Source organism: Mediterranea massiliensis, from assembly GCF_900128475.1.
Lineage (GTDB): Bacteria > Bacteroidota > Bacteroidia > Bacteroidales > Bacteroidaceae > Bacteroides > Bacteroides massiliensis_E.
Genome location: NZ_LT635837.1, coordinates 99,641 through 330,326, shown reverse-complemented (window position 1 = coordinate 330,326; position 230,686 = coordinate 99,641). Strand labels below are relative to the sequence as shown.

Genomic DNA, 230,686 nt, shown 5'->3' with positions numbered 1-230,686 from the left:
CACTGCCCGGCGTGGACGAGCTTACCTTTCATGGCGGACTCAGCAACGCCTTGTGTTCCTTGCCCGCCTCCTCTGACCGGCATTCCGTGATGCTGCGCCCCGTTTCCGCCAACTGGTTCGACTTTTTCAGCTACCACTTTGTGGCGGGCCGACCGTTCACCCGGTCCGAGTACGATGCCGGCCAGGCTGCTTTCGAACCGGCCGATGACGAGTGGCGGGAGACACGCAGCCGTAACGACGGCGTGATACGCCGCTTCATCGTCATCAGCGAGCACTTGGCCCGCCAACTGTTTGGCGGGGCCGATGAGGCGGTAGGCAAGCAGTTGTTGCTCGACTTTCAGCAGGCACGCGTGGTAGGGGTCGTGAGCGATGTCAGCTCCATCTTCCAGACAGCCTATGCCGATGTGTGGGAGCCGTTCACCCTGACCAACGAAGAAAATCTCAGTCCGGCCACCGATACCGGCGGCCTGATTGGATACCGCTACTCCGTACTCCACCTGTCGCCTGGTACCTCGGCCGCCCAGGTGCGTGCTGAGGTAAACCGCCGGATGGAACAGCTGAATAGCCAGGGATTGGAGTACGTGCTGAAAGATCCGCGTCTGTACACGCATACGGAGTACACCTTTTTCCGCGGCAGCAGCATCGACGCGCGGCTGGTCTATGCCTTGCTGCTGATTGTGCTGCTGGTTGTGCCGGCCGTGGGTATCTCGGGGCTGGTCCATGCGCAGATGCAGAGCCGGTTGGGCGAGATAGCCATCCGCAAGGCTTACGGAGCTTCCAACGCCAATATCATCGGCCACCTCTTTGCCGAGAGTCTGGGCACGACCCTGATAGGTGGCGTGCTGGGCTATGTCTTGTCGTGTCTGCTGGTGGTGGCCGGCAGCACCTGGCTCTTCGGCATGGGTGGAGTCCGAATCGAAGGCATTGCCTTGGGCGGTGACCTGTTGCTGCGTCCGGGCCTGTTTCTGGTAGTGCTGGCGGTTTGCCTGGTATTCAACGCGCTTTCGACCCTGCTGCCTGCCTGGATGGCCGTTCACCGCAGCATTTCTTATACATTAACGGGAGGAGAATAAAACCATGTGGAAACAGATTTTCAGTCAGATATGGAACCAGCGTCGCGCCAATGCGTGGCTTTGGATCGAATTGTCAATCGTAACCGTACTGCTGTGGTATGGTGTCGACCTGGTATACAACTACGAGGGAGCAGCCCGTCAGCCCAAGGGGTATGACACTTCGTGCGTGTTCGACCTGACCGTGGGAACGAAGCCGCTGGAAGTCATCAATGACGCCGACAACCGGCAGGCAGGCGAGGACTTCACTTACCTGTACAACCTGATCAAGGACTATCCCGGCGTAGAGGAGGTGTGCAGCTACTACGGCAGTGTTCCCTACACCGACGAGTCCATGTTCGAAGGCTATGCTTCGCATACCGATTCCACGCATACGGTAGACTGCTTCGTGCGCTATGTTTCGGCCTCCTATTTCAAGGTGTTCCGTGTGAAACCGCTGGCCGGACAACTGGACGAGGCTCACTGGTCGCCTGCCGAATATCCCGTGCCGGTACTGATGAGTGCCGACCTGGCCGACTCCGTCTACCACCTGCCTCGGGTGGCCGATGCTGTGGGTAAGACTTGCTTCAATCCTTATTACCTGAAGTCGGCCCGTCCGGTGACCAATTATCGGGTAACCGCCGTCTTGCCCCGGCAGAAGCTGGACGACTATGCCCGCTACCAGCCCCTCATCTACCAACCCATCGAACGTCCCCTTTTCTGGCAACATGTGGCCCTGCGGGTGTCGCCTGATCATGTGGCAGGCTTTGCCGAACGCTTCCGCAAAGACATGCAGCCGGTGTTCGACCGCGGCATCTTCTATCTGGACCACATCCGTTCGTACGACGACATGAAGGTGGCCTACGACTTGCAGCAGGGTACGGTGAACTACCTGAACACGGTCTATGCCGTGGCAGCCTTCTTCTTGTTCAATGTATTCCTGTGTGTATTTGCTACCTTCTGGTACCGCACCCGCAAACGCCGTTGCGAGGTGGCGATCCGCATGGCCATGGGCAGCAGCCGCCGGAAGGTGATGGTTTATTTCCTGTCGGAAGGCATTATGCTTCTGCTGATGGCCGCCGTGCCGGCCTTGGTGGTGGCTTTCAACATCCAGGTGGCCGACCTTACCGTCCATACACTGATGGACGTGACAGGGGGACGTTTTGCAGGATGTTTCGTGGCAGCCGTGTTGTTGCTGGGACTGGTTATTGTGGCCGGTATCTGGTATCCCGCCCGCAGGGCCATGAAGATACAGCCTGCCGCGGCGCTGCACGATGAGTGATGTTGAGTGGTTAGCGGTGAACGGTTAGCGGTTAGTAACCATCTGAATGGCATACTAACCGCTCACCGCTCATCCTCTCATTCCGTCCGCTTGCAGGCATTGACCTGGAAGAATTCGTTGAAGACGGTTTCGTAATTGCCGTGGAGCAGGATGTGGTGGTTGCCCAGGGGATTCCTCAGGAAGTAGTCGGCCGGCGAGTTGAGGCGGACGCGTACCTGGGTGCGGCACATGTTGAGGTAGTTGGTGTTTTCAGTCAGTGTGCCGGTGGTCAGGTAATATTCGTCCAGACATTCGCCGCCACACTTCACGAGAGTCACGTCGCCCGTGGGGAGCAGTCCCTGGATGCCGATGCTCAGGTTGGTTTCGAAGTGGCTGCGCAGGATAAATTTCTCTGTCTGCTTCAGGCCGATGGTGCAATGGGACAGTACGATTTCGTTGGTGCGGGCGTTGATCATCGACGGGTTGGCCATGAAGGACGACTGGGCCGTCAGCGTCTTGACTACCAGCATGGTGAAGACCGACTGGAGGTCGCCCTCGCATCCGGCAATGATGCCTTCATCGTTCAGCAGCGACAGGGCCAGACAGCCCGTGGTGCCGGTCAGCTCGATCAGGCGGAAGCAGCTCAGCGTCAGGGCCGACAGCTTTTCTTCTTCGGCTATCCGCTTGAGTGCCCGGTAGACTTTCATTGCCTTGAGCATGTCGTCGGGAGTCGCTTCGCGGCAGGCAAGGGCCTGTCCGGCCAGCTGGGCGGAGGCGTCGCCCACCTCTTCGTCCGAGATGGCGTTGTAATACTCTACAACGCGTTCGAGCGGTACGTCGATGTATTCCACACCCCAGCGCCGCTTGGCCAGCAGATAGTCCACATTGCTGGCGATGAGCCAGCTGGAGGGCGTACCGATGACGCCGATGCGCGAACCCGATATCTGACGTTGCGCCTTGAAGTTGTTGTACATCACGAACAGCCGCTTGATGATTTCCGTCAGTTCGCCGTGCAGAATTTCACTCTTCATGCCCCGGGCACGCAGCCACGACGAGATTTCGAGCGCCGAAGCCAGTGAGTTCTGCATGCCGTCGGCCAGGAGGATGGCAGGGCGGGGCAGCTGTTCGAAGTGCTGGATGACCAGCCTCTCCACTCCGCCGGTAGCGATGAACAGGATGCTGAAATCGTCGGGGGTGAGCCGGCCCATTTGCTGGTAATCCACCAGGTGGACGGTGAAATATTTTTCCAGCTCTGCAAGGATGGTTTCGTGCGAACTGCGGACGGATGCTTGCTTGTGGAGCAGTGAGGCGAATGTTATGAGATTGATGACCATGATAGTATAATTGACGTTTTCATATATTCAAAGGTACGAGTTTCTTTCCATATGACATAACGTTTTTAATATAGATAAGGTTTTTAAAGTTTTTATGCCATGCGTTCCTGTGGTATCAAATAAATCGCTACATTTGCAGTTCCTAAAAGATTGGGATTGAAAGTATCAGCAAATGCAAATCTCTAAACTGTAAAAAGGAAAGACTCATGCCGAAAATATCTATCCGGGGAACGGAGATGCCCGCATCCCCTATCCGCAAGCTGGCTCCGCTGGCCGATGCCGCCAAACAGAGGGGCATCCATGTATTCCACCTGAACATCGGACAGCCCGACCTGCCCACGCCACAGGTGGCTCTTGATGCAATCCGTAACGTCGACCGCAAGGTGCTGGAGTACAGTCCCAGTGCGGGCTACCGCAGTTACCGCGAGAAGCTGGTGGGCTACTATGCGAAGTATAACATCCACTTGACGGCAGACGACATCATCGTGACTTCGGGCGGTTCGGAGGCGGTACTCTTTTCCTTTATGGCCTGCCTGAACCCTGGCGACGAAATCATCGTGCCCGAACCGGCCTATGCCAACTACATGGCTTTCGCCATCTCGGCCGGTGCCAAGATACGCACCATCGCCACCACCATTGAGGAAGGCTTCTCGCTGCCCAAGGTGGAGAAGTTCGAAGAGCTGATCAACGAGCGCACCCGTGCCATCCTCATCTGCAATCCCAATAACCCGACGGGTTACCTCTATACCCGCCGCGAGATGAATCAGATACGTGATCTGGTGAAGAAGTACGACCTCTTTCTCTTCTCGGACGAGGTGTACCGCGAGTTCATCTATACCGGCTCACCCTACATATCGGCCTGCCACCTGGAGGGCATCGAGCAGAACGTGGTGCTCATCGATTCTGTGTCGAAGCGTTATTCGGAGTGCGGCATCCGCATCGGGGCACTGATTACGAAGAACAAGGAAATCCGCGATGCCGTGATGAAGTTTTGCCAGGCGCGCCTCAGTCCTCCTTTGATTGGACAGATTGCAGCCGAGGCCTCGCTCGAAGCCGGTGAGGACTATCTGCGCGACACGTACGACGAATATGTGGAGCGCCGCAAGTGCCTCATTGATGGGCTGAACCGCATTCCAGGCGTCTATTCGCCCATTCCGATGGGAGCTTTCTATACCGTGGCCAAGCTGCCGGTAGACGATTCCGACAAATTCTGTGCTTGGTGCCTTTCCGACTTCGAGTACGAGGGACAGACGGTGTTCATGGCGCCTGCCTCGGGCTTCTATACCACGCCCGGTGCCGGGCGCAACGAGGTGCGCATCGCTTACGTGTTGAAGAAGGAAGACCTGACACGCGCCCTCTTTGTCCTGCAGAAGGCTTTGGAGGCATATCCTGGAAGAACGGAGTAATCGTATGAACCTGCCTCTTTTCATTGCCCATCGCATCTATCGTGACAACGATTCCGGCCGGCAAGTGTCGCGGCCGGCGGTGCTGATAGCCATGACCGGCATTGCCATCGGACTGGCGGTGATGATTGTGGCCGTTTCCGTCATTGTGGGCTTCAAGAAGGAGGTGCGCGACAAGATTGCCGGTTTCGGCGCCCATATCCAGATAACCAATCTCGATGCCGGTTCCCTCTACGAGTCACTACCCGTCTCCATGACCACGGCTGAGCTCGACTCTCTCCGTGCCCTTTCCTACATCCGCCACGTGCAGCGCTATTCGCTCAAGGCGGGCATGATCAAGACCGACGAAGCTTTTCAGGGCATGCTGCTCAAGGGTGTCGGACCGGACTATGACACGGAGTTCTTCCGCCGCCACCTGTTGGAGGGCGAGATGCCCCAGTTCAGCGATACAGCTTCGTCCAACCGGGTGGTCATCTCCCGTTCGCTGGCCGACAAGCTGAAACTGAAGCTGGGCGACAAGATGGACACGTACTTCATTCAGGACGACATCCGCGCCCGCCGCTTCGTCATTGCCGGCATCTATCAGACCAATCTGACGGAGTTCGACAACCTGTACCTGCTGACCGACCTCTATACGGTGAACCGCCTGAACCGCTGGACAGCCGACCGCTTCAGCGGACTGGAGCTGACGGTGACCGACTACAGCCGGCTGGAAGACATCACGTGGGAGATTGCTTCCGCCTTGGAGGGCAAGACAGACCGTTATGGGCAGGAGTTCTGTGCCCGCAACATCGAGCAGCTCAATCCCGGTATCTTTGCCTGGCTCGGCATTCTGGACGTCAACATCTGGGTGATTCTGGTGCTGATGATAGGTGTGGCGGGCTTTACCATGATATCGGGACTGCTCATCATCATCATCGAGCGCACGTCGATGATCGGTGTGCTGAAGTCGCTCGGAGCCGACAACCGCACCATCCGCCACCTGTTCCTGTGGTTTTCGGTATTCCTAATCGGCAAGGGAATGTTGTGGGGCAATGTCATCGGACTGGCCTTCTACGCCGTGCAGCGATGTTTCGGCCTTTTCAAGCTCGACCCTGACACGTATTATATGGATACCGTTCCCGTCTCGTTCAATCTGTGGGCTTTCCTGCTGCTCAACGCAGGCACGCTGCTGGCATCGGTACTGATGCTGGTCGGTCCGTCCTATTTCATCACGCGCATCCGCCCTGCCGACTCCATGCGTTACGAATAAACGGATTATACCGTCTGCAGTGTACTAAAGAATTTGTGTCAAATCCTTTAGTACACTGCAATGAACCGCTCTTGTTCGATTTACGTCGTACGAACGGGCTCTGTTCGGCCCTTATTCTCACTGTCGGGTATAGATGTTTCCTTCCTCCGAAATGAGCAGGAGGGTCAGTTCGCCGTGGGGCAGCAGGGGAGCGCAATGCCGGTAGCAGTGTGTCAGGACGACGTGCGCAAAGGAGGGCAGGAGCGCTTGGGGCAGGAGCGTCCACAGTTCGCGTGCCAGGGTGAGGCTGCCGATGCGGGCACAGAGGTTGTCGTCGCATCCGGCTTCGCGGGCCAGCGAGGCGATGAAGTCGCGATTCATCGTCACCTGGCGGCTGTGTGTGTCCAGATGGCCTTCGGCCAGCTTGACGGCCTTGCCTATCATGACACCCAGTGTGACGCGGGGCACGCGGAGGGTGTCGGCCAGCTTCAGCGTCTCGCCGATAAAGTTGCCGTAGTGTACGAAGGCTTGCGGAGGCAGGTCGGGGTAGTAGGCACGGACGAAGCGTTCGCTCTTGGCACCGGAGTTGATGACGACGCGGGGGCTGCCCGTGGCGCGGGCCACGTCCATGGACTTGGCGATGGAGTGGATGAAGGCCTCCGTGGAGAACGGTTTCACGATGCCCGAAGTGCCGATGATGGAGATGCCGCCCACGATGCCNCACGTGGCGGCCACGGAAGCGGCGGTGGCACAGGTGCCGGTCGTCAACCCCGTGTGCTGTGCATAGAAGTCGGGCAGCAGCTGTTCCACCTTCCGGCGGAGTCCGTGTTCGCCTGTCACGGTGATGAAGGAGGCTGGCAGCGGCGGTCGGCGCAGGGCCAGTACCCGGATGCCGAGCGAGGCGGCTGCGTCGATCTTTTCTTTAAATCCCCCTGACAATCCGCTTTCTTTCAACAGGATAATGTCCGGGCGAAGCTGTTCCAGCAGTTGCCGCTCGTCTTCACCTTCGTGGTAGTACAGGAGGCGTTCGCGGGGAAATCGCTGGCGGTCGGCCAGGCGGCGCGAGCTGTCGCGGTCCAGGATGCGGAAGTAGCAGGGGAAGTCGGCGTCCTGCCACAGCGGAGCCAGTTTTTCGATGCTCTGTACGCCGGTCAGGGCCAGGAAGGAGGACGGATGACTTTGCCGTATCTGCTCCATGGCTTCGGGGTAGCTGTCCACCCATTCCACGGGGCAGGCTTCGCGGGGCGGGTAGAGGCGTTCGAAGCGGACGACCGGCAGGGACAGGCGTGCAGCGGCTTCGGCCACATTCTGATGCAGCTGTGCGGCAAAGGGATGTGCGGCGTCCACCAGCAGCCGGATGTCGTGCTGGCGGCAGAAGTCGGCCAAGGCTGCGGCATCCATGCCGCCCTGCAGCCGGATGCCGTGGTGCAGGGTCACCTCCTGCTCGTCGCCGCGGGTGGAGTAGTAGAAGGGCTGTCCGGCCTCTTCCAGTGTTTTGGCCGCTGTCCGGCCTTCGGTAGTTCCTCCTAAGATAAGAATCATACGGGTGTCTGGTTAGGGATGAAACGGTCAATGGTCGGTGGCGTTGCGGTACAGGTGGGCAAACTCGTGGGCATACAGGCGCGAGAGGCCCTGACGGTTGTCGATGGCTTCGCCCACCACAATCATGGTGGTCAGCGTCAGGTGGTTGTCCTTCACGATGCTGGCAAGGTCCTTCAGTACGCCGCGGTAGATGCGTTCGTCCTTCCACGTCAGGTGGTAGCAGGCGGCCACGGGCGTGTCTTCGGGATACTCCTGCAGCAGTTCGGCCTGTACCTGGTCTACGATGCCTGCACTGAGGAAGATACACATGGTGCTCTGCGAACGGGCCAGGAGGTGCAGCTTCTCGCGCGGAGGCATGGAGGTGCGTCCCTCGCCGCGGGTCAGGATGATGCTCTGAACCTTCTCGGGGATGGTGAACTGCGACTTCAGGGCAGCGGCGGCGGCCTGGAAGGACGAGATGCCCGGCGTGATGTGGTAGCTCATGCCGTAGCGGTCGAAGTAGTTCATCTGCTCCTGGATGGCCCCGTAGATGCAGGGGTCACCCGTGTGCAGGCGGACGATGAACTGCCCGCGGTCGTAGAATTCCTTCATCAGGGCAAACTGTTCCTCCAGGTTCATTGAGGCGGAGCTGCGTACCGTGGCGCCGGGCTTGGCACAGTGGGTCAGCTCGCGGGGCACCAGGCTGCCGGCGTAGAGTATCAGGTCGGCCTTCTCCAGCATCTGCCGTCCGCGTACCGATATCAGGTCGGGGTCGCCCGGTCCGGCTCCCACAATCTCGATGTGGCCGTGGTCGGTCAGTACGCCCGGGTCGATGGCTACGGCCAGCGTATAGTTGCTGCCTTTCTGCTTGTCCAGTACCAGCCGTCCGCCGTCTGAGGCCAGCAGGGCGGCTGCCTCGCTGACGCTGGGAGTGCCCATGTGCTTCTGCACCACTTCGCTCGGGGTAGGTACGTCGACGGTCTTCAGCTCGTCGGCTGTATAGAAGTGTACGGTCTGACGGGTCTGGAGTTGCTTGACCACGGGCTCTTCGCGCTTTTCGCAGATGGTGGCGTAGTCGGCAATGGCCGCCGGCTGGAGGCGATGTTCCAGGAGGGTATCGTTCAGGCGGGCGATGATTTCGTCGGTGGGGCCGGCTTCGTGGGCCAGGCCGATGCCTGCATGGAGTACCCGGGGAATGTAGTAGAGGGCGGGTACTCCGGCCGTGTCGTGGAGGAAGGGCGTCAGGAGCAGCAGCAGTTCGTAGGGTTTCAGGTCGATGTCCTCGAAGCGGCCGTAGCGGAGGGTGACGTGTGGCGGGCAGGTCCGTTCCAGTTGTTCCACGCCCGGCACGCGCGCACCGATGTAGAGCAGGGTAGGCACCTGCTTGACGAACAGGCCGATGAGGCGGTTCAGGGCGCGGTGACTCTCTTCAGTCGGCGGCAGGGGACGCCCCGCAGCGTCGGCGGGCAGGCAGGTCCAGCCGTTCGGCTGGCCCAGCGTGTCGAGCGCCCACAGACCGGTGCGGTCGCTTTGCGTGGTGACTACGGCTTCGGCTCCCAGGGCCCCGGCCACGTCTTGTGCCAGTTCGTTGGCTCCACCGATGTGTCCCGAGAGCACGGGGATGACGTAGCGGCCGGTGCTGTCGATGCAGACCACGGCGGGGTCGGTATGCTTGTCCTGGATATAGGGGGCGATGCTGCGTACGCAGATGCCCATGGCTCCGATGAAGAGGAAGGCATCGAAGCGGTGGAAATGTTCTTTCAAGAACAGGTCGTAGCTGCTTACCGACTGGCAGTCGTCCGCCTGCACCGTGGTGCTGACGAGGGTTGTCTGCGGAAATTCGCGTACAAGCTGCCGGGCTATGCCCAGACCTTTTTCGGATATGAGGAGAATCGCTGTTTTCATGCTAATGCTAAAGTTTTGACGTTAAAAGGTAGCTTTCAGGATGTCGATGGGGTTGTAGTCGTTCAGCGTCACGTGCAGGGGCGGGCAGAGTTTTATGCCCAGGTCGCGGATACCCGTACAGAAGGCTTCGCGGCTTTCGGCAGACACGGAGTTGAGTACGATGCAGCCTTCCGGCAGGAGTACTTCGCGGATGCGGGCCAGCATGTCGGCCAGCCGTCCTCCGTGGCCTCCGATGAACACGGCATCCGGGCGGGGAAGGTCCGTTAAATCGGCTTGCAGAAAGTCACCGATAAGGGCCGTGATGCCCGGCACACCGAAGCGGCGGCTGTTCACTTCCATCAGATGCCGGCCTTCGGGACGCACTTCGAATGCCACGACCTGGAGGTGGGGGAATTGCAGGCGGGCTTCGATGGACACGGAGCCTGTACAGAAACCGATGTCCCACATCACACGGCGGCCCGACAGTCCGAGTGCCTGCAACGTGAGCAGACGGATGGGAGCCTTGGTAATCATGCGTGCCCGTCCGTCCAGGTGTTCGAAAGCCTCGTCGGGGATGCCGAAGGGACGGGGAGGAAGCGGTTGGCGGGCCACGAGCATCAGGTTGTTGGGATGCTCGAAGCGGCTGTGCGAGGCTTCTTCCAGGCTCATCTGCCGGATGCGTTCTTTGGCCGGGTTGCCCAAGTGTTCGCCCACATACACCGTGTAGCCGTCGTAACCATAGTCCAGCAGACGGCGGGCAATGGCGTCGGGCGTATGTTCGCGGTCGGTCAGCAGGCCGATGTGCGGGGCACGCTCCATCAAGGCGCGGTCCAGTTCCTGCCAGGGGCGGCCGGTAAGCGACACGGTGCGCATGTCATTGTAGGGCATCACCAGCCGGTGGGCCAGTGTCTGCAGGGAGTTGAACGACGGGAAGAGACGGATGTCTGCTGCAGGCATCTTCCGCCGGATGGTATTGGCGAAGCCGAAAAAGAGCGGATCGCCCGAGGCGAAGACCAGCAGTGGGCTGCCTTCGGAGGCGAAGTGGGCTTCGTAGCGGGCGAAGACGTCGTCCAGCGGCACGGTGATGTCTATCCATCGGGCACCGTCGGGCAGCAGGGACGACACGATTTCGCGGTGGCGTATGCCACCCGAAAAAACTTTCCCGCAACGGATGAGTTCCTGTACTTCGGGAGGGAAGTAGGGCTGCGGGCGGTCGTCCATGCCGATGACTATGAATTTCTGTTCCATATGGCAGTCTGTTTTACTCTTTGCGTTACACGTCTCTGCCGGGGCGCAGTTGTTCGGCATCGTTATAGCACAGGATGGCGTTGACGAGGGTGGCGGCCAGGTTGCTTCCACCTTTGCGTCCTTCTACAATGATTTTGGGAATATCGGTAAAGGGCTTGACCATGTGCTTGGATTCCTGTACGTGTACGAAACCGACAGGGGCGGCCACGATGCCGGCCGGGCGGGCCTTGCCCTTGCGTATCAGGTCGCACAGCTCCATCAGGGCGGTGGGTGCGTTGCCGAATACGTACAGGGCGTCGGGGTGCTCCTCTACGGCCAGGCGGGTACCGGCTTGCGTGCGGGTGATGCCTTTGGCCGAAGCCATTTCGGCTGTGCGGGGATCGCTTAGGTAGCATTTCACTTCTACGCCCAAGCGTTGCAGGGCTCCTTTTCGGATGCCGCTGGCGGCCATGGTCACGTCCGTAATGATGGTCTTCAGGTGACCGGAGACAATTTGTTCGTACAGGGTCGACACGGCATGAGGGTCGGTATGCAGCAGTTGCTCCATCTCGAAGTCGGCCGTGGTGTGGATAGCGTGCAGCAGGGCCCACTTGTGGTCGAGGGGGATGTCGGGATGCTGCAGTTCGCGTTCGATGGTACGGAAGCTGCGTATCATGATGTCCTGCCCGACGGAAGCTCCCGTAGTGTTGTCTTCCCGATAATATCCGCGTGGCGTGACGAACGCTCCCTGCCACTCATAGGACTGGGAGTTACCGATGATGACGACGGTAAACATGTCCACATCTTCGGGGTTGAAGTCCTGCAACGTGGTGATGTGTACTTCCTGTTCGGGTCGGCCTGCCTGGCGGACGTAGCCCACGGGTGTCTGGGGCGAGCGGTCTTCTTGCAGGAAGATTTCCTTCAGGCGGTAGAGCTGCCAGTAGCGGCCTTCACTTTTGGGGTTGTAGACAGCCGTCACGAAATCTGCCTGGGCAGCAGCCCGGATGCGCTTCTCGATGCGTTCCCAGGGAGTCATCAGGTCGCTCAGGGAGATGACACAGAAATCATGTCCTACCGGAGCTCCCAGCAGGGAGGCCGCCTTCTGGAAAGCGCTGATGCCGGGCAGAGATACGACCTCGACCGCACTGTCCCGCTCGCGCTTCATCTCGTAGATGAGCGGCGTCATGCCGTAGATACCTGCATCGCCCGAACTGATGACGCAGACGGTCTTGCCCTGTTCGGCCAGTTCAAAGGCCTGTTCGGCCCGTGCGCGTTCTCGCTTCATGCCCGTATCCACGCATTGGGTGCCGCTGTTCAGGTAGGGGTTGACAAACTGGAAATAATATTTGTAGCCTACCACTACATCAGCTTCTTGCAGGGCGGCCTTGACGGCAGGAGTAATGGCCTGTTCGTTGCCCGGACCTATGCCGGCAACGATTATTTTCGGTTGTTTCATTGCTATGGGTTCCATAATGTTCGGCAAATATACGTCTTTTTCGTCGAACAAGCGGCCCACCTGTACACATTATATTATTGGATGCGCTTGATGAAACGGGCCGGAACGCCGCCTACAATGGCATCGGCGGGAACATCTTTGGTTACGACAGCTCCGGCAGCCACGACGGCATTGTCGCCGATGGTGACTCCCTGCAGGATGGTGGCATTGGAGCCTACCCATACATTCTTGCCCAGAATGATGGGGGCGGGGTAGGTAGTGCCGCGGTCTTCCGGCAGGAGGCCGTGGTTGAGTGTGGCAAAGACGACGTTATGGCCTATCTGGCAACCGTCACCCAACGTCACACCGCCGTGGTCCTGGAAGTGGCAGCAGGCATTGATGAACACGTTTTCGCCCACTGTGATGTTTTTTCCGAAGTCCGAGTAAAAGGGAGGAAAGACCCGGAGCGTATCGGGTACCAGCTTGCCGAACAGTTCGGAAAGCAGGACCCTTACTTCTTCGGGAGTATGATAGGCAGAGTTCAGCCGGAAGGTGATGCGTCTGGCTTCGTTGCTCATATCGTCCATCAGGCGATGAATGGGTTCGGTGTTGAGTGCCTTGCCGGTCTGCACATACGATAGAAATTCAGAAAGTGTCATGAAAGGTAAATGTTTATGGTTGTTCAATGTTGATTTCCCAAAAGTATGTGCAAAGGTAGGCAAGGACATGGGGCCGTCTTGTAGACAAACGAAGGATTTTTGTAACCTTTTTACGGTTATTCCACTTCCTTTCCAGCAGCATAGGCCGCTTTCTTCTCCATGATGCCTACGGCACGGTGGGTCATGCTGAAGCGGATATGTTCGATGAAAAGATCCTGGATTTCGGGGATCTGTCCCAACCCTTCCTGACGGACAGTCACGGTATAGCCTGCCGCTTCCAGTCGTTCTTTCCACTCGCCGGCAATGTCGTTCCGGGCATGGTCGCCTGCTACGAGCATGAAGGGTTGCAGGGTGACCGTTCGGGCTTTCGAAGCCTTCAGTTGGGCCAGCATGGTGTCAAAGGTCGGATAGCCTTCGATAGTACCGACATGGAAGTTGCTCCACCCTCCGGCTTTCAGCATGTAGTCCATCTGGCTGTAGGTGGCGGTACTGGGAGTATAGGTGCCGTGGCCCACGAGGACAAAATGTTCCTGGTTCCGCCGTCCCTTTTCCGAGGGGTCGGTACTCAATCGCTTGGCCAGAATAGAGGCTACCTTTTCGCAGTCGTCCACCGAATAGAGCAGAGGCGTTCCAACACGTATTTCGTTGAAGAAGGGGCGTACAGTCTCCACGTCGCGACGCAGAGATTCCATTTCGACACCGTCTATGATGTTGCTGCTCTGTACCAGAACACGTGTGTAACCTTCGGCCCGCAGGCGGAGCAGGGCTTCCAGTGGGGTGTCTTTCCGGATGCCCCGTTGCTTGAGGCGGCGGATGACGATGCGCGAGGTGTAGGCTTCACTGAAGGTCAGTTGGGGAAAGGCTTCCTGAGCCTTTCGGTTGAGGGCATCGATGGTCAGGGCACGGGTGTCGTCGTAGGTGGTACCGAAATGTACCATCAGCAGAGCGGCTTTCTCGCCGGCCTTCAGATCGGCAAGAAAGTCGCTGGAGGCGAAACCGCCTTCTCCGCGTACCTGGCAGAGGAAGACGGTTTGCCATAACAAAAGTAAAGTAAGGGCTTTTCTCATAAAAGGATTATTCTGTTATTGGTTGCTCACTACACGGAGAATGTCGAAATAGAAGCCACTGTCCACTTCGGCTCCTTTTTCTACCTTTCCGGTAGCAATGTCGTAAATGTAGATGCAGGATTCTTCGCGGGTGTTGACTCCGATATAGGCTTTCCCGTCGACAATGGCCGTGCGTTGCGAGAAGCGGCCGGCATTGTAGGGTATTTCGGTGCCGTTGTACTTCAGGCGTTCGCGGCTGCCGTCGGCCAGGTTGATGATGGTATAGTAGTGGCAGTAAGAACTGATGTTTAGGGTACCGTCCGCCGGATCGCCGGCATCATCGCGGGCATAAGCCAAGGCCTTTCCGTTGCCCAGATATTGGAGGGTGAGCAGTTTGCCGTCGCCGTTCGGATAGCCTTCGTAGCTGGCATCAAACTGGGTTTCTCCTTTCTTGATGCGGAGCAGGTGCCCTATTTCCTTCCCGTTTGCATCGGGACTGAAGGTAGCGAGGTAGAGGTTGTCACTCTCGTCGTACATGACGTAGTTTTGCATCAGTTCGCCATAGGCGCTGCCGGACATTTGCTCGGCGATGTTGTTGGGTTGGTTGCTTTCGACTTTCATGGTAGTCGGGTTGATGACGGCTGTATAGAAATAGGGAGTCGCCTTCCCGTTGCGCTTTGAAGTTTTGGCAAAATAGAAATAATAGAGCTTCTTGTCACTTTGACGATAAGTCAGAATGCCTGAAGTGGTGAATACCTTATATCCTTCCGGCAGAGTGATTTCGTCGAGTGTACCGCTTCCGAGGATTGTCATGTCATCTGTCTTGAGCTTCGTCCAGATGATTTTGTCGGTATCGCCGTTGGCTGCCATAATGATCAGGGTATTGTCATCGAGCCAGGCGTGTGTGTACGAACGGGCCTTGAAGGTATAACCTTCGTCAAACGGACGTTGTGCCACAACGTTGAGAGCATTCTTGCCGGTGGTCGGATTATAGTTCACTTCCAGTTTTACAAAGCGGTCGGACGGCTGGTAGGGTACTTCATAATAATATTTTCCTTTGACGATGGCTTCCATAGTATAGGTGTTCCCGTCCGATTCAAATTCTGAACCGATGCCTTCGATGGAGATTTTGTCAGCCGCGGCACTCAGGTCGGATACGCTGCGGACAATGGTACCGTCGCCTTGGCTCATGCCTCCATGCTTTCCTACGCTCATGAAGAGGTCGAAGTGATAGTTCAGATCGGTGTTGCCGTTGTTGTTACCGTTGTTTCCTTCGTTGGGATCGTTCGAGCAGGCGGTGAAAGACGAGGCCATCCATACGGCCATGCAGGCAATCAATAGAAACTTGATTTTTTTCATGTCAATGCAAATTAATTATAGTTAGGGTTAATTGATGAAAAGTCTGAATTTGGCAAAGAAGGCCCGGCCGGGCTTCTGCAGTTTATAATTGTCGTAGGCAGTCTGATCCAGCAGGTTGGAACATTCCAGCGACAGGCTGTAGCAGTCGTTTTTCCAGGAATAGGACACACCGGCATTGCAGATGTGCTGTGTAGGGATGCGCGACTTGTTTTCGTACGAGCCATAGGCCTCCCACGTGAGGAAGTACCAGTGTACCCATTGGTAGTTGAAGTTCAGACGCAAGCGACTGTCAGGCAGTCCCACGTGGTGGAAGATATAGTTCACTTCGGCTCCACCGAACAGCCAGGGGCGGTTGGGAAGGCGGTTGTTGTAGGTGGCCGACGGTTTGCCGTCGGTCTTGTATTGCTGCTGGTCGCGGGCGTCCTGATAGCTGAGGTTGCCCGAGATTTGCAGCTTGTTCTGCCAGTTGTAGCGCACTTCGCCTTCGGCGCCCTTGATGTGTACGGCGGGTACGTTCTTGTATTGCAGCATGCCTTCCTTCTCGATGACCTGTACCTGGATGAAGTTGTCGACATTACGCAGGAAACCGTTGGCTTCGTAGTACAGTGTGTGTCCGGCAGCCGGATGCCAGGTCCCGAAGAATCCCAGATTGGCATTGTTGCTCTGTTCGGGCTCCAAAGCTACGTTGGCATAGACGGTGGTCCCGTTGCCCAGCAGCTCGCGGGCAATGGGCAGACGGACGCTGTGTTCGAAGGAGGCTTTCAGTGAGAATGGTTCTATGAAGGTGAAACGGGTACCCACTCCGTAGCCGCCGTAGTTTTTGGTAAGGGAGCCTTGTACGGTGTTGGAGCCGGTTGTGGCGCCCGAGTCGGTCTGACGGATGTTGGCGTGGTTCACGTAGTCCTTGACGAAGAAGGTATTGTTCCATCGGTCGCTGAAGAACGACTGGTGGTAGGAGAGTCCCACGATATGTTTGGTCAATACATCGTTCGACGGTACGAAGTCCGTGTCCACATCGTCGTAGCGGTCATTGCCCGTGCGGTTCATCGAGTAGTCCACATTGAAGTTGTGATGGCTGTTCAAGGCATAGTCTATGTTGATGTGTACCAGGGTCATCGGCCGCTTGTAGTGGCGCATCGAGCGCTTGTTTCCCGTAATTTCGTTGCGAGAACTTACGATGTAGTCGCCGTTCCAGTTGTACTTGCGGTAGGCGGTATCTACGGTTAGCGAATGGTCCCAAGTGTGCGACAGCGAAGCATTCATCTGTAAACTTTTTACCAGAAAATCGCGCTTCTGGTAACGTGCCGAGATGTTCCAGGCATCCGTCTGACGTTCGGCCATGCCATAGACTACGGTTTGTACCGACCCAGTCTGCAGCTCCTTGTCTACTTTGGAATACGAGCCCGACACGAAGAAAGCATCGGCCCAAGGCCGGTTAGCAAATCCTATTTCCACTTGTCCCAGCAGGGAAAAATAGTCGTCGTGGAAACGCTTGCGGTCGGCATAGACATATTGGTCCTGTTCTTCGTCCCATACTTCGACGTTTTTCATCCGATAGTCGTTCTTCGAGTAATTGATGCCCAATGTCGGACGGATGATGAGACCTGTCCGGCGTTCCACCAGTTGGGCGTTCAAGTCGGCCTTGTGGGTATGGAATGAACCGATGCCATACGATACGTCCAGATAGTTCTTCTTTTCCTGTTTGGTAATGATGTTGATGGCGCCGCCCAAAGCGTCGGTACCCAGATGGGCGGGAACCACACCCTTGTAGATTTCAATGCGGTCGATGATGTTTACCGGCAGGTTGGCCAACGTCATGTCACTGCCCTTGCTGCTGAGGGGCATGCCATCCAAAAAGTAGCGGACGGAGTTGCCAGACAGACCGTTGATGGACAAATCGAAATTCGAACCTACACCGCCCTCTTCGCGTACCTTGATGCCGGTCGTGCGGTTTACCAGGTCGCTCAGGTTGTTCAGTGAGGAAGCCATGGCCTTGACATCGAGCGCATTGACGGCGAAGGCACTTTCCTTGAGCTTTTGCGTCTGGCTTTTGCCGTATACCTCCACGGCACCCAGCCCTACGTTGCTTTCCTTCAGGCAGAAGTCTTTGGTCATGGAGCCGGTAATGCGAAGTGTGACTTTCTGCGTTTCGTACCCGACGAATGATACGACGACGACCTGTCGCCCTGGTGTCACCTCAAGCTCATAGCTGCCGTCTGCCTGGCTGTAACAGCCCATTGCAGTGTTTTCAACGGCGATGGTGGCCTGTTCCACTGGCTGTCCGTCGGTATCAGTCACACGTCCTGAAAGACGTACTTTCTGTTGTCCCGACAGGGTGGTGCTGCCAGCGGTGAGGCAGAGCAGTACCAGCATCAGCCAAATACAGGAGCCTTTTTCTGTTTTCTCTATTTTCATATACTATCCGTTTCAAGATAATAACAGCCTGGGAAACGATAGACAATGATGACAAAGAGAAACGGCTTTCTGATACGTACTGAAAGCAGAAAGAGCCCGACTCGATGTTTCGCCGCTTTATTCCCCGAAAGCGTAAAACGTTGGTAGATTCTGGCAGGTCTTCTGACTCGTCCCATCCTTGGATGCCTTCCCGTTCCTCGTGTAGGGCAGGAACAGTGGCTTGGGTCTTTCCGAGGACTTCCCTTATGTGGGGAGGACTTACAGCAGCGGGTCTGTTCAGGAGTTTCACCTGATTCCCTTTTCATCGTGCACTCCGAAGCGGGTGGAGGCAGCGAAACCAGATTCGCGTCGGCAAAGGTAGGAATTATTTTGGGTTCTGCCTCTATGTGTGAAGGAATATTTTGTAGTTATGTGATTATTTGTTGGAATCAGAGGGGATTGCGGTGTAGATTGTTTCCTGTTGATATGGCTCGGCTCTATACTGCTTGGGCGACATGCCTACATGCTGTTTGACGTATTTCCCGAAGAAGGAAATACTGGGGAAGTCGAGTTCATTGACGATTTCCTTGATGCTTTTGGTCGTCTTCTTCAGCAGGTATTGGATATCCTTCATGACATATTGTTCGATGAGGGAGGAAGCCGTGTTGCCACTCACTTTCTTGCAAATGGCCGACAGATATTTGGACGTGACATGCAGTTTGTCGGCATAGAAAGCCACACTGCGTGGTTTGGGATAAGAAGCCGAAAGAATGTTGATAAACTGATTGAACAGATTTTCTGCTGAATTGTAGGCAGGTGGAGAAAGGCGGACAATATGGTCGAGCGAATCGGAGAAATCATAGATAAACGCCTGAAGCAGGGCGTCGATCAATTCCTTTTGATGGCGGTGGGGCGTACTCTGTAATTTGGAACGGAGCAGGCTGTAGTATTGATAAAAAACAGTCCCTTCTTCTTCGGACAGGGATATGATGGGATGTTCCTCAATGTACATCTTGAAGTTCCAGTTGCCCGAGGAAATCAAGGTAATCTGGTTGGCATAGTTGGGGGAAAGGCAGAAACCGCAGCACTCGAAGTCAACGCTGACCATGCTATGCTCCAAAATTGTTCGTGGATGGCAAATCACAAGATCGTTTTTCCTGACTTCAAATAAATTGTTATTCAGAGAGACTTGGCCTTTACCTTTCAGACAAAGAACGACCATGTAAGACTCCAAACGGACAGGAGGGGCTGAAAGAAGGTCTATTTCGTGTAAATGCTCTATGATCATTATACGGTCATCTTGATAGATGGAAGCTTTTTCGACCAAACACTGATCCAATGGTTCCTCATTGCCTACAATCATTTTTTGTTCCATATGTTCTCGTATTATCTGTTTCGGGTACAAAAAAACGAAAAAATGTCCGAAATATATTGGTTGATATTTCCCGATAAGTGTCCTTGATGGGATATTCTGTGCTTGACGGGAAAAATGGCACACTTTTGCGGTGGAAAGGATTCCGGGCATTTGGAGAGAAGGCTCTTATTTTGCGGCCGATATGATAAAAATGAAAACGAATATGAAACGTATGAAGTTGTTTGGCTGTATGCCCCTGTTGGCAGGGCTGGCCGTTTGTGCAGGTTGTGGAGACACCTCGAAGGATGTGGTCGGGATTATGGAGCCTGTTAAGGTAAAGACGATGAAGGTTGAACTGTCTGAGATGAATGAAAGCAGACAGTTTTCGGGAACCGTGGAAGAAGAAAATGGAAGTGCACTCAGTTTTTCGGTGATGGGTACATTGAAGAATATTTATGTGGGTTTGGGCAGTCGGGTGAAGAAAGGGCAATTGATAGCCGAAGTAGACCAGACCTCCATGGAAAGCAGTTACCGCGCCGCCAAAGCTTCGATGGAACAGGCAGAAGATGCTTTCCAACGAATGAAGGAACTGCACGACAAGGGTAGCTTGGCCGAAATCAAGTGGATGGAGGTGCAGAGTCAGTACCGTCAAGCCTGTTCGATGGAAGAAATTGCTCGTAAGAATTTGGAAGACTGTAAACTCTATGCTCCTTTTGACGGGGTAATTGCAGAAAAAAACGCAGAAATCGGGCAGAATGTGGTTCCCGGTGTACCGGTGGTGAAACTTGTGACTGCCGGACAGTTGAGAATCAGCATTCCGGTACCTGAGTCCGAGATTGTCCATGTAGAAATGGGGCAGCAGGCATCGGTCTGTGTCTCTGCGCTGGAGGATGGCCATTTTACGGGACGAGTGACGGAAAAGGGCATCAAGGCACATCCTTTGTCACGTTCGTATTTGGTAAAGATCAGACCGGACCGGACGGTACAGGGATTGATGCCGGGCATGGTGGCCGAAGTGAGTCTGGAAGCCGGTCATGGAGGGCAGGTATTTGTGATACCGGCTTCCATTTTGCAAACCGATGAGAGTAACCATACTTTCGTATGGCTTCGTTCGGAAGGAAAAGCGATCAGGAGAGTGTTGGAATGCGGAGATTTCACGTCGCAGGGAGTCGTTGTGCTTTCCGGGCTGGCCGTTGGAGATGAAATCATTGTAGAGGGACAACAGAAGGTGTGCGAAGGCACGCCGGTTACTTTGTAAAGGAGGCTTTGTAAAAATGGAAAAGAAACGTGGCATAGTAGAATGGGCCATGCACTATCGTCAGATTGTGATTTTGGTGACATGTTGCCTGGTAGCATTCGGCATATATAGTCTGCCCGAGATGCAGAAGAATGAATTTCCCGACTTTACCATCCGCCAGGGAATGGTTGTGGCCGTAGCGCCGGGCAATACGGTGGAAGAAATGGTGGAGCAGGTGACCAAGCCGCTGGAAGACTATATCTTCACATATAAGGAGGTGAAGAAGGAAAAGACCTTTTCAACGACCCGCGACGGTATGGCCTTTATCCAGGTGGAACTGAATGACGACTTGAACAACAAGGATGAGTTCTGGAGCAAGTTCAAACACGGAGTGGCAACGTTCAAGTCGCAGTTGCCGTCCAATGTCGTGGCCATACAGGTTATGGACGATTTTGGCGATACATCGGCCCTGCTCATCACCATGGAGAGTAAGGACAAGACTTACAGGGAACTGCATGACTATATGGACGAACTGAAAGACCGTTTGCGCCGCATCAAGAGTGTGGGCCGACTGACGGTGAGCGGTGAACGGAAGGAGCAGATCTCCGTTTACCTTGATCTGGCCCGCCTGTCGCAATATGGCTTGAACGAACAGACTCTTGCAGCTACTCTGTTTACAAAAGGGTTTGTCACTTCGGGAGGGCGGATACAGACTCCGGATTATGTATTGCCCATCCATGTGGAGCAGTCTTTCAATACACTCTACGATGTAGAGCAGCAGATTGTCTACAACGACCCTTCTGGGAATAATGTGCGGCTGAAGGATGTGGCCCGTGTGGTAAAGGAGTACCCCCATGCCGACAGCTACATCACCAGTAACGGCACCAAGTGCATTCTGCTCAGTGTAGAGATGAAGAAGGGGCAGAATATCGTGCAAATGGGCGAAGAAGTGGACCGTGTGCTGACCGCATTCAAAAGTGAGTTGCCGTCCGAAGTGAACATGTACCGCATTACTGACCAGGCCCGGGTAGTGGGCGACAGCGTCAATACGTTCCTGCGCGAGTTGCTGATTGCTATCGGGGCCGTGGTCATTGTGGTCATGCTGTTGCTACCGTTGAAGGTGGCCTTGGTAGCCGCTTCCACCATTCCCATCACTATATTCATTTCGTTGGGACTGTTTTACGCTTTCGGTATCGAACTGAATACCGTGACGCTGGCAGCGCTGATTGTCACCTTGGGTATGATTGTGGACAATTCGATTGTCATCATCGACAGCTATCTGGAGAAGTTGGGTGAAGGCATGTCACGCTGGCATGCGTCCATTCAGAGTGCCACCCACTTTTTCAAGTCCATCTTTTCGGCCACGCTGGCCATCAGCATTACGTTCTTTCCTTTTCTGCTTGTCGTCAAGGGAATGATACACGACTTCCTGCTCAGTTTTCCCTGGTCCATCACGCTCATTTTGGGTGTGTCGTTGTTGGTAGCCATGTTGCTGGTTCCGTTCATGCAGTTCTGGTTCATCCGCAAGCCGATGCCCAGCGTGCAGAAAGGTTTCTCGTTTCTGGCTGTCCTTCAGAAATACTACAACCGCTTGCTGGATGTCTGCTTTGCCCATCCGTATGTCACGCTGCTGGTGGGAATTGTTTCCGTCGGGGTAGGTGTTGTATTGATGGGAAGGCTTCCCCAACGACTGATGCCTATGGCCGACCGCGACCAGTTTGCCGTAGAGATTTATCTGCCGACTGGTTCGGCGGTCGAGAAGACTGCCGCCGTGGCCGATAGTGTGGAACATTTGTTGCGTCGGGATCCGCGTGTCCTTTCGGTGACAGCATTTGTGGGCTGTTCTTCGCCGCGCTTCCATACGGCTTATGCTCCCCAGTTGGGAGGAACCAATTATGCCCAGCTGATTGTCAATACGACCGGCAATCGGGAGACGGTAGAGTTGCTGGACGAATATAGTCCCCGGTATGCCAACGCCTTCCCCGAAGCTCGGGTCCGGTTCAAACAGATTGGTTTCAGTCAGGCTGTTTATCCTGTCGAATTGCGTTTGAGCGGAAGTGATCTGGATACGTTGAAGGCCATTGCCGGAAAGTATTTGGCTTTGTTGCGCAGCATGCCTGAGACGCAGTTGGCGCAGACCAACTTCAGCGAACCTCAGACGACTGTCAGTTTGCGGCTGAAGGAGGATGAGGCGGCTCGTCTGGGCATTAATAATGTACAGCTGGAAACGACGTTGGCCTTGCGTTATGGGAACGGTCTGTCGATGGCCCGTGTATGGGAAGGTAATTACGATATACCGGTCACACTGAAAAGTGAACAGGCAGACAGTGCTTCTTTTTTCGATTTGAAGGATGAACTGGTTCCTGTAGCCGGAGGATTGTCCTACGTCCCCTTGCGTCAGTTGGTGGAGATGCGTCCTTGCTCTGAAGACGGGCAGATAGTACGCAGAAATGGAGTCTACACTATTACCGTGATGTCTGATGTCCGTCGGGAAGTGAATCCGACAGCCTTTACAGAAAAGCTGATGAAGCGTTTGGAAAAAATTCCGCTCCCCCAGGGAGTGGAGCTTGCTTATGGCGGCGACCGCGAGCAGGACAACGAGAACCTGCCACCCATCATGGGGGCTCTGGCCATTGCTGCTTTCATCATCTTTTTCATTCTGTTGGGCCATTTCCGCCGCATCAGTATTGCTCTGCTGATATTTGCGAGTATGACGCTCTGCCTGTTCGGTACGGCAGTGGGTGTGCTCATTCAGGGTGTGGATTTCAGTATGACCAGTACGCTGGGCATCATCAGCCTGATGGGTATCATTGTCCGTAACGGCATCATCATGATCGATTATGCCGAGGAACTGCGGACGACTGAAAAAATGTGTGTGCGCGACGCCATTTATCATTCGGCCCGCCGACGCATGCGTCCTATTTTCCTTACGTCGGCTGCCGCATCAATGGGTGTCATCCCGATGATTTTGGGCAAGAGCGGTTTGTGGATGCCGATGGGAACAGTGATCTGTTATGGTACGCTGATTACGATGCTGTTTCTGCTGACGATACTTCCCGTATGCTATCTGCTGATATTCAGGGGAAGTACAGGGCGCAGAGTGAAGAATGAGGCTCTGGAAAGACAGTGAACCGAGTGAATAGTGATGAGACAAAACAACATTGGATTATGAAAATGAACAAGAACATACGATTGATATATCTGAGTGTGGCAGCGGGTTTGTGCTTCTCCCTGCCACTCTCTGCCCAGCATGCCTATACGCTGGACGAATGCATCCGTGAGGCTTTGAGCAACAACGTGCGCATCAAGAATGCCGAGAATGATCTTCGTGCGGCCCGGCAGGACCGTCAGTCGGCCTTTACCAATTATTTTCCCAGTGTGTCTGCTACGGGAGGCGGTTTCCTGGCCGATCAGGGACTGCTGCAGATGGAGATGGCCCCCGGACAGGGCATTTCGATGATGAAGAACGGGGTGGTTGGCGGTGTTACGGCCAGTCTGCCGCTTTTCACTGGAGGACAGATAGCCAATGGGAACAAGTTGGCGGAAGTCAATGTGGAAGTAAAGCGGCTGCAACGTGGCTTGTCGGACAAGGAGGTAAGGCTGACGGCCGAGCAATATTTCTGGCAGATTGTCACACTGAAGGAAAAGTTGAAAACCATCACTACGGTAGAGAAGCAGCTGGGACAACTGAATGCGGATGTTGAAGCGGCCGTCCATGCAGGGCTCACCACCCGTAACGACTTGCTGCAGGTCCGGCTGCGGCAGAACGAAACCCGTAGCGGACGCATCGAAGTGGAAAATGCCCTCTCCCTGTCGCGTAGCATGCTGGCCCAATACATCGGCCATCCGTCCGACAGCATCGATGTGCAGATGGATATCAGCTGGAGCCTTCCGCAACGGCCCGACAGCCTGTACCGCAATCCTGACGCCTCTTTGTTGCTCACCGAGGAATATCATCTGTTGCTACAGAACCTGAAAGCCAGCCGTTTGCAGCACAAGCTGACTGTGGGAAAACACCTGCCTACGGTGGCCATCGGCGGCGGATATGTTTACGAGAATCTGATGGACAAGGACCAGTCGTTCTGGATAGGGTTTGCCACGGTCAGCGTGCCGCTGACGGGCTGGTGGAGCGGAACGCACGAGATAAAGCGGGACAAACTGCGTGTGCAGAATGCCGAGAGCCAGTTGGAGGACCAGAGCCAGCTGCTTGTCATCCGCATGCAGAATGCCTGGAACGAGCTGAACGATGCCTATAAGCAGATGGAGATAGCTCTTCAGTCCATCGAACAGGCCGACGAAAACCTGAGGCTGAATACGGATTATTATTCGGCAGGAACCTGTACGATGAGCGAACTGCTGGATGCACAGACTCTGTATCAGCAGAGCCGCGACAAGTATGTGGAATCGTGCATGCAATATGAAGTGAAGAAACGCACTTATCTGCAGGCTACGGGCCGATAATTTGTCTTTTCGGTTTTCTGCGTATCCCACAAGGGCACGGAAGCTATCGGATGTTTGCCGGCGGAAACTTCTCTTCCTCTCCGCGGCGGTCCGTACAGCTCCGTGCCTTTTCTCTGTTCTGGCGGTAGCGTAGCGGAGACAGGCCGGTCTTTCTGGCGAAGAACTTGCCGAATACCGACTGGTCGGAAAAGCCGAGGGAGTCGGCTATTTCCTTGACGTCCATGTCGGTGCATTCCAGCAGACGTCTGGCGTCGGCACAGATGAGTTCGGACAGGTGGAAACGGACGGTCCGCCCGGTCGTCTGCTTCACGACACGCGACAGGTAGGTGGTAGACACGTGGAGCCGTTCGGCATAGAAGTGGAGGCTGTGGCACTGGCGGTAATGGGCGGCCGACAGCTTCTTGAACTCGCGGAAGAGTTCGTTCGAACGGCTGACGCTGAGGGCGGCCGACGAACTGTTGCGGCACAGCAGGTCGCTGACCTGCAGCAACAGAAAGCTGCATTGCTGGCGCACCATGCCGTTTCGGAAAAAACGGAACGACCGCATTTCACCTTCGAACAGGGCGAACGTCTTCTGCAGATAGGCATGGTCGGTTGGAGAAAGCTGGAGGACAGGAAGCCGGTAATTTCCCAGAAACGAAGCCAGCTGGCTGTAGAGGGCATGCCCGTCGGGCAGGCTGTCGAAGTAGGCCGGCACCAGGTAGAGAATAAGGGCGTGGAAGTCGGGAGAGCTTGCGTAGAGTGTGGACGAGGTGCCTGGAGTCTGTACGGCCAGACTTCCGCATGTGACATCGTAGCGTCGGAAAGTGTCTTGTATATATCCCATTCCATCGGTTACGAGGATAATGAAAAAGCCGTCCTCCATCCGCAGGCGGGCCGATGCGTCTGCCTGGTGGAGATGGATGTCATCGGTATCTTCCTGAGCGGCCTTCAGATGTTCTGTCAAGTCGAGATCCATGTTGTTCTTGCAGTTTGAGACGGCAAAAATAAGCAGAGTTTCGTTTTCGACCAAAAAAGGTTGTTCTTTTATGAACGGAAATCAGAAAAATGAAACGAACTTCGCGCCTTGAATTAATAAGGTAAAAAGAAGATTATGAATACTTACATCGTCAGACGCTATCTGTTGTTTGCCGTTTCGCTGTTTGTCAATGCGCTGGGCATTGCTTTCATAACCAGGGCGCTGCTGGGAACATCGCCCATTACAAGTGTCACTTATGTCTTGAGTATGTTCACTCCGCTGACCATTGGGCAGTGGACCATACTGTTCAATCTGTCATTTATGGTGTTCGAATTGTTTTTCATGACCCGCAAGGATTTGCGGTCCGACTGGCAGGCCTATCTGATGCAGGTACCCATTTCCCTTTGCTTCGGCCTGTTCATTGACCTGTCCATGAATATCCTGTTTTGGCTCCATCCGGCCGATTACTTTCTGGAAGTGGTCAGCCTGCTGGTAGGTTGCTGCATTCTGGCGGCCGGCATCGCGCTGGAAGTGAAGGCCAGTGTGGCGATGGTGGCAGGCGAATATTTCGTGAAGTCCATAGCCCGCCGTCTCCGCAAGGATTTCGGATTTGTGAAATTGAGTTTTGACGTCACACTGGTCATTCTCTCCTGTGTGTTGTCGCTGGTGTTTATGGGAGGCATTTATGGCGTGCGCGAAGGTACGGTTGTGGCTGCGCTGATTGTAGGTCCTATCGTACACTTTATCAGTCCGTATTACCGTTTTCTGGACGGATGGATCCAGCCGCGTACAGCGGTTGTTTCCGATGCACGGACGCAGGGCAGACACAAGATCATTACCATTGCCCGCGAGTATGGCAGCGGCGGACACCTGCTGGGCGAGATACTGGCCCGCGAGCTGGGTGTGAAGCTCTACGACCGTGAGTTTATCCGTATGGCCGCCACCAAGCTGGGCATGGACGAAGCCTATGTGCTGAAGAATGAGCAATCCATTCCCTCCTTCTGGCTGAAGTGCATCTTTGCGCAGAGCGGAAAGAATTCGTTGGACCGGAGCCTGTCGCCCGACGACGTGCTGTTCGTGGCCGAGAGCCGCATGGTGCAGGAGCTGGCCGCGAAGGGGCCGTGTGTCATCGTGGGTCGCTGTGCCGACTTTATCCTGAAGGACAATCCCAACGTCATCAAGGTGTTCTGTTATTCAGATTCTCAGAGTGCCATCCGCCGCTGTACGGAAGAATATAATCTGACGGTTGAAAATGCTGCTTCGGAAATCAAGCGCATCAACAGGAACCGCATCACCCATTACGAATATTACACGGGTCGCAAGTGGGGCGATCCCCATCATTATGACCTGCTGGTCAACACGGGTAGCATGGACTTGCAGATGGCTTGTGACCTGATTAAGGCCATGTACGAGCATTGGGAGTCGCGCCCCACGAGGGAGGGAGCGGAAGTCCGCCCGCAGTAAATGTCCGCAATGCCCGCAGCAAAGTGTCAGTACTTCCATGGGATTACTCCAGTACTTGTACGGAAGTACTCAAGTACTTGGCTGTAAGTACTGCAGTACTTGTATGGAAGTACTGGATATATCCTGCATTCTTACAGCTTCTCGGGAGTATTGTGGGACGGGAAAGAGTATGACTTTTCAAACATGTTTTCCAGCAGTTCGATTCCCGTCTGGGTTCGGAAGATGTTCCGTTTGACGGCATCGACGGCATCGACAGAGAGGCTGTCTTCGTAGATGTTTACCAGAAAGTCGGCTTCCACCAGAATCTGATAATCCATGCCGGTAATGTCCTTGTACGTGTGATGGTGGGCGATGAGCCAGCAGACACGCTCTGTCTGCTGGATAGTGTAGTCTCCGGTGGCTTCGAGGAGCTTTCGGGCTTCCGCCGGTCCTTCCTGTTCCTGATGCTTTCCGTCGCATACGCCGTATTTCTGTTCGCTGATGTGTATGCCGATGTCGTGTACGATGGCGGCCGTTTCCAGTATGAACAGAGTTTCTTCGTCCAGCTGTTCCAACGTGCCGATAACCGAAGCCAGTTGGTATACTTTGATGAAATGCTGGATGCGTTTGGGGTCGCCTGCGTTGTAGGCGGTCATGAGGGTTGTCAGTCGGGCGTGTTTGGGATTCATATCTTGGGATTGTTAATGTGTTGTCATTTCCGCAGAAACTCCCGCTTGTCGCGGAAGAGGCAGTAGAGCTTCCAGCGCAGCGACTGGAGCGGCTGGAGAACGTCGAAGACGGGGAGCAGGAAGCGGTAGCGGTATTTCTCGTCCAAGTCTTTGGCCGTAGTGTTGATGACGAGTGCCTGCATCACGAAACGGAATACGAACAACAGGAAGCCAAGTCCTGCCACCAGCCAGTGGGCATGAAGAGCGGATATGACGACCGTCGCTATCCATGCGGCATGGAACAGCAGGCGGCTGAAGGTCTCGAAGCCGAGCGCCCAGCGCTGCATGCCGTGGTACAGGGGAGCGGTGGAGGCGTAGCCGATTTTTTCCTCGCGCCAGTCCTTGGCACGGAAAAGGGGCTGCATGCGGACCACGGAGGCCGGGTCGGTCTCCACGCGGGTGTTGTCCCGACGGGCCACCTGGTTGACGAAGAGGTCGTCGTCGCCGCGGCGTAGGTTCAGGTGGGCGGAGAAGCCCTTTTGGTCGAAGAAGAGGTCTTTACGGTAGGCCAGGTTGCGGCCGATGCCCATGTAGGGATTGCCGGCCAGGGCGAACCCCAGGTAGCGCATGGCGGTGAAGAGGCTGTCGAAGGCGGCGCGGCGGTGCAGCCAGTTGTGCCCGCGTTCGTAGCCGCTGTAGCCCAGCACTACTTCGGTGCGCGAGGTGAAGTTGCGGGCCATCAGGCGCAGCCACTGGTTGCTCTGCGGGCGGCAGTTGGCCTCGGTCAGCACCAGCCAGTCGTAGCGGGCGGCGCGGATACCCAACGTGACGGCCAGCTTCTTGCGGCTGATGTAGCGCGAGGAGTCGGGCACAAAGCTGTGGTACAGGTTGGAGTATTGCTCTTCGAGTTGGGTCAGATATTCCTCGCTTTCGCCCTTCTCGCCGTCGTTGATGACGATGACTTCGAACTGCGGATAGTCCTGCTCAAAGATGGCGGGCAGGTTGCGGCGCAGGTTCTCTACTTCGTCGTGGGCGCAGAGGATGACAGACAGGGGCGGCAGTTCCTGCGTGAAATGCAGTTCGTCGCGTCCGGCCTTGCGGCTGCGCAGGTGGATGCGGTTGTAGAGGGTGAGGTAGTAGAGGGCCTGGACGATGAACAGGATACCGGTAGCGGCCAGCAGATATTGTTCGGTAGTGTCGAGTGCGAATGCTTCCATTTATGCTTTGTTCTAACTGATGCGCAAAAGTACGAATTTTCGGGCACACCTTGTACGGCCCGCCCTTTCTTTTTTCTTACTTCTTGAGCACAGGCACCGTCAGGAAGCGGCATTGCGGGAAGTGCCGTCCGAGGTAGCGGCGCAGGTACTGCTGTGTGTCTTCCTGAATGGTGGTGTCGGCCAGGGTGGGATAGAGGTTGTAGAGCACGGTGTCGAGCCGGATGCCGCGGCGGGCGACGGCTTCCAGACTGAGCAGGGTGTGGTTCACGCTGCCCAGTTTGCCCGAGGTGACGAAGATGAGCGGATAACCCTTTTCGGCGATGTAGTCGATGGTGAGGTACTCGTCCTTCAGGGGGACCATCAGGCCGCCGGCACCTTCGACCAGCACCGTGTCGTAGCGGCGGGCCAGTTCCTGCGTGGCCTGCCCGATGCGTTCGAAGTCTATTTCGCGGCGGTCGATGCGTGCGGCCAGGTCGGGTGAGGCGGGGTAGGAGAAGATTTCGGGCATGGTGAGGCCTTCACGGTCTTCGGGCAGGTAGCCGGTGTCCATGAGGCGGCGGTGCAGGTCGATGTCTTCGCTGTGACCTACGTTGCCTGTCTGGATGAATTTCTGGGTGATGACCCGTTTGCCTTCTTGGATGAGCTGCGCCGCATACCAGGCGGTGCAGTAAGACTTTCCGGCATCGGTGTCGATACCGCTGATGAAGTAGATGTTGTTGGCGTTCATGGTTGAAAGCGTTTTAAAAGTTAAAGGAGTTAAGGAGACAGGAGTTAAGGAGTTAAGCCGATACCTTGGTTTCAGTATTCAAAACTATTGGCTTAACTCCTGATTTCTTAACTCCTTAATTCTGAATTCTCAATGGTACAAATCACATATATCGGTTGATACGTCAGGCTCACGCCTTCGGACGAGCCGAAGCGGCGGATGTATTCGTCGCAGAATGCTTGCAGGCGGCCGCGGCTCCAGGTGTGCTTCTCCGTGCCGGTGACGCCCGTCATACGCAGGTGGCGCAGGACATCGACGGGGATGGGGAAGTGGAGCACGGCTTCTTCCTGCTCCAGATGGAGGATGCGGAAGCCGGCGTCTTCCAGCTCGCGGCGGAGTTGTTGGGGCGGTGTGTAGTCCAGCCCGTTGCCCGTCAGCGTGCGTATCTCCAGCAGGTTGCTTAGGCCGAAGGTGGTGAAGGCCAGCACACCGCCGGGGCGGAGCAGCGAGGTGCTGCGGCGGAAGAACTCACGGGACGAGGCGAACCACTGGAGGGTGGAGCAGGAAGTCAGCAGGTCCAGTCCGTCGGGCAGAGGGCAGGTCTCGGCATCGCCCGCCTCGAAGATTACACCGGTACGGATCGTCAGACAATCCAGGCAGAAGCGCATTTCGGGGCAGAGGTCGTTGAGGTGGAGCAGCGAGGGGTGCCACGTGTCATAAATCAGTTGCGAATACAGCCCCGTGCCGCAGCCGAACTCGGCGATGCGGTCGAAGCGGGCGTCGGGCAGGGTGCTACGGAGCAGGGTGGTCATCTTCTCGGCCACCTGCTGTTGTACGCGTGCCTCGCGGCTGTAGGTGGCGCGGGCACGGGCAAATCGTTCGGCTATCAGTTGTTTGTCCATCGGTCTTGCAGGTAGTGTTTGAAGAGAGGTTCCTGGTAGTGTGCGTCGTCGGTTTCGAGGATGGTCGTACCCAGCTCGTGCCAGGCATTCAGCTGGTTGGCGGGCGGGATGATGCGGTCTGCGTGTCCTACGACGGCCTCGGTCCATGTCAGCGCAGGGGCGGACAGCGTGGCATCGAGGCGGGCGATGCAGGCCAGCTCGTCGCGTATCTCGTCCAATGGACGGCGGGGCGTGCGGTCGAGAAAATCGCGGAAAGCGGCACTGTCGGCACACATGCGGCGCAGGAACTTGTGGAGCGAGGCGCCCGTCAGTCCATCGAGTGTACCCTGATAGATGGCGGGCGGGATGCCGCGGCGTTCGTCGATGGGATAGGGCGTACCGTTCAGAGCGGTACAGCTCGCTACGTTCAGGCCCGCTGAGGGCAGCACATGCGAGGCGGCCCATACGCCCATCGACCAGCCTACGACATGAACTTCGGCATAGTCGCGGAGGAGCGTGGTGTCGAAGTCCAGCGTGCGGTAGTCGTAACAAATCTGGTAGTCCATCCCCTGCGGACGGTAGTGGCGGAACGGCGTTTCGTCCGCCGCCCATCCGGCGAAGAACAGGAGCAGGCGGGGATGATGTTCGTGTATGAGGTATACTTGTTTCATACGATGATTGTTGTCTGTTATACATTCGTTTCCCTAAGGGGAATGTCGTTTATTTCCTCTTCCGTCAGGGCCGCCGTCAGCGAGAAGCGGATGCGCGACGTGCCTTCGGGCACCGTGGGAGGGCGGACGGGCAGGGCGTAGAAACCGTGTCGTTGCAGGGCTTCGGCGCGCAGTACGGTGTCGGCGCTCGGCCCCACAATCATCGGGACAATTTGGCTGACGCTGGGTGTGGAGTATCCTTCTTCGGCCAGACGGGTGCGCAATAGGTCGCCCAAGTGCAGTACGTGGCGGCGACGGTCGTTCATCGAGGCCAGGCGGCGCACCACGAACAGCGTCCACGCCACGCTGACGGGTGGCAGGGCGGTGGTGAAGATGAATGGGCGCATGCGGTTGACGAGGAACTCTCGCACCGTCCGGCTGCATGCTACGTAGGCTCCGGCTGAGGCACAGGCCTTGCCGAAGGTGCCCACGAGGAAGTCAATGTCGGCCGTGCAGCCCTCTTCTTCAGCGCACCCCAGTCCCGTAGGACCGAAGACGCCGAAGGCATGAGCTTCGTCGACGTAGAGCAGCACATTGTCGTAGCGGTGTTTCAGGGCCGTGAGGCGGCGCAGGTCAGTGCGGTCGCCGTCCATGCTGAACACGCTTTCGGTGACGATGATGAGGCGGTGGTACTGGTCGCTGTGTTCACCGACGAGCCGTTCCAGCTGTGCCAGGTCGTTGTGGCGGTAGCGGATGCAGCGGGCGGGCGCGGCGAGGCGGATGCCGTCGATGAGGCTGGCATGTACCAGTTTGTCGGCCAGGATGAGTGTCTGCGCGTCGGCCATGGCGGGCAGGATGCCCGTGTTGGCATGGTAGCCGCAGTTGAACACCAGCGCGGCTTCGGTGCCGAACAGGCGGGCCAGTTCGTCCTCCAGTTCGTCGTAGACGCGGAAGTTGCCCGTGAGCAGGCGCGACGACGACGAGGTGGGCAGGAAGGTTTCGGGCGTCAGGGTTTCCAGAAATTCGCGGCGCAGGTCGGTATCGGCCGCCAGGCCCAGGTAGTCGTTGGACGAGAGGTTCAGCATCCGCCGTCCGTCGGGGGGGGTGACGTAGCGTCCGTCGTGCTCCAGACGGGGCAGGTGGCGCAGGTTGCCCCGGGCGCGGAGGGCGTCGAGCTCTTGTTGCAGTTCTTGGGTAAAGTTCATGGTCTTCTGTTATTTCATCTCTCTTACTATCTTCTGCAATCCTCCCGTCAACCGGCTCAGCTGCTCCGGCTCGATGACGAAGGGCGGCATCAGGTAAACCAGCCGTCCGAAGGGACGTACCCAGATGCCCTCTTCCACGAAGCGGCGCTGCATCCAGGCCATGTCCACCGGTGTCTTGGTTTCGATGACGCCGATGGCGCCCAGTATGCGCACGTCGGCCACCTGCGGAAGCTGTCGGGCAGGCTCCAGCTCGCGGCGCAGCTGTGCTTCGATGCGGCGTACCCGTCCCTGCCAGTCGTATTCCGCCGACGTGAGCAGGCGGATGGAGGCGCAGGCACAGGCACAGGCCAGCGGGTTGCCCATGAATGTGGGGCCGTGCATGAAGCAGCCGGGGGCGTGGTTCGAGATAGTGTCCGCCACCTCGTTCGTGGCCAGCACGGCAGATAGGGTCATGTATCCGCCTGTCAGCGCCTTGCCGATGCACATGATGTCAGGCTCCACACCCACGTGCTCCCAGGCAAAGAGGCGTCCTGTCCGTCCGAAGCCCGTGGCTATCTCGTCGAAGATGAGCAGCAGACCGTGTTCGCGGCACAGGCGGGCTGCTTCGCGCAGGTATTGCGGATGGTAGAACCACATGCCGCCTGCTCCTTGCACGATGGGTTCGAGGATGAGGGCGGCCAGTTCGTCGGCATGCTGCTCGATGGTGGCCTTTAGCGGCAGAATGTCATCGGGGTTCCATTCACCGTCGAAGCGCGAGCGGGGTTGCGGCACGAAGTAGCGCACGGGCAGGGCACTGCCGAAGAGTGAGTGCATGCCTGTGACGGGGTCGCAGACCGACATGGCATTCCAAGTGTCGCCGTGGTAGCCCGAGCGGATGGTGACGAAGTTGTTTTTCTTCTCCTGTCCCTTGCCTACCCAATATTGTACGGCCATCTTCAGCGCTACCTCTACGGCTACGGAGCCCGAGTCGGCGTAGAAGATTTTCTGTATGGAGGGCGGCACCAAGGGTAGCAGCAGACGGCCCAGTTCAATGGCTGGGTCGTGTGTCAGACCGCCGAACATGACGTGCGACATCCGTTTCAGCTGTTCTTCCACGGCCTGGTTCAGTACGGGGTGGTTGTAGCCGTGCACCTGGCACCACCACGACGACATGCCTTCTATCAGCGTTTCACCGCTTTCCAGCGTGATGGTGGCTCCCTGTGCGCCCTTCACTTTGTAGACGGGCAACGGGTTGGTGGTCGAGGTATAGGGATGCCACAGGTGTTCGCGGTCGAACTGTGAATCGCACAGGCGGTAGCCTGCCTCGCGTACCAGTTGCTTGTCTTCGGCCACCTTCGAACCGAGGGTGGTGAGCAGGTCGCCCACGATGGCCGAGTTGATACCTATATATAAGGCTTTTTTCACGGCTTCGCGGCTCAGCTGCGAACGTCCGCCCGCAAAGCGCAGGTAGGCTGTGGGGTTGATGAAGCGGAAAAGAGCGATAGTAGTCAGTATCTCATCCTCGCTCAGCGGTGCCTGGTGTTCCAGCGGTGTGCCCTTGATGGGACTGAGCAGGTTCATGGGGATGGATTGCACGTTCAGCTTACGGAGCGTGAAGGCCAGCTCGATGCGCTGTTCCATTGTTTCGCCCATTCCGATGATGCCGCCGCTGCACACGTCCATGCCCACGCGGCGGGCTGCCTCCAGCGTGCGTATTTTTTCCTCCTGTGTATGCGTGGAGCAGAGGGTGGGGAAGTAGCTGGGAGCCGTTTCGAGGTTGCAGTGGTAGCGCGTCACGCCGGCTTCGTGCAGTTGTCGCAGTTCGTCTTCATCAGCCAGGCCGAGCGAGGCACAGAGCTGGATGGACGAATGGCGGCGCAGGTAGCGCACCGTGTCGCAAAGTTGTTCAATCTGTTTCTTGGAAGGTTTTCGTCCGCTGGTCACCAGGGAGAATCGGTTGACATCCTGCTCTTCGTTGGCACGGGCGTGCCGCAGGCATCCTTCAGCGGGCAGCAGGTCGTAGATGTCGGCCTGTGTGTGGTAGTGGGAGGATTGTGCGCACCATTTGCAGTTTTCAGGGCATCGGCCCGACTTGGCATTGACGATGGAGCACATATCGAATTCACGCGGGGCGCATGCCTCGGTAATCTCGTGGGCGGCGCGGTAGAGCGCCTCGCGGTCGGCTGTACCTGCCAGCCAGGCTGCTTCTTCGGGCGACAGGGCTGTGCCTGCCAGTACCCGCAGTTTCAGTTGTTCGATGGTCATAATGGATGATAAGGATGGAAGGAGTGTGTCCACCGTGTCTGTCTGTTTGCGCAGCGAGCTGTCTGCTACGCCTTTGGACAAGCGTCCGATGGTGACATTTCGCCCGATGCTGGCAAAGGCTGCATAGCTCTTGTGGCTCCAGCGGCGGAAGCGCAGTGACGTTTTTTTTATGAACTTCTTTTTCACGAGGGTCAGTCTCCTGTTAATTTTCGAATGGCAAAGATAGTGCAAACCGAGTGAAGAACAAAACGAAAACGTAGTTTTCAGTTTTTTCTTCCGAGGTGCAGCCTATGTTCTGAAAAGATAAGCAAACAGAGTGACCTATAAAAGCAAAATTAGTGTTTTCAGCTAAACATCGCCCGAATACCTTCTTCCAGCGAATGCGGACGGTATCCCAGCTGTTGGCGGGCCTTGTCAATGCTCAGGCCGCTGAAACGGGGTCGGGGTGTGGCTTCCTGCATCTCGGCGGTACTGACGGGCTGTATCAGCGAGGCATCCAGCTGCAGCACATCGGCCACGCGGTAGGCGATGTCGGCAATGGTCAGGCATTCGGGGCCGCAGATGTGGAAGAGTCCGTTGGAGGGGTGGTCGATGAGCAGTCCGATGCCTTGTGCAACGTCATCCACGAAGGTCGGCGTACGCCATTGGTCGTTCATTACGCGGATAGGTTGTCCGTTGCGCAGGCGGTCGGCTACGAGGCGCACGATGTTGCCGTGCTGGCCAGGCAAGGGTTGGCCGTAGACCACCACGATGCGTGCCACGGCATAGTTGCTGCACAGACGTGCCACTTGGCGTTCGCTTTCCCATTTGCTCCGGCCATAATAGTTTACGGGGGCAGGTGTGTCTTCTTCGGTGTAGAGACGGTTACTGTCTCCGTCGAATACGAAGTCTGTAGACAGGTGGATGAGTCGGCTGCCGAGGCGTTCGCAATTCCTGGCCAGACGGGCGGCAGCATGGATGTTGGTTGTGTCTGTTTCTTCGCGGTGGTTTTCGCAATAGTCGGGCGAGGAGAGGGCGGAGGTGTTGATGACAACGTTGGGCCACAGTTCGTCGAACAGATGGTGTACAGCTGCATCGTCGCGGATATCGGCTTCCACAAAGCGGTAGTTGCAGTCTGCGTGCGGGTGAATGTCTGCGTGCAGCGAGCAGCCGGTCACCTCGTATTCCGTCTTGCCCGCCAATGTGTCGAGGATGCGTCGGCCTGTAAATCCGTTGGCTCCTACAATCAGTATCTTCTGTTGCATGATGTTCGGGATTTTAATAGAAGAATGGATTTTCACGTCCCTTCTGCACCTCGATGCGGATGCCGAACGAACCGTCCTGCGACTTCAGTTCGAAGGCACCCTTGAAGTTGTTTTTCTGCCAGGGTAGGGCTGAAGGATTGGGTACCCGCCAGCCGTCCTTGTCGTATTCGCCGTAAGTGTTCAGCCGCCAGCCGTTCTTCAGGCGGAAGCTGCCCATCTGCAGGTTGTCCGTCGTGTTGCCGAAGCCGAAGCCCATAATGCCGAAAGGATTGCTGCTGAAGTAGGGCGAACCCGACAGGGAGAACATGTTGCTCAGTCCCGAGGAATAGGTGACGTCGGGGTTCAGGCGGAATATCCAGTTGTAATCCTTGCTGGCGTCGGGGACAATGATCCTGTAGGACTTTCCCATGTCCGGCGTTGGCATTTTTACCAGACTGTTCATGTCTATCAGGAAGCCGTCGTAGCTTTTCACGCCGTCGGGAAGCAACTGTTCTCCTGTCGGAGGAATGTCGCCCGCCGTCTGGCGCAGGGTATCGGCAGCCGTTTCGGTCTGTGCAAAGGCGATGCCGCAGTATATGGCAAGGAGTGAAAAAAGAATCAAGAATCGTTTCATGTCTCTATGCATTGTTGTCAGCATCAAAGATACGGTTTTTCCTGACACCCTTCACTCCGTCTTAAGACAATTTATCGGTTTTTCAAGATTGCATGAGGTAGTTGGCAGTCATTCGGTAATCAGTTTGTATCCGATGCCCCGCACATTGATGATGCGGATGTGGTCGTCCTTGGCCAGCTTGTGGCGGAGCTTGGTGATGAAGACGTGCAGGCTGCGTTGGTTGAAGAAGGAATCGTCGCCCCACAGGTCGAGCAGGATGTCGCGCATGTTCACCACGCAGTTGCGGTTCTGGCAGAGGAGGCGCAGGATTCCGGCTTCGCGGTGCGAAAGCTCTTGCTCCGTGCCTTCGTGCAGCAGCAGTTGGCGGCGCGTGTCGAGTTGGTAACGGCCTATTTCGTAAAGGATTTGTTCGCTTTCGGCAGGCGGGGTGTAGGTGCAGGCGCGGCCCATGAGTGCCTTGATGCGCACGATGAGTTCCTGCATGCCGAAAGGCTTCTTCAGGTAGTCGTTGGCACCCAGTTCGAAACCTTCGACCACGTCGTTCACCGCCGAGCGGGCCGTGAGGAAGAGGACGGGTGTGCGGCGGTCGGTCTGGCGGATGCGGCGCACCATCTCGAAACCGTCCATGTGGGGCATCATGACGTCGGCCACCAGCACGTCGGGGCGCAGGTCGAAGAACAGGCGCAGCCCTTCTTCACCGTCGGCGGCAGTGTGGATGAGGAAGCCCTGGCCTTCGAGGGTATCCTTGATAATCATGGCGAGGGTCTGTTCATCCTCGACTAGCAGTACTTTTATCTTTTCCATTCGATTAAATTCTTATCATAAACTCACTTCCCTTTCCCGGTTCACTCTTCACCTCCACCGAGCCGCCATGCTTCTCTACCATCGTCTTGACGTAGAAGAGGCCGAGGCCGTAGCCTTTCACTTCGTGCAGGTTGCCGGTGGGCACGCGGTAGAACTTGTCGAACACATGAGGCAGGCGGTCGCGGGCGATGCCGATGCCGTGGTCGGTGACGGTGATTTCCGTCCGTGTCCGGCCGTCGGCTTCGGTACGGCGGCAGCGGACGGTGATGTCGGCCCTGTCGCGCGAATACTTCACGGCGTTGTCCAGCAGGTTGCTCACGATGTTGGCCAGGTGTGTGCGGTCGGCAGTGACGGTCAGGTCTTCGGGGACAATGTCGAGGGCGACGTGAACAGGTTTGTCGGCTTTCAGTTTGTGCAGCTCGACGAGCGATGGCAGGAGGTCGGTCAGCCACACCTCTTCAAGGTGGAGGCGGAAGGTCTTGCGTCGCTCCATCGACATGGAGAGTATCTGCTCCACCAGTCCGCCGAGGCGGCCGAGCTGCTCCTGGCAGATACGCAGGTAGCGTTCGCGCTTGCTGGGGTCGTCGGCCTGATGGAAGTTGAGCAGGGCATCGGTGGCGGCATAGGCCACGGCGATAGGTGTCTTCAGTTCGTGGGTAATGTTGTTGGTGAAGTCGCTCTTCATCTCCTCCAGCGTCTTCTGCCGCAGGATGGTGCGGATGAGGTACCAGAAGGAGAAGCCGAGGATGAGGAGGATGACCAGCGAGGTGGTGAGGATGCCTGCCATCTGCCGCAGGACGAGGCCGCCCAACGGTTCGGTGGTGAGCCGGTAGACATCGTGTTCCGAGGAGGAGAAGGCGTATTGGTAGCTGACAGCATCGGGGCCGGGGACGTAGCCGGGTGTACCGCCCGTGGCAAGGGTGTCGGTGTAGAGCCAGCAGTCTTGGATGTCGTAGCCCGAGTAGAGGTATTGCAGGCGGTAGCGAATGGGGATGTTCATTTCCCTGAGGCGGTCGTTGAGCAGGCTGTCGTAAACATTGAAATCAGGACTTGTCAATATGTCTAGCCCTGAGTGTAGTCCGCGTTGCAGATAGATGGCCATCCCGGTCATGGTACGCTGGTTACGCAGCAGCATATCAAATCCCTCCTTTGCATGAAGCATGGCACTGGGGCATACGGTATCCGTCTCTATCCGCTGTAGCGTATCGTTCCGGGCGGTGAATCCCTCTATCACAGTGTCAGATACTTGATGCAGCACGGTGCTGCTCCGCACGAACTGTTTGCCCTGCTCATCAAATCCAGTGGAGATGGAAACTTCGCCATGCTCTCTGTTCCTTTCCTGCAAGCGTTCGATGCGTACTAGCATCTCGTTGTAGTCGCTGATGCGCATGGCCTCCGTGATGTTGCGCTCCAAGTCGGTGCGCATAGTTCGATAGAGGCCCGTCAGCCAGTAGGCCTGATAGGCGAAGATGCCCGCCAGCGAGAGCACGACGAGCAGGGCGATGTATTTCGAGGGCAGTTTCATGGCGATAAAGATACAGCGTTAATTTTTATCCCTGCGTATATGGTAAGACTAAATAACGTGAGTTCGATATAAAATTAGAAAATAGCCAGTTGTCCGTCATTGACAAAGTTTACATCAATGGCGGGCTTTTTTTCAAAAAAACAATATGCTGCTATAGCCGACAAAGAGTTGGCTATAAAGTTATTGAACGAACGATGTCTGGAATGTTCTATCTGTGCAATGTTCTTCAGCTCGTCATTGACCGTTTCAATCAAGGCCCTTTTTCTGAGCAGGATCTTGTCGGCAATGCTCATCAGCGAGTTCTTCATATTGTTTTTAACTTTAGTGACAAGCTGAATGCCATTAAGGAAAAGGTTCTCGAAGAGAGCCTGGCCAATATATCCCTTGTCAGCACATAGTTTTCCTTTGATGTTTTCCAGAAACTTACCCTGCTTCAAAGGATCCCGGTCATCCACGTTTCCAGGAGTAAACATAAAATTGAGGATTTCCCCTTTGTCATTGATTATCAGATGTAGTTTGAATCCGAAGAACCATCCCATAGAACATTTTCCACGCTCGGCAAGTCCTTCAAATGTCTTATGAATAAGGATTCTTTGGTTACGGCAGACACGTAAAGGAGTGGAGTCGACAAAACTGATGCCGGTACAGGTTCCCAGCAGGACTTTCTTGATGAAGATGGTCATAGGAAGCAGCACTTCCTTCTCCAGTTCCACAAAACGGTTATAAGAAACCTGACGCGGAAAAAGGTGTTTCAGATGTTTACAGACATATTCCTTGTAGTAATGCTTGAAACAGCGAAAACCACCGGAGTGAAACAGGATTAGAATAACCATAATCTCAGCATCATTCATACGGTTAGGCTTGTTACGATGCCTGGTTTTCTTATCCTCAATCATATATTTTTCCTGTTGCAATGTAAATTCCTTGCAAAAATCATCGGCCATACAATAAATCTCTGTAACTTTAGACTCTGGAAACATAGTGGTAATCGTTTAAATCTTATAATTCAGCACTATAAATTTAATACTTTTATCGCTATGTTTCTAATTATCACTGAAATATATTTATTTTTATTTCGAACTCACGTTAAATAACACTTCTTTTTATACTGTCTGCAGCCGCTTTGTTTCGTTTATTCGGCTGCATGTATTACTTTTGCCACAAAAACATAATCGCTGAACGTATGAAACATATTATTGATGTGGACACTTGGGTTCGCCGCGACAACTACCGTTTCTTCCAGAGCTTTGTCAGTTCGTGGTATGCCGTGACTACCGAAATCGACTGTACCGAGGCCCGCGAGGCTGCCCGTCGTCGGGGCCGTTCCTTCTTTCTCCATTACCTCTACGCCGTGGTGCGTGCCGCTAACGAGGTGGACGAGCTGCGCTACCGCGTCGACAAGCAGGGACAGGTAGTCTTTCACGACCGGGTGGACATCATCACGCCTATCGCTGTGCCCGGCCGCACGTTCTTTACCCTGCGCATTCCTTATCACGAAGACTTCGACACCTTCTACGCCGAAGCCCACCGCCTTATTGAGAACATTCCGCCCGACGGCGACCCCTATGGCGCCGAGAAGACCCTGATGGCGCAAGGCGACTACGACGTGGTGCACCTGAGCGCCGTGCCCGGCATGTACTTCACCTCCATCACCTACACGTTGGCCGAGGCGGGCAATGCCTGCAACTATCCGCTGATGACCGCCGGCAAGGCCGTCACCCTCGAAGGCCGTCTGGTGATGCCCCTGTCCATTTATGTGAACCACGCCTTTGTCGACGGCTCCCATCTGTCGCAGTTCTTCCAGAAGATAGAGCAACATTTGAAGGAGATTGCGGAGGATGGAAAGACAGAATAATCCCGTCCGATAACACTCGATAAGACTTCGTAAGCCTGCGGTAACGCGGGCATATTTTGTATCTGCTTACCTTTGTGGCAGCAATCAGAAAGAGTTTATGAACATGAATTGGAATGTATGGATATGGGCAGGCTGCCTCTTTGGGACTCTGCCGCTTGCCGCACAGGAGAATTTGGAGAAAGAAAATCAACGGACGTTGTCGGCTGACAGTCTTGTTACGGGCGATGCCCGTATGGACAGCCTCTACCGCCATCTGCCCGAAGTGATGGTGGTGGGCGAACGCCCCGTCGTCAAGGCATCGGCGGGCAAGCTGGAATACGACCTGCCGCGGATGATCAAGGACCGTCCCGTGGACAATGTCTACGAAGCCCTGAAGGAATTGCCCGGCGTGGTGGAGCAGGACGGCGCGCTGACGCTGGGCATGCAGGGGGTGACGGTGGTATTGGACGGCAAGGTGACCAACATGAGCAGCGCTCAGCTCTATGCCCTGCTGAAGTCGCTGCCTGCCGACCGCATCGAGCGCGTCGAAGTGATGTACAACGCACCCGCCCGCTACCAGGTGCGCGGGGCGATGATCAACGTCCGCCTGCGCCACCGCATCGGCGACCCGGGCGTGGTGCAGGGCGAACTCTATGGAAAATACAACCAGGAGCACGAGGCTTCGTTCGAGGAGCGTGCTTCCTTATTATATAACGGTCGGAAATTCTCGGCCGACTTTCTTTACTCTCACACTCATGGCGAAAGCTTCAGCACCACCGACAAGGAAGCCCGCCACTGGCAGCAGGCCGATGGCTCGACGCATCTCATCGACAACCACGAGGAGATGCGCGGCCGCAGCCATACTCACAGCTTCCGCCTGGGCACGGACTACACGCTGGCCGAGAACCATTCGCTGAGCTTCGTCTACAACGGTGCCTATGCCACCAGTCACACCCGACAGAACTCTACGGGTACGCAGACGGCCGAAAGCGTGAGTGGCCAGACCTCGTGGCTGCACAACGGCCGTCTGGATTATCAGGCACCTTTTGGACTGAATGCGGGCGCGGAGTTCACGTGGTACAACGCTCCGGGCGACCAGCTGCTGCACAGCCGCATGGGCGATGATGTCCTCGACTTCTATACCGAAGACGGGCAGCGCATCAACGCCTGGAAGTTCTTCCTCGCGCAGGAACATCAGCTGAAGAACGGCTGGGGGCTGAATTACGGGGCTATCTATACCACGAGTGTGGACCATTCGTACCAGACGTATGAGCATGAAGAATTGAAAACGAAGAATGAAGAATCCGGGTTGCCGGACGACGTCCGGTCGCGCCGCCGCGAGCAGACGCTCAACCTGTATGCAGGCTTCAGCAAGTCGTTCGGGCAGAAGCTGATGACGGACTTCTCGCTGGCCGTGGAGCGCTACAAGACGCCCGTGTGGGACGAGTGGGACGTCTATCCTGTGCTCAACCTGACCTACCTGCCGGCCGACGGGCACATCCTCCAGCTCAATTTCAGCAGTGACAAGAGCTATCCCGGCTATTGGGCCGTGCAGGATGTCATCTCCTATCTGGGCGGCGGCTACAGCGAGATACACGGCAATCCTTTGCTGAAGCCGGCCATCGACTATTCCACTTCGTTGACCTATATCCTGAAATCGAAGTACGTCTTCCGTGCCTGGTTCAACCATACCAAGGACCGCGCCGTGCAGACGCTCTACCAGTCGCCCGACGAGCTGCTGGAGCTGTACAAGTACCTGAACTTCGACTTCGAACAACAGGCGGGCCTGCAGGCCTCCATACCCTTCAAGGCAGGGCGGTGGCTCGACTCGCGCCTCACCCTCATCGGCCTGTGGATGCGTCAGAAGGACAGCGACTTCTATGACCTTCCCTTCGACCGCCATCGTCTGCTGGGCATCGCCGTGCTGAACAACACCTTCACCCTGAGCCGCAAGCCCGACATCCGGCTGACCATTGACGGACGATTGCAGGGGAGGGCCATCCAGGGTATTTATGACATCCCCACCTGCGGCGACCTTTCGGCCACGCTGCGCTATACCTTCCTCGGCGGTAATGCCGTGCTCACCGCTTGGTGTCGCGACATCCTCCAGACTTCGATGCCCTGTCCGCAGATACGCTACGAGCGCCAATGGGTGACGAACGAGTATTCCAGCTTCCGCAGCGTCGGCCTTTCCTTCACCTGGAAGTTCGGAGGATACAAGGAGAAAAAACGGGAAGAGGTGGATACGTCGCGGTTCAAATAAATCTTTGCCGGACCGAACTTTTGAAAGAAAAAGAATGAGAATATGAAAAAAAAGAATGAGAATATGAAAAAAATGTCTTTTCTGAGTGTATGCCTTCTCTGCCTGTTGGTCCTCCCGGCCCGGGCAGAAGTAACTCCGGTCGACACGATACCTTTCGAACTGGGTGCCGACAACCGCCTGTATGTGACAGTCTATATCAACGGGCAGGACGACCGCCCCCTGCGCTTCCTGTTGGATACGGGAGCGACGGACGTGGTGCTCAATTCCAATTCGCCGCGAACCGAAGGGTTGGCTTCCTTTACGGGAAGTGTGGAGAACAATAGCGCCAATTCGGTGGAAACCATTCCTTCCACAGAGCCCTCGCAGGTAGTGAGGATGGGTAGTCGGGCCATTTCGGGCCTGAAGCTGATAGCCATTCCTTATCCGCCCGATGCCTGGGACGGCGTGCTGGGCCTGTCTTACCTGAGGAATTTCGATGTCCGCATCGATTATCGGCGGAAATCCATCTTCCTGTATGAACTGGGCGACGGGCAGAAGGCAGCATCGGACAAGGCTGTCAGGCTGAAGATGGACTATCGTCTGGGAGTGCCGGTCGTTCCGGTCGGCGTGCGTGTCGGCGGAGTGGATTATCTGGTGTCGGTAGGGGTGGATACCGGTTCCGACCGTGTGTTTGATCTCAATACACCTTTCGTCCGCCGTAACGGCCTGCTGGGCACACAGAAACCATTTGCCATCTCGCGCATAGCCGGTACGGTGAAGGACGGCGATGAACTTCAGAATGTGTACTTCGATTCGGTAATACTGGGAGATGCACTGACTTTGCTTCGCATACCCGGTGCCTTTTCTACAGTGACGGTGGGGGTGCAGGCCAGTGACGCGATGGACGGAGTGTTGGGCAACAACTTCCTGCAACGCTTCAACCAGCTTTATGATTTCAAGAACAATTTCCTTTATTTGGAGGTGAACGACCGGCTCTACACTCCTTTCTATGACTTTCTGGTTCGTTGAACAGGAAGTTCACATCCTTGTAATGCTTTGTACATATCCTTGACGCAGGTTGTGCACATCTTTGTGACAGGAAAACTACAAACTGAAGGTATCAGTTCTCTTTGAGTATCTTCATCGCCACGTCCATATACCGTGTGATGTCGGTCGTAAGCTCGCGGTTGTACACGTCGCAACGCTTGCGGCCCAGTCGTACGACGATGGCATCCAGCTGGGGAATGGCGATGATGTACTGCCCCAGCATGCCGCGCAGGTAGGGACAGCGCATGCCGTGATAGTCCATGACCCATGTCTGGAAGCCGTAGTAGCTGAGCGTGTCCTGGCCCCACTGGTCTTTCAGGTACGAGGCGGGACGCATCAGTTCGTCCATGTAGGCTTCGGATACCAGTTGTCGGCCCTGCCAGTTGCCGCGGTGCAGCAAGAGGCGGGCAAAACGAGCCACGTCGCGCGCCGTGGTGTGGAAGCAGCAGAAAGCCTTCTCGTCGCCGTCTTTCTTGTCCAGCAGCCAGTAGGCGTCGCGTTCGGCCTGCATCGGTTTCCAGAGTTTCTCTTCGGCATAGTCGCTCAATGTCTGCCCCGTGGCGGCTTCGATGACGAAGGCCAGCAGCTGCGTCTCGCCGCTACGGTAGGAGTATTGCACACCGGGTTTATCTACCACTTCCAAGCCTGTTACCAAGTCGTATAAGTCGTTGCCGTAGTAACCGTGCGTGGTGACGGAGAAGAGCGAAGCATACGCCTCGTCCCATGCCATGCCGCCGCTCATGGTGAGCAGGTGGCGCAGGGTGACATCGGCTTGCTTTCCTTTATTATATATAGGTATATAGCGCGACACGGGATCGTCCAGGCTGTGTATTTTCCCTTCGTCGAGGGCAATGCCGGCCAGCAGTCCCACGATGGTCTTCGTGGCAGAATAGATGTTCGAGGTCAGGGTGTCGTTCCACCCCTCGCGGTAGCTTTCGAAGACGATGCTGTCATGACGGATGACGAGGAACGATACGGTGTGCAGGTTGTCCAGATAGCGGGCATCCTCCTCCGTCAGTTGGTAGCGGTTGTAGTCGGCAGCGAGGGGCCAGTGCCAAACGTCGTCGGGATTGTGGTGTACCGTGTGGCGGTGGAAGGTTTCGAGGTCGTCGATGACGGGCATCCAGTGAATGAGTGCTTGACGGGCGTAGTAGGGCAGGGAGACATAGACAATGGCAAGCACTGCTGCCAGGGCGATGAGCAGGCGGAGGATATTTTTCTTCTTTGTTTTCATAGACTTTAAATCATTTCATCACATAAGACAGGTTTGATATTCAGATAAGGAATTCCGTGTCCTCTGTGGTGATTGCAAAGATACTTTTTTCTTTCATCCGTTGTACGGAAAGAGCAGTGTAAATATACTTCCTTCGCCGGGGCAGGAACGGACATCGATGCTGCCGCCATGCTGGTGCATAATCTGACGGGCCAGCGTGAGGCCGATGCCCGAGCCGCCGGGCTTGGTGGTGAAGAAGGGAACAAAGATGCGTTCCTGCACCTCGGGCTCGATGCCCGTACCGTCGTCTGTCACACGGAGGAAGAGGCGGCCCGTGGAGGTGACACCTGCCGAGAGGGTGATACAACGGGCTTCGTTTTCGCGGGCATTCTTGATCAGGTTGATGAGCACCTGCTCCACCTGTCCTTTGTCGGCCAGGAGGCGGAGCGGGGCAGGGGGAGGTGTGAGGCGCAGGTCATTGTCCTCGGTCTGCATGAAGCGGACGACGTCTTCCAATAGGGCAGTAGCGTCAAGAGGTTGCATCAGGGGTGGGGGCAGATGCGACACCTCCCGATAGCTGCCTACGAAGCGGGTCAGTGCGTTTCCTCGTCGGGCAATGGTGGCAAGCATCTGGCGCATGTCTTCCTTGTCCTGTTCGTTGCCTTCCAGTCCTTCCACCTGCTTGCCCAAGAGCTCGGCCAGGGAGATGATGGGGGTGACGGAGTTCATGATTTCGTGGGTCAGTACCCGTATCAGTTTCTGCCAGGCCAGCGTCTCCTGGGTATCGAGTGCCGAATGGATGTTCTTCAGGCTGGCGATGACCAGCTTCCGTCCCTGCAGGATGAATTCCATGCCCGAGAGGGCCAGTTGCGTGCCTTCCTCCTGCCTGTGTACCTGTATCACATGGAGCGAGCCGGGACGCAGGTCGCGCAGCAGCTGCGGCAGGTCGGGATGGAAGAGACGGAGGTCGTCCACGGTCTTCGGTGCTTTCAGTGCCCAGGTGTCTTCCTGCTGTTCGTCTACGGCGGAGGCCAGCAGGCGGGTGGCGGCCTCGTTCTTCCACTCGATGTTGCCTTGTGGCGTATAGACCAGTACGGCCGTGTCGATGTGGTTGGCCAGTGCCTGGAAGTAAAGCAGACGTCCTTCCTTGCGTTGCAGGTTGGCACGGTAGTGCTCCAGTGCTTCCTGCATGCTGTCCAGCAGTTCGGGTGGCAGACCGCGATGACCGCCTGCATGATTGTTGCTGAAGGTTTCGGGAAATTCGGAGTAACGTACAGACTGCACGAACTGCTCCATGAGGCGGGATGTGTGCCGCATGTACCGGCAGACAGCCCAGGCAATGCCCAGCGTCAGCAGGGCGGCCAGGCACATGTTGATATAGAAACCGTGTACCGCCATCCAGGCCGTGAGGAAGCACGAGGCCAGCAGGGCGGCGGTGAGCAGCAGGGGGGTACGGGTCCAGTGGCTTTTCATATGCTTAACTCCTGACTCATTACAATTTATACTTCTCAATCCTTCGGTACAGCGACGTCCGCGTGATGCCCAGCATCTCGGCGGCCAGGGTGATGTTGCCATTGCACAGGCGGAGCACTTCGTCGATGCTTTCGCGCTCGATGCGCTCCAGGTTGTAGCGTTCCTTCTCGTCCAGCGGCTCGTGCATCAGGCGGCTTTGCAGGTGGAAGTCGCGTGCGGCAAGCATCGGGCCGGAGGAGAGGATGACCGCCCGCTCCACGGCATGTTCCAGCTCGCGCACATTGCCCGGCCAGCGGTACTGCTGCAGCTGGCGGCGTGCCTCGCGGCCGATGCCCTTTATCTCCTTGTGATACTTGCGGGCAAAGCGTTGCACGAAGAAGTCGGCCAGCAGGAAGAGGTCGTCGCCCCGTTCGCGCAGGGGAGGCAGGCGGAGTTCGATGGTGTTGATGCGGTAGAGCAGGTCCTGGCGGAACTCGCGTCGGTCGATGGCGGCATAGAGATCGGTGTTGGTGGCACAGATCAGGCGTACGTCCACGGGATAGGCAGCTGTGGAGCCCAGGCGCGAGGCACGCCGCTGTTCAATGACGGAGAGCAGCTTGGCCTGCATGGGCAGGCTGAGGTTGCCTATCTCGTTCAGGAAGAGCGTGCCGCCTGTGGCTGCCTCCATGCGTCCCGGCTTGGAGCGGCGGGCATCGGTGAAGGCACCCTTCTCGTAGCCGAACAGCTCGCTCTCGAACAGCGGTTCGGGGATGCTGCCCAAGTCGATGGGCACGTAGGGTTTCGTGCGGCGGGGCGACTGCTCATAAATGTAGCGGGCCAGCAGGTCCTTGCCCGTACCGTTTTCGCCCAAGAGCAGAAGATTAGCATCGGTGTCCGAGCACTTGCGCACGGTTTGCAGCAGTGCCTGCATGGCGGCCGACTCGCCGATGATGTGCGTCGGTTCGGCAGGCGTGGCCAAGGCTTCGGTCTGTTGTTCGAGGGTTTTCTTCTGTTCCTTGAGCACCTTTACCTCGTGTCGGCTGAAGCTCAGTTGCAGGGCCGAGGATACGGTGGCCAGCAGTTTGTCGTTCTGCCAGGGCTTGGGGATGAAGTCCGTGGCTCCCTGCTTGATGGCCTGCACCGCCTTTTCCGTGTCGCTGTAGGCGGTGATGAAGATGACCACCGCCTGTGGGTCGAGTTTCAATATCTCTTCCAGCCAGGCAAAGCCTTCGCGCCCGCTGACGGCATCGCGGCGGAAGTTCATGTCCAGCAGGATGACGTCGTGCCGGACGCGCGACAGCAGGGGCAGCATCTCGCGCGGGTCGTCGAGGGTGGTTACCTGTTCGGCCAGCGGACGCAGCAGCATCTTCAGGGTGAAGAGGATGTCTTCGTTGTCGTCTACGATGAGTATTTTTCCTTTTTTCATGGGGGCTTTGTTTTGCACCACAGATTACACAGATTGGCACAGATTGTTTTTTCTCGATAATCATTAAATCTGTGTTCATCTGTGTAATCTGTGGTGCCTACAAAGATACGCATTCTTTTCCGATAATCCAGTGTACGCCAGCGTGCGATTAGTGTACGGAATCGGACGTTTTTCTTCGATGAGTGTATAGGTAATGTTTTGATTAATAATTTATTATATGTTTGGCATACATGTTGCACTTCTTTTTGTGATAGAACATACTCCTTTTTTGAGGATGTTTCAAAAACTGAAAGATGCTATTCAACTCCCCTCCTTCTGGAAGGAGGGGTGCCCAACGGGCGGGGTGGTAGGCTGTCACGATTGACTATCAATCAATGCTTTATGTTTTCACCTACCACCTCTCCCTATCGGGGACTCCTCCTTCCAGAAGGAGGAGAGCTTGAGAAACCTTTGTTTTGACACACCTTCTGGGAGTAAAACTACTGATGATTATGAATAAGCTCTTTCTAACTTTCATTATGTTTCTCCTGCTCTTCCTCGCTTCGTGTCGGCAACGTCGTCCGGGCATGAGCCGGGAGGAAGCGGCAGCCGAACTGTTGGCGCAGGCTGCCGAACAGGGAGCCCGTCGCCAACAGGCTGCTGCTACGCTCGACACCTTTGCCGCCGACTACCGCCCGCCCGCAGGCATCAAGCATCAACCGACCATTATTCGTACGGGTGCCAAGGTGCTCAACGTACCCGCTGCCCTGAAGAATGTACAGGCGTTGAAGCCCAACGCATTGGGTATCCTTTCTTTCCATCCCACGGGTTACGAAGGATATGGCCTCGGTGCGGAGTTGAGCCTCGTGGACGACGGCTGGCTGTTGGCGGACTACGAAGGTATCTGCCTGCTGGACAAGGACATGAAGCTGCGCAAGGTGCTCTTCAGGAATGATGTGGAAATCAGTGAAATGAAGATGGGCAACGGCATCGGATATGGCATACGCAGCAAACGGCGTCTTAGCCAGGTGGGCTACGACTCTTCCACCCGCCAGCTTCGCGGACTCTATGCCGGTCAGGAGACTGAAGCGGACGACCGTCTCCGCTATGAATATGCTGTGGCTACTCTGCCCTGGGACGTGCTTGCAGAAGCCGCCGAACCGTGGACACCCGACCACCTGCCCAGCAAGCTGCCCATCGGCAGGACGCAGGGCAATGCCTTTGCCGTCACGGCTGGCGGCTGGCTGATGACCGAGCCTTTCAGCTCGCGACTCTGCACCTTCGGGCAGAAGGGCGACACGCTGTGCCGCTTCACGGTGAGCGATGCCGAGGACTACGTGCCTACTTACACCTACCGAAGCGGTGAGAATACTGACGTCTATTATTATGTCGGGAAGCTCCGCCTGCGTATGGCCTACGACGACACCGTTTACGAGCTGATGGATGCCTCCACGCTCAAGGCCGTCTGGCGGCTGGACTTCGGCCCCCTGAAACGCCCCACGGGTAAGTACGTGGTGGGTAGCCTGAATAACAGCCTCGACGGATATTACCTGGTCAACAGCTGGATAGAAACAAACAGATACCTGTTGGTTCAACTGTCGCGCAGCTACGATTCGCCCAATGCCCGCACCCAGGGAACGGTGACGCTCCATACGCTGGTGTACGACAAACAGACAGGCGACTTCTTCAGCCTGCCCGGAAAGACCGACAAGGAAGGCCGGTATACATACGCCAACCTGCCTTTCCGGGTAGAAGGGAAGGATATTTCTCTTCTGCCTTCGTTGACGGCAGGAGGCAGGGCCGCCACCCTCTTCAAAGGAAAGCGGCTGAAAGAGATGTTGCCCGACCTGCCTTTGTCGAAGCAGGTAAAGGATGAGGAATTGGTTGTAGTACGGATGGAATGACGCTAAAGTAGGGAGTTAAGGTGGAATCATGGTACTGGATTCATGGAATCTTGTTACATGATAGTAGGAATCCTGTTACTTGATTGTATGTTTTCTGTAGGATGATGATGGCTTGAGTATAGGGAAAAGACAAGGTAAGCCGGGCAGAAAGACAGGAACAAGGTAGGGATGTGGCAGAATAAGAGTGAAAACAGTATATTTGTAAAACCCGAATAAAAACAGAATTATGCTAAGACATTACATCAAAGTGGCGCTTCGGCTCATCCGCCGGAGCCTGCTGTTCTCCTCCATCAACCTGATGGGGTTTGTGCTGGGCCTGACGGCGGCCTTCCTCATTTACCTGTGGGTGGTGGACGAACTGACGCACGACGACTGCTTCCGCGACGGCAGCCTCATCTATCGTGTGACGGAGCTTCACCGCGAAGCGGGCGGAGAGATTAAGGAGTCGCCCCGCCTGCCGCGCACACTGGCCATGGACTTCCGGCAGAAGTTCCCGCAGGTGGAGGACGCGACGGCCATCAAGTACGGCGATCAGTACTCCTACGAGGCAGAGGGCGGAAAGAAGATGACGGTGACCGAAGTTTACGTGGACAGCACCTTCTTCCGTTTCTTCACCTTCCCCGTAGTAGAGGGTACTCCCCAGCGTATTAACGAAAATCCGAACAACGTGGTTATCTCTGCCGAACTGGCCCGCAAGTTCTTTGGTTCGGGCTCAGCCGTCGGGCAGAAGCTGACCTATTCGTTCGGCAATTCCATCAGCGATGTCTATACGGTGGTGGCCGTGGTGGACATTCCCCGCAAGAGCCACATCCGCTTCGAGCTGGCCATGCCGATGGAGGCTTATGGCAGAGGGGGCGTAAACATCAATTGGAATACCTTCACGGAAAGTATGCACGTCTATATCAAGATGAAGGAAGGGGCTGCCATGCTCCGCAGCGAGGCGCAGGCCATGAGCCGTCTGCTGGCCGACCGTGGCGAGAAGAACGTACGCCTCGGCTTCCAGCCCTTGCACGACATCTATCTGCATACCCGCTTTGCCGACCCCGACGTGAAGCAGCACGGCAACCTCTCCACCGTCTATCTGTTCATCGCCCTGGCGGTACTCGTCATCTTCATGGGAGCATTCAACTTCACCACCCTGTCCACCGCCCGTGCTTCGCTGCGCTACAAGGAGGTGGGCGTGCGCAAGGTGACGGGAGCCAAGCGCCGCGTGCTCATCGGGCAGTTCCTGTCCGAAGGAATGGTGCAGGCATGCATCGCCTTGGTGTTGGCCATGGCATTGACGGAGCTGACGCTGCCCCTGTTCAACCGGGTGATGGAGACCGACCTTCGGCTGGAGGCCAGTTGGAGCGTGGTGCTCTACATGCTCTTCGGCATCGTGGGCGTGGGTTGCTTGGCGGGCAGCTATCCGGCTTTCTATCTGTCGTCCGTCAACCCGCTGCTGGCCTTCAAGGGCGGGCGCAAGACGGGGCGCAAGGGCGGGCTGATACGCGGGCTGGTGTGCGTGCAGTTTGTCATTGCCCTGGTGCTGATGCTGCTCACGGGTATCGTCTTCAAGCAGCTGCACTACATGCAGAACAAGGACATGGGGCTGGACAAGGAGAACATCGTGACCGTCTATACCAGCCTGTGGTACAACGTGGGTGAGTTCAAGCAGGAACTGCTGCGCAATCCCGACATCAAAAGTGTCTCCATGTCGACCGATCTCGGGAATTTCGGCGAAGGCACCAGTTACAAGGACGGCAGCAAGGTGGAGTGGACCGATGTGGACGGCCGTACCGACTCCTTGCGCATGGTGCAGCTGTGGGCCGACGGCGACTTTGTGAAGACCTTCGGCATGGAGCTGGTGAAGGGCAAGCTGATGGACTCCGACTTCGGCGGATACTGGGATTCAAGCAAGGAAAAGACGACCGTCATCAACGAGACGGCCTGGCGCGCCATGAAGGTGGCCGACCCCATTGGGATGGAAATCCGTTCGGAGTGGGGAATACCGCTGCGCATCGTGGGGGTGGTGAAGGATTTCAACTTCCAGTCCATGCGCGAGCAGATCAAACCTGCCTACATCTGGTACAGCCCCGAAGCCGTGCAATACCTCTACATCAAGATAGTTCCCGAACGGCGGCAGCAGACCCTGGCCTTCATCAAGGAGAAGTTCGAGGAGTTTGCCACACGCGACGATGCCTTTATCAAGGAATTCAGCTACCAGTTCTTCTCCGACAAGCTGAACCAGAACTATGCCCGCGAGCACCAGCAGGGCCGCATGTTGCTGTTCTTCACCGTGCTGGCCATCGTTATTGCCGTGATGGGCGTGTTCGGCCTCGTGGCGCTCTCTACCGAGCAGCGCACCAAGGAGATAGGCATCCGCAAGGTGAACGGTGCGCACTCCGACCGCATCGTGCGTATGTTCTGTCGCGAGTATCTCGTCTGGGTGGGTATTGCCTTCGTCGTGGCCTGCCCCGTGGGTTACTGGCTGATGAGCAGTTGGCTCAGTGAGTTTGCCTACCAGACGCCCATCAGCTGGTGGCTCTTCCTGCTGGCCGGTCTGCTGACGGTACTTATTACCCTGCTCACAGTCGTAGGGCAGACGTGGCGCAAGGCGTCGCAGAATCCGGTAGAGTCGCTGAGATACGAGTAAATGAAGAATGAAAAATGAAGAATTTGAAGTATCGGTTTAATTTCTACACTCCTTAATTCCTAAAATAACAATATGAAAACAGATAACGTAATCAAGGCCTTGGGCCTGACCAAAATATTCCGCACCGAAAGCGTGCAGACAACCGCATTGAACGAAGTGAACCTGGAAATCCATCCGGGTGAGTTTGTAGCCATCATGGGCCCGTCGGGCTGTGGCAAGTCCACGTTACTCAACATCATAGGCCTGCTGGACAATCCCACCTCGGGCGAACTGTGGTTCATGGGGCAGGAAGTGTCCCGGTGGAAGGAAAACGACCGCACCGACCTGCGCAACGGCAACCTGGGCTTCGTTTTCCAGAGCTTCAACCTGATAGACGAACTGACGGTATTTGAGAACGTCGAACTGCCCCTGCTTTATGCCGGTATGCCCGTCCGCGAACGGGTGGAGCGTGTGAACCGGGCCCTCGACCGCATGCAGATTACCCATCGTTCGGAGCACTATCCGCAACAACTCAGTGGCGGCCAACAGCAGCGTGTGGCCATTGCCCGCGCCATCGTCACCAATCCCAAAATCATCCTGGCCGACGAACCGACCGGTAACCTTGACTCGGCCAACGGCAACGAAGTGATGGCTCTGCTGAAGGAACTCAATGCCGACGGCGCCACGGTAGTCATGGTGACCCACTCCGAGGAGAACGCCCGCGAGGCACGCCGCATCATCCGCATGATGGACGGCGTCATCCTGACGGAAAGCTCGACGAGGTGACGGGGTGTCACTTCTTGTCTGCAAATATTTGTTTATAAAAGTGTGGTTATGGCAGAATAATGATTACCTTCGTTGTCGTTTAATTCGTAAACCTGTATAAACATGAAAAAACTGACTGTTCTTTTTGTCGTGTCGGCCGGCCTGTGGCTGGCCGCCTGCCGTCCTGCCGCACAGAAGCAGGAGGGCGCTGTACCGCAGGAAACGTCTGCCGTTTCCGATTCTGTAGTTACATGTAGCGGCCGCCTGGTGATGGGGCACGAAGCCTATTCGTTCACTCCCTATGGCGATACCTTGTCCTATTGGGTAGTCGACCGTTCGGGCGAGCTGAAGAAGCGTTACGAGGAGGCTCTTCCGGCCGGTGCCGAACCCTACACCCCTGTTTCCGCCGAGTTGAAGGTGAAGATGCTGGGGCCTTCGTCCGAAGGCTTTGCCGCCGAATATGATGGCGTGGTAGAGGTGCAGGCGATTATTCGCGTGGGCGAGTAGGTTCACCGCCTGCCTTTCGGGCCAGTTCGGCACGGATGCGGCTCAGCGACTGGGGGGTGATGTAGAGATAGGAGGCGATGTGCTTCAGCGGTACATGTTGCAGCAGCTCGGGCATGCGTTCGAGCAGTGACAGGTAGCGTTCCTTGGCCTGCGTGGCCCCTTCGTTGATGAGCCGCTCCTCGAATACCAGAAATTCCCGTTCGAACATCCGTCGTCCCAGGTTGGCCGCAGCTGCCGACGAGTGGAAGAAGGCTTCCAGCTCCTGCCTGCCGATGCGGTAGAGCAGGCTGTCGCTCATGGCTTCGATCGTGGTGCCCGACGGACGTCCGCCCATGTAGCCACGGGTGGAGAAAAGAGATTCCCCCGTGGTGGCAAACCAGATGCTGACATCCACACCGTTGCGCAGGTAGTAGCCGCGCCAGATGCCCTGTCCTATCAGATAGAACGAGGTGTTGAGTTCGCCTTCGTGTACCAGTACTTCACCACGACGGTAGCTGACGGGTTCCATCAGCGCCAGCAGGGAAGCGGCGTCCTTGCTGTTCAGGTTGTATTTCTTGCTGAATATATCGACGAATTTTTCCATATCTCTTTATTTTCGGTTTCCGTAGGAGGTAATTCTTAGAAGGGGGCGAAACAAAGGTCTCTGAACTCTCCTCCTTCTGGAAGGAGGAGTACCCGAAGGGGGAGGTGGTAGGTGAAAACATAAAGTGTTAATATAGAGTGCCGTAAAATCTACCACCCCGCCCGTTGGGCACCCCTCCTTCCAGAAGGAGGGGAGTTAAAATTGCCTCACTTCATTTTGATACACCCTCGAGTCAGATATTATAACTAAGTTTCAACATGTCCTCTTCAGATACCTTTGTTTTGACACCCTCCTGAAAATCACTAACTGTTATTTATTTTTCATTATGTTTCATTCTCCGAGTTTCTCTTTCCTCTTTCTGCCCCGGCAATAGATGGTCAGCACGAAGAGCAGCGTCAGCGTCTCGGCGGCAGGTACGGCCAGCCAGATGCCGGGTACACCCATCACGGCGGGCATCAGCCAGAAGCACAGCAGTACCAGGATGAAGCCGCGCAGCAGGGTGACGGCCATGGCGGGACGGTCGCGCTCCACACTCTGAAAGTAACCGATGGACACGATGTTCACGCCGAAGCACACGAAGCCGGCGGCAAAGAGCGGAAGTCCCTCCACGGCGATGCGGTAGGCCGGATAATGGGTGTCGACAAACATGCCTACAATCTGCTCGGTGAAGAACTCCGTGACGAGGAACACCACCACGCCGCACACCACCGCCGTCCACAGGGCCAGGCGGAAGGCCGACCGCACCCGCTCGGGTTGTGCCGCTCCGTAGTTATAGCTCAGGATGGGCTGTGCCGACTGGGCGATGGCATTGTATACCATAAAGATGATGGGGAAGAAGTAGCAGGCGATGCTGAAGGCCGCCACGCCGTCCTCGCCCAAGTAGCGGATGAAGACGTAATTGCCCACGAACATCATGGTAGCGATAGCCGCTTCGCACAGGAAGGTGGAGAGGCCCAGGCGCATCATGTAGCCCACGTTGCGTACCGTCAGCCGCAGGCTCTTCAGGCTCAGCTTGATGCGCTCCAGGCGGATGACGTGCCGGCGTTGCAGGAGGTAGAAGAGAATCATCAGTGCCCCGAAGATGTAGCCCAGGCTCGTGGCCAGTGCGGCGCCGAACATGCCCCACCGGAGGACGTAGATGAACAGCCAGTCGAGGAAGATGTTGATGAGCGCGGCCACGATGTTGCACGTCATGGCATAGTTGGGCGATCCGTCGAGCCGCACGAAGAACATGCCCGAGCTGAGCAGCGCGCTGAACACCAGGAAGGGCACGAACCAGTACATGTACTCCACGGCCAGCGAGAGCAGCCGATCGCTGCTGCCCAGCAGGCGGGCCACCTGCTCCACGTTGCCCAGGATGGCCGCGGCATAGGCAATGAGCAGCAGGGACGAGACGATGACGGCCTGCGTCACGTTGATGCGAGCCACCTTCGGCTTGCCGTGCGACAGGTGGATGGACGCCACGACCGACGCCCCGATGCCGAACATCAGCGCCACGCCCGTGTTGATGAGGAACAGCGGAGCGGTGATGTTGACCGCCGCCAGCGCGTCGCTGCCGATGCCCTTGCCCACAAAGATGCCGTCCGTAATGATAAAGATGGCCGAAAACACCATGCCCAGCACGGTGGGTATCAGCAGCTTCCTGAACAGGGTGGGGATGTGCATGCTGCCGAAGTCGATGCTGTCTTTCAGCGGAGTGTGATTGTCGTTTTTAGTTGTCATAGCTTTTGGGGTTTTGCGGATGCAAAGGTAAGGTAAAGTTGGGACAGAGTGATGAACAAATGGTAATTTGTATGATTTTGTTTCGCACGTGTAAGGAAAGATGCTGACTTTTTTGTACTTTTGCGACTTCATTTTTTAAATCAAGAAAAAGACCGTTTATATATGAAGTCGGATATCGAAATAGCTCGCAGCATCGAGCTCAGGAAAATCAAGCAGGTGGCTGAGGGTGTCGGCATACCTCGCGAAGAAGTGGAAAACTACGGCCGTTACATTGCCAAAATTCCCATCCATCTCATCGATGAGGAGAAGGTGAAGCAGAGCAACCTGATTCTGGTGACGGCCATCACGGCCACCAAGGCCGGTATCGGCAAGACCACTGTCTCCATCGGCCTGGCATTGGGATTGAACAAGATTGGCAAGAAGGCCATCGTGGCCCTGCGCGAACCCTCCTTGGGTCCTTGCTTCGGCATGAAGGGCGGGGCGGCAGGCGGCGGATATGCACAGGTGCTGCCCATGGAGAAGATCAACCTGCACTTTACGGGCGACTTCCACGCCATCACCTCGGCCCACAACATGATATCGGCCCTGCTCGACAATTACCTTTACCAGCATCGGGCCAGTGGCTTCGGACTGAAGGAAATCCTTTGGAGGCGTGTGCTCGACGTGAACGACCGCTCCTTGCGCAGCATTGTCACCGGCCTGGGGCCGAGCACCAACGGCGTGACACAGGAGTCGGGCTTCGACATCACGCCCGCTTCGGAAATCATGGCCATCCTCTGCCTGGCGCAAGACCAGGATGACCTGCGCCGCCGCATCGAGAACATCATCCTCGGTTTCCGCTTCGACGGCACACCCTTCACGGTGAAGGACTTGGGGGTGGCCGGTGCCATCACCGTCCTGCTGAAGGATGCCATCAACCCCAACCTGGTGCAGACCACAGAAGGTACGGCGGCCTTCGTACACGGCGGTCCCTTTGCCAACATCGCCCACGGATGCAACTCCATCCTGGCCACGAAGATGGCTATGACCTTCGGCGACTACGTGGTGACGGAAGCCGGCTTCGGTGCCGACCTGGGTGCGGAGAAGTTCTACAACATCAAGTGCCGCAAGAGCGGCCTGCAACCCAAGCTGACCGTTATCGTGGCTACGGCCCAGGGACTGAAGATGCACGGCGGCGTGAACCTCGACCGCATCAAGGAACCGAACCTGGAGGGATTGAAACAGGGCTTCGGCAATCTGGACAAGCATGTGCGCAACCTGCGTTCCTTCGGGCAGACTGTCCTGCTGGCCTTCAACCGCTTTTCCAGCGATACGGACGAGGAGGTGGATGCTATCCGCCGCCATTGCGAGGAGGAGCTGGGCATCGGTTTTGCCATCAACAGCGCCTTTGCCGAAGGAGGCGAGGGAGCAGTCGACTTGGCCCGCCTGGTGGTGGAAACCATCGAACGACAGCCTTCACAACCCTTGAAATATACGTATGAGGAGACTGACAGCGTGGAACGCAAGATCGAGAAGGTGGCTTGCAACCTCTATGGAGCCAGTGAGGTGACCTATAGCATGCACTCACGCAAGATGCTGAAGCTCATCGAACAGATGGGTATCACCCACTATCCTGTCTGCATAGCCAAGACACAATATTCTTTCTCGGCCGACCCGAAGGCTTATGGAGTGGCCGATCACTTTGAATTCCACATCAAGGATATCGTCATCAACCATGGAGCCGAGATGATTGTGGCCATTGCAGGCGACATTCTTCGTATGCCGGGCCTGCCCAAGGTGCCCCAGGCAGAGCACATCGACATTGTGGACGGGTTGATAGAAGGGTTGAGTTGAAGCATCCGGTATAAAGAAGCTGCACCCAAATGGGAAGTAAGTGTCTGAAGAAACACTCTCCCCATTTGGGTGCAGCTTCTTTTTATTTGTTTTTATCGGATCAGGTCCGATGACGGAGTATGGCCGGAGCGGCTGGTGGTGCTTTCCTCTGCACTCTTGAAGTCTATCTGGTAGAACTTTTCTCCGTCATAGATGGTATTGACGCGGATGTTCACCCCTTTCTTCCCTTCCAGCAGGGGAGCGATGGCGTCGAGCTTGTAGGACACGATGGCCGAACTGGGTACCAGCGGAGAATCTTCGTTGGCGTTGTGGCGGAACTCCAGTGTGAGGTAGTCCGGATTGTCATTCCCGTCTGTCGAGGCTTCGTTGATGACCAGGCTGAGCATGTGTTTCTTCTCCGTATTCTCGCTGCTCATGAACTGGCATTCGATGTTCAGATAGTCTTTCCGTGTGAGCCACATCTGTGTGATGTTGATGCGGTCGTCTCCGATACTGTCTTCCTTCTCGGCCGGCATGTTATAGATGTCTTTGGTCAGAATGTCCTGTATCCAGCGGATTTTGGCATTATAGTCATAGCCGGGCATCTCTTCGGGCAGTTCGTCAAAGAACACGAAAGCCCGCTGGCCGTCCGTAGCCTTGTAGCCGCGCAGGCTGCTCATGTCGCCAGGGAAGAGCTTGCTGTTGTCGTCGAGCAGCACGTAGAAGTCGCCTTCATCCTGGCTCAGGGTCTGTATGGTCCCTACAGTGAAGAGGGGAGTATCGTTATCGTCGTCCAGACACGACTGGAGTGCGGGGACGATGGTGAACAGGAATATCCACATCCAAAGTGTGGCAGCATGAATTTTTTTCATAAGCAAAGTCTGTAAAAAGTTGAAATGTTACGTATATATAACGTAGCAGAGTCGGAAATACTGCATCCTTTTCTGTTAAAAAGATAAAAGCCCGTTTTTCTTCCTGTGCGATGCAGTATTTTTGCGCGCGTTGCATTTAATAGATAAACACGTGTTGGAAAGAATGGAAGAACTACAGTTGGCCGAACAATGCAGGCTGGGCAACAATGTTGCCCGGCGGGAATTGTATGAGCGTTATGCGGGGCGGATGCTGGCTCTGTGCATGCGCTATACGGGCAACCGTGAAGAGGCTGAGGATCTGCTTCACGACGGCTTCCTGAAGCTGTTTTCTTCGTTCGGCAAGTTTGCCTGGAGGGGCGAGGGCTCGCTGAGGGCCTGGATGGAGCGGGTGATGGTGAACGTGGCGCTGGAACATTTGCGCCGTAACGATGTACTCAGCCAGTCGGCTGCTTTGGACGATATGCCGCTGGAGGCCTATGACGAGCCTGAGCCTGATGCGTGCGATACGATTCCCGTACAAGTTTTGATGCGTTTTATCGGTGAACTGCCGGCCGGTTATCGTACAGTCTTCAACCTGTATGTGATGGAAGGCAAGTCGCACAAGGAAATTGCCGCCCTGCTGGGCATTAACGAGAAGTCATCTGCCTCTCAGTTGGCAAGGGCCAAGGCTGCCTTGGCCGAGAAGGTAAAGGGATGGATGAAAACGAATGGATAACTCTTTTATGAAATAAAGATATGAAGGACGAATTGTGGTTGAAAAAGATAAAGGACAGACTGGACGATTGCCAGGAGCCTCTTCCCGCCGGGGGATGGGAACGTCTGGAGCGTGAGCTGGGACAGACCGGGCAGTCGGCCTTTTCCCCTTCCCGATCGAAACGGATTGTCGTCATGAGACGATGGTCCGTAGCGGCTGCGGCAGCTTTGCTGGTAGCCGTTTCGGGTATCAGCTTCTGGCTGTTGCATAGTCCTGCGGGCGAAGAAATGCGGCGGGCCGAAGTTCCCGTTGTCCGTCCGTACGACAGAATGCCGGAGCCTGCTGTCGAGGATGAGGCGTTGGCTCGTGTGGACGAACCCGTTTTGCAGGAAATGAAGCCGGCTGTCGTTACTTCCAGAAAAAAGGTACGTGAGGAACAGAAAATATCAGAAGATAATGTTTCTGTTGTTCAGGACGACGAATCACAGGACATGTCTGTCACCGACAAGTCTGAAGAAAAGGAACATGCGGCGGAAGCTGTTGTCCGTTCGGAAACTCCGCATGAAGAACAGGTTCCTGCCGTGCAGAAAAAGAAGAAGACAAGTCTGGATGAACCGGTGGTGTTGCCCGAACCGGCCCGGAAGAAAAATAAGGGATGGGCTTTCGGCCTGTCAGTCGGGAACAACGGTCCGTCATTGGGAAATGACGGTGAACGGGATATGGTAATGGGTGATGTCGGAGGAGGCATGCAAGGAAGCAACATCAATCTGAGTGCTACGACCAATGGCGTGATTGTCATTCCTATCGAGCAGGAACTGACGTTCAAGGACGGAATGCCGTACGTGCACCAGCGTGGAGACATTCCCGTATCGGCCGACCATCGTCAGCCTGTCAGTGTGGGTTTCTCGGTGAGAAAGGAGTTGGGCAAGGGATTTTCTCTGGAAACGGGCCTGATGTACACGTACCTGTCTTCGGATGTCTATATGAGTGGCAGCCAGAACAAACGAGCACAGAAGTTGCATTATATCGGCATTCCGTTGCGGGCTAACTGGAATTTTGTGGATACGCGCCGTTTCATCGTCTATCTGTCGGCCGGCGGTGCCGTGGAGAAATGTGTCTATGGCAAGTTGGGGCACGAGAAGCAGACGGTGAAGCCCGTACAGTGGTCGGTATTGGGAGCCGTGGGTGCACAATATAATTTGTCCCGCCGTTGGGGATTGTATGTGGAGCCGGGCGTTTCCTATTACTTTGACGATGGTTCGCCCGTGCAGACCATCCGTAAGGAACGGCCCTGCAGCTTTACAATCCAGGCGGGACTGAGACTCAGTTATTGAATGAAGTGCGTCAGTTGACCACTACCACCGGAAAATATTCGTGGAAGAGCGCTTCGGCGCGTTTCAGTTGTTCGGGGCTGTTCTCCCTGACATCTTTCAGCCGGTAGTCCCATCCCATGGCTTCGTATTTGTGTACGCCCAGCCGATGGTAGGGCAGTATCTCCACGCGTTGTATATTTTGATAGTCCCCGAGCGTTTCGCCCAGTTGGCGGATGTCCTCTTCCGCATCGCTGTAGCCGGGCACCAGCACGTAGCGCAGCCAGAAGGGGCGGTTGTGCTCCTCCAGCCAGGCGGCGGTGCGCAAGGTCTGTTCGTTGCTTCGTCCTGTGAGCCGACGGTGGCGTTCGGGATTGATTTGCTTGACGTCGAGCAGGACAAGGTCCGTCAGTCCCAGCAGTTCCTCCACATGGCGGTTCCAGATGCCTCCGTTACTGTCCAGACAGATGTGTATGCCTTGTGCCTTCAGCTCGCGGAAGAGAGGTGCCAGGGCTTCGGCCTGCATCGTGGGTTCTCCACCGCTGAAGGTGATTCCTCCCCGTTTCCCGTAGAACGGCTTTTGGCTGACAGCCATTTCCAATATTTCTTCCGGCCTCGTCTCTTTGCTCTCCCCTTTCAGGTCAATGGTGTCGGGGTTGGCGCAATACAGGCATCGGAAGGGGCAACCTTGCAGAAAAACGACGAGCCGGAGTCCCGGCCCGTCAAAGGTTCCCATACTTTCGTAGGAATGAACTTTTATCATAAACTGATTACATTCTTTCGTGGAACGAACGGCTGATGACCTCCAGCTGGTGTTCGCGGCTCAGCTTGATGAAGTTTACGGCGTAACCGGATACGCGGATGGTGAGCTGCGGATACTTCTCGGGGTGCTCCATGGCGTCTTCCAGCATTTCGCGGTTCAGCACGTTCACGTTCAGGTGGTGGGCACCCTTGGTGAAGTAGCCGTCCATCATCGTTACAAGGTTCTCGACACGCTCCTCGGCCGTGGGGCCCAGTGACTTGGGAACGATGGAGAACGTATTGCTGATGCCGTCCTGCGAGTCGCGGTAGCGCAGCTTGGCCACCGAACTCAGCGAGGCGATGGCACCGTTCTTGTCGCGTCCGTGCATGGGGTTGGCACCCGGAGCGAAGGCCACGCCCTTGGCACGTCCGTCGGGGGTAGCGCCGGTCTTCTTGCCGTACATCACGTTGGAGGTGATGGTAAGCAGCGACAGGGTGGGGCGTGCGTTCTTGTAGACGGGCAGCTTCTTCAGCTCCTCGCTGAAGTAGTACACGAGGTCCACGCCGAGGTGGTCCACACGGTCGTCGTTGTTGCCGAAGCAGGGGAATTCACCTTCGATGTCGAAGCCCTCGGTCAGGCCGATGTCGTTGCGGCGGGCAGTCACCTTGGCATACTTGATGGCCGACAGCGAGTCGATGGCGATGGACAGTCCGGCTACGCCATAGGCCAGGTTGATGCGCGGGTCGGTATCTACGAAGGCCATCTGGGCCTTTTCGTAATAATACTTGTCGTGCATGTAGTGGATGATGTTCATGGCCTCGTTGTAGACACGGGCAATTTCGGTGAGCACCTTCTTGTAGTTGGCCATCACCTCTTCAAACTTCAGTTCGTCACCGGTCAGTACGGGGATATCCTTCACCATTACCGTACCTGTGTTTTCGCAGCGTCCGCCGTTGATGGCCAGCAGCAGGGCCTTGGCCAGGTTGGCACGGGCGCCGAAGAACTGGATTTGCTTGCCGATGGCCTGATAGGACACGCAGCAGGCGATACCGTAGTCGTCGCAGCCGCGCACCTCGCGCATCAGGTCGTCGTTCTCGTACTGGATGGAACTGGTGTCTACTGAAACTTGTGCGCAGAAGTCCTTGAAGCCTTCGGGCAGGTCGGGACTCCAGAGTACAGTCATGTTGGGCTCGGGCGAGGGACCGAGGTTGTAGAGTGTCTGCAGGAAGCGGAACGAAGTCTTTGTCACCTTCGTGCGTCCGTCGTTGAAGCGTCCGCCGATGGCTTCGGTCACCCATGTGGGATCGCCGGCGAAGATGTCGTTGTACGACTGCATGCGCAGGTGGCGCACCATGCGCAGCTTGATGACAAACTGGTCGATGAGTTCCTGTGCGAAGGTCTCGTCGATGAGGCCGTGTGCCAGGTCGTATTCAATGTAGATGTCGAGGAAGGAGGAAACGTTGCCCAGCGACATGGCGGCACCGTCCTGTTCCTTTACGGCAGCCAGGTAGGCCATGTACACCCACTGTACGGCTTCCTGTGCCGAAGTGGCGGGACGGCTCAGGTCGAGGCCGTAGTATTCGCCCATCACCTTGATTTCCTTCAGGGCCTTGATCTGCTCGGACACCTCTTCGCGCAGGCGGATGCGTGCGTCGGTCATGGGTCCGGTCAGGTTGCGCTTGTCGGCTTCCTTGGCTTCAATCAGGCGGTCCAGACCGTAGAGGGCCAGACGGCGGTAGTCGCCGATGATGCGTCCGCGGGCGTAGTTGTCAGGCAGGCCGGTGAGGAAGCCCAGCGAGCGGAACGAGCGGATTTCATCGGTATATACGTCAAACACTCCGTCGTTGTGTGTCTTGCGGTAGTGCGTGAAGATGTCTTTAACTTTGTCGTCCACTTCTACGCCGTTTTCGCGGCATGCCTTGGCCACTACGTTGATACCGCCGAAGGGCTTGATGGCACGTTTCAGCAGTTCGTCGGTCTGCAGTCCGACGATGAGTTCGTTCTCACGGTCGATGTAGCCGGCCTTGTGTGAAGTGATGGTGGATACTGTGGCATTGTCCAGGGAGCGGACACCGTTGTTTTTTCTCTCTTCTTCGAGTGCTTTCAGGCAGATGTCCCACACACGCTTGGTGCGTTCCGTAGGTCCCTGCAGGAAAGATGCGTCTCCGGTATAGGGAGTGATGTTCTTACTAACGAAATCGCTTACGTTGATTTCTTTGCTCCAAAGCCCGTCAATAAAGGTCTTGTTCAATTCCATAATATTCAATTTGTTTTTTGATGGGTTAAAGAAATGAATTCTTTTGAGCGCGCAAATTTACGCCTTTTTCTTCATATAACTGTCATATTTATGCTTGTTTTTATGCTGAACAACATAAAATAGCAAGATGTAGGTATCTTATTAAACAGCTTTTCTTATATGTATGATACCTCATCGTTTTTTGTTTTTGTCATTAAAACTACTCTACAGGGTAGTGGAAGAGTTGCGGGAAGTATGGAACTTTGCAGCAGAAATTAAAAAGCTACCATACAATGAGATTGATGAAAGTATTTTTATGGATGTTTGCTGGTATCATGCTTCCCGTGGGCTTATCTGCACAGACAGTAAGCGGAAAGCTGATTGACGAGAACAGCCAGCCATTGCCTTACGCCAACGTGGTGCTGCTGTCACTGCCAGATTCGACATTTGTTAACGGAACTATCAGCGGTGAAGACGGATCTTTTACACTGGAGGCAACATCGGAAAATCAGATAGTGAAAATATCCTCTATAGGATATAAGACTGTATGTAAGCCGGTATCTCCGGCCAATATCGGTATTGTACAGCTCGTTTCGGATGCACAGATGCTTGGTGAGGTGGTTGTAAAAGCCAATCTTCCTGTGACACGCATGAAGAATGATGCCTTGGAAACCAACGTTCAGGGTACAGTTCTCTCGAAAGCCGGTACTGCTGAAGATGTATTGGCGCATATACCCGGTTTACAAAAAAAGACTGATGGGTTTGAAGTGTTGGGCAAGGGTTCACCGCTTATCTATATTAACGGTAGAAAATTACGTGATATCGCTGAACTGGACCAACTGACATCGGAGGACATTAAAAGTGTAGAAGTGGTTCGCAATCCCGGTGCCCGTTATGATGCAACTGTAGGGGCAGTTGTCCGTATCCGTACTGTCAAACGACAAGGAGATGGATTTGGAGTGAGTTTGCGCAGTTCCTATGATCAGTCCCAGAATTCAGATTTTGTAGAGCAAGCCGATGTAAACTATCGGCATAACGGCCTTGATGTTTTCGCTATGGTCCGTTTTGATAAGACAACCGCCTTGCAAAACGATATTCTGGAGCAAACAGCCTTTACCGATACCCTATGGACACAAAAGAATTATCAGCACTCTAATACCGATTCTCGCAATATAGACGGGCGCATCGGATTCAATTATGATTTTAATGAATATCATTCCATCGGTCTGCGCTATGATTTGAGCAACGTCCTGCACACAGATATGCATTCAGCCTTCGATAGCGAAATCTGGGCAGATGGATTGCCCTACGATATCTTGCATAGTTCCATCGTTGCCAATGCAAAATCACAACCGGAACATCAGCTTAATATTTACTATGCAGGACAAATAGGTAAAGGAGAACTTACCTGGGATGCCGACTATTACGGCAATACTTACACGCAGTATACTCTTAATACGGAGAATAGCCAGGACCATGAAGACCGTACCGTCACTTCCGACAACAGAGTGGATAATCAGCTAGCTGCTACCAAAGCTTCATACACGCATCCTTTGTGGGGAGGAAGTTTCTCGGTGGGAGGAGAATATACCTATACCAACCGGCATGATGATTATGTAAATCAGGAAGGATATGTACCTACAACTTATACCCGCATTCGCGAACAGAATCTTGCCGGATATGCACAGTACAGCCATCCTTTACCATTCGGTCAGGCAAACATCGGCTTGCGATATGAGCATGTAGATTTTGATTATTTTGAAAATGGTACATTTGTACCCGGACAAAGTCGTGTCTATGATAATGTCTTTCCTAATGCATCTGTGAACGGGCAGTTGGGCAAAGTACAATTCCAAGTCAGCTATGCAGCAAAAACACAGCGGCCTAACTACAGCCAGTTAAGAAATAATATCACTTATGCCAATCGGTTTACATGGCAAACGGGAAATCCACTTCTGAAACCAAGTATCACCCACGATGTAACCGCTGTTGGTGTCTGGCGGTTCTTGCAGGCAATGGTCAGCTACAAAATGGTTCAAGACTATATTCTTTATTGGGGAACACAGGTAGAAAATCAGTCGGCTACTACTTTGATTAACTATGTCAATCACGACCGTTTACCGAGTCTGACAGTAATGCTGGCAGCTTCGCCTACTATTGGTATATGGAATCTTAATGCCAGCGCAATTATGATGAAGCAGTGGTTTTCGTTGGATGCTGCCGGTCAAAAAAGGACTTATAACAATCCGCTCTTTATAGGTTCATTAAACAATACTTTTACTCTCCCTGCCGGATTCTTGTTGACAGCCGACTTCAGTTATCAAAGTTGTGGGCAGGTCCAGAATATCACTCTTAAACGTCCACAATATACACTCAATATAGGCTTGCGTAAATCCTTCTTGAACGATGCGCTCAGTATTGAAGCACGTGCCAATGATTTGTTGTTAGGTTGTAAGCAGGAAGCACTTCTTTATATGGAGAGTTCACAGATGAAAGATTTGTCTTGGAGTGATACACGATCATTCAGCCTTACTGTCCGCTACAAGTTTAATGCAGCCAAAAGCAAGTATAAAGGTACAGGAGCAGGACAGGATGCGATAAACCGTATGTAATTTATGACAACATCAATTTCTTATATAAATCTCTCATGGGCAGTTGTAGGCATCATCGATAAGGATGGCCACAACTGCCTTCAATCCATGAAGCGTTCGGACGAACCGATAGAAGTTACCATTGAAAGGTATGTTGTAGGTTATCTGATCTTCTGGCATATTGCCTATATTGATAAAGAAAAGATGAACAGATGTGACGATGAGAAGGTAATCGAACTTGGACGGAAGAAAATGGAGGAATACGTCACCTCACATCCACCTGCAGTTACTTTGCCGAAGTTCTACATCGTCTTCCTAAATCAGCCTCAGATTGGCTGCGATACCCACGGCCTCAGTGATATTTTCTGCGTGTAGCTTCTCAAATAGTTTCTTCTTGTGAAACTTGACGGTATTGGCATCAATAAAGAGAGTTGCTCCAATTTCCGTGTTCGACAGTCCTTTGACGGAGAGCTGGAGAATCTCTTTTTCACGGTCGGAAAGAATCAGTTCGGGCTGTTTTCTCCATCGTCTGCCCTCGAATGAATAGACATGCCGGTCGGTACAGGTATGGTCTGTAATGAGGACTTCCCCAAGTTTCTTTTCTGGGGACAAAGAAACAGTGCAGAGAGCCAGCCAAATATCACCTTTCTCACTCAGCATGACGGGTGTCAGTTTGTGGTGGATAAGATGCGAATGCTTTTCTGATGTGCGGATATGAAAGTTATACTCGATAGACAAGTCAAGTCTTTTTTCTACCGGCTGGTCATAGTAGAAGCGGAAGCCGGCTTCGTTGATTTCCATCAGCCGGTTTATTTCATCGGGAGGAACGACTTCGAAATAAAAGGCATATCCTTTCTGCTGTACTTCTTCCGGTGAATGACCGCAGAGAAACAGCGGATTGGGCGATACGTAAAGGAAATTCTTTCGGTTATAGTCTATGATATACAGGCTGTGATTCGTATTGCGGGCCAACGCATTGGCCATGGCAATGCAAATCGCAGTCTTGCCATAATCACCATCTGGAATCTCCATTTGTGAATGGATAGGACGAAAAAAGTCGTTGACATCCTCTTGTTGCATAATTGATCTTCTGATTGGACTTGCAAAAGTATAAAAAGTTCGTCAATCTTTTCATGTGAATACCTTCCTTTTAGTTGATCCATTCCCTTCCCAGACTGAGGGTGCAGAGCGACTCGATGCGGATGGTAAAGTCGCCGAGGCTGTTGGGAACATACGGATACAGTTCGGGATTCGAGCTGGAGTACGGGCGGTATTGTACACCCATCACCCGGATAGTGCCGCGGGTGTCGCTGCGGCCGTCGTTGTTGTCTACCATATAGAGGGTATCTATCAGGCCTTCGTCGTCGAAGCGGACTCCCCACAGCGTGACGGCATGTGTCGACCAGTTTTTCCCCTGATTGATAATGAACAATATACCCTGCCGGGACGTCAGAGCCTGCTTGATGATGGCATTGAAGCGGTCGCATGCCAGTTCGTTGCCTATGTATTCTTTTCCCAAAGTCCGGGTGCCCAATTGGGTACGGAAGAAACCTGCGGCAGGGTCAACGGGATCGGTATCATATATCCGATTGTGGAAGACACCGTTGAAGAACCAGTTGATGGCTTTCAGCGGATAGTTGCCTGCATTGGGGAAATGGTCCTTGTACAGCTGGAAGATTTCGCTGTGCAGCATGTCGGTCGGTATGGCTGCAGGGCCGGTATAGGCTTTGACGGCTTCGGTCTCTTCGTTCTGTTTCAGCCACCAGTGTAGGAGGTTGGAGGTGGCGGCCGCCCAGCACATCAGCCCGTCGCTTCCGGCCGTGATGCCCGAGGGGTTGGTCTTGTTGCAGTCGAACCATCCGCATCCTTCTGTCCACTTCAGCTGCGTGTGGTCGGCGTTCCATTGTTCGGGCAGAGGTTCCTTGACGCCGTACACCCATCGGGTCGTGGCGGCAAAATCATCGGGAGTGACGCCTTTCTGTACGTGGATGCGGTAGGTGATTTCCTTGCCGGCCTCCAGTCGCTCGAAGGGCTTGCCGTCCATCGTTTGGGGGACGGGCAGGACGGTTTCCTTGCCGTCGATGCGGAGGCGTATCCATCCTTCGGCTTTCAGCGGTTGGGTCGCCTGTGGGCAGAGTAGGGCTGCCCATGTGCCGTCCTGCAATTTCAGCGGGCTGACCCATTGGTAGGCCGACGGTTCGTGGAGCGTGCCGTCCGTCAGGTCGAAAGGCAGGCGGCAGGGGGTATAGACCTGCACTTCTGCCTGTTGCAGCTGTTCGGGAGTATAAGACGCGTCTTTGCTTTCGAGCTGTAGGCGGAGGCGGTTCAGGGCGTGCTCGAAGCGGAGCTGCACCCGCTGTCCGGCCGTGACGCGTGTCTGGGCCATCAGCAGGTCCGAATGTCTGTAGCCTTCTTCCTGTTGTTCTGTGGCGAGGGTGTGGATGTATTCCTGTGAGGTCTGGATGGCTTGGTGCAGGCGGTATGCTCCGGCTACGTGCCAGGCCGTGAACTGCACCTCCCGGCCTATCTCGCTCCAGTACAGCTCGGGTTTCCATTGTCCGTCCTGAAGGTGGAGGGTGAAGTGCCGCGTTTGTCCATTGTCCAGATTCTGTGCGTAGACCACGAGGGTGTCTCCTTCTTCAAAACGGCCGCTTCCGTCTGTCTGGAAGGTAGCCCGCGTGGAAGGAAGGGACAGGTCCCATTCCACACGGTTGCCGGCAGCCGGCATAGACTCGGTTTCCGGTAGTGCTTCGTCGCACGAAGTCATGAAGAAGCTCAGCAGCCAGATGCTCCAAAATGTGGTCAGGTAGAAAGCCTTGTTCATAGGTCTTGGTTCGTTGGTGTATATTTATGCGCTGAAACAAACGGGAAGCGGGCAAATGTTCGAGTCAGTCGACGGTTTTTAATGTTAATTAGGAATTGGACTGTCGTGGCTCATGTCGGCCTTCAGTCCGGGACGAAAATTGGTAGCGGGTATGCCGGCGGATGTTTTCCTGTTGTATGGCTTCAGTACTTCCCGGGGATTACTCCAGTACTTGTACGGAAGTATTGTAGTACTTGTATGGAAGTACTGGAGTGTACGTCCGGAAGTGCTGAGGCTTTGAGCTGTATAGAATTCAGTTGGCAGGTTAATGATTAAAACTACAGACCGGTTTACATCTTTTTGAATTTGAACCCCGATCAAGTTGTCACTTCTGCAAAGTTATACTTGAAAAGGTTTACAACAAATTTGTAGGACAAAAAAACTCATCGCCCGGGGAGTGCCGTGCAGCAAGGGGCGGTAGCACCCGTCCCGACGGGCACGGCTGTTAGTTTGGTCTATAATCCGTAAGCGGATTCATTTGTGATTAGTCGTACCAGTTGATGTTCTCTTCATAGGTGTCGAACTTCAGGTCTTCTGTTACGCCTGCCTTGCGGAGGGCCTGGAGCACGATGTGCTGTTCTTTGGGCGAGAGGGCCGTTTCGCCGCGGCGGCGTTCAAAGTAAGGGTTGCGGCTGAACTCCCGCACGAGGAGGGACATGAAGATTTGGTACTGGCCGGGGTACATGTGCTTCTGCATGCCCGTAAAGCCTCGGGCGTATGTCACGGGAGTGGAGTCGCGGTAGTAGGGGCACTGACTGTTTTTCGTGCATCGGTCGGGGTTGATGAGGCGCAGGTAGGCGTCGCGCTCCGCGAGGGGCTGGTACACCAGTTGGTGCAGGCATGTGGCCGCGCGGGGACAGTCGGCGTACTGGCATACGGGATATTCCGCAGGGATGTCTTTGTAGAATTTCTTTGGCATGGTATGATTTCTGTTTTGGGGGTTTCCTTTTATTCGTGTGTCCGGTAGTAGGCTTCGGCCTGAGCCAGCGTTTCGGGCTTGCCCACGTCGAACCATCCTTCGGTGTCGATGGGGTAGCACTGGATGCGGGCCTGGCGGCAGATGTCGATGTAGAAGGGGATGATGGAGAACTTGCCGGTCCACCGTCCGCGGCCCATGTAGCCGAAGACCGAGGGTGAGAGTACGTGCACGCAGCCGAAGGCCAGTTCGTTGTAGCGGCCTTCTTCGTAGGGGGTGCCGGGGGGCAGTGTCTCGCCGGTCGACTTGTTCACCCACCCGCACAGGCGGTTGCCGTTGTCGGCCAGCAGGTAGCGGGCTGTCTGCCGGTGGTTGGTCAGCAGGGTGGCGTTGGCTCCGCTCTCCATGTGGTGGCGGTAGAAGGCGGCCAGGTCGATGTGCGTCAGGATGTCGGCGTTGTGGATGAGGAAGGGCTCGCCGTCGTCCAGCAGGGGGCGGGCTTTCAGGATGCCTCCGCCCGTGTCGAGCAGCTCGCCCCGCTCGTCGCTGATGCGGATGCGGACGCCGAAGTTGCCGTTCGCTTTCAGGAAGTCGAGTATCTGTTCTCCGAAGTGATGGATGTTGATGACGATGTCATCGAATCCGGCCTCCTTCAGACGCAGTATCACGCGTTGCAACATGGGAATGCCGGCCACGGGTACCAGGGCCTTTGGCATGTGGTCGGTGAGCGGACGCAGGCGGGTGCCCAGTCCGGCGGCAAATATCATGGCTTTCATGTCAGTTACGGGCGTTGAAGGTTTGTTCGATGTTCTGTTCGCGGTGCATCAGGTTGACCTGTACGCCGAACTTCTGGTTCAGGTGCTCGGCCAGATGCTGGGCCGAGTAGACAGAGCGGTGCTGGCCGCCCGTACAGCCGAAGCAGACGGACAGGCTGGTAAAGCCGCGCTCCATGTAGCGTTTCACCGATGCGTCGACCAGGGCATAGACGTGTTCCAGGAAGGTGGTGATTTCGCCGTCGTCTTCAAGGAATCGGATGACAGGATCGTCCAGTCCTGTGAAGGGCTTGTAGCGTTCGTACTTGCCGGGGTTGTTCACGGCACGGCAATCGAAGACGAAGCCACCGCCGTTGCCAGAGGGGTCCTCGGGAATGCCTTTCTTGTAGGCAAAGCTGGTGACTTTTACCACGAGGCGGCGCTTCTGCAGGTCGTCGGTAAACTGCTTCAGCTGGGTCAGTTCGGTCAGCACCTGGCACAAGTAGGGATATTCAGGGTAGGGCTCGCGCAGCAGCTGGCGCAGGTTCTCAATGGCAAAAGGAACGCTTTGGATGAAGTGGGGCTTCTTCTCGAAATAGCCGCGGAAGCCGTAGGCACCGAGCACTTGCATGGTGCGGAACAGCACGAAGTGGCGGAGCTGGGCCATGAAGTAGGCCTCGTCTACGGGCTGGTACTTGCGCAGGGCGTCGATGTACTCGTGCAGCAATTCCTGTCGGAGGCTGTCAGGATAGTTGGCCTTGGCCTGCCACAGGAAGGAGGCCACGTCGTAGTAGACGGGTCCCTTACGCCCGCCCTGGAAGTCGATGAGCCACGGCTCACCGTCCTTGATCATGACGTTGCGGCTCTGGAAGTCGCGGTACATGAACGTGGCCGAACTGCTGCGTAGCAGTACATCGGCCATCTTCTGGAAGTCGTCCTCAAGGCGGTCTTCCTGGAAGTCGAGTCCGGTGGCCTTGAGGAAGCAGTACTTGAAGTAGTTCAGGTCCCACAGGATGCTGCGCCGGTTGAACTCGGCCTGCGGGTAGCAGTAGGAGAAGTCCATGCCTTCGGCCCCGGCAAACTGGACGGCGGGCAGCAGGCGGAGCGTCTTGCGCAGCAGCTGCTTCTCGTCCTCGCCGAAGACGCTGGTCTTGCGTCCTTTCTCGATGGCGTTGAAGAGCAGTGTGTCGCCCAGGTCTTCCTGCAGGTAATAGATGTCGTTGTCCGACTTGATGAAGACTTGTGGCACGGGCAGGCCCTGCCGGCGGAAGTGCTCGGCCATGTAGAGGAAGGCGCGGTTTTCCTCGATGCTTTCGCCGCTCACTCCAATCAGGTTGGGGGTACCTTTCAGGCGGAAGTAACGGCGGTTGGAGCCCGATGCGGGCATCTCGTCAATGGATTCCGGTTCGTGTCCGGTGTAGGCTATATATAGCTTTTTCAGTTCTTCTGTAATCATGGTGTGTATCATTTTGGCAGCTAAGATAAGGTTTTCTGTTCAGATATGGTTATCTTTGCCCGAAATAAATGCAGGAAAATGACAAAAAGCATTCCCCAATTTCTGATTGCCGCCCCTACGTCGGGTAGCGGAAAGACAACGGTGAGCCGCGGGCTGATGGCTTTGCTGAAGGCCAGAGGCCTGAATGTGCAGCCCTACAAGTGCGGTCCCGACTACATCGACACGAAGTTTCACGAGCGGGCCTGTGGCCGTCCGTCGGTCAATCTCGACCTGTTCATGGCTTCGGCTGCCCATGTGGAGCAGGTCTATGCCCGCTATGCCGCCGGTGCGGATGTGTGTGTGGTGGAAGGCATGATGGGGATGTTCGACGGCTACAGCCGCGACCGCGGTTCGTCGGCCGAGGTGGCCCGTCTGCTCCACCTGCCTGTGGTGCTGGTGGTCGATGCCCGCTCGGCGGCCTATTCGCTGGCTCCGCTGTTGCAGGGATTTCTGCATTTCCGGCAGGACATCCGTTTTGCGGGTGTCATCTTCAACCGGGTGGGTTCGCCCCGTCATTTCGACATGCTGCGGGAGGTGTGTGACGACCTGCAGGTGGAATGCTTGGGTTACCTGCCCAAGGATCCTTTGCTGGAACAGGGTTCCCGCTACCTGGGACTGGACTTCAGCGAGCGGGAGACGGACGAGGCCGGCCGTCGTCTGCTGGCCCAATTGGAAGCGCATGTCGACATCGGTCGTCTGCTGGAGGCTGCTGATGTTCCTTTGCCTGCAAGCCGCGCCGGGCAATGTGCAGCGAAGAGGGATGGGGTCATAGCCGTGGCCCGCAACGACGAGTCGTTTTCTTTCCTGTATACTGAACATCTGGATTTGCTCAGACGTTATGGCGACGTGGTGTTTTTCGACCCCGAACAATCGGCTCCGCTGCCAGCCGGCACCCGTCTGCTCTATCTGCCCGGTGGCTATCCTGAAAAGCACGCTGAAGCTTTGGGGGCGGCAACTGTAACATTGGAATCGGTCCGCCGTTACATTGAGAATGGTGGACGGACACTGGCTGAATGCGGCGGAATGATCTATTTGTCGCAGGGTGTCTGCCTGGACGGGCAACCCGATTTCCGGCCGCTGGCAGGTGTACTGCCATTTTCCATTTCCAACCGGAAGGAACACCGCAAGCTGAGCCTGGGCTACCGGCGCTTCGACTACAACGGGCAGGCGTTGCGGGGACACGAATTCCATTACACCCAGTTTGTAGAGAGGGCGGGAGAGCATCTGTGGCCGTCGGCAGCACAGGTGTGCAACGCCAAGGGACAGCCGGTGGACACACCGGTGTTCCGTTACAAGAACCTGCTGGCCAGCTATACCCACCTGTATTGGGGAGAAACCGATTTGGACAAACTTTTTGAAAACGAACTATGAAACGAATCTATACAAAGACCGGTGACAAGGGAATGACCGGCATTCATGGAGGGGAGCGGGTGCCCAAAGATGACATCCGCATTGAGGCCAACGGCTGTCTGGACGAGCTGAATGCCGTGATAGGCATCGTCCGTTCCTTGCTGCCTGCCGATGACGGCTGGCAGTCCCTGCTACACGAGGTACAGAAGGAACTGATGGTAGTGATGAGCCATGTGGCTACGCCGCCGCACAAAGTGAACCCCAACGAACTGCATGCAGCCGAACTGACCCTCCGTTGCGAGCAGGAGATGGATCGCCTGACGGAACAGTTGGCAGACCACGGTTATTTCCTGTTGCCCGGCGGGACACCTGTGTCGGCCCAGTTGCATTTCGCGCGTACGGTAGCCCGGCAGGCCGAGCGACGCTTGTGGACGCTCCACCGCCAGTCACCGTTGGACGAAGATATTCTGGTTCTGGTCAACCGCCTGTCCGACCTCTTCTTTGTCATGGCACGCATGGAGATGCAGCGTCAGAACTGGCCGGAAGAGAAATGGCAGGAGTTTGCCTACAAACGCAAGCGACGGCCGGCAGACGACGCTTAGACCAGTTGCAATTCGTAGAGGCAGGCTTTCACCTCTTCGCTGCTGCCCAGATGTTTTCCTTCATCGTCGGACAGCTTGACGCATTCGCGCCATTCCTGATGGGGATTCATGCGGCAGTGGGTCAGCTTCATCACGATGTTGGCGGGCTTGAAGCCGGTGTCGTTGGTCAGGTTGGTACCGATGCCGAAAGCACAGCGGATGCGTCCTTCGCAGAACCGTTGGATGTCGAGTGCTTTCGGGAAGTCGAGCGCATTGCTGAAGATGATGGTCTTGGTGGTGGGGTCGATGCCGAATTCCTGGTAGCGGGCTATCAGGCGGTCGGTGAATTCGAATTCGTTGCCCGAGTCGCAGCGTACTCCGTCGAACAGTTTGGCCTGCTTGCGGCTGAGGTTGCTCAGGAAGGCATCGGTCGTGTAGGTGTCGGACAGGGCTGTGCCCAGGTCGCCGTCGTAGACGTTGACCCAATTCTCCAGCGCCATGTAGTTGGCATGCTTGTAGCCGAACTGGGCACCGTGGAACATGAACCATTCGTGCGGATGCGTACCCATGGGACGCATGCCGTATTTCATGGCAAAGTAGCAGTTGGAAGTTCCCGTGCAGTATTGTGCATGCTGTTTCAGATAGCCGATGACGGTATCGTGAACCTCGAACGAAAAACGGCGCCGGGTGCCGAATTCCGAGAACGACAGGTGATGACGGTTGGAAAGTGCCACCTTGTCTACCAGGCGGGCGGTTACCTCAGCCGGGTCGGGTACGTTGCCCGAAACCTGGTTCTTTACTTCGGATACCAGGGCCAGCAAGGGTACTTCATACAAGGTCACTTTGTACATATAGTCCGTTACCTCCATGTGCAGATGCCTTTCTTCGTCGAGGCTGATTTTCACTTTTTCCGGCTGGAAGCGGAACGAAGACAGCCATTCCCAGTAGACACGGGGCAGGAAGCGGCAGCTTTGGGTCATGTATTCCAGTTCGTCGCCTGTCAGTGTAATCCGTTGCATGTTTTCGATGGCATCCTTAAGCTCGGCGAGGAAGCGGTCGGAGTAGACCGTGTGGTCGCGGTCGGTAAAGGTGAATGTGCCCTGCGCATTGGGAAACAGCTTGATGTAGGCGTACGAGGTGGTAAACTTATAGAGGTCGGTATCGAGAATGGAATAAATCATAATGGTACTATTTTTTTGTTCAGGCTGTGAAGTTACGTACTTTATTCAAGTTTCGCAAACCTATGGCTTACTATTTATTTGTTAACAAGATAATATAGAATTTAAACCGTGTTATAATACGGCATTTTTCATATCATTCTTTTGGAAGTTTCAAGAAAATGCCTACCTTTGCAATGTGTTTTTCATAGTATTAGATTTAAGGTTAACAAAAGATTGGCTGTCTGGGAAGATAGCCTTTTTTTTGCCCTTCTTCCCGGACTTTTTTACTACCTTTGCGTCCGCAAAAAACGAAACGTATGAAATCATTATATCCCCTCATGCTGGCCGGTACCGGAAGCGATGTAGGCAAGAGTGTTCTTGCAGCCGCTTTTTGCCGCATCTTCAGGCAGGACGGTTATCATCCGGCTCCGTTCAAGGCCCAGAATATGGCCCTCAATTCCTTTGCCACTCCCGATGGTCTGGAGATAGGACGGGCACAGGCCGTGCAGGCCGAAGCGGCCGGTATCCCTTGCCATACGGACATGAATCCGCTCTTGTTGAAACCGCAGAGCGACCATACTTCTCAGGTGGTACTGAACGGCCGTCCCATGGGCAACCGCAATGCTTACGACTATTTCCGCAAGGAAGGGCGCGAGGAACTACGCCGGGAGGTGTGTGCCGCTTACGACCGCTTGGCTGCCCGTTATAATCCCATTGTGCTGGAAGGGGCCGGAAGCATCTCTGAAATCAATCTGCGTGACAGTGATCTGGTCAACCTGCCCATGGCCCTGCATGCGGGAGCCAAAGTGATTCTGGTGGGTGACATCGACCGGGGTGGGGTGTTTGCCAGCGTGTATGGATCGCTGATGTTGCTGAGGCCTCACGAAAGGGCATGCATCAAGGGAATCCTGATTAACAAGTTCCGCGGTGACATCCGCCTTTTTGAGTCGGGTGTCAAGATGCTGGAGGAACTTTGCGGAATACCGGTTGTAGGAGTGGTGCCTTACTATAAAGACATATATATAGAGGAAGAGGACAGCGTGTCGCTGGCGGCCAAATCCATGCAGGCCGAACGGGGCAAGGTCAATGTGGCCGTGGTACTGCTGCGCCATCTCAGTAACTTTACCGATTTCAATGTGTTGGAGCGAGATCCCCGTGTCCATCTCTTCTATACCAACAACACGGAAGAAATTGCCAAGGCGGACATCATCCTGCTGCCCGGCTCCAAGAGTACGCTGGACGATCTGTACGAGCTGAGGCGTAACGGGGTGGCACAGGCCATTGTCCAGGCGCGGCGTGATGGAAAGACGGTGATGGGTATCTGTGGCGGTTATCAGATGATGGGGCAGGAGGTACTCGATCCGGACCACGTGGAAGGTGATATGGAGAGGCTCCCCGGCCTGGGACTGCTCCCGGTGAGTACCCGCATGACAGGCAAGAAGGTGACACGTCAGGTACATTTTGACTTTGCCGACGGAGTGGGCCGTTCGGCCGATGGCATGACCGGTTACGAGATTCACATGGGTACTACGACAGGAATTGCTGGAGAAGGCTATCAGCCGTTGACTCGTCTGGAAGACGGACAGCCGGACGGTTGTCTGGTGGACCATACCTGTATGGGGACTTACGTTCACGGCATACTGGACAATGCGGCTTTCATCGACTTCCTGCTCGAGCCCTTTGCCGACAAACTGAAGGAACGAGGCACGTTTGACTATCAGGCATTCAAAGAACAACAATACGACAAACTGGCCGACCACGTGCGACGTCACGTCAATCTGCCGCTTGTCTATCAAATATTGACGGAACATGATTGAAGGACATGGAGACGACTCCTATAAATACAGCAGGCCGATAACGGCCAATTTCAGTTCGAATGTATACGGACACCCCGACCTTTCGGGACTGTTGGAGCACTTGGCACAGTGTGTCCGTGCAGACGGTGGCCGGAAGAGTTTGGTTTCCTCTTATCCCGAACCCGAACCTTATACATTGGAAGCGGAACTGGCCCGCCTGATGCGGCTGGAGCCAGCTTCGGTGTGTGTCACCAACGGGGCTACCGAAGCCATCTATTTGATAGCACAGACGTTTGGCGGTACCCGTACCGCCATTCTGCAGCCCACGTTCAGCGAGTATGCCGATGCGTGCATGATGCACGGTCATCGTGTCTCTTCGCTCTACAGTCTGCCTTCTGAGCGGGAACATTTTCTGCTTCCCGAAGACGTACGGATGTTGTGGCTATGCAATCCCAACAATCCGACAGGTTCTGTTACCGACAAAGGTTGGTTGGAAACTCTCATCGAATGCAATCCGCAGGTCTGCTTTGTCATCGACCAGTCGTACGAACACTTTACCAGGCGGCTTCTGTTTTCGGCGGCCGAGGCGGCGCGCTATCCCAATGTACTGCTGCTGCATTCCCTGACCAAACATTATGCCATACCGGGCTTGCGGTTGGGGTTCATTACGGGTAATGAGGGCCTGCTGGCCCGCATACGCACACACCGCATGCCCTGGTCGGTCAACGCCTTTGCCATTGAGGCCGGGCTGTATCTGGCTTCCAAGGGGATGCCCGATCCGGTCCGTCTGGATGAATGCCTGAAGGAAACGGCCCGTTTGCGGGAGCGGCTTGAACAGCTGGGGGCTTTGGAGGTATGGGATTCAGATACACATTTCATGCTGGTGCGGCTGCGTTTCGGCAAAGCTTCGGCATTGAAGGAATATTTGGCTGAAAAACATGGTATCCTGATACGCGATGCCTCGAATTTTGAAGGCTTGGATGAGCATTTCTTTCGCATTGCGACCCAAATGCCTGAAGAAAACAACCGCCTGGTGGAGGCCATTGCCGAATGGCTGCAGGAATAATGGACGATAAAATCAATTGGAATTGGAACAACTGTTGATTATACTTTATTTGTGCCTGCCTTTGTTGGCGGCTTGGGGACTCGACCGCTGGTTGGGCGATCCTCTGTGGATGCCCCATACGGTCGTAGCTTTTGGAAAAGCTATTGCCTGGGGCGAGCATAGACTGAACAAGGGACGCTTTCGCTTTTGGAAAGGAGCGGCCATGAGTGCGATAGGAGTGTCGGCTGTCTTTGTACTGACGCTTTATCTGTTGCGGGGGGCGGCCCTGGTTTTACCGGGATTGTTGCTGGTGCTGCAAGTGCTGTTGATTTTCTATTGCCTGGCGGGCACTACGCTGGTCCGTGAAGTTCGTATGGTGTTCGAGGCGACAGACCGTTCGCTGGAGGAAGGACGCCGGCAGGTGGCACGCATTGTGGGGCGCGATACATCGAAATTGTCTGCGCAGGAGGTTCGTACGGCAGCACTGGAAACGCTGGCCGAGAACTTGAGCGACGGTGTGGTGGCCCCATTGTTCTGGTATGCCGTGCTGGGCGTGCCGGGTATGCTGGCCTATAAGATGGTGAACACGCTCGATTCGATGATTGGATATCGCAACGAGCGATACCGCCAGTTTGGTTGTTTTGCCGCCCGTCTGGACGATGTGGCCAACTATATACCGGCCCGTCTGACGGCTTTGCTGATGGTGTTGGCGTCAGGACGATTGTCGCTGCTGGCGTTTGTGGCCCGATATGGCAGCCGGCACGCCAGCCCCAATTCCGGTTACCCGGAATCGGCGTTGGCCGGTATCTTGGACTGTCGTTTCGGAGGACCTCACATCTACTTTGGTGAGGAAGTGTGGAAACCGTTTATCGGACAGAACAATCGTCTGTTGACGACTCGGGACATGCAGGTGGCTATCCGCATCAACCGCCGTGCTGAGGCGCTGATGATTCTGCTTGTTGTGCTTACGCTGGCAGCTCGGCTGCTGGTCTGAGGTACGGGTGTTATACCGTTACCCGGATTATGCCTCCGTAGGGTGTCAGGGAACTGAAGGCTTCGTCGGCCTTAATGAGTCCTGCATAAATCTGTGCACAAATCAGTACGCCACCGTGGGCGAAGAGGAGGACACGTTGCCAGGGCTTTTGTTTCAATTCGTCCAGAAAATGACTGACTCTTTCGTATTGCATGGCAAACGATTCGCCTCCGGTAGCGGCCACGTTCAGGTAGTCGGCATACCACTCCTGCAATCTTGGGTCGTTGTTATGGTCAAACGGCTTCATCTCCCAGGCACCGAAATTGATTTCCATGATGCGCCGGTCACGTTCGGCATCGGGATAACCGCAGTACTCGGCCAGACGGACACAGCGAGTCAGTGGGCTGGTATAAGTGTGGTCGGGCATTTTTCCGTCAGACAGTATGCCATTCAAGTTGGCAAGTGTTGTTTCAGCTTCTTGTTCGAAAGTCGATTTCAAGGGCACATCGGTCTGCCCGTAACATACACCCGGCGGTACGTCGACCGAGGTGTGACGTATCAATATAAGTTCCATATCACTACAGCACAAAGATAAAAGGATAATTCACACAACAGGAACATGGCTCCGCAGCAATCTCCCGTATAGCCTTGCAACCGTTTCTTCAGTAGGCGGAGTATCAGCAGAAAAGCGAACATCGGTGCTACCGTGGCCGGCCATGCATGCAGCGGAAGCAGGAAAAGCAGCGGTAGAATGCCACTGACAAAGGCTGTGATGAGTTCGCCCCGGCTCATGCCGCTGTACACGACCTTAGCCTTGCTTTCGGCTTCGGGTCTGGCATAGGGCAGGTAATTGATGATCTGAGAGGCACAGAACTTGCTCCAGCAGTCGCCGCAAAGCGCCAGCGCGCACAACACGGGTAACGGAAGGGATAGGGGTAATTGCCACAACAGCAGGAAGTAGAAGATAAGCCCTGCCACGCCGTAGGTACCGATGTGGGAATCTTTCATGATGGCCAGGATGCGTTCGCGTGTGGTGCCGCCGCCAAAACCGTCGAAGAAGTCTGCCAGTCCGTCTTCGTGCAGACAGCCGGTTACCAGCAGTCGGGCTACGATGGCCACCAACCAGGCCTGGGGCAAGGGCAATACTTGGGCGGCCACCCAAAGCCCCCCCGCCATGATGCCTCCCGTAAGCCATCCCACCAGAGGCCAATAAGGCACTACATGCTTGAAACATTCGGCCGGTACTTCCTTGATTTTCCAGAAGGGCAGGCGTGTAAAGAATATCAGTGCAGCCAGGAAATTCATCGCTCAGAAATATTTGGTGATGGATGCGTGGGCAAAGTTGTCCATTTCGTTGATCATGCGTACAGCGGAGTCCACAATGGGATAAGCACAGATGGCACCTGTCCCTTCGCCCAGTCTTAATCCTAAGTTCAACAAAGGTTTGGCATGCAGATAATCCAATACCAGTTTATGCCCGGTTTCGTCGCCGCAATGTCCGAAGATGGCATAGTCCATGACTTCCGGATACAGCCGGCTGGCGGCCAGTATGCAGTTGGTCATGATGAAGCCGTCCACCAAGATCAGCATCTTCAGTTCGGCAGCCTGCAGCATGGCACCGACGGCCATGACCATTTCCAGTCCACCGAAATAGCGCAGGATGTCGCGTGTCGAACCATCGCCGTGGTAGTTTTCCATGCTTTTTTTCAATACCTCATATTTGTGTCGGATACCTGCACGGTCCAGCCCGCTGCCGGCACCGATGCATTCTTCCAAGGGGATGCCGGTGAAGTAGGTCATCCACATGGAGGAAGAAGAAGTGTTGCCGATACCCATTTCGCCGAAACTCAGGACATTGCTTCCTTCCTCGTAACAGCGTCGTACGACTTCGGCTCCGCGTTCCAGACAAAGTTCCATTTCGGCTTCCGTCATGGCTGCTTCATGGAGGTAGTTGGCAGTGCCGCGGCGTACTTTCATATTGATGATGCCTTGTTCGTAGGGCAGGTCATAATCCACTCCCGCATCGACCAGCTTCAATTGGAACCCGTGTTGGCGGCAGAGGAAGTTTACTCCGGCTCCTCCATGCAGGAAGTTGCTCAGTTGTTGCCAGGTCACTTCTTTGGGCGACAGACTGACACCTTCCTCTACAATGCCATGGTCGGCGGCAAAGATGATGTTCTGCGGTTTCTGTAACGTGGGTGTCAGGGTCTGCTGAATCAGCGCCACTTGCAAGGCTATTTCTTCCAGTCGTCCCAACGAGCCTTTCGGCTTCGTCAGGTTATTGATTTTATCTGCAATGGCCGGGCGCATCTGGTCGTCCGGACTTACAATTTGAAAAGTCTTCATACAATATCTTGTTCTATTTTATTTTTACAGGAATTCCCGATACCATCAGCATCACTTCATCGGCTTTCGAGGCGATGTATTGGTTCACCCAACCTTGCAGGTCGGTGAACTTGCGTTGGATTTCGTTCTCCGAAGTTCCGCCGCATCCTATTTCGTTGGTGACGAACAGGAACGTGGCATCTTGTCGGGTAAGTCGGTCAAATTCTTCACGGACTGCCTGAAGGGACGCATCCACATCGCTGTTCAGGGCAAAAAAGAAGTTGGTACACCACAGGGTCACACAGTCTATCAGGACGACTCTTCCGTCTACCTGATGCCGGCTCAGATACTTTTCCTCTTCAATGTTGGTCCATTCGGGACCTCTTCGTTGCTGATGCCGTATGACCCGTTGTCTGAATTCTTCGTCCCAGATATGTGCTGTAGCCATATAAACGGGTGTGGGAGAGAGAGATAATGCCATCTTCTCCGCATAACTGCTTTTGCCCGAACGGGCTCCTCCCGTAATCAAAACAATCCGTTTCATAAGTCTTATTTCTCTAACGGGAAACAAAAATACAAGATTTTATGAATACAGCTATTGCTTTTCACAAAAAAGTATCTATCTTTGCCTCCGCTTTGTGAAAAGATCTGTTTGTAAAGACAAAGATTTCGACAGGCGGCAGTAGCTCAGTTGGTAGAGCATCAGCTTCCCAAGCTGAGGGTCACGGGTTCGAGTCCCGCTTGCCGCTCTTATTGATAATCAGAGATTTACGTGATGTAAATCTCTGATTTTTTTTGTGAAGTAATCGAGGATGGAACGTGCAGGTAGATAAAGTTTCTGTCAAGTCCCTCAAACGGGATATTGTCAAGGTTCAGTTACCCCGGTAGGTAGAGTAACCATAGGGTGACAAGGTAATGGGAACATGATAATGCTTGTTGTCCTTTATTTCGAAGACCACTTCAATGAACGGGTAGAAGGAGGATTGGTGCAGGGACTCAAAATAAGGGCTGATGTGGTAGGTCAGCTTGTAGATACCCCGATGGTCGGTAGTTCCTTCTTCCAGGAAGTCTTTGACCCTTCCGTTTTCATCCGTCAGCTTTTCGTCTATCATCTGCCAGGTGTGGTTGTCCTGTAGTTTGGAGAGGCTGATTTTGACCCCAGAGGCCGGTTGTCCCCGGTTGATGTCCAGTATGTGACTGGAAAGTTGATAGTTGGCTTGTTGGGCGATGGCGGTTGCCGAACATGTCCATGCAACCAATAGAATCCAAATGATTTTTTTCATGTCTTGACTTGTTAATGGATGAATAATATATTGTAATCGTTACAAATATGAAGATTGTTTCTGAAATGGACAATAGCAGGGAGGTTACAGGGTGGATATTTGAGGCTTATTAACGAAAAAATGAAGAGGGAAGATAGCCCTCACGGCCGCCTTCCCTCTTGCTAACTTAAAACAACTAATAAAGAAAATCAAGTTTTCTATCGGATAAACAACAGCTCTCTGTATTTGGGCAGTGTCCACATCTGATTGTCAACTATCAATTCAAGTTTGTCGATGTGATAACGGATTTCTTCCATCATCGGCACGATGTAGTCGTGGTAAGCTACGGCTTTTGAACGTTCGTTGTCCAGCTTGTTGGCCACCTTGCGGGATTCAATCATGGCATCGACGTGTTCCTTGATGAAGGCAGTGCGGTCGGCAATTTCCTCGATAAGTTCCAGGTTCTTGGCCGAGAGTTTGGCAGCCTTTTCGGCAGGGAACAGTCCGTTCATCTTATATACGTTGTCCACCAATTCCGTCTGATATTGTGTGGCAACAGGGATGATATGGTTCATGGCAAGGTCGCCCAATACACGTGCCTCGATCTGAATCTTCTTGGTATACATTTCCCACTTCACTTCGTTGCGGGCTTCAAGCTCCTTGCGGGTCATGACGCCTGTCTTTTCGAACATGGCGATGCTGTCTTCCTTCAGGTAGTTGTCGAAGATGACAGGTACGCTGGTTTCGCAGTCCAGACCGCGGCGGGCAGCTTCGGCTTTCCATTCTTCGCTATAACCGTTGCCGTCGAAGTGGATGGGCTTGCATGTCTTGAGATCGCGGCGGATGACGTCGAGGATGGCCGATACTTTGTCTTCTCCTTTTTCGATAAGGGCATCCACGTCGTGCTTGAAGTCGGTCAGCTGTTCGGCCAGAGCGGCGTTCAGGGCTATCATGGCACTGGCGCAGTTGGCTTCCGAACCTACGGCGCGGAACTCGAAACGGTTGCCGGTGAAGGCGAAGGGGCTGGTGCGGTTACGGTCGGTGTTGTCGATGAGCAGTTCGGGTATCTGCGGGATGTCCAGCTTCATGCCCTGTTTGCCGCTCAGACTGATGAGTTCGCCTTTGTCGCTCTCCTCGATGTGGGCCAATACCTGTGAAAGCTGCTTGCCCAGGAAGGAAGAGATGATGGCAGGAGGTGCTTCGTTGGCGCCCAGACGGTGTGCATTGGTGGCACTGGAGATGCTGGCCTTCAACAGGCCGTTGTGGCGGTAGACGGCCATCAGTGTGTTCACGATGAAGGTGATGAAGCGCAGATTTTCTTCAGCAGTCTTGCCCGGTGCCATCAGCAGTATGCCGGTATCGGTACCCAGAGACCAGTTGTTGTGCTTGCCGCTGCCGTTGACGCCCTTGAAAGGTTTCTCGTGAAGCAGTACGCGGAAGCCGTGGTTACGGGCAATCTTACGCATCAGGGCCATGATAAGCATGTTGTGGTCAACTGCGAGGTTACATTCTTCGTAGATAGGTGCCAGCTCAAACTGGTTGGGAGCTACCTCGTTATGGCGGGTCTTGACAGGGATACCCAGCTTGAGGGCTTCGATTTCAAGTTCTTTCATGAAGGCAGCCACGCGGGGAGGAATGGCGCCGAAGTAGTGGTCTTCCAGCTGCTGGTTCTTGGCAGAGTCGTGTCCGGTCAGTGTACGGCCGGTCATCAGTAGGTCGGGGCGGGCGGCGTAGAGACCTTCATCTACCAGGAAGTATTCCTGTTCCCAGCCCAAGTAGGCATTGACCTTCTTGACGTCGGGGTTGAAATAGTGGCAGACATCGGTTGCTGCTTTGTCAACGGCACGCAAGGCTTTGAGCAGCGGAGCCTTGTAGTCAAGCGATTCACCCGTATACGCGATGAAGATGGTCGGGATACACAGTGTGTCGTCTACGATAAAGGCTGGTGAGGAAGGATCCCAGGCCGAATAGCCGCGTGCTTCGAACGTGTTGCGGATACCGCCGTTGGGGAAGCTGGATGCATCAGGTTCCTGCTGTACGAGCAGTTTGCCGGTAAACTCTTCCATCATGCCGCCCTTGCCGTCGTGTTCCACGAATGCATCGTGCTTTTCGGCCGTACCTTCGGTCAACGGATGGAACCAGTGGGTGTAGTGGGTGGCTCCCATTTCGATGGCCCACTTCTTCATGCCGGCAGCTACTTCATCAGCGATGCTACGGTCCAGCGGGGCACCGTTGTCAATAACGTCCACCAGTTTGTCATATACCTTGCTAGGCAGGTATCTGAACATTTTTTCCCGGTTGAATACATACTTGGCGAAGTATTCCGACGGACGTTCTTTGGGAATCTCTACGGGAACGGGCTTCTTTTTGAAGGCCGTTTCCACTACTCTAAATCTTAACTTTGACATAATTACTTGTTTCTTTATTGGTTTGAAATAGTAAGTGTTGGTTTTCTGTTTTTATTCTTTCTTTATTTATTCGTTCTTTACCCGGTTCCGCAAGCGGCCTTGTTGTCTGTCTGCTTGTGGAACCGGATATGTTTGGATTAGTTGTAGGCCGACTCTCCGTGTTCGTAGATGTCAAGGCCTTCTTCCTCAACGCGTGCCGGAACTCGCAGGCCGTGTATCTTGTCGAGCAGCTTGAAGATGATGTAACCCATCGCTGCAGCCCAGGCTCCAACGACCAAGGCACCGAAAAGTTGTGCACCGAGGAATCCCCAGCCGGCACCGTAGAACAGACCTTCGCTGGTCGAGAAGAGGCCTGTCAGGATGGTACCTGTAAAGCCGCATACACCGTGTACGGAGCTGGCACCAACGGGATCGTCTATTTTCAAGACCTTGTCGATGAACTCTACTGCAAAGATCATCAGTACGCCACAGATGAGTCCGATAATGGCGGCACCTCCTGCCGATACACAGTCGCAACCGGCTGTGACGCCGACCAGACCGGCCAAAATGCCGTTCAGGGTGAGTGAGAGCGACGGTTTGCGATATTTGATCCAGCTGGTGACGAGGGCGGCGAAACCACCGGCGCAAGCTGCAAGGTTGGTCGTCAGGAAGACGTGCGAGATGGCTATCTGGTCATTGGTTGTCGAAGCAGCCAGCTGTGAGCCGGGGTTGAAGCCGAACCAGCCGAACCAGAGGATGAATACACCCAGCGCGGCAATCGTGAGGTTGTGGCCGGGAATGGCTTTGGAACGGCCGTCCTTTCCGTATTTCCCGATACGGGGACCCAGGATAGCGGCGCCTACGAGGGCAATCCATCCGCCTACGGAATGAACCACCGTAGATCCGGCGAAGTCGTGGAATGTGGTGCCGAACAGATTCATCATGAACGAACCCTCTTCACCATTGGTCAGCCAGCCGCCTCCCCAGGTCCAATGACCGGAAATGGGATAAATCAATACGCTGATGGCGATGGTGTAGACCACGTACATGGAGAACTTGGTGCGTTCGGCCATGGCACCCGATACGATGGTGGCCGAAGTGGCGCAGAAGACGGTCTGGAAAATCAGGAATCCTTCGCGGGGAAGTCGGGTGTCCAGGAACGAAAGGTCGAAGAAATGGGGCATCCCAACAAATCCGCCGGCTCCGAACATCAGTCCGAAACCGATGAACCAGAAGAGCAACGAACCCAGCATGAAGTCTACGAAGTTCTTCATCAGGATGTTGCCGGTGTTTTTGGTGCGTGTAAATCCGGCTTCGACCAGTGCGAAGCCTGGCTGCATGAAGAATACGAGCATGGCTGCCAGAAGCATCCAAACGGTATCGATACCTGTGGCCAGTTCGGCCATCGTGTCGGTGGTTGCGGCTTCGTCCGCTTCGCCTGCAAAGGCGGCTGTGCTGCCCAGCAGCAGGCATATGGTGAGGGCTGTGCTTAGCCAGGAACGGCGGCACTTTCTGTAAGTTTTCATACGTCTGTGAGTTTTATTTTTCTTGTTCTGCGTTAAATAATGCGATGTCGCCGCGTTCGGCCGTACGGATGCGGATAGCGTCCTCGATGGGGACGATAAAGATGCGTCCGTCGCCTATTTCACCTGTCCAGGCGGCTTTCTGGATGGCATTCACCGTCTTTTCCACATTCTTGTCGCGCACCACGATGGATACGAGGATGCGTTCGATGGAACTGGTGTCATACATCACGCCTCGGTAGATGCGTGCCTGCCTGGACTTTCCGATGCCTCTTACGTCATAGTAAGAGAACCATTCGATGTCCGCTTCGAGGAGTGCTTCCTTCACGTCCTCGAATTTTGTCTTACGGATGATTGCTTCAATCTTTTTCATACCTATTATACTTGTTAGTGTGTTTGTAATGTGTCCTATAAACTCAGTCCGAATACGAAGTAGGCTCCTTGCGTATAGGGATTGAATACCACCTGTGCGAAGAGCGGGAGTGAGAACTGCTTGGTGACAGGGAGTTCCTTCGACGCTTTCAGCGAGAGGTTGGTCACGTTGAACTTGTCGGCGTAGGCTCCTTCCCAGGGAGTCAGTCCCACTTCGGCATTCCAGTCGAGGCCTGCCAGTTTGAAGGGAGCCGTCAGGGCGATGTAGGTGGAGTAGGAGCGTTTGCCGTCGGCGTTGTGATAGTCCGACCCTGCAAAGTTCGTGTTCCAGCTGATGCCCATGACGCCGAAGTCATATCCGGCTGTTATTTCAAAAACGTGTTGTGTGTTGTGGGCGGCATACTTGAAGTAGCCGATCTGTTGGCTCTCGTCCGAAGGAAAGAACCAGTAGTCCGTCAGGGCCAGGCTCAGTCCGCCGTGGGTATAGCCGAGGATGAAGTCCATCTCTTTCGTGTCTTCCGAATTGAGTCCGACCGACCCCCAGGCTCCCAGTGAGAAACCTTTGTAGGCAACCGACAGATGGGGCTGGATACTGATTCCGCCGCAATCGGTGCCTCGCCAGATGTAACTGCTGACGATGTCGCCGCCTGCCGATGCTTTCACTTTGTCTTGTGCGTTGGCCATGGATGGAATCCCGGCCGCGAGCAGAGCTGCAATGGTGAAGCTCTTGCTCCAGTTGATCTTCGTTTTCATTGCCGTTTCTAATTGAATGAATAAATATGGGTGGCTTCCGGTTGATCGGGCCGGAAGCCGTTCGTTATAGTAGTCGCGCTATACTCTTATTCACTCATTGACTGTGCGGATGTGGCGGGACCGTTCGGTCAGGCCATCCATTTGCGGATGCGCTTCATGGCTTCCACGCAGTCGTCGTGCCGGCCGAAGGCGGTCAGGCGGATAAAGCCTTCGCCGCTGGGGCCGAAACCTACGCCCGGCGTACCCACCACGTTGGCCTCGTAGAGCATCTGTTCGAAGAAGCGCCACGAGCTGATTCCGTCGGGTGTCTTCAGCCAGAGGTAGGGAGCGTTGACACCTCCGTATACCTTCAGCCCTGCGGCTTCCAGTCCTTCTTTCATGGTGGAGGCGTTCTGCATATAGTAGTCGATGTTGGCCTTTACCTGCTCTTTGCCTTCCGGCGTATAGATGGCTTCGGCCGCACGTTGGGTGACGTAGCTGGTGCCGTTGAACTTGGTGCACTGACGGCGCAGCCACAGTTTGTTGAGGGCTACACGGTCTCCGGTCAGGGTGGCGGCTGTAAGTTCCTTGGGAACGACGGTATAGCCGCATCGCAGTCCGGTGAATCCGGCCGTTTTCGAGAAGCTGCGTATCTCGATGGCACATTTCTTGGCTCCCTTTATTTCGTAGATGGAATGGGGAACATCGTCTTCGCGGATATAGGCTTCATAGGCTGCGTCGAAGATGATGAGCGTGTCGTTGTCCAGTGCATAGTCCACCCATTTTTTCAGTTCGGTCTTGGTCAGTGTGGTTCCCGTCGGGTTGTTGGGATAGCACAGGTAGAGCAGGTCGACCCGGTGGGTGGGCAGTTCGGGTATGAAATGGTTCTCTTCCGTGCAGGGCAGGTAAGTGACGTTGCTCCACTTGCCGTCTTCGCCCAGCACGCCCGAGCGTCCGCACATGATGTTGCTGTCCACATAGACGGGGTAAACGGGGTCGGTAATGCCCATGCTGTTGTCCCAGCGCAGCAGTTCGCCGATGTTGCCCGTATCGCTCTTGGCACCGTCGTTGATGAAGATTTCCGAGGGAGAGAGGTGGACGCCTCTCGGGGCGAAGTCATTTTTGAGGATGGCTTCTATCAGGAAGTCATATCCCTGTTCGGGACCGTAGCCGCGGAATGTGCTTTCGTCGGCCATTTCGTCTACGGCCTTGTGCATGGCTTCGATGCAGACGGGCGGCAGAGGCCGGGTCACGTCGCCGATGCCCAGGCGGATGATGTCCTGTTTGGGGTGAGTGATTTTGAATGTGTTGATTTTCTTGGCGATGTCCGAGAACAGGTAGCTGCCCGGCAGTTTCAAGAAGTGTTCGTTTACGAGTGCCATATCTTTATTATTTGTTTTTAAGTTAATTGTCAGTTCAATATGCTTTAGTCCGTTTCTATTTCTCCTTCAAAGACTCGTACGGCCGGCCCTGTCATCAGGACATGTCCTGTAGCGGGATCTCGGTCGATGGTCAGTGTCCCTCCGTCCATTACAATGGCTGTTTCTCCCCGGGTAAGCCCGCTGAAGACGGCAGCTGTAGCCGTGGCACAAGCCCCTGTTCCGCAGGCCAGCGTGATGCCCGAACCTCGTTCCCAGACGCGCATGCGGATGCTGCCGTCTGGACGCATCTGGGCAAACTCTACATTCACCCGGTCGGGGAAGAGGGGGTGATGTTCCAGCCGTGGACCAACCTCTGTAAGGTCAATCTGTGCGAGGTTATCGGTAAATAGAACAAAATGGGGGTTGCCCATGGAGACTGCGATGCCTTCCGTGAAGTCGTAGCCTTCACCCAGCGCTACGGTGTGGATGTCTGTGGCAGGTCCCATGTCGACGGTCACGCTCTCTACCCGGTTGTCCGCCGTGAGGTGCAGCTGCAGCACTTTGATGCCGGAGAGGGTTTCAAGGGTAATCTCGGTTTTTGTTGTGAGTCCTGCTTCGTAGACGTATTTGCCGATGCAGCGTGAGGCGTTGCCGCACATGCGGGCTTCGGAGCCGTCGGCGTTGAAGATGCGCATGCTGAAGTCGGCTATATCGGAGCGGCCAATCAGCACCAGTCCGTCGCTGCCGATGCCTGTATGAGGGCGGCTCCAGGCGATGGCCAGCTGTTCCGGATTTTCTACAGGATATTTCATGGTGTCTACATAAATGTAGTCGTTTCCTGCTCCGTGCATTTTGGTGAATCTGATGGTTGCCATTTTGTTCTTGTATTTTGTATTATATGTTTCTTTTTGTTTTTATTTGCTGCAAATATATGACAATTTGAGTAAATGGTGAATATTTTGCTTCCTCTTTTCTATTGATATTCGATATTTTCTTTCATTTGTAAGTTAGTGTAGCTTATTTTATTTCTGTTTGAAAGATTACGCTTGATAATTGTGATAAAATGAAAGAAGGTGCATCGGCTGCCGTTCGGAAATCGACGGACAGCTGTGCACCTTCTTTCTTTTCGGTCTTGATGGCCCGGTATCAGTATGCGGCTTCGTGTATGCCGGCTACGGCACGGCCGCTGGGGTCGTTCAGGTTTTTGAACGAGGCATCCCAAGCCAGGGCTTCGGCGGTGGAGCAGGCTACGCTGGGGACGCTGGGCACTGAGCGGGCGGCCGAGTCGCTGGGGAAGTGTTCCTCGAAGATGCTGCGGTAGTAGTACTCTTCCTTGTTCTGGGGCGGATTGATGGGGAAGCGTTCGGCTGCATGGGCCATCTGTTCGTCACTGACGGCGGCGGCGGTGATGGCTTTCAGTGTGTCGATCCACGAGTAACCTACTCCGTCGGAGAACTGTTCCTTCTGTCGCCAGGCCACGGCTTCGGGCAGGAGCTGGGCAAAGGCTTCGCGGACGATTTTCTTTTCGATGGTGTGGCCGGGACACATCTTGGCCGCCGGGTTCAGGCGCATGGCCACGTCGAGGAATTCCTTGTCAAGGAAGGGTACGCGGCCTTCGACACCCCAGGCAGACAGACTCTTGTTGGCCCGCAGGCAGTCGTAGAGGTGGAGCTTGGAGAGCTTGCGGACGGTCTCTTCGTGGAAGGCTTGCGGCGTGGGAGCCTTGTGGAAATAGAGGTAACCGCCGAACACCTCGTCTGCTCCTTCACCGCTGAGCACCATCTTGATCCCCATCGACTTGATGACGCGGGCCAGCAGATACATCGGCGTGGAGGCGCGCACGGTGGTGACGTCGTAGGTTTCGATGTAATAGATGACGTCGCGGATGGCGTCCAGTCCTTCCTGAATGGTGTAGTTGATTTCGTGGTGCACCGTACCGATGTGTTCGGCCACCAGCCGCGCTTTCTCCAGATCGGGGGCGCCCTTCAGGCCCACGGCGAAGGAGTGGAGCTGCGGCCACCAGGCGGCCTGCTGTCCGTCGGTTTCGATGCGGCGGTCGGCATAGAGCTTGGCTACGGCCGAGATGACCGACGAGTCCAGACCGCCGGAGAGCAGCACGCCGTAGGGCACGTCGCTCATCAGCTGGCGGCGTACGGCCTCTTCGAGGGCCGTGCGGACGGCTGATACCTGTGCCTGCCAGGCTTCGGGAGCGGTGCCCGAGGTGGCGGCGGTACGGGTGTCGTTGGGTGCCTTGGCGGTATAGTTGTCCTTGACGGCTTCGTAGTCGGTCCAGTCGCGCTTGTACCACGGGCGCATCTTGCCTTCGCGGCTCCAGTAGTAATGTCCGGGAAGGAATGGTTCATATTCGTCGCACATGCCTTCAAGGGCTTTCAGTTCGCTGGCGCAGTAGACGGTTCCGTCGGCATCGCGGCCTATATAAAGAGGTATGACGCCGATGGGGTCGCGGGCAATGAGGAACTCGTCGCGCTCTTCATCATAAAGAGCAAAAGCGAAGATACCGCTCAGCCGTTCGATGAAGTCGGTACCGTAGCGGCGGTAGAGGGCGAGGATGACCTCACAGTCGCTTCCTGTCTGGAACTCATATTCACCGGCAAAGTCGGCGCGGATGTCACGGTGGTTGTAGATTTCGCCGTTGACGGCCAGAATCTGCTTGCGGTCGGGTGAATACAGGGGTTGTCCGCCGCTTTGGGGATCGACGATGGACAGGCGTTCGTGCGCCAGGATGGCCGAGCCTCCGCAGTAGATGCCGCTCCAGTCGGGACCGCGGTGGCGGATGCGTTTGGCCATGGTGAGGGCTTTTTGCCTCAGTTCAGGTGTCTGTTGTTTGATATTGAAGATACAGGCTATTCCACACATAATGTTTTGATGTTTTTTTGAGGGGTTTGTTATACATTTCAATGAGTCAGCATCCGGTCGATGTCGGCGGCGGCACGACGGCCGGCGGCGATGCACTTCACCACGAGGCTGGGGCCTGTGGCTGCGTCGCCCGCTACGACGGCATTCTTCGGCAGCTGGGGCAACTGGGGCTTCAGGAAGCCCATGGCCAGCAGCACGAGGTCGGCTTTGATGACTTCTTTCTTTCCGGTAGGCTTCATGATGGGGCGTCCGCCGTCGGGAGCGGGCAGCCATTCCACTTCTTCCACCTCTACGCCGGTGACGCGGCCGTTTTTGCCGGTGAATTTGTTGGAGTTCAGGCTCCAGCGGCGTGTGCATCCTTCTTCGTGGCTGGAACTGGTTTTCAGCACGAGGGGCCATTGCGGCCAGGGAGTGGCGGGGTTGTAGCCTACGGGCGGTTTGGGCATGATTTCAATCTGCGTGACGCTCAAGGCACCCTGGCGGTGCGAGGTGCCGATGCAGTCGCTGCCCGTGTCGCCGCCGCCGATCACCAGCACGTGCTTGCCCTGGGCGGTGATGCGTTCCTTCGCGTCGAAGGTCTGTCCCGCCACTACGCGGTTCTGCTGTCCCAGCATCTCCATGGCGAAGTGGATGCCTGCCAGGTCGCGTCCGGGGATGGGCAGGTCGCGTGCCTGCGGTGTGCCGGTGCAGACGGCGTAGGCATCGTATCCGTCGGGCAGATTGGCCAGGTCGACGGTCGTATTGGGCTGGAACTTCACGCCTTCGGCCTCCATGATGCGCAGGCGGCGGTCGATGATGTTCTTGCCCAGCTTGAAGTTCGGTATGCCGTAGCGCATCAGGCCTCCTATGCTTTCGTCGCGTTCGAAGACGGTCACATCGTAGCCCCGGCGGTTCAGCTGGTTGGCGGCGGCCAGTCCGGCAGGTCCCGATCCGATGACGGCAACGCGGTGTCCGTTGCGGGCATAGTGCTGCGGCTGGACGTAGCCTTCGCGGAAGGCGGCTTCGATGACGGCGGCCTCGTCTTCACGGATGGTGACGGGGGCGTCTAACGCGAGTTTCAGCACGCACGACTTCTCGCACAGGGCCGGGCAGATGCGTCCCGTAAATTCGGGGAAGTCGTTCGTGCGGCTCAGGATGTAGTAGGCCTTCTCCCATTCGCCCTTGTACAGGGCGTCCTGGAACTCGGGCGGGCGGTTGCCCAGCGGGCAGGCCCAGTGGCAGAACGGCACGCCGCAGTCCATGCAGCGGCTGGCCTGCAGCTTGCGTTCGCTGGTGTTGAGCGTCTGCTCCACCTCGCTATAATCGTTTATACGTTCGTGTATCGGTCTGTATCCCGCTTCTTGGCGCGGGATGGTGAGAAATGCTTTCGGGTTTCCCATATGATAATTGATAATTAAGAATTGAGAATTGAAAATTCAGGAGTGAAGGAGTCAAGAAGTGAAGCCAATAGCTCTGCGTGATGATTTGTCTTATGGTCAACCGAACTGTCGGCTTGACTCCTTAACTTCTTTATCTCCTTAACTTTTGTTTTTAATAGTCTCTCTGTACCTCCGCAATCTTCTGTTGCAGTTTGCGCATCTGTTCTTCGGCCAGCACCTTCTTGTACTCGATGGGGGTTACCTGGATGAACTCTTCGACGTAGCGTGGCCAGTTGTCGAGCATGGTGCGTGCCAGTGCCGATCCCGTGTAGAGGTAGTGCTGGCGGATAAGTTCGTGCAGCTCCTTGCGCGAAGTGGCGTCCTCGAGCAGCGACAGTTCCACCATGTCCATGTTGCAGAAGTAGTCGAATGTGCCGCGGGGGTCCCACACGTAAGCCACGCCGCCGCTCATGCCGGCAGCAAAGTTGCGGCCCGTCTGGCCCAGTACGACGACACGTCCGCCGGTCATGTACTCGCAGCAGTGGTCGCCCACACCCTCGACGACGGCAATGGCGCCCGAGTTGCGCACGGCAAAGCGTTCGCCCGCCCGTCCGTTGATGTAGACCTCGCCGCTGGTGGCACCGTAGAGCAGGGTGTTGCCCACGATGGTATTCTGTTCGGCGGCAAAGTTGCTGCGTACGGGCGGTTGTACGGCGATGTGTCCGCCGCTCAGTCCCTTGCCCAGGTAGTCGTTGGCCTCGCCCTCCAGCTTGAAGCTGATGCCGTGGGCCAGAAAGGCGCCGAAGCTCTGTCCGGCCGAGCCTTTGAACTTCACGCTGATGGTACCGTCAGGCAGGCCGTCGTTGCCATACTTTGCAGCTACGGCTCCCGAGAGCATGGCGCCCACGGCGCGGTCGGTATTGCCGATGGCATATTCCAGCGACACTTCGTGGCGGTCGGTCAGGGCGGGAGCGGCGGCCTTCAGCATTTCCACGTCTTTCACGTGCTCAATGTCGTGCTGCTGCTGGGTGCAGTGGTGCAGGGCGGCGCCGTTCTCCACGCGGTGGAGCATGCGTCCGAAGTCCAGCAGGCTGGCCTTGCTGCCTGCCACTGCCTGCCGGAGTTCGATGAGGTCGGTGCGGCCCACGATGTCATTCAGACTCTTGAAGCCCATCTCGGCCAGATATTCGCGTACCTCCTGGGCCAGGAAGCGGAAGTAGTTCACTACATATTTATAATGTCCGCGGAAGTGTTCGCGCAGGCGCGGGTCTTGCGTGGCCACGCCCACGGGACACGTGTTGGAGTGACACTTGCGCATCATCACGCAGCCCAGTACGATGAGGGCCGTGGTACCGAAGGCAAATTCTTCGGCGCCCAGCAGGGCCATGCTGATGATGTCGCGTCCCGTTTTCAGCTGTCCGTCGGTCTGCAGGCGTACCTGTCCGCGCAGGCCGTTCAGCACCAGCGTCTGCTGCGTTTCGCTCAGGCCTATCTCAGGCGGGATGCCCGCATAGCGGATGGACGAGGCCGGCGATGCGCCGGTACCGCCCTCGGCTCCGGAGATAACGATGAGGTCGGCTTTCGCCTTGGCCACGCCGGCAGCGATGGTTCCCACACCGCTCTCGGCCACGAGCTTCACGCTGATGGCGGCATGCGGGTTCACGTTCTTCAGGTCGAAGATGAGCTGTGCCAGGTCTTCGATGGAGTAGATGTCGTGGTGGGGCGGGGGTGAGATGAGCGAGATGCCGGGGATGGAGTGGCGCGTGCGGGCGATGACCTCGTCCACCTTGAAGCCCGGCAGCTGTCCGCCTTCGCCCGGCTTGGCTCCCTGTGCCACCTTGATCTGTATTTCCTCGGCGTTCACCAGGTATTCCGCCGTCACGCCGAAGCGGCCCGAAGCCACCTGCTTCGTCTTGCTCGACAGGCTGATGCCGTCCACCTTTTCATGGAAGCGGATGCTGTCTTCGCCGCCTTCGCCCGTGTTGCTGCGTGCGCCCAGCTCGTTCATGGCCAGTGCCAGTGCCTCGTGGGCCTCCTTGCTGATTGCACCGAACGAGATGGCTCCCGTCACGAAGTGCTTCACGATGCTTTCCACCGGTTCTACCTGTTCGATGTCGATCGGGTTGCGGCGGAAGCCGAAGAAGTCGCGCAGGAAGAGGGGAGCCTCCTTCTCGTCCACCGTGCGGGTGAATTCCTTGAACTTCGCGTAGCTGCCCAGGCGTGTGGCCAGTTGCAGGCGGCTGATGGTATCGGGGTTCCACGCATGGCGTTCGCCGTCCCTGCGGTAGGACATCTGTCCGATGTAGGGCAGCAGCGGGTCCATTTGTGCCGGGACGAAGCCGTTGTCGTGGAAGGTGATGTAGTCCTTGGCGATTTCTTCCAGCCGGATGCCGCCGACGGTCGACGCCTCCGTTCCGAAGTAGCTCTTGAGCAGTTCCTCGCTCAGTCCTACGGCCTCGAATATCTTTGCGCCGCGGTACGAGCGGATGGTGCTGATACCCATCTTGCTGATAATCTTGTAAAGTCCCTTGCAGATGGCTTTGATGTAGTTCTTCTCGGCCGTTTCGTAGTTCATCTGCACTTCCCCTTTCTTTACCAGGTCGTCCAGCACGGCATAGGCCATGTAGGGACAGATGGCGCTGGCGCCGTAGCCCAGCAGCAGGGCGGCGTGCATCACTTCGCGTATCTCGCCGCTCTCTACGATGAGGGCCGTCTGTACACGCTTCTGTACGCTGATGAGGTGATGGTGCACCGCGCTGATGGCCAGCAGCGACGGGATGGCGGCCTGCCGGGCGTCAATGCCGCGGTCGGACAGGATGATGTAGTTGGCTCCGTCGGTCACGGCCTGCTCGGCTTCCTTGCACAGCTGCTCCAGGGCCTCCTGCAAGCCCGCCTTGCCGCGTGACGCTTCGAAGAGCATCGGCAGCTTCACCGTGTTGAATCCCTTGTAGCGGATGTTGCACAGGATGTCCAGCTGGGTGTTGGTCAGTATCGGGTGGGGCAGGCGCACCATCTTGCAGTGCGTTTCGTTGGGCAGCAGGATGTTCATGCCCACGGCGCCGATGTACTCGGTGAGCGACATCACCAGCTCCTCGCGGATGGGGTCGATGGCCGGGTTGGTCACCTGCGCAAACTGCTGGCGGAAGTAGTTGAACAGCAGTTGCGGCTGGTCGCTCAGCACCGCCAGCGGGGTGTCGTTGCCCATCGAGGCGGTAGGCTCGGCCCCGTTGCTGCACATGGGCATCAGGATGCGCTCCACGTCCTCGCGGGTATAGCCGAAGGCGCGCAGGCGGCGGTCGTAGTCGTCCACCGTGTTGGCCACCTTGCGTCCGCTCTTCAGGGCATCCAGTTCGATGCGGTTGGCCGACAGCCATTGGCGGTAGGGCTTGGCGGCGGCCAGTTGTTCCTTCAGCTCGCCGTCGTAGTAGATGCGTCCTTCCTCGGTGTCCACCATCAGGATCTTGCCGGGCTGCAGCCGTCCCTTTTCCTTTATTTTCTCTGCTTCAAAGCTGATGACGCCCGCTTCGCTGGCCACGACCATCATGCCGTCGTGCGTGATGAGGTAGCGGGCCGGGCGCAGGCCGTTGCGGTCCAGCATGCCGCCTGCATAGCGGCCGTCGCTGAAGAGCAGGGCGGCCGGGCCGTCCCAGGGCTCCATCAGGATGGAGTGGTATTCGTAGAAAGCCTTCAGGTCTTCGCTGATGGGATTCTTGTCGTTGAACGATTCGGGCACGAGCATGGCCATGGCGTGCGGCAGGCTCAGGCCGGACATGACGAAGAATTCCAGCACGTTGTCCAGCGAGGCAGAGTCGCTCATGTTGGGCTGGATGATGGGGCGGATGTCCTTCACGTTGCCCAGTGTCGGGGTGGAGAGGACGCTTTCGCGGGCCTCCATCCAGCCCCGGTTGCCGCGGATGGTGTTGATTTCGCCGTTGTGGGCCAGCAGGCGGAACGGCTGTGCCAGGCTCCACGTGGGGAAGGTGTTCGTGCTGAAGCGCGAATGGACGATGGCCAGGCCGCTGGTGAAGTAGGGTTGCGTCAGGTCGCTGAAGTAGGCCCTCACCTGGGTGGACGACAGCATACCTTTATATATAATGGTGCGGCTCGAAAGCGACACGATGTAGAAGTCCTTGTGGTGTACGCGCTGCTCTATCTTCTTGCGGATGATGTAGAGCGTGCGTTCCAGGTTCTCCGTGTGTCCGGCACCGGTAATGAACACCTGCTTGATGTCCGGCTCCGTCTCGCGGGCGCTTTGTCCCAGAATGTCCGAGTTGACAGGCACGGCGCGGAGGTGCATCAGCGTGAGTCCTTCGCGCTCCACCTCTTCTATAATGATGCTCAGGATGTGTTCCTGTTCCTTGGGGTCTTTGGGCAGGAAGATGAGCCCCGTGCCGTATTTGCCTTTTTCGGGTACCGGAATGCCTTGCAGCAGGATGAATTCATGCGGTATCTGTACCATGATGCCGGCTCCGTCGCCGGTCTTGTTGTCGGCCCCTTCGGCTCCGCGGTGCTTCATGTTCTCCAGCACTCGCAGGGCAGAGTCCACCAGTTCGTGCGATTTGCCTCCGTGCAGGTTTACTATCATGCCCACGCCGCAGGCATCGTGTTCGTTGGCCGCATCGTACAATCCGCATTGTCGGTAGCCTGTGTTCCTCTCAGTCTCTCTTTTTGCTCTGTTCAAATGCTCTTGATTCTTCATTGTTGCTTTCGTATTTATGTTTTTGTATGCCATATTGTGTCATTATGCGTGCAAATATAGCTATAATTCTTTCTATTTGCGTTTATTGCGCAGGCTTTTGTTGTCCTGCTTTTATCTATATCTGCCGTATAGTTTGCATTTGCAATGTTTGCACCCTGTTTTTCTTTCAGTTCATAATATATCGTTCGCTATATGTTTCATATTGTAATATTCATTGTGTTGCTGAAATAAAATATGGATGAACTATTGTTTTGTATATTCTTTCTTTGCGTGATATTCTGATAAATAAATTGTATAAAAACAAAGCAAAAAGAATTGGAAAATCGTATCTTTGCATCGGAATTTCGGAAAAGAATAACAGAACAATCCAGATAGCGATATGGAACCATTAAAACATGAATGCGGTGTGGCGATGATACGCCTGCTCAAGCCGCTCGACTATTATCAGAAAAAGTATGGCACGTGGATGTACGGGCTCAACAAGCTCTATTTGTTGATGGAAAAACAGCACAACCGCGGACAGGAAGGGGCCGGGCTGGCCTGCGTCAAGCTGGCGGCCAATCCCGGCGAGGAATACATGTTCCGCGAACGGGCCCTGGGCTCGGGAGCCATTACCGAAATCTTTTCCACCGTGCAGAGCCACTTCAAGGACCTGACGCCCGAGCAGCTGGCCGATGCCGACTATGCTGAGAAATACCTTCCTTTTGCCGGTGAAGTCTATATGGGCCACCTGCGCTATTCCACCACCGGAAAGTCCGGACTCTCGTATGTACATCCTTTCCTGCGCCGCAACAACTGGCGTGCCAAGAACCTCGCCCTTTGCGGCAACTTCAACCTGACCAACGTCGACGAAATATTTGCCCGCATCACCGCCATGGGGCAGCATCCCCGCAAGTATGCCGATACCTACATCATGCTCGAGCAGGTGGGCCACCGCCTGGACCGCGAGGTGGAGCGCCTGTTCAACCAGGCCGAAGCCGAGGGGTTGACGGGCATGGGCATCACCCACTACATAGAGGAACATGTGGACCTGGCCAACGTGCTGCGCACGTCGAGCCGGGAGTGGGACGGCGGCTACGTGATGTGCGGCCTGACGGGCAGCGGCGAGAGCTTTGCCATCCGCGACCCGTGGGGCATCCGTTCGGCCTTCTGGTATCAGGACGACGAGATAGCCGTGCTGGCCAGCGAGCGTCCGGTGATACAGACCGTGCTCAACGTGCCGGCCGACAGCATCCGCGAACTGCAGCCGGGACAGGCCATCTTCATCAGCAAGGCGGGCCGCCTGCGCACGGTGCAGATCAACAAGCCCCGTGAGTTCCGTCCCTGCTCCTTCGAGCGCATCTACTTCAGCCGCGGCAGCGACATGGACATCTACCGCGAACGCAAGCTGCTGGGCAAGAAGCTGGTGCCCAGCATCCTGAAGGCAGTCAACTACGACATCGACCACACAGTCTTCTCCTTCATCCCCAACACGGCCGAAGTGGCCTTCTACGGCATGCTTCAGGGGCTGGACGAGTACCTGAACGAGGAGAAGGTGAAGCAGATTGCCGCCCTGGGCCACAACCCCAGCCACGACGAGCTGGAGCGCATCCTCTCGCGCCGCATCCGCAGCGAGAAGGTGGCCATCAAGGACATCAAGCTGCGCACGTTCATTGCCGAGGGCAACACGCGCAACGACCTGGCCGCCCACGTCTACGACATCACCTACGGCAGCCTGGAGGCGGGCGTGGACAACCTCGTCATCATCGACGACTCCATCGTACGAGGCACCACGCTGCGGCAGAGCATCATCGGCATCCTGGACCGCCTGAACCCGAAGAAGATTGTCATCGTCAGCTCGTCGCCGCAGGTGCGCTACCCCGACTACTACGGCATCGACATGGCCCGCATGAGCGAGTTCATCGCTTTCAAGGCGGCAATCGAACTGCTGCGCGACCGCGACATGAAGGACGTCATCGCTGCCGTCTACCGCAAGGCCAAGGCGCAGGCCGACCTGCCCAAGGAGCAGATGGTGAACTATGTTAAGAACATCTACGCTCCCTTCACCGACGACGAGATAGCGGCCAAGATGGTGGAACTGCTCAAGCCCGAGAATGTCCGTGCCAAGGTGCAGATTGTTTACCAGCCCCTCGAAGGGCTGCACGAGGCCTGCCCCAACCATCCGGGCGACTGGTACTTCAGCGGCAACTATCCCACGCCCGGTGGCGTGAAGTTGCTCAACAAGGCTTTCATCGACTACATCGAACAAGTCTATCAATTCTAAGTATATGGAAGAAGAACAGAAGCAGAAGGACAAAGGAAATATCGACGGTTCCTCGTTAGCCATCGGCCTGTCATTAGGTACGGCCTTGGGTATCATTCTCGACAACCTGGCCCTCTGGTTGCCCATGGGTGTAGCCATGGCCTTTTCTCTGAGTGTGATGAAGAAGAGAAAGAACAAAGACAACAACAGTAACAATAACGATACGAACAAACAATGAGAAACGTAACCCTTATCCTCGACGACGGTACCCGCTTCCGCGGCCAGTCGTTCGGTTATGAAAAGCCGGTAGCAGGCGAGGTGGTGTTCAATACGGCCATGACGGGATATCCCGAGAGCCTGACGGACCCCTCGTATGCCGGCCAGTTGATGACTCTGACCTACCCGTTGGTGGGCAATTACGGCGTGCCGCCCTTCACCATCGAAGGCAACGGACTGGCCACCTTCATGGAGAGCGAGAAGATACACGCCGAGGCCATCATCGTGAGCGACTACTCCGAGAACTACAGCCACTGGAACGCCATGGAAAGCCTGGCCGACTGGCTGAAGCGCGAACACGTGCCCGGCATCACGGGCATTGACACCCGCGAGCTGACCAAGGTGCTGCGCGAGCATGGCGTCATGATGGGGCGCATCGTATTCGATGAAAATGAAGAATTAAGAATGAAGAATGAAGAATTGCCGTGCGGCGCCGCAGTGCAGCCTGATTCTTCATTCGGAGGCGAAGCCGACATTCTTCATTCTTCATTCAACTACGGAGAGGTGAACTACGTGGACCGCGTCTCCTGCAAGGACATCATCGTCTACGCCGCAGGGGAGAGCAAGACCTTCCCCGTCTCCACCCCGAAGGAAGAACTCAACTCTCAACTCTCCACTCTCAACTCTCCACTCAAGAAGGTCGTCCTCGTTGACTGCGGCGTCAAGACCAACATCCTGCGCTGCCTCCTGCGCCGGGGCGTGGAGGTCATCCGCGTGCCCTGGGACTACGACTTCAACGGGCTGCAGTTCGACGGCCTCTTCATCTCCAACGGGCCGGGCGACCCCGACACGTGCGACGCCGCCGTGCAGAACATCCGCCGCGCTATGGCCAATGAAAAGCTCCCCATCTTCGGCATCTGCATGGGCAACCAGCTCCTCTCCAAGGCCGGAGGCGCGCGGATATACAAGCTGAAGTACGGACACCGCAGCCACAACCAGCCCGTGCGCATGGTGGGCACGGACCGCTGCTTCATCACCAGTCAGAACCATGGCTACGCAGTGGACAACAACACGCTGGGCGCCGACTGGGAACCGCTGTTCGTCAACATGAACGACGGCTCCAACGAGGGCATCCGCCACAAGCGCAACCCCTGGTTCTCCGCCCAGTTCCACCCCGAAGCCGCTTCGGGACCCACGGACACGGAGTTCCTCTTCGACGAGTTCGTCCGCCTGCTCTGATGTAAAGAAAAGTCTCTACGACCCTTCGCTTCCGGCTCCAGCGGCCGACTTTTTGCAGCGGCCTGATAATCAGACGGATAGTCTGGCAGCATTCCGCCGGGGACACACGAAGCCCTCGTCGGGGACACACGAGGCCCTCGTCGGGGACAAACGAGACCCTCGTCGGGGACAAACGAGGCTGTCGTGGGGGACAAACGCGAACGTGTTTTCAGACTGTAAATATTTTTATATATCAATCCAATCCATTTAGAATGTCTTATGAAAGAGAACAACATACGTAAAGTCCTGCTGCTCGGAAGCGGCGCGCTGAAGATAGGCGAGGCCGGCGAGTTCGACTACTCCGGTTCGCAGGCACTCAAGGCCCTCAAGGAAGAGGGCATCCAGACCGTCCTCATCAACCCCAACATCGCCACCGTGCAGACCTCGGAGGGCGTGGCCGACCAGATTTACTTCCTGCCCGTCACCCCCTACTTCGTCGAGAAGGTCATCGAGAAGGAGCGTCCGGACGGCATCATGCTGGCCTTCGGCGGGCAGACGGCGCTGAACTGCGGCGTGGCCCTCTACAAGGAAGGCGTACTCGAGCGGTACGGCGTCCAGGTACTGGGCACCCCCGTGCAGGCCATCATCGACACGGAAGACCGCGAGCTGTTCGTCGGGAAGCTGAACGAAATCGGCGTGAAGACCATCAAGAGCGAGGCCGTGGAGACCGCCGAAGACGCCCGCCGCGCCGCCGCCGCGCTGGGCTATCCCGTCATCGTCCGCGCCGCCTATGCGCTGGGTGGACTGGGCTCGGGCTTCTGCGACAACGAGCAGGAGCTGAACGTGCTGGTAGAGAAGGCCTTCTCCTTCTCGCCCCAGGTGCTCGTCGAGAAGAGCCTCCGCGGCTGGAAGGAAGTGGAGTACGAGGTGGTGCGCGACCGCTTCGACAACTGCATCACCGTCTGCAACATGGAGAACTTCGACCCGCTGGGCATCCACACGGGCGAGTCCATCGTCATCGCCCCCAGCCAGACGCTCTCGAACACCGACTACCACAAGCTGCGCGAGCTGGCCATCCGCATCATCCGCCACATCGGCATCGTGGGCGAGTGCAACGTGCAGTATGCCTACGACCCCCAGTCCGAAGACTACCGCGTCATCGAGGTCAACGCCCGCCTCAGCCGCTCGTCGGCCTTGGCATCCAAGGCTACGGGCTATCCGCTGGCCTTCGTGGCCGCCAAGCTGGGCCTGGGCTACGGCCTGTTCGACCTGAAGAACTCCGTCACCCGCACCACCTCGGCCTTCTTCGAGCCCGCGCTGGACTACGTGGTGTGCAAGATACCGCGCTGGGACCTCGGCAAGTTCCACGGCGTGGACAAGGAGCTGGGCTCCTCGATGAAGTCCGTGGGCGAGGTCATGGCCATCGGCCGCACCTTCGAGGAAGCCATCCAGAAGGGCCTGCGCATGATTGGCCAGGGCATGCACGGCTTCGTGGAGAACAAGGAGCTGGTCATCCCCGACATCGACAAGGCGCTGCGTGAGCCGACGGACAAGCGCATCTTCGTCATCTCGAAAGCCTTCCGCGCCGGCTACACCGTGGATCAGGTGCACGAGCTGACCAAGATTGACCGTTGGTTCCTGGAGAAGCTGATGAACATCATGCGCACCTCCAAGGAGCTGCACGAGTGGGCGGGCAACCACAAGCTGCTCGCCGACCTGCCGGACGACCTGCTGCGCAAGGCCAAGCGTCAGGGCTTCTCCGACTTCCAGGTGGCTCGCGCCATCGGCATGGAGGGCGAGATGGAAGACGCCATCGTCACCCTGCGCCGCCACCGCAAGGAGCGCGGCATCGTGCCCGTGGTGAAGCAGATAGACACGCTGGCCGCCGAATATCCGGCGCAGACCAACTACCTGTACCTGACGTACAGCGGCACGGCCAACGACGTCCGCTACCTGGGCGACCACCGCAGCATCGTCGTCCTCGGTTCGGGCGCCTACCGCATCGGCTCCAGCGTGGAGTTCGACTGGTGCGGCGTGCAGGCGCTGAACACCATCCGCAAGGAGGGCTACCGCAGTGTGATGATTAACTATAATCCCGAGACCGTCTCCACCGACTACGACATGTGCGACCGCCTCTACTTCGACGAGCTCACCTTCGAGCGCGTCATGGACATCCTCGACCTGGAGAACCCGCACGGCGTCATCGTCTCTACCGGCGGTCAGATACCGAACAACCTGGCCCTGCGCCTCGACGCGCAGCAGGTCCGCATCCTCGGCACTTCTGCCAAGAGCATCGACAATGCCGAAGACCGCGACAAGTTCTCCGCCATGCTCGACCGCATCGGCGTGGACCAGCCCGAGTGGAGTGCGCTGACGTCGATGGAAGACATCAACGCCTTCATCCAAAAAGTAGGCTTCCCCGTGCTCGTCCGTCCCAGCTACGTGCTGAGCGGCGCCGCCATGAACGTCTGCTCCAACCAGGAAGAGCTGGAGCGCTTCCTCCAGCTGGCCGCCAACGTATCGAAGAAACACCCCGTGGTGGTGAGCCAGTTCATCGAGCACGCCAAGGAGGTGGAGATGGACGCCGTTGCACAGAACGGCGAAATCATCGCCTACGCCATCTCCGAGCACATCGAATTTGCCGGCGTGCACTCGGGTGATGCCACCATCCAGTTCCCGCCGCAGAAGCTCTACGTGGAGACCGTGCGCCGCATCAAGCGCATCAGCCGCGAGATTGCCAAGGAGCTGAACATTTCCGGTCCCTTCAACATCCAGTTCCTGGCGCGCGACAACGATATCAAGGTCATCGAGTGTAATCTCCGTGCCTCCCGTTCGTTCCCCTTCGTCAGCAAGGTGCTGAAGTTGAACTTCATCGAGCTGGCCACGAAGGTCATGCTGGGCATCCCCGTAGAGAAGCCGGACAAGAACCTCTTCGATCTGGACTACGTGGGCATCAAGGCCTCGCAGTTCTCCTTCAACCGCCTACAGAAGGCCGACCCCGTGCTGGGCGTCGACATGGCCTCTACGGGCGAGGTGGGCTGCATCGGCGACGACACCTCGTGTGCCGTGCTCAAGGCCATGCTCTCCGTGGGCTACCGCATCCCGCAGCAGAACATCCTGCTGTCCACCGGTTCCACAAAGCAGAAGGTGGACATGCTTCAGGCGGCCCGTCAGCTGCAGCGCAAGGGCTACAAGCTCTTTGCCACGGGCGGCACGTCGAAGTTCCTCACCGAGAACGGCGTGGAGAACACCCGTGTCTACTGGCCCAGCGAGGAAGGCCAGCCCCAGGCACTCGACATGCTCCACAAGAAGGAAATCGACATGGTGGTCAACATCCCCAAGAACCTGACGGCGGGCGAGCTGAGCAACGGCTACAAGATACGCCGTGCGGCCATCGACCTCAACATCCCGCTCATCACCAATGCCCGTCTGGCCAGCGCCTTCATCAATGCCTTCTGCACGATGTCGGTCGACGACCTGCGCATCAAGTCGTGGGCGGAGTATAAGTAATTCGAGCTTCCGCGCGAACCGTTATATGAATGGGCTGTCTTTCGGGGCAGCCCATTTGTTTTTTTACTGTTGCATCTGCGTTTGGATAGAGTGCAACTTCAGCGCCGTAACTATGGACTTCAGCGCCGTAACCATGAACATTAGCGCCGTAACTACGGACTTTATAGATCCCAACTACAATGTCTGTTTGCCCGGCTTAAACAATCATTATGTCCTGTGTCTAAATGCAGGGGAAGCATAAAAAAACAGGTGGTCTTTGTAACAAAACACTTCGCTCCGACGTCTGATGGGTATAGGACTGATAAAAGAAGAATAGAAGAAAGAGCACATGGATGCCGAGAGTTTCAAACGAATGTTTCTGCCCTGCCACGCCAAGCTGTACGGAGTGGCCTGCAGGTTGCTGGAGAACGCCGAAGACGCCGAGGACCTCATTCAGGAAGCCTACCTGAAGCTGTGGAGCAAGCGCGAGGAGCTGACGCTCATCAGCAATCCCGAAGCCTTTGCCGTCACGCTGGTGAAGAACATGTGCTTCGACCTGCTGCGATCGGGCAAATACCTTTCCGACAGGCAGCACCTGCCCCTGACCGAGGCACAGAACGCCCTGCCCGCCGACGGCCGGGACGCGAAGGACGACGCACAGCTGGTGAGGATGCTGATAGCCCGTCTGCCTCGGCAACAGCGGATGGTGATGATGCTGCGCGATGTGAAGGGATGCTCCTACGAAGAGGTGGAGCGACTGACGGGACTGAACGCGGTGAACGTCCGTGTGCTCCTGTCGAGGGCGAGAAAGAAGATACGTGAAGAATTTACTAAATGGAACAACTATGAAAGTCGATGAAATGGAACGGTTGCTCGCTGCCTACTACGAAGGGACAACGGACGAGCACGAAGAAAACAGGTTGAAGGAAGCCTTGCGCACGGAGGACGTGCCCGAACATCTGGAGTCCGACCGCAGGCTGTTGGCGGCTCTGGAGGAGGAGAGTCCACAGGAAATACCCGTGCCTGAAGGGCTGGAAGAGAAGCTGTCGCGCCTGATAGACCGCAAGGACGAGGAGCTGCCGCACTTCCTCCGTCCCAACCGTACGCGCCGCAACTGGCGCTGGGCGGCCGGCGTGGCAGCCACGTTCCTGGTGCTGATGGGCATCGGATGGGGGGTGGCCACAATGGAGAAGAAGCCTGTGCCGCCCACGCCGCTCGATACCTTCAGCGACCCGCAGGATGCTTATCGGGTGCTGCAGGCCACGTTCAGCGAAATGTCGAGCAACTGGAGGGCCGGCATCGAACAGATGCAGGAAGTGCAGTCTCAGATGGACGTGGTGCAGAAGGAAGTGAAACAAGAATTATCCAAATAAAAACCATCAATTGTTATGAAAACCGTCAAAATGCTTTTGGTCAGCCTACTGCTGGCATTACCGCTGCTGGGCCAGGCCCAACAGGAGTTGTTCAAGAAATACAGCGACAGGAAGAACGTGTCGTCCGTATACATCTCCAAAGCCATGCTGGACATGAATCCCAGCCTGTTCACGAAAGACATCTACATCGGCAAGGCGGCTTCGCAGCTGAACTCGGTGCAGATTATCTCGACGCTGGACAACAAGATCAAGCCGGATTTGCTGAAAGACATCCGCGAGCTGGTGAAGTCTTCGCGCTACGAGCTGTTGATGAAGCAGAAAGGAATCGTGTCGTCCTCCGAGTTCTACGTCAGCCGCAAGGGCGACAAGGTGAAGGAGCTGGTGATGGTGATCAACGGGGCCGCCTCGCTGAAGTTCGTCTACCTGGAAGGGGAGATGACGACCAAGGACGTGCAGAATATCCTGCTCTATCAGGACACCAGTGGATACGTCGCTCCTTCCCGAGGCTATCGCTTGGAAGACTTGCAGGCGATGGGCATTCAGGAATCTCATATCGACTTGAAGGACCTGGAACGTGCGTTCAGCTCCGACGAATGGAAAAAGTTTGTCGAAGACATGAAGAAGCTGGGCGATGACATGAAGTCGCTTCGGGATTAAATGGGTTCGGTAACAGTGCAGTGTTTTTACGTCCGCTGATATTCCTGCGGCGTCATGCCCGTCATCCGCTTGAAGAACTTGCTGAAGAACGATGGGTTGGGGAAGTGCAGCTCGTCGGCTATCTGGTAGGTGAGCAGGTCGCTGTGCTTCAGCAGCACCTTCGCTTCGAGGATGACGGCCTGGTTGACCCACTCTACGACGGTGCGTCCGCTGACGTCGCGGATGACGGTGCTCAGGTAACGGGGTGACAGGCAGAGGCGGTCGGCGTAGAAGGCGGTGGTGTGCTGCGTCTTGCAGTACTCGTTGACCAGCGTGATGAAGCGTCGGAACAGTTCCTCGTGGCGCGAGGGGCGGAGCAGTTCGTCACGGTGGTAGTTGTCCTGCAGGTAATGTACGTTGTAGAGCAGTGAGGTGATGAGGTGTTGCACTACTTCACGACGGTAGGGCTGCAGGTGTACGGCGTCCCATATCAGCGAGAAGAAAGTGCCCGTCCGCCGCCATTCCTCCACATGGTTGTCCAGGAAGAAAGCCTGTTGGGTATGCCAGTCCGTTAGGATGCTGTGTTGCTGAGTTGGGATGAAATTGCTGTCGGCAGCCAGTGCCTGAATGTCGTAGTCGCCGCTGATGTCCACTATCTGTAACAGGGCGTTGGGCGGGATGAGCCCGATGGTATGTTCTTTGATGGTATATTCCATCAGGTTGACGGACATACGGGCGCTGCCTCTGAGGCCTCTCAGGATACGCATTTCTTTGGTGCGGTAGGGTTGGCCGACATGGAAGAACCGGTTGTTCATCTCGTACATGCTGTTGACGATGCCCATTTCGCGGTTGATGAAGGCATAGTCGTTGTTGGCGGCCACACCCATTTCGTTCAGGAAGTTCAGGGTCAGGTTGATGGGTTTTTGCTTGTTCATAAGTTGCGTTTTTCTGCAAAGGTGCAGATAAAAACAAGAAAAACGAAGAATAAGAGGGGGCGTTTGGGGGAAAATCGTACAAATGGGACAGAGATACTGCGCGAAAGAATGTATATCTGTCCCGTTTCCTTTTATCTTTGCAACATGATTGGTTCACTTAACTCTTGTTGCTTATGAAAAGAAACAGATTGCTCCTCTCTTTATTATTGTCTGCCCTGTGCCTGCCGCCGCTTCGTGCGCAGCTCTCGCTGGAAGAATGCCGCCGTCAGGCGCGCGACAATTATCCCCTCATCCGTCAGTATGGTCTGATTGAGCAGGCTGCGCAATACGACGTGGCCAATGCCGCCAAAGCCTATCTGCCGCAGGTCAGCCTCTCGGCCAAGGCGTCCTATCAGAGCGATGTGACCAAACTGCCTTTCGAGCTGCCTAGCATCGACGTCAACTTCATGCCCCGCGACCAGTATCAGGTGACGCTGCAGGTGCAGCAGTCTGTGTGGGACGGCGGCGAGACGAAATGGCGCAAACTGCTGGTGCGTGCCGGAGCCGAGGTCAATACGGAGAAACTGAACGTGGATCTCTATGCGTTGGACGAGCGGGTGAACCAGCTCTACTTCGGCATTCTGCTGCTGGACGAACAGCTGGAGCAGAACCGCCTGTTGCAGGACAACCTGGAACGGACACACCGCACGGTGAGCGCCTGCGTGGACAACGGCACGGCCAACCGCAGCGACCTGGACGAGGTAGCTGTGGAGCAGCTCAGCACCCGCCAGCAGCGCGTGGCGATGGAGGCTTCGCGCCGTGCCTATGCCGACATGCTCCTGCTCTATCTGGGTCGTCCGTCCGAAGAGGAGCTGAGGCTGGAGAAGCCCCTGGCCGTAGGACCGGAGGACGGGGAGAACCGTCGCCCCGAGCTGCGATGGTATGATGCGCAGACAGCCCGGCTCACAGCACAGGATGCCTCGCTCCGCACGGGCTACATGCCCCGGCTGGGCCTCTTTGTACAGGGCGGCTACGGTAATCCCGGCCTGAACATGCTGGAGGATAAGTTCAAGGCTTATTACGTGGCGGGCGTCAGCCTGTCGTGGAATCTGGGACGGCTCTACACGCTGAAGAACGACCGCCGCCTGATAGAGAACAACCGCCGGATGCTGGAGGCGGGACGAAGCACCTTTCTCTTCAACACGGGATTGGAGGCTACCCGTCAGGAAGCCGATGTGCGTGCCCTGCGACGCCAGATGGCGGACGACGACGAAATTATCCGCCTGCGGACCCGTATCCGTCAGGCTTCGGAAGTCAAGCTGCAGAGTGGCACGTACACGGTGAACGACCTCCTGCGAGACATCACCGCCGAGAGCCTGGCCCGCCAGCAGAAAGCCATCCACGAGATACAGTGGCTGATGAGGCTGTACGACTGGAGGCACACGCTGAATAATTGAGAATTGAAAATTGAGAATGGAGAATTAATCGTTCGTCATTTACCATTAACCATTAACCATTTATCATTCATATGAGATTCTTTACAACAATTTTTCTACTTCTGATTTTGGCCGCCTGTTCGGGCGACGGCGACCGTTACGACGCTACGGGTACCTTCGAGACGACCGAGGTCGTTGTGTCTGCCGAGGCTTCGGGCAAACTGCTCCGCATGGATGTGGAGGAAGGCATGAAACTGGAAGCCGGTCAGGCTGTGGGGCTGGTGGATACCGTGCAGCTCTACCTCAAGAAACTGCAGCTGGAGGCCAGTGCGCGTTCCGTATCGGACCAGCGCCCCGACATCCGCAAGCAGATAGCCGCCACGCAGGAACAGATTCGTCAGGCCGAACGGGAGCGCGATCGCGTGAAGCGTCTGCTGGAGGCCGATGCGGCCAATCGCAAGCAGTTGGACGATGCCGAGTCACTACTCCAAGTTCTGCGCAAGCAGCTGGCGGCGCAGAACTCCTCCTTGCAGAACAGCGACCGCAGCCTGTCGTGGCAGTCGTCGTCCGTCGATATCCAGGTGGCGCAGGTGGACGACCAGCTGGCCAAGTGCCGTGTCTGCGCTCCCGTGGCAGGAACCGTCCTGGCGCAGTATGCCGAGGCGGGCGAGTTCGTGGCACCCGGCACGCCGCTCTTCCGGCTGGGCGACATGGAGCGGATGTACCTGCGTGCCTACGTCACCGGCGAGCAGTTGGCCGAAGTCCGGTTAGGGCAGACGGTGACCGTCGTGGCCGACTACGGTGGCGGGCAGCAGCGTGAATACGAGGGGCAGGTGACGTGGATTTCGGACACCTCGGAGTTTACGCCCAAGAACATCCTGACGCGTGACGAACGGGCCAATTTGGTCTATGCCGTCAAGGTAGCCGTGCGCAACGACGGCGGACTGAAGATAGGTATGTACGGCGGCTTGCGCTTTTGAGTCATTGTAAATTGCATGATGATGGAAACCATACTGGCAGCAGACAGACTGACGAAGAGCTACGGCGCGGTGAAGGCCGTGGACGACGTATCGTTCGCGGTGCGCCGTGGCGAGATCTTCGGACTCATTGGTCCCGACGGGGCAGGGAAAACCACCCTGTTCCGCCTCCTGACCACCCTGCTCCGGCCGGACAGCGGACGGGCCATGGTGGTGGGCTTCGATGTGGAGCGGCAGTACAAGGAAATACGCCGCCGTGTGGGTTATATGCCCGGACGCTTCTCGCTCTATCCTGACCTGACGGTGGAGGAAAACCTCCAGTTCTTCGCCACCGTCTTCGGTACCTCCATCCGTGAGAACTACGACCTGGTGCGCGACATCTACAGTCAGATAGAACCCTTCCGCACACGCCGTGCCGGAGCCCTCTCGGGCGGCATGAAACAGAAGCTGGCCTTGAGCTGCGCCCTCATCCACAAGCCCGAGGTGCTGTTCCTGGACGAACCTACTACGGGCGTGGACCCTGTGTCGCGCCGGGAGCTGTGGGACATGCTTCGCCGCCTGAAGGAGCAGGGCATCACCATCGTTGTCTCCACTCCCATCGTGGACGAGGCGCGGCAGTGCGACCGCATCGCTTTCCTCAACCGGGGACAGGTGCACGGCATCGACACGCCCGACCGCATTCTGACGCACTTTGCCGACATTCTCTGTCCGCCGGGCCTCAGTCACGACGAGACGCGGCATGCCGACCGTCCGGTTATCGAGGTGGAGGGGCTGACGAAACAGTTCGGCTCGTTCGTGGCTGTGGACCACATCTCGTTCAGCGTGGGGCGGGGCGAAATCTTCGGCTTCCTGGGTGCCAACGGGGCGGGGAAGACCACCGCCATGCGTATGCTCACGGGCCTGAGCCGGCCTACGGACGGACGGGCCACGGTGGCCGGCTTCGACGTGGAGCGGCAACCCGAGGAGGTGAAGCGCCACATCGGCTACATGAGCCAGAAATTCTCGCTCTACGAGGATCTGAAGGTGTGGGAGAACATCCGCCTCTTTGCGGGTATCTACGGCGTGAAGGAGGCTGACATCGTTCCGCGCACCGACGAGGTGCTGCGCCGCATCGGACTGGAGGCGGAACGCAACACACGGGTGGGCAGCCTGCCGCTGGGCTGGAAACAGAAGCTGGCCTTCTCGGTGGCCGTGTTCCACGAGCCGGAGATTGTTTTTCTGGACGAACCGACGGGTGGGGTGGACCCTGCCACGCGCCGCCAGTTCTGGGAACTCATCTATCAGGCGGCCGACCGCGGCATCACGGTCTTCGTCACCACCCACTTCATGGACGAGGCGGAGTATTGCGACCGTATTTCCATCATGGTGGACGGGCGCATCCGTGCCCTTGACTCACCCGACGGACTGAAACGCACCTTCCACGCCGCCACGATGGACGAAGTGTTCCGGCGGCTGGCGCGCGAGGCGGAACGGGTGACGTGAAGCGATGCGTAAGGCTATCGGCCTCTAACTCCCTCTAACTTCTTTAACTACTGATAGAAATGAAACAGTTCCTCATATTTGCCGGCAAGGAATTCCGCCACATCTTCCGCGACCGCAGGACGATGCTCATCCTGCTCGTGATGCCCGTGGTGCAGATTATTCTGTTCGGCTTTGCCATCACCACCGAGGTGCAGAACGTGCGCATAGCCGTGCTCGACCCTTCGGACGACGTACTGACGCGCCGCATCGTCGAGCGGCTGGACGCTTCGGAGTACTTCACGCTGACGGCCCGCTTCCACACACCACAGGAGATGGATGAGGCCTTCCGCCGCTCGCAGGTGGATATGGCTGTGGTGTTCAGTCCCGGCTTTGCGGACGGGCTCTATACGGGTGACGCCGCCGTGCAGTTGGTGACCGACGCTACCGATCCCAACACGGCCACCATGCAGACCAGCTATGCTACAGGTATCATCACTGCTGCGGCCCGCGAACTGCTGCCTGCCGGAGTGCGTGTCCCTCTGCTTCAACCTGAAGTGAAGCTGCTCTACAATCCGCAGATGAAAAGTGTCTATAACTTCGTGCCTGGCGTCATGGGGCTCATCCTGATGCTGATTTGCGCCATGATGACGTCCGTCTCCATCGTTCGCGAGAAGGAGATGGGCACGATGGAGGTACTGCTCGTCTCGCCCGTGCGGCCCATCTTTATTATCCTCTCCAAGGCCGTGCCCTATTTTGTGCTGTCGTTCGTCAACCTGACGACCATCCTGCTGCTGTCGGTCTATGTGCTCCATGTGCCTGTAGCGGGCAGTCTGCCGTGGCTGGTGACTGTGTCGCTGCTCTTCATCTTCGTGTCGCTCTCGCTGGGGCTGCTCATCTCCACCCTGACGCAGACGCAGGTGGCGGCCATGCTGGCTTCGGGACTGGTGCTGATGATGCCTACGATGCTGCTGTCCGGCATGATTTTCCCGGTGGAGAGTATGCCTTGGGTGCTTCAGGGCATTTCGGCGGCCATTCCGGCGCGTTGGTACATCCAGGCCGTGCGCAAGCTGATGATACAGGGCGTCGATGTGGTGAATGTACTTACCGAGGTGGGCGTGCTGCTGGGGATGGCGGTGGTGCTGGTCACGGTCAGCCTCAAGAAGTTCAAGAACCGGTTAGAATGAAAGTCGTATGATAAAGTATCTGATAGAAAAAGAATTCAAGCAGCTCTTCAGGAATCCGTTCATCCCGAAGCTCATTCTGCTGTTCCCCTGCATGATTATGATTCTGATGCCATGGGCGGCCAGCTTGGAAATCAAGAACATCCGGCTGGACATTGTGGACGGCGACCGCAGTCCCCTGTCACGGCGGCTGGTGGAGAAAGTGGCTGCATCGGACTACTTCCGTGTGTCGGCCTTTCCTGCGACTTACGATGAGGCCCTGCGGCATGTGGAAGCAGGTTCGGCCGACATTGTGCTGGAGATTCCGCGCGACTTCGAGAAGGACTGGATGCGTGGTGGAGCGCCCCGTGTGCTGGTGGCTGCCAATGCGGTAAACGGCACGAAGGGCGGTATGGGCAGTTCCTATCTGTCGTCCATCATCTCGGATTACGCCCGCAGCCTGTCCGCTACCGAAGGACGTTCCATGGCGCCAGCCTTCAAGCTGCCGCAGGTATCGGTGCAGACACTGAACCTCTACAATCCGCGGCTCAACTACAAACTCTTCATGGTTCCGGCTCTGATGGTGATGCTGCTCACCCTTATCTGCGGTGCCCTTCCGGCCTTGAACGTGGTGGGCGAGAAGGAGGCGGGCACCATCGAGCAGATCAACGTGACGCCTGTGCGCAAGTTCACCTTCATCTGCGCCAAGCTGATACCCTACTGGCTGGTGGGGCTGGTGGTGCTCACCATCGCCTTTGTGCTGGCGTGGCTGCTCTACGGCATCCTGCCCGCGGGCCATTTCCTGACGCTCTATTTCTTTTCGCTCATCTTCCTGCTGGTGGTGTCGGGTTTCGGGCTGGTGGTGTCCAACTATTCGTCCACGCTCCAGCAGGCCATGTTCGTCATGTTCTTCTTCATCCTGATTCTGGTGCTGATGAGCGGCCTCTTTACGCCTATCCACAGCATGCCCCGCTGGGCGCAGGCCCTTACCTACGCCAATCCGTTGCGCTACTTCGTGGAGGTGATGCGCACCGTCTACCTGCGTGGCGGCGGTGTGGCCGACCTGCTTCCGCAGCTGGGCATGCTGCTGCTCTTTGCCGCAGGCTTCAATCTGTGGGCCGTGAAGAGTTACCGCAAGAGCGGCTAAGGGTCGGCTTTCGAGGGTATATCATAATCTGTATGGAAAACCCCGTTTCCCCTACGAGGAAACGCCCGTTCCCTGTACAAGGAAACGCTCGTTCCCTTTAAAGGAAACAGGCGTTCCCCTTGCATGGAAACGGTCGTTCCCTTCAATGGTAACGGCCGTTTCCTCGTATGGGATACGCGTTCCCCCCTGCGGAAACGGGTGCGTGCGTACGGGGCTTATGCCGGGCTGACGAGCTTGAAGCGGATGCGCCAGCGCTTCTCCGCCTCGTCCCAGTCGTGGCTGATGATGCGGAAGGTACCGATTTCTGCCGTGTTGGCCACGTGCGTGCCGATGCAGAGGCATTCGTCGTAGTCGCCTACCTTGACTATGCGCACCGTCTGCGAGGCGTCGTCTGGCAGGCGTTGCAGGTCGAAGCGGCCGCGGGCCTCCTCCTGCGTGATGAATTCCGTAGTGACATCCAGATGCCGGCCGATGACTTCGTTCACGGCATCCTCCAGCCGCTTCGCGTCTTCTTCCGTCGGCTGCTGCTCCAGGCGGTAGTCCAGCTTGCTCTTCTTCCGTTCGATGTGGGCCGATACCGACCTTCCGCACCCGAAGAGGCGTATCATGGTTTGGTTGATGATGTGTTCGCAGGTGTGCATGGGCGGGTATTCCTGCTTGTTGTGCTCGTTGAGTTGGGGTTGTTGTTCCATATTTAACTGATTTATTCGGTGCCAAAAGTACAATATTCTTTCAGACAGAAGAATAAAAGAACGTAAATTTCAGACAGAAGAACAAAAGAACAGAAGAATATTATATCCTCCATAAATAATTATGTACTTTTGTTCTTCTGTCTAAACCTTCATGCATAATTATTTTTGTGCTTCTGTTCTTTTGTCTGAACGTAAAATTGCATAGCTTTGTACCATCGAACCATTTAAATAAAGAAAGAATATGTTGGCATATACTTACGTGGAGCACGGGCATTTCGAATTGCAGGAGAAGCCCGTGCCCCAACTGAAAGACCCGCATGACGCCCTGGTGCGCGTCACGCTGGGCAGCATCTGTACGAGCGACCTGCACATCAAGCACGGCAGCGTGCCCCGTGCCGTGCCCGGCATTACCGTCGGCCACGAGATGGTGGGCGTTGTCGAACGGGTGGGCGAGGGCGTCACTTCCGTAAAGCCCGGCGACCGGGTGACGGTGAACGTCGAAACCTTCTGCGGCGAGTGTTTCTTCTGCCGTCACGGCTATGTGAACAACTGCGAAGACCCCGACGGAGGCTGGGCGCTGGGCTGCCGCATCGACGGCGGACAGGCCGAGTACGTGCGTGTGCCCCATGCCGACCAGGGACTGAACCGCATCCCCGACGGCGTCAGCGACGAGCAGGCCCTCTTCGTGGGCGACATCCTGGCCACCGGCTTCTGGGCCGCCCGCATCTCGGACATCCGGCCGGACGACACGGTGCTCATCATCGGAGCAGGCCCCACGGGCATCTGTACCTTGCTGTGCGTGCTGCTGAAACGGCCGCGGCAGGTCATCGTCTGCGAGAAGTCGGAAGAACGCGCCCGCTTCGTGCGCGAACATTATCCCGACGTGCTCGTCGTTTTGCCCGAGGCGTGCCGGGAGCAGGTGCTCGGACATAGTGCGCACGGCGGGGCCGACGTGGTGCTCGAAGTGGCCGGAGCCGACGATACGTTCCGCCTGGCCTGGGAGTGCGCCCGCCCCAATGCGGTGGTCACCGTCGTGGCCCTGTACGACCGGCCGCAGGTGCTGCCCCTGCCCGACATGTATGGCAAGAACCTGACCTTCAAGACCGGCGGAGTGGACGGATGTGACTGTGCGGAAATTCTCCGCCTGATAGCCGAAGGAAGGATAGACACCACGCCGCTCATCACCCACCGCTTCCCTCTCGACCGTATCGGGGAAGCCTACCGCATCTTCGAGAACCGCCTGGACGGAGTGATCAAAGTAGCCATCACCGAAAAACAGCAATAAGCCCATGCCAGTCATAGAAATCCAGTCGCTGGACCATCCCGGAGTGGAGGTGTTCAGCACCCTGACCGAAGCGCAGCTGCGCAATCGCCTCGACCCGCAGCGGGGCATCTTCATCGCCGAGAGTCCGAAGGTCATCCGGGTGGCCCTCGATGCCGGTCATGTACCTGTGGCCCTGCTGTGCGAACGTCGGCACCTGACGGGCGATGCGGCTGACATCCTTGCGCGGGTAGGCGACATCCCCGTCTATACGGGCGAGCGCGACCTGCTGGCCCGGCTGACGGGATACACCCTGACGCGCGGCGTGCTCTGTGCCATGCGCCGTCCTGTTCCGCCTGCGGTGGACGATGTCTGCCGGGAGGCCCGCCGGGTGGTGGTGATCCACGGTGTGGTTGATGCGACCAACATCGGCGCCATCTTCCGCTCGGCCGCCGCGCTGGGCATCGACGCCGTGCTGCTCACCACCGACTCGTGCGACCCGCTGAACCGCCGTGCCGTGCGCGTGTCGATGGGTTCGGTCTTCCTGGTGCCGTGGACGTGGGTAGAGCAGCCGCTCGCTTGCCTGCACGGGTTGGGTTTCCGCACCGCCGCCATGGCACTGACTGACCGTTCCATACCGCTGGACGCCCCGGTACTGAAGGAGGAGCCTCGGCTGGCACTGGTGATGGGGACCGAGGGCGACGGCCTGCCCCGCGAAACCATTGCCGGGGCCGACTATGTGGTACGCATCCCCATGGCCCACGGAGTCGATTCGTTGAACGTGGCGGCAGCCTCGGCCGTCGCGTTCTGGGAGTTGAGAAAGAAATGATACGGGAATGCTAATACATGTTACATTCGTCGGCTTATACAAAAAAAAAGTGAAAGGGACTTGCTTTTTATCCTTTTGGCCGTTATTTTTGGATGTACATTTTTAAAACCGTTAAAGCAATATGAAAAAATTAATCTTATCTCTTGCACTTTGTTGTGCTGCCACAAACTTTTTCGCCCAGGAGGCTGACCTCGCAAAATTGAGAAACGACGGCATTGCTGCCTTGGAAGCCAAAGACTACCAGACTGCCTATACGAACTTCAGTTCCTATCTGAACCAAACCAACAATCAGGATTCTGTCATTGCCTTCAATTGCGGTCTTTGCGCCGATAAAATAAAGAAACCAGCAGATGCTTTGAAGTATTTCGACATTGCGGTTCAGAAGAAATACAATCTCGTGAATGCCTATATCGGCAAAGCCGGTGCCTTGAAGGATCTGAAGAAGAACGACGAGTACATCGCCACTATCAAGGAAGGTCTGAAGGAAGTGCCGGGCGACAAGTCGCTGACCAAAATGTATGCCACTTATTATCTGAATACAGGTATCATGGCACAGAAGGCCGGAAAGACGGAGGCTGCTGAAGAGGCTTACAAGGAAATCCTGACTGTTCAGGAAAACAATACGAGTGCCCTCTACAGCCTGGGTGCCTTGAAATACAACGATGCTACCAAGACACTGGCTACCGACCGCGAGAAGGCCAAGACCATCTATACGGAAGCCAAGGGCTATCTGGAATCGGCCGCCAAGTTGCTGACCAATCCGAAGCAGAAGAAGATGCTGGACAATGTCAACAACATGCTGAAGCAGATTGATATCCAGCTACAGGCCGAGTAAGGCGTTTGTGGACGAAAGCATAAAGGAAGAAAGGCTGTCTCAAATCAAATTGGGATGGCCTTTCTTGTATCTGTGGGAATCGGGCCGAGGGCAGGAACTTGCGGATGCATCGAAGCAGAAAGGAAAGGAATAGGGAGATTGGTTATCCATCTTTCCCGAATTTGCTGTAACTTTGCCGCGCATTTTTTGAAGAAGGTAGAAAAGATGGATAGCAGTGTGGATCATAAGCGTGCCCGGAGCAATGAGATAGACATGCTCAACGGACCGTTGTTCAAGAAAATCCTGGTGTTTGCCCTTCCGCTGGCAGCCAGCAGTTTGTTACAGGAGCTTTTTAATTCGGTCGATGTGGCTGTGGTGGGGCATTTCGTGGGAAGCGAAGCCCTGGCAGCAGTAGGCAGCAACGCTCCGGTCATCGGGTTGCTCATCAACTTGTTTATGGGCGTTTCTATGGGAGCCTGCGCCATCATCTCCAATCACATCGGCCAGCGTGACGACCGGAGCATACGCCGTGCCATCAACACGGTGGAACTGGTGGCCCTGCTGAGCGGATTCTTTCTGCTGGTACTGGGGCAGGTGGCTGCCGAGCCGATTCTGACGTGGATGGGAACCCCTCCGAATGTGCTGGATGAGGCCGTGACGTATCTGCGCATCTATTTCCTGGGAATGCCTTTCATCATGGCCTTCAACTTCGGGGCGGCGATTTTGCGAAGCATGGGCGATACGCGTCGTCCGCTTTATATTCTGGTCATTGCCGGGGTGGTCAATACGTTGCTGAATCTGCTGTTTGTGCTTTGTTTCCGCATGGGAGTGGCAGGAGTGGCTGTGGCGACGGGAATCTCCAATGCGGTGAGTGCGGCGTTGATTATCCGGCTGCTGTGCAAGGAAAAAGAACCTTTCCGCCTGCAATTCAGCAAGGTGAAGATTTATTCCACGGAGCTGAACCGCATGTTGCGCATCGGAGTGCCGGCCGGTCTGCAAGGGATGATATTCTCCATCTCCAATGTGGTGGTGCAGTCGTCCATCAACAGTTACGGAGCCGATGCGATTGCCGGCTCGGCCGCTGCGGTCAATTTCGAGTATTATTGCTATTTCCTGATTCAGGGGTTCAACGGAGCGGCCATCAGTTTCATTGCCCAGAATTATGGGGCCGGAAGGATGGACCGTGTACATCGTGTGTTCTGGATTTGCATGGGTTCGAGTGTGGCGTTCTGTGCCGCGTTCAACTGGCTCTTTGCTTGGCAGAGTGATTTCTTCCTGGGATTCTTTTCCAATGTGCCGATGGTGCATCATTACGGAACGCTTCGCATGCACATTGTGCTGGCCTTGCAGTTCATTGCCAGCAGCTATGAGATTGCGGGTTCTTCGTTGCGGGGGATGGGCAAGTCGTTTACTCCAGCGCTGTTGACGGTCTTCGGTACTTGTCTGCTCCGGATGGTGTGGGTCTATGTCGTGTCTCCGGTATGGCGGGGCTACGATGTATTGATGACCGTTTATCCTGTGTCGTGGATTGTTACCGGTCTGCTGGTGCTGACTGCCTACTGGATGACAATCCGGAAAAAGACGGCGAAAGCATAAAGAAAGGGGCTATCTCCCACGAGGCAGCCCCTTTCCCTTTGTTTATCCGATTATTTCATTCTTCTCAGCACCATGGCCGTGCGTGCGGGCAGGTAGAGCTTCATCCATTCCTTCTTCTCTTTCTTGTACAGAGGATCGGGGAGGGTGAAGTGCTTCACGCTGTCGTCGTTGAATCCGTATCCGCCGTAGGCTGGGTTGTCCGAATCCAAGATGACTTCATAGCATCCGGCCGGCACCAAGAAACCGTAGTCGGTGAACGACTGCTTCGGGTTGAAGTTGAAGACGAACACCAGATCCTTGCGCATGTAGGCCAAAACCTGGTCGCCGTCGTTGTGCCAGATTTCCTGTACGGGAGTGGCCTGGAAGTTCTTGATGCTCTTGATGACTTTCAGCATGGCTGCGTCGAAGTCGCCCAGGTAATGGTAGGCCAGGTTCTTGTTGTCCACCAGGTTCCATTGGCGGCGGGCATATTTGCACGACCATCCGTTGCCTTCACGCGGGAAGTCTATCCATTCAGGATGTCCGAATTCGTTGCCCATGAAATTCAGGTAGCCGCCGTTGATGGTGGTGGCGGTCAGCAGGCGGATCATCTTGTGAAGGGCGATACCCCGTTTCACGACATAGTTTTCGTCGCCCTTCTGCATGTGCCAGTACATGTCGGCGTCTATCAGGCGGAAGATGATGGTCTTGTCGCCCACCAGTGCCTGGTCGTGGCTTTCGGCGTACGAAATGGTCTTTTCGTCCTTGCGACGGTTGGTCACTTCCCAGAACATGCTCGACGGTTTCCAGTCTTCGTCAATCTTTTCCTTGATGGTCTTGATCCAGTAGTCGGGGATGTTCATGGCCATGCGGTAGTCGAAACCGTAACCGCCGTCCTCAAATTTGGCAGCCAGTCCGGGCATGCCCGACACCTCTTCGGCAATGGTGATGGCCTTGGGGTTTACCTGATGGATAAGGCGGTTGGCCAGCGTCAGGTAGCATATGGCGTTGTCGTCCTGATGGCCGTTGAAGTAGTCGTTGTAGTTGCAGAAGGCTTCGCCCAATCCGTGACTATAGTAGAGCATCGATGTCACACCGTCAAAGCGGAAACCGTCGAAATGGTATTCTTCCAGCCAGAATTTGCAGTTGGACAGCAGGAAGTGGAGCACTTCGTTCTTGCCGTAGTCGAAGCAGAGCGAGTCCCAGGCCGGATGTTCGTGGCGGTCGCCCGGATAGAAGTACTGGTTGGGGTCGCCGGCAAAGTTGCCCAGTCCCTCGACTTCGTTCTTCACGGCATGCGAGTGGACAATGTCCATGATGACGGCCAGTCCCATGCTGTGGGCGGTGTCAATCAGTTCCTTCAGTTCATCGGGGGTGCCGAAGCGCGACGAGGCGGCAAAGAAGCTGGACACGTGATAGCCGAAGCTACCGTAGTAGGGATGTTCCTGGATGGCCATAATCTGGATGCAGTTGTAGCCGTCGGCCACGATACGCGGCAGTACGTTTTCCTGGAACTCTTTGTAGGTGCCCACCTTCTCTTCCTGCTGGGCCATGCCGATGTGGCATTCATAGATCAGCAGCGGATCGGTGGCGGGCTTGAAGCTGCGCTTCTTCATCTTGTATGGTTTGGCAGGGTCCCATACCTGTGCGCTGAAGATTTTGGTCTGCTCGTCCTGTACTACACGGGTAGCCCATGCCGGTATGCGTTCGCCGCATCCTCCGTCCCAGTACACTTTCAGCTTGTAGAGGTCGCCGTGCTTCAGGGCATCGGCCGGGAGTTTCAGTTCCCAGTTGCCGTTACTCTTGCGTTTCAGGCTGAATTTCTTTTCTTCCTTCCATCCGTTGAAGGTTCCGGTCAGGAAGATTTGGGTGGCATTGGGTGCCCATTCGCGGAACACCCAACCCGTATCCGTGCGGTGCAGGCCGAAGTAGAGATAGCCCGACGCGAAGTCTGACAATGTCTTCTTGCCGTGGTTGGTCAGTTCGGCTTCCTTGTCTATGGCATGCTGGTGGCGTCCGTTGATGGCATCGGCATAAGGCTCCAGCCAGGGATCGTTTTTTATCAGATTCAGTGTTTCCATAACGGATGATATTTGATGATTGATAATTCTATGTTGTCAGGCTTTTACCTTGATGATGATTTTCTTGACGCCGTTCGGAGTGATGGCCGGTGCATGGCCGTCCTGCGGGAAGAAAATGGCAAACATTCCGGGCTTCACGTCAATATAGCTGTCTGCCGGTCCTTCGAAGAAGGTGATATCTTTTTCTTCACTATAGGGTGCATCGGCGGGACGACAGTCTGCAGCGGGGGTATAGCCCATCACTTCCGTATCCGAGAGCGGTATCTGGATGTCGATGAAGTCGCGGTGGGTTTCCAGCCGGGCCTGTTCCTTGGTCTTGGGTTTGGCTTCGGTGACGTTAACAAGGAGGTCTTTGCCTTTCAATTCAGTTTTGCCCGGTTCGAGGACTTTCAGGTCGTGCGATTTCAGGAATTCGAATGCCTGTGCAAACAGCGGGTTCAGCGATACATATTTTTCAATGTTCTCCAGTCTGTCTATAATCATAATTCCAATGTTTTAAGTTAGTTATAATCAGTTTTTATTCAAAGTCGTCAATGGTATAGTTCACAAAGTCAGCGAAGCGTTTCAGCTGCCGGAAGATGTCTGATGTCCGGTCCAGAAAGTCCGGCTGCAGGAAAAAATCGTCGGGCAGTGGGCAGTTGACGGTGTATTCCTTGCATTGCAGGTATTTCAGGTAAGGGAAATCCTTTGGGAAACCTTTGGGGGCCGTCTTCAGGAACGTTTCGCCCACGACGGGGAAGTATTTTCGGAAAGCCGGATCCTCCACGATGCTACGGAACTCATCCATATTGTCGTAGACAGCCTGCCGCAGGGCTTTCAGCAGGGCAGGAGGCGGGCAATAGCTTCCTCCGGCCAGCAGGCAGTGACCCGGTTCCAGATGGATGTAGTAGCCGCAGTGGTCCGATTTCTTTCCTTTGGCATTGATGTAGCCGCCCATGTGGGTCTTGTAGGGTGTCTTGTCCTCGCTGAAGCGGGTGTCGCGATAGATGCGGTAGGTACAATCCTTGGCCTCGATGCCGCGTATAGATTCGTCGAAAAGGGAGATGCGTGAAATGACAGCTGTCAGCAGGCTTTCGAATTCTCGGCGTGCCGTTTCATACTGCTCACGATGTTGGTGAAACCATTCGCGGTTGTTATGGGTAGCAACTTCCTTCAAGAATTGGAATATTACAGGTATATTCATATACAGTTTTTCTTATCAATTGACAAACTTACAAATAAAATCTCTAAACTGCCAATAAGTTGACAAAAAAAAGCATCGGCTTGGGGAAACCGATGCTTTTAAAGCATTCATTGTTTCAACAGACGCTTCTGTTGTTGCCGTAGTCTACTTTCACAAGCAAACCCGATGCAAATTAATCTTATATCTAATACTATGAAAAACACATTTATATAACAACTGTCTTTTTGTTTTGTTCAAAGTAGAGCGGAAGTTTTTTTATGTTACCTTTGTGCGACGATTCTAAAGTACCGATTTTATGAAAGAATATGCTTATGATGAAGACAGTGTGCGAGCCCTGACAGAGTGGGCGGCGAAGGCTTCCTTTCCAAAGGAAATGCGGCTGAACGATGCCGAGTATATATTTGATGTACCCCGCTATGTCGATGCCAATTTGAAAGACATTCAGGCACACTATCCCGACCCGTTTTACCATCCGGCCATCGCGAGGTTGTACCATCTGAAGGAGGCATTGGAGAAATAGATTTTTCGAACAGGAAAAAAACAAAAAGGGACGGAAAACAGAACAAGCTGTATCAAAAACGGTAAAGGGCTATCAGAACGACAAGTCCTTTTCCCTTTTGATACAGTTTGTTCTTCTATTAATCAAGGATCAGAGTGTGAATTTCAGGATTCGGGCGCTGTGTTCGTGGACGCTGACTTCTGTCGCCTTGTAGGGAAGGAGACAGACCATCTCCTTCTCACCGGTAAGCAGGTCGGTAGCTTCGTAATTGTCTACCTGCGGCATCTGCAGATAGCTGAAGGCGTGTGACGGAATGTTGACGGCTACGTGTGCCGATACAGAGTCGAAGTTGACAACAAACAGCAGTACTTCGTTGTCACATTTCCGCAGGAAGGCAAATTGGCGGTGCTCGTTGAAACGCCAGCCGCCGATATTGGCATACATCAGGTCGAAGAACAGGCCGCGGGCGATGGCTTTCTCCTGTCGGCAAAGGGTGAGTATCCGCTGGTAGACGGCATACAGATGTTTTTCGTTCTCGGTAAGCATCTTGCCGTCAAAGCGGCCTCCGTTGCGCCAGCGCCGGATGCTGTCCACGCTCCAGTAGTCGAAGATGGTGGTACGTCCGTCGCGTCCGCTGAATCCTTCGCTGTCCATACCCAGTTCGCCGAACTCCTGGCCGAAATAAATCATCATCGGGTTGGTGTTCATGCAGGCTGCCACTACAAGTGCCGGGATGGCTTTCCAGGGATTGTTGACGAAGAAGTCGGAAGCGATGCGCTGTTCGTCGTGGTTCTCCAGAAAGTTGAGCATCTGTTTCTCAATACCTCCCAAACTCTGCCAGCAGTGGGTGATGTTGGTCGCTGACTCATTGCCGCAGATGATGCCGCGCAGCGTGTCGTACAGACCTACCTTGTCGTACAGGTAGTCGAAATGGCCTCTCTTCAGATAATTGTGGTATTCATTGGGGTTGTAGACTTCGGCTATAAACAGCAGGTCAGGGTGTTTTTCTTTCACTTGTGGAATGACCCATTCCCAAAATTCTACCGGTACCATTTCGGCCATGTCACAACGGAACCCGTCTATATTCTTGCCGGCCCAGAACAACAGGATGTCCAGTATCTTACTCCACGTGTCGGGGGTGGGGTCGAAGTGGCAGGTGCCTCCGTTCTGGTAGTCCACTCCGTAGTTCAGCTTGACCGTTTCGTACCAATCGGTGATGTTCGGATAGGCGTCGAAGCGGTTGTTGCCCGTAGCTTTGGCCGGGTATTCGTGGTAAGGCTCGGCAGCGCTGCCCTTCATGTCGAACTGGCCGTGCAGCTCGCTTTGGGGAATATAATAGAAATTGTTGTAGGGGCTGAAGGCATATTTCGGGTCATCGTTGGCACCCAGTTCAGTCGTACCGTCGGGTTGCATGTCCGAGTGGTATTGGCGGGCCACGTGGTTGGGTACAAAGTCGATGATGACCTTCAGACCACTTCGGTGAGTACGCTGTACCAGGTTCTCGAATTCCTTCATACGTCCGGGTACGTCTTTGGCCAGGTCGGGATCTACGTCGTAATAGTCCTTGATGGCGTATGGCGAACCGGCCTTTCCCTTGACAATGGCCGGATGGTCGGGACGTATGTTGTAGCGGCGGTAGTCGGTTTGCGTCGCATGTTCGATGATGCCGGTGTACCAGATATGGGTGGCTCCCAGTTTCTTGATTTCGTCCAGTGCCTTACCGGTGAAATCGGCCATCTTTCCACATCCGTTTTCGGCCAAGCTTCCATTGTAGATGCAATGGTTATGGTTGTTTCCGAATAGTCGGGTAAACACTTGATAAATGATGAGTTTGTTGTCGTTGTCGTTCATATCTTATCTGAATATTTAAGTCATTCTAAGGTGGAAGTTTCTGTTTTCCATATACTGCCTTTTTCTTCCAAGAGACGGGCAATGGTGTCGCGGGCTGTATTGTATCCCTGCATAAAAATTTCTTCCGCTTTTTCCAGCTCACGGTTACTGTATCCGGCCAAATTGTATGGTTCGATGAGCAAGTCGGCCTTCTCGCGTTCGGGGAATGTATTGGAGCGGAACATGAAGTTGTAGGAACGCATGGCGATACTCACGATATTTTTTTTGTATTTGGTGGCCATGAGCGGGCTGACGTTGATGGCCACTACTTTCTCGCACAGGCGTCGGATGATGGTGACGGGCAGGTTCATCAGTACGCCGCCGTCCACATAGTTGGTCCCGTTGATGCAGACCGGTTCGAACAATACGGGCATGCAGCATGACGCGGCTATCCGTTCGGCAATGTCACCCTTGTGGAAGTGTACCAGGCGGCCGTGGTCCAGATCGGTGGCAGTTACGATGAGCGGTGTTTTCAACTCTTCCAGCCGTTGGGCCTTAAGATTGCTCCGCAGGAAGTCTATGAACTCATCCAGTTCGAACAGGCCCACTTTGGGTATGACCAGTTTGGTGAGGTCCTGGAACTTGTGTCCGGCAAAGTATTTCAGCACTTCATGGGGCTCGTTGCCGTCGGCATAGAAGACACCGGCCAATGCCCCGGCACTGACTCCCGAAAGAATGTCAGGACGGATATCATGCTCCAACAGGGCCTGCATCACGCCCAAGTGGGCGAATCCTTTGATGAATCCGCCGCTCAGTGCGAATCCTGTCGGATACTTGGTTTTGAAATAGCTGTTTGCGGTTGCTTCCATATTCTATGGTTTATTGGCCACGAAGTTAGTAAATTTATCAAAGTAGCAAGAAACTTGGAGAATTAAAATTGTGGAATCGGGTGTATTGCCTTGCATTCGGGGTGCTTTCGGACGATGGAGAAAGGGTGGAAGAGGATGCCCATAACCTTTCTGCAAGATATATAGGAACTGTCGGCAGGATGTATGCTTTCTGAAGTCTGGATGTGGTAGGAAAGTGTTATGTGTGAAAAAAGCGAGGATGAATCCGTCGGACCATCCTCGCTTTATCTTTGGTTAATGGAAAATTATTTGCGGTTCTGTCTTTGCTTCATCATCTCTTCCTGCTGCTTCTGCATCGCTTCCAGACGAGCGGCAAAGCCTGACATCTTCATCTTCTTGGGATCTTTCTTGTTTGCCTCCAATTGGGCCAGGAGTTTGGCTTCGTTGGTCGTCTTGCGCAATACAAGGGTCGTAATGACACTAATCAGCGTAGAGATGAAGTAGTAATAGTTCAGTCCCGAAGGATAATTGTTCAGGATGAACAGGAACATGATAGGCATCAGATAGGACATCCACTTCATAGCTGCCATTTGTGGATTGGCACCCGTATCCTGCTGTTGCATCATATACTTCGTATTCAGAATGTTGGTCACTGTCATCAGAACACAGAACAAGCTGAGGTGGTTGCCCAGCAATGGAATGTGGAACGGGAAGGTGACGAAAGCATCGTAGGTGGAGAGATCGTCGGCCCACAGGAATCCCTGCTGGCGCAGCTCGATGGCACTCGGGATAAACATGAACAGGGCAATGAGTACGGGCATCTGGATGAGCATCGGCAGACAGCCTCCCATCGGGCTGACACCATACTGGCTGTAGAGCCCCATGATTTCCTGCTGCTTCTTCATGGCATCTTCCTGCTTGGGATATTTTTGGTTGATGACGTCGATTTTCGGTTTCAGAACACGCATCTTAGCTGAAGACATATAGGTCTTCCACGTAGCGGGGAATACGACTGCCTTGACAATGAGTGTCAGGAAAAGCAGTACCATACCCATGCTGAGGCCCCATCCGGAAAGCCAGTCGAAGATGTTGATGATGAACCACTTGTTGACCCAGCGGAACAACGGCCAGCCTAGGTAGACGAGTTTGTTCAGCTCCCATTCGTTTTCACGGTCGTTGTCGAGCGCCGTCAGCGTCTTGTAATGGTTGGGACCGAAGTAGAAGTAGAATTTTGAGGGCTGCTGGCCGGTGGGGTCGAACTGGGTATTCATCTCAGCCGCATAGTCCTTGATGTATCCGCTGCCTTCTGTCTCCATCTTGGAGGAGAGCTTGGCTTTCTCGAAATTGGCATCGGTGATGAAGACCGAAGAGAAGAACTGGTTCTTGAAAGCAATCCAGTTCAGTGGTTCGGCCACTTCCTTCTCGTCGCTTTTGTTCGCCGAGAGATAGTCGGTTCCTTCTCCACTGATTTTATAGGTCAATTCGGCCAGACGGTTTTCATACGTATAGCCTTTCTCTATCTGACGGGCGCGTTGCGACCATTCAATGTCTACATGACGGTTGCCCGAAGCCAGTTTGTCGGACATGCCTACGGCCTGAATGTCGAAGTCTACCAGGTAGCTTCCTGCATGAAGGGCGTAGTTGAAGTCGATGTAGCTGTCGGCATCTGCCATCAGACGCATGGTAACGGTACTGTCTGTATGATTGACTTCCTTAAAGTAATAGTTCTGCGTCTGAATAGTTTCCTGTTTGTTGTAGAACAAGAAGTTGAGGTTGATGTCATTGCCGTTGAACAAGGTAAGAGGGGTCTTCTTGTCCTGCTCCATATATTCTTTCAGCGTCACCGAGAAGGGTGTACCGCCTTTTGTGCAGAGCGTCAGCTTCATCACGTCGTTCTGGATGGTTATCAGCGAGTCTGCTCCTTGGAGTGAGTGGAAGAATAAAGACGTGGAGTCGTTGACGGCTTCGGCCCTTTCATTGGCCAAAGCCGCTTCGGCTTTAGCCTTTAAATCGGCCTCGCGCTGTTGGACTTGGGCGATGGAGTCGTAGTAGTGTTGCTGGGCTGCCAACTGCTCCTTGCTGGGGCGGCTCAAGAAACTGAAGCCTACCAGCAGGATGGCAATCAGTACCAGTCCGGTAATGGTATTTTTATCCATTGGGGTCTTTTCTGTTTAAATAATAATGATGTATTAATGGTTTGCCTGATTTTTCTTGCAATCTTCGTGATATTCGATGGCAGCCTTTACAAACGATACGAACAGCGGGTGCGGATGGAGCACGGTACTGCTGTATTCAGGATGGAACTGCGTGCCGATATACCAGCGGAGGGTTGGGATTTCTACAATTTCCACCAGGTCGGATTCGGGATTGATACCTGTACACTTCATGCCAGCTGCTTCATATTCGGCCTTATAAAGGTTGTTGAATTCGTAGCGGTGGCGATGGCGTTCCTGAATGTGTTCGGTGCCATAGGCCTCATAGGCTTTGCTTCCTTTCTGAAGGACACATTCGTAAGCTCCCAGTCGCATGGTGCCGCCCATGTTGGTGATGGACTTCTGTTCTTCCATGATGTCGATGACGTTGTGGGGAGTCTTTTCGTCCATTTCGCGCGAATTGGCATCAGCATATCCCAATACGTCACGGGCGAATTCAATGGCAATACACTGCATGCCCAGACAGATGCCGAATGTAGGAATATCATGGGTACGGGCATATTTGATGGCAACAAACTTGCCATTGATACCACGCTCTCCGAAGCCCGGACCGATGAGTACGCCCGACATGCCTTTCAAGGCTTCGGCGATGTTGTCGTCTGTCAGCTTCTCACTGTTGACGAAGTCTACAGAAACCTTGCGGTCGTTGTAAGTGCCGGCCTGGGAGAGGGCTTCACGGATAGACTTGTAGGCATCCTGCAGGTCGTATTTGCCGACCAGGGCGATGTGGATGGGTTCTGTCTTTTCTGCCTTGTGGCGGCGTTCCAGAAAACTGCGCCAAGGGCCAAGACCCGGCGTATCGCCGACTGGCAATCCCATTTTTTTCAGAATGGTGGCATCCAGCTTCTGTTCCTGCATCAGGATGGGCACTTCGTAGATGGTCGGGGCATCGATGCTCTGTACGACTGCTTCTTCGTCGACGTTGCAGAACAGAGCCACTTTCTTGCGGAGATTGATGCTCAGTTCGTGTTCGGTGCGAAGGACAAGAATGTCCGGCTGGATACCGGCGCTTTGCAGCTCTTTGACAGAATGCTGGGTGGGTTTTGTCTTCAGCTCGCCTGCTGCAGCCAGGTAGGGAACGTACGTCAGGTGTACACACAGAGCATCTTTTCCCAATTCCCATTTCAGCTGGCGGATACTTTCCAGATAGGGGAGTGACTCGATGTCGCCAACGGTTCCGCCGATTTCGGTGATGACGAAGTCGAATTTATATTTATTGCCGAGCAGCTTGACGTTACGTTTGATTTCATCCGTGATATGCGGAATGATCTGGATGGTTTTTCCCAAATAGTCGCCCCGACGTTCCTTGTCGATGACACTCTTGTAGATGCGGCCGGTCGTGATGTTGTTGGCCTTGGTTGTCTGGATACCCAAAAAACGTTCATAGTGCCCCAAGTCGAGGTCGGCTTCGTGTCCGTCTACCGTTACATAGCACTCGCCGTGCTCATACGGATTCAGGGTCCCCGGGTCGATGTTGATGTACGGGTCAAACTTCTGGATAGTTACTTTGTAGCCTCTGGCTTGCAACAACTTACCGATGGAAGACGAGATGATTCCTTTGCCCAATGAAGAGGCAACGCCACCGGTGACGAAAATATACTTTGTTTCTCCCACAACTATAATGGTTTAAATTTGTTATACTGTTCTGATGCCGGACGTGTTATTAACATATCGACATTTTAAAGCTGCAAAATTACAAAAAAAAGGGGATGAAGTAAATATTTTAAGCTAAATTTGTGCCCGATTAATCATTTTAGGGCTTTAATGATTTGTGTATTATGAGGAAGAATGGACATCTTTTGGCGTGGATGATGCTTTTGGCGGTTTCTGCGCCGTTATCAGCACAGAGTTCGGCCATACAGCTGGGCGAAACAGAAAGCCGGCAGAGGCCGGACAGTATCAAACAGACGGGAGGGATAAGTAAAGATTCTGTGGAAGTCGTGTTCCCCAACCGTCGGCAACCATCCGATTCGCTGGTTGTGACGGGTGCGAATAAGGATACCCTGCAAGTTGCCCGCAGCAACAAGAGATCGCAGAAATCCCAGCAGGTAAAGGAGGAAGGAACGAAGTTGTCAGATTTGCTGTCGCAATATTGTGTCCTGAAATTGAGACGCATACCTGAGACGGGCGAGATGAAAACAGATACATTTTCATTGGCGTATGAAAAGAATTTGGGGGTACTTCATTATTTGAACGACCCTTCCACTCCTGAACGGTATATAGCGGCCGACCCCAAATACTATCGTTTGTTTCTTCCTTTCACTTTCTATTATTCTCCAATGGCTAGAATCTCTGCCTTGGGGTGGGAACAAAACTCCCGAAAGGACACGGTGCCTGAATGGGAAGTGAAAATGCTGCCTTTTGACAAACGTCCATTTACTGCTATCGAACAAGCCAACGAGCAGGTTGACAAGGCACTCCTCAGTACGTACGTCAATCATCCCGATCTGGTTGTCTTAACCGAAGATGAAATTATGCAAAGACGTGTGTTTCAAGATAATATAGAAAAGGAAGTCTCTTCCAGACCTTCTGTGACCAAGCTCATTAAAAAGAAGCAGATGGATTTCAATGAGGAAGCCGGTGTGGTTATCCATAAACCTAATTGGTGGGTTACATCGGGAAGCGGCTCAATTCAGTTCTCTCAAAACAGCATTTCGCGTAACTGGTACAAGGGTGGCGAGAGTTCGAATACTTTTTTGGTCAATCTGTTGCTGAAAGCCAATTATAATGACAAGGAACGGGTGGAATGGGAAAACTTGATGGAAATAAAGACGAATATCAATTCGGCCCCGTCGGATACCTGCCACAAGTTCCTGGTAACGAGCGATCAGCTTAGATTGTACAGCAAGTTGGGCGTGAAGGCTTTTTCGAAATGGTATTATACGATATCGACCGAATTCAAGACTCAGCTGTTCAATTCTTATGGAACGAACAGCAACGACTTGAAGGCTGCATTCTTTGCGCCTTTGGACTGGTCGACGAGTATTGGTATGGATTATAAGTTGGAGAAGAGTAAATTTACCCTCTCCGTTTTCCTGGCACCCTTTACGCATACCATGCGATATGTGGGCAATAGCCGGGTGAGTGAAACCAGCTATGGCTTGGATGAAGGGGCGTCGGTTAAGCATAATATCGGTTCGCAGATTCAGACGAACTTTGCATGGACTATTATTCCTTCCATCAAGTTGACCACCCGTCTGGATTATCTGACCATTTATCAATGGGTACGTGCCGAATGGGAAACCAATATCGACTTTATTCTGACCCGTTTCCTTTCTGCCAAGTTGTATGTGCTGGCCCGATATGATGACAGTACGGCTCCTACGGTCGGAGACAATTATTTCCAGGCTACCGAAACGTTGGGCTTTGGCTTGAGTTATAGCTGGTGACATTCCCTTGTGGAATAGTGGCTGTTCCGTGACTCGAACGGCAGAAAAACGAATTAAAAACAATCTAAAAAGTGGCTTCCTGGCAAGGGGAGCCACTTTTTTTTGAAAAAACATTGTTTGCGTACACAGAAAAAGCTTGAGAAAGGCTTGTAGTTCATAAATTATGCTTAAATTTGCCGCGATTTGTAATGCATACTTTGCAAAATGACGGATACTATAAAACATCAAGGTATTGTGGAAAACATAGACGGTGCCCACCTTCAGGTCAGAATTGTGCAGACTTCTGCCTGTGCTGCGTGTAGCATAAAAGGGCATTGCTCTTCGGCCGATTCCAAGGAAAAGCTGATTGATGTGAACGATCCCGCTTCTGCCCAGATTTGCCGTCCGGGTGATAGGGTTTGGGTGATGGGACAGCTGTCTATGGGATATATGGCCGTCCTGTTGGCCTTTGTTGTTCCCTTTGTGCTGCTGGTTGTGGCACTTTTTGTCTTTATGGCGTTGTGGAAACATGAACTGTATGCTGCGTTGTGTTCCCTCCTGTTGCTGATTCCCTATTATTTTATATTGTGGTTGAACCGAACCCGGTTGGGGAAAAAGTTCTCTTTTACCATACAGCCGATGAACTAACTAAAATTCAAATAATTAATTAACAACAAACATTATGAATGTAATTCTGATTGCAGTAATTTCATTGGGAGTGATAGCCTTGGTACTGGCTGCCATTCTGTATGTCGCTTCCAAGAAGTTTGCTGTGTACGAAGACCCGCGGATTGCTCAGGTGGCAGCTGTGTTGCCTCAGGCGAACTGTGGTGGATGTGGTTTCCCTGGTTGTAGCGGATTTGCCGATGCTTGTGTAAAGGCTGGTTCGCTGGAAGGCAAACTTTGTCCGGTCGGCGGACAGCCGGTGATGGCAAAGGTGGCTGATATTTTGGGACTGACTGCCGCCGCTTCTGAACCGAAGGTAGCTGTAGTGAGATGTAATGGTACCTGCCAGAACCGTCCGCGCATCAACCAGTATGATGGCGCCAAGAGTTGTGCCATCGCCTCTTCTCTTTATGGGGGTGAAACGGGTTGCAGCTATGGTTGTTTGGGTTGTGGCGATTGCGTTTCGGCCTGCCAGTTCGGAGCCATCCACATGAATCCCGAGACTGGCCTGCCTGAAGTGGATGAAGCCAAATGTACCGCTTGTGGAGCTTGTGCCAAGGCTTGTCCGCGTAACATCATCGAAATCCGTCCGCAAGGCAAGAAATCGCGTCGCGTGTACGTGCAGTGTGTCAACAAGGACAAGGGTGCGGTGGCCCGCAAGGCTTGTGCGGTGGCATGTATTGGTTGCGGCAAGTGTGTGAAGGTTTGTCCGTTCGAAGCCATTACGCTGGAAAACAACCTGGCCTATATCAATCCGGACAAGTGCAAGTCTTGCCGCAAATGCGAGGAGGCTTGTCCGCAAAATGCCATCATTGCCTTGAATTTCCCTCCGCGCAAACCGAAGGCCGATGAAGCTGCTCCTGCCCCTTCGAAAGCAGAAGCTCCTGTAGCGGCTCCCGAAGCTCCGAAGGCTGAAGCATAATAAACAGAATCAATAAACGACTAAATACAAGATTTGTATGTTGAAGACATTTTCAATCGGTGGTGTTCATCCACACGAAAATAAACTTTCAGCACATCAGCCCATCATCAAGGCCGAAATTCCGGCCAAGGTGGCCATTCTGCTCAGCCAGCACATCGGTGCTCCTGCCAAGCCGATTGTTGCCAAGGGTGATGTTGTGAAAGTAGGTACAAAGATTGCCGAACCTGGTGGCTTTGTATCGGCGGCCATTCACTCGTCTGTCAGCGGAAAGGTTGCCAAGATTGATACCATTGTCGATGCCAGTGGATATCCGAAACCTGCTATATTTATAGATGTAGAGGGAGACGAATGGGAGGAGAGCATCGACCGCAGCGATACGCTGGTCAAGGAATGCAAGCTTTCTTCCGAAGAAATCGTCAAGAAGATTGCGGATGCCGGCATCGTCGGTATGGGTGGTGCCTGCTTCCCGACGCAGGTGAAGCTTTGTCCGCCTCCCGCGTTCAAGGCCGAATGCGTCATCATCAATGCGGTGGAGTGCGAGCCCTATCTGACGGCTGACCATCAGCTGATGCTGGAGCATGCCGAGGAAATTATGGTGGGCGTCACCATCCTGATGAAGGCCGTGAAGGTGAACAAGGCGTTTATCGGCATTGAAAACAACAAACCCGATGCCATCCAGTTGATGACGAAGGTCGCTTCTACTTATGCCGGTATCGAAGTGGTTCCCCTGAAGGTGAAATATCCGCAGGGAGGCGAAAAGCAGCTGATCGATGCCATCATCAAGCGGCAGGTGGCAGCAGGCGCACTTCCTATTTCTACCGGTGCTGTTGTACAGAATGTGGGGACGGCTTTTGCCGTATACCAGGCTGTGCAGAAGAACAAGCCTCTGTTTGAGCGTGTGATTACCGTGACTGGCAAGTCGCTGGCCAAGCCTTCCAACTTTCTGGCACGCATCGGTACGCCGATGAAGCAACTGATTGAGGCTTGTGGTGGCCTGCCCGAAGATACGGGCAAGATTATCGGCGGCGGCCCGATGATGGGCAAGGCGCTGGTCAATACGGATGTGCCTACGGCCAAAGGCAGTTCAGGCATTCTGATTATGAACGACAAGGAGGCCAAGCGTGGTGCCATCCAGCCCTGCATCCGTTGTGCCAAGTGTGTGGGTGCCTGCCCGATGGGACTGGAGCCTTATCTGCTGGCTACCGTTTCGGCCCATGGCGATTTCGAGCGGGTGGAGAAGGAAGACATCATGTCGTGCATCGAATGCGGCTCGTGCCAGTTCACTTGTCCGTCCAACCGTCCGATGCTCGACTTCATCCGTTTGGGCAAGGTCAAGGTCGGCGCGATGATCCGTGCACGTCAGGCCAAGAAGTAAGAATAAATCACCGAATTAAAGAACATTATGAATAAGTTAATTGTATCCCTTTCGCCCCACGTCCATGGGGGTGACAGCGTGAAAAAGAATATGTATGGTGTGCTTGTCGCCCTGCTGCCCGCTTTTCTCGTGTCGCTCTATTTCTTCGGAGTGGGAGCTTTGATTGTGACGCTGACTTCCGTGCTGGCCTGTGTATTCTTTGAATGGGCCATCGGCAAGTTTATCATGAAGAAAGAAACGACGACCATTTTCGATGGTTCGGCCATCATTACGGGCGTGCTGCTGGCATTCAACCTGCCTTCCAACCTGCCTGTCTGGATTATCATTCTCGGTGCCCTGTTTGCCATTGGCGTAGCCAAGATGTCATTCGGAGGCTTGGGTTGTAATCCTTTCAACCCGGCACTGGCAGGACGTGTGTTCCTGTTGTTGTCCTTCCCCGTGCAGATGACCAGCTGGCCTGCTGTGGGGCAGCTGACCGCCTATACCGATGCGGTGACTACTGCCACCCCGCTGGCTATTATGAAAGGTGTTGCCAACGGCGCCCCAGGCTTCTCGATGGACCAGCTCCCCAGTGCCTTGGACCTGTTCTTCGGCAACAACCCAGGATGTATCGGTGAGGTGAGCGCGCTGGCCCTGCTGTTGGGTCTGGTCTATATGTTGTGGAAGAAGATCATCACGTGGCATATTCCTGTTTCCATCCTGGTGACGGTACTGGTGTTCACGTCCATCATGCATTGGGTGGACCCTGCCAAGTATGCTTGCGGCTTGACCCATCTGTTGTCGGGTGGTCTGATGCTGGGTGCCATCTTCATGGCGACCGACTACGTGACTTCGCCGATGAACCACAGAGGTATGCTCGTATATGGCGTCTGCATCGGTCTGCTGACGGTCATCATCCGTTTGTTCGGTGCTTATCCTGAGGGTATGTCTTTCGCCATTCTCATCATGAACGCGTTCACTCCGCTGATCAATACGTATGTCAAACCTAAACGCTTCGGGGAGGTAGCAAAGAAAAAATGAAAAAGTTAGAATCGTCTTTAAAGAATATGTTGCTGGTGCTCACGGGAGTCACAGTCATTTCCGTAGCACTGCTGGCGTGGGTCAACGAACTGACCAAGGAACCTATTGCGGCCGCCAACGCCAAAACGCTGAGCGATGCCGTCAAGGCTGTGGTGCCAGGTTTTGACAACGACCCGATAGCCGAGAAGAAGATGCAGGAGGTGAACGGCGTGGAGTATGCCGTATATCCTGCTACCAAGGGAGGTGAATATATCGGTGCTGCTGTAGAGGCATCGGCCATGGGCTTCGGCGGTGATCTGAAGGTGCTCGTCGGCTTCGATGCCCAGGGCAATATCATCGACTACTCCCTGCTGTCGCACGCCGAGACTCCTGGACTGGGCTCGAAGGCGGCCGACTGGTTCAAGAAAGGAAATCGTGGTGACATTACAGGCAAGAACCCCGGCAGCGCTCCGCTGACGGTGAGCAAGGATGGGGGAGAGATTGATGCCATCACGGCCTCGACAATTACCTCACGAGCCTTCCTGAAGGCAGTCAATACGGCTTATGCGGCCTATGCCGGCCAGAATACAGCCGACGGCGCTACAGGAGCTACTCAAAAGAATGTTGAACAACCCGCTGAGGATCCTGCTACGGCAGATTCTACCAGCGTCAAATAAGAAAGGAGCCTGACTTATGAATAACTTTAAAGTTTTGATGAATGGCATCATCAAGGAGAACCCGACGTTCGTGCTTCTGCTGGGTATGTGTCCTACGCTGGGTACCACGTCGTCGGCTATCAACGGTATGGGTATGGGACTGGCTACGATGTTCGTGCTCATCTGTTCGAACACCGTCATTTCGGCCATCAAGAACCTGATACCCGACATGGTCCGTATTCCTTCCTATATTGTAGTCATCGCTTCGTTCGTTACGCTGCTCCAGATGGTGATGCAAGCCTATGTGCCGGCCCTGTATGCCACGCTGGGCCTGTTCATCCCCTTGATTGTGGTGAACTGCATTGTGCTGGGACGTGCCGAGGCTTTTGCGGCCAAGAACAATCCCGTCGCCTCTCTGTTCGACGGTCTTGGCATCGGCCTGGGCTTTACCATCGCCCTGACCCTGCTGGGTGCCGTGCGCGAGTTCCTGGGCACGGGCAAGATATTCGGCCTTTCCCTCATCCCTGAGGAATATGGCATGCTGATTTTCGTGCTTGCGCCGGGTGCCTTCATCGCGCTGGGCTATCTCATCGCGTTGGTGAACCGCCTGAAGAAGGCATGAGCAAACATTCATTCTTTATGCTAAATTGAAACAATATGGAATATATCTTGATATTTATTTCGGCGGTCTTTGTCAACAACATCGTTCTGTCCCAGTTCCTGGGTATCTGTCCGTTCCTGGGCGTTTCCAAGAAGATTGATACGGCTCTGGGCATGTCGGCCGCTGTGGCTTTTGTGCTGACCATTGCAACCATCGTCACATTCCTGTTGCAGAAGTTCGTCCTCGACGCCTTCAACCTGGGCTATTTGCAGACGATTACCTTTATCCTTGTCATCGCCGCGCTGGTGCAGATGGTGGAGATCATTCTGAAGAAGGTGTCTCCTTCGCTCTATCAGGCATTGGGCGTGTTCCTGCCTTTGATTACGACCAACTGCTGTATTCTGGGTGTGGCCATCCTCGTCATCCAGAAGAACTATGACCTGCTGACGGGTGTCGTTTACGCCTTCTCCACCGCCTTGGGCTTCGGCCTCGCCCTGACGCTGTTTGCCGGCCTGCGCGAGCAGATGAGCCTGGTCAACATCCCCAAGGGTATGCAGGGGACTCCCATCGCACTGATTACAGCCGGCCTGCTGGCTATGGCATTCATGGGATTCTCGGGAGTTGTGAAGATCTGACGGCTATAGAAAGCCTGAACATTTAGGCTGTGCCGACTTGTTTTTGATTGTATCGGGCATGTTCCGATGCAAAAAAACACAGGTCGGCACGTTTTTTTTCGTTTTTATTCTGCGTATTCTAAAAATGTTTGCTACATTTGTAGCATAAAATAACCGAAAACTAAAAGTATCTCTATTTATGAAAGAAAGAATATTAGTGACAGGCGGAACCGGATACATTGGCTCCCACACGGTTGTCGAACTTCAGAACGCAGGTTATGAAGTTGTTATTATTGACAATCTGTCTAATTCGAGCGCAGATGTTGTGGACAACATTGAGAAAGTTTCTGGTATCCGTCCGGCATTCGAGAAACTCGATTGTTTGGATTATGAGGGACTCGATGCCATGTTTACCAAATATAAAGGCATCAAGGCCATCATCCACTTTGCCGCCAGCAAAGCGGTAGGTGAGTCTGTACAGAAGCCGTTGAAGTATTACCGCAACAACCTGTTGTCGCTGATCAACCTGCTCGACCTGATGCCCAAGCATGGAGTGGATGGCATTGTATTCTCGTCTTCGTGTACCGTATATGGCCAGCCGGACGTATTGCCCGTAACGGAGAAAGCCCCCATCAAGAAGGCTGAATCTCCTTATGGCAACACCAAGCAGATCAATGAAGAGATTATTCGCGACACAGTGGCTTCGGGTGCGCCCATCAACGCTATCCTGCTGCGTTACTTCAACCCGATAGGTGCCCATCCCAGCGCATTGCTCGGAGAGCTGCCCAACGGCGTTCCCCAGAACCTGATTCCCTATCTGACCCAGACGGCCATCGGCATCCGCGAAAAACTGAGTGTCTTTGGCGATGACTATGATACGCCCGACGGATCGTGCATCCGCGACTTCATCAATGTGGTCGATCTGGCCAAGGCTCACGTTGTAGCCATCGACCGTATCCTGAACCACAAGCAGAAGGAGAAAGTGGAAGTGTTTAATATCGGTACGGGCCGCGGCCTTTCTGTACTCGAGCTGATACACGCTTTCGAAGCTGCTACAGGTGTGAAGCTGAACTACCAGATTGTGGGTCGTCGTGCAGGTGACATCGAGAAGGTGTGGGCTGATCCTACATTGGCCAACGAAGAGCTGGGATGGAAGGCTGAAACGCCTATCGAAGATACATTGCGTTCCGCTTGGAACTGGCAATTGAAGCTTCGTGAAAGAGGCATACAGTAAAAAAAGAAGTTGATAAAGAAAAAAATATAATAGGCAATGAACAAATACAGCGAAGTATTTGTTTAAATGGTGCAAGTAGCCGTAAACCGGTATGTATATGTGAATATCCGTATGTCGGTGTTTTATGTATAAACGTAAATAGGCATAATTGCATAGTAGTTTTGTCGTGTTTTATTTTGTGTTTGTGTTGTGAATAGGTCTTGTCGGGACGACAAGGCCTATTTTTTTGTTCGTCCGTCAGGGAGGCGATGGGGCGCAGGCGGGGTGATGCTGAAAAACTTTGTTTTTCGTTTGTCTCTGCTCTCGCCTTTCACTATCTTTGCCGGGTTTTTAAGGAAAAAGAGTGATGGATGCAATCGTAACGCAGATGATTATCCTGTTTGTGCTGGTCATCTTCGGCTATTGTCTGAGCAAGAAGAAAATGATGGATGCGGAATTCGACCGCAAACTTTCGGAACTGGTTATCAATGTGACGTGCCCCAGCCTGATACTTTCGTCGGTAATGGGCGACACGCTTCCTGACAAGGACCTCATTCTGCCTCTGCTGGTCGTGGGATTTGCCACTTATGTGGTCCTGATAGGCGCTGCTTTTCTGCTTCCTCATGTCTTGCCTGTCCGCCCGTCCGAGCGGGGCATCTATAGCTTCATGCTGGCTTTCGGCAATGTGGGGTTCATCGGTTATCCTATCGTGGCGTCCATCTTCGGGGCCAGTGCGGTGTTTTATGCCAGTATCTTGAATTTCCCCAGCACGCTGCTGATTTTCGTGTTCGGCACCTTGTTCATTTCGGGCGGCGAAGGGAAGATGCGTTTTGACTGGCGTACGCTTTATTGTCCGGCCATGATTGCTTCGTACGCATCTATTCTGATTGTGGTGACGGGGTGGGTTCCTCCTCGTGTCGTCAGCACGCCCTTCCTGCTGCTAGGCAACGTGACTGTGCCTGCCGCCCTGCTCATCATCGGCTCTTCCATCGCCCAAGTGCCCATCCGGCGGATGTTCGGCAATGGGGCCATCTATCTGATGTCGGCCCTGCGCCTGATGCTGGTGCCTCTTCTTATCCTTTATCTCTCGCGCCTCTGCGGGGTGGACAAGACCATTGCCGACATCAATGTGGTGCTGGCGGCCATGCCTGTGGCCTCGTATGGCACGTTGTTCTGCATCAAGTATCAGTGGGGCGAGGTTGTCATGGCGGAAGGTACGTTCATCACGACCTTGCTTTCGGTGCTGAGCATTCCGCTGCTGACGATGTTCCTATAGCCGTCCATCTCCGCTGCGTTTTTCCAGTAGTTGTGCCACCAGGGGGGCGTAGTACGTGCGCACTTCCTCCTCTGTGGGGGTATGTCCGCCGGGGAAGTGGAAGGCGTGGGTGTAATGTTTCAGAAAGAGCGGTTCGTAGTGGGCCAGGTGGTCGTTCTCTCCGAAGAGTCCCCATATTCGTTCGTGGTTGTCGGGTCGGTCGTTGTCCCATTGGTGGAGCTGGAGGTCGGCGAATTCTTCAATCAGAGCCTGGTCGATGACGAGGCGTTGGTTTCCGTCGGCACGAGGTGATTTGTATTCGTGCGTACCGATGCGTTCGGCCAGGAAGCGGGTCATTTCGAAGTGAGGATTTCCAAGCAATGCCGGCAGGTTGTTGCGGGCAGCCACTATCTGGGCCAGGAACGAGCCGTTGCTATTGCCTACCAGTACGTCGGGCTTTTCCTGCTCGCACCAGCGGAAGATGCTGGCAAGGGCTTCGGCTGGATGCAGAGGCAGGTCGGGGGTGAGTACTGTGGCCTGGTCTTGGAAGCATTGTTTCAAGGTCTGGGCAGGTACACATACGCCCGAGGCAAAGAATCCATGTAGAAAGAGTATGGTGGGTTTCATGAGGGTTGTTGTGTTATGGTTAGGGGGCAGGCCAGTGGTCTGTCTTTTCTGTTCGGTTGGTTGTCATTTCAGCAGGAAGCTGTATGTCTGTTCGGACTCGTCGGGCAGGATTTTTCGGAACTGGTCCATGAGCCGCGCGTACGATTCCTGTGGGGTGCGGTCGGGGTGGCAGGCTTCGCGTCCGAAGAGGGCTTCGGGCGTGGTGAGCAGGGACCATCCCCAGCCGTACTCCCGTCCGTGGCGGTCGCGTGGGTAGACGAAGTCTTCCGTCACGATGTAGCTGCCCATCTCCAGGCGGGCCAGGTAGGCGTCGAAGCGGCTCCGCATCTTGGGGCCTGTGAACCCGCAGGCGGCCCGCAGGTCGCGGGTGATGAGACTTCCTTCGGTCCGCAGGGTGTCGAGGATGCTTTCTTCGACGGTGCCTGCGTCGGGATAGGGGAAAACGCTGCGACGGTAGTTGCAGAAGTCGGGCCACCAGTCGCGGCTGACGAAGGCTGCCTTGCGGTCGAAAAACTTGCCGTAGGCGCACCCGCTGTCCTGAAGGATGGCGCCCTTCCACGTCCAGAGGGGCCATTCCCATCCGCCGTCGGGCAGGCGGGTGTATTGGCAGTCTTCGTCCGTCACCTCTTCGGCTGACCATCCTTCGACGCCCATGCGGAGCAGGGGCAGGAAGCCTACCTCGTTGATGTAGTCAATCAGTTCGGGGCAGGAATGCAGAAGTTCTGTTTTCATTTTTCTGTGTCTATGAAATTATGGGTTCGAAAATCCCTGCAAGATAACTCTTTTTGGGGACATTCTTCTTCTTTCGGTCCCATAATTTATTGGCGGTTTCGTGTATCCTATGTTTTCCCATTTTCATTATCTTTGCATTGCAACAAAAAAACAAGAAAGAGATGAAAGTTTTGCTGATTAACGGAAGTCCTCACAAGGAGGGAAATACATTCATCGCTTTGTCGGAAGTGGCCAAAGCGTTGGAGGCAAATGGGGTAGAGACCGAGATTGTGTCCATCGGTGCCAAAGCGGTGCAGGGGTGCATTGCCTGCGGCCGTTGTGCGCAGCTGGGGCGGTGTGTGTTCAATGATGAACTGTATGGAAAGATCAGGGAAAAGCTGGAGACGGCAGATGGTATCGTGGTAGGGTCGCCTGTATATTATGCCGGTCCCAACGGTTCGCTCTGCGCCTTGCTCGACCGTCTGTTCTATTCTGCCGGCCGTCTGCTTGCCTACAAGCCTGCGGCTTCTGTAGCCGTATGCCGCCGCGGGGGAGCCAGTGCGACGTTCGACCGTCTGAACAAGTATTTCACTATCAACAACATGCCGGTGGTGTCGTCGCAATACTGGAACAGCGTGCACGGAAGGTTGCCTGGCGAAGCGACTCAGGATATAGAGGGGTTGCAGATTATGCGTACGCTGGGTCGGAACATGGCCTGGCTGTTGAAGAACTTGAAGCAGGGCGGCGAACCTATACCGCCCAGCGAGCCTTGGACGCCTACCCATTTCATTCGGTAGCATCAAGGAGGTGGTACAGGCAAAAGCATCGTTTGAAATCCAGACGGTGCTTTTGTTTTTGATTGCGGGTGTCTTATGATGTCTCGATGCAAAATCTTACTTTCCGATGCAGTATGTGTACATCGTTGATTATCAATAGTGTAGCACTCTAAAAGGTACAATCAACAGGTTGGCAAGTATCTGAGAATGTGTAAGTTAGTGATTTTTAGCACCATTCTCGACTTGTACCTCCATTTTGGAAAGTAAAAGTAAGTGTAATTTCTTGAATATCAAAATGTGCGGTACAAAAACTTGTGAAAAATGCCGTTTTTTGATGAGAAAAGGTACAAAAATGGCTCTGAAACCGAGCGGGACATTATGATTATTTTGCGAAGTATTCAGTCTTCATTTAATAGGCATAAATCGGGTCCTGGAACGAGATTTCACCAGCCTTATTATCCAATATATCATTCTTGATAAGGGCAGCCTTTGAGCGGGATATTGAGGTCGTTGAAGAGATTTGCGATGCATCACTTCGGTCGAACTAATGGCCTTTTCGCCGGCAATAAGAGCTTTGAGATAGTTTAGTTACTGTGTGGTTAGTGTTTCGGTAATTGTTTCGGTAATTGTTACAAATAACAGACTTATGTGGCAGTGGTCGCTATTTTTAAGACAGCCTTAGCAGTAATATTCTGAACAGAAAAAGAAGTGTTGTTTCTTTTATTGTTCAAATTATTACTATATTTGCAGTATGGACAGGCAATTAAATGAAATAGGAACCATTCCGGTAACGACTTCAATCATTGAATCGTTATATCCGGAACTTAAGTCTGCTAATAAGAAAGTAACCTGGCTCGAAAAGCAAGGGGTTATCATCAGACTTAAGCGAGGACTTTATGTGATCAACCCCGAATATTCAGGAAAGACTCTATCAAGTGAGTTGATTGCCAATCATCTCTATACACCTTCGTATATTTCAATGTCTACTGCACTACGATATTATGGACTTATCCCAGAGGCTGTATATGTTCATCAATCAATGACTGTAAAACATCCCCGAAGCTTTCAAACTCCAGTCGGCAATTATGACTACAAATATATTTCAAGAAAGGCATTTCCGATAGGAGTAAGGAGTATGAATAAAGGTGACTATGCATTTCTTATTGCATCACCGGAAAAGGCTTTGTGTGATTTGATTGCCAATTCCTCAAAAGTCATTCTTCGTTATATGAAGGATGTAGAGACATATCTTGAGCAGGATATTCGTATGGATATGGATGAGTTCTATAATATGGACGCAACCATATTTGAAGATTATATAAAGGTTGGCAAAAAGGCTGATTCAATTTCAACACTTCTAAAATTCTTAAGACGATGAAAAATGAAATATTCGACAATATGCTCTCCCGTTATGATTTAACAACGGAGCAACATAAGAGAAACGCCATATTTGAAGTGAACCAACAAATGATACTTGCAGGCCTGTATGCTGGGGGCTTCTTTGAATCGGCTGCGTTCTATGGCGGAACTTGTCTGAGAATCTTTCATGGCTTGCAGCGTTTCAGTGAGGATATGGATTTCTCACTGCTTGCGCAAGATGACAAGTTCGATTTTACGAAATATTTTCCTGCTATCATTGACGCTTTTGCAATGGTAGGCCGTGAAGTTGAAATAAAGAAAAAGGATAAGAAGAATTTTGGAAAGGTCGAATCGGCATTTCTTAAAGATAATACCGATGTGTATGATGTGACTTTCCAAACAGAGAAGTCTATAAAGATAAAGATTGAAGTAGATACATGTCCACCGTTGAACTTCAAGACGGAACAAAAGCTATTGCTCCAACCACATTCATTTATGACTCGTTGTTTCACACTTCCGGACCTGTTTGCAGGCAAGATGCACGCCTTAGTATATCGTGCGTGGAAGAACAGAGTAAAAGGTCGTGATTGGTACGACTTTGAATGGTATGTACGCCATAATATTCCACTTGATTTTGCTCATTTGGCAGAACGATGCAAGCAGTTCAACAATGAGAATATCACTCCAGAGTTATTCAAGGAGAAACTCATTGAGCGTCTCTCTTCAGCTGATATAAAACAAGTGAAAGAAGATGTATTGCCTTTCGTGCGCAATCCAAAAGAACTTGATATTTGGTCAAATGATTATTTCGTGCAGTTGGCCGGGATGGTAAGAATAGAATAATACAACATTAAGCTTTCTCCAAGAAATAACTACTAAAGTATTTATAGCTTTAGTAAGCCTGCACCTTTTCTTATTGGCGAAGGCAATCCAAGTAAGGTTATACTTATTCATAGTCTTATTATTTCATTAGTGTCCACTAAAAAATCATAGAAGTTCTTTGAAATTATTGAAATTCAATTTGTTATAGGTAATTTTAGATTCCCGAGACTTGAATTTAACTTTGCGGTCAAAATCAGACCGTTATGTTTAAAGACGAGTACGTTTTCTCTCAATTAGTTAAATTCCTTGATTACGAGAAATTCAAATACATTGTGAAGAAATACAATGGCAACAAGTATATCAAAAGCTATACCTGTTGGAATCAGTTGCTTACGATGATGTTCGGTCAGCTATCCAATCGAGAGAGCCTCCGAGATCTGGTTGTGGCTATGGAAGCACATGCTGGGAAACTCTACCATCTCGGAATCGGGAAATCTGTAACACGAAGCAATCTCAGTAAGGCTAATGAGCAACGTGATTACCATATTTTCGAGGAGTATGCAACATTCATGATTGCCGAGGCCCGCAAGCGTAGAATCAATAAAATATTCGAACTTGACGGTCATGTTTACGCATTTGACTCTACAACGGTTGATTTGTGCCTGTCGGTGTTTGAATGGGCCAAATTTCGCAAACATAAAGGCGGAATAAAGTTGCATACGCTCTATGATGTTGAAGCGGAAGTACCTGCATTTGTGCATATTACACCTGCCAACATTCACGATTCAAAGGCTATGCCTGAGATACCATACGAATCTGGAGCGCACTACATATTCGACCGCGGATATAACGACTTCAGCAATCTTAATACGATAAATCGTATAGGTGCTTTCTTCGTTGTACGAGCCAAAACAAACGTACGGATCAAGCCTAAAACCTGGAAACGAAGATTGCCGGAAGGTGTAGTTTCGGATGCAATCGGGTGCTTTACGGTTTATAAAAGTTCTAAGGATTATCCTGAGGAACTTAGAAAACTCATCGTTGAAAATCCTGAAGACGGTACACGATATATCTTCCTGACAAACAATCTTGACGCATCTGCGGAGTTGATATCATCGCTTTATCGAAACAGATGGAGTGTTGAACTGTTCTTCAAATGGATAAAACAACACCTCAGGATTAAGAAGTTTTGGGGAACATCGGAAAACGCAGTACGCATACAAATCTATTGTGCGATAATTACTTACTGTTTGGTAGCAATAATTCAACACGATATGAAATTAGAACGCAGCGTCTATGAGGTTCTTCAAATCCTCGGAATCTCTCTGACCGACAAAACACATCTCAGTGACTTGTTCGACAAATCGAATTTCAAAAATGTCAAAGACCGATATGATTCAAGTGAACCGAATTTATTTAATTTTTAACCTTGTCCATTTTTAGTGGACAGTAGTGTTATTATTTTGCAAAGAACTTAGTCTTCAACCAATAGGCATAAATCGGGTCTTGGAACGAGATTTCACCGGCCTTATTATCCAATATATCATTCTTGATAAGGGCAGCCTTTGAGCGGGATATTGAGGTCGTTGAAGAGATTTGATAGCGATGCATCACTTCAGTCGAGCTAATAGCCTTTTCTCCAGCTATAAGAGCCTTGAGGTAGTTCAGTTGCTGTGTGGTCAGTGTTTCGGTGATTGTTACAAACAACAGACTTAACTGCTCCATCAATGCTGTGTGCGCCTCACGTACAATCTCAACAGTACATACATCTTTTGTTCTGAGCCATGAAAGCTGTGCCAGCTGCTGTGCGTAGTATGGATGATTATCTACGAGCTTTGCAATCAAATGGCTTGCTTCATCGTCGATGTTCTTGCCGGTATCAGCGAAACGACTCTTGAAAAATTCCACAAGGCAAGGTGTGTCAATCTTATTGAGAAACATCAGATTGCCGAACTTGTAGAATGGTTTGGATGAGTCGGTAAACACTTCTATCATCATGTGGCGCTTGCTACCATAGAGACAATAAGCCACACTTTGATGCAGTTGCCAATGTGAACGCAATTTTTTCTGGAAATAGTCTGGGTCGGTAAACGTCGCGATATTTTGGAACTCATCTACGCAAATAACGATTTTCAGGCCCTTCTTCCTGGCAATCTTTTCGGCAAGATCGAGCACTTCGTCGGGATTACGCTTTACCTCCTCCCAATCAAAATCGATTGAAACCTCATTGGTCGGGTCTGTACCGATTGAAATTTTGGGAACAAGGTGCGAAAAGAAACTCTTTGCGCTCTCGATTGCCTCCTTCCATTTTGTGGAAGTGGCAGCAATGACATTTTGGGCGAGCAGTGAATAAAAATGCTCCTTGCTACGCACATTGAACAGGTCGATATGACAGATTCGGAGGTTACTGTCCTGCACCATCGCTAACTTTGCGGCCTTGTTTACAAGTGAACTTTTACCCCAGCGACGAGGAGAGATAATAATGGTATTGATTAACGATGTAAAGTACTGGACCAAGTAAGTCGTTTCTTTCTCACGATTGCAAAAATCTTTTCCAATAGCAATTTTCCCATATGTAAATGGAATTTCCATATCACTCTATTTTGATTGTAGTGCTAATATAGCACAAAATGTATCTTTTAGAAATAATATATTGTTTATTTTTTGTGAAATACCATCCTTAATGAATAGTTTAATAGAATTTAATATCTCAACACCTAATAATGTGTCCACGTGATTGTGGTAAGAGATAATTCGGAAATTTATTTCTGTAACACATCATAAAATAAAGTGAAATCCGTATATTTGTATCAACTATATTTATTTGAATAATAATGGAGGAACAATTAGATAATAAGATATTTGATAGCGAAGGGACTGGAATGGAGAATGATTTGACGGATCCGTTTAATCCTAACGACATATCAATAGATAAAAAGACGGTCTTGGTTGAAACTTGCATTAAAAGGCTTATTCAGAAATCCATTGTTCTTAATCCTGATTATCAACGTCATGAGGTGTGGGATGACGTTAGAAAATCAAGATTAATTGAGTCATTAATGCTTAAAATACCAATTCCTATGTTTTACGTCTCTGCAGATGAAAAGAGTGTTTATACAGTTGTTGATGGACTTCAGCGCCTTTCTTCATTGAGGGATTTCATTTTAGGACAAAACTTTCTAAAAAAGAAAGACGAATATTTACGTGGTAAAGGAATGAAGCTGCAAGGATTGGAATTTTGGACACAATATGATGGGAAGACATTTAGTGAATTACCGACCTATCTTCAGAATAGAATAACAGAAACTGAATTGACATTTACAATTATTAATCCTGGAACCCCGGAAGAAGTAAAGCGTAATATTTTTAAACGTATTAATACTGGAGGGCTATATTTAACACCGCAAGAAATACGAAATGCCTTATATAATGGTTCGGCAACAGAATTGCTTAATGCATTAGCAAAAAATGAGAGCTTCTTAGAAGCTACTACTAATTCTGTTAAGTCAGAACGTATGGATGACTTTGAATTAATTCTACGATGTATCGCTTTTATATTACGTGGAAAAGAATTTTATCCTAAGAATAATAGTATGGATATGTTTTTAAGTGATACAATGCAAATAATCAATGCTTATCCTGATTTTTCAACAAATGATATCAAGAAACTTATAAAACGTGGAAACGTAACAATTGAAAGTATACGGGATTTTAATTTAGAAGATTTAAAGGTATTATTCATTAGAGGAATGCAGCGTTCTCAGAAACTCTTTGGAAAACATTGTTTTCGTCGAAGTTTTGGGAAAATGCGTCGTGCTCCTATTAATAAAGCTTTGTTTGAGATGTGGGGGGCAATGTTAGCTATGTTAGATGAACATGAGTATACAAATATATATTCAAATCAAAATGAATTAAAAGCAGAGTATTATATTATGCTAGGCGATATAGATTTTCAAAATTTGATTTCAAGAGACAGTTGGAAATATTCTTCTGTACAAAAACGTTTTGACAAAATTAATTCTTTAATTGCGAAATATAAATAACAATGATTAGTGAAATACAATTAGAAGGATTTAAATCTTTTATAGATAGTAGTATAATCCTAAAACCGTTTACATTGCTAACAGGACTTAATAGTAGTGGAAAAAGTTCTGTTATACAAGCTTTATTAATGGCTAATAGAGGCTTGCAATATGGAAACTTTTTATTAGATGATCATGGTACAATAAAAGAATTAACTAATATAAATGCTCAAGAATTTAGTATTAAATTATTAAACGATAAAGGGGAATCCGTTGTTTTACACGGGAAAGATGATTTACAAAAAATTGATTGCAATAGCTTTACTTGTCCTGAATTATTCTATTCAGAAGCAGGGCGATATGGAAGTCAAAGTTCAATAAAAGTTTTCAATAATACAGTTGAAATGGATTCAAAAGGAGGGAATTTATTGAAATGTATTGATACTTATGCAGATATGCCCATTCCCATTGATTTGAGACATCCGAAATCTCAAGGAGAAACTTTTATGTTTAATCTACAGGCATGGCTTGATATTATATCTCCAGGGATTAATTTTACATATGTATTACAAAAACTTAGCGATCAATCCTTTTCGTTCTTTGACGAACATAGAGCTACAAATGTTGGGTTTGGGTTAAGTTATGCCTTACCGGTCCTTGCTTTATTATTACGAGCTTCATTGAGTAAAGACAGTTTGGTACTGTTAGAAAATCCAGAAGCCCATTTACACCCCAAAGGTCAAACTGAAATTGGTAAATTTATAGCCCGTTGTGTAGATTTCGGTATAAATGTTGTTGTTGAAACACATAGTGATCATCTATTTGATGGTATTCGACTTTATACTAAACAGCATGAAGGTTTTGAAAATAAATTTATTAGTTATTGGTTTGAACTAAATAAAGAGAAGAATACAAACATAGAATCTATTACATTAGATTCTAATGGAAAGATGACTGACATAACTCCAAAAGGTTTTTTTGATCAATTTGAATTAGATGCCATAAATTTATTTTGAAACAACATTATATGATGGTTAATTTCATTTTTAATGATTGTATTCCATACAATATGTCATTAAACGATTATGCAGGTGCCTTGCATAATACGCTCTTGGCTTATAAAGAAGTAAATAAAGAGTTTGATTCATGTGTTGTATTAGCGAAAAATCAAGATGAACAAATTTTGTCTAAAACGATATCTTTAAAGCAATGTATCTTACAAATTCAAGATAGTTCAGAAAGGATTTTTGCTCTTCGCTTGTTCAATAAATATCCAATACGAACAATCTTTGATGAAAATTCTAATGCAGAGTGGTTGGTAAATAATGATTTTAAAGTCATAGTATGTAATGAAGAAAAGGATGCAACAAATCTTGCGCTTGCTACTCGTGGTAATGGTATGTCCTTCACATTAGGCGTCTGTGAAGATTTATTAAAAGACCAATTAGAATTGAAAGGACAAGATGAAATTTGTAATATTGATAATCTCTATGGTACACAATCTAATACGGAATACATAATAACAAGAATCCGTGAATTAAACGAGAAGTCAAAAAGCCTTTTAGAAAGGGTTCAGGATATTATTGGCTGTACTGTTATAATACGTGACACCTTTAAGGATGATTTTCAAAAAATTAGTATGGATAAACAATATTCTATATTTGATAAATTTAAAACAGCAGCACAGCGTAATATTCTACATCCTATAAAAGCTGATGAAAAAATAATAAAAGATGTAACTCCTAACAATGGCAAAAAAGGTCCAATGTATGAACTGAGAATTTTTAGTCCTGCGGTTCTTCGTGTATATTTTACACAAAAGGATGAAACAATTATATTAATTGACTTGGGAGGGAAAAATAGTCAAAATTTAGATATAAGTAGAGCTTATAATCGATTATGATTTTTAGAGGTTAAATGTGTATTTCTTACCATGCCAGAAGAAAATTTACGGAAGCATCGGATCTGAATAGGGCATTGGCTACACAAGTATTANCATCGTGAACTGCGACGAGACCTGGTGCAAGGTGAAGGTACAGGACCGTTATCGTAAAAGATATATCTGGTGTCTGGTCAACCGTGAAGAGAAGATTGTCATCTATTGTTATGAGGAAGGTTCCCGCAGCCGTGATGCCCTGAAGAACATTTTGGGCGACCGGCAGATCAGGGCGCTGCAGTCGGACGGCTACAATGTGTACATGTATCTGGAAGACAGGCTGTACGACACGGAACATCTCTGCTGCCTGGCCCATGCGCGTGCCAAGTTCGTGTATGCCTACGAGCAGGGCGGTGACCTGAATGCGAAACAGATGCTGGAATACATCGGCTGGTTGTACGGTCAGGAAGACAGTTACCGCCAGTCCGGTCTGACAGCTGAAGAGATAACCCGACAACGGAACTCCCTGCGGACAAAGGAAGTCATCGGCCGCATGCGCAGTTTTCTGAATGTGCTGACTTCGGAGGGTCATCCTCCCCGTGGAGATCTGATGGAAAAGGCGGTCAATTACCTGAAGAACTTCTGGAATCAGCTGTTCGCCTACTTGAAAGACGGCCGCTACAGCATCGACAATACCATTGCGGAGCGTTTCATCCGTCCCTTGGCGGGTGAGCGGAAGAACTCGTTGTTCTTTGGCAGCAACCGTATGGCGAATGTGTCAGCCGCCTATCATACTTTGATATCTACTTGCCGGGCCAACGGTATCTCCGCCCTGGCTTATTTAAAGAAATTTTTCCGTGAGGTGGTCAAAGGGCGTAGGGATTATGAGAATCTGCTACCGATGACCATCGGAATCAATACTAACAAACTTTAAAAATCAAGTCCGGTTTTTGAAAACTTTAAGAGGAAAGCTTCCCAAAGGGGCTTTCCCTGTAGGGTACGTCAAAATTGGACGCTTACAGTATTATGTGCTATATAGGCAAACTATACAAAGTGGAATCAGAAGCTGACGAGACTGGACTTACCATAGAAGAGCGTAAGGAAAGACGTATTTGTAAATCCTATCTTGTTATACTGAAGTTTGAAAAATGAATTCAGTAAACTTATTTAGGGTGCTGGCTAAAATCCGTATAGGGAAAACCATCGAATACACCTTCTCACTTCTGCTCAGACTTTCCAGACATGTGAATAACAGAAGAGTAAGTATCAATAACAATTGAATTGAAAATGCAATCAGGCAGAAGATTTTTGAGCAAGAAAAACTATCTCATCTCTGTGACAAAGACGCATCCGCATACAAGGTGTTCATTGTGTATTTCCTTATCGGAATTTGCGAGCCTGTGGGGGGTAGATCCCATAATATAAATGAAAGATGTCCTGAGAAAAATACCGTATTATGACATGGAAAAAAGGATATGGCGAAACTCCTTCAACAGAATCTTGCCAAAGCAAAACGAATTTGTTCCGAATGGAATTTATTTATTCTATTAGCCTCGAGACGGAAACAAATCTGAACGAATCGTAGTAAATCAGGATTGATATTCTCTATTTTGCAATATGTACTTTACTAGAAACTTGCATTATAGTGTACTACACAAATAAATCAACATAAGTTACTATATATGACATTTTTAGATTTAATAAGGTCATAATTTAAATATTTACAAGGATGGGACGATTAAAAGAAATGATGATAGATCAGGAAAACGGTCTTATGCATACTTTTGATGGAGATAAAAAGGTTTGTGCTGAACATTTTAGAGATCCATATTTGCAGGATTATATTCGAAAGAATGGACATGAAGGGCTATGTTCATATTGTGGCAAAGAACATACTTTAGTGCTAGATATGCAAGATTTTATGCAACATGTAGAGGAACGTTTGTCACAAAGATTATGTTCTTTGGATGATGCCAATTTGCCATTGTCTAGTTCATACTACGATGATGATAAGGAAGTCATACCAGGAGTCCGTCGAGCTGGATCTTTTATTCTGCCAGAGAAAGCAGAAACATATGAGGATGTACAAGATTTGATGGATAGTTATGGTCTTTATACACTAAATAATGATCTTAATGAAGACATTGCTTCTTGTTTCAACAATGACGAATGTGTGCAGACAGAAGCTTTTGCAGAAGACCTTGATGAAGAGTTATCTTATGAATGGGATTATTTTTCTAATATGGTTAAGCATAAAAAACGCTATACTTTTTTCCAGGATCCGCATTTCATAAGAAAAGAGGAGTGGAAAGATGATGTATTGACAGAAATAAACCAGCTTTGCGGAAATATTCTTATGTCCAAACTTACTAAGGGAACTCTCATATTCCGAGGACGTCCCAATGATATAGGAGTTCCTCGTACTTCATTTAAGGATTTGACGGCACCACCAACTGAGGCAGCTAAGGAAAATAGAATGAGCGCTGCAGGGATTTCCATGTTTTATGGTGCATTGGATAAGGATACTCCGATACATGAAATCAGAAATTATACTCCAGATGCTGTGATAGATTTGGGGGAGTTCGAATTGAAAAGAGAACTTGTGGTTGTCGACCTGTTCAAGATACCTAAAGACTTATCATTTTGGATGCCGAAATATTTCTGGGAATATAAGTTTCTAAAGAAGTTCCATTCGGAAATAACACAACCTATAGGTAAGAATCCGGGGATCGATTATGTACCCACTCAAATTTTTACTGAATACATAAGGTTTATGAATAATTACCACATTGATGGTATTATATATCAAAGCTCGATGACTGGTGAAAAGAATATTGTACTTTTTTATGATAATAATACTTCCGCAGAAGTATTACAGTTGAATAAAGTTAAGACATATCAATATGATAAGATAGGATAAAAAACTTATCAGTGGGATGTCAGCACTAAAAGGAGGAATTTATAGCCTAAATGATCGTTAAATTAGAATAATTAAACTGGCTGACAAGCTTTTCAACGATCAGAAATTATGAGATTGTGGCTTATATTAAAATAAGGTAAGCATCCGATAAAATACACATTGTAAAGCCATCCACTCTTCCGTTACTTTGCCAATAAAAAGACCATGAAACGAATAATGAGTAAAGAAGAGTTCCTGTCTGTTTATGAAAGACAACAGGCCAGTGGCCTGACCATAAAAGATTTCTGTGAGAATGAGGCCTATTCATCCTCCTGTTTCCATTATTGGAAGAAGAAATTTGGCCTGAGCCGTACTTACACCAGCCATCCGGACAAGCTTCCCGATGATACGTTCATTCCATTGGATCTGCGTCGCAGGGGCAATTTCCCGTCAGGTGCGGGTGGCGACGTGACAATAGAGCTTCCTTCCGGAATCAGGATCCACCTTGACAGCCATGGGAACCCTGAACTGACATTTGGATTGATACACAAATTATGCGGCCATGTTCTGTCTGAATGATACCATGCGCTATTTCCTGTGTCCCGGAAAGACGGACATGCGCAAGGGGATCAATTCTCTGTGCGGAGTGGTTCACGACCGGATGGGACATGACGTCCGTCTGGGCGATGTCTTCATCTTCATAAACAGAAGCAGGACCACCATGAAGCTCCTCCATGCTGAAGACGGCGGCATGGTATTGTATGTGAAACGTCTGGAAGAAGGCACATTCCGGCTGCCGGCCTATGACAGCCGGAGCAGGTCTTATCCGATGGAATGGCGCGACCTGGTCATGATGGTGGAAGGAATCAGTGACAATCCGAACGAGAGGCTGAAAAGGTTGAAAGCCAGTAGAAAGAATGGCTTCTACTGAAAGTTTTTTCATGTATCCGGTTGCGTATCTGACGGAAAATCAGTATCTTTACATCGTATAAAGAGATAGAAACGGATGATTCGGCAGGATACAATGGAACAGATAATCAGGAGTCAGCAGGAGCAGATAGCCGGTCTCCTGGAGACTAACCGTTCCCTTGTCGAATCCAACGGGAAACTGCTGGAACAGACGGATGCGCTGCAACGGAAGATACAGGAACTGCTCTCACAGATAGCATGGCTGAACCGTCAGCTTTTCGGGCGGAGAAGTGAGAAGCTGGCAGCCCTGGATCCCAACCAGCTCTCCCTGTTCGATTCCGTTCCTGCAACCGGACAGAATGAAGACATCCGGGAAGAGGACAGCAGCGCAGCGGTTCCTTCAAAAGCAAAGCCCGATGGAAAGAAGAAGGAATCCCGGCGTAACCGCGAACTCCTGGAGGGACTGCCGGTAGTTGAAGTGGTAATTGAACCCGACCGGGTGGATCTGGACCGTTACAGACGGATCGGCGAGGAACGTACCCGTACGCTGGAATTTGAACCGGGCAGGCTGTATGTAAAGGAGACTGTCCGTCCCAAATATGGACTGAAAGACAACCTGAGTCTTCCCAAGGAAGGTGAAAGCGGCGTAATCATTGCTCCGCTTCCACCTTCTCCTGTTTACAAATGTCTGGCCGGTTCCACCATGCTGGCCGAAATGCTCCTGCAGAAATACGAATATCACGTTCCATTCTACAGGCAGGTCAAGGAGTTCCGCCATCTGGGTGTCCGTCTTTCCGAAAGCACACTGAGCGGCTGGTTCAAGCCTGTGTGTGAACTGCTGAGACCACTTTATGGCGAGCTGGTCCGGCTGGTTGTCGGATGCGGGTATGTTCAGGCGGACGAGACCACTGTAAGGGTAATCAGCAAGGGAAAGGGGAAGGCCGGCAAGGAGTATCTGTGGATGGTCAGGGCGGTCATGGAAAAGCTGGTCATTTTCCATTACGATGACGGTTCCCGTTCGGGACAGACTATAAGGAAACTGCTGAAGGACTTCAAGGGATATCTGCAGAGTGACGGTTACAGTGCCTACAATGTATTTGAAGGTACTGAAGGAGTGTGCCTCATAGCCTGCCTGGCCCATATCAGACGCCATTTTGAGATGGCTCTGGAGGAAAACAGAAGTCTGGCGGAGCATGCCTTGAAAACAATACAGGAGATTTATCGGACAGAGCACTTTGCCGACTCCCGGGAATATACGGCGGAAGAACGGCGTGAACTGCGGAACCGTCAGTCCGCCCCTCTGCTGGATTCCTTTGAAAAGTGGATGGAAAGCACATATGTCAAGGTTCCGCCCAAAAACCGGATGGGACAGGCCATCTCCTATGCGTATCCGTTATGGCCCAGAATGAAGGCCTGTCTCAAAGACGGCAATATAAAGATAGACAATAATCTGGCCGAAAATGCGATACGTCCTCTGACGCTCTCAAGAAAGAACTTCCTCTTCTGCGGGAATCATGAGGCCGCGGAAAATACAGCGGTCATCTGTTCACTGCTTGCCACCTGCAAGGCACAGGAAGTCAATCCAAGAGAATGGCTGAACGATGTCATTGCCAGGCTTCCATATTATCAGGAAAAAGATTCCGGCAAAGATATCCGGGAACTGCTTCCGGATGTCTGGAAGTTGAAGAAGTCCAACGAAAATCCTATTGAAGTCTAATAGAGATACAATAGAATAGCAAACTCTTCCTGTCAACTTTATATTCGTTGATAAGAAGAGTTTGTTGTTTTATGAATCTACAATGTGTACTTTATCGGAGGCTTACAGAATAGCAAACTCTTCCTGTCAACTTTATATTCGTTGATAAGAAGAGTTTGTTGTTTTATGAATCTACAATGTGTACTTTATCGGAGGCTTACAAAATAAGTGTGTCTGTAAAGTTAATAAATTCCTTACTTGACACACTTAAATTTATTGTCTATATTATTTGGTGGAACGGATATTCTGGGATAAACGCTCTATTAGAATTGAGAAATCCTTTTCATGTCTAAGCTCGCATTCCCAAACGATAATAACCTTCCAGCCTGATTCTTCAAGTTTGTGTTTTGTGATTACATCCCGTTCTCGGTTACTTGATATTTTGTTAATCCAGAATTCCGTATTGCTTTTGGGAGTATATGCATATTTACAACCAGGATGTCCGTGCCAGAAACATCCATGAACGAAAATTACAGTTTTGTATCGTGGCAGAACTATATCCGGTTTTCCTGGAAGACTTTTGACATTGACACGATAGCGAAATCCGCGGGCAAAAAGAGCCTTGCGGAGCATAATTTCCGGTTTCGTACCCTTATTTTTGATTCGGGACATGACTTCAGATCTTTTTTCTCGGCTCCAAATATCCATATCAATCGTCAATTTGAAAATCCAGCCTTCCTTAACTTCTGCAAATTGAAATAGAAGGCGTACTTCATCCTGTCTGTCAATGGTTTTATTCCATCGGCGACATCCTTCATGGCTTTCCATTTCCAATCTTCAAGGATTCGCCGTCGTTTGTCCCATTCCACCATTTTTTTGATTAGTTCCAACGTAATTTCATCGCGACAGTCTACTTGGTTGGATATGGCATTTGCGCTTTCGCTTGCTTTTATACGATCCAATTCCGCCAAATTATCCGCTTCCTCAAGAAGTTCTGGGTTATGTTGCCAGACATTTTCATAAATCAGATATCCTCTGGAGATATCATTGTCGTTCAGTTTACGATTATTCTTGATTTTATATGCAATATCACTTGCCATAGAAGTTAAGGTCGGCTGCAGCATTTCCGTATCGCGTCCCCACGCCTCTATCTTCTTCCAGAGGGAAAAAGGGATGGCCCGTATGATATCCTCCTTATGCCGTTTCTCCAACTCTTCATCTTCACCATCGTTTTTGTGATTGCGTTTGGGAGGATTTTTCTCATCAATGAAATCCTGTTGTATCTCATCAAGATTATAGGTCCAATTATTTGAACGAACTTTTAACCAGCACTCTTCTTTTTTTGCCCATTCGATATAGTGAGAAACAGGGGATTCTTTAAGAATAAACTCGTTGACTTGTTTCATCAAATCATATATAAAATCCGACAATGCCGGCGATATCGATTGATTTTTCCAGATCCGATACAAATCCAATTGTCCCTCTGTAATGATATTCAAGAGAGACAAGGTATACGGAACGACAACTTGTTTTAATTCACCAATATGATTTCCTGAAAGTTTGGTTCCATAACGTTTGTCTGCGGTCTTGAAGAGAATTGCCTTGGCTATTGTGTCCTCAAACCATGCGACATCAATATGTTTGGCATCCGGAAGATTATAGTTTATGAAACGTGCATAGTTCTTTTCATTTCCCCGAACGACGATATGAGGCCCAACAGCCAGATTTTTGCCATTATAAATCTCCTGCCAAGCATTGACATATTTGGCAAGTTCTACTTTCGTCACAACCTGCTTCTTTGGATATTTTAGATCAAAAGCCTTTTGTCTGGATTTGGTAAAGCCTTCCTTGGCTCGTAAGGTCTTGTATTGTCCACGAGCCCGTTCAAAGAACCATACTGTCTGTAAATTGTTGGTCGGAGTTGCTGGAGCAAATACGTATCTTGAGATTCGTTCGATTTCTACAAGAGCCGGATTGTTGGCCGAGAAGTCAGCATCATTGACTTTGTTCTGAGTATTGGCATAGCGCGATATACGTGAAACAATTTCCGCGTACTGATCCTTGTCCTTGATGACGGACAGTTTTACTTGGACTTGAATTTGGGAAATGTCAGCCTTATCCTTTTTTGCTGTATTATAGATGGAAGCTGTCGTCTGACCTCCATTGACAATCTGGAGATTACTGATGTGTCTGATGAAATGTTTTGTCTCATCCAGTTCAATATGATCAGCAGTTGCAGCAATACCGTTGTTATATGCCAGAAACATGTGAGGCTCATTCTTGATGGTTTCACGTATTCCCTTATTGATTTTTCCCGTAAACTGAAGAAACGAACGTACGTTCTGTTCAAGTAAACGAGCACCATAGCATTCATAAAGTTTGGCTAAACATTCTCCAGACATAATGGCAACATATGCTTCATAATCCGAATTGCTCAGATTGGCAGCAAGACATGGAATTTCATATTTGTGTCCGTCAAGGTTCTCAAAATCCAACTCTATGGGAACTCCAGCCTGTTCGGAAATCTTATAAAGGAACTCTATGTCTATAACTTTGTAGTAGATGTTGTATCCACAAATGGTCTGGCTGGCAGGCAGTTCTCCCTTGTACACGCCGTTCGTCAGGATGAAGGCATTTACGCGAATCAGATTGTTACGCAGTTCCGCATAATTGGCCAGCGTATTTGCGAATTCAAAGATTTCGGAAGATTCTGCAACTTCATTTACATAATCGTTGTATATGGCTCGGCGAAAAAAATTCGTTATCATTTTGGCTGCTGTATCTATCTCTCCTTTGGATATTGTCCGAGCTTCCATGGTGTTTGCGTAGAGGGTAATAAAAAGATCTACGGTTTCGTAATTATCCGAGATTGCATACCCGTTTATCTTATGCTGGCCTTTTTTTCTCAAATCACGTTCGTCATAAGCGACCGATACATTTTCCGTTTCAGCAGCGTCAGCCAGCATATCCAAGCATATTCGAGTAAATATCTGCTCTTGAGTGTTGCCCTCTTCATCACCTGACTGCATGGCAACAACGTCTTGCATCAATGACTGATAAAACTTCTCAATCTCTTTCATGGTCAATTGTATTTTTAAAGAGTTCCGTATCATTTACCTCATATTCTTTGCAAGCGGACGTATTGATAGTATATGTAACATTGCTGACTCCAATGCGCAGCTCTTGCTCCACTATTCTAGGGAAATTTCCTGATATGTGATAAGCCTGTTCACTGCGAATCCTATAACAACGATCCTGATACAAGGAGGCATGTTCATTAAAATATCCTGCATGTGTCAAACAGGAATTGAAATTGTGTAATGCAATCACGTCATCCGATAACATTTTTCTCAGATCCTCAACTTCCTTATTTAATGTCTGTCCATTTTTTCTAGAAACCTCAACGGAAAGATGATATAGAAACAGTCTGTTAATTAACGTACTATCCAATTGGCGTTCCCCATTGATGACAAGTCGGTCTGAGCTGTTTGTTGCCGTAGTCTTTACTTCTATAGCCCAATCTTCACCTTGGAAGTCTCTCATGGCTTTGTCGCAGCCAACCCAGAAACTAACAATATCCGTCTTGTTGATAGCATTTCGGCGCAACATGCGAGACAAAAGATGAAGTTCACCATACAAGCCTTGTTGTTCGCTTGGTGTAAGACCGGATGCGAGGCCACGATCAAACAAAGTTCTCCATTTTTCAAGTTGATTTAAGACAATACGAATGGCCGTATCTTCAGACACCTCCCTTGTTACGGCACTTACTAAATCTGAACATAATGTTGCAAATACTCCCAGACAATCCGTATGAAGCAGTTGGATTAGCAACAAGTTTTTGTACTCAAAACTTTTGTCTGACATCTGCTGAATTTTAAGTTCTTTTAGACTCCTAAATTGTTCGACAGGGATAGTCAGATCTTTGTTATAAGAGAATGCAATACCAAACAGATTATCTGGGTATCGATATGTTCCGTATATGCACAGAGGAGATTCAATTGGAACTCTGCGTTTGGTGAGTCCAACTTCTTCTCCCATGCTCAGATTATCCCATATATCTATTATAGAATTACTATTCATCATAAGTATTATCGTTGGTGTTATCGAAATTTTCCTCCGTAATTGCAAAATCCGTTACCTGATTGGCGACATAAGAGACCGCCTTGTTGGTATCGCTATGTGGAAATGCTATGGCGAATCCGATAAATGGTTCATCGTTTTTTGTATCAGTGGTTGTATCCGTTAATCCTGACACATTTGAAAATGCAGGATTTAATGGATAAATCATAAGTAATGGAGTCTGTTTAGACCGGAACTCTTGTCTCACGAGCTGGGGGGAGGGGTAATCATGTTTCCACTCTTCACCGGCTTTGAATTTTCGGTCTCTCGTCTCGTCAAGTGCATCCGACAGCATGTTAGCGGGAAGGTCGATGAATTCGTCCGTTGGATTGCCGACGATATGGTTCTTACGAATATAGTATGTCTTGGAATTCTGGGCATCTTCTGCCTGTCTACGAATAAAACAACCCACTTGCACGCCGTTGGAGAAAGTGTGGACACACGTGTTTTTATCGACATTCTTACTCATCAAGGCAATATTCCAGGAAATGAGTTCTCCGACTTCATTCAGTTCCCTAATATAGTCGCATATAAGATCCAGATTTACCTTAGTCAGGGATTCTGGAAGTTGGAATCGAGACAGATAGTCGCATATGATATCAGAAGATACACCAGTCCACAGATAGTCGCTCTTGATTCTGTCTGGAGTACCAAGCTCCGAAAGAAGACTGTCTGTTACCGCCAAATTGTTCCGTTTGGCGATCGAATTCTGAAGCAACTGATAGGTCTCTACAAGACGACCTGCCCATGAAACCTGAATATTTCTTGTATGGCGCATTTTGGATATGGACGTTATCTGCAGTTGTCCAGGATGAGTACGAACCTTCAGGGCATAGTTCTCTGGTGTTCCACCTGATTCTGCCAGATATCTGAACTCTTCCCGCAGTTCGTCACTGGCAAGAGTTATGTGTCGATACCATTCATTCAGTTCGTTACTGGTAAAGAGCCGACAAAGGTCCACATAGCCGGGACGATATCCGAACCATCGTCCCATCTGCATCAATGTGTCGTACATTTTTGAAGCGCGCAAGAAATAGCTTACAGACAGGCCCTCAAGTGTAAGACCACGAGACAACTTGTCACCTCCAATGGCAATAACTGAAATGCCGTTTTTTTCATTCTCATAATATGTCAAACTGTCCCCAGATGTACCGTTGATGGATTTGACCTCAATTTTCTGTACCGCTCGATATAGCAGAGGCTTAATCTCATTCCACGTATGAAGCCTCATTCGGTTGTCAACTCGGGACAGAACGGGTGAATTCATAATTTCTCGGGTAATGCTACAATACGAACGATAGTTTGGAGTATCTTCCTCGAAAATTTGGCGAAACTCTTCCATTATGGTCGGATCATTCGCCTCGATTTCATTCTTGTAATACTTGAATAGACGATCAATGATTATCTTGAGGTGATTTTGCCATGCCTGAAAACGGGACACATGAATCAGCATGGAGTTATGCTTGTTTTCCTGCCCCCGTGCAATGCGTATGGCGCAAGTAATAATAAAACACTTAATGGCCGTTTTTAACGATTCCGGAATATCATCTATGGTTGGTTTTGGATCATCTCTTTTATGCCCTGCAGGAACGAATGTATCACTATCCGTAACCGGGAAGACAATTGGCAAAAGATCTTCGTTCCCATCGGGATTTGCCGAAGTTCCAAAGACCTTCTCAGGACCAATGTAGTTGTCCGGAGCCGGGAGGTTTATAATGAAATCCTTTGGAAAAAGGTCGTCCTTGTCGAGAGGAATAAAGATATTGGCAAACGGTGTGGCCGTGTAACCAACATAAGCAGACCGGTTAAACAACTTGATAATCTTGCATATGTTTTTATTTATGGCGGTCGGGTCATCACCATCTCGACTGGTATTTATGGAGGCATTGTCCGCTTCGTCGTCAATAAGAAGCAGGGACTTGTTGGCTATGATATCGTGAGTTGATTGTGATTTTAGCCAACTGTATAATCGTTTGAGCACAGATACATTTTTCTTTATCACAAGAATAATCGGCTGTGGATTGTTGAAGTTGAAGCCGGCAGTATTTGCTGCTTGTTTAGTAAAATCGCCTCTTTCTGTACTAGTCGTGTAGGAATTGGCAATGGCATTGTCAAATCCTGGAATAAGGCCTACTCCAATCCGTATGGTTCGATTCATGTCGTATGCTCTGGTATTCTGTGTATCAAACCCCAAGAACCCCTCATCTATACGAGTCTGTGTCTGACTTCTCAGATTATTGTGTATACCGGCCAATATGATAATCAGATTGAATCCAGCATCGGCTGCTTTGCAAATAAGTCCCGTATAGTTTGCCGTTTTACCAGACTGCACTTGTCCAACGACAAGTCCCTTCTTATTAATGATAACATCATCGCGCTGTGGATTAAACAACTTGTCCAAAATACGATCAGTTAAATCGTCCAATTGTGAAATAACCTCCGGCGCAAAATGTTTTTGTTCGGCCAAGTACCTTTTATACCTGGTCCAAAAAAGCCATTCAGATTGACGCTCTGCTTTAAATTCTTTTAACCAGGGAATCCGAGCATCACGTCCTTCCAGAATCTGGTATGTATCCACTTTTACATTGTAGATAGCCAACAGACTCTTTTTTAATTCGGTTTTGTCCAGTCCTGCATACATGGGGATACTGGTAACGTCGGAAATAGCTTGGTTTATTTCATCATCACTCACTCCAAGTTTAAATCCGATTATTGCCTGACATATATTTATTGCCTTATCGTTCAATTCATTCATTGCAGTTCATTTATTAAGTCTTCGTATTCATTGAAAGGTTCCATTTGTTTAAGAGCCAATTTAGACTGTTCCAGTGTTAGGCCTTGTGCGAGTTGTTCTTCATGGATTCTTCTTATCATTGTGTTGAGCAACTTAGGATCCATATCTGAATAGGGCTGTTTTTGGCTATCGTCATCATTAGCTTCCCGCACATAAATGGTTTTGGCTGGTATGGATTCCTCTACGAATTTCAGTAGCATATCAATGGCCAAGTCCGGGTTCTCTTTAGCTAGCTCTCGTATGTTACGAATAAGCGTATGCTCTCGGTTGACGATGAAGGACCATTTGTTGTCCTTCTTCTTTTCCAACCACAGACTTTGAAAATCCTGTCCGGCCCTCTGTTTCAGAATTCGTCCACGGTGTCTATACACTTCGGATCCCTTATTACACGCCAATCTGGCATAGGATTCAAGCTGCTGTCTACATCCCACTGGAGGAAATGCTTTGGCCTTTCTGATGTCTATCTGCCAATCAGAATCCAAGCTGTTGGGTAGATTAATTTGTATTCGTACCAGTTTGTAGGCTTCTTCCTTGCGAAATAATCCCAGCCAGTCTCCGGCTAACAACAGACGGTTTCCACGATAGACATAGAAACCTTGGTGTGCAGAGAATCCGAAAATTCCTTCAGCCTCTCTGTATGCTGTTTCTGAAGAAAAATTATTTTTGTGAGGCAAAATGAAACCCTTAACCGTTACTTGTTCTCCAATTTGTTCAGACGGCATGATCTGTACCTTACTCTCCTTTGGGCAGAAAGGATTCCATGGCGCTATTTCATGCCCACACCAATGTATTGTAATGGATTTGGTCTCAAGAAACCGATGAAAAGTCATTGAAAGATGCTTCTTAACCCTATCGAAAGCTTCAGAAAACTTTCGTTTGGCATGTTCGTTCTCGATTTTTGTTGTAGTCGGTATAATCCGATCCGGATCTGTCCAGATAACAATGGTACCGGATGTAAGACCATCCAATTCATGCTCAAAACCTTCAGGAAGCCAATGTATCAGTTCCCATCGGTCACTGCGAGCAACGTAATCCAAACTCCAAGTCCAGAATTCAGGAGACTGGCCTTGAATTTTGCTCATGACTGTCAGCGTACGACATTGAGAAAATGACGCGGTTTTTAAACCAAGACCGAAACGTCCCAAATCAGTTACAGCACGTTTTTCCAGCGGATTCTGTGCTCCAGGTCGCATGGCCTGAATGATTTCGTCTCCAGTCATCCCATGTCCATCATCCATGATCGTTATGACGGAGTTTCCTCCTTTCCAGATCCGATTGATCCATACATTCTTAGCCGATGCGGATATCGAATTGTCTACGATATCCGCAACGGCAGTTTCCAAGGTGTAGCCAATGGCTCGAAATGTTTCGATCATTGCTGCTGCTCCTGGAATAGCAGAAGCTATTTTTATATTTATTGAATCAATTTTTTTCATATTAATAATTCGTCATAACTATTGTTTTTTATCAAATCATATTTGAAGGTGTGGACGTATCGTAAACTCTTCCCCAATACGTTATAAGAGTTGGATTTGTAAAAATAATAAATTATATCCTAGTCTAAATGATTCAGTATATAATCTACATCTATATCAGGAAATCCAACTCTATTATGACGATAGCGCTGTATCGGTACCAAGCGTAGCGGTGTAATCGGTACCATGCTATCACTGCAATCGGTACCGCTTGTATCGCTGCAAGCGGTACCAAGATTTCAGTTCTGCTTTTCAATTTGCAAAGGTAATTTATTTTTTCAATTTCTGGCGCATAGAATCGCCTTTTAACTCTATTTTACTTGCATTTGCCACCAAACGGTCCATAATGGCATCTGCCAAGGTAGGATCACCTATATAATCATACCATTTGGCAATAGGAAGCTGTGAGGCGATAATGACGGACTTTCTCTCGTATCTCTCTTCTAGGATTTGGAGCATTGCGAGTCTGGTCTTGTCATCCATTGGCTGCAACCCGAAGTCATCCCATATGAGCAAGTCATACTTTTCTAGATTGGTTATCATCTTTAGGTACGACCCATCCAGCTTGCTGAGTGCAACTTTCTCCACAAAGCTGTTCATGTTGAGATAGAGAGTTCTATAGCCTAGCATGCAAGCCTGTCTTCCAAGGGCACAGGCAAGAAAGGATTTTCCGCAGCCGCACTTTCCTTGTATGAGCAAGTTCTCATGCCTGCGTATAAAGGCACAGTCGGCAATGGCGGTAAGGTCATCCTTGGTGAAGTTGCGGTCTGTTCCACAGATGACATCCTCTAAGAGTGCCGTATATCTAAGCTTGCTGATTTTTAGATACATGGCGGTCTTTCGATCTCGTCTGTCCTGCACCTCTGCATCCACCATCTTGGAGATGGCGACTTCCAGGGATGGGCGGTTCTGTACAGGAAGGCTGGTCATGGCCTCGAAGGAGGATGACATACCTCTGAGCTTCAACTCGTTGAGTTGTATGATGGTTTCTTGTAAGTTCATGTTACTATATATATGTTTAAATGTTCATAAATGCCTCCGCGCCTCTCACATAGTCGTTCTGTGGCACATTTGAGACTGTTTCTTCCCCGTCAACTTGATCAAGGTTCTTCTCCAACACATTGCGGATGGTCGTGTAGGTGATGGATGAACAACCTGCCAGACGCTTGCAGGCCTTCTCCAGACGCTCCTTGCCATACTTGCGCTTGAGAGACAGGACTCCTTGGCAGGACTTGTACGACTGCTCGACATGCTTCGTGCGATTGAGGATGGATTGGACTGCAGCAGTGGTGTTGCTGCCGACCAATGCCGCCTCCTCCAGGAAATAGGCGGCATTATATCCCTGTCCGTGCTTGTAGGCAAGATGTTTGTCTGGCATATGCTCGTCAAGCGTGCTGTATCCAGATCCTTGGCGACGCTGATGGATGGCTATGCGAGAACTCCCGGAGTAAACCTCCACGGTATCCAAGTCCCACAGTACGCTCACCTTTTGCCCGACATACTGGTATGGCACGCTATAGTTGTGCTTGTCAACCATGACGTGATAGGTACCGGACAGTTTCACCTCCTTGCGATATCTGAAGCGGTATGGAGTCATGGGCAGTTTGCCCAACGTAGGTTGCTCTTCCGCCTCGAAGATGTCACGTCTGCTTCTCCCTGTCGTTCTGGACGGCTTTTCATTGAAGCCGTCCATCAACTCATAGATACGGGCATTCATACTCGGTAGATTGTAAAACACCTCGTCATGTAGCAGAGCGTAGACGGCATTGTAGGTCTTTTGGACGAGTCCCTCGACTGGACCTTTGTCCCTGGGAGTGCGAACCCTGCAGGTTTGGAGGGTTGTATCGTAGTAGGCGGCCCATTCCACGGCTGCATCATTGAACGCTGGCTCGTAGCGGTCGTATTTCTTCACCCACTGCTTCATGTTGTCACTCTTGGCTATGCGAGTTGTTCCGCCGAAGTAAGAGAAGGCATCGGATATACCGCCGAAGAAGTTCTCCATGGAAGCGTTGTACATAGCCTTGGCAAATCCCAAGCCGCTGTATGGCAGGATACAGACCAGGACGACAACCTTGGTTAGCTCACCTGTCTTCGGGTCGGTAAGCCACAGGGTATCGCCGGCGAAGTCAATCTGCATCTCTTCCCCAGGAATATAGGTGTTATGGAAGCTGAGGTTGTGTGAGTACTGATACTTACGGATTGACTTCTTGAACTGGGTGTATCCATATCCGTCGGGATGCTCCTTCTTGTATGACTCGTGCAGGGCTTGAATGGTGAGGTAGCGGTTATGCGACAAGTCTGACACATATTCAGGCAACAGCCCGTCCAGCACCTGACGTTGGGAAGATGGGGCTGCTGTGGGTTTGGACAACTGGAGGAAAGATTCTATTTCCCCGTCACTCATGCGGCCTATCACGCCATAGGACAAACCTTGGGAATCCGCCAAGGTCTTGTAACGGTTCAGTACGCCACGTCCCATGTGTAGTTGCTCGCAAATGGTGCGTTGCGGTATTTTTGCCGCTAGCATTTGAAATGAACGTTTTAATTTGCTCATGTTTACATTACTTTGTGCCATATCTATACAGATTTAAAAATTCTTCTGCAAAGATAGGCGGTTATTATTATACATGAGCAGAACTTTACATCTTTTTGGTACCGATTGGGGCGCTATGATGGTACCGATTCATGCGCTACAGTGGTACCGATTCGCCGATACTGTCATCTATTATAATATCGTATAAATCTTGTTGCCATTGCTTCTGCAAAAGGAGAATCCAATTTTGCTATTCTCTCATAATTGAGACGTAAATCTTCATAATTTACCATTATTTTATTTTGAAAATCTACTACCATGTTTTGCAGAAAAGGTGTACCTGGCAAGAAGAAATACCGTTCATTTTTTGATCTTATCAATTCCGACAATGGCCCTTTGTCTTTATTCTTTTTATATTTTTGGAAAGGCTCTGTTGTACTTAACGGATTGGCTTTTGCTAATAAAATGTTGTCAGCTTTTCGTTTTCCTCCTTTATTTTTCCTTTGAATAAAATCACAAGACGGGGTAAGAATTACATAGAAGACTTTATCATGTATATTGGTTATAATCTCTCCGCTTTCGTATTCATTACTATTATCTGTTGGATATAGATAAAATTCCATGGGATGAACTTTCTCTTCATTTTTGTTAATTGACAAATCCTCTAAAATATTAATAATATTCTTTTTAGATAAAGAATTGCCGATATTTCTTAATAGAAGATATCCCAGAGAGTAATCTTGGCCCTCTGGCTTAAATATGTCTTTCTTTTTTTGAATAATTTCCCAAAAATAGTCTCGCAGTTTATTGTTAATATGCTGGTGAATTTTTTCTCTGATATAAGGAAGGTTGTGATCCGAGAGGCGTTTTATTTCTTGTTTTAATTCTGCTATACCTCCATCTCCTTTTGTGGCAATACCAATAACTTGAGATCTGAAGTCATTTACTTTAGCAGTGGTACCGGAGTAAAAAATAACTGGAATAAACATGTTTTTTTGTATCAAGTCAAGCAATTGAATTCCAGCTGTTTCTCCTTCATCTCCGGCTTTACCTTTATATAAATCCAATATCACCATGTGAAAATCATGTATCCTCCTAATTCCTACTTCAAAAGTTGCTTCTCCCTCTATTTCTATTGTTTGTCCATTAATTACTTGGCCGGATAAAGCTTCTATTAAGTCTGAACGGTTCTCAGAATCGTCCTCTATATATAATATTTTTAATGTTTTCATACTCTATATTTAAATTTTAGTTTGAATGATGCTCCTCCTATCATACTTTCAATTAAAGCGAGCTCTCCATTATAATCAGCCATTAATTCACCTATAATTGCCAAACCTAATCCTATTCCATCTGGTTTTGTGCTAAAATAGGGCTCAAAAATCCGATCTTCTATTTCATGTTTGATCCCAGGCCCATTGTCGCTAAATACAATCGACAATCCATCTGCTTCATCAATTATATTGACTTCTATTCTTCTTGGCGGTTTAATTGTGCTAAGCCAATAGATTGAATTTTGAATTAGATTCATGAAAATTAATCCTAACTCACTTTCATCAATGGTAACTTGATGGCGAGTATCTGGAAGTTTGTAAGCAATGTTAAATTTGGATAGTTCGTCCTTGTTTAGGATGAAAATATTCGATATTGAATCTTCAATAGTTATGGTTTCCGGACGTCCTCGTTTTCTACCACCAAAAGGTTCAATCCTTTTAAATAATTGTGCAAATTCTTTTCTTATCGTTTGTATTTCATTAACTTTAATAGCAATTTTATTAATATCACAAATCTCTTTTTGGGTTTCTTGTATGATTATATCTGATTTTAAATCTATTTTATTTAGAAAATTTCGACCATCATGGATAATGGGATCTACTAATTGCCCCAATGTAGATAATCGTCGGTAACGTGAGATTATTTCCTGAACTTTTATAATGGATTGCTTTATCTCAATTTCTTTTTGACCAATGAGATCTAGAATCTCATTGAGATTGGGGTTAGTTTCTTGTATTGTTGCAGAAATAGAGCCAAGTGAGAACGCCTCAAACAAACTCTTGGTAGATTTCTTTTGATATTCTCGGGGACGTTCTGCATATCGACGCTGTTCCACCTCATTTAATATGAGTTTAATATAATCTTTGATGTCTTCAAAGGCTTGGCTTTCTACGATACCCTCCCGGTTACTTTGATCTTTTAATAATGGATTGCTATCTATCCCTATTGCAATATATCCTACAATTTGATTGTTACTTAATCTCAATGTTGGATTATTAACTCTCCGCATGTCAAGTCTTACCCAATCATTGTTTCTGTTTCCGTATGGCAGAACTCTGATATTATCACGATATATGCTTATGCCACACAATTCATCAAGGTCAGTCTTGACATTCTTAACAATATTTCCAGTTTCATTGGCTAATGCTTTTAATTCATCTGCATCTCTATTCCAAATCTTAAATTCGAATGAGAAAGGACCGGCCAAATATTTTCTTTGAAGGCGGAATTCATTCTCGTTTAAAGAAAGAATTTCTTCATGACCAATAGTTTTACTATAAAAAACTATCTGCTGAGGAGAACCATTAGCTGCAATACTGCCTTTTATACTATAGTTGGGACGATTTAGAGTTTCCGGTCTCTCAATGGTTCCAGATAATGCCCCAAATTCTTTTGGCAAGTTTAAACTCATTAAGAAATCTTCAACTGGAACAATGGGATTAAGCAATCGAGATAAGGCAACTCGCAGATCCTTTATTTTGGATTCGCTCCAATCTTCATTCAAATCGTACAGACGTAGAATTGTTCCATGTTTTTGAATTTCGGTTGCGGGACGTATTTCCCATTCTATCTTAATATCATCCAAGTAATCATACTCATTAGAAAAATCATTCCAATTGAATTTGATGAAAATCTCGTCTTTACCAACTTGCTTTGTAACAAGCTCTAATTTGGATGCCAACTTTGCAGAGGCAAAGCGTCCTATACCCTTTTCCCCTGCATATTTTTTTAATGGATTCTGGTTTTGCTTTAACTTTTTAAAGTTAGTGGCAGGTTCCATCCATGCGGTTCTTATAACCTCAAAATCCATCCCTATGCCTTCATCGTAAATAATAATGGAGGCTTGTTCTTTGGCTATGTATTTTTCTCCGGAAGGTAAACTCTGAACATTACCATTAAATGTAATATCTACAATTGCCCCTTCGCCATTTAATGTACAATATGCATCATATGAATTTTTAACCAGCTCTAATATTGCTACTTTATCGTCGCTGATAAGTTCTTCGCCTATAGTCTTGATAAGTCGAGCCCGTGGGCGAAAAACAAATGTTCCACTTTTTATTTTTTCGTTCATAATAGAAGTTTCTTTATGCCCTTTGCGATTTTGTATGCTAACACGACGGGTACCGCATTGCCAATCTGTTTGAAGGCAGATGTCCGGGTCCCTTCAAAAAAGTAATCGTCTGGAAATGATTGTAGACGAGCCGCCTCTCTAACCGTAATGGATCGTACCGTTTCCAATGTCGGATTTAACGTTGGATAAATATAGTAATGACCATCCATGGCTATGTGCGCTACTACAGTATGACAGCATCCGTAAGGATCAACAACATTGAAACGATTAAGAAACGTCTTCGTATTTCGATGAGTCTGCAACTCCATCGGTAGTTGCGCATAGTTTAATCGCTGGTGCTCATTTAACCACTTGTCAACAGCAATTTTGTATATTTTTCGATCATTTTCATTTGTTGGTCTGGCTACGTGTTGAGTTGTAAAATTTAACAGGCCACGTATTCCAGACTTATCGAGGTACGGCATCTCGGACAGAGGTTTGACATACGAAACGGCTTCACAGAATTTGCCTTCTCCCGCTTTCCGCTCAGGTAAATCCGAGAACAAATCCCGCAGTACTTGGTAAGGGCACTTTTCCACGGTAAGTTCCGGATAGTGGTATGGACTTTTCAATCCTTTTACAACACGTTTCCAACCTACAATGATAACCCTTTGTCGGTTTTGTAATACTCCATGTTGGGACGCAACCTGAACTTTACAGTCCATATCATATCCAAGTTCTTCAACCAATCGTTTGAGATCTGCAAAAGGTTCACCTCGTTTAGCGGTCAGTAGTCCCAATACATTCTCGAATACAAACATTTCAGGATCATAGCGCTTGATAAATTGTACATAGTATTTATACAATTCATTTCGAGGATCCTTTTCTACCTTCTTGCCCATACGAGCTCTTCCAGCGACTGAATACGCTTGACAAGGTGGCCCCCCTATGATAATATCCACTTTGTTGTTTCCCTTGAGCTGATCCACTTTCTTGAAAATGCCATCAATAGTATTCTCTCCAATAGTAGCGCATATCGTAGTATCGATTATGCTTTTGGGAACCTGATTCCACAATTTTTGTCCGTCTGTTCTTTCTTCCTTATGTTTGAGATAGTCTTCATAAATTGACAGCATTCCATTTTTCTGAAGATAATGAAATGCAGATCTGGTCTTTAATGTATTGCAGGCATTCTTATCCATTTCAATGTGTGCAAGCGGTGTAAATCCAGCCCTTACAAATCCTTCGGAAAGTCCTCCTGCTCCAGCAAATAAATCTATGAATGTATATATTTTTGTTTTTTCCATTAATTTGGCCATAGTGTATTATTTACAAAGTTAGTATATTTAATTAATAATCTACATATATGCTTTGATTATCTGCTATAATTTTTGCAAAATGGAGATATTAGATTTAATCGATGATTTATCGGTGTGGTTTTATGAAGGAGAGGATTTTCCTCTCCTTCATAAAGAAATCCACGTTACACCTTCAATTCCTTCAACGGCAATCCATAATTATATTGTCTGAAAAATCCTCGGTGGATAAGTTTCAGACCAAGGGTCTGATAATACTTGTAGTCATCATCCTCGGTGCAGAGGTGTTTGTAACCATAGCGCGGGGCGTACTCCTTGAAGAAGCGGGCAAGGTCTTTCAGGTTCTCCTGTTGGTTTCGTTTGAAGTTGCTGCGCACAATGATAATGCTCCAGTCGGGGATGCTGCCAACGCCGCAACTGTATTCCCAAAAACGGATGTATAAATCCATTTCGCCTACATGGACAGAAACACAAATGCCGTTGGCGTTGTGCATGACGGAACAGCAGTTTCTGTAACCGAATCTCTCACACAAATAGAGATTGAAATCGTAAATAAAATCGGAATAGTTCATAATAATTTGAATTTTGATGGTTAATAAAAAATTGATTATAGACTGAAACCTCGCTTGCGCTTCGGTTTCTTTTTCTTCTTTTTAAGCCGGTTGGCCTGTATTGCTTCCTCCGTATTATAATCCGTAGGAGAGGGAGTGAACAGTCCCAGACTAATACTGGAATAATTTTCTTGCTGATATTCATGCCGAGGTTCCTTGCGTATGGTTTCTGTCTGTGCCTGACGCTGGTTCATGGTAGCAGAAAGAGCGTTATACCTCAGTTCCTGATCAATGTTCAGAAAACTGAATTGGCGGTCAATCTTGGAACCGCTAAAGGTCAGTTGGTCACATGTGAACTTGACACCTTGCATCTCTCCGGTCGTGCGACTTAGCTTCCATTGCGTATCAATTCCGTACTTCCGTAAGGCCAGTCGCAGCTCACTCCAGCTTCGGGCGTTCGGAACTTCTCTTTTCAAGGCATGATAGATAAAATACTTTACCTTGTCATGACGACGTAACCGCATAAAATTGACATGCTCTTTTCCTTCAGCAAAATGCAAACGGTAACGGGCTGTCAGCATCTTGCAGACCTTTTCGTTCCGGTAGCGGTCGTTCTTGTCGCTGATGGTATGGCCGTTATTATCTACCCGGTTGTAAACGATATGACAATGCGGATGGTCACGGTCGATATGCCGGGCGATGATGAACTGTGTGTTCTCAATTCCCATCAGTTTCATATAGTCGTGGGCGATTTTCAGCATCAGTCCGTCATCGTCACGGATGCGGTCCCCGTCTTCTGCGGAAAAGCTCAATGATATATGGCCGACCTTGTTCTTGACCTTGTCGTTCAGTAAAGTCTGCAACTCGAATTGCTCCGCTATTTCTTCGGGCGAACCGTAGACACCAACCGCTTTAAGCAGTCGCGATTTATCTTCTTTCAGCACATAGTTTACGCACCCGGAAAACGATGTGCCCTTGACAATTTTACCGATCATCCTTGAGCTGTTTTATGAGTTGTGAAATCTGTTGAACGGCGGTCTGGCACTCATCGGCCACACGATAAAAACCGTAAGCATTGGCTCGTCTGGCAAGCTGGTTCAGGTTCGTGCTTTCGCCAATCAGTTTTCGGATGATGTCTAGATTTTCTCTCGTAATTCGTTCGCGCACTGTACCGTGTTCGATGAGTGAACGCACTACTTCGCTTTGGCTGCGTTTACTGCGTCGGCTAAGTGCTCTGACCCAGCCGAATTGTTCGTCTGTAAGACGGATTGTAACTGTATTTTTCTTGTCCATAATATTTGTTTTTGAGATTAATAATTGTGACCATCGGGAGCCGTCTCACCGTTTTTTGAGGTGAGCAAGTGGCTGGGAAATGTAATACACCGGCATAAACTTGCTCCAGTGAAAAAGAAGTGAATCAGACATCTGACAGTCATCGTTTGAAAAGTCCTTTCCGAGTATGTTGAACCGTTGCTGAAAGCGGTGCTTTCTCCACATTGACAAGCTGTAAATCGAAAGTTTCGACCAGCGTTTTCAAGGCCGGATTCAACGTGATAAGACGATTAAAAATAGCCTCTTTTGTCTCTTCTCTCAGCAGAAAATCGGCGATGTCATAACCTGCATCACGTTCTTCTTTTGTTGCGTTTCTTTCCATAAAATCGAAGAGAGAAACCTCTATTCCCAGGCTACGAATCATCTCCATTTTACTGGTCCAATAGTCGGTCGCCCCTAGGTCGGGGAAGAGCAGAACACGTCGGTTTCTCAATACGCTCATGGCATCCCGATTGAACGCTCCATTCTTTCCGCCCGAAGCAATCCAGAGATATTGTGGCAGATAGAAACTGGATATCAAAGCGCTTTTCTCACTTTCCACAAGGGCAACCGGACGCTGCTGGTCAGAGGACAAAAGGTGCTCACCAAAAAGGCATTGCCGGAGGTTGAAATTCTCTTTCTTCAAAAGGGAATGTACCCACGTGATGTAGTTGTGCGGCTTTTTAATCCGTCTTCCGTTTTCAGGATTGTAGAGCATCACTTTTCCGGTGCGTACCCGTCCGGAAATATCGACCTGCCAAAAGACTGTAGCTCCCGGCCAATGCTTCGAGGTTCCTACATGGTAGCGCAACATCAGCTCTTCGGTAGCTTCCTGTCCGAAATGGAAACTCAGGAATTGAAACAGTTTGTTCGTGTGATACAGCTTCAGGGACTGCCTCATGATTTCCGGCTCAATGAAGGATGGTGCAGGAGGCAGACTGATACGAGGCTTTGACATCGGTACAAACTCTTCGTTCAATCGTTCTTTGGCAATCGGGTTTTCGTCAAAGTACATTTTGGGCGTATAGTTGTAGCCGCACTTCTGTTCATGGTTGCATCGCCCTACATAATCTGGAAAGCTGATTTGCTTTTCCGTGTCGATGTATTTGGCGAAACAACTTTTGCGGTGGCAGTTTGGACATGCGTGCCGGGTACTGACACCTTTGTATGGTTCTAATGTGAATCTGTAGCTCATTTTTCTTTCTGTTTGGATGTTACTATGCACATTTTCGCAACTTCACAAACCCCTCGGTTGCGAAAATGTGCATAGTAACAGGTTTATTTACTGTATTCTCCATGATTCTCTTTTCTGAATAATGTTCCGATGTGGCGTTTTAGAAACATCTTGAAAGCATGTTCCTTCATCCCGTAACTTTCAGCAATGCCGATACCTTCTGCCGTTGTAAATCTGTGAGGCAGATTCAGGTATATGTTGCGGTGCAATTCGCTCAACTGTTCCTGACTGACGGCAGTCTGCACTTTTACGGCTGTTGTCCGAAAATACTCTGCCAGCAGGATGGCACGGTTCACGCTTTCAAGGTCAATCGTATGCTTGTCGCACTCTCCGCAAGTCCATCGGGCAAGCTGTATAATCAGACAAAACCGGATAATGTAGATTTCCAGTTTGCAGTAAATACCTACCAAAGCATCATTGGTTTCCATATCACATTGACGGGCATTTTCATGCTGCCAACCGTAAAGCCGTTGCTTGGCATTTTCATCGAATGGCAGGCATTGAGGCTGCAACTCATTATTCTCGTCATGCGGACAATCCTGTGTGATCAGCTTGTCGATAATCTGTTGCCACTGGATTTCCAGTTCTTCAGGAGTTTCCCGGTCGTTCCATCTGCTTTTCAAGACAGATTCAGGCATCACGAAAAGAATACGATCAATAAAACCGTTACTCGAACGCTCGCCCTTGACCAGTTCGCCCAGAATTTTCTTTTGGATGGTACCGATAACGGAGATATAGGGACGTCTGATAAAAATGGAACTTTGCGTACTCTTGCGATCGGAAATCGTAGGCTTGGCATTGAACACCGAAAGCCAGAACTGTTCTTCCGAACCGTTGTTGTAACGGTTGAAATTCTTGAACCAGGCAGATAGCTCGTCCGACCAAAGGCAGAGTCCTCTGGGATTCTGGGCGTGTATCAGGCTCAATCCTTCGGGAGTGATATCCGAAACAAGAAAGCGTCTGCGCACGGGAGCCTGCGGAAACTCATCCAAACCGGCTTCCATGCGTTCCTTCTTACTCATGGACATAGTGCGTTCATACTCGGCATACGACTTCTGATACTCCTGATTCTGACAATAGTCGTGCTCAATAAACGGCTGGAAAGCGAAACTCAGCGGATGACTCTTATTGGCTCCAGGGCGACCAATCAGTGCCATGTACAGAATAGGACTTTCCAGCCAGTTGCGCTTCACCTGCACCAGATGAGAGTTGCCAATACCCACGCCAATAGCCGCAAGGATAGCCGCAGCAACATAATCCACTGGATAGCCCTGACAATCGTGCAAACTGCTGATGATACGCTGAATCCTGATAGGAAAGACCTCTATCGGGAACTCACCACCGGACATCTTGGCTCCGATACGCACAGCCTCGCCGATAATACCTTCTGCTGTTAATTTGGAGGTTTCCATAGCCGCACAGATCAAAAGTTATAACCTCCCTTTGGTTTGCGTTTCGCCCCATGTACTATCTCCGCTGCCTGTTTCTGAAGTGACATGGCCCGCATTTGCTTGCGGCCGGACTCAATCCATTGCAGCAGCTCATCTTCATAGAAGTAGAGTTTTTTCCCTCGTTTGTAAGCCGGAATCAGTCCTTTACGCGCAAGCGTGTAAATGGTAGGCTTTGCCTTTCGTGTGATTTTACAGGCTTCGTCAATTTCAATAAGACGATGCTTGTCGGAAGAAGCCTGCGGTTGCAGTGCCGCTACCATTTGACGGATTTGTTCCATCTGTTCAGTGAGATAACCTACCGCCTGCGGCAGCTTATCAAAAGTGATTTGTTCGTTTGCCATACGTACTCGTTTTTAATTGTTCGCTGGCAAAGGAAATTGGTGTTTTGATGGTGGAAAACATCACCGGAATATAACTGTGAGATAACTTTTGGTGGTGATTATAGAATATATTATGAGATTTTTCATACCTTTGCGATTGTATTAGATCTTTGACAGACTGACGAAGGCTTTGGAAACTAAAATTATGCTAAAACCTAAAGCGAATTATCGCACCAAGTCATTGGTAAAATGTGGCGGATACAGTTTTGGAACACGGCGGAATGGAAGACAAGAACATCTAATATAGTTTGTTTGTCTGCTGTTTTATATTGTCTGATTGAACATGCCATGTCTGCTTCATTAAATTGAGTGTTAAATTTTTTAGCACGTGAAAATAGAGAGTACAATGGAAACAATGTCTAAGCATATTTTAGTTAGGCCATATTGATTTTAGCACGTGGCAATATTGCCCGAACTAAAAAATTATGCTTATGGCTAAGAAAAAGAAAAAGCCTTCAAAGAGAGGGAAGAAGGCTAACAAAGTTTCCCTCCATTGTTCTCCAATGATTGTAACACAGGAGAAGAAGATTAAAAAGTGGACAAAATGGATTAAAGCTATTGTCATACTTTTAAAAGCACTAATTCAATTATCAATTACAATGAGACCTTTGATAGAATGGTGCAAATCTTTTTTTGAATTGTTATAATCAGCTCTCTAATTTCTTTTTTTCTGATGATAACAAGCGAAAAGCATTTATTATATATTTTAGGTGTTAACAAAGAGCAGTTAGATTACTTGTTGGCACATATAGAAGATTACTATTATTCTTTTGAAAGAGTAAAACTCAATAAGTTTACAGGTAAACCAAAGAAGAATAGTAATGGAGAAATTGCAACTAGACAAATTAATTCATCTAAAGGAAAACTAAAAGAGGTTCAAGCTCGTCTATATGATTTTATGTCAAAACAAGTTGAAATGCCTCAATATGTTTATGGTGGTGTTCAAGGGAAAAATAATGTGCGTAATGCTCGTTTTCATCAAGGGAATAAATATATCTTTACAACTGACTTAAAATCATTTTTTCCATCAATTTCTCATAAGCAAGTTTTTCAAATGTTTCTCCGAGAGGGGTGTACGCCTACTATAGCAAGAATATTAACCAAACTAACAACACTTAAATATCAAGTACCGCAGGGTATTCCAACATCAACATTTATTGCTAATATGGTTTTTAAACCTACAGGTTTGGAAATTGATCAGTTAGCAAAGGCGCATCATATTAAATTTTCAATGTTTGTTGATGATATTACATTGTCATCTAAATCAGACTTCAAAAATTTAATCCCAGATTTTCTTTCTATCATTAAAAAGAGCGGGTTCAGAATTAGTCATAAAAAGACTCATTATCAAACTAAAAATCCAATTATAACAGGCGTTATATGTCAAAACAACAGACTTCTCGCTCCTTTAGGCTACAAAAAGAAAATCGCAATATTATCAAAATATCCAATAGAGAAGTCTATAAAAAATAAATTGCAAGGAATAAATGCTTATTTGTCAACAATTAAAAATGTAAATCGATCCCTATAATTATAGTACTCCTTGTGTAAATGTATTACTATATATTTAACAGTTTACGATATTCCCTTATCTAACTTAATGTAGCACGCAGATTCTGTATGTGACATTTTACGTTCAATCGTTGAAATTTCCAAGTCACAGAGGACTTGAGCAAAGACATTCTTAATGAATGTGGCAGTATGAATACGCTTTCTACCAAAAGCCTTGCCTATATTCCAACCAAAGTGCATAATGTCAATGCTTTTAAGCTGTGAGTCAACCTTTACAGGCGATATTTTTTGTAAGGTATCGCCTGAGCTATATTCTGCGACATATGCACATAGACGGTTGAGGTCTTCTTCACTCATATAGGCAACCATTGTTTGCTTCGTATAGTTGAGAACCTTTTCCAATTTGGTTTGAATAGCGCGATTCTTTTTTGCGATAGAATTGGTTCGCATAACTTCATATTCTGAAAGTTCAGAGATTGTTTCTTCAGCGGTAGGAGCAGGGTCAATGACATTGGGGGTAGCCTGATTTGAATCTTCGATTGTAAGAGCTTCCTGAGCAGAAACGGTGTCATTGTAATTTTTCATCTTTTGAAAAGCAGAGAAACGCAATAGAAAAACTTCTATACGTGGCAGCAGAAACTGATTGAAAGTTGTCTGTAAACTGGCATAGATCGCCATCAAGACAATTACTGTTGCAAAAAATGCAACACTGCTACTGAAATCGTCAACACCTTTGGATAAAACAAACTGCCGAGCTAAAACGCCAACAACAAGAGTACCTACCAATACAAGGGAATAGAGTGCTATATGTTCTATACTTTTCTGATTCATAGTGATATTTGCTAATTGTTTGTGCGCAAATATATGTCATTTCATAGATACCATGTTATAAATCCAGGAAAGTGGCAGCATTTGTCCTCGATATGGTACTTATTTCTATACCATCTATGCCACAATAGAATAAAAAAGAAGAGTCCGACTAGTTTTTAACCCCATGTCGGACTCTTCTTACGTTACAGAACTTTATACTTATTTCAACGAAATCTTATTCGCCGTCTCTCGCTTCTTGGAATTTACCAAATCAGCATAAATCTGTGTGGTGGTGACATTCTTATGCGTCAGCATCTTCGACACTGTGTAAATGTCTGTGCCTAAAGAGATTTGGATGACGGCGTATGAATGACGAAAGCAGTGGAAGGTTATGTGCTTTCTGATTCCGGCTTCGGCAATCCATTGTTTCAGGGGATGATGGGTCATGGAACGGGTTAAGCCTTTGAAGACTTTTCCAGTGCCCCATTCGCCACACAACTCCAATGCTTCCTGACTGATGGGAAGGGTGGCCTCGGTTTCTGTCTTTTCGGTACAGATACGGATGTAGTAGCCTTGATCTGGGCCGACTTCAAAATCACGCCAGTCCAACTTCAGAATATCACTGATACGGAGACCGGTCATGCAGGCAAACAAGGAGGCTTGTTTCAAGACTGGAATTTTGCAGGGTGTAGCTGCCAGTTTCTTGACTTCATCAAGCGTCAGATACTCTTTCTTGACCTCTTTCCATTCTATCTTTTCCAGAAAGTCGTTCAAGTTCTCACGCAACATCTTTTCTTTATAGGCTATTTTCAGCAAGGCTCGGAAAGTTGAATAATAACCGGCTGCCGAATTGCGTGAGATATAAGCATTGGGATGATTGATCTGTTTGCATTTGAGCAGGTAATCCTTGAACTTCTCGCACAACTCCACGGTGACATCACCAAAGGTGCATTTGCCACCGACAAATTTCTCGAAGTGGTTGTAAACACAATCCCATTTCTCATACTTCTCCCGTGCCTTTGTCCGGAAGTAGGCGAGGAAATCTACCTTTTGCTTGTTCTTGTCCAGGAACCCGAATTCTTCATTGATAAGCGACTGGACACGGATACAGCGGATTGCCTCTGCTTTGTTCAACATGTCCTGATTGAACATTCTTTGCTGCTCGTTCTTGGGCTTGGCATAGATGTAGATACCAAGGAATTCCCGGCGACTCATCTTCATCGTATAAGGATTGCGGATGGCCGGATAATAATCCAGATAAAGAGATATGCGGTCGTTACGCAATGGCTTTTGTCTCAAAGTTACGTTGGTGCATGTAAGTGTCATAGCTATATTGTTTTTTGATTAATACTTGTTTTTGTTGCAAATAAAATAGGTGTTCTAATGGTGGTATTTATCACCGGAAAATAACTTTCGGCTCATTCTATCTTTGGAGGCTCAAAGAACTTGTCCAACTCTGCCCGCAGGATCTTGGTATATTTACCGACCTTAATACGGGGAATATTATGGTATTTCACATAATGGTAGAGTTGATCCCGCGTCAAATTGAATCGCTCCATCGCTTCGGCAATGGTGTAGTATTTGGGCTCTTCGGGAGCTATGAGACCTTTGGCAATGTCCACATGCTTTTTGGAGTAGTACACCATGATGCCGACTTTCTTTTTGGGAATGGCATTCTTTGATACAAAAGAATAGATGGCCGTTAGTGTCATGCCGAACTTCTCCTGCATGTCTTGCGTGCTGTACCATTCCTTGATTTCAGGGTCGGGAGCTTTCTTTGCAAAGTAGTCATCAATATGCTTTTTGCTCCAATAGGTTTTCCCACGGTGAAAGGTTCGTGGAATATTATGTTCCTTAGCGATGTGAAATATCCAGGAATCCTTTACACCATACTTTTCCTTAACTTCAGCTGTGGTGTAGAAATCATTAATGGAAGGTTTGTCTCTGACCGGAATCTTAAATTCTATAGACTTATTGAATAAGTTATCGATATCTTCTTTTTTCAATAGAAATTTATATCCAAGTCGGGTGGCTTTTAGTTCACCTCTTTTCAGATAGCCATAAAGAGTAGGGCGGGTTACTCCAATGTATGTGGCAGCTTCTGTGATAGTAAGAATAGGCTTGTCTCTGATTTTTGCAATCGGCTTCTCCTTGATGACTTTTTCAACAATTTGGTTGTTAGCCTTAATAGAAGCCTCACGTTTCTTCTGTTTATACAGAAGGTTTGCACATCTGTGCGAACAACAGGTTGTAGTTGTTTTATGCGCAATGAATTCTTGCTTGCACCACGCACAGATTCGTCTGATTTCAATGTTGCTACTCATGTTATTTCTCCTTATTTCTCCAATATTTTTGTATAACTCCGTAAAATCCCGTAAAATGGCGTAAAAGTTCTCCACGATCTTGCCAACGATAATCCTCGGATTTTCGTGGTGAGGTACACAGGAGGTACAAAAAATGGCGTAAAAAGGCTTAGCAACGATTATCAACGATACTTGAGCAACAAAAAAGGCGCCCGTAAAGAGCGCCATATTAATCGATTATAATCAATTTAACTATTTGATAATCAAATGTTTACTTACCGATGCAGAAGTGCTTGAAGATGTTTCCCAGCACCTCGTCCGTCTCGATGGTGCCGCCCACAATCTCGCCCAGGTGGTGGAGGCACTCGCGCAGGTCCTGGCTCACGAAGTCGCCCGAGAGGCCCGAAGCCAGCCCTTCCTGCACGCGGCGGATGGCCGTCAGGGCGCGGGTCAGCGCCTCGTAGTGGCGCACGTTGCTCACCACCACGTCCGTCTGCGACAGGTCGGGCAGGGAGGCGAAGGCCACCAGCCGCTTCTGGAGGTCGGCCAGCCCGTCCCGCCTCTTGGCCGAGAGGGGCATGACGAGGGCATCTTCCGGCAGCCCCTCGAAGGCGGGGGCACAGCTGCCGGTAGGCAGGAGGTCGGCCTTGTTGAGCACCAGCACGAGGTGCTTGCCCTCGCAGCGGGGCAGGATGTCGGCGCGCAGCTGGCGGTACTGCTCGCAGGCGCGGGTGGCGTCGATGACCCACAGGACGATGTCCGCCTGCTCCAGCTTCTGGAAGCTCCGCTCGATGCCCAGGCTCTCGATGGTGTCGGTGGTCTGGCGGATGCCGGCCGTGTCGATGAAGCGGAAGGTGATGCCGCCCAGGTTCAGGGTGTCCTCGATGACGTCGCGCGTGGTGCCGTGGATGTCGCTCACGATGGCGCGTTCCTCGCCCACCAGGGCGTTGAGCAGGGTGGACTTGCCCGCGTTCGTCTCGCCCACGATGGCCACGGGGACGCCGTTCTTCAGGGCGTTGCCCACGCTGAACGTGTCCGCCAGGCGGGCGATGACCTGCTCCACGCGGGCGGCGATGGCCTCGAGCTCCGAGCGGTCGGCAAACTCCAGGTCCTCGTGGTCGCTGAAGTCCAGCTCCAGCTCCATGAGCGAGGTGAGATGCAGGAGCTGGTCGCGCAGCTGGGCCAGCTCGCGGCTGAAGCCTCCGCGCATCTGGTTCATGGCCATGCGGTGGGTGGCGGCCGAGGTCGAGGCGATGAGGTCGGCCACGGCTTCGGCCTGGCTCAGGTCCATCTTTCCGTTGAGGAAGGCGCGCTGGGTGTATTCGCCCGGCCCTGCGGCGCGGCACCCCTGGCCGACGAGCAGCTGCATCACCTGCTGGAGGATGTAGGCCGAGCCGTGGCAGGATATCTCCACCGAGTCCTCGCCCGTGTACGAATGGGGTGCGCGGAAGAGGCTGACCAGCACTTCGTCCACCACTTCGCCCGCGGGCGAGAGGATTTGGCCGAAGGTCAGGGTGTAGGCGGGCCGTTTCGCCAGGGGCTTGCCCGAAGCGGGTGTGAAGAGGCGGCCGGTGATGGCGATGGCGTCGGGGCCCGACACGCGGATGATGCCGATGGCTCCGCCTGGGGCGGTGGCGATGGCGCAGATGGTATCTTGGTTCATTTTTTTCCTGTTTTTGGAAGCAAAGGTACGCTAAATTTTTATCTTTGCGGAAGAGTTTCAACCACGAAATGAAAATAAAGAGATGAAAACACGAACTTTCTGGGGACGGGTGGCGCCCTATGCGCTGGCCGTCGTGGTGTGTCTGGCTTTGGGCTGGGTGGCTTCGATGCTCCAGCGCGAGGCTCTGGCAGAGTGGTATCCGTCGTTGGCCAAGTCGCCGCTCACGCCGCCGGGCGTGGTCTTTCCTGTGGCGTGGAGCGCGTTGTACGTGCTCATAGGCATCGCCTTCGGGGCGGTGTGGCATGTGCCAGCCGGGCGCCGCAGGGCGTTGCTGGGGTGGTGGGGCGTGCAATGCGTGCTCAACTTCCTGTGGAGCGTCTGCTTCTTCTACGCGCGTTCGCCTTGGGCGGGGATGGTGGTCATCGTGGCCCTGCTCGTGGCGGTGGCGGTCTTCATGCTTAAGTCGCGCAGGGCGAGCCGTGTGGCTTTCTGGTGCTTCGTGCCCTACCTGCTCTGGCTGGCCTTCGCCACCTATCTCAACGCCTACGTGTGCCTCTACAATTAGGTCCTGGCGCATACCATGCGGACGGACACCGAGATTTCCCCCTCTTCTTTTTCGGGGGGTGATCCGTGTGTCCGTCCGTTGTGTCTGTAGGGGCAGGCTTGACGGGCGTCAGATGCGGTCGAGCACCGTCCGTATGAGCGTGTCGATGGTGCTCTTGTAGCCCGTGTTGGCCTCCTTGGCCAGGCGGTTGGCGATGACCATGCAGACGGTCGTCGCCTGGTGTCCCATCAGTCGTGACAGGCCGGCGAGGGCCGAGCTTTCCATCTCGAAGTTGGTGATGCGCAGGCCGTGGTACTCGAATTGCTCGATCTTCTCGTTCTGTCGGGGGTCGGCCAGGGGGATGCGCAGCTCGCGTCCCTGCGGGCCGAAGAAGCCGCCTGTAGCGATGGTGACGCCACGCACCATGTCCTCGCGGGCGATGCGTTCGACGAGTTCGGCATCAGCATCAATGACGTAGGGGGCGGGGGCGCAGAGGTTGCCCGTCCATCCCATGTGGTTCAGGAAGGCGCGCTCCATGGCGAGGTCGCATACGGCGTTGCGCCCTGCGTAGAAGTTGAGCAGGCCGTCGAAGCCGATGGACTTGGCCGAGCAGATGAAGGTGCCCACGGGCGTGTAGGGCTGGAGGCCGCCGCAGGTGCCGATGCGCACCACCTGGAGCTGGCGGAGCTGGGGCTTCACTTCGCGCGTCTGGAAGTCGATGTTGGCCAGGGCGTCGAGCTCGTTCATCACGATGTCGATGTTGTCGCATCCGATGCCTGTCGACACTACCGTGATGCGCTTGCCCTGGTAGGTACCTGTAACGGTGTGGAACTCACGGCTCTGCACCTCGCACTCGCGGTTCTCGAAGTGGGAGGCCACGAGGGCCACACGGCCGGGGTCGCCCACGAGGATGACCTTGTCGGCCAGCCATTCGGGTTTCACATGCAGGTGGAAGACGGAGCCGTCTTCGTTGATGATCAGTTCGGAAGAGGGGAAGTATTTTTTCATATTCGGAATGGGTTGATGGGTTATGAGTTAGGAGCTACGAGCTACAAGTTACGAGCTACAAGCTATGAGTGACAAGGGGGGCCGTTTCCTTTCGTTGGAAGGGATGGGTAGCCCGCCACTCATAACCTGTCTCACTCGTAACTCGTAACTCGTAGCTCGTAGCTTATTTATTCAGCGGCGCATTGCTTCCGCCCGTAGCGGGGCGGGCGATGGTTTCGCGCATGTCTGTATCGGCCTGGATGTTCTTCATGCGGTAGTAGTCCATGATGCCCAGGTTGCCGTTGCGGAAGGCTTCGGCCATGGCTTTGGGCACTTCGGCTTCGGCTTCGATGACCTTGGCGCGTGCCTCCTGTGCCTTGGCCTTCATCTCCTGCTCGCTGGCCACGGCCATGGCGCGTCGCTCTTCGGCCTTGGCCTGGGCGATGTTCTTGTCGGCATTGGCCTGGTCCATCTGGAGGGCGGCGCCGATGTTCTTGCCGATGTCGATGTCGGCGATGTCGATGGAGAGGATTTCGAAGGCCGTGCCTGCGTCGAGGCCCTTGCGGAGCACGAGCTTCGAGATGGAGTCGGGGTTCTCGAGCACGGACTTGTGGCTTTCGCTCGAGCCGATGGACGAGACGATGCCTTCGCCCACGCGGGCCAGCACCGTGTCTTCGCCCGCACCGCCCACCAGCTGGCGGATGTTGGCACGGACCGTGACGCGCGCCTTGGCGATGAGCTGGATGCCGTCCTTGGCTACGGCCGTCACGGGCGGGGTGTCGATGACCTTGGGGTTGACCGACATCTGTACGGCTTCGAAGACGTCGCGTCCCGCCAGGTCGATGGCAGTGGCCATCTGGAAGGGCAGGTCGATGTTTGCCTTGGCGGCCGACACGAGGGCGTGCACCACCTTCTCGACGTGTCCGCCCGCCAGGTAGTGGGCTTCGAGGCCGTCGCGCGTGATGTTGCCCAGGCCTGCCTTGTGGGCTTCGATGAGCCCCGGCACGATGACGTAGGGCGGCACGTTACGGATGCGCATCAGGAAGAGCTGCACCAGCGAGATGTTGACGCCCGACACCTTGGCCGAGAGCCACAGGAAGAAGGGCACGTAGTGGAAAAAGAGTATCAGAAAGATGATGCCTCCCACCACGAGGAAGGCGGTCAGATACAAAGAGCTTGTGTCCATTGTTTTCAGGTTTTAAGTTTATGGTCTTTTTTTCAGTATCACAAATATCACAAATCACAAATCACAATTACGCTTTTCGGGCGACGAAGACAGTGCCGTCGGCAATGCGCACCACCACCACGGGGGTCTTCTCGTCCAGAAAGCCGTCGGCCGAGGTCACTTCCACCAGGCGGCCGGCGATGTCGGCGCGTCCCACGAGGGCCAGGCGCGTCAGGGCGATGCCCGTGTCGCCCACCTGCACGCTCTGCTCTGCCGAGCGGTCCACCGTGCCGGTGATGTCGGTCTTGAGTGAGATGCGGTCCAGCGTCTTGGAGCGCATGAACCACACGAGCGAACCCACACACGCCGCGGCCGAGATGCCCAGCGTGACGAAGCCGCCCGCCATGCCCAGACGGGTGAAGGCGTAGTAGTTGGCATAGAGGTAGCAGCCGCCTGCCAGGATGCCCGCGATGCTGATGCCGGGGATGACGAAGAGCTCTACCAGAAACAGGATGATGGCTGCTATGAGCAGCACGGCGATGATGGCAATATCCATATTATGAAGGATTTATGGGTTTTTATTGAACTCCGGCTTCGGCCCGTCGGACGGCCTTGGCGGCTTCGTTCACCTCCTTGCGGAGGGTCAGTATGCGCTGCTCCAGGTCGAGGATGGCGGGGGCCAGCTGCTTCTTTTCTTCTGCCGAGGCTTCGGCATACTTGCGGCGTCCCTTCTCCAGCTTTTCGCTCTGTTGGGCGAAGCTTTGCTCCAGCTGGCGGTACTTGCCGAACAGGGTCTTGGCCTGGGGCGAACGGAAGTCGGAAAGCAGGTAGTAGGTGGTCTCGTCGTTGATGAGGAACTCGAAGTCGCGCTTCTCTTTCTTCACCTGGGGTTCTCCGGCCAGGACGGTGGCCAGCCGCCGGCGTGCTTCGTCCACGAGGGTGCTGTCCGTCCACGTCAGACGGATGTCCTTCAGGGCGGCCAGGCGCAGCAGGAGGTCCTTGTCCATGCTTTCGTAGTCGTAGACCTGCTTCGTGGCGTTGGGGAGGAAGACGTAGATGCACACCTTGTCTGCCGGCTGGTAGCGGTCGGAGGCAAACCATCCCAGGTTGTTGTACTCGTCGACGGCATACATGTAGTCGTTGTAGGGCGAGTTGAAGGGCATGCCCACGTTTTCGGGCACGAGGTAGGTGTCCGTATTGGTGTTGTAGCGGGTGACGAAGATGTCGGTTCCGCCCATCGACTCGGGGCCGTCGGCGGCATAGTAGAGGGTCACGCCGTCGGCCATCATGAAGGGATAGTCGGCATTGACGCCCTCGTTGACGCTGCCGGGCAGGAGGGTGCCCTTGCTCCATCCGTCCGAGAGCTTGGAGCGGCTCAGGATGGCCAGGGTGCTGTCCGGCTGGAGTTCGCTGTAGTAGAGCTTGTTGCCCAGTTCGGTTTCGTAGACGGTGCCGCCCGTGTGTCCGTTGTCCTTGAAGTAGTCGGCATAGAGGCTCAGGGTGCCGCTCTCGGGGCCTATCTTGTAGGCTTGGAGGAAGGTGCGGCGGTCTACCACGAAGCTGTCTATGACGCACACGCGCTCCACTCCCTTGAGCATGAGCTGGTGGCTGCGGATGCGTGCAGCCAGCTGTTCGGCCACGTCCGTGGAGCGGCGCAGGCGCTTCAGGTCGGCGAGGTAGTCGTCGCACACCTCGGCGGCATCCTCGAAGCGGTAGACGGCGTCGTAGGCACGCGCCAGGTGGAGCTGCCCGCTGGTGACACGCCGCTTGACAGCTGTCTCGAGGGGCTTGACGGCCTTTTCGGCATCGCCCGTCTCCAGGCAGCACACGCCATACCACAGGCTGTAGTTGCCGTTGGCGGGTTGCGACTTGTAGTAGCGTTCCATCACAGGTTTGGCCTTGGCATATTCGCCCTCGTTGTACCACGTTCGGGCTTGGGCCAGCGTCTGTGCCTGGATGGTGGAGGTACCTGCCATCAGGGCCAGGCCCAGCAGGCATATCTGTTTCTTTATCATCTTCATACGTGAAAGGTCTTTGGTCATTTGCGTCCAAAGATACGAATTTCTCCCAAATAATGTCTCTTTGCCGTCGGTTTTCTTCTCCAATTCATTCTTTTGCACTACTTTTGCGCCCGCAAAACGGAAATGTGATGGTAAAACGGACGGAAGAACAACAACTGATGCTGCGCATCGAGCGACGCCTGATGAAGGGCATCGTGGATTACGGCCTCATTGAAGACGGCGACCGCCTCCTCGTAGGCCTTTCGGGCGGCAAGGACTCGCTGGCCTTGACGGAGCTGCTGGCCCGACGCGCCCGCATCTACCGTCCGCGCTTCACGCTGACCGCCGTCCACGTGGCCATGCGCAACATTCCTTATAGTATCGATGCCGGTTACCTGCGCTCTTTTTGCGAGGAGCGGGGAGTGCCCTTCGTCCTGCGCGAGGCGGAGTTCGACGCCTCGACCGACACGCGCAAGTCGCCCTGCTTCCTCTGCTCGTGGAACCGCCGCAAGGAGCTCTTCACCGCCGCCCACGAACTGGGTTGCAACAAGATTGCCCTGGGCCACCACATGGACGACATCCTCGTGACACTCCTCATGAACCAGACTTTCCAGGGGGCCTTCTCCACCATGCCTCCACGGCTGGTGATGAAGAAGTTCGACATGACCATCGTCCGCCCCCTCTGCCTGGTGCACGAGGCCGACCTCGAGGCTCTGGCCGCCGCCCACGCCTACCGCAAGCAGGTGAAGAACTGCCCTTATGAGCACGACTCCCACCGCTCGGACATGCGCGACGTCCTCCGCCGCCTCGAGGAGATGAACCCCGAGGCGCGCTATAGCCTTTGGGCCAGCATGACGAACGTGCAGGAGGAGCTTCTCCCGCCCAAGATTTGAAATTATATAGTTAATATTGATAGATATGAAAGCATTCTACACCATCCTTCTGCTCATCGTGTCGAACATCTTCATGACGTTCGCCTGGTACGGCCACCTGAAGTTGCAGGAGATGAAGGTCATTTCCAACTGGCCGCTCTACGCCGTCATCCTCTTCTCGTGGGCCATTGCCCTGGCCGAGTATAATAAAATAGAAAAACCCAACTGGAGTTTTAACACTTCACGTTGATATATATAATAATGTATGTAGAATTAGAATAATATGAAAGCTCTCTTCACGATTTTATTGCTTATAGTATCGAATGTCTTTATGACTTTTGCTTGGTATGGTCATTTAAAGATGAAACAGGAATATCCTTGGTTTGCTGCTCTTCCATTGATAGGTGTAATAGCTTTTAGTTGGTCAATTGCTTTTTTTGAGTATTCTTGTCAAATTCCAGCGAATCGCATTGGATTTAGTGGTAATGGGGGACCATTTTCATTGATGCAGTTGAAAGTTATTCAAGAAGTGATAACTCTTATCATATTCACAGTCTTTACAACTGTATTCTTTAAAGGTGAAACTTTGCATTGGAATCACATGGCTGCCTTTGTTTGCTTAATATTGGCTGTCTATTTTGTGTTTATGAAATAGTTATAGAAGAGAGCAGCATAAGAGTTTCCTTAAATGCTGCTCCGTCTTAAATAAGTTTGGGTAATTAGTTTATCTTCTTGTAAGTGGTCGTAGTAATATCATCTAATTCCTCACCTCCATCATCTGTGCTGTCCCAATCTTCAAAGGCAAGTACTAACTTGGTAGCTGTAAGCTCATTGACGGTAAGAACATCAGAATAACCATCATTGTAAGAGATAGTTAGCTTATCACCCTTTAGAGACCAGCGGTTGGTTTCTGTGTATCCACCGTCAACGCGGCTCTCTATGCAAGTACCGTCAGCTTTGAACTCTAATAGGGCATTGGTATAGGCTTCATCAGAAGTAACAACTTCCTTGCCATTCTCTACCTTGTGAATCTTCTCCCAAGTGGATTGCCATCTACCAATCAAGTTGGCTTCTTCAATCGCAGCTTTATCATTCTCATCATCATCGCTGCAAGCAGTGAAGTTTACAGCACACAAGACCATTAATAAGGTCATTCCAAGTAATTTAAATGTCTTCATTGTTAAATAATTTATTAGTTAATATAAGTTCTTTCAAATGTCGTTTAATAGTCAAATTATAATGTGAATTATTCCACTTATTAATGAAATTGGTCCTATTATTAGTACTTCTAAAGCATTATAGGGTTATCCATCATTCGATGATACCATGTTGATTGGCTTGCTGAAAAGTACCAATAGATAAATTGTCCTAATATGTACAAATCATAGACAAGGTGATAGATTAGGTAGTATCTAAATAGCCTCTGCGTCACTTTGTACTTATCTATGTTCATGTTTAATCATATAGTTTCATATTTGCCTAAACACATCACCTGCCGTCAATCCACCACTTGCAGGTAATCCCTCTTTATGAATGGAAACAGTATTCAAATAATTTTAAACGCTGTCCCCACCAATTATGTATGAGTTCTTACTCCACTCTTTGATAAGCAAACTTCTTACCGCTGGGTGTTACTCCATCAGCTTCCAATTCCTGCACTGATAAAGTCATAGAATTAAGCAATAGAATATCACTGATAATCCATTCATCTTCATCGCTGTACATTTCATAGAGCTTGTTACCATCTATTTTGTATTTACCAACTTCCTTATAAGAGCTATCTTCTGAACTTGTGTATTCAAATGTACCATCGTTCTTATAAGTTACATGAGTAGCAATAGCATCACCGCTTGTCTTCTTCCATTTACCTATAATAAGGGAAGCATAATCATCCTGTCCTTTGATTGTACCATTATCAGTATCTACTTCAAATGTTACATTCTTCTTAGTCCCATCATAATGTGTAATATTGACATTGAACTTCCAAACTGGCGTAGATTTATCTTCTACACTGACCTCAATCTTAGCATCAGCAGGTTCATCATTTAGCTGTGGTACTTGGATATGCCATAAATCCTCTCCCAATTTAAAACTCCTTTTCCCCACAAAGAAGCCTTTATTATCTCTATGACTGTAGATTGCTTCTTCATGAGATATAAGTTCAGATGTATAGAGAGTTCCTATATTAGAATATCCAAAGCCTTTCTCTGCTATATAGAGAGTATCGCCAAACAATGAGTAACAACAATCATTGTTTATTATAGAATATTGAAATCCTGCAAATATTTCACTACGCTTAACTTGAACTTCTTTAGTTTGTGTATCATGTCTAAAGATTAAAGCAGGGTAGCCATAATCTTTATCAAAGTAGTAGCTTAATGATGCTACAAATTCACTTGGATTAAAGTATATGGTCTGTAACAATGTTATCTGTTGAATAGTGACATCTTCATATTCTCCATAGCCTTTGTAAATTCTACGATTCCTATTAAAAGGCAACTCATCAGTCCAATTTATAATTGGAGATTTATCCTTTACATTGAATGATGCAAGCCATAGCTTGTCCTCTCGTAAGCCAGAGAAGTTAGCTTGTTCCAAACCGTTCTTATGGTAATTAAGTAATTCGATGTCTTCATAGTCACTAATGCCATATTCTTTACAGACTATATCTAAAGGTTCACTTCCCTCTGGATAAGATACTGTTGGTTGCATATCCAATTCATCATCCCCACAGGAACTAACTCCCATGCTTAATGCAACCAATAATGAGGTAGCTAATAATCTTATTGTTCTCATAGTCATTTCATAGTTATTTAATTTAATCTGATTATGATGTGTAATCCCATTCCAACATTGGCATTGTATCTAATGTCTAAACCATTTGATGAAAAGCCTTCAAATAGTTTATCAAGTACAATCGTTGTTCCAGACTTTAGCCATTCATTGACAAATAAAGTACGATATGGCTCTTTTTTGGTGTTCCATTCTGCTCCTCCAACAAATCTCATGAATGAGTCTTCAAACCAAATGTTAAATTCATTTATTCTGTCGTTGAACGAGATATATGAATTATCAAACCCTCTACTCAAAGTAATGCGTAGATTCTCTGTATCAAACCAAATGTTAGTATCATTGCCAAATAGCTTTGAAGCTCGAAGTGTCATCATTCTAACTACTTCTTCTGGCATTAATGGTAAGTGACATAGGGGGAATGGTCTATTCTTATCTATCTTACGATAGGTTTCCGCTTCTCGTTGGATATAGATAGCTTCTTTTGGCTCATCGTCTGGAACATATCTAAAGATTAGAATATTCTCAAGAAAGCATATCGAATTGAGTGCTTGGACTTGCCAATCTTCTAATGGAGTGTTATAAACATCCATGTCAATATTAGATAAGATTTCATTAATATTAATGTCGTCAGTTCTAAATCCCACTTCATTAAAGGCTAAAATCCAATCACTATTATCATTGTAGTTTGTCTTATTGGATTCATTTATCAATAAAGACAATATTTTGAGTATAGAAATTCTATCCTCTCTATTCAAAACTTGGAATAGTTCTTTCATGCAATAATTTTAATTGTGCTCACCTGTTCCCTGTGGATAAGCCGTTACTAAATAAAAAAGGTGTGGGAACTATATATGTTTTACCCTAAAGTCTGGCTTCTCGCATTGCCTTGCTGTGGATAAAACAATAGCCCCACACCAATTTGAGATATAGAAACCTTATAAAAGGTAGGTATATAACAAATGATGTGGATGCTATTGCTACCATCTTCACAGCGTTACAAATTTTGCGAGAATTTGACTTTAGAAGATAATTTCAATAACACCTTTCGTTAAATATGTCCTTCCAACTCCCTAACGCATTAGGTCATTGAAATTGGTACAAAGATAATGAAAGGTTTTAAATCATTAGGTAGGAAGTGAGAAGAAATAGTAAATGTCCTGCTTTCAAACATGGTCTGAATGAGATTTTTAATCAGAACTGCATCTGAACCCTCTAAATCCATGCAGGTAGTAAATTCACTTCTGCCCTTATAAGGATAAATTCTGAATATTCCCACCTATCTTGAATTATGAGCTTTAAGTTAGCATATTGTTGGATATTTAAGAAGTGCTACCTCCAACATGACTAATAAGAGTTGAGATAGTTCTAAACTCTGTAAATTGATGGAATTGACTTACTTCTATAAGGCTGAAATGCCAAACTACTAAAATTGGACTTTAGATGTATCTAAGCTCAATATTTTATGTATTTGGGACAGAACCATTCAGACCACTATATAAGATGAATCTTAATAATCCTGTCCCAATTATTAGAAGCTCAAACAGTCATAAGTCTGTAAGATTTCTTCCTGTCTTAACCCCAAGTATCTCTTAGTAATGGCAACTGAACTATGATTAAACAGTTCCATCAGCTTTACCAAAGCAAGTTCAGCATTATCACTGTTCATATTATAGACCTGCCTGCCAAATGTCTTTCTAAGTGAATGGCAACTAAAGTTCTTAATCTTTAACCTGTACTTCTTCTTCACCTCTTTAAGAATGATGTTAATTCTCTGAACTGTGAAGATAGTGCCTTTCTGACTTACTAAGATAGGTGCATTAATCCCAACTGGGTTTATATGCTCGTAGCACTCTTTGATATGCTGCTGTAATTGGGGATTCAGTCTGATAGTTCTTACCTTGCCTGTCTTTTTCTCAATTACTGTAAACTCGTCAGTACTTAATATCTGCTTCCACCTTAGAGATAGAATATCAGATATTCTTAATCCTGTGAAACACCCCAAAGCTATAAGAAGTGAGATTTTATAATTCTCGTCTTTGGCTAACTTCCTTATGAGGTTCATTGCATCAGACCAAACAAGATAGTCTGCGGTTGTGCTTGAATATTTGAGTGACATAATGTTCTGTTTTATAATGAAACGAATAGAAGTGAATATTAATTCTGAGTTGGATTTGCTAACTCATTGATTACTAAAGGAACATTCACTAATAATAGAAGTGAATATTATTAAGCAAGGACACCCAACTTGGAAATTGAATGTCCTTTACCTTGTTATATATAGGAACAGCTTACAACTGTCCTTCATCAGAGAAGCTGTAATATCCTGTATCTGTAAGAATGAGGTGGTCTATTACTGTAATTCTCATAAGTTGGGCTGCATCCTTAACCTGCTTCGTTATCTCAATATCCTGCCTGCTTGGTTTCAGATTACCGCTTGGGTGGTTATGTGCAAGAACAAGAGCTACAGAATTGGTAAGTAATGCAGCTTATAGAATTACTCTGACATCAATCGTTGTGTCTGTTATCCCTCCCTCTGATATAAGAGTGTAACCTAAGATTTGGCTGGCTTGGTTAAGAAATAAGACTTTAAAGTATTCCTTGTAACAGATTGTACCCTCTCTATATGTAGGGAGCAAATATTTATAAGCATCCTCTGAACTGACTACCTTATGCAGATTCTTGAATTTGGGTTTGTAGGATAGTTCCACTTCACCCACTTTATAATCTATATCAATAATGTCAAGTATTAGAATGGTCTGTCTCCATATTCATAAACGAGAATAGAGTTACAAACTCTGTCGTAGAATGAGAACCCACAGCAAGTGTGGAAGTAGCTTTCATAAACTGCTGCATATTCACCATGCTGCCTGCTGCTCCTATCTAAGAATGAATCAAACTTGTGCAGCCAATATTTAAGGGCTTGCAAGCGTTTGATGTATTGTAGATTGTTCTCACAGTAACACAACTTCTCCTGTAAAGAGATTATGTGATTAATTGCGTTTTCAATATCATTAGTATTCATAATGTATAATCTTTTAATAGGTTGGTAGAAATAAAGAAAGGACACCAAATCAATGATGCCCTTTCCTCTCTCAATCAACAATCCACTTAGCCCAAGAACCAAGCGTATTCATTATCTCCTAATTTGGCACGCTGGATGCCTTGTACAAACTCTGTACAGTTCAAATTCCTCTCCAAGAAATTATCGATGTAGCTTGACTTCACACTACCATTGAGCAAATTGAGTAGCTGCCAGCCTGTAATGCTATCTCCTGTACTTTTAAAGTTTGCATCTGAAACGAATGCTCTGCAAGTTGCATTAATCTGACTGTCTCCCAACAATAGACGAGGTAAGCGTTTCTGTTGGTTGGGTGTAAGAGCTTGGAATAGTCTCATCCTGCCTATTATTTGGCAGAACTCGCTTGTTGAGATTGACATCTGCCCAAGTGTTCTTAACAAGTGCAGGTCTTTAGATGGATTGTAGGCATGGAACAAATTCAAAGCTGCTGCATATAGTTCCTGTGTACTTAGAACTTCAATCTTATCCTGCAAGCCGTCAGTGGTAAGCATAAGATTAGAGCACACACGATTTCTAAAGCCTATGAAGATTTTAAATCTCTCAACAGATTTCTTACTGTACAAGTTAATCTCGTTATATGCTCTTACTCCACCAATGGATAATGCCAAACGATTGCCATATTCATCATGCACAATGGATGGAATTTCAAAGCAGAAGCACATCCTTTGATAGAACAATGTTTTCTCTGCATCAGTCAGTTCAGAAGCCTTTTTGCCTAATGCACTTGGTATTCTTCCATTGATAGGATGTGAGATTCTAATCTCTGGTATATCAAACTGCTCTCCATGAAAGTAGTCCTTAGCTGCATCCACTACTGCACCTATAAAGGATTGGTGACTAATGGTTTCTTCCATTGATGCAAAGCTGGGAATGATGCAGTCATGTTTCAGATGATGCAAGGTTACTTCCTGTGTATTGGCTTCAATGAAATGGTTCACTCTCTTGGGTGCTGCAACTTCTTCCACAATGATTGCTTCTTCTGCAAACTCACCCATGTTTAATGATTCTCTACGCTGTGCCATAGCTGGCATAATTACTAAATCTCTCATAATGAAATTGAATTAAATGGTTATTGATTGAATGGATTTAACAAGAACAAACCCAAAACACAAGTGAATTTCTTCGCTTGTATCTTAGGCTGTTCTATGTCTTTCCCTAAAGATTCTTTCAAAGGAAATTATGAGTAATAGTAAATATTGGTCAGCTATGGTAATAGTGCATCGTGCCTGTTCTCTGATTAAATAAGAATGCTTATTCCTGTCAGCTATCAGACTACATTTTTAAAGCATTCTTTTTATTTAAGAGCTATGAGGGGGTGTTTATGTGGGTAGGGGTGTCTTGTGCATAACTCTTTAGAATTGGAAATGCTGCCAACAGTATGCTTATTAATGGTTGCTTAGACTGATTCATAAGAATAGGTCTGGCAGTTCTTCTTTGTCTTTTACCTCCTGCTTTCTGCCTACCAGCCCACTTGACAATGATTTCATAAGAGCGTGCATATCCTTAACTCCCTCAAAATTATTCTCCTTGTATTTCTTGTAAATCATGCATTCTCTTGAAATGGGGTTCCCTCTGCTCTCGTTAAATGCTATCATGTGTTCAAGGTCGGTTTTCACTTCCTCCACATATTTATCTTTGGGTAAGTCTATAATAAGACCTTTAGCCTTTAATATGATTGAATCTCCAATTTCGTCCAATAAGTCCATATCCCTTAGTTGCTCTATATAGTTGGAGATAGTACCATGCCCCATGTGGATTAGCTCTTTCAGTTTTCTAACAGATAAGGTAATAGTATGGCTGTGTGGCTCTGCTGCACTGAACAGTTTAAGGATGAATCCTCTGAGTTTTAAATCCAAAGTATTGTTATATGAATCGTAGAACTCCCTGTCAATTCTTCTGTAATGTCCAAAACTGACAGGAGAGAATATATAATCAGTCCAAGTCCTGTCATTCCTGCCACTATCCTTATTCTGTATGGCAACTTCCCCTGTGGCTCTTAACTTGTCATTGAATGATTTGGAACTCTTACCACCATTATAGTTGGCAGGTTTATCACCAACGAATGATGCAAGTTCGTCTATTGTAGTGTCAGTGGTCAGTGTATATTTGTTTGCTATCAATAGTAACACGTATGTCCTGTAAACATCAGCACAACCCAATTTCTGAATCAGATTATTGCTCATTACTGTATATTCCTTGAATGGTAGTTTCTCGTAACTCATAAGGCAATCGCTCAATATGTTTAATTAAAATGATTTGGTTGGTCTTTAGTAAGAATCTCATTTTAGAGGAACTTAATCTGTTGGATTTCCTAAGTTCGCTCAGCTTGTTATAGAAATGATTGTTATAAATCCACATATCATTGATTTTAGTTACTCCCAGCTTACAGATTACCTTTGCGGTGTCCGTAAGGACATTGCATGGGTCTTATTGGAATGTAGCGTAGGAGTGTAGAGAGGGGGTGTTTAGACACGCAGTAAAAAGTGAATAAGCACACCCCAAAGATTTAACAATATGAATCTCTCTACTTCAATTTTTATCTTGTCAGTAAGCCAATTTCTGCAATGAGATATAATAGGTAGTAACCTTTCCATTCTTCTTTCTCCTTGTCTTTAGATAGTTATTAAAATTAGCCCATAATCCAATATGAACCTTATTATCTTTTATTCCCTGTTTAAGAGCCTTAGCTCTTATCTGCTCATAGGTAAATTCTTCCATTTTGATATTCTGAATAGTTTGTAGTCCGTCAATCTGTGTGGTGGGATTATCTGTCTGTGCTACTGTAAAAGTAGTAATTCCACAAGTGGGGAACTAATGATAAGACCACAATTCAGAAGTATTAAGTAGGCAGGGAAACCTCTCACATTTCCCTGCTCCTTGTCAATCCTCCTTGTTATGTTCAAAACATAGGACTAAGTGTATAATTCCATTCTCATTCTTGAAAGCTATTCTTGGATTATTAACTTCCTTATATGTAATGGAAGTTATAATAATGGGGAACAGTTCATTTTCATTATAAAGTTTGAGACTATTCTTAATATATTCATTAGAGCTGTATTCTGGGAGAATGAAACTGAACAGGTAGAGCTTAACATCATTATATTGCTGCATTTTAACTCTTAGTATTTCTTGCTTAGCTATTATTGCTTCGTAGATAGTGCTTAAATATAAACTGGATTGTATGATATATGGGTTCATTGTTTTATTATTTAGTTGGTTAGGAATTAAGCCCACCTGTCACATGGGCTTTATTGTTAGTTGGTTATGCAGTTTCTACAGACTTGTTGTTACTCTCATTCATATATTGGAACCATTTTTCAAAATTCTTGTAATATTGTTTGGCTTCTGCACTACCGTCTGGCTTCTGACTACCAAACCACACATCTTTGCTAATCATGGCGATTAACTGCTGGAGTTGGCTAATCTCTGGTTTGTATTCATTGTAGAACAGCTTAAATCCTTTTGCTAATCTTCCATTATCGTATGTGGATTCAGAGATTTTACTGCTTTTAAAAGCCTTTAGAACTTTATCGCCTAACTCTTGGGTTGTTGCATTTAACTTTAAAGATTTGGGTAGTCTGTTTATGCCCAATTTAAGGTCTTTGGCGACATTAGCTTTAACCTCTGGTTGCCCTAATGTATAAAAGCTATAGATTACGTCAGACTTCAATCCTGTTTCTTGAATTTGTGCTTCAATATAATCAATTCTCTCGTCTCCTGTTTGGAACTTTGATTTGCTAAAGTCTTTGTAATTCCAAGGTCTGCCGTTATTGATAGAGGCTGTAAATAATGCCAAACTCATATTCTCTGGTTTCTTAATGGTTTCAGTCATTTCTTCTTCATTAAAATCAATATAGCCTTCCACTTCCAGTATGAACATGGCTATCATCCTGTGTTGTCCATCCACTGGAGCTTTAGCTGCTGCTCTTTCAGTGGCATCTGTAACCTCTTCTGTATTCAGCATCCAGTTGTCTATTGAAAGAGGTTTGGCATTGGACTTGGGAACAATGGAAACCTTTAATAATTTCTCTCCTGTTAAATCCTCGCTGTCAACTAACTTAATCTTACCCATTGCAGCATTAAAGCCATATTTCTCAATCATTGAATAGCACTTCTTTACATTCTCTGCTACGATTTCACGATTACTGCCATAAAAATAAATAGTCATCATATCTTCTTTGCAGTTTTTAGACTGGTGCGCTCCAGCTTTTGTTAATTTTGATATTGCAAAGCTACTGGCTTCTGGGCTGATTAAAAGAGAGAAATTAATGAGTGGTTTTACTTCCCCTCTAAATTGGTAGCTCGTCCGCTATCGTTTTGACGGTGCAAAGATGGTATATAATGGCAGGATTAAAAGAGAGAAAAAAAGTCCTACTTTTATGTACTCTCTTAATAGTACGGAGTAGGAATTATTTGGTTATCAGTGTGTTGTTAGAAGTATATGCTATTCACTGTATCAATTCTCTTGTCTTTATATTGCTTGATGTAGCCTTTTAGGACATCTTCATCATCTGAGAATTTACTATGTTTGGATAGCTTAGTGAAGTAGATAAGCCTTGATATGAGCAATGTCTTACTGAGTGATATGGCGCTTCCTTTCTTTTGTCTGACATTAAACTGCTTATTGTATGGGGATAAATTGAAGAAGTCATTGAACATCTTATAGAACAGCCATATCTGAACGGATTCCTTTTCTTCTGCATGGGTGTTCATGCTGACTTGTTGGCTCTGCATCCAAGGATGTTCCTCTATCTCCTTTAGGTTATTGATGATGGTAGTAGCCAAATATCCTATTGCATTGGCATTATCAATTACTATCTGATGCTTGCCCTCCACCTTTACAGAGATAGTGATAGGCTTCTTAAAACTTACTCCAAATTGGTTAATCTCCTTATGGTTGTCTGCTATGGCTTTGGCGAATTTGGTGAGTTGCTCTATTCCAATTCCTGTAGCTTTCATCCCCTCCAAACACGTACCACAAGTATAATCAAAGATGAACAGGAGCAGAAACCAGAACTTATCTATATCAACTCCTAAACCTTTCAGTGTATTCTGTATGTCCTCATTGGCTATATAATCTTCGTATGTGAAGTTACCATATAGTTTATTCTGATTGTATCTTCTTATGAATAAGGGTAAGGCGGTTGTACCATAAATATATTGTTCTCCTGTTTCATGGTCTATATCATAATCTGGTACATAAAGTACAGCTACTTCTTCCATGTATTCAAGTAACTCTATGCCTTTAGGGAAATAAGTTTCTTCAAGTCTTTCAATTGGTCTCATATCTTTGTTTATATGGTTTGGAAGCAAAGATAATTAAAAAGGATGAAGTTATTCCTTTTTTAATGGTCTGAGCCTACCATCCAACCCTGCTTTATGTAGTTCTTTTAAATATCTTTCTCTATAACTAAGGTCAAGATGCAAGGCTCTTTCTTTTGCAAGGTCTGATTTAAGATATTCTTGTAAAGTCATAGTCTTTGTTTTCCTAATCATTTCTATGCTAAAGTTCTTCATATCACTGGACTTTAAAGTATCATAGTTAGCTGTTATAATTCCTTTTTCATCAATCGTCCAGTTGTCTAATAGGAGAGAAGCCATTGCAATGCTTCTGACTTTCGTAATAGCTATATAGAATTTAATTCCATTAAGGAACTGTACAATATAATATCCCTGCATGGTAGTGACAGGAATATAATTCACTCTCTCCAAATATTTATGATATAGTTCTCCTTGTTCTTCGATGCTGAGGTTTTGAAGCTTCTCTTTACCATTATTATCTTTAATCCTTTCGATGTCTGCTGCTTTTTTACTCTGCGATTTTTTATATTTTACAATTTCTTTATCTATAGACTTTATTTTATCATCTAACTGGTTCTGTTTCTCTTGGATAATGTTTAAAAGGGTGGGGTTGGTGGTTAGTAGGAACTTGTTGGCATTCTCTTTACTTTCATTAGATAAGTTCTCTTTATCAAGATATAGAGTAGATAATCGTTTCTCAATTCCTGCTATTTCTTCTTGTAGTTCTGTAACTCTATTGTCTGTTTGATTCCTAAAGAAGTTGATATATTCTGCTGTGTGCATGGATTTGAAAAGACTATATAATATTTCATTCGTAAGGTCATAGGAAACTTCATCAATATTATATTTACAGAAGTCTGGATGAGATTTCCTATCAACACAGCTACATCTATATGTTAGTTTTGAAATTCCTGCTGCTGGCTTTTTGTCTTTTACAGTCATGGCTCTTCCACATCTACATTTGATGATTCCTTTTAGTGGGTTATGATTGACTTTTCCAGTTGGAGTATTTTTATAGTTGTTTTTAATCAGCTCTTGTGCTTTCATAAAATCCTCTTCATTGATAATAGGTTTTATTCTGACCTCGATAGTGTAGGGTTCTTCTCTCCCTAATTTCTGTGTTCTTCTTCTGATTCCTCTATAAATATCACTATGGATATAGTTACTTAAAATGGCAACAGTGCTGTAATATCCTCTAAAGGTAATATTCCTTTCATTGAAATATCTGGCTACTGCTCCCAGTGTCTTACCAGAGTTTACTAAAGCGAAGAGTCTTTTTATATTCTCTACTTCTTCTGGTACTTCTTCTAAAATATATTTAGGACGTTTCCCATTGGGGTTAGGAACTGCTTTATATCCATAAGGTATTTTTTGGTCAACAACTGCATAAGGATAAGCTTGGAAGAGAGCTTGCTTCCCATCTTGGTTTTTCTTTTTAATATCCAATCTTTCTTGTGCTGCTGCCCATGCTTTGATAGTGAGGATAAGTATTTCTGTAATGTCTAAAAGTTTATTAGCTTCATAGATTTTACTGGGACTATCTAAGAGTATTACAGATAATCCTTTATTAATAATCTGTTGAATGTTGTGAACTGTTTCTGTTACATCTTCTTGTCTGCTCAAACGTGATAACTCAGAAATTACTATCATGTCTGCATCTTTGTAGGTTCTACTTTGTAATTCGAGATAACCTCTTCTGTCTGAAACCACACCAGATATTCCAAAGTCCTCAATAATTTCAATTAACTCATAATTGTTGTTCTCACAGAACTCCTTAATCTTTAACTTTTGTCGAGATAAGTCTTGTTTTGTAGTAGAAACTCGTGCGTATCCTATAATTTTTGTCATAATGTAATATATTGATTATGAAGCAAATATAGGTATAAAATTTCACTTGGGCAAGTCTGTTTAGTTAAGCGAGTATTCCTTCCAGGTGCCCGCCAACCGCATCGGCTTCGTCGAGAACGGAGGTCCCTTCTCGCTGATGCAGCTCAAGGTCATTCAGGAGGTCATCACACTGATGATTTTCACCCTCTTCACCACCGTCTTCTTCAAGGGCGAGGCGTTGCACTGGAACCACTTTGCCGCCTTCGTCTGCCTGGTGCTGGCCGTGTACTTCGTGTTCTACAAGTGACGCTGAAAGGAAGGGCTCTATATACATGGTTTGGCACGATCAGATAGAAAATTCTTCTATTCATTTGTTTCTGCACTCACCTTTCGCTATCTTTTGATAAGATAGGACGCGGCTCGGCATAGTCAAACTGAAAAACTTTGTTTTTCGTTTGTTTCTGCACTCACCTTTCCTTATCTTTGCAATACTAAAACTACTAACCAATATAAACAATGAGACGTATGAAGACAAAAAGCATTTGGGGAGGTATGGCCGCACTGATGTGTGTGGTTGTGATGGCCGTTGGTTTGGCCTCTTGTTCAGAAGAAAAGAACGAGATGCAACTGATAATGTATACCTCTGATCCTGTCATCGGTGTCATGGGTGACGGTGGTCTTGAGATTGTAATGGCAGTGATTGACGACTACGATACAGCCCTTAAACAAGTGATGGGTGGCGACTATTGCACGACTAATAAGGATGAGGAAGTGATAGCAGCCTGTGACAAGATCTTTCAGAGCCACCAGAGTAAGTATCCACAGGTAGAGGGTACCATGAGCATACGTAAGATAGTTTCTTCCTCAGAACCTTCGGAAGGAACGATTATCAAGACCTACACTTACGGGGAATAATCACAGAGAGTCTGTCTCAAAAAAGAGCGATGGTTTCTGTTCGACCATTCAAAGTTCTGTCGGACAAAAAGCATCGCTCTTCTTTTTATGTGAAGGGGGGAAGGTACCTATTTCTTCGTTACATACCGCTCCATGCCCCGTGTCATGTACGTCTGGTAGCGGCCTGTGGAGTCGGTGTAGATGAAGTAGGCGTCCAGGTCGGGGCGTGCCTCCACGAAGTCTCTGGCCTTTTCCAGCCCCATCACCATGAAGGCGGTGGCATAGGCGTCGGCACTCATGCAGTCGCGGGCGATGACCGTGGCCGAGAGCAGGTTGTGCAGAGCCGGATAGCCTGTGTGCGGGTCGATGGTGTGGGCGTACTTCTTGCCTTCGTGGTAGTAGTAGTTGCGGTAGTTGCCCGAGGTGGCGATACCCACATCCGTCAGTGTCAATACGGTCTGCAAATCCTGGTTCTGCGAGAGCGAGTCGTCCACAGGCTTGTTGATGCCGATGCGCCACAAGGCCTCCTGCGGGTTCTGTCCGCTTACCACCACTTCGCCGCCGATGTCCACCATGAAGTTCTTCACACCCCGCCGGCGGAGCAGCTGGGCAATGACGTCCACCGCATACCCCTTGGCCACGGCACTGCACGAGAGCAGCATGCGCGGGTCTGCCTTGCGCACGTGTCTGTCGGCCGTAAGTTCCACTTTCTGATAGCCCACCAGCTGGCGCAGGCTGTCCACCGTGGCCGAGTCGGGAAATTCACCCTGCTTGAAGCCGAAGCCCCAGGCATTGACCAGCGGGGCGACAGTGATGTCGAACGCGCCTTCCGTCTCGCGTGAAATCTCCATGCTCCGGCGGAAGACGTTGCAGAACAGGGTGTCGGCCGCGATGTCCTCACCCCGATTGATGCGGGTGATGACGGCCGTGTCGTTGAAGGGCGACAGGGAGCCGTCGAAGCGATGCAGCTCGGCCTCGATATCTTCCTTCAGGTTGGAGGGATGCTGGTAGGTGATGTTGTAGATGGTGCCGAATATCAGGCCGTTGTCTTTCTGGTAGGGGGCCGCCTGGTTGTGGCGTGCCAGTATCCAGATGGTGCCCAGCACGAGCAGGGCCACCCAGAGGAAATTTCTTGTTGTCTTCTTCTTATCCATAATGTTGTATCAAATGTTCGATGAGTATCTTCAGGCCGATGAGGATGAGGATGATGCCGCCCCAAAGCTCAGCCTTCAGGCGTCGGGCGATGCCGCACCCGAAGCGGATGCCGAACAGGAGTCCCGCCAGCGACAGGGCGAACGACACGAAGCCGATGATGCCCACGGAGGGCAGGATGGCCGACACGCTCTTCATGCCCAGGAAGGCGAACGAAACGCCCACGGCCAGGGCGTCGATGCTTGTGGCCACGGCCAGCATGAGGATGACCCGCAGGCGGGTGGGGTCGAAGTCGTGGCGGCACTCTTCTTCCTTGAACGATTCGCGCACCATGCGCCCGCCCAGAAAGGCCAGGATGCCGAAGGCTATCCAGTGGTCCACGTCCTCGATGAGGTGGCTGAATGTGCTTGCGCAGGCCCATCCTATGAGAGGCATCAGCGCCTGGAACAGTCCGAAGAAGAAGGCCATCGTCAGCATGGGGCGCCAGAGGGTGCGCTTCAGCAGGATGCCGCTTGCGATGGAGATGGCGAAGCAGTCCATGGCAAGTCCCACGGCCAGAAGCCAGATTTCAATCTTAGTCATTTTTTGTCGTTAAAGAAAGGTAATGTATACGTAATGGTGTAGAACACGCCCACAGTGCTCGAGCCGTAGGTGCCGAAGCCGGGCACGTAGTCGGGGTCGCCATACTCACCCGTCTTGGCCGAGAGGCGTATCTTGTAGCGCAGGGACCAGCCCATGTAGAGGTCGCGCCACACCTGGGCACGGATGCCCACGTTGGCCTCCACCCAGTGCATGGTGGCCTTCATGCCCTTGTGCTTGTAGGGCAGGCTACCTCCCCAGATACCGTCCTCCAGGTTGGGGTTTCCTACACTCTCTCCCCAGACGGCGTCGGGCACGTCGAGATTCTCCACGTCATACTGGAAGCTGCTCACTCCATAGCGCAGGCCCACCAGCAGCTTGTGCAGGAACTTCTTCTTGTAGAAGGTGTTATAGTCCATGCCGATGCGCAGGTAGGGCGCCCCCGTACGGTAGTGGATGCCGTCTTCGCTTCCTTTGTCCGCCCGTCCGTAACCCAGCTCCAGGGTGGGGAAGTAGCGGTTCTTCAGGTTGGCGCTGGCAGACACTTCCAGGCTCAGGTTGTCGCTTCCCAGGAGGTAGGCGCCGGGGCCCCACAGGTCGATGCCCACGTCGATGCCGTTGAAGAGCGGATAGAAGGGGATGTCCTCCTTCTTCTTCTCCTGCTTGTGGGCCACGGGGCGCTTGTCGTTCGGGTTGGCCGTCTGGGCGTGCACTGGCAGGGCGATGAGCAGGCACAGGAGCAGGCTAATAGTATAACTTGAGATTTTCCGTACCATTGATGCTTGCTTCAGGGTTTTCGATATGGATGGAGTCGAGGTTGCGGCGGGTGTAGCGTACGCTCAAGATGCTTTGTTGCATCTGGTAGCCGCAATCCATGGACACAAAATAGGGCTTGTTCGTGTGGCGCACGATGACGGTGTCGGTCATGTGGCCGGTATAGTGGAAGACGAATTGCGTGGAGTCCTCCGTATAGCGCAGGGGCAGGGAGAAGTTCTTCACTTCACCCATGCGGTTGATGATGACCGAGTCGGTACCTGCAGCCGTCACGGTGAGCGAGTCGAGCGTGTCGTTCTGCACCACGTTTGTAGACGGGTCGATGTGGTAGAGGTTGCACACAATCATGCCGCGGTTGTTCGTCATCGAGCAGTCGGCCTCTTCCGAACAGGCGTTCAGAAAGCAGGTCAGGGCGTAGAGCAGGGCAGCCGTCAGGGTCAGGTGGAATAGTTTTCTCATATCAGGTCAGATGGTTTTCTCGATTTGATACTTGTTGCGTTCGGGTGCGTTGCGCGAGATCAGTTCGCCCAGGAAGCCTGCCACGAAGAGCTGCGTACCGATAATCATGGCCGTCAACGACAGGTAGAAGTAAGGCGACTCGGTCACCAGCCGGTAGGGCATGCCGTTGTACATGTAGTACAGCTTGCTGATTCCCACGATGATGACGGCGATGAAGCCGAAGATGAACATCAGCGACCCCAGAAAGCCGAAGAAGTGCATGGGCTTGATGCCGAAGGTGGAGAGGAACCACAGGGATATCAGGTCCAGATAGCCGTTGAAGAAACGGTTCAGCCCGCCGAACTTGGTCTTGCCGAACTTGCGCGCCTGGTGGTGTACCACCTTTTCGCCGATTTTCTTGAAGCCCGCGTTCTTGGCCAGGTAGGGGATGTAGCGGTGCATCTCTCCATAGACTTCGATGTTCTTCACCACGTCGCGGCGGTAGGCCTTGAGGCCGCAGTTGAAGTCGTGCAGGTTCTTGATGCCCGACACGCGTCGTGCCGTGGCGTTGAAGAGTTTCGTGGGGAGGGTCTTCGACAGGGGGTCGTAGCGTTTCTTCTTCCAGCCCGACACGAGGTCGTAACCCTCGACCGTAATCATGCGGTACAGTTCGGGTATCTCGTCGGGGCTGTCCTGCAGGTCGGCGTCCATGGTGATCACCACGTCGCCTTCAGCTTTCTGGAAGCCGCAATACAAGGCGGGCGACTTGCCGTAGTTGCGGCGGAACTTGATGCCCTTCACCACGTCGGGGTGTTGCTGCTTCAGCTCCTCGATGACCTGCCACGAGCGGTCTGTACTTCCGTCGTTGACGAAGATAACTTCATGGGAGAAGCCGTTGGCCTCCATGACACGCTCTATCCAGCTGAAGAGTTCGGGCAGCGACTCTTCCTCATTATATAAAGGTATGACTACTGAAATGTCCATTTCTCAAATCTCGGTTAATATGTTCGTTTTTCGTTTATTCAGGGTTGTTGTTGCCCGTGCCGAAGTCGGATTTCTTCTTTTTCCGCATGGCAATCAAGGCGGTGGGGATGCTCAGCAGGGCGCAGTAATAGATGTTGCTGCTCACCATGCTCAGGGTGATGTCCGTCGGGGTCAGTGTGCCCATCGTGTCGATGTTGGCTTTCATCTGCTTGATGTATTCCTCCATGCCCGGCATGTTTTCCGCCGTCAGTGTGTCCAGCATCTGGCGGAGGGTGTCAAGCATGAATCCCTGGTCGATGAAGCGGAAGTAGACGTAGTGGGCCACCGCTGTGAGCAGGGCCGCGCATACATACATGAAGATGTCGAACACCCAGGCATGCAGAAAGCCGATGGTGCCTCCGCACACCTTGTCCCGATAGATTTTGGTGTAATAGTATCCCATGAAGGGGACACACAGGGTGAGGCAGATGAATAGCAGGAGCAGGAAGGGGGAGGTCATCCCCAGCGGCACCAGCGTGAACTTCAGTATCCAGAAGACACCCATATACGTGCCGAATATCATCGCGTATTGTTGCATGTTATATCTTTTTTCTCCCATTGTTGTTCCAATATGGCGCAAAGGTAACAATAATATTGTATGTAACCCGTTGTATCTCCGTTAAAGTTGGGGGGTAGATTGAAAAAGTTTCGTGAAAGTATTGCAGGTATGGAAAAAATGCCTACCTTTGCAACCGCAAAAACGGGTAAGTCCTATACGGCCAGCTCCCTTCGAATCCTCCAGGGCTTGATCGCAGCAAAGGTAGTTGGTTGTAGCGGCGCGATATAGTAAGCTTACCCACCCGCCTCTTTAGCTCAGTTGGCCAGAGCACGTGATTTGTAATCTCGGGGTCGTTGGTTCGAATCCGACAAGAGGCTCAAGAAGAAAGGATGTATCTTGTGTGGGATGCATCCTTTTCTTGTTTTTCCCCAGTTGGGGAAAAGTTATTTTCCAGTTGCCGATGAAGAATTTGATAACTGTTCAGCAATACGTGTCCCCCTGCGGTGTCCTGCTTCTGGGTGCCCTGGAAGGCAGACTTTGCCTGTGCGATTGGCTGGAGAGCCGTTGCCGGGCAAGGGTGGAGGAACGTGTGGCCCGCCTGCTTCAGGCGGAATATCGGCCGGGGACGGACGAGGTCCTTGCTATGGCTGCCCGCCAGCTTGACGAATACTTTGCGGGCTGCAGACAGGAGTTCGATGTACCGTTGCTGCCAGTTGGTACAGACTTCCAGCTGGCGGTATGGAGAGAGCTTCTGACGATTCCCTATGGTGAAATCTGTACCTACGCCGCTCAGGCGGAGCGGATGGGCATGCCTCGCGCCGTGCGTGCCGTGGCTGCGGCCAACGGGCAGAATGCACTCTCCCTTTTCATTCCCTGTCATCGGGTCGTGGGCCACGGCGGACGCCTCACAGGCTATGCGGGAGGACTCGAAGCCAAACGCTTTCTGCTCGACCTGGAGGCTGCCCACGTCCCTCAGGTACGTGCCTTGAACACGGGGGCCGCTTTCTGAATCTCCGACTCGAATCCGAACCAATAGCCATGCCTGCCGTCTTCTTCCGTGGGAAGAAAACACAGGCGTAGTTTCTCGTGGTAGGTACCCCGAATCACCTGCCAGGCCTCGGGCGGCGTCTGCCGCTTGGTGCGTACCCTTTCGGCCGGTTGCTTCTTCAGCGACATGCCGGCTTCTATCCAGGCAATGCTCATGTCCGTGGCATATTCGGGGGCGTGTCGGCAGATGTATTCATACAATACCAATCCTCGTTTTTCCAGACTCATCGGCTGGTCTATCAGGTTGGCTTCGGTCAGATAGCCCAGGAAACGGTGCAGGAATCCTTCCTGCTCCAGTATCAGGCGCCGCGTGACGTTCTGCCAGGCGGGGGTGTTGTAGAAGGCGTCGAGCAGGCGCGACAGGCGTCGGGCCGTCTGTAGTTCGGCGGTCGATATTTCGTTCGTCTGCAGCACTTCGTAGGGTGGGTAGGTGGAGTAGCGGATGCCCAGTTCGGCCGCATGGCGCCGCATGTAGGTGCCCGGCAGGAGCTTGAGCGACTCCAGTTGGATTTCGCCTGCCCTGTAGCCGGCCAGCGTGCGTATGTCTTCGAAGATCTGTTCCAAGTGGTAGAGCGGTAGCCCTGCTATGAGGTCGGCGTGCGTCTCCATGTTGGGCAGGGAGCAGAGGTACTTCAGCCCGTCCAGCGCATCACTCAGTTTCCCTTTCCGCATACTTGTTTCCAGCACCTCTTCGTGTAGGCTTTGGATGCCGGCTTCCAGGTGCAGGAGTCCTTGTGGTAGGCGTGCCAGTTCTTGTCGTAGTTCCTCTGTGAGCAGGGCCGGATGGATTTCCAGGTGGAAGCGGATGTACGGATGGTATTCGCGGAACAGTTCGAGCAGTTCCAGAGCCCGCTGGTTGTTGAAGTTGAACGTGCGGTCCAGCACCCGCACGTTGCGGATACCGTGCCGGCGGATGATGTCCAATCTCCGTCGGATGGCGTCGAGGGCGAGGGTGCGTACCGGCTTCTCGCCTCCGCTCACGCAGAAGGCGCAGGTGTTGAAGCATCCGCGTGTGGTCTCCAGTTGTACGAAGGGCTTGCTCCAGTTGAAGAAGCGGCTCTCTTCGGGTGGAACCAGCTCGGCAAAGCGTAGTACGCGGGCTGTACCGTGGTCGTGGTAACGCCCTTCGGCGTCGAGGTAACACAAGCCTGCTATGTCGCCCCATGCTTCCGGCCGGTCCCAGCAGGCCAGCCATTGAGGCATCACTTCTTCGCCTTCGCCTCGGAACACACAGCTCACGAACGGATGGTTCCGCAGGTACGTTTCGTTGTCGCCCAAGAATTCGGGACCTCCCAACGCGATGCAGCATTGGGGAAGCAGGGCCTTCACGCGGGCGGTGATGTGCATCAGCACTTCGTGGTTGAAGAGCCAGGCCGTTCCGGCCAGGATGTCGGGGTTGTGGCGGCAGATTTCATCCACCACCATGCCCACGTTTTCGTTGATGGTGGCCGACACCACTTCCCATTGCAGGCGGTCGTCATCGGCCACCTGGGCATGCAGGGCGGGCAGAGCCAGCGAGGAGTGGGCGTATGAACTGTTCAGATCTATCCAAAGTATCTTCATGTCGTTTAATCAGTGTTTTAGGGACGGATTGTCACGGCCTATCCGAACAGGAGCGTGAAGCAGCTTCCCTGGCCGGGAGTAGACTTCACCGTGATGTTTCCGCCATGTCGGTTCATGATTTGCTTGCAGAGGCTCAAGCCGATGCCCTGGCCGCCGGGCTTGGTGGTGAAAAAGGGCACAAACACCTTGTCCAGCACGTCGGGCAGGATGCCGTCGCCGTTGTCGGTCACCGTCAGCAGGCATTGCCACGACTGGGCGGGCAGCACGCGCACCTCGATGCTGGGCTGCTCGCGCTTGGCACAGGCCTCGCGCGCGTTCTTTATCAGGTTGATGAGCACCTGCTCAATCTGCGCGCGGTCTATCTGCAAGGTGCGGTCTTCCGTCGGAAGTTCGATGTGGATGTAGTCTTCGGGGAAGAGCTTGCGCAGGTCTGTCAACAGTTCGCTGAGCGACACGGGACGGCGCACAGGAGCAGGCAGGCGGGTCAGTTTCCGATAATTCTCCACAAACTCCAGCAGGCCCTTGCTCCGTCGGTGGATGGTCTGCATGCCCTGGTGCATCAGGCTGTAGCTGCGCTCGTCCACTTCGCGCTCGCACAGGGTTTCGGACAGGGAGATGATAGGGGTCAGCGAGTTCATGATTTCGTGCGTCAGCACGCGAATCAGCTTCTGCCAGGCGGCCATTTCGTTGTGCTCCAGCACGTGCGTGCGGAAGTTGCGCATGGCTTCGGACAGCTCGTCCACCATCTGCTCCATCGAGCGGTTGCGGTAGGGCGAGCGAAAGGAGAGCATCATGTCGTCGAAGCGCAGGCTCTCGGCCAGGTGGCGCATCATGCGTATCTGTACCATCTGCATGCGGTAGAGGTTGATGCCCACAGCCACCAGTACGAGGAACGCCATCAGGGCACTGAACCACAATTCCCTGATGACCAGCAGATAGACGCCTATCCCCAACAGGGCGATGGCGAGAATGTGCAGGGTGACGATGAATGAATAGCGTTTCATAGGCCTAACTTTTCAATTTTCCGATACAGGGCAAACCGCGTGATTCCCAAGTATTCGGCTGCCTTCGTCATGTTTCCCTCACTCAGGCGCATGGCGCGCTCCACGGCCTGCCGCTCCAGTTGCTCCAGGTTGAGTACCTCCTTTTCTTCCTTGCGTGGGCGTTGGGCGGGAGAGGCCTGGAAGACGAAGTTCTCGGGACGGAGCAGGGAACCGTCGCCCAAGATGACGGCGCGCTCCATGGTGTGTTGCAGTTCGCGCACGTTGCCCGGCCAGGCATATTTCAGCAGCTTGCTCTTGGCCTCGCGTGTCAGGCCGCGCATTTCCTTTTGGTACTTGCGGGCATAGCGCTGGAGGAAGTGGTCGGCCAGCAGCAGGATATCATTGCCGCGCTCGCGCAGGGGCGGAATGTGCAGCTCAATGGTATTGATTCGGTAGAGCAGGTCCTGACGGAAACGTTCTTCCTCTACCATGCGGCGGATGTCTGCATTGGTGGCGCAGATAAGGCGCACATCGATGGGCGTACTTTGGGTACTGCCCAGCCGGCTGATCTGCCGCTTCTCGATAGCAGTAAGCAGCTTGGCCTGCATGGGCAGGGACAGGTTGCCTATCTCGTCCAGAAAGAGCGTACCGCCCGTGGCCACCTCCATGCGCCCCGCCTTGGCCTTGCGGGCGTCGGTGAAGGCACCTTTCTCGTAACCGAAGAGCTCGCTTTCGAAAAGCTGTTCGGGGATACTTCCCAAGTCGATGGTGACAAAAGGTTTTCCCGAACGGGGCGAATGACGGCAGAGCAGTCGGGCGATGACGTCCTTCCCCGTGCCGTTCTCTCCCAGGATAAGGATATTGGCATCCGTGTCGCGCAGCTTTTCCACCGTATCAAAGACGGTACGCATCGCGTCAGACTCGCCGATGATGCGTTCGTCGGCATTGCCGTCGCTCAGGGCTTCCACTTGTTCCTTCAGCAGGTTCACTTCACGTTGCGAACGGCGCAATTTCATGCCCGAGGAGAGTGTGACCAGCAGCTTTTCCTTCTCCCACGGTTTGGGGATGAAATCCGTGGCGCCCGCCTTGATGGCCCGCACGGCCTTGTCGGTGTCCGAATAAGCGGTCATGAAGATAACCACCGCCTGCGGGTCAATGCGCAGGATTTGCTTCAGGCAGTCAAATCCTTCCTGACCGCTCACCACATCGCGGCTGAAGTTCATGTCCAGCAGCACGATGTCGGGCTGGAAAGTCGTCATGAAGTATTCCAGCCGTTCAGGGCCGGTGATGACCTTTATTTTCTCGGCGTAGGGCTCAAGCAACAAGTTGAGGGCGAAAAGCACGTCTTCGTTGTCGTCTACAATCAGTATTTTTCCAAGTTTTTCCATAATAACTCCATATCTGTCACAAAGATACACATAATATTCGTGTGCTGTACGTGCGTTTCCGCACTATTTTTGTGCGATAGTGCACGCGCATCGCTCGAGCGAAACCCTTATTACCAATTGTATTACAAGCGTTTACACATTTGGCACAATATTTGATACCCATTCAGTAAAAATAGGAAAAACTATGTTCAAACGAATCCTTTTACTGATAGCGGCCACTTGCGGCATGGGGACAGTCCTCCACGCCCAGGAGGCCCTGGAACTGACCCTGCAACAGACTATCCACCATGCGCAGGAAAAGTCGCCCGATGCACAGAGTGCCCGCCACAGCTTCCGTTCCTCCTACTGGAACTATCGCTACTACCGAGCCAACTACCTGCCCAACCTGACGCTGACATCCAACCCCTACCTGGATCGCGCCATCAACAAGGTGACAATGGGCGACGGCAGTGTGAAGTTTGTGGAACAGAATCTGCTCGCCACCGACCTCACCCTGAGCCTGACGCAAAATGTACCCTGGACAGGCGGTACCTTCTTTGTGGAAACCTCGGCCCAACGCATCGATCTCTTCAGCGACGATAGCCACTCGTACCAGACGTCGCCCGTCAACATTGGTTACCGCCAGTCGCTCTTCGGATACAATTCCCTGAAGTGGGACCGCCGCATAGAACCTGTGCGCTACCGCGAGGCACGCAAACGTTATGTTGAGACACTGGAGCTGGTAGCCGCTGCCGCCACGCAGAAGTTCTTCGCCCTGGCCACAGCACAGAGCAACTACGAGATAGCCAGCACCAACTACGCCAATGCCGACACGCTGTATATGTATGCGCGCGGCCGTTACGACATCGGTACCATCAGCGAGAATGAGATGCTGCAACTCGAAATCAACAAGCTTACCGAGGAGACCAACCGCATGAACGCCCGCATCGAAGTAGACAACGCCATGCAGGAACTCCGTTCGTACCTGGGCATCCAGCAGGACGTGGAACTGAAGGTCCGCATCGAGGACTTTGTGCCCGATCTTCAAATCGACCTCAACGAGGCGCTACTGCTGGCCGCCCAGAATAGCCCCGACATCGAGAACATGCAGCGCCGCAAGTTGGAAAGTGAAAGCGCCGTGTCCCAGGCTCGTGCCAACGCCGGCCTGAAAGCCGACATCTACCTGCGCTTCGGCCTGACGCAGACTGCCGACCGCTGGAAGAACGCCTGGCGCAACCCCATGGACCAGCAATACGTCAGCCTAGGCATCTCGCTGCCTATCCTCGACTGGGGACGTGGCAAGGGCCAGGTACGCGTAGCCAAGAGCAACCGCGACCTGGTACATACGCAAGTGGAACAGGACAAGACTGATTTCGACCTGAACATCCGCAAACTGGTGAAGCAATTCAATCTGCAAGCCCAACGCGTACACATTGCCGCCCGTACAGACGCTACCGCACAGCGTCGTGCCGACGTAGCCCGCCGCCTCTACCTGTTGGGACAGTCCACCATCCTCGACCTCAATGCTTCCATTACCGAAAAAGATTCTGCCCGCCGCAATTATGTGACAGCCCTCTACGACTATTGGAGCTTGTACTACACCCTGCGCAGCCTTACGCTCTACGACTTCGGGCAGGACCGGCCGTTGGAGGAAGATTTGGAACGACTTATCAAATAAATTCTCACTACAAAATAGTATCCCATTATCAATTTTCAATTATCAATTAATAAAATGGATATCAAACTCGAAAAGAAACCCTGGTACATCCGTTACCGTTACTATCTGGCAGGCGGAGTGGTATTTGCCGCCTTCCTGATTTACGTTATCATCCTCTCGGCCGGACCGCGCAAGCTGCGTATCGACCCCGAGAGCCTGCAAATGGCTGAAGTGAAGAACGACAAATTCATGGAATATGTCGATGTCGAAGGACTCGTGCAGCCCATCCTCACCATCAAGGTCAACGCCCGTGAGGCAGGTAGTGTGAGCCGCATTGTGGGCGAAGAAGGCAACATGATGAAGAAAGGCGATACCATCCTCGTGCTGGAGAATCTCGATCTGCTGCGTACCATCGAAGACCAACGCGACGAGTGGGAAAAACAGCTCATTACCTACCGCGAGAAGGAAATCGAAATGGAACAACAAAGCCTCACCCTACAGCAACAAGCCCTGCAAACTGACTACGAACTGGAGAAGCTGCGCAAGAGTTTTGAACTGGAGAAAGAAGAGTTTCGCATGGGTATCAAGAGCAAGGCTCAGCTCCAAGTCTCCGAAGACGAGTACCGCTACAAGGAAAAGACAGCCCGCCTGCAACGCCAGAGCCTGCGCCACGATTCGGCTGTCTCCATCATCCGCCGCGACCTGCTGCTGAACGACCGCGACCGTGAACAGAAGAAGTACGAACGTTCGCGCCAACGTCTGAACGACCTGGTAGTATGCGCCCCCATCAGCGGGCAGCTCAGCTTCGTCAGCGTGACGCCCGGTCAGCAGGTACAGTCCGGCGAGAGCATCGGCGAAATCAAGGTGCTCGACCAGTTCAAGGTCCACACCTCGCTCAGCGAATACTACATCGACCGCATCACTACCGGCCTGCCCGCCACCATCCTTTATCAGGGAAAGCGCTATCCGCTGAAGATCACCAAGGTGGTGCCCGAAGTGAAGGACCGCATGTTCGACGTCGACCTCGTTTTCACTGCCGACATGCCCGACAACGTCCGCGTGGGCAAGAGCTTCCGCGTACAGATCGAACTGGGGCAGCCCGAAGATGCCCTCGTCATTCCCCGCGGCAACTTCTATCAGGCTACGGGCGGGCAGTGGATCTACAAGCTGAACAAGGATAAGACGCGTGCCGTGCGCATGCCTCTCACCATCGGCCGACAGAACCCGCAGCAGTACGAAGTGACCGACGGCCTCCAGCCCGGCGACTGGGTGATTACAACCGGATACGACAACTTTGGCGACGCCGAGGAGTTGGTGTTGTAAACGGGACATACCATTTCGATTTTGACACTTTTCAGAAAAAGGACTATAAGAAGAATATTGCAGAATAGAATATGATACTACATTACCTTACACTTGCCATCAGAAACCTGCTGAAATACAGAACACAGAACATCATTTCCATCATCGGGCTGGCCGTGGGCCTGTTCAGCTTCTGCGTCTGCCTGTATTGCAGCCGTTTCATACAGTCTACCAACCATTGTTTCGACAATTACAAGCGGATTGTACTGGTTAGTTTGTATGATAGCGAACAGAACCATTATTTCTCCGGCACACCCGCACCGCTCTGCGAGGACATGCACGGCTGGGCAAAGGGGGTAGAGGCCCTTTCGTTTGTCACCTATCCCCGCCAAATGCCCTTCGACATCGAGGTAAGGCCAGGCAAGATCTTGCCCTACGAGCTGAAGCGGATGGAGACGGACAGCATCTATGCCCGCATCTTCACGCCCCGCATCGTGGCCGGAAGCTGGCAGACGGCCAGCCATACGCCCAACGCGCTGGTGATGAGCCGTTCGACAGCTGTCCGCATCTTCGGCAGCGAGGCCGAAGCCATCGGAAAGACGTGTGTCATGACCCGCCGGCTGCCCACTTCGCCGTCGACCACTCCCCGCGACGGAGGCATCACCTATACCGTGCAGGCCGTCATGGACGACACGCCGCTCAACAATTCCCTCCACTTCATGGAGACGATGGACATGCTGGTGCTGAACGACAGCGAAGGCCTGCTGCAAAGCAACAGACGCCACGAGATGACGGGAGGCAACACATTTGCCCTGCTGGCACCCGATGCCGACATCCGTCAGTTGGAAGAGCAGTTCATGCAGCGCGACTACAGCTGGCGGCTGTACGACAGGGACTATGAAGCACAAGTATTTCCCATCGGCCGCTTTCCCTACGAGCACAGGCAACTGTCCGTCACCAGCTGGATTACAGGCACCATGGGACTGCTCATCCTGCTGGTGGGTCTGCTCAACTTCTTCCATTTCCTGATCGGTTCCTACTTCAACCGCACGAAAGAGTTCAGCGTGATGAAGGTGAACGGATGCAGCGGCGGGCAGCTCTTTACCCTGCTCTTCGTACAATCCTTGCTGGTGGTACTGGCAGCCTCGCTGCTGATGCTTTGGGGCATCGAAGTGACCGACGGACGGCTGGACTATTCCGTCGAATTCATGTCGATGACGTTCAGCAAGTCGCTGCTCATGCGTCATGCCGTCCAATACATCGGGTTGCTGGTACTGCTTTGCGCAGGTATCTGCCTGGTGGCCACGCTGCGCATCCGCCGCATATCGGTGCAGGACGGACTTGGCGGCGGACGGCGCAGACGGCAGAGCCATCGGGGGCGCAACTTCATGCTGGGGGTACAGTTCTTTCTCTGCTGGCTGTTTGTCGCGCTGTCAGCAGCCCTCTACCTGCAGTCCGAGAAGACAAGCGGCACCCTGCTGCACACCCTCTCCATGCAGGAGAAGGCTTCCATCCTCAGCATCCCGCTGGATTACTCCTGCCTGAACAATGCGGAAAAGCAGAGCCTGGTCGGCCGCTTCAAGAGCCTGGCTGCAGTGGAAGATGCCCTGCTGGCAGACGTCAGTTATCTGGGAGGTTCGTCGGGCAACCTGATGATGACCGAGAAAGGCAACGACAACTCATGGATAGAAGTTGAGGTGATGCGTGTCCCCGCCAATTTCTTCTCCTTCATGAATATCCCGCTGGAGCAGGGACGCGCTCCGAAGACGGAAGCCGACATCGTGGCCGACCGTACCTGGCAGCAACGGATGGAGAAAGACATACTGGGGATGCCTCTTTACGACTCGCAACACGACTATACCGTATGCGGCATCTGTGCGCCTTTCCAGACCGACACCTATTCGAAGAGCATCGGTTACGTCTTCCTCCTTTACAATCCGTCCGACTACATCGGGCACTGCTATCTGAAGTGCCACAGTGGCCAGGTACAGGAAGTCCAGGCACGGGTGGAACAACTGCTCCGTGAGGCTTTGCCCGAAAGCGTGCCTGTACGGGTAGGCACGTTGCTCGACGACATCCACGACCGTCAGCCGCTGGAATATACGATGAAGAACATCGTGCTGTTCTTTGCCGTGGTCAGCATCCTCATCACGCTGCTGGGCGTCTATTCGAGCATCACGCTCGACACCGAACGCCGGCAGAAGGAGGTAGCCATCCGCAAGGTGAACGGAGCAGGGGTGCCGCAGATCATGTTGCTCTTCGCCCGCCTGTACATCGTGCTGCTGACCGTCAGTGCCCTGCTGGCCTTCCCGCTGGTCGGATTCGCACTGCAGCAATGGAAGCGGATGTACATCGTGTTCTTCGACTGCGGTTTCTTCTACTGGACCGGCGTCTTTGTTCTGGTGGCAGCTGTTACGGCGCTGACGGTTATCTTCCGCATCCTGCGTACGGCGCGACAGAATCCGGCGGAGGTGATAAAGAGAGAATGATAAACACAGAATAAATAATGATACAAAGAATGATACTACATTACCTGAAAGTGGCTGCCCGCAGCCTGATGAAGTACAAGATGCAGAGCCTGATATCGGCTCTCTGCCTGGCTGCCGGCATTGTATGCTTCAGCTATACCTATCAGTTTGTGGAGACGGTAGCCCCCACCGACCACCGTCCCCACTACGACCGCCGGTTGAATCTTTCGTTGGCAAACAACTGGGCGTTTTCCATCAACCAGATTACCCGTATGGAGGAAGAACTCCGGCATGCGGGTGTAGAAGCTGTGACAGCCTATTCCAAAGGATTGAGTACCCGGGAAGTGGTATTCTTCGACCCGGAAGGGCAGGAGCGTCCTTTCTTGGTCCGTTATCGCAATGCCGACGCCTATTACTATACCTACAACGGCATTTCGGTAACGGGGGCAACGAATGAATTCGGACCTACGGACGTCGTGCTGTCCGAAGCCTTTGCCCGGAAAGCTTTTGGTAACACCGATCCGACAGGCATGACCTTGCGCGTCGTCAACGACCAGTCGGGCCAATTGTTCAAGGTGGCAGGTGTGGCCACGGGGAAAGATCCGAATACGGTTCCCGACTGCTACTTTCCTGTAACGAAACCGTCAGACAACCATATCCTGTACGCCAGTTGCTACCGGCCCGAAAAGATGGACCTGAACAGCTTCCGGTCCTTATTGGAAAAGATTGCCTGGCCCGATTCGCAAGGCAAACCGATAAAGTTTCAGGTCGAGTCGGAAAGTAGCCAGCACGGACAGACCCTGCTTGCCAAGCTGTTGTTTCTGCTGGTTGTCTCCCTCATCCTGGTGTCGGGCTTGATCAACTTCCTGAAGTTCACCATCCAGATGTTCTTCAACCGCCAGCGCGAACTGGCCTTGCGCAAGTGCCTGGGTTCCGATACCAAAGGCCTGTATGGCCTGCTTGCGTCGGAAGTCATCCTGATGATGACGGCCGCCCTGCTTCTCTCGTTCCTGCTGACGGAATGGACATTCGGCCTGGCATACAGCCTTCTGCCCATGGACGAAGTGCCGGATATCCGTTTGCAGGATGTCTATCTGACCCAACTGAAGGTTTATCTGGTCGTCGTGGCGGTCTGTCTGCTCATTGTCAGCTTCCCGCTGCGCAAGCTGCGTCAGGTGTCCTTGTATGCCTTCCTCCAGCAGAGCCGCAAAAGACACACGTTCCGCAATGCGATGATCGGTCTGCAGCTGGTCATCTCCATGTTCTTTGCGGGGGGTGTCGCACTGACCTGGCTCGCGTCGAACGAATTGCTGTTCGACAAGATGTATAATCCCTTGTCCGACGGGGAGCAGGAACGGATTGTGGTGCTTCCCCTGAAGACCCAATACCTGGAAAACAACATACAACCCATTCTGACAGAGGTACGCAAGATGCCCGAAGTGGAAGACATCATCAGTTATTGCATTTCCAACCCAATCAATTTCCACGTTTACACCGAATACGAACGTAAGGACAAGAGCATAGCTCGTATCGTCATGTCCAGCGGCAGTCCCCGTTACTTCCGTTTCTTCCATATACCGATGCAAGGGAAGGTAGTCCCCGATGATGCTTCAGGCGAGGTTTATGTAAGCGAAGCCTTCAAGCGGCTGCTGGATGCCGACGGCAATACGGGAACTGTCCGCCTGGATAACAAGGATTATCGGATAGCAGGCATTTACAAGGCATTGTTCAACGAGGTGGAAGACCCCAAATACACGGGTTCTGTTTTTATGCCCAGTACCGATGCACAACTCTATTATATAAAGGTAACCGGAGCGACCGACCTGCCTGCCTTCCTGAAGCGGCTGGACGACCTGTGCCGCGAATTTGTACCGTCCACCCTGCCGATTGACCTGATGATGTTGGATGAGTCCGACGAAGGTCTGAATATCATCAAGACCATGCGTGTGGCCATGTCGGTACTGGCAGTTATCAGCCTGCTGTTAGTGGTACTCAGCATCTTCTCCGCCATCTCCATGGACACGGTAGCCCGCCTGAAGGAAGTGGCCATCCGTAAAATCAACGGAGCCACTCCGAGAAACATTGCCTGGATGTTCGGCAAGGTTTACATCCTGCTGTTTGCCTTCACTTTCCTCCTGGTCTATCCGCTGCTTTTCCTCTCCATGAAAACGGTGCTGGGCCGTTATACCCTGGACTGCATTTATCGTTGGGAATGGCCCTTGCTGATGTTCGTTTCGGTAGGCAGTCTGGTAGTCGTTACCTTAGGTATGAAGATTTGGCAAGTCATGAGACTCAATCCGGCGGAAGTAATAAAGAGAGAATGATAATTAAAAACAAAGATATGATACTACACTACCTGAAAATCGCCTGGCGCAATCTGCTGAAGTACCGCACACAGAGCGTCGTCAGCATCCTGGGACTGGCCGTGGGCCTGGCCTGTTTTGCCCTTTCGGCCTTCTGGGTGCACTACGAGATGACTTATGACAGTTTTCACCGCGATGCCGACCGCCTGTATCTGGTCGGGGTGAACGATGACAGTTTCGGAGGCTCCTCCGCAAGCTACACGCCCCAAGCGCTGGGCCGTTACCTGAAAGAACACTATTCCGAAATTGAGGACTATTGTCTGTTTGAAACAAGTATGCTTTTTGTCGTAAAAGACAACCGGATGCTGGAGCTTCCTATGCTCAAGCCCGACACTACCACCCTGCGTATGCTGGATATCCGGACGCTGGACGGTGACGAGAGTTTCCTCCGCTCCGCCAGTGAGGCAGACAGCCGTATCGCCATTACTGAGAAAACCGCACGCCTGCTGTTCGGCACGACGGATGTCATCGGCCAGACCGTGACCAACCCCAACTGGAACAAGGAATACACCATCGGTTCCGTAGTGAGCGACTGGGGAGTACACACCAATTTTCCCTATGCCTTCCTGGGCAACGGAAGCAGCCGAACAGGTTGGGACGACTACACCTACCGGACGCTTGTCAAGGTGAAGCCGGGTACGGATGTCTCCCGTCTGCTGGAGAAGATGAATGCCCACTTCCCCGAAGAGCTGACCAAAAGCAAGTACCGGGCAACTACAGGACTGACCCGTTTCTATCTGGAACCGCTGACGGGTCTTCGTGCCACGGAGGGCTTTATCCTCAAAAACAATCAGACGGTGCAGTTCCGTTACATCACCTGGTTTGCCGCCGTGGGTGTGCTCATCATCGTCTGTGCCTTCCTCAATTACCTGACCATCTACGCCGACCGCTTCTGTACGCGTCGCAGGGAAATGGCTTTGCGGCAGATCTGCGGAGCAGGCCTGCGTTCGCTGGTAGCCCTGCTCTGCACCGACTTTCTGCTCACCGTGCTGGCCTCGCTGGTGGTGGGCATGGTACTGGTGGAATTGCTGATGCCGGCTTTCCTGCGCTATTCTCTCATTCAGGACGCCGATTTCTCGGTCTATCGTTCGGCGCTGCTCTACATCACGTGCGTCTCGGCAGTCATGATGGCCGTTGTTGTCCTGTCGGTGTGGCTGTTCCAGAAGCGGTCGTTGCACGGCAACATCCACACGGGTAACGCCCTCTCGGGCACGGTCTGGCGCAAGGGGAGTGTCGTCCTTCAGCTGACGGTCTGCCTGGCCTTCATCTTCTGTACGGTGGCCATGCAGATGCAGCTGCACCATTTGCGTAGTGTGGATACAGGGCTGGACTATCGCGGACGGGCGGCCATGAGCATCTGGATGGGTGTGGACATGAACGTGTGGGCCGAGAAAATCAAGGCTCTTCCTATGGTAACGGAAGTGGTACGCCCGGCCTATTGGCCGCTGTTGGGCGAGGGGGCTTATTCGTCGTACCAGATAGATGGATGCACGGGCATGGAAGGCCGACTGGAGCAGCCCTTGACTTTCGACGAAGTGCTGGCAGGTGAAGAGTTCTTCCGCTTCTACGACATGCAGCTGCTGGCCGGTGAATGGGTATCGGCCAAGTCGGAGTACCGGCAGGTGAACATCATGGAGAGTACGGCCCGCCGCATGGGTTGGAGTCCCGAAGAGGCAGTAGGCAAACAACTGTTCTTCGTCAACCGAGAATCAGAGCCGATGACCGTCATCGGCGTGGTGAAGGACTGTGCTTACAAGTCGCCCACCGCCGAACTGCCCAACACGGTATTTGTCAACACCGACCGGATGGAGTGGATGCATGCCCGTTGCTTCGTCCTCTTCAAATACCGTCCGGGTACGTGGGACGAATGCCGCCGTCGCATCGAGGAGATGCAGCGAGCCGAACTGCCCGACCGCAAACTCTTCCTTTATAGTGAAGAAGAATGTTACAACAACTATCTGAAGTCGGAAGACGCCCTGTCGTCGCTGCTCGGGTTCTCGTCGGTGGTGTGCATCCTCATCTCCATCTTCGGCATCTACTCGCTGGTGACGCTGGCCTGCGAACGGCGCCGCAAGGAGATTGCCATCCGCAAAGTGAACGGTGCCACGGTGAGGGACATTCTCGCCCTGTTCTTCCGCGAATATGCCCTGTTGCTGGTCGTTTCCTCACTGATCGCTTTCCCCGCCGCCTGGTGGGCGATGAAGCGCTGGATAGAGAATTATAACCGTCAAGTGGAAATCGGCGTACTACCGTTTCTGCTTATCTTTGCCGGCATTGCCGCCTGTGTGGCTGCCAGCATCGGTCATCGCATCTGGAAGACGGCGAACGAGAATCCGGCGGAAGTGATAAAGAGTGAATAATAATGCCAATCAGGAGTTAAGAAGTTAAAGAAGTTAGCACTCCGCTTCGCTCCGTTCAGGAGTTAAGCCAAATGCTATTGTAACTCCGGATACAAGGAGCGTATATCGAGCTTTAGTCGGAGCATTCGGCTTAACTTCTTAACTCCCAGCGAAGCGATAACTCCTTTAACTCCTGATTCGCATAAATAATAAAAAAATAAAGATATGATACTACATTACCTGAAAATCGCCTGGCGCAACCTGCTGAAGTACCGCATGCAGACCGCCGTCAATGTGGTGGGGATAGCCGTTGGCTTTGCCTGCTTCGCCTTTGCCAACCTGTGGATGCGATACGAAGCCTCGTTCGACAGCCGTCATGAGGGGGCCGACCGCATGTATCTGCTCTACGCCGAAACGGCCATCGAGGCCGGAGGCCTGTCACCCCATGTGCCTTACCCCGTCTCTACCCTGCTGAAGCAGGAGTTTCCCGAGGTGGAGGCGGCCTGTGCCTTCACCCGCTATACGAAAGCTGACAAATTGGAATTGGAGGGACAACCTGAGGTGGAGCTGCCCAGCATACAGTTGGACTCTTGCTTCATGAACCTCTTCGGCATCCGTGTATTGGCAGGCACGAACGATTTCCTTTATACCAACGGACAAATAGCCCTGACGGAGCGAACGGCCCGACGGCTGTTTGGCACAACGGACGTGCTGGGACGCACCGTAATGTGCAATGATGAAGAGGTTACCGTCTGCGCCATCGTCAGCGACCTGCCACACAGCAATTTCTCGTTCGGCTTCATCCATGAAGGGGCTTACTTCCGCAAGTGGCAGGACGTGTGGTACAACGGAGGCTTTGAGGTGGTGGTACGTCTTGCTCCGGGTGTCTCGCCCCGGGCGCTGGAAGAGAAGTTCCGCGCCTACGCCGGGCAGACCGATGACCGCAACCGCAAGATTACCGGCCGCCTCCGCCTGATGCCCCTCTCCGAAGTCCGCCAAGCCTCGTTCAACGAAGAACGGCTGGTCAGCTTCTCCTACCTTGTGCTGTTTGCCGCGGCGGGCGGTCTGGTCATTCTCTGCTCGCTGTTCAACCACCTGGCCCTGTTCCTCTCGCGCATGGACATCCGCCGTCGCGAGCTGGCCTTGCGGCGCACATGTGGTTCTTCCGGCAGGGGGCTCTTCACGATGCTCACCACCGAATATTCCCTGCTCGTCCTGCTTTCGGGCTTTCTGGGCTTTGTGCTGGTCGAGCTGTTGCAACCGTCCTTCCAGCGGCTTTCGGGCGTGGAAGGCAATGTGTATGGCGAGTCGCTGCTCTATTTCCTGCTGGTACTGGCGCTTTCCCTGGTGCTGTTGCTGCCCTTTGTTTTCCGCTATTCTTCCCTGCGCCCTGAACGTAGCCGGTCGGGCCGCCGTCTCAAGGTGATGGTGGGCCTGCAGCTCTTCATCAGTCTGCTGGCCATCTTCTGTACGGTGGTGCTGATGAAGCAGCTGAGCTATCTGCAACACACCGACCTGGGCTGGGAACGCCGCAACATCGCCGCCTTTACCTTCCTTTATCCCGACAATGCGAAGGACGAGATTGTGGACCGTGTTCGCCAGATGCCGTTTGTCAGCCGGGTGCTTACGGGCTATTTCGGCCTTCTGCCCGAAGGAGCCCGGGGAGCCACCAGCATCGACTGGGAGGGCAAACCTGCGGACCTTGAAATAAAGGGTATGCGCATGGCCCTTATGGACGACACGCTGGCCGCTTTCTACGGTGTCCGTCTGTCGGCGGGACGTTTCACCAGAGCCCAAGGCGGCGACAAAGAAGTCATGCTGAACGAATCGGCCGTGCGGCTGATGGAGATAACCGACCCGGTGGGCATGACCGTCACCTACTACGGGGGAGAGAAAGCCACGGTGGTCGGCGTGGTGCGCGACTTCCACATCACAGCGCCGACCATTCCCGTCCAGCCCACGCTCTACGTAAGGCAGTTTAATTGGATCAGCGGAGGCGACATCCTGCTGAAGTATCACGAAGGCGCCTGGCCCGAACTCCGTCATCGGGTGGACAGTCTCTTTGCCAAGGATTATCCCGAGGTGAATTACCAGCTGGTGAACGTCATGGACGAGTATAATGCCTATCTCAAGGCCGAACACCTGCTGATGCGCCTGCTGGCCTTTGTCTCCACCGTCTGCATCCTGGTATCTGCTTTCGGCATCTTCTCCATGATTACCCTGAGTTGCGAACGCCGCCGCAAGGAGGTGGCCATCCGCAAGGTGAACGGGGCACGGGTGGGCGACATCCTCGGCCTCTTTGCCCGCGAATACCTGTTGCTGCTCGCCGCAGCTGCCGTGGTAGCTTTCCCCGTGGGCTACGTGCTGATGAAACGCTGGCTGGAGAGTTATGTGGAGCAGACACCCCTCAGCTGGTGGCTCTATGCCGTCATCTTCCTCGGCATGGCGCTGCTGGTAGCCCTCTGCATCGGCTGGCGCGTGTGGCGGGCGGCGAACGAGAACCCGGCCGAAGTGGTGAAAAGAGAATGATGCACATCCTGTCGCTACGATGCAAACGTTCTGCAGACACGTTGCAAACGTTTTGCAGAGACATTGCAAACGCTTTGCAGAAACACTGTAACGGATTTGCAGAAACACTGCAACGGCTTTGCAGAGCAAGGAAACGCTTCGTGGCGGCAGTACAACCCGTTTAAACCGGCAGTTTACTCCGTTTAAACTGATAGTTTAGTCCGTTTAAACTGACAGTTTAAAGCCATTAAACTGACAGTTTATTTCGGATAAACAAAAATAAACTGATTAACGACTGAATAACAACATATTACAATAACGACTATGATACTGAACGTAACACTGAAAATGATTCTCAGGAGCTGGTGGCGGAACAAGGTGTTCTTCCTCGTCTCCGTGGCCAGTCTGGCCTTGGGATTGGCCTGCACCAATCTGCTGATGACGTACTTCGTACATGAATACGGGCTGGAGGGGCGCAATCCCGACCGCGACCGCATCGTCTTCCTGCGGCAGGACGACCCGATGACCGAAGGAAAACGGGTAGCCTTTGCTGCTGCCGAAATCCCCCAGCGGCTGAAGAACAGCTATGCCGAGGTGGAAGACTACCTGCGCATGGGCACGCTGCACCTGCTCGGTTGCAAGGTGGACGGGCAGAAGGTGGAAAGCAACTTCATCGTCCTCTCGACTGACACGACGCTGACCCGCTTCTTCGACTACCGTGCGGCGGAAGGAAGCCTGGAGCAGGCACTCCGCCAGCCGGACAAGGTGGCCCTGAGCGCTGCCTGTGCCCACAAGCTCTTCGGAAGCAGGGAGGCCGTGGGGCAGCACATCGAGGTACAGATGGAAGGCGGGGACAGGCAGACGTACGAAGTGGCGGCGGTGCTCAAGGAACGTGAGCAGTCGCTCCTGCGCTTCGACATGCTGACGGCTTCGGCTGCCAACTATTGGGGCGGCCCGACGCTGCTGAAGCTCTCGCGGGGAACGGATGCCGCCCGCCTGGCCGACAAGATAAACGCCGACAAGGTGCCCACCATGCTGCCCGGCCAGACGAAGTATTACCTCGACCCGCTGGAAGCCGTCTGCTTCACCACGCCCGACGACGCTTCGCAACAAGTCCTCGACTACATCAGCCAGACGCCCGTGCAGACGCTCTACATCAGCCTGCTGGCGGCGGTGCTGATACTGGTCATCGCCTGCTGCAACTACACCAACATGAGCCTCTCGCGCCTGCTGCAACAGCTCCGCATGATCCATGTGGAGAAGCTGATGGGCAGCACGCTGCGCAACATCCGCCTGCAACTTTTCGGCGACGCCTTCCTGACGGTGGTGCTGGCGTTCCTCCTGTCCATCCTGCTGGTGAACGACTGCCTGGCGGTGTTCAACGGCCTGCTGGGCTCGCGGCTCACGATGGGCTTCTTCTTCAGCAGCCAGATGCTGCCCTGGTTGTTGGCGTTCATCCTGGTGATGTCTGTCATACCGGCCTGGTACATCAGCCGCCGCCTGTCGCGCCTGTCGTTCAGCCAGTACCGCACGCTCTACGGCGGACGGCGCAAGCAGCGCTTCGTGGCCGTGCTGGTGACGGTTCAGTTTGCCATCTCCATCGGCCTGCTGCTGGCCACCCTCGTGGCGCGCAACCAGATGTCCCTGACCGAACGGCAGGCCTCGCGCTACGAAAACTGCATCGAGACGGGCGACATGTTCAGCCCTCCCGCCGGCCCGTTCAAGGCGGAGCTGGAGAAGCGCGTGCAGGGCATCGAGTCCGTCACCTTGTCGTCCAGCTCCGTGCTGAACGCCTGGATCAGCCAGCTGACGGTCCGGCGTCCCGGCGGAGAAGAGATACGCACCTACCTGCTGAAGCTGGCGGGCGACTCTACCCTGGTGTGCACCCTCGGCCTTGAACTGCTGGAAGGCGGCAGCGTCGGACAGATTCAGCAGAGGTACGCCTATCCGGTCCTGGTGAACGAGAGCTTCGTCCGCACGCTGGTGCCGGAAGGCAATCCCGTCGGTCGTTCGCTGCGTGAGTTTGACACGGCTGCCGACGACACGCTGTCCGTCATCGCAGGCGTGATACGCGACTTCCCCATCAACTCGCTGGAAGAGGAGATTGCTCCTGCGGTGGTCAGCATCGCGCCGATGTCCCGTCTGGAGAAAGCCTTCTGCCTGCAAATCCGCCTGCGCCCCGAGAACCGTGCGGAAACGTTGCAACAGATTGAAGCCGTGTGGAACGAGCTTCATCCCGGCCAGCCCTTCCAATACACGGACATGCACCAGGACTTCATGAAGCGCAACGGGAAGGTGCTTTCGCTGTCGCGCATCCTGACGTTCTACGCCCTCATCGGCCTGCTGCTGACGGGCTTCGGCCTGTTCGGCATCGCCTGGTATGCCACCCGCCAGCGGATACGCGAAATCAGCATCCGCAAGGTGCACGGCGCCACGCGCGGACAGATTATCTGGCTGCTCAACAAGCCCTTCTGCCTCTACGCCGCAGTGGCCTACGTGCTGGCCATGCCCGTCGCCTGGTGGCTGATGCAGCGCTGGCTGGAGCAGTTTGCCTACCGTGCCCCGCTTTCGGCCGGCATCTTTGTGTGGCCGCTGGTTGTCGTATGGGGCGTGTCGGCCCTCATCGTCTGCCTGCAAGGCTGGATGCTGAGCCGGGTGAAGCCGGTGGAAGCAATGAAGAATGAATAAAATAAATAATGAATATATGAAAGCATTACTCTTATCCATCCGTACCATCCTGCGCTTCAGGACCTACACCGCCATCAATGTGCTGGGACTGGCCCTGAGCCTGGGTTGTGTCTTTGTGCTGGTGCGCTACATCCACCAGGAGCGCACCGTCAATCATTTTGTACCCGAAGCCGACCGGACTTTCCTGACAGCCGTTTTCAAGGAAGGAGAACCGAGAGGGTCGCTGGGCGAGAGCGGGGACCGGAACAACGACCCCAATTACCGCAATCCGCTGGATCATCCGGCAGTGGAGGCGTTCAGCCGGTTTATGATGTTTGACGATGACTTTGTGACGAAGGACGACTATCGCTATGCGGTAAACACCATAGTGGTGGACAGCCTGTTCTTCGACCTGATGCCTTACGGCTGCAAGGAAGGCAGCCTGCAGCTGAAGCCCGACGATGCCTTGCTGACACCACAGGCCGCCCTGCGGATATTCGGGACCGAGCATGCGGTGGGCAAGGAGCTGGTCACGTCGTCGGGCAAGCCCGTCCGTGTGGCAGGCATCCTGAAGGAGCCCTCTACGAAGTCCTCTTTCCAGTTCGATGTCGTCTTGTCCGTGTACCTGATGAAGGACTGGAGCCGCGTGGGCTACGAAGTGGTACGCCTGCATCGCCCGGAGGACGGGGACGAGATAAACCGGGCCAACCGCACGCCCATGAAACTGTTATGCTATGGGCAACAGGCCGTCTATTACCAGCTCGTTCCGCTCAAGGACTTCTACCTGAGCAGGCAGGTATCTGCTTATGCCGACTCGGTAACACAGGGCCGGCCGGACGTGCTCCGGCTGCTCGGACTGGTGGCGGGGCTGATTCTGCTGGTGGGCCTGCTCAACTACATGAACCTCTATTCGGTGGTGATGCTGAAGCGGGGCCGCGAACTGGGCATGAAGAAGGTGCTGGGAGCCGGCAAGGGACAAATCTTCCTCCAGCTCTATGCGGAGAATGTCTGCCTGAATGCGGCGGTCGTCTTCCTGGCCTGGCTACTGGTGGAGGTGACGCGGCGGTTGGTGGACGCGTGGTTCGACATTCCCGTACAAGGCGACCTGCGTTTCGACCTGCTGCTGTCCGCGGCTGTGTTGTTCCTGCTGCCGCTTTTCACCATGCTACCGCCTTACTGGCGCTATGCGCATGCCGCCCCTATGCGTTCGCTCAGTCAGGTGGGGGTAGGTGGTAAGGCAACCCGCTCGCGCACGGTGTTCCTCTTCCTGCAATACGTCATCGCCTTTTGCCTGACGGTGGCCGCCATCTACCTGAGCCGCCACTTGCAGTTCCTGCTGCATACGGACGTGGGCTACCGCACGGAGGACATCATTCAGTGCCAGTTTTGGAAAGAGAACCCAGCGGCCATAAGTAACTGGGAAATCGGAGAACAAGAGCTGAAGAAGAAAGAGGCCGCCTTTGCCCTGCTGGAAAAACGTATCGGGGAGTCACCCTTGTTTACGGGAATGACTTATGGCATCCCGCCCTACGATCTGCAACCGGATACCCGCTTCCGTACGGACGACGGACAGGAGGTAGAGGCCTGCCATCTCTGGACCTCGCGTGAATACATGGACTTCTTCGGTTTCCGGCTGCTGGAAGGCCGGAGATGGAACGGGGAGGAGGACAAATATGCCTGCAAGCTGATAGCCAACCGGGCTTTCCTCCAGGCCTTGCACATCCGGGACTGGCGGACGGAGAAGGTCACGCCAAACCAACGCTTCTGGTACCGTTCGGGTGACGACTGGAACAAGGTACCCTCCTACGACATCATAGGTGTGGTGGACGACTTCCGCACTGGCCACTTGTCGGGCGGAAACCAGCCGGTAGTCTTCATCTATCAGAACGGCTGGCGCGACTTCACGTTCCTTTCCATCGCTCCCGGCAAGCGGAAGGAAGCCATCGCCTTCCTCAGCGACCTCTATCAGGAAGCTGTGGGTAGGGGTGACTTTGAGTATTCGTTCATCACGGACGAGATAGCCCGCCTGCACGAGGATGACCGGAAGGTGACGCGCATCGTCATCACCTTTGCCTTGATAGCCATCGTCATCGCCTGTCTGGGGCTGTTCGGGCTGTCGCTCTACGACATCCGCCAGCGCTACCGCGAGATAGCCCTGCGCAAGGTGCACGGCGCACAGGTGGGCGACATCTGCCGCCTGCTGCTGCGCAAGTACCTCGTCCTGCTGGGAGCTGCCTTCGTGACGGGTGCCGCTGTTGCCTACGTTGCCATCCACCGCTATATGGAGGACTTTCCCCATCATGCCCCGCTCTCGCTGTGGATTTTCCTCGTGGCGGGCCTGACGGTGGCCGTCATCGCCCTGCTCACCGTGCTGTGGCAGATACGCCGTGCGTCGCAGGTGAATCCGGCGGAGGTGATGAAGAGGGAATAAAAAAGAGAACATTGAAGAACTGATAATTATAAATTAACCAGTATATTTAACCCGTCTTTTCCCATCAAGCGGGAAAGACACAAAAACAGTAAGATTATGATCAAGACAGTAAACTTGCAGAAAGTATTCCGTACGGAAGAAGTACAGACATTGGCCTTGAACAATGTGAACATCGAAGTGAACGAAGGCGAATTTGTAGCCATCATGGGACCGTCGGGTTGCGGTAAGTCCACCCTGCTCAACATTCTGGGCCTGTTGGACAACCCCACGGAGGGAGAATATTACCTGAACGGCACGGAAGTGTCGAAATATACCGAAGCCCAGCGCACCAGCCTGCGCAAGGGTGTCATCGGCTTCGTATTCCAGAGCTTCAACCTGATTGACGAGCTGAACGTGTATGAGAACATCGAACTGCCGCTGCTCTATATGGGCGTGCCTGCCAGCGAACGCAAGCAGCGCATCGAGCAGGCGATGGAGCGCATGGCCATCAGCCACCGCGCCAAGCACTTCCCGCAGCAGCTCTCGGGCGGTCAGCAGCAGCGTGTGGCCATTGCCCGTGCCGTGGTAGCCAACCCGAAACTGATTCTGGCCGACGAGCCGACCGGTAACCTCGACTCGAAGAACGGCAAGGAAGTGATGGACCTGCTGAAGGAGCTGAACAAGGAAGGTACTACCATCGTCATGGTGACGCACTCGCAGCACGATGCCGGCTTTGCCGACCGTGTCATCAACCTGTTCGACGGACAGGTAGTGGCCGAGGCAAATCTGTAATTGAACAGTGAGTATGTATTAAAATGAAGTGAGGCTATTTTAACTCCCCTCCTTCTGGAAGGAGGGGTGCCCAAAGGGCAGGGTGGTAGGTTTTCACGAAAGGTTATCAATCAACGCGTTATGTGTTCACCTACCACCTCCCCCTATCGGGTACTCCTCCTTCCAGAAGGAGGAGAGTTTCAGATACCTTTATTCTCATTTATAAAAAAAGAAGCGGCGGACAGTCTTGAAAACCGGAACTGCCCGCCGCTTGTCGTTATTTGTCAAACTACAGCCTTTCTCTTTATTTGATGATGTCCAGCTGCTTGAAGCACTTGGTCAGCTTCTCGACTGCATAGTCAATCTGCTCCTTGGTGTGCGTGGCCATCAGGGCTACACGTACCAGCGTGTCCTGCGGAGCGCAGGCAGGCGGAATAACGGGGTTGATGAAGATACCTTCGTCGAAAGCCAGCTTGGTGACGGTAAAGGTCTTCTCCGTATCACGCACATACAGCGGGATGATGGGCGACTCCGTATCACCAATCTCGAAACCTGCGTTACGGAAGGCTTCCAGAGCATAGTTGGTGATGTCCCACAGGCGCTGGATGCGTTCGGGTTCGTTCTGGATGATGTGGAGCGCTTCGCGTGCTGCAGCCGTAGCGGCAGGGGTGCTGCTGGCCTGGAAAATG

The 230,686-nt window shown here is 52.0% G+C and carries 189 protein-coding genes, 2 tRNA genes, 2 pseudogenes and 1 riboswitch (1 of these 194 only partly in view); of the genes and pseudogenes, 83 read left to right on the top strand and 110 right to left on the bottom strand.

The annotated features are described in order from the left end of the window. A protein-coding gene (locus tag BQ7483_RS09245; RefSeq protein ID WP_072545693.1) for an ABC transporter permease crosses the window boundary here: on the top strand, positions 1–1,073 show its 3' portion. 277 nt of this gene lie to the left of the window's left edge; 1,073 of the gene's 1,350 nt are visible here — the last part of the coding sequence; its start codon lies off the left edge, out of view; the stop codon is at positions 1,071–1,073. Positions 1,074–1,077: 4 nt separating this feature from the next. Then, positions 1,078–2,331, top strand: a complete 1,254-nt coding sequence (locus BQ7483_RS09240) for an ABC transporter permease (RefSeq protein WP_072545692.1) — start codon at positions 1,078–1,080, stop codon at positions 2,329–2,331. A gap of 77 nt (positions 2,332–2,408) precedes the next feature. Here the strand turns inward: BQ7483_RS09240 and BQ7483_RS09235 are convergent, their stop codons facing one another. Then, on the bottom strand, positions 2,409–3,644 hold the full coding sequence (locus tag BQ7483_RS09235; RefSeq protein ID WP_072545691.1) for a fucose isomerase: 1,236 nt from the start codon (positions 3,642–3,644) through the stop codon (positions 2,409–2,411). Between the two features lie 206 nt (positions 3,645–3,850). Here BQ7483_RS09235 and BQ7483_RS09230 point away from each other — a divergent pair, with 206 nt between their 5' ends. Further along, positions 3,851–5,050, top strand: a complete 1,200-nt coding sequence (locus BQ7483_RS09230) for a pyridoxal phosphate-dependent aminotransferase (RefSeq protein WP_072545690.1) — start codon at positions 3,851–3,853, stop codon at positions 5,048–5,050. A gap of 4 nt (positions 5,051–5,054) precedes the next feature. Then, positions 5,055–6,299 (top strand): ABC transporter permease, encoded by a 1,245-nt coding sequence (locus BQ7483_RS09225; RefSeq protein WP_072545689.1) that lies wholly within the window; start codon positions 5,055–5,057, stop codon positions 6,297–6,299. Between the two features lie 117 nt (positions 6,300–6,416). On the opposite strand, the gene BQ7483_RS09220 is transcribed toward BQ7483_RS09225, so the two are convergent. The 9 genes from BQ7483_RS09220 to BQ7483_RS09180 all read right to left on the bottom strand — a co-directional run bounded on the left by BQ7483_RS09220 (position 6,417) and on the right by BQ7483_RS09180 (position 18,923). Beyond that, positions 6,417–7,820 carry a precorrin-6A/cobalt-precorrin-6A reductase gene (locus BQ7483_RS09220; protein WP_072545688.1) on the bottom strand — a complete coding sequence of 468 codons (1,404 nt, stop codon included), beginning with the start codon at positions 7,818–7,820 and terminating at the stop codon, positions 6,417–6,419. 27 nt (positions 7,821–7,847) lie between these two features. Next, positions 7,848–9,704 (bottom strand): precorrin-4 C(11)-methyltransferase, encoded by a 1,857-nt coding sequence (gene cobM, locus BQ7483_RS09215; RefSeq protein WP_072545687.1) that lies wholly within the window; start codon positions 9,702–9,704, stop codon positions 7,848–7,850. A 21-nt stretch (positions 9,705–9,725) separates the two neighbouring features. Next, the gene (locus BQ7483_RS09210; protein ID WP_072545686.1) at positions 9,726–10,931 is read right to left on the bottom strand and encodes a bifunctional cobalt-precorrin-7 (C(5))-methyltransferase/cobalt-precorrin-6B (C(15))-methyltransferase; all 1,206 of its coding nucleotides are present in this window, start codon (positions 10,929–10,931) and stop codon (positions 9,726–9,728) included. 25 nt (positions 10,932–10,956) lie between these two features. After that, positions 10,957–12,366 carry a precorrin-3B C(17)-methyltransferase gene (gene cobJ, locus BQ7483_RS09205; protein WP_072545793.1) on the bottom strand — a complete coding sequence of 470 codons (1,410 nt, stop codon included), beginning with the start codon at positions 12,364–12,366 and terminating at the stop codon, positions 10,957–10,959. 74 nt (positions 12,367–12,440) lie between these two features. After that, positions 12,441–13,004, bottom strand: a complete 564-nt coding sequence (locus tag BQ7483_RS09200; RefSeq protein ID WP_072545685.1) for a DapH/DapD/GlmU-related protein — start codon at positions 13,002–13,004, stop codon at positions 12,441–12,443. Positions 13,005–13,120: 116 nt separating this feature from the next. After that, positions 13,121–14,071, bottom strand: coding sequence for a sirohydrochlorin cobaltochelatase (locus BQ7483_RS09195; RefSeq protein WP_072545684.1), 951 nt, complete (start codon positions 14,069–14,071; stop codon positions 13,121–13,123). Between the two features lie 15 nt (positions 14,072–14,086). Then, positions 14,087–15,409 (bottom strand): hypothetical protein, encoded by a 1,323-nt coding sequence (locus BQ7483_RS09190; RefSeq protein ID WP_072545683.1) that lies wholly within the window; start codon positions 15,407–15,409, stop codon positions 14,087–14,089. Between the two features lie 27 nt (positions 15,410–15,436). Further along, on the bottom strand, positions 15,437–17,824 hold the full coding sequence (locus tag BQ7483_RS09185) for a TonB-dependent receptor (RefSeq protein WP_072545682.1): 2,388 nt from the start codon (positions 17,822–17,824) through the stop codon (positions 15,437–15,439). Between the two features lie 135 nt (positions 17,825–17,959). After that, positions 17,960–18,181: riboswitch (cobalamin riboswitch) on the bottom strand. Positions 18,182–18,239: 58 nt separating this feature from the next. Next, on the bottom strand, positions 18,240–18,923 hold the full coding sequence (locus tag BQ7483_RS09180; protein WP_235847339.1) for a helix-turn-helix domain-containing protein: 684 nt from the start codon (positions 18,921–18,923) through the stop codon (positions 18,240–18,242). 457 nt (positions 18,924–19,380) lie between these two features. Between BQ7483_RS09180 and BQ7483_RS09175 the strand changes: the two genes are divergently transcribed. The 3 genes from BQ7483_RS09175 to BQ7483_RS09165 are packed head-to-tail and all read left to right on the top strand — an operon-like array spanning position 19,381 to position 24,855. Beyond that, positions 19,381–20,415, top strand: a complete 1,035-nt coding sequence (locus BQ7483_RS09175; RefSeq protein WP_022021370.1) for an efflux RND transporter periplasmic adaptor subunit — start codon at positions 19,381–19,383, stop codon at positions 20,413–20,415. Between the two features lie 16 nt (positions 20,416–20,431). Then, on the top strand, positions 20,432–23,524 hold the full coding sequence (locus tag BQ7483_RS09170; protein WP_022021369.1) for an efflux RND transporter permease subunit: 3,093 nt from the start codon (positions 20,432–20,434) through the stop codon (positions 23,522–23,524). A gap of 38 nt (positions 23,525–23,562) precedes the next feature. Beyond that, entirely contained in the window at positions 23,563–24,855 is a 1,293-nt protein-coding gene (locus BQ7483_RS09165) for a TolC family protein (protein WP_022021368.1), read from the top strand. Between the two features lie 43 nt (positions 24,856–24,898). On the opposite strand, the gene BQ7483_RS09160 is transcribed toward BQ7483_RS09165, so the two are convergent. Then, positions 24,899–25,813 (bottom strand): AraC family transcriptional regulator, encoded by a 915-nt coding sequence (locus BQ7483_RS09160; protein WP_072545792.1) that lies wholly within the window; start codon positions 25,811–25,813, stop codon positions 24,899–24,901. A gap of 135 nt (positions 25,814–25,948) precedes the next feature. Here BQ7483_RS09160 and BQ7483_RS09155 point away from each other — a divergent pair, with 135 nt between their 5' ends. Further along, a complete protein-coding gene (locus BQ7483_RS09155) occupies positions 25,949–27,277 on the top strand; it encodes a cytidylate kinase family protein (RefSeq protein WP_072545681.1) in 1,329 nt (442 codons plus the stop codon). A 131-nt stretch (positions 27,278–27,408) separates the two neighbouring features. Here BQ7483_RS09155 and BQ7483_RS09150 read toward each other — a convergent pair whose 3' ends face one another. From BQ7483_RS09150 to BQ7483_RS09095, 12 genes are all read right to left on the bottom strand, one after another. Continuing rightward, positions 27,409–27,945 (bottom strand): HD domain-containing protein, encoded by a 537-nt coding sequence (locus tag BQ7483_RS09150; RefSeq protein ID WP_072545680.1) that lies wholly within the window; start codon positions 27,943–27,945, stop codon positions 27,409–27,411. A 23-nt stretch (positions 27,946–27,968) separates the two neighbouring features. Further along, the gene (locus tag BQ7483_RS09145; RefSeq protein ID WP_072545679.1) at positions 27,969–29,141 is read right to left on the bottom strand and encodes a glycosyltransferase; all 1,173 of its coding nucleotides are present in this window, start codon (positions 29,139–29,141) and stop codon (positions 27,969–27,971) included. A gap of 76 nt (positions 29,142–29,217) precedes the next feature. Next, positions 29,218–29,868: a dethiobiotin synthase gene (gene bioD / locus BQ7483_RS09140; protein ID WP_072545678.1), complete on the bottom strand. Its 651-nt coding sequence runs from the start codon at positions 29,866–29,868 to the stop codon at positions 29,218–29,220. Positions 29,869–29,975: 107 nt separating this feature from the next. Then, positions 29,976–30,749: a malonyl-ACP O-methyltransferase BioC gene (bioC, locus tag BQ7483_RS09135; RefSeq protein ID WP_072545677.1), complete on the bottom strand. Its 774-nt coding sequence runs from the start codon at positions 30,747–30,749 to the stop codon at positions 29,976–29,978. Continuing rightward, on the bottom strand, positions 30,734–31,399 hold the full coding sequence (locus BQ7483_RS09130; RefSeq protein WP_072545676.1) for an alpha/beta fold hydrolase: 666 nt from the start codon (positions 31,397–31,399) through the stop codon (positions 30,734–30,736). Before BQ7483_RS09130 ends, bioC begins: the two co-directional genes overlap by 16 nt. A 17-nt stretch (positions 31,400–31,416) precedes the next feature. Further along, complete coding sequence (locus BQ7483_RS09125; RefSeq protein ID WP_072545675.1) at positions 31,417–32,583, bottom strand: 8-amino-7-oxononanoate synthase; 1,167 nt, start codon at positions 32,581–32,583, stop codon at positions 31,417–31,419. A 9-nt stretch (positions 32,584–32,592) separates the two neighbouring features. Further along, positions 32,593–34,827, bottom strand: coding sequence for an adenosylmethionine--8-amino-7-oxononanoate transaminase (bioA, locus tag BQ7483_RS09120; RefSeq protein WP_072545791.1), 2,235 nt, complete (start codon positions 34,825–34,827; stop codon positions 32,593–32,595). A 344-nt stretch (positions 34,828–35,171) separates the two neighbouring features. After that, positions 35,172–36,071, bottom strand: coding sequence for an SDR family oxidoreductase (locus BQ7483_RS09115; protein ID WP_204246006.1), 900 nt, complete (start codon positions 36,069–36,071; stop codon positions 35,172–35,174). 13 nt (positions 36,072–36,084) lie between these two features. Continuing rightward, positions 36,085–36,684: a hypothetical protein gene (locus BQ7483_RS09110; RefSeq protein WP_022019669.1), complete on the bottom strand. Its 600-nt coding sequence runs from the start codon at positions 36,682–36,684 to the stop codon at positions 36,085–36,087. Between the two features lie 108 nt (positions 36,685–36,792). Next, the gene (locus tag BQ7483_RS09105; protein WP_072545674.1) at positions 36,793–37,488 is read right to left on the bottom strand and encodes a response regulator transcription factor; all 696 of its coding nucleotides are present in this window, start codon (positions 37,486–37,488) and stop codon (positions 36,793–36,795) included. 4 nt (positions 37,489–37,492) lie between these two features. Continuing rightward, positions 37,493–39,013 carry a sensor histidine kinase gene (locus BQ7483_RS09100; protein WP_072545673.1) on the bottom strand — a complete coding sequence of 507 codons (1,521 nt, stop codon included), beginning with the start codon at positions 39,011–39,013 and terminating at the stop codon, positions 37,493–37,495. Between the two features lie 74 nt (positions 39,014–39,087). After that, complete coding sequence (locus BQ7483_RS09095; protein WP_072545672.1) at positions 39,088–39,993, bottom strand: IS982 family transposase; 906 nt, start codon at positions 39,991–39,993, stop codon at positions 39,088–39,090. Between the two features lie 203 nt (positions 39,994–40,196). Here BQ7483_RS09095 and BQ7483_RS09090 point away from each other — a divergent pair, with 203 nt between their 5' ends. The 3 genes from BQ7483_RS09090 (at position 40,197) to BQ7483_RS09080 (ending at position 44,118) form a co-directional block, all read left to right on the top strand. Next, the gene (locus tag BQ7483_RS09090; protein WP_022019672.1) at positions 40,197–40,868 is read left to right on the top strand and encodes a CatA-like O-acetyltransferase; all 672 of its coding nucleotides are present in this window, start codon (positions 40,197–40,199) and stop codon (positions 40,866–40,868) included. Positions 40,869–40,965: 97 nt separating this feature from the next. Further along, on the top strand, positions 40,966–43,110 hold the full coding sequence (locus tag BQ7483_RS09085; protein ID WP_139247613.1) for an outer membrane beta-barrel protein: 2,145 nt from the start codon (positions 40,966–40,968) through the stop codon (positions 43,108–43,110). 63 nt (positions 43,111–43,173) lie between these two features. Next, positions 43,174–44,118: a retroviral-like aspartic protease family protein gene (locus tag BQ7483_RS09080; RefSeq protein ID WP_072545789.1), complete on the top strand. Its 945-nt coding sequence runs from the start codon at positions 43,174–43,176 to the stop codon at positions 44,116–44,118. 91 nt (positions 44,119–44,209) lie between these two features. On the opposite strand, the gene BQ7483_RS09075 is transcribed toward BQ7483_RS09080, so the two are convergent. The 3 genes from BQ7483_RS09075 to BQ7483_RS09065 form a co-directional block, all read right to left on the bottom strand. Continuing rightward, positions 44,210–45,370, bottom strand: coding sequence for a serine hydrolase domain-containing protein (locus BQ7483_RS09075; RefSeq protein ID WP_072545671.1), 1,161 nt, complete (start codon positions 45,368–45,370; stop codon positions 44,210–44,212). A 93-nt stretch (positions 45,371–45,463) separates the two neighbouring features. Then, positions 45,464–46,822, bottom strand: coding sequence for a sensor histidine kinase (locus BQ7483_RS09070; protein WP_072545670.1), 1,359 nt, complete (start codon positions 46,820–46,822; stop codon positions 45,464–45,466). Between the two features lie 19 nt (positions 46,823–46,841). Continuing rightward, a complete protein-coding gene (locus tag BQ7483_RS09065) occupies positions 46,842–48,227 on the bottom strand; it encodes a sigma-54-dependent transcriptional regulator (RefSeq protein ID WP_072545788.1) in 1,386 nt (461 codons plus the stop codon). Between the two features lie 491 nt (positions 48,228–48,718). Here BQ7483_RS09065 and BQ7483_RS09060 point away from each other — a divergent pair, with 491 nt between their 5' ends. From BQ7483_RS09060 to BQ7483_RS09045, 4 genes are all read left to right on the top strand, one after another. Further along, entirely contained in the window at positions 48,719–50,110 is a 1,392-nt protein-coding gene (locus BQ7483_RS09060) for a DUF4933 domain-containing protein (protein ID WP_162274250.1), read from the top strand. Positions 50,111–50,336: 226 nt separating this feature from the next. Continuing rightward, entirely contained in the window at positions 50,337–52,745 is a 2,409-nt protein-coding gene (locus BQ7483_RS09055) for an ABC transporter permease (RefSeq protein WP_072545668.1), read from the top strand. Between the two features lie 72 nt (positions 52,746–52,817). After that, the gene (locus BQ7483_RS09050) at positions 52,818–53,510 is read left to right on the top strand and encodes an ABC transporter ATP-binding protein (protein ID WP_072545667.1); all 693 of its coding nucleotides are present in this window, start codon (positions 52,818–52,820) and stop codon (positions 53,508–53,510) included. Positions 53,511–53,612: 102 nt separating this feature from the next. Beyond that, positions 53,613–53,996, top strand: coding sequence for a hypothetical protein (locus BQ7483_RS09045; RefSeq protein WP_139247609.1), 384 nt, complete (start codon positions 53,613–53,615; stop codon positions 53,994–53,996). Here the strand turns inward: BQ7483_RS09045 and BQ7483_RS09040 are convergent. Further along, a complete protein-coding gene (locus BQ7483_RS09040) occupies positions 53,977–54,579 on the bottom strand; it encodes a Crp/Fnr family transcriptional regulator (protein WP_072545665.1) in 603 nt (200 codons plus the stop codon). The genes BQ7483_RS09045 and BQ7483_RS09040 overlap by 20 nt on opposite strands. A 330-nt stretch (positions 54,580–54,909) precedes the next feature. After that, positions 54,910–56,271 (bottom strand): MATE family efflux transporter, encoded by a 1,362-nt coding sequence (locus BQ7483_RS09035; protein ID WP_072545787.1) that lies wholly within the window; start codon positions 56,269–56,271, stop codon positions 54,910–54,912. Positions 56,272–56,463: 192 nt separating this feature from the next. Here BQ7483_RS09035 and BQ7483_RS09030 point away from each other — a divergent pair, with 192 nt between their 5' ends. Then, positions 56,464–58,134, top strand: a complete 1,671-nt coding sequence (locus BQ7483_RS09030; protein ID WP_072545664.1) for a formate--tetrahydrofolate ligase — start codon at positions 56,464–56,466, stop codon at positions 58,132–58,134. A gap of 92 nt (positions 58,135–58,226) precedes the next feature. Here the strand turns inward: BQ7483_RS09030 and BQ7483_RS09025 are convergent, their stop codons facing one another. After that, positions 58,227–58,985, bottom strand: a complete 759-nt coding sequence (locus BQ7483_RS09025) for a NigD1/NigD2 family lipoprotein (RefSeq protein WP_072545663.1) — start codon at positions 58,983–58,985, stop codon at positions 58,227–58,229. A 163-nt stretch (positions 58,986–59,148) separates the two neighbouring features. On the opposite strand from BQ7483_RS09025, the gene BQ7483_RS09020 reads away from it, so the two are divergent. After that, a complete protein-coding gene (locus BQ7483_RS09020; RefSeq protein ID WP_022020908.1) occupies positions 59,149–59,700 on the top strand; it encodes an RNA polymerase sigma factor in 552 nt (183 codons plus the stop codon). A 20-nt stretch (positions 59,701–59,720) separates the two neighbouring features. Further along, entirely contained in the window at positions 59,721–61,013 is a 1,293-nt protein-coding gene (locus BQ7483_RS09015; RefSeq protein WP_072545662.1) for a porin family protein, read from the top strand. A gap of 10 nt (positions 61,014–61,023) precedes the next feature. Here BQ7483_RS09015 and pflA read toward each other — a convergent pair whose 3' ends face one another. Further along, a complete protein-coding gene (gene pflA / locus BQ7483_RS09010) occupies positions 61,024–61,752 on the bottom strand; it encodes a pyruvate formate-lyase-activating protein (RefSeq protein WP_072545661.1) in 729 nt (242 codons plus the stop codon). A gap of 7 nt (positions 61,753–61,759) precedes the next feature. Further along, positions 61,760–63,988, bottom strand: a complete 2,229-nt coding sequence (gene pflB, locus BQ7483_RS09005; protein ID WP_072545660.1) for a formate C-acetyltransferase — start codon at positions 63,986–63,988, stop codon at positions 61,760–61,762. A gap of 272 nt (positions 63,989–64,260) precedes the next feature. Here pflB and BQ7483_RS09000 point away from each other — a divergent pair, with 272 nt between their 5' ends. After that, positions 64,261–66,579 (top strand): outer membrane beta-barrel protein, encoded by a 2,319-nt coding sequence (locus tag BQ7483_RS09000; RefSeq protein WP_072545659.1) that lies wholly within the window; start codon positions 64,261–64,263, stop codon positions 66,577–66,579. Positions 66,580–66,612: 33 nt separating this feature from the next. Here the strand turns inward: BQ7483_RS09000 and BQ7483_RS18150 are convergent, their stop codons facing one another. The 6 genes from BQ7483_RS18150 to BQ7483_RS08970 all read right to left on the bottom strand — a co-directional run bounded on the left by BQ7483_RS18150 (position 66,613) and on the right by BQ7483_RS08970 (position 72,545). Beyond that, on the bottom strand, positions 66,613–66,738 hold the full coding sequence (locus BQ7483_RS18150; protein WP_262493916.1) for a hypothetical protein: 126 nt from the start codon (positions 66,736–66,738) through the stop codon (positions 66,613–66,615). Between the two features lie 135 nt (positions 66,739–66,873). After that, the gene (locus BQ7483_RS08990) at positions 66,874–67,590 is read right to left on the bottom strand and encodes a helix-turn-helix transcriptional regulator (RefSeq protein ID WP_235847338.1); all 717 of its coding nucleotides are present in this window, start codon (positions 67,588–67,590) and stop codon (positions 66,874–66,876) included. A gap of 118 nt (positions 67,591–67,708) precedes the next feature. Beyond that, complete coding sequence (locus BQ7483_RS08985; protein ID WP_072545656.1) at positions 67,709–69,382, bottom strand: fimbrillin family protein; 1,674 nt, start codon at positions 69,380–69,382, stop codon at positions 67,709–67,711. A 523-nt stretch (positions 69,383–69,905) separates the two neighbouring features. Then, the gene (locus BQ7483_RS08980; protein ID WP_072545655.1) at positions 69,906–70,340 is read right to left on the bottom strand and encodes a DUF6078 family protein; all 435 of its coding nucleotides are present in this window, start codon (positions 70,338–70,340) and stop codon (positions 69,906–69,908) included. A gap of 29 nt (positions 70,341–70,369) precedes the next feature. Continuing rightward, entirely contained in the window at positions 70,370–71,113 is a 744-nt protein-coding gene (locus BQ7483_RS08975; protein WP_072545654.1) for a nucleotidyltransferase family protein, read from the bottom strand. A gap of 1 nt (position 71,114) precedes the next feature. Further along, on the bottom strand, positions 71,115–72,545 hold the full coding sequence (locus tag BQ7483_RS08970; protein WP_072545786.1) for a RapZ C-terminal domain-containing protein: 1,431 nt from the start codon (positions 72,543–72,545) through the stop codon (positions 71,115–71,117). 78 nt (positions 72,546–72,623) lie between these two features. Here BQ7483_RS08970 and BQ7483_RS08965 point away from each other — a divergent pair, with 78 nt between their 5' ends. Next, positions 72,624–73,955 carry a cobyrinic acid a,c-diamide synthase CobB gene (locus tag BQ7483_RS08965; protein WP_072545653.1) on the top strand — a complete coding sequence of 444 codons (1,332 nt, stop codon included), beginning with the start codon at positions 72,624–72,626 and terminating at the stop codon, positions 73,953–73,955. Then, the gene (locus BQ7483_RS08960; RefSeq protein ID WP_072545652.1) at positions 73,952–74,536 is read left to right on the top strand and encodes a cob(I)yrinic acid a,c-diamide adenosyltransferase; all 585 of its coding nucleotides are present in this window, start codon (positions 73,952–73,954) and stop codon (positions 74,534–74,536) included. Before BQ7483_RS08965 ends, BQ7483_RS08960 begins: the two co-directional genes overlap by 4 nt. Here BQ7483_RS08960 and pncB read toward each other — a convergent pair. Further along, positions 74,533–75,699, bottom strand: a complete 1,167-nt coding sequence (pncB, locus tag BQ7483_RS08955) for a nicotinate phosphoribosyltransferase (RefSeq protein ID WP_072545651.1) — start codon at positions 75,697–75,699, stop codon at positions 74,533–74,535. The genes BQ7483_RS08960 and pncB overlap by 4 nt on opposite strands. 293 nt (positions 75,700–75,992) lie before the next feature. Between pncB and BQ7483_RS08950 the strand changes: the two genes are divergently transcribed. From BQ7483_RS08950 to cbiB, 3 genes are read left to right on the top strand one after another with little or no spacing between them, the layout of a single operon-like run. Next, on the top strand, positions 75,993–77,492 hold the full coding sequence (locus BQ7483_RS08950) for a cobyric acid synthase (RefSeq protein ID WP_072545650.1): 1,500 nt from the start codon (positions 75,993–75,995) through the stop codon (positions 77,490–77,492). Further along, entirely contained in the window at positions 77,485–78,537 is a 1,053-nt protein-coding gene (locus tag BQ7483_RS08945) for a threonine-phosphate decarboxylase (RefSeq protein ID WP_072545649.1), read from the top strand. Before BQ7483_RS08950 ends, BQ7483_RS08945 begins: the two co-directional genes overlap by 8 nt. 22 nt (positions 78,538–78,559) lie before the next feature. Further along, a complete protein-coding gene (gene cbiB, locus BQ7483_RS08940; RefSeq protein ID WP_407657212.1) occupies positions 78,560–79,510 on the top strand; it encodes an adenosylcobinamide-phosphate synthase CbiB in 951 nt (316 codons plus the stop codon). Between the two features lie 10 nt (positions 79,511–79,520). On the opposite strand, the gene cobC is transcribed toward cbiB, so the two are convergent. From cobC to cobU, 4 genes are read right to left on the bottom strand one after another with little or no spacing between them, the layout of a single operon-like run. After that, positions 79,521–80,063, bottom strand: coding sequence for an alpha-ribazole phosphatase family protein (cobC, locus tag BQ7483_RS08935; protein WP_072545647.1), 543 nt, complete (start codon positions 80,061–80,063; stop codon positions 79,521–79,523). Then, positions 80,048–80,794 (bottom strand): adenosylcobinamide-GDP ribazoletransferase, encoded by a 747-nt coding sequence (gene cobS / locus BQ7483_RS08930; protein WP_072545646.1) that lies wholly within the window; start codon positions 80,792–80,794, stop codon positions 80,048–80,050. Before cobS ends, cobC begins: the two co-directional genes overlap by 16 nt. 3 nt (positions 80,795–80,797) lie before the next feature. Then, positions 80,798–81,835 carry a nicotinate-nucleotide--dimethylbenzimidazole phosphoribosyltransferase gene (gene cobT / locus BQ7483_RS08925; RefSeq protein ID WP_072545645.1) on the bottom strand — a complete coding sequence of 346 codons (1,038 nt, stop codon included), beginning with the start codon at positions 81,833–81,835 and terminating at the stop codon, positions 80,798–80,800. Positions 81,836–81,848: 13 nt separating this feature from the next. Beyond that, positions 81,849–82,358: a bifunctional adenosylcobinamide kinase/adenosylcobinamide-phosphate guanylyltransferase gene (gene cobU / locus BQ7483_RS08920; RefSeq protein ID WP_072545644.1), complete on the bottom strand. Its 510-nt coding sequence runs from the start codon at positions 82,356–82,358 to the stop codon at positions 81,849–81,851. Between the two features lie 132 nt (positions 82,359–82,490). Between cobU and BQ7483_RS08915 the strand changes: the two genes are divergently transcribed. Beyond that, positions 82,491–82,563 (top strand) — tRNA-Gly (locus BQ7483_RS08915). Between the two features lie 123 nt (positions 82,564–82,686). Here BQ7483_RS08915 and uraH read toward each other — a convergent pair. The 10 genes from uraH to gltB form a co-directional block, all read right to left on the bottom strand. After that, complete coding sequence (gene uraH / locus BQ7483_RS08910; RefSeq protein WP_072545643.1) at positions 82,687–83,097, bottom strand: hydroxyisourate hydrolase; 411 nt, start codon at positions 83,095–83,097, stop codon at positions 82,687–82,689. Positions 83,098–83,294: 197 nt separating this feature from the next. Continuing rightward, on the bottom strand, positions 83,295–85,484 hold the full coding sequence (locus BQ7483_RS08905) for a glutamine synthetase III family protein (RefSeq protein WP_072545642.1): 2,190 nt from the start codon (positions 85,482–85,484) through the stop codon (positions 83,295–83,297). Between the two features lie 137 nt (positions 85,485–85,621). Continuing rightward, positions 85,622–86,869, bottom strand: a complete 1,248-nt coding sequence (locus tag BQ7483_RS08900) for an ammonium transporter (protein ID WP_327028122.1) — start codon at positions 86,867–86,869, stop codon at positions 85,622–85,624. A gap of 133 nt (positions 86,870–87,002) precedes the next feature. Further along, the gene (locus BQ7483_RS08895; protein WP_022020932.1) at positions 87,003–87,359 is read right to left on the bottom strand and encodes a P-II family nitrogen regulator; all 357 of its coding nucleotides are present in this window, start codon (positions 87,357–87,359) and stop codon (positions 87,003–87,005) included. A gap of 35 nt (positions 87,360–87,394) precedes the next feature. Continuing rightward, positions 87,395–88,111, bottom strand: a complete 717-nt coding sequence (locus BQ7483_RS08890) for a TorF family putative porin (RefSeq protein WP_072545641.1) — start codon at positions 88,109–88,111, stop codon at positions 87,395–87,397. A 128-nt stretch (positions 88,112–88,239) separates the two neighbouring features. Then, positions 88,240–89,472 (bottom strand): LL-diaminopimelate aminotransferase, encoded by a 1,233-nt coding sequence (locus tag BQ7483_RS08885; RefSeq protein ID WP_022020934.1) that lies wholly within the window; start codon positions 89,470–89,472, stop codon positions 88,240–88,242. Positions 89,473–89,516: 44 nt separating this feature from the next. Then, complete coding sequence (gene dapF, locus BQ7483_RS08880) at positions 89,517–90,326, bottom strand: diaminopimelate epimerase (protein ID WP_072545640.1); 810 nt, start codon at positions 90,324–90,326, stop codon at positions 89,517–89,519. Positions 90,327–90,597: 271 nt separating this feature from the next. After that, on the bottom strand, positions 90,598–92,328 hold the full coding sequence (asnB, locus tag BQ7483_RS08875; protein ID WP_022020936.1) for an asparagine synthase B: 1,731 nt from the start codon (positions 92,326–92,328) through the stop codon (positions 90,598–90,600). A 38-nt stretch (positions 92,329–92,366) separates the two neighbouring features. After that, complete coding sequence (locus BQ7483_RS08870) at positions 92,367–93,707, bottom strand: glutamate synthase subunit beta (protein WP_072545639.1); 1,341 nt, start codon at positions 93,705–93,707, stop codon at positions 92,367–92,369. 151 nt (positions 93,708–93,858) lie between these two features. Then, positions 93,859–98,385 carry a glutamate synthase large subunit gene (gltB, locus tag BQ7483_RS08865; protein WP_072545785.1) on the bottom strand — a complete coding sequence of 1,509 codons (4,527 nt, stop codon included), beginning with the start codon at positions 98,383–98,385 and terminating at the stop codon, positions 93,859–93,861. A 379-nt stretch (positions 98,386–98,764) separates the two neighbouring features. Here gltB and BQ7483_RS08860 point away from each other — a divergent pair, with 379 nt between their 5' ends. The 7 genes from BQ7483_RS08860 (at position 98,765) to BQ7483_RS08830 (ending at position 107,580) form a co-directional block, all read left to right on the top strand. Beyond that, positions 98,765–100,648 (top strand): amidophosphoribosyltransferase, encoded by a 1,884-nt coding sequence (locus tag BQ7483_RS08860; RefSeq protein ID WP_072545638.1) that lies wholly within the window; start codon positions 98,765–98,767, stop codon positions 100,646–100,648. Positions 100,649–100,652: 4 nt separating this feature from the next. Then, positions 100,653–100,865 carry a glycine zipper domain-containing protein gene (locus tag BQ7483_RS08855; protein WP_072545637.1) on the top strand — a complete coding sequence of 71 codons (213 nt, stop codon included), beginning with the start codon at positions 100,653–100,655 and terminating at the stop codon, positions 100,863–100,865. Then, a complete protein-coding gene (gene carA / locus BQ7483_RS08850; protein ID WP_072545636.1) occupies positions 100,862–102,082 on the top strand; it encodes a glutamine-hydrolyzing carbamoyl-phosphate synthase small subunit in 1,221 nt (406 codons plus the stop codon). The genes BQ7483_RS08855 and carA overlap by 4 nt, the downstream gene beginning before the upstream one ends. A 258-nt stretch (positions 102,083–102,340) precedes the next feature. Further along, positions 102,341–105,571, top strand: coding sequence for a carbamoyl-phosphate synthase (glutamine-hydrolyzing) large subunit (gene carB, locus BQ7483_RS08845; RefSeq protein WP_072545635.1), 3,231 nt, complete (start codon positions 102,341–102,343; stop codon positions 105,569–105,571). Between the two features lie 328 nt (positions 105,572–105,899). Further along, a complete protein-coding gene (locus tag BQ7483_RS08840; RefSeq protein ID WP_072545634.1) occupies positions 105,900–106,409 on the top strand; it encodes an RNA polymerase sigma factor in 510 nt (169 codons plus the stop codon). After that, positions 106,396–106,923 carry a hypothetical protein gene (locus tag BQ7483_RS08835; RefSeq protein WP_072545633.1) on the top strand — a complete coding sequence of 176 codons (528 nt, stop codon included), beginning with the start codon at positions 106,396–106,398 and terminating at the stop codon, positions 106,921–106,923. The genes BQ7483_RS08840 and BQ7483_RS08835 overlap by 14 nt, the downstream gene beginning before the upstream one ends. Before the next feature lie 15 nt (positions 106,924–106,938). Continuing rightward, positions 106,939–107,580 carry a DUF4252 domain-containing protein gene (locus BQ7483_RS08830; RefSeq protein WP_072545632.1) on the top strand — a complete coding sequence of 214 codons (642 nt, stop codon included), beginning with the start codon at positions 106,939–106,941 and terminating at the stop codon, positions 107,578–107,580. A 26-nt stretch (positions 107,581–107,606) separates the two neighbouring features. On the opposite strand, the gene BQ7483_RS08825 is transcribed toward BQ7483_RS08830, so the two are convergent. Then, positions 107,607–108,494 (bottom strand): helix-turn-helix domain-containing protein, encoded by an 888-nt coding sequence (locus BQ7483_RS08825; protein ID WP_072545631.1) that lies wholly within the window; start codon positions 108,492–108,494, stop codon positions 107,607–107,609. A 167-nt stretch (positions 108,495–108,661) separates the two neighbouring features. Between BQ7483_RS08825 and BQ7483_RS08820 the strand changes: the two genes are divergently transcribed. The 5 genes from BQ7483_RS08820 (at position 108,662) to BQ7483_RS08800 (ending at position 114,654) form a co-directional block, all read left to right on the top strand. Beyond that, positions 108,662–109,930 carry a TolC family protein gene (locus BQ7483_RS08820; RefSeq protein ID WP_407657211.1) on the top strand — a complete coding sequence of 423 codons (1,269 nt, stop codon included), beginning with the start codon at positions 108,662–108,664 and terminating at the stop codon, positions 109,928–109,930. A 71-nt stretch (positions 109,931–110,001) separates the two neighbouring features. Next, complete coding sequence (locus BQ7483_RS08815) at positions 110,002–110,889, top strand: HlyD family secretion protein (protein WP_072545629.1); 888 nt, start codon at positions 110,002–110,004, stop codon at positions 110,887–110,889. A gap of 21 nt (positions 110,890–110,910) precedes the next feature. Further along, positions 110,911–112,368, top strand: coding sequence for an ATP-binding cassette domain-containing protein (locus tag BQ7483_RS08810; RefSeq protein ID WP_072545784.1), 1,458 nt, complete (start codon positions 110,911–110,913; stop codon positions 112,366–112,368). A gap of 59 nt (positions 112,369–112,427) precedes the next feature. Next, positions 112,428–113,531, top strand: coding sequence for an ABC transporter permease (locus BQ7483_RS08805; protein ID WP_072545628.1), 1,104 nt, complete (start codon positions 112,428–112,430; stop codon positions 113,529–113,531). 7 nt (positions 113,532–113,538) lie between these two features. Beyond that, complete coding sequence (locus BQ7483_RS08800; RefSeq protein WP_072545627.1) at positions 113,539–114,654, top strand: ABC transporter permease; 1,116 nt, start codon at positions 113,539–113,541, stop codon at positions 114,652–114,654. Positions 114,655–114,869: 215 nt separating this feature from the next. Here the strand turns inward: BQ7483_RS08800 and BQ7483_RS08795 are convergent, their stop codons facing one another. Then, on the bottom strand, positions 114,870–115,346 hold the full coding sequence (locus BQ7483_RS08795) for an alanyl-tRNA editing protein (protein ID WP_072545626.1): 477 nt from the start codon (positions 115,344–115,346) through the stop codon (positions 114,870–114,872). 241 nt (positions 115,347–115,587) lie between these two features. Here BQ7483_RS08795 and BQ7483_RS08790 point away from each other — a divergent pair, with 241 nt between their 5' ends. The 4 genes from BQ7483_RS08790 (at position 115,588) to BQ7483_RS08775 (ending at position 119,846) form a co-directional block, all read left to right on the top strand. Beyond that, complete coding sequence (locus BQ7483_RS08790; RefSeq protein ID WP_072545625.1) at positions 115,588–116,631, top strand: alcohol dehydrogenase; 1,044 nt, start codon at positions 115,588–115,590, stop codon at positions 116,629–116,631. A 4-nt stretch (positions 116,632–116,635) separates the two neighbouring features. Next, complete coding sequence (locus tag BQ7483_RS08785; protein WP_072545624.1) at positions 116,636–117,436, top strand: TrmH family RNA methyltransferase; 801 nt, start codon at positions 116,636–116,638, stop codon at positions 117,434–117,436. Between the two features lie 121 nt (positions 117,437–117,557). Continuing rightward, positions 117,558–118,271 (top strand): tetratricopeptide repeat protein, encoded by a 714-nt coding sequence (locus tag BQ7483_RS08780; RefSeq protein ID WP_022020545.1) that lies wholly within the window; start codon positions 117,558–117,560, stop codon positions 118,269–118,271. A 204-nt stretch (positions 118,272–118,475) separates the two neighbouring features. Next, the gene (locus tag BQ7483_RS08775; RefSeq protein WP_072545623.1) at positions 118,476–119,846 is read left to right on the top strand and encodes an MATE family efflux transporter; all 1,371 of its coding nucleotides are present in this window, start codon (positions 118,476–118,478) and stop codon (positions 119,844–119,846) included. A 50-nt stretch (positions 119,847–119,896) separates the two neighbouring features. On the opposite strand, the gene BQ7483_RS08770 is transcribed toward BQ7483_RS08775, so the two are convergent. Genes BQ7483_RS08770 through BQ7483_RS08760 form a run of 3 tightly spaced genes read right to left on the bottom strand, consistent with a single transcriptional unit; the run spans position 119,897 to position 123,089 of the window. After that, entirely contained in the window at positions 119,897–121,906 is a 2,010-nt protein-coding gene (locus tag BQ7483_RS08770; RefSeq protein WP_022020543.1) for an alpha amylase C-terminal domain-containing protein, read from the bottom strand. 36 nt (positions 121,907–121,942) lie between these two features. Continuing rightward, positions 121,943–122,389 carry a NanQ anomerase/TabA/YiaL family protein gene (locus tag BQ7483_RS08765; RefSeq protein WP_072545622.1) on the bottom strand — a complete coding sequence of 149 codons (447 nt, stop codon included), beginning with the start codon at positions 122,387–122,389 and terminating at the stop codon, positions 121,943–121,945. A gap of 34 nt (positions 122,390–122,423) precedes the next feature. After that, complete coding sequence (locus tag BQ7483_RS08760) at positions 122,424–123,089, bottom strand: DUF2461 domain-containing protein (RefSeq protein ID WP_072545621.1); 666 nt, start codon at positions 123,087–123,089, stop codon at positions 122,424–122,426. A gap of 295 nt (positions 123,090–123,384) precedes the next feature. On the opposite strand from BQ7483_RS08760, the gene BQ7483_RS08755 reads away from it, so the two are divergent. Continuing rightward, entirely contained in the window at positions 123,385–123,609 is a 225-nt protein-coding gene (locus tag BQ7483_RS08755; protein WP_072545620.1) for a DUF6965 family protein, read from the top strand. Positions 123,610–123,738: 129 nt separating this feature from the next. Here BQ7483_RS08755 and BQ7483_RS08750 read toward each other — a convergent pair whose 3' ends face one another. From BQ7483_RS08750 to BQ7483_RS08735, 4 genes are all read right to left on the bottom strand, one after another. After that, on the bottom strand, positions 123,739–125,439 hold the full coding sequence (locus BQ7483_RS08750; RefSeq protein WP_022020539.1) for an alpha-amylase family glycosyl hydrolase: 1,701 nt from the start codon (positions 125,437–125,439) through the stop codon (positions 123,739–123,741). Between the two features lie 20 nt (positions 125,440–125,459). Next, positions 125,460–126,287 (bottom strand): patatin-like phospholipase family protein, encoded by an 828-nt coding sequence (locus tag BQ7483_RS08745; protein ID WP_022020538.1) that lies wholly within the window; start codon positions 126,285–126,287, stop codon positions 125,460–125,462. A gap of 284 nt (positions 126,288–126,571) precedes the next feature. Further along, the gene (gene yidC, locus BQ7483_RS08740) at positions 126,572–128,422 is read right to left on the bottom strand and encodes a membrane protein insertase YidC (protein ID WP_072545619.1); all 1,851 of its coding nucleotides are present in this window, start codon (positions 128,420–128,422) and stop codon (positions 126,572–126,574) included. A gap of 33 nt (positions 128,423–128,455) precedes the next feature. Continuing rightward, positions 128,456–130,093, bottom strand: coding sequence for a CTP synthase (locus BQ7483_RS08735; RefSeq protein ID WP_022020536.1), 1,638 nt, complete (start codon positions 130,091–130,093; stop codon positions 128,456–128,458). 164 nt (positions 130,094–130,257) lie between these two features. Between BQ7483_RS08735 and BQ7483_RS08730 the strand changes: the two genes are divergently transcribed. The 10 genes from BQ7483_RS08730 (at position 130,258) to BQ7483_RS08685 (ending at position 140,169) form a co-directional block, all read left to right on the top strand. Next, positions 130,258–131,868, top strand: coding sequence for a DUF3078 domain-containing protein (locus BQ7483_RS08730; RefSeq protein WP_235847337.1), 1,611 nt, complete (start codon positions 130,258–130,260; stop codon positions 131,866–131,868). Between the two features lie 204 nt (positions 131,869–132,072). Then, the gene (locus BQ7483_RS08725) at positions 132,073–132,495 is read left to right on the top strand and encodes a SoxR reducing system RseC family protein (RefSeq protein ID WP_072545618.1); all 423 of its coding nucleotides are present in this window, start codon (positions 132,073–132,075) and stop codon (positions 132,493–132,495) included. Between the two features lie 34 nt (positions 132,496–132,529). Next, a complete protein-coding gene (locus tag BQ7483_RS08720) occupies positions 132,530–133,435 on the top strand; it encodes a Fe-S cluster domain-containing protein (RefSeq protein WP_072545617.1) in 906 nt (301 codons plus the stop codon). A gap of 37 nt (positions 133,436–133,472) precedes the next feature. Next, positions 133,473–134,810: an electron transport complex subunit RsxC gene (gene rsxC, locus BQ7483_RS08715; protein WP_072545616.1), complete on the top strand. Its 1,338-nt coding sequence runs from the start codon at positions 133,473–133,475 to the stop codon at positions 134,808–134,810. Between the two features lie 24 nt (positions 134,811–134,834). Then, the gene (locus BQ7483_RS08710) at positions 134,835–135,830 is read left to right on the top strand and encodes an RnfABCDGE type electron transport complex subunit D (RefSeq protein ID WP_072545615.1); all 996 of its coding nucleotides are present in this window, start codon (positions 134,835–134,837) and stop codon (positions 135,828–135,830) included. Continuing rightward, positions 135,827–136,486 carry an RnfABCDGE type electron transport complex subunit G gene (locus BQ7483_RS08705; RefSeq protein WP_072545614.1) on the top strand — a complete coding sequence of 220 codons (660 nt, stop codon included), beginning with the start codon at positions 135,827–135,829 and terminating at the stop codon, positions 136,484–136,486. The genes BQ7483_RS08710 and BQ7483_RS08705 overlap by 4 nt, the downstream gene beginning before the upstream one ends. A gap of 16 nt (positions 136,487–136,502) precedes the next feature. Continuing rightward, a complete protein-coding gene (rsxE, locus tag BQ7483_RS08700; RefSeq protein ID WP_072545613.1) occupies positions 136,503–137,087 on the top strand; it encodes an electron transport complex subunit RsxE in 585 nt (194 codons plus the stop codon). A gap of 35 nt (positions 137,088–137,122) precedes the next feature. Next, positions 137,123–137,701, top strand: coding sequence for an electron transport complex subunit RsxA (gene rsxA, locus BQ7483_RS08695; protein ID WP_022020528.1), 579 nt, complete (start codon positions 137,123–137,125; stop codon positions 137,699–137,701). Between the two features lie 178 nt (positions 137,702–137,879). Beyond that, positions 137,880–138,914: a UDP-glucose 4-epimerase GalE gene (gene galE / locus BQ7483_RS08690; protein ID WP_022020527.1), complete on the top strand. Its 1,035-nt coding sequence runs from the start codon at positions 137,880–137,882 to the stop codon at positions 138,912–138,914. Positions 138,915–139,260: 346 nt separating this feature from the next. After that, positions 139,261–140,169 (top strand): AEC family transporter, encoded by a 909-nt coding sequence (locus tag BQ7483_RS08685; protein ID WP_072545612.1) that lies wholly within the window; start codon positions 139,261–139,263, stop codon positions 140,167–140,169. Here the strand turns inward: BQ7483_RS08685 and BQ7483_RS08680 are convergent. Together BQ7483_RS08680 and BQ7483_RS08675 are read right to left on the bottom strand one after the other, a co-directional pair. Beyond that, entirely contained in the window at positions 140,164–140,775 is a 612-nt protein-coding gene (locus BQ7483_RS08680) for a YqiA/YcfP family alpha/beta fold hydrolase (RefSeq protein ID WP_022020525.1), read from the bottom strand. The genes BQ7483_RS08685 and BQ7483_RS08680 overlap by 6 nt on opposite strands. Before the next feature lie 63 nt (positions 140,776–140,838). After that, positions 140,839–141,507: an AlkZ-related protein gene (locus tag BQ7483_RS08675; RefSeq protein ID WP_022020524.1), complete on the bottom strand. Its 669-nt coding sequence runs from the start codon at positions 141,505–141,507 to the stop codon at positions 140,839–140,841. Positions 141,508–141,668: 161 nt separating this feature from the next. Between BQ7483_RS08675 and BQ7483_RS08670 the strand changes: the two genes are divergently transcribed. The 4 genes from BQ7483_RS08670 (at position 141,669) to BQ7483_RS08655 (ending at position 145,870) form a co-directional block, all read left to right on the top strand. Next, a complete protein-coding gene (locus BQ7483_RS08670) occupies positions 141,669–142,283 on the top strand; it encodes a flavodoxin family protein (RefSeq protein ID WP_022020523.1) in 615 nt (204 codons plus the stop codon). A gap of 730 nt (positions 142,284–143,013) precedes the next feature. Further along, positions 143,014–143,640: a type IV toxin-antitoxin system AbiEi family antitoxin domain-containing protein gene (locus BQ7483_RS08665; RefSeq protein ID WP_072545611.1), complete on the top strand. Its 627-nt coding sequence runs from the start codon at positions 143,014–143,016 to the stop codon at positions 143,638–143,640. After that, on the top strand, positions 143,637–144,464 hold the full coding sequence (locus BQ7483_RS08660; RefSeq protein WP_072545610.1) for a nucleotidyl transferase AbiEii/AbiGii toxin family protein: 828 nt from the start codon (positions 143,637–143,639) through the stop codon (positions 144,462–144,464). The genes BQ7483_RS08665 and BQ7483_RS08660 overlap by 4 nt, the downstream gene beginning before the upstream one ends. Positions 144,465–144,706: 242 nt before the next feature. Beyond that, a complete protein-coding gene (locus BQ7483_RS08655) occupies positions 144,707–145,870 on the top strand; it encodes an IS4 family transposase (protein ID WP_072544385.1) in 1,164 nt (387 codons plus the stop codon). Between the two features lie 31 nt (positions 145,871–145,901). Here BQ7483_RS08655 and BQ7483_RS08650 read toward each other — a convergent pair whose 3' ends face one another. Then, complete coding sequence (locus tag BQ7483_RS08650) at positions 145,902–147,035, bottom strand: AAA family ATPase (RefSeq protein WP_072545609.1); 1,134 nt, start codon at positions 147,033–147,035, stop codon at positions 145,902–145,904. A gap of 242 nt (positions 147,036–147,277) precedes the next feature. Here BQ7483_RS08650 and BQ7483_RS08645 point away from each other — a divergent pair, with 242 nt between their 5' ends. The 8 genes from BQ7483_RS08645 to tnpC all read left to right on the top strand — a co-directional run bounded on the left by BQ7483_RS08645 (position 147,278) and on the right by tnpC (position 155,866). Then, positions 147,278–148,486, top strand: coding sequence for a DUF262 domain-containing protein (locus BQ7483_RS08645; RefSeq protein WP_072545608.1), 1,209 nt, complete (start codon positions 147,278–147,280; stop codon positions 148,484–148,486). 2 nt (positions 148,487–148,488) lie between these two features. Continuing rightward, positions 148,489–149,481 carry an AAA family ATPase gene (locus BQ7483_RS08640; protein WP_072545607.1) on the top strand — a complete coding sequence of 331 codons (993 nt, stop codon included), beginning with the start codon at positions 148,489–148,491 and terminating at the stop codon, positions 149,479–149,481. Between the two features lie 11 nt (positions 149,482–149,492). After that, positions 149,493–150,368, top strand: coding sequence for a type II toxin-antitoxin system RelE/ParE family toxin (locus tag BQ7483_RS08635; protein WP_072545606.1), 876 nt, complete (start codon positions 149,493–149,495; stop codon positions 150,366–150,368). A gap of 97 nt (positions 150,369–150,465) precedes the next feature. Next, the gene (locus BQ7483_RS08630; protein WP_072545605.1) at positions 150,466–151,275 is read left to right on the top strand and encodes an IS66 family transposase; all 810 of its coding nucleotides are present in this window, start codon (positions 150,466–150,468) and stop codon (positions 151,273–151,275) included. Positions 151,276–152,088: 813 nt separating this feature from the next. Then, the gene (locus tag BQ7483_RS08625; RefSeq protein WP_162274249.1) at positions 152,089–153,261 is read left to right on the top strand and encodes a HEPN-associated N-terminal domain-containing protein; all 1,173 of its coding nucleotides are present in this window, start codon (positions 152,089–152,091) and stop codon (positions 153,259–153,261) included. A 204-nt stretch (positions 153,262–153,465) separates the two neighbouring features. Continuing rightward, on the top strand, positions 153,466–153,819 hold the full coding sequence (gene tnpA, locus BQ7483_RS08620) for an IS66 family insertion sequence element accessory protein TnpA (RefSeq protein WP_072545603.1): 354 nt from the start codon (positions 153,466–153,468) through the stop codon (positions 153,817–153,819). Next, on the top strand, positions 153,803–154,171 hold the full coding sequence (gene tnpB, locus BQ7483_RS08615) for an IS66 family insertion sequence element accessory protein TnpB (RefSeq protein ID WP_072545602.1): 369 nt from the start codon (positions 153,803–153,805) through the stop codon (positions 154,169–154,171). The genes tnpA and tnpB overlap by 17 nt, the downstream gene beginning before the upstream one ends. A 75-nt stretch (positions 154,172–154,246) precedes the next feature. Next, positions 154,247–155,866 (top strand): IS66 family transposase, encoded by a 1,620-nt coding sequence (gene tnpC, locus BQ7483_RS08610; protein ID WP_072545601.1) that lies wholly within the window; start codon positions 154,247–154,249, stop codon positions 155,864–155,866. Between the two features lie 264 nt (positions 155,867–156,130). Here tnpC and BQ7483_RS08605 read toward each other — a convergent pair whose 3' ends face one another. From BQ7483_RS08605 to BQ7483_RS08530, 16 genes are all read right to left on the bottom strand, one after another. Next, entirely contained in the window at positions 156,131–156,553 is a 423-nt protein-coding gene (locus BQ7483_RS08605; protein ID WP_072545782.1) for a very short patch repair endonuclease, read from the bottom strand. Between the two features lie 8 nt (positions 156,554–156,561). Beyond that, positions 156,562–158,925: an AIPR family protein gene (locus tag BQ7483_RS08600; protein WP_072545600.1), complete on the bottom strand. Its 2,364-nt coding sequence runs from the start codon at positions 158,923–158,925 to the stop codon at positions 156,562–156,564. Further along, positions 158,912–159,928 (bottom strand): PD-(D/E)XK motif protein, encoded by a 1,017-nt coding sequence (locus BQ7483_RS08595; protein WP_072545599.1) that lies wholly within the window; start codon positions 159,926–159,928, stop codon positions 158,912–158,914. The genes BQ7483_RS08600 and BQ7483_RS08595 overlap by 14 nt, the downstream gene beginning before the upstream one ends. Further along, the gene (locus tag BQ7483_RS08590) at positions 159,918–162,719 is read right to left on the bottom strand and encodes a Z1 domain-containing protein (RefSeq protein WP_204246005.1); all 2,802 of its coding nucleotides are present in this window, start codon (positions 162,717–162,719) and stop codon (positions 159,918–159,920) included. The genes BQ7483_RS08595 and BQ7483_RS08590 overlap by 11 nt, the downstream gene beginning before the upstream one ends. Beyond that, entirely contained in the window at positions 162,716–164,194 is a 1,479-nt protein-coding gene (locus tag BQ7483_RS08585) for an ATP-binding protein (RefSeq protein WP_072545598.1), read from the bottom strand. Before BQ7483_RS08585 ends, BQ7483_RS08590 begins: the two co-directional genes overlap by 4 nt. A gap of 309 nt (positions 164,195–164,503) precedes the next feature. After that, the gene (istB, locus tag BQ7483_RS08580; protein ID WP_072542304.1) at positions 164,504–165,235 is read right to left on the bottom strand and encodes an IS21-like element helper ATPase IstB; all 732 of its coding nucleotides are present in this window, start codon (positions 165,233–165,235) and stop codon (positions 164,504–164,506) included. Positions 165,236–165,251: 16 nt separating this feature from the next. Further along, positions 165,252–166,760, bottom strand: coding sequence for an IS21 family transposase (istA, locus tag BQ7483_RS08575; RefSeq protein WP_235847272.1), 1,509 nt, complete (start codon positions 166,758–166,760; stop codon positions 165,252–165,254). 191 nt (positions 166,761–166,951) lie between these two features. Next, entirely contained in the window at positions 166,952–167,998 is a 1,047-nt protein-coding gene (locus BQ7483_RS08570; protein ID WP_072545597.1) for a response regulator, read from the bottom strand. Then, positions 167,995–170,115 carry a sensor histidine kinase gene (locus BQ7483_RS08565; protein WP_072545596.1) on the bottom strand — a complete coding sequence of 707 codons (2,121 nt, stop codon included), beginning with the start codon at positions 170,113–170,115 and terminating at the stop codon, positions 167,995–167,997. The genes BQ7483_RS08570 and BQ7483_RS08565 overlap by 4 nt, the downstream gene beginning before the upstream one ends. Next, positions 170,112–171,413: a DNA cytosine methyltransferase gene (locus BQ7483_RS08560; RefSeq protein ID WP_235847335.1), complete on the bottom strand. Its 1,302-nt coding sequence runs from the start codon at positions 171,411–171,413 to the stop codon at positions 170,112–170,114. Before BQ7483_RS08560 ends, BQ7483_RS08565 begins: the two co-directional genes overlap by 4 nt. Positions 171,414–171,577: 164 nt before the next feature. Next, positions 171,578–171,982 (bottom strand): hypothetical protein, encoded by a 405-nt coding sequence (locus BQ7483_RS08555; RefSeq protein ID WP_072545595.1) that lies wholly within the window; start codon positions 171,980–171,982, stop codon positions 171,578–171,580. Positions 171,983–172,017: 35 nt separating this feature from the next. Continuing rightward, positions 172,018–172,956 carry a relaxase/mobilization nuclease domain-containing protein gene (locus BQ7483_RS08550; RefSeq protein WP_072545594.1) on the bottom strand — a complete coding sequence of 313 codons (939 nt, stop codon included), beginning with the start codon at positions 172,954–172,956 and terminating at the stop codon, positions 172,018–172,020. Then, positions 172,946–173,254, bottom strand: coding sequence for a MobC family plasmid mobilization relaxosome protein (locus BQ7483_RS08545; RefSeq protein ID WP_072545593.1), 309 nt, complete (start codon positions 173,252–173,254; stop codon positions 172,946–172,948). The genes BQ7483_RS08550 and BQ7483_RS08545 overlap by 11 nt, the downstream gene beginning before the upstream one ends. A gap of 139 nt (positions 173,255–173,393) precedes the next feature. Further along, complete coding sequence (locus BQ7483_RS08540; protein WP_072545592.1) at positions 173,394–174,467, bottom strand: DUF6371 domain-containing protein; 1,074 nt, start codon at positions 174,465–174,467, stop codon at positions 173,394–173,396. Positions 174,468–174,550: 83 nt separating this feature from the next. Continuing rightward, positions 174,551–175,918 (bottom strand): YfjI family protein, encoded by a 1,368-nt coding sequence (locus tag BQ7483_RS08535; RefSeq protein ID WP_072545591.1) that lies wholly within the window; start codon positions 175,916–175,918, stop codon positions 174,551–174,553. An 11-nt stretch (positions 175,919–175,929) separates the two neighbouring features. Next, a complete protein-coding gene (locus tag BQ7483_RS08530; protein WP_072545590.1) occupies positions 175,930–176,298 on the bottom strand; it encodes a helix-turn-helix domain-containing protein in 369 nt (122 codons plus the stop codon). Positions 176,299–176,768: 470 nt separating this feature from the next. Here BQ7483_RS08530 and BQ7483_RS08525 point away from each other — a divergent pair, with 470 nt between their 5' ends. Next, positions 176,769–176,984, top strand: coding sequence for a hypothetical protein (locus tag BQ7483_RS08525; protein ID WP_204246004.1), 216 nt, complete (start codon positions 176,769–176,771; stop codon positions 176,982–176,984). A gap of 26 nt (positions 176,985–177,010) precedes the next feature. Further along, positions 177,011–177,868 carry a reverse transcriptase family protein gene (locus BQ7483_RS08520; RefSeq protein ID WP_072545588.1) on the top strand — a complete coding sequence of 286 codons (858 nt, stop codon included), beginning with the start codon at positions 177,011–177,013 and terminating at the stop codon, positions 177,866–177,868. Between the two features lie 44 nt (positions 177,869–177,912). Here BQ7483_RS08520 and BQ7483_RS08515 read toward each other — a convergent pair whose 3' ends face one another. The 4 genes from BQ7483_RS08515 to mnmE form a co-directional block, all read right to left on the bottom strand. Beyond that, a complete protein-coding gene (locus BQ7483_RS08515; protein WP_072545587.1) occupies positions 177,913–178,680 on the bottom strand; it encodes a mobilization protein in 768 nt (255 codons plus the stop codon). A 198-nt stretch (positions 178,681–178,878) separates the two neighbouring features. After that, the gene (locus BQ7483_RS08510) at positions 178,879–179,985 is read right to left on the bottom strand and encodes a site-specific integrase (RefSeq protein ID WP_015532034.1); all 1,107 of its coding nucleotides are present in this window, start codon (positions 179,983–179,985) and stop codon (positions 178,879–178,881) included. Between the two features lie 92 nt (positions 179,986–180,077). After that, the gene (locus tag BQ7483_RS08505; RefSeq protein WP_032951153.1) at positions 180,078–180,983 is read right to left on the bottom strand and encodes a helix-turn-helix domain-containing protein; all 906 of its coding nucleotides are present in this window, start codon (positions 180,981–180,983) and stop codon (positions 180,078–180,080) included. 250 nt (positions 180,984–181,233) lie between these two features. Next, the gene (gene mnmE / locus BQ7483_RS08500) at positions 181,234–182,625 is read right to left on the bottom strand and encodes a tRNA uridine-5-carboxymethylaminomethyl(34) synthesis GTPase MnmE (RefSeq protein WP_072545586.1); all 1,392 of its coding nucleotides are present in this window, start codon (positions 182,623–182,625) and stop codon (positions 181,234–181,236) included. A gap of 82 nt (positions 182,626–182,707) precedes the next feature. On the opposite strand from mnmE, the gene BQ7483_RS08495 reads away from it, so the two are divergent. Beyond that, on the top strand, positions 182,708–183,190 hold the full coding sequence (locus BQ7483_RS08495) for a TspO/MBR family protein (protein WP_022021689.1): 483 nt from the start codon (positions 182,708–182,710) through the stop codon (positions 183,188–183,190). A 108-nt stretch (positions 183,191–183,298) separates the two neighbouring features. On the opposite strand, the gene BQ7483_RS08490 is transcribed toward BQ7483_RS08495, so the two are convergent. The 4 genes from BQ7483_RS08490 to BQ7483_RS08475 form a co-directional block, all read right to left on the bottom strand. After that, positions 183,299–184,177 (bottom strand): nucleoside phosphorylase, encoded by an 879-nt coding sequence (locus BQ7483_RS08490; RefSeq protein ID WP_022021690.1) that lies wholly within the window; start codon positions 184,175–184,177, stop codon positions 183,299–183,301. 163 nt (positions 184,178–184,340) lie between these two features. Beyond that, on the bottom strand, positions 184,341–185,342 hold the full coding sequence (gene floA, locus BQ7483_RS08485; protein ID WP_022021691.1) for a flotillin-like protein FloA: 1,002 nt from the start codon (positions 185,340–185,342) through the stop codon (positions 184,341–184,343). A gap of 67 nt (positions 185,343–185,409) precedes the next feature. Continuing rightward, on the bottom strand, positions 185,410–185,877 hold the full coding sequence (locus tag BQ7483_RS08480) for an NfeD family protein (RefSeq protein ID WP_072545585.1): 468 nt from the start codon (positions 185,875–185,877) through the stop codon (positions 185,410–185,412). A gap of 22 nt (positions 185,878–185,899) precedes the next feature. Next, positions 185,900–187,336 (bottom strand): tetratricopeptide repeat protein, encoded by a 1,437-nt coding sequence (locus tag BQ7483_RS08475; RefSeq protein WP_072545779.1) that lies wholly within the window; start codon positions 187,334–187,336, stop codon positions 185,900–185,902. A gap of 134 nt (positions 187,337–187,470) precedes the next feature. Between BQ7483_RS08475 and BQ7483_RS08470 the strand changes: the two genes are divergently transcribed. Genes BQ7483_RS08470 through BQ7483_RS08460 form a run of 3 tightly spaced genes read left to right on the top strand, consistent with a single transcriptional unit; the run spans position 187,471 to position 188,848 of the window. Further along, positions 187,471–188,214 carry a PP-loop family protein gene (locus BQ7483_RS08470; protein ID WP_072545584.1) on the top strand — a complete coding sequence of 248 codons (744 nt, stop codon included), beginning with the start codon at positions 187,471–187,473 and terminating at the stop codon, positions 188,212–188,214. A 25-nt stretch (positions 188,215–188,239) separates the two neighbouring features. Next, entirely contained in the window at positions 188,240–188,443 is a 204-nt protein-coding gene (locus tag BQ7483_RS08465; RefSeq protein ID WP_072545583.1) for a DMT family protein, read from the top strand. A 33-nt stretch (positions 188,444–188,476) separates the two neighbouring features. After that, positions 188,477–188,848 (top strand): DMT family protein, encoded by a 372-nt coding sequence (locus BQ7483_RS08460; protein WP_072545582.1) that lies wholly within the window; start codon positions 188,477–188,479, stop codon positions 188,846–188,848. A 64-nt stretch (positions 188,849–188,912) separates the two neighbouring features. Here BQ7483_RS08460 and BQ7483_RS08455 read toward each other — a convergent pair whose 3' ends face one another. From BQ7483_RS08455 to BQ7483_RS08390, 12 genes and pseudogenes are all read right to left on the bottom strand, one after another. Further along, on the bottom strand, positions 188,913–189,371 hold the full coding sequence (locus tag BQ7483_RS08455) for a lipocalin-like domain-containing protein (RefSeq protein ID WP_072545581.1): 459 nt from the start codon (positions 189,369–189,371) through the stop codon (positions 188,913–188,915). A gap of 412 nt (positions 189,372–189,783) precedes the next feature. After that, positions 189,784–190,989 (bottom strand): hypothetical protein, encoded by a 1,206-nt coding sequence (locus BQ7483_RS08450; protein ID WP_072545778.1) that lies wholly within the window; start codon positions 190,987–190,989, stop codon positions 189,784–189,786. Positions 190,990–191,006: 17 nt separating this feature from the next. Beyond that, on the bottom strand, positions 191,007–191,762 hold the full coding sequence (locus BQ7483_RS08445) for a hypothetical protein (protein ID WP_072545580.1): 756 nt from the start codon (positions 191,760–191,762) through the stop codon (positions 191,007–191,009). 752 nt (positions 191,763–192,514) lie between these two features. Further along, on the bottom strand, positions 192,515–193,102 hold the full coding sequence (locus tag BQ7483_RS08440; protein ID WP_072545579.1) for a tyrosine-type recombinase/integrase: 588 nt from the start codon (positions 193,100–193,102) through the stop codon (positions 192,515–192,517). A 172-nt stretch (positions 193,103–193,274) separates the two neighbouring features. Beyond that, positions 193,275–193,721, bottom strand: a pseudogene (locus BQ7483_RS08435) (JAB domain-containing protein). An 11-nt stretch (positions 193,722–193,732) separates the two neighbouring features. Further along, on the bottom strand, positions 193,733–194,008 hold the full coding sequence (locus tag BQ7483_RS18045) for a hypothetical protein (RefSeq protein ID WP_072545777.1): 276 nt from the start codon (positions 194,006–194,008) through the stop codon (positions 193,733–193,735). Positions 194,009–194,094: 86 nt separating this feature from the next. Then, the gene (locus tag BQ7483_RS08425; RefSeq protein WP_072545578.1) at positions 194,095–195,114 is read right to left on the bottom strand and encodes a DUF3871 family protein; all 1,020 of its coding nucleotides are present in this window, start codon (positions 195,112–195,114) and stop codon (positions 194,095–194,097) included. A 357-nt stretch (positions 195,115–195,471) separates the two neighbouring features. Further along, complete coding sequence (locus BQ7483_RS08420) at positions 195,472–196,287, bottom strand: hypothetical protein (RefSeq protein ID WP_072545577.1); 816 nt, start codon at positions 196,285–196,287, stop codon at positions 195,472–195,474. Between the two features lie 322 nt (positions 196,288–196,609). Next, positions 196,610–196,783: a hypothetical protein gene (locus tag BQ7483_RS17895; protein WP_167332510.1), complete on the bottom strand. Its 174-nt coding sequence runs from the start codon at positions 196,781–196,783 to the stop codon at positions 196,610–196,612. Positions 196,784–197,327: 544 nt separating this feature from the next. Further along, positions 197,328–198,236: a hypothetical protein gene (locus BQ7483_RS08405; RefSeq protein WP_072545574.1), complete on the bottom strand. Its 909-nt coding sequence runs from the start codon at positions 198,234–198,236 to the stop codon at positions 197,328–197,330. 260 nt (positions 198,237–198,496) lie between these two features. Further along, positions 198,497–199,351 (bottom strand): hypothetical protein, encoded by an 855-nt coding sequence (locus BQ7483_RS08395; RefSeq protein WP_139247605.1) that lies wholly within the window; start codon positions 199,349–199,351, stop codon positions 198,497–198,499. A gap of 48 nt (positions 199,352–199,399) precedes the next feature. Continuing rightward, positions 199,400–201,214, bottom strand: a complete 1,815-nt coding sequence (locus BQ7483_RS08390) for a recombinase family protein (RefSeq protein WP_072545573.1) — start codon at positions 201,212–201,214, stop codon at positions 199,400–199,402. Between the two features lie 70 nt (positions 201,215–201,284). Here BQ7483_RS08390 and BQ7483_RS08385 point away from each other — a divergent pair. Next, positions 201,285–201,500, top strand: a pseudogene (locus tag BQ7483_RS08385) (DMT family protein); the annotation flags it as partial. 218 nt (positions 201,501–201,718) lie between these two features. Next, positions 201,719–202,108 (top strand): hypothetical protein, encoded by a 390-nt coding sequence (locus BQ7483_RS08380; protein ID WP_072545572.1) that lies wholly within the window; start codon positions 201,719–201,721, stop codon positions 202,106–202,108. 107 nt (positions 202,109–202,215) lie between these two features. Here BQ7483_RS08380 and BQ7483_RS08375 read toward each other — a convergent pair whose 3' ends face one another. The 6 genes from BQ7483_RS08375 to BQ7483_RS08350 are packed head-to-tail and all read right to left on the bottom strand — an operon-like array spanning position 202,216 to position 206,612. Then, positions 202,216–203,241, bottom strand: coding sequence for an FAD:protein FMN transferase (locus BQ7483_RS08375; RefSeq protein WP_072545571.1), 1,026 nt, complete (start codon positions 203,239–203,241; stop codon positions 202,216–202,218). Next, the gene (locus BQ7483_RS08370; protein ID WP_072545570.1) at positions 203,234–203,821 is read right to left on the bottom strand and encodes a manganese efflux pump MntP; all 588 of its coding nucleotides are present in this window, start codon (positions 203,819–203,821) and stop codon (positions 203,234–203,236) included. Before BQ7483_RS08370 ends, BQ7483_RS08375 begins: the two co-directional genes overlap by 8 nt. Further along, positions 203,818–204,594: a DUF6048 family protein gene (locus BQ7483_RS08365; protein ID WP_022021697.1), complete on the bottom strand. Its 777-nt coding sequence runs from the start codon at positions 204,592–204,594 to the stop codon at positions 203,818–203,820. The genes BQ7483_RS08370 and BQ7483_RS08365 overlap by 4 nt, the downstream gene beginning before the upstream one ends. Continuing rightward, positions 204,563–205,051, bottom strand: a complete 489-nt coding sequence (locus tag BQ7483_RS08360) for a DUF6452 family protein (protein WP_022021698.1) — start codon at positions 205,049–205,051, stop codon at positions 204,563–204,565. Before BQ7483_RS08360 ends, BQ7483_RS08365 begins: the two co-directional genes overlap by 32 nt. Positions 205,052–205,057: 6 nt before the next feature. Continuing rightward, positions 205,058–206,014: a glycosyltransferase family 2 protein gene (locus BQ7483_RS08355; protein WP_022021699.1), complete on the bottom strand. Its 957-nt coding sequence runs from the start codon at positions 206,012–206,014 to the stop codon at positions 205,058–205,060. 34 nt (positions 206,015–206,048) lie between these two features. Beyond that, entirely contained in the window at positions 206,049–206,612 is a 564-nt protein-coding gene (locus BQ7483_RS08350) for a DUF4199 domain-containing protein (protein ID WP_072545569.1), read from the bottom strand. A gap of 243 nt (positions 206,613–206,855) precedes the next feature. On the opposite strand from BQ7483_RS08350, the gene BQ7483_RS08345 reads away from it, so the two are divergent. After that, a tRNA-Thr gene (locus tag BQ7483_RS08345) sits at positions 206,856–206,929 on the top strand. Between the two features lie 83 nt (positions 206,930–207,012). Continuing rightward, positions 207,013–207,561: a methylated-DNA--[protein]-cysteine S-methyltransferase gene (locus tag BQ7483_RS08340; RefSeq protein WP_072545568.1), complete on the top strand. Its 549-nt coding sequence runs from the start codon at positions 207,013–207,015 to the stop codon at positions 207,559–207,561. Here BQ7483_RS08340 and BQ7483_RS08335 read toward each other — a convergent pair. From BQ7483_RS08335 to BQ7483_RS08325, 3 genes are read right to left on the bottom strand one after another with little or no spacing between them, the layout of a single operon-like run. Then, positions 207,525–209,162, bottom strand: a complete 1,638-nt coding sequence (locus BQ7483_RS08335) for a B12-binding domain-containing radical SAM protein (RefSeq protein ID WP_072545567.1) — start codon at positions 209,160–209,162, stop codon at positions 207,525–207,527. The two genes, BQ7483_RS08340 and BQ7483_RS08335, sit on opposite strands and share 37 nt — an antisense overlap. A 38-nt stretch (positions 209,163–209,200) precedes the next feature. Next, complete coding sequence (locus BQ7483_RS08330; RefSeq protein WP_072545566.1) at positions 209,201–210,166, bottom strand: sensor histidine kinase; 966 nt, start codon at positions 210,164–210,166, stop codon at positions 209,201–209,203. Continuing rightward, positions 210,163–211,533: a sigma-54-dependent transcriptional regulator gene (locus BQ7483_RS08325; protein ID WP_072545565.1), complete on the bottom strand. Its 1,371-nt coding sequence runs from the start codon at positions 211,531–211,533 to the stop codon at positions 210,163–210,165. Before BQ7483_RS08325 ends, BQ7483_RS08330 begins: the two co-directional genes overlap by 4 nt. 226 nt (positions 211,534–211,759) lie before the next feature. Between BQ7483_RS08325 and BQ7483_RS08320 the strand changes: the two genes are divergently transcribed. The 9 genes from BQ7483_RS08320 to BQ7483_RS08280 all read left to right on the top strand — a co-directional run bounded on the left by BQ7483_RS08320 (position 211,760) and on the right by BQ7483_RS08280 (position 230,018). Further along, complete coding sequence (locus BQ7483_RS08320; RefSeq protein ID WP_234984092.1) at positions 211,760–213,190, top strand: TolC family protein; 1,431 nt, start codon at positions 211,760–211,762, stop codon at positions 213,188–213,190. Positions 213,191–213,244: 54 nt separating this feature from the next. Beyond that, a complete protein-coding gene (locus tag BQ7483_RS08315; RefSeq protein ID WP_072545563.1) occupies positions 213,245–214,492 on the top strand; it encodes an efflux RND transporter periplasmic adaptor subunit in 1,248 nt (415 codons plus the stop codon). Positions 214,493–214,563: 71 nt separating this feature from the next. Beyond that, positions 214,564–216,960, top strand: coding sequence for an FtsX-like permease family protein (locus tag BQ7483_RS08310; protein WP_072545562.1), 2,397 nt, complete (start codon positions 214,564–214,566; stop codon positions 216,958–216,960). A 29-nt stretch (positions 216,961–216,989) separates the two neighbouring features. Beyond that, on the top strand, positions 216,990–219,263 hold the full coding sequence (locus tag BQ7483_RS08305) for an ABC transporter permease (RefSeq protein WP_072545561.1): 2,274 nt from the start codon (positions 216,990–216,992) through the stop codon (positions 219,261–219,263). Between the two features lie 17 nt (positions 219,264–219,280). Then, complete coding sequence (locus tag BQ7483_RS08300) at positions 219,281–221,662, top strand: ABC transporter permease (protein WP_072545560.1); 2,382 nt, start codon at positions 219,281–219,283, stop codon at positions 221,660–221,662. Between the two features lie 204 nt (positions 221,663–221,866). After that, positions 221,867–224,170: an FtsX-like permease family protein gene (locus BQ7483_RS08295; protein WP_072545559.1), complete on the top strand. Its 2,304-nt coding sequence runs from the start codon at positions 221,867–221,869 to the stop codon at positions 224,168–224,170. 303 nt (positions 224,171–224,473) lie between these two features. Then, complete coding sequence (locus BQ7483_RS08290) at positions 224,474–226,837, top strand: ABC transporter permease (protein WP_072545558.1); 2,364 nt, start codon at positions 224,474–224,476, stop codon at positions 226,835–226,837. 16 nt (positions 226,838–226,853) lie between these two features. Next, the gene (locus BQ7483_RS08285; protein WP_072545557.1) at positions 226,854–229,247 is read left to right on the top strand and encodes an ABC transporter permease; all 2,394 of its coding nucleotides are present in this window, start codon (positions 226,854–226,856) and stop codon (positions 229,245–229,247) included. Positions 229,248–229,343: 96 nt separating this feature from the next. Beyond that, complete coding sequence (locus BQ7483_RS08280; RefSeq protein WP_072545556.1) at positions 229,344–230,018, top strand: ABC transporter ATP-binding protein; 675 nt, start codon at positions 229,344–229,346, stop codon at positions 230,016–230,018. A 283-nt stretch (positions 230,019–230,301) separates the two neighbouring features. Here BQ7483_RS08280 and BQ7483_RS08275 read toward each other — a convergent pair. After that, the coding region (locus BQ7483_RS08275; RefSeq protein WP_139247624.1) for an aminotransferase class I/II-fold pyridoxal phosphate-dependent enzyme at positions 230,302–230,686 on the bottom strand (385 nt) is incomplete at its 5' end.

Excerpts from the sequence above, each read along its gene's own strand:
- BQ7483_RS09240 (WP_072545692.1), top strand. The coding sequence starts at position 1,078 with ATGTGGAAACAGATTTTCAGTCAGATATGGAACCAGCGTCGCGCCAAT.
- BQ7483_RS09235 (WP_072545691.1), bottom strand. The coding sequence starts at position 3,644 with ATGGTCATCAATCTCATAACATTCGCCTCACTGCTCCACAAGCAAGCA.
- BQ7483_RS09230 (WP_072545690.1), top strand. The coding sequence starts at position 3,851 with ATGCCGAAAATATCTATCCGGGGAACGGAGATGCCCGCATCCCCTATC.
- BQ7483_RS09225 (WP_072545689.1), top strand. The coding sequence starts at position 5,055 with ATGAACCTGCCTCTTTTCATTGCCCATCGCATCTATCGTGACAACGAT.
- cobM (WP_072545687.1), bottom strand. The coding sequence starts at position 9,704 with ATGAAAACAGCGATTCTCCTCATATCCGAAAAAGGTCTGGGCATAGCC.
- BQ7483_RS09210 (WP_072545686.1), bottom strand. The coding sequence starts at position 10,931 with ATGGAACAGAAATTCATAGTCATCGGCATGGACGACCGCCCGCAGCCC.
- cobJ (WP_072545793.1), bottom strand. The coding sequence starts at position 12,366 with ATGAAACAACCGAAAATAATCGTTGCCGGCATAGGTCCGGGCAACGAA.
- BQ7483_RS09200 (WP_072545685.1), bottom strand. The coding sequence starts at position 13,004 with ATGACACTTTCTGAATTTCTATCGTATGTGCAGACCGGCAAGGCACTC.
- BQ7483_RS09195 (WP_072545684.1), bottom strand. The coding sequence starts at position 14,071 with ATGAGAAAAGCCCTTACTTTACTTTTGTTATGGCAAACCGTCTTCCTC.
- BQ7483_RS09190 (WP_072545683.1), bottom strand. The coding sequence starts at position 15,409 with ATGAAAAAAATCAAGTTTCTATTGATTGCCTGCATGGCCGTATGGATG.
- BQ7483_RS09185 (WP_072545682.1), bottom strand. The coding sequence starts at position 17,824 with ATGAAAATAGAGAAAACAGAAAAAGGCTCCTGTATTTGGCTGATGCTG.
- BQ7483_RS09175 (WP_022021370.1), top strand. The coding sequence starts at position 19,381 with ATGAAACGTATGAAGTTGTTTGGCTGTATGCCCCTGTTGGCAGGGCTG.
- BQ7483_RS09170 (WP_022021369.1), top strand. The coding sequence starts at position 20,432 with ATGGAAAAGAAACGTGGCATAGTAGAATGGGCCATGCACTATCGTCAG.
- BQ7483_RS09165 (WP_022021368.1), top strand. The coding sequence starts at position 23,563 with ATGAAAATGAACAAGAACATACGATTGATATATCTGAGTGTGGCAGCG.
- BQ7483_RS09160 (WP_072545792.1), bottom strand. The coding sequence starts at position 25,813 with ATGGATCTCGACTTGACAGAACATCTGAAGGCCGCTCAGGAAGATACC.
- BQ7483_RS09155 (WP_072545681.1), top strand. The coding sequence starts at position 25,949 with ATGAATACTTACATCGTCAGACGCTATCTGTTGTTTGCCGTTTCGCTG.
- BQ7483_RS09150 (WP_072545680.1), bottom strand. The coding sequence starts at position 27,945 with ATGAATCCCAAACACGCCCGACTGACAACCCTCATGACCGCCTACAAC.
- BQ7483_RS09145 (WP_072545679.1), bottom strand. The coding sequence starts at position 29,141 with ATGGAAGCATTCGCACTCGACACTACCGAACAATATCTGCTGGCCGCT.
- bioD (WP_072545678.1), bottom strand. The coding sequence starts at position 29,868 with ATGAACGCCAACAACATCTACTTCATCAGCGGTATCGACACCGATGCC.
- bioC (WP_072545677.1), bottom strand. The coding sequence starts at position 30,749 with ATGGACAAACAACTGATAGCCGAACGATTTGCCCGTGCCCGCGCCACC.
- BQ7483_RS09130 (WP_072545676.1), bottom strand. The coding sequence starts at position 31,399 with ATGAAACAAGTATACCTCATACACGAACATCATCCCCGCCTGCTCCTG.
- BQ7483_RS09125 (WP_072545675.1), bottom strand. The coding sequence starts at position 32,583 with ATGAACTTTACCCAAGAACTGCAACAAGAGCTCGACGCCCTCCGCGCC.
- bioA (WP_072545791.1), bottom strand. The coding sequence starts at position 34,827 with ATGACCATCGAACAACTGAAACTGCGGGTACTGGCAGGCACAGCCCTG.
- BQ7483_RS09115 (WP_204246006.1), bottom strand. The coding sequence starts at position 36,071 with ATGCAACAGAAGATACTGATTGTAGGAGCCAACGGATTTACAGGCCGA.
- BQ7483_RS09110 (WP_022019669.1), bottom strand. The coding sequence starts at position 36,684 with ATGAAACGATTCTTGATTCTTTTTTCACTCCTTGCCATATACTGCGGC.
- BQ7483_RS09105 (WP_072545674.1), bottom strand. The coding sequence starts at position 37,488 with ATGGAAAAGATAAAAGTACTGCTAGTCGAGGATGAACAGACCCTCGCC.
- BQ7483_RS09100 (WP_072545673.1), bottom strand. The coding sequence starts at position 39,013 with ATGAAACTGCCCTCGAAATACATCGCCCTGCTCGTCGTGCTCTCGCTG.
- BQ7483_RS09095 (WP_072545672.1), bottom strand. The coding sequence starts at position 39,993 with ATGTTTCCAGAGTCTAAAGTTACAGAGATTTATTGTATGGCCGATGAT.
- BQ7483_RS09090 (WP_022019672.1), top strand. The coding sequence starts at position 40,197 with ATGAAACATATTATTGATGTGGACACTTGGGTTCGCCGCGACAACTAC.
- BQ7483_RS09085 (WP_139247613.1), top strand. The coding sequence starts at position 40,966 with ATGAACATGAATTGGAATGTATGGATATGGGCAGGCTGCCTCTTTGGG.
- BQ7483_RS09080 (WP_072545789.1), top strand. The coding sequence starts at position 43,174 with ATGAAAAAAATGTCTTTTCTGAGTGTATGCCTTCTCTGCCTGTTGGTC.
- BQ7483_RS09075 (WP_072545671.1), bottom strand. The coding sequence starts at position 45,370 with ATGAAAACAAAGAAGAAAAATATCCTCCGCCTGCTCATCGCCCTGGCA.
- BQ7483_RS09070 (WP_072545670.1), bottom strand. The coding sequence starts at position 46,822 with ATGAAAAGCCACTGGACCCGTACCCCCCTGCTGCTCACCGCCGCCCTG.
- BQ7483_RS09065 (WP_072545788.1), bottom strand. The coding sequence starts at position 48,227 with ATGAAAAAAGGAAAAATACTCATCGTAGACGACAACGAAGACATCCTC.
- BQ7483_RS09060 (WP_162274250.1), top strand. The coding sequence starts at position 48,719 with ATGAATAAGCTCTTTCTAACTTTCATTATGTTTCTCCTGCTCTTCCTC.
- BQ7483_RS09055 (WP_072545668.1), top strand. The coding sequence starts at position 50,337 with ATGCTAAGACATTACATCAAAGTGGCGCTTCGGCTCATCCGCCGGAGC.
- BQ7483_RS09050 (WP_072545667.1), top strand. The coding sequence starts at position 52,818 with ATGAAAACAGATAACGTAATCAAGGCCTTGGGCCTGACCAAAATATTC.
- BQ7483_RS09045 (WP_139247609.1), top strand. The coding sequence starts at position 53,613 with ATGAAAAAACTGACTGTTCTTTTTGTCGTGTCGGCCGGCCTGTGGCTG.
- BQ7483_RS09040 (WP_072545665.1), bottom strand. The coding sequence starts at position 54,579 with ATGGAAAAATTCGTCGATATATTCAGCAAGAAATACAACCTGAACAGC.
- BQ7483_RS09030 (WP_072545664.1), top strand. The coding sequence starts at position 56,464 with ATGAAGTCGGATATCGAAATAGCTCGCAGCATCGAGCTCAGGAAAATC.
- BQ7483_RS09025 (WP_072545663.1), bottom strand. The coding sequence starts at position 58,985 with ATGAAAAAAATTCATGCTGCCACACTTTGGATGTGGATATTCCTGTTC.
- BQ7483_RS09020 (WP_022020908.1), top strand. The coding sequence starts at position 59,149 with ATGGAAGAACTACAGTTGGCCGAACAATGCAGGCTGGGCAACAATGTT.
- BQ7483_RS09015 (WP_072545662.1), top strand. The coding sequence starts at position 59,721 with ATGAAGGACGAATTGTGGTTGAAAAAGATAAAGGACAGACTGGACGAT.
- pflA (WP_072545661.1), bottom strand. The coding sequence starts at position 61,752 with ATGATAAAAGTTCATTCCTACGAAAGTATGGGAACCTTTGACGGGCCG.
- pflB (WP_072545660.1), bottom strand. The coding sequence starts at position 63,988 with ATGGAATTGAACAAGACCTTTATTGACGGGCTTTGGAGCAAAGAAATC.
- BQ7483_RS09000 (WP_072545659.1), top strand. The coding sequence starts at position 64,261 with ATGAGATTGATGAAAGTATTTTTATGGATGTTTGCTGGTATCATGCTT.
- BQ7483_RS18150 (WP_262493916.1), bottom strand. The coding sequence starts at position 66,738 with ATGCCAGAAGATCAGATAACCTACAACATACCTTTCAATGGTAACTTC.
- BQ7483_RS08990 (WP_235847338.1), bottom strand. The coding sequence starts at position 67,590 with ATGGAGATTCCAGATGGTGATTATGGCAAGACTGCGATTTGCATTGCC.
- BQ7483_RS08985 (WP_072545656.1), bottom strand. The coding sequence starts at position 69,382 with ATGAACAAGGCTTTCTACCTGACCACATTTTGGAGCATCTGGCTGCTG.
- BQ7483_RS08980 (WP_072545655.1), bottom strand. The coding sequence starts at position 70,340 with ATGCCAAAGAAATTCTACAAAGACATCCCTGCGGAATATCCCGTATGC.
- BQ7483_RS08975 (WP_072545654.1), bottom strand. The coding sequence starts at position 71,113 with ATGAAAGCCATGATATTTGCCGCCGGACTGGGCACCCGCCTGCGTCCG.
- BQ7483_RS08970 (WP_072545786.1), bottom strand. The coding sequence starts at position 72,545 with ATGATTACAGAAGAACTGAAAAAGCTATATATAGCCTACACCGGACAC.
- BQ7483_RS08965 (WP_072545653.1), top strand. The coding sequence starts at position 72,624 with ATGACAAAAAGCATTCCCCAATTTCTGATTGCCGCCCCTACGTCGGGT.
- BQ7483_RS08960 (WP_072545652.1), top strand. The coding sequence starts at position 73,952 with ATGAAACGAATCTATACAAAGACCGGTGACAAGGGAATGACCGGCATT.
- BQ7483_RS08950 (WP_072545650.1), top strand. The coding sequence starts at position 75,993 with ATGAAATCATTATATCCCCTCATGCTGGCCGGTACCGGAAGCGATGTA.
- BQ7483_RS08945 (WP_072545649.1), top strand. The coding sequence starts at position 77,485 with ATGATTGAAGGACATGGAGACGACTCCTATAAATACAGCAGGCCGATA.
- cobC (WP_072545647.1), bottom strand. The coding sequence starts at position 80,063 with ATGGAACTTATATTGATACGTCACACCTCGGTCGACGTACCGCCGGGT.
- cobS (WP_072545646.1), bottom strand. The coding sequence starts at position 80,794 with ATGAATTTCCTGGCTGCACTGATATTCTTTACACGCCTGCCCTTCTGG.
- cobT (WP_072545645.1), bottom strand. The coding sequence starts at position 81,835 with ATGAAGACTTTTCAAATTGTAAGTCCGGACGACCAGATGCGCCCGGCC.
- cobU (WP_072545644.1), bottom strand. The coding sequence starts at position 82,358 with ATGAAACGGATTGTTTTGATTACGGGAGGAGCCCGTTCGGGCAAAAGC.
- uraH (WP_072545643.1), bottom strand. The coding sequence starts at position 83,097 with ATGAAAAAAATCATTTGGATTCTATTGGTTGCATGGACATGTTCGGCA.
- BQ7483_RS08905 (WP_072545642.1), bottom strand. The coding sequence starts at position 85,484 with ATGTCAAAGTTAAGATTTAGAGTAGTGGAAACGGCCTTCAAAAAGAAG.
- BQ7483_RS08900 (WP_327028122.1), bottom strand. The coding sequence starts at position 86,869 with ATGGCCGAACTGGCCACAGGTATCGATACCGTTTGGATGCTTCTGGCA.
- BQ7483_RS08895 (WP_022020932.1), bottom strand. The coding sequence starts at position 87,359 with ATGAAAAAGATTGAAGCAATCATCCGTAAGACAAAATTCGAGGACGTG.
- BQ7483_RS08890 (WP_072545641.1), bottom strand. The coding sequence starts at position 88,111 with ATGAAAACGAAGATCAACTGGAGCAAGAGCTTCACCATTGCAGCTCTG.
- BQ7483_RS08885 (WP_022020934.1), bottom strand. The coding sequence starts at position 89,472 with ATGGCACTCGTAAACGAACACTTCTTGAAACTGCCGGGCAGCTACCTG.
- dapF (WP_072545640.1), bottom strand. The coding sequence starts at position 90,326 with ATGGCAACCATCAGATTCACCAAAATGCACGGAGCAGGAAACGACTAC.
- asnB (WP_022020936.1), bottom strand. The coding sequence starts at position 92,328 with ATGTGTGGAATAGCCTGTATCTTCAATATCAAACAACAGACACCTGAA.
- BQ7483_RS08870 (WP_072545639.1), bottom strand. The coding sequence starts at position 93,707 with ATGGGAAACCCGAAAGCATTTCTCACCATCCCGCGCCAAGAAGCGGGA.
- gltB (WP_072545785.1), bottom strand. The coding sequence starts at position 98,385 with ATGAAGAATCAAGAGCATTTGAACAGAGCAAAAAGAGAGACTGAGAGG.
- BQ7483_RS08860 (WP_072545638.1), top strand. The coding sequence starts at position 98,765 with ATGGAACCATTAAAACATGAATGCGGTGTGGCGATGATACGCCTGCTC.
- BQ7483_RS08855 (WP_072545637.1), top strand. The coding sequence starts at position 100,653 with ATGGAAGAAGAACAGAAGCAGAAGGACAAAGGAAATATCGACGGTTCC.
- carA (WP_072545636.1), top strand. The coding sequence starts at position 100,862 with ATGAGAAACGTAACCCTTATCCTCGACGACGGTACCCGCTTCCGCGGC.
- carB (WP_072545635.1), top strand. The coding sequence starts at position 102,341 with ATGAAAGAGAACAACATACGTAAAGTCCTGCTGCTCGGAAGCGGCGCG.
- BQ7483_RS08840 (WP_072545634.1), top strand. The coding sequence starts at position 105,900 with ATGGATGCCGAGAGTTTCAAACGAATGTTTCTGCCCTGCCACGCCAAG.
- BQ7483_RS08835 (WP_072545633.1), top strand. The coding sequence starts at position 106,396 with ATGAAAGTCGATGAAATGGAACGGTTGCTCGCTGCCTACTACGAAGGG.
- BQ7483_RS08830 (WP_072545632.1), top strand. The coding sequence starts at position 106,939 with ATGAAAACCGTCAAAATGCTTTTGGTCAGCCTACTGCTGGCATTACCG.
- BQ7483_RS08825 (WP_072545631.1), bottom strand. The coding sequence starts at position 108,494 with ATGAACAAGCAAAAACCCATCAACCTGACCCTGAACTTCCTGAACGAA.
- BQ7483_RS08815 (WP_072545629.1), top strand. The coding sequence starts at position 110,002 with ATGAGATTCTTTACAACAATTTTTCTACTTCTGATTTTGGCCGCCTGT.
- BQ7483_RS08810 (WP_072545784.1), top strand. The coding sequence starts at position 110,911 with ATGGAAACCATACTGGCAGCAGACAGACTGACGAAGAGCTACGGCGCG.
- BQ7483_RS08805 (WP_072545628.1), top strand. The coding sequence starts at position 112,428 with ATGAAACAGTTCCTCATATTTGCCGGCAAGGAATTCCGCCACATCTTC.
- BQ7483_RS08800 (WP_072545627.1), top strand. The coding sequence starts at position 113,539 with ATGATAAAGTATCTGATAGAAAAAGAATTCAAGCAGCTCTTCAGGAAT.
- BQ7483_RS08795 (WP_072545626.1), bottom strand. The coding sequence starts at position 115,346 with ATGGAACAACAACCCCAACTCAACGAGCACAACAAGCAGGAATACCCG.
- BQ7483_RS08790 (WP_072545625.1), top strand. The coding sequence starts at position 115,588 with ATGTTGGCATATACTTACGTGGAGCACGGGCATTTCGAATTGCAGGAG.
- BQ7483_RS08785 (WP_072545624.1), top strand. The coding sequence starts at position 116,636 with ATGCCAGTCATAGAAATCCAGTCGCTGGACCATCCCGGAGTGGAGGTG.
- BQ7483_RS08780 (WP_022020545.1), top strand. The coding sequence starts at position 117,558 with ATGAAAAAATTAATCTTATCTCTTGCACTTTGTTGTGCTGCCACAAAC.
- BQ7483_RS08775 (WP_072545623.1), top strand. The coding sequence starts at position 118,476 with ATGGATAGCAGTGTGGATCATAAGCGTGCCCGGAGCAATGAGATAGAC.
- BQ7483_RS08770 (WP_022020543.1), bottom strand. The coding sequence starts at position 121,906 with ATGGAAACACTGAATCTGATAAAAAACGATCCCTGGCTGGAGCCTTAT.
- BQ7483_RS08765 (WP_072545622.1), bottom strand. The coding sequence starts at position 122,389 with ATGATTATAGACAGACTGGAGAACATTGAAAAATATGTATCGCTGAAC.
- BQ7483_RS08760 (WP_072545621.1), bottom strand. The coding sequence starts at position 123,089 with ATGAATATACCTGTAATATTCCAATTCTTGAAGGAAGTTGCTACCCAT.
- BQ7483_RS08755 (WP_072545620.1), top strand. The coding sequence starts at position 123,385 with ATGAAAGAATATGCTTATGATGAAGACAGTGTGCGAGCCCTGACAGAG.
- BQ7483_RS08750 (WP_022020539.1), bottom strand. The coding sequence starts at position 125,439 with ATGAACGACAACGACAACAAACTCATCATTTATCAAGTGTTTACCCGA.
- BQ7483_RS08745 (WP_022020538.1), bottom strand. The coding sequence starts at position 126,287 with ATGGAAGCAACCGCAAACAGCTATTTCAAAACCAAGTATCCGACAGGA.
- yidC (WP_072545619.1), bottom strand. The coding sequence starts at position 128,422 with ATGGATAAAAATACCATTACCGGACTGGTACTGATTGCCATCCTGCTG.
- BQ7483_RS08730 (WP_235847337.1), top strand. The coding sequence starts at position 130,258 with ATGAGGAAGAATGGACATCTTTTGGCGTGGATGATGCTTTTGGCGGTT.
- BQ7483_RS08725 (WP_072545618.1), top strand. The coding sequence starts at position 132,073 with ATGACGGATACTATAAAACATCAAGGTATTGTGGAAAACATAGACGGT.
- BQ7483_RS08720 (WP_072545617.1), top strand. The coding sequence starts at position 132,530 with ATGAATGTAATTCTGATTGCAGTAATTTCATTGGGAGTGATAGCCTTG.
- rsxC (WP_072545616.1), top strand. The coding sequence starts at position 133,473 with ATGTTGAAGACATTTTCAATCGGTGGTGTTCATCCACACGAAAATAAA.
- BQ7483_RS08705 (WP_072545614.1), top strand. The coding sequence starts at position 135,827 with ATGAAAAAGTTAGAATCGTCTTTAAAGAATATGTTGCTGGTGCTCACG.
- rsxE (WP_072545613.1), top strand. The coding sequence starts at position 136,503 with ATGAATAACTTTAAAGTTTTGATGAATGGCATCATCAAGGAGAACCCG.
- rsxA (WP_022020528.1), top strand. The coding sequence starts at position 137,123 with ATGGAATATATCTTGATATTTATTTCGGCGGTCTTTGTCAACAACATC.
- galE (WP_022020527.1), top strand. The coding sequence starts at position 137,880 with ATGAAAGAAAGAATATTAGTGACAGGCGGAACCGGATACATTGGCTCC.
- BQ7483_RS08685 (WP_072545612.1), top strand. The coding sequence starts at position 139,261 with ATGGATGCAATCGTAACGCAGATGATTATCCTGTTTGTGCTGGTCATC.
- BQ7483_RS08680 (WP_022020525.1), bottom strand. The coding sequence starts at position 140,775 with ATGAAACCCACCATACTCTTTCTACATGGATTCTTTGCCTCGGGCGTA.
- BQ7483_RS08675 (WP_022020524.1), bottom strand. The coding sequence starts at position 141,507 with ATGAAAACAGAACTTCTGCATTCCTGCCCCGAACTGATTGACTACATC.
- BQ7483_RS08670 (WP_022020523.1), top strand. The coding sequence starts at position 141,669 with ATGAAAGTTTTGCTGATTAACGGAAGTCCTCACAAGGAGGGAAATACA.
- BQ7483_RS08665 (WP_072545611.1), top strand. The coding sequence starts at position 143,014 with ATGGACAGGCAATTAAATGAAATAGGAACCATTCCGGTAACGACTTCA.
- BQ7483_RS08660 (WP_072545610.1), top strand. The coding sequence starts at position 143,637 with ATGAAAAATGAAATATTCGACAATATGCTCTCCCGTTATGATTTAACA.
- BQ7483_RS08655 (WP_072544385.1), top strand. The coding sequence starts at position 144,707 with ATGTTTAAAGACGAGTACGTTTTCTCTCAATTAGTTAAATTCCTTGAT.
- BQ7483_RS08650 (WP_072545609.1), bottom strand. The coding sequence starts at position 147,035 with ATGGAAATTCCATTTACATATGGGAAAATTGCTATTGGAAAAGATTTT.
- BQ7483_RS08645 (WP_072545608.1), top strand. The coding sequence starts at position 147,278 with ATGGAGGAACAATTAGATAATAAGATATTTGATAGCGAAGGGACTGGA.
- BQ7483_RS08640 (WP_072545607.1), top strand. The coding sequence starts at position 148,489 with ATGATTAGTGAAATACAATTAGAAGGATTTAAATCTTTTATAGATAGT.
- BQ7483_RS08635 (WP_072545606.1), top strand. The coding sequence starts at position 149,493 with ATGATGGTTAATTTCATTTTTAATGATTGTATTCCATACAATATGTCA.
- BQ7483_RS08625 (WP_162274249.1), top strand. The coding sequence starts at position 152,089 with ATGATGATAGATCAGGAAAACGGTCTTATGCATACTTTTGATGGAGAT.
- tnpA (WP_072545603.1), top strand. The coding sequence starts at position 153,466 with ATGAAACGAATAATGAGTAAAGAAGAGTTCCTGTCTGTTTATGAAAGA.
- tnpB (WP_072545602.1), top strand. The coding sequence starts at position 153,803 with ATGTTCTGTCTGAATGATACCATGCGCTATTTCCTGTGTCCCGGAAAG.
- tnpC (WP_072545601.1), top strand. The coding sequence starts at position 154,247 with ATGATTCGGCAGGATACAATGGAACAGATAATCAGGAGTCAGCAGGAG.
- BQ7483_RS08605 (WP_072545782.1), bottom strand. The coding sequence starts at position 156,553 with ATGGATATTTGGAGCCGAGAAAAAAGATCTGAAGTCATGTCCCGAATC.
- BQ7483_RS08600 (WP_072545600.1), bottom strand. The coding sequence starts at position 158,925 with ATGAAAGAGATTGAGAAGTTTTATCAGTCATTGATGCAAGACGTTGTT.
- BQ7483_RS08595 (WP_072545599.1), bottom strand. The coding sequence starts at position 159,928 with ATGATGAATAGTAATTCTATAATAGATATATGGGATAATCTGAGCATG.
- BQ7483_RS08590 (WP_204246005.1), bottom strand. The coding sequence starts at position 162,719 with ATGAATGAATTGAACGATAAGGCAATAAATATATGTCAGGCAATAATC.
- BQ7483_RS08585 (WP_072545598.1), bottom strand. The coding sequence starts at position 164,194 with ATGAAAAAAATTGATTCAATAAATATAAAAATAGCTTCTGCTATTCCA.
- istB (WP_072542304.1), bottom strand. The coding sequence starts at position 165,235 with ATGAACTTACAAGAAACCATCATACAACTCAACGAGTTGAAGCTCAGA.
- istA (WP_235847272.1), bottom strand. The coding sequence starts at position 166,760 with ATGCTAGCGGCAAAAATACCGCAACGCACCATTTGCGAGCAACTACAC.
- BQ7483_RS08570 (WP_072545597.1), bottom strand. The coding sequence starts at position 167,998 with ATGAAAACATTAAAAATATTATATATAGAGGACGATTCTGAGAACCGT.
- BQ7483_RS08565 (WP_072545596.1), bottom strand. The coding sequence starts at position 170,115 with ATGAACGAAAAAATAAAAAGTGGAACATTTGTTTTTCGCCCACGGGCT.
- BQ7483_RS08560 (WP_235847335.1), bottom strand. The coding sequence starts at position 171,413 with ATGGCCAAATTAATGGAAAAAACAAAAATATATACATTCATAGATTTA.
- BQ7483_RS08555 (WP_072545595.1), bottom strand. The coding sequence starts at position 171,982 with ATGAACTATTCCGATTTTATTTACGATTTCAATCTCTATTTGTGTGAG.
- BQ7483_RS08550 (WP_072545594.1), bottom strand. The coding sequence starts at position 172,956 with ATGATCGGTAAAATTGTCAAGGGCACATCGTTTTCCGGGTGCGTAAAC.
- BQ7483_RS08545 (WP_072545593.1), bottom strand. The coding sequence starts at position 173,254 with ATGGACAAGAAAAATACAGTTACAATCCGTCTTACAGACGAACAATTC.
- BQ7483_RS08540 (WP_072545592.1), bottom strand. The coding sequence starts at position 174,467 with ATGAGCTACAGATTCACATTAGAACCATACAAAGGTGTCAGTACCCGG.
- BQ7483_RS08535 (WP_072545591.1), bottom strand. The coding sequence starts at position 175,918 with ATGGAAACCTCCAAATTAACAGCAGAAGGTATTATCGGCGAGGCTGTG.
- BQ7483_RS08530 (WP_072545590.1), bottom strand. The coding sequence starts at position 176,298 with ATGGCAAACGAACAAATCACTTTTGATAAGCTGCCGCAGGCGGTAGGT.
- BQ7483_RS08525 (WP_204246004.1), top strand. The coding sequence starts at position 176,769 with ATGGCTAAGAAAAAGAAAAAGCCTTCAAAGAGAGGGAAGAAGGCTAAC.
- BQ7483_RS08520 (WP_072545588.1), top strand. The coding sequence starts at position 177,011 with ATGATAACAAGCGAAAAGCATTTATTATATATTTTAGGTGTTAACAAA.
- BQ7483_RS08515 (WP_072545587.1), bottom strand. The coding sequence starts at position 178,680 with ATGAATCAGAAAAGTATAGAACATATAGCACTCTATTCCCTTGTATTG.
- BQ7483_RS08510 (WP_015532034.1), bottom strand. The coding sequence starts at position 179,985 with ATGACACTTACATGCACCAACGTAACTTTGAGACAAAAGCCATTGCGT.
- BQ7483_RS08505 (WP_032951153.1), bottom strand. The coding sequence starts at position 180,983 with ATGAGTAGCAACATTGAAATCAGACGAATCTGTGCGTGGTGCAAGCAA.
- mnmE (WP_072545586.1), bottom strand. The coding sequence starts at position 182,625 with ATGAACCAAGATACCATCTGCGCCATCGCCACCGCCCCAGGCGGAGCC.
- BQ7483_RS08495 (WP_022021689.1), top strand. The coding sequence starts at position 182,708 with ATGAAAACACGAACTTTCTGGGGACGGGTGGCGCCCTATGCGCTGGCC.
- BQ7483_RS08490 (WP_022021690.1), bottom strand. The coding sequence starts at position 184,177 with ATGAAAAAATACTTCCCCTCTTCCGAACTGATCATCAACGAAGACGGC.
- floA (WP_022021691.1), bottom strand. The coding sequence starts at position 185,342 with ATGGACACAAGCTCTTTGTATCTGACCGCCTTCCTCGTGGTGGGAGGC.
- BQ7483_RS08480 (WP_072545585.1), bottom strand. The coding sequence starts at position 185,877 with ATGGATATTGCCATCATCGCCGTGCTGCTCATAGCAGCCATCATCCTG.
- BQ7483_RS08475 (WP_072545779.1), bottom strand. The coding sequence starts at position 187,336 with ATGATAAAGAAACAGATATGCCTGCTGGGCCTGGCCCTGATGGCAGGT.
- BQ7483_RS08470 (WP_072545584.1), top strand. The coding sequence starts at position 187,471 with ATGGTAAAACGGACGGAAGAACAACAACTGATGCTGCGCATCGAGCGA.
- BQ7483_RS08465 (WP_072545583.1), top strand. The coding sequence starts at position 188,240 with ATGAAAGCATTCTACACCATCCTTCTGCTCATCGTGTCGAACATCTTC.
- BQ7483_RS08460 (WP_072545582.1), top strand. The coding sequence starts at position 188,477 with ATGAAAGCTCTCTTCACGATTTTATTGCTTATAGTATCGAATGTCTTT.
- BQ7483_RS08455 (WP_072545581.1), bottom strand. The coding sequence starts at position 189,371 with ATGAAGACATTTAAATTACTTGGAATGACCTTATTAATGGTCTTGTGT.
- BQ7483_RS08450 (WP_072545778.1), bottom strand. The coding sequence starts at position 190,989 with ATGAGAACAATAAGATTATTAGCTACCTCATTATTGGTTGCATTAAGC.
- BQ7483_RS08445 (WP_072545580.1), bottom strand. The coding sequence starts at position 191,762 with ATGAAAGAACTATTCCAAGTTTTGAATAGAGAGGATAGAATTTCTATA.
- BQ7483_RS08440 (WP_072545579.1), bottom strand. The coding sequence starts at position 193,102 with ATGTCACTCAAATATTCAAGCACAACCGCAGACTATCTTGTTTGGTCT.
- BQ7483_RS18045 (WP_072545777.1), bottom strand. The coding sequence starts at position 194,008 with ATGAATACTAATGATATTGAAAACGCAATTAATCACATAATCTCTTTA.
- BQ7483_RS08425 (WP_072545578.1), bottom strand. The coding sequence starts at position 195,114 with ATGAGAGATTTAGTAATTATGCCAGCTATGGCACAGCGTAGAGAATCA.
- BQ7483_RS08420 (WP_072545577.1), bottom strand. The coding sequence starts at position 196,287 with ATGAGTTACGAGAAACTACCATTCAAGGAATATACAGTAATGAGCAAT.
- BQ7483_RS17895 (WP_167332510.1), bottom strand. The coding sequence starts at position 196,783 with ATGGAAGAATTTACCTATGAGCAGATAAGAGCTAAGGCTCTTAAACAG.
- BQ7483_RS08405 (WP_072545574.1), bottom strand. The coding sequence starts at position 198,236 with ATGATGACTATTTATTTTTATGGCAGTAATCGTGAAATCGTAGCAGAG.
- BQ7483_RS08395 (WP_139247605.1), bottom strand. The coding sequence starts at position 199,351 with ATGAGACCAATTGAAAGACTTGAAGAAACTTATTTCCCTAAAGGCATA.
- BQ7483_RS08390 (WP_072545573.1), bottom strand. The coding sequence starts at position 201,214 with ATGACAAAAATTATAGGATACGCACGAGTTTCTACTACAAAACAAGAC.
- BQ7483_RS08380 (WP_072545572.1), top strand. The coding sequence starts at position 201,719 with ATGAAGACAAAAAGCATTTGGGGAGGTATGGCCGCACTGATGTGTGTG.
- BQ7483_RS08375 (WP_072545571.1), bottom strand. The coding sequence starts at position 203,241 with ATGGATAAGAAGAAGACAACAAGAAATTTCCTCTGGGTGGCCCTGCTC.
- BQ7483_RS08370 (WP_072545570.1), bottom strand. The coding sequence starts at position 203,821 with ATGACTAAGATTGAAATCTGGCTTCTGGCCGTGGGACTTGCCATGGAC.
- BQ7483_RS08365 (WP_022021697.1), bottom strand. The coding sequence starts at position 204,594 with ATGGTACGGAAAATCTCAAGTTATACTATTAGCCTGCTCCTGTGCCTG.
- BQ7483_RS08360 (WP_022021698.1), bottom strand. The coding sequence starts at position 205,051 with ATGAGAAAACTATTCCACCTGACCCTGACGGCTGCCCTGCTCTACGCC.
- BQ7483_RS08355 (WP_022021699.1), bottom strand. The coding sequence starts at position 206,014 with ATGGACATTTCAGTAGTCATACCTTTATATAATGAGGAAGAGTCGCTG.
- BQ7483_RS08350 (WP_072545569.1), bottom strand. The coding sequence starts at position 206,612 with ATGGGAGAAAAAAGATATAACATGCAACAATACGCGATGATATTCGGC.
- BQ7483_RS08340 (WP_072545568.1), top strand. The coding sequence starts at position 207,013 with ATGAAGAATTTGATAACTGTTCAGCAATACGTGTCCCCCTGCGGTGTC.
- BQ7483_RS08335 (WP_072545567.1), bottom strand. The coding sequence starts at position 209,162 with ATGAAGATACTTTGGATAGATCTGAACAGTTCATACGCCCACTCCTCG.
- BQ7483_RS08330 (WP_072545566.1), bottom strand. The coding sequence starts at position 210,166 with ATGAAACGCTATTCATTCATCGTCACCCTGCACATTCTCGCCATCGCC.
- BQ7483_RS08325 (WP_072545565.1), bottom strand. The coding sequence starts at position 211,533 with ATGGAAAAACTTGGAAAAATACTGATTGTAGACGACAACGAAGACGTG.
- BQ7483_RS08320 (WP_234984092.1), top strand. The coding sequence starts at position 211,760 with ATGGGGACAGTCCTCCACGCCCAGGAGGCCCTGGAACTGACCCTGCAA.
- BQ7483_RS08315 (WP_072545563.1), top strand. The coding sequence starts at position 213,245 with ATGGATATCAAACTCGAAAAGAAACCCTGGTACATCCGTTACCGTTAC.
- BQ7483_RS08310 (WP_072545562.1), top strand. The coding sequence starts at position 214,564 with ATGATACTACATTACCTTACACTTGCCATCAGAAACCTGCTGAAATAC.
- BQ7483_RS08305 (WP_072545561.1), top strand. The coding sequence starts at position 216,990 with ATGATACTACATTACCTGAAAGTGGCTGCCCGCAGCCTGATGAAGTAC.
- BQ7483_RS08300 (WP_072545560.1), top strand. The coding sequence starts at position 219,281 with ATGATACTACACTACCTGAAAATCGCCTGGCGCAATCTGCTGAAGTAC.
- BQ7483_RS08295 (WP_072545559.1), top strand. The coding sequence starts at position 221,867 with ATGATACTACATTACCTGAAAATCGCCTGGCGCAACCTGCTGAAGTAC.
- BQ7483_RS08290 (WP_072545558.1), top strand. The coding sequence starts at position 224,474 with ATGATACTGAACGTAACACTGAAAATGATTCTCAGGAGCTGGTGGCGG.
- BQ7483_RS08285 (WP_072545557.1), top strand. The coding sequence starts at position 226,854 with ATGAAAGCATTACTCTTATCCATCCGTACCATCCTGCGCTTCAGGACC.
- BQ7483_RS08280 (WP_072545556.1), top strand. The coding sequence starts at position 229,344 with ATGATCAAGACAGTAAACTTGCAGAAAGTATTCCGTACGGAAGAAGTA.